This is a genomic window from Bradyrhizobium brasilense (genome assembly GCF_029714345.1).
Classification (GTDB): Bacteria; Pseudomonadota; Alphaproteobacteria; order Rhizobiales; family Xanthobacteraceae; genus Bradyrhizobium; species Bradyrhizobium australafricanum.
In genome coordinates, this window is the sequence record NZ_CP121669.1 from 2,646,877 (window position 1) to 2,873,308 (window position 226,432).

Genomic DNA, 226,432 nt, shown 5'->3' on the forward strand with positions numbered 1-226,432 from the left:
TGCTGCGCATGATCGCGGGCATGTTCGAGCCCGACGACGGCGACATCCTGGTCGGCGGCCGCTCGGTGGTCGGTGCTCCGCCCGAGCGGCGCGGGATCGGCATGGCATTCCAGAACTTTGCCTTGTTCCCGCACATGACCGCCCGCGACAATATCGCAAGCGGCCTACGCGCCAAGGCCGGCGGCGGCGATGTCGCCGGCCGCGTTGCCGCGATCAGTAGGCTGCTCAAGATCGAGCATGTGCTCGGCCACGCACCGCGCGAATTGTCGAACGGACAGAAGCAGCGCACGGCGCTGGCGCGGGCGCTGATCGGCAATCCGGATGTTCTGCTGCTGGATGATCCGCTGCGCAATGTCGACGCCAAGCTGCGCTACGAGATGCGGCTCGAGCTGCCGAACCTGCTGCGGCGCGGCACTGCCGCCGTGCTCTACGTCACCCAGGACTATCGCGAGGCGATGGCGATCGCCGACCGCATCGCGGTCTTGATCGACGGCCGGCTCGCGCAGGTCGCGACGCCGACCGATATCTATGCCCAACCCGCATCGGTCGCGGTCGCGCGCCTGTTCGGCGATCCGACCATTAACCTCGCGGAAGTCTCGCCAGTAGCGGAGCACGGCATGCTGTCGGCTGACATCGCTGGCGCCAGGATGCGGCTCGGCGCGGCCGATGGCGCAGCGCCTGCCGGTGCATGTTGGCTGGGCGTCCGGCCCGAGGATCTCGCGGTTTCGTCCGCATCCACCGACGACGCCATCCCGGCGCGCATTCTCGCGATCACGCCGATGCACGAGAAGGCGGTGCTGCTGCTCCGTCTTGCCGACGGAACGGAATGGCTGGCGGCGCTGCCGCCGGATGCACCGCAGGGTGCGCCTGACGATGCCGTTTTCGTTCGATTCGCGCCCGACGCCGCGATGCTGTTCGATCGCGCCACCGGGCTGCGGATCGGGGCGTCGCACCGGCTCAAGGCGGCATAGGAGCGGATGGTCATGGACATGCTCGAGCTTCGAGGCATCGACAAGGTCTATCGCAGCCGCGGCAAGGAGCCGGTGCATGCGGTGCGCGCGCTCGACATGGCGGTCGAAAAAGGCGAGATCGTCGCGCTGTTGGGATCGTCGGGTTGCGGCAAGACCTCGACCTTGCGCATGATCGCAGGATTCGAGGACGTCTCCGCCGGATCGATCGCGCTCGGCGGGCGGCGGATCCACGAGCTGCCGCCGGCGCGGCGCAAGGTCGCGATGGCGTTCGAGGGCTACTCGCTCTATCCGCCGCTCACGGTCCGCGAGAACATTGCGTTCGCGCTGAAATCCGCCCAGCTGCCGCGCGCGGAGGTAACGCGTCGCGTCGACGAGATCGCCCGCCTGGTCGAGATCGAGGACATCCTCGACAGCTATCCGCGCGCGATCTCAGGCGGCCAGCAGCAGCGCGTGTCGCTGGCGCGGGCGCTGGTGCGCGACGCCGATCTTTATCTGCTCGATGAGCCCATGGGGCAGCTCGAACCGCAGCTGCGTGCGGTGCTGCGCGGCCGGATCAAGAGCCTGCTTGCCGAGCGCGGCATGACCGCGATCTTCGTCACCCACGACCAGGCCGAAGCGAGTGCGCTGGCCGACCGCATCGCTGTCATGGAAGGCGGCATGCTGCAGCAATTCGCCAGCGAAAAGGAGCTGAAGGGCCGCCCGGCCAATCTGTTCGTCGCGAGCTTCATCGGCGAGCCGCCGATGAACCTGCTCGACGCTGGCGTGACGCGGTCGGATGGCGGCTTCCGCCTGTCGGTCGGAACCGACATGCGTTTCGATATTGCCGGCGCCGGGCTCGACGTTGAGGCGGCGAAGTCGCTCGCGGCCACGCCGCAGGTGCGGATCGGCATTCGTCCGCAGAAGATCGTGGTCGGGACCGGTGAAGTCAGGGTCAAGGTGGTCTCCAACCAGTGGCTCGGCGATCAATCGCATGTCGCCGGCGATTGCGGCGGCCGCATGCTGATCGCGGTCACGCCGGGCCGCGTCGCCGCGCGGCCGGGAGAGATCATCTCGTTCGCGCTGGAGTCGCGTCACCTGCACATCTTCGGCGGGGACGGGACCTGCATTCGTCATGCGGAGGGAGCGTGACGATGACCGCTTCCGCAAGCCGCGATGTCATCATCGGCATTGACGCCGGCACCTCCCTGATCAAGGCGGTGGCGTTCACGTTGAATGGCGAGCAACTAGCCGATGTCTCGCGGCCGAACGCCTACGTTAGCCCGGCCAGCGGCCATGTCGAGCAGGACATGGCGCGGACCTGGAGCGATACGGTCGCGGCCATTCGCGCGCTGGCGAAGTCAGTGCCTGACCTGTCGGCGCGGATCGCGGCGATCGCGGTGACCGGGCAGGGCGACGGCACCTGGCTGATCGATGACGACGGCCGGCCGGTTGCGCCGGCGCTGCTGTGGCTCGACTCGCGCGCCGGGCGGCTGGTCGAGGAGATTCGTGCCGGCGAGCGCAACGCATCGCTCTATCGCCGCACCGGCTCCGGGCTCAATGCCTGCCAGCAGGGGCCGCAACTGGCGTGGCTGCAGGCCCATATGCCCGACACGATCGCCAGCGCGACAACGGCCTTCCACTGCAAGGACTGGCTTTATTTCCTGCTCACCGGTGAACGCGCAACCGATCCGTCGGAAGCCACGTTCTCCTGCGGCGATTTCCGCAAGCGAGCCTTCGATCCGGAGACCGCGCGGTTGATCGGCATCGCCGACCTGACGCGCCTGTTCCCGCCGGTCGTTGACGGCGCGGTCATGACGCATCCGCTGACAGCGGCCGCCGCCATCGAGATCGGCCTGCCGGAAGGTGTGCCGGTCTGCCTCGGCTATGTCGACGTGATCTGCAATGCGCTCGGCGCCGGGCTCTACGATCCGTCACCCGATGTCGGCTGCACCATCATCGGCTCGACCGGCATGCATATGCGGCTGGTGCCGAGCGCCGACGCGGTGACGTTGAATCGGGAGGCAACCGGCTACACCATGCCGTTCCCGGTGCCGGGTCATTATGCCCAGATGCAGTCCAACATGGCGGCGACGCTGAATATCGACTGGATGCTCGATCTCGCCTGCGACATGCTGGCGGCGGAAGGCGTGACGCGCACGCGCGCCGAGCTGATCCGCCGCCTCGACGATCAGGTGCTGCGGGCGAGGCCCGGCGAGGTGCTGTTCCATCCGTTCATTTCCGATGCCGGCGAGCGCGGTCCGTTCGTCGCGCATGAGGCCAGCGCGCAATTCTTCGGCTTGCGGTCGCGCCACCGCTATGGCGACCTGATGCGCGGCGTGATGGAGGGCCTGGCCTTCGCCGCACGGGATTGTTACACGGCGATGGGGTCGCTGCCGCGCGATGTCAGGATCACAGGCGGCGCGGCGAAGAGCCGTGCGCTTGGCGCCATCCTCGGGGCCGCACTGGATTGCGACGTCCGGATCTGCAGCCGCGCCGAGGCCGGCGCCGCAGGCGCTGCGATGATCGCGGCGGTCGCGATCGATGCCTATCCCGACATGCGCGCCTGTGCCGAGCAGTGGGTCGCGCCGCATCTAAGTGCGCCGCAATCGCCGGACGCCGCGCTGGCGAAGCGCTATGCCAGCATCTTCCCGACCTATCTCGAGGCAAGGCTGGCGTCGCGGCCGGTCTGGAAGCAACTCGCCGCGCTGCGCGCCGGAGGCGATCATGTCTAAGTCCATCGCCATCGTCGGCGACCGCTTCATGCTGCCCTCGGTGTTCGCCGAGCACATCCGATCGGCCTGCGGCGATGGCGTCGATATCCGCACCCTGGAGCAGCCCTGGCCGGACGAGCCGATGGAGCACGGTTACGCCGGCTCGAAGCTCGACGGCCTGAAGGAATTCATGGGGCAGCCCGACGAGATCATCGGCTTCATCGGCGATGCCGAGCTGCTCGTGACGCATCTGGCGCCGATCTCGCGGTCGATGCTGGAGCGGCTGCCGAAGCTGAAGTTCATCGCGGTGTCGCGCGGCGGCCCGGTCAACATCGACATGCAGGCGGCGCGCGACCACAACGTGCTGGTGGTCAATACGCCCGGCCGCAATGCGGGTGCGGTCGCGGAGTTCACCATCGGCGCCATCCTCGCCGAGACGCGCCTGATCCGCAGCGGTCACGAGGCGCTGCGCGGCGGGGAATGGCGCGGCGATCTCTATCGCGCCGACCGTACCGGGCGCGAGCTCGGCGAGATGACGGTCGGCATTGTCGGCTACGGCGCGATCGGCAGCCGCGTGGTTAAGCTGCTGAAGGCCTTCGGCTGCAAGATCCTGGTCGCCGACCCCTATGTCCAGCTCAGCGCCCAGGACCGCAATGACGGCGTCGAGCATGTCGCGCTCGGCGAATTGCTCGGCCGCGCCGACGTCGTCACACTGCACGCCCGGGTGACGCCGGAGACCACCCGTTTCATCGGGCGCGAGGCGCTGGCGCGGATCAAGCCGGGCGCGTTCCTGATCAACACCGCGCGCGGTCCGCTGGTCGACTACGAAACGCTGCATGATGCGCTGGCATCGGGGCATCTCGGCGGCGCCATGCTCGACACCTTCGCGGTCGAGCCGGTTCCGGCGGACTGGCCGCTCTTGCGACTTCCCAACGTCACGCTGACGCCGCACATCGCCGGCGCCTCCGTGCGTACCGTCACCGTGGCCGCCGGGCAGGCGGCCGAAGAGGTTCGTCGCTTCCTGGCCGGCGAGCCGCCACGCAATCCGTGCTGAAGAGAAAGGCAGTTCGTATGACCCGTGAGGAACGACAGTTGCGCGAGGCGATCATCGCCAAGTGCCGGTGGATGAATGCGTCGGGTCTCAACCAGGGGACATCGGGCAACATCTCCGCGCGCTACAAGGACCGGATGCTGATTACGCCGTCGGCGACGCCCTACGATTCGATGAAGCCGGAGATGATCGCCTCGATGCCACTCGAGAGCGAATATGGCACGTGGGAGGGGCCGCTGCAGCCGTCCACCGAATGGCGCTTCCATCTCGACATCACGCGCGCCCGGCCCGATGTCGGCGCCATCGTCCATACTCACTCGACCTACGCGACCGTGCTCGCGATCGCGCGCAAGCCGATCCCGGCCTGCCATTACATGATGGCGGCGTTCGGCGGCACCGAGATCCGCTGCGCCGGCTATGCGCGCTACGGCACCAAGGAATTGTCCGATCATGCGATCGCGGCGCTCGAAGGACGCAATGGCTGCCTGCTCGCCAATCACGGCATGATCGCGCTCGGCGCCAATCTCGACAAGGCGATGTGGCTCGCGGTCGAGCTCGAGACCATCGCGCGTCAGTACTACCTCTCGCTGGCGCTCGATTCGCGCGTCATCCTGACCGACGAGGAGATTGCCGACACCGCGAAGGGATTCTCCACTTACGGTCTGCAGGCGCCGAAGCCGAACAAGGCGCGCGCAACGGCAAAGGCAGCGCCGCGCCGCGCCGAGAAACGGCGCAGCAGCAAGCGATGACGGGCACTGCGCCGGTCGCAGGTACGGATCACGGGCTGGTCGATATCGCGGTCATCGGTGGCGGCATCAACGGTGCCGGCATCGCCCGCGATGCCGCCGGCCGCGGCCTGAAGGTGCTGCTGTGCGAGAAGGATGATTTCGCCGAGGGCACTTCGTCGCGCTCGGGCAAGCTGATCCATGGCGGGCTGCGCTATCTCGAATATTACGAGTTCCGCCTGGTGCGTGAGGCGCTGATCGAGCGCGAGGTGCTGCTCGCGTCGGCGCCACACATCATCTGGCCGATGCGCTTCGTGCTGCCGCATTCGCCGGAGCAGCGGCCGGCGTGGCTGGTCCGCACCGGGCTGTTGCTCTACGACCATCTCGGTGGCCGCAAGCAGCTGCCGGCGAGCCGCAGCCTGGATCTGTCGCGCGCTCCGGAGGGCGCGCCGCTGCGTCAGGAGTTCCGGCGAGGCTTCGAATATTCGGACTGCTGGGTCGATGACAGCAGGCTGGTGATCCTCAATTTGATCGATGCAGCGCAGAACGGCGCCTGCATCCTGCCGCGCACGCGGGCGGTGCGCGCGCGCCGCGACGGCGAGACCTGGCTGCTCGAAATGCACGGCGACGACGGCACAACGCAGGTCGTGCGGGCGCGCGCGCTGGTCAACGCCGCCGGGCCGTGGGTTCAGGATGTCATCCAGGGCGTGGCGGGCCTGAACTCGGCCCAGAGTGTGCGCCTGGTCAAGGGCAGCCATATCGTGGTGCCGAAATTCTGGAGCGGGCCGCAGGCCTATCTGCTGCAGAACAGCGATCGCCGGGTGATCTTCGTCAACCCCTATGAGGGCGATCTCGCGTTGATCGGCACCACGGACATTCCCTATCACGGCCGCGCCGAGGACGTCGCGATCGGCGAGGACGAGACCGATTACCTGTTGCAGGTCTTGCGCCGCTATTTCCGAACGCCGCCGCAGGCCGGCGAGATCGTGCACGCGTTCTCCGGGGTCCGGCCGCTCTACGACGACAACGCCGACAATCCGTCGGCCGTGACGCGGGACTATGTGTTCGAGGTTCACGGCGCGCAGGATGCGCCGCCGCTGCTGTCGATCTTCGGCGGCAAGATCACGACCTACCGCCGGCTGGCGGAGCAGGCGCTGCAGCGCCTCGCGCCGTGGTTTCCGAAGCTGTCGTCGGCCTGGACCGCGGATCGGCCGCTGCCGGGCGGCGACATCGGCGGCAGCTTCGATGAATTCGCGAACCGGCTGGCGCGCGACTATCCCGATTTGCCGCGAACGCTCATCCATCACTATGCCCGTCTCTATGGGACGCGCGCGCGCCAGCTGCTGGGTCCGGTCCGCAGCGCCGCAAACCTGGGCCGTCATTTCGGCGGCGAGTTCTATGAATGCGAAGCGGTGTATCTCCGCGAGAATGAGTGGGCAAGGCAGCCTGCCGACTTCCTGGACCGGCGCACCAAGCACGGCTTGCACTTGACGCCCGCGCAGCGGGTCGCGTTCGAGAGCTACCTCTAGGACGCGATTTGCGTCCAGGTGCGTCACGCAATCGTTTTCAAATACAGGCTCGGATCGAAATATTTGCTTGCCGGGGTAAAGTCCTTGATGCCGGCATTGGCCATGAAGAAGTCGGTCGATTGCTGCAGCCAGTTGGTGACCGTGCCGTCGGAATACATCCGCTTCCAGTCCCGTGACGAGAACATCTTCTGCGCCTTGAACGATTCGTCGATGTCGGCCATCGGCGTCTGGCTGTAATGGCCCTTCTGCAGCTTTTCCATCGCTTCGGTGCTGTTCGCGATGATGTAGTCATTGGCATCGGCCCAGCCACGGATCAGCTTCGCCAGCGTTTCCTTGTTGGGCTCGTAATAGTCGTTGGCCGCCGCCCAGCCGCCGATGATCGCGGCCTTCGGATAATAGGCCGAGGCGTCGGCGAGCTTGACCGCGCCCGGCACCTTGTCGCGAACCGTCACGTTGAAAGGCACCCAGAGCGCGACGGCAGGCACCGCGCCTGAAATGAAGGCGGTTACGGCGGCCGGCATGGTCTGGTTGACGAGTTCGACCTGTTTGGGATCGACCTTGTTCGCGCGCAACGCGGTGTCCAGGAACACATGCGCGGTGGTGCCGGTCGCAGTTGCGATCCGCTTGCCCTTCAGGTCCTCGAATGACTTGATGCCCTGATCGCCGCGCACCCAGAGCTGTGCGGTCGCGACCTCGATGTCGTTGATGAGGAAGACCTTGCCCTGGCCGCGGGCGGGGAAGTTCGAGAGCACGGCGCCCGTCGCCAGCACGTCGAGGCTGCCGCCGATCAGCGCCTGGAAGATTTCGAGGCCGGTATTGAACTGCCGCAGCTCGAGATCCAGTCCCTGCTTTTCGAAGGAGCCGCGGTCCATGCCGGTCCAGATCTGGCCGTCGACGGCAACGGTGTGCAGATAGCCGACCCGAACTTTTGTCTTTGCCTGCGCAATCGCCGGCGCTGCGGCGGTGAAGGACCCCAGGGCAAGCCCGGCCGTCGTGGTCAGAAATTGTCGCCGATCCATAGGTCGTCCTCCGCTGTGTTGTTTATTCCGAGAATGAGACCGGACGCATCTGCGCCTGCTGGGCGCGATACTCGTCCATCACGAGATGCTTGATATAGCTTCGCAGCTCGCCGAATTCGGGCCGCTCCTGGATCGATTCGTCACGCGGATAGGCGAACGGCACGTCGATGATCTGCCTGATCCGCGCCGGCCGCGCGGTCACCACCACGATACGGGACGCGAGATAGATCGCCTCCTCCACGGAATGGGTGATCAGCATGACCGTCTTGCCTTCGGTCTGGAGCACCTTGAGCAGCAGGTTCTGCATGTTGGAACGGGTCTGGGCGTCGAGCGCACCGAACGGCTCGTCCATCAGCAGGAACTGCGGCTTGACGGCGTAAGCCCGCGCGATCGCGAGCCGCTGCCGCATGCCGCCGGACAAATGCTTCGGATAGGAGTTGGCGAAGTCGGACAGCCCCATCAGGCCGAGATAGTGATCGCAGATCGAATCGCGCTCGCCGGCCGCGACGTGATTGGCTCGCAGCGTCAGGCCGAAAGCGATGTTCTGTTTCACCGTCAGCCACGGGAAGACGCCATATTCCTGGAAGATGACGCCGCGCTCGGGACCGGGACCGGCGACGGGCTGTCCGTCGAACAGCACGCTTCCGGTCGTCGGCTTCTGGAAGCCGGCGAGCATGCTCATCATCGTGGTCTTGCCGCAGCCTGAAGGGCCGATCACCGCGATGAAATCGCCATCGTTGATATCGTAGCTGACATTCTCGACGACGTTGAGGCGTCCCTTCGGGGTCTCGAAGGCAAGCGAAACCTTGTCGAACTGTGCACGCGTGGTCATGCGATGGCCCGATCCTGCCAGACCAGCAACCGGGCCGTGATCTTGCGCAGGATCATGTCCATAATCAGCGCGATCAGGCCGATGCAGATGATGCCGACATAGATGACGTCGAGCAGGAAGTAGGTCGACGCATTCTGGATCATGGCGCCAAGCCCACGCTGGGCCGCGATCAGTTCGGATGCCACCAGCGTCGCCCAGGCTACCCCAAGCGCGACCCGCAGCGCGGTGAGGATGTGCGGAACGGTGAGGGGAATGATGACCTTGCGGAAGATTTCCGCCTGATTGGCGCCGAGCGTCTGCGCCACGCGGATATAGAGCGGGGTGATCTGCGAGACACCCTCATACATGACGATCACGCCGGAGAAGAACGAGGCGTAGAACAGGATGACGAGCTTTGCGAGCTCGTCGACGCCGAAATAGACGATGACGAGCGGGATCAGCGCGATCGGCGGCAGCGCACGGAAGAAATTGATCATGGGGTCGGCGAAGGTGCGGGCCGGGCGATACCATCCGAGCAGAAAGCCGACGGGCACCGCGACGAGTATTCCGAGCGAGACGCCGAAAAAGACGCGCCTGGTCGAGGCGAAGATGTCGATCAGGAGGCCTTCCTTGGTGAGAAGCTCGACGAACTTCGCGGCGACCTGGTGCGGGGCGGGGATCAGCGATGTGTTGACGAAGCCGCTCCAGCGCACGGCATACCAGAGCAGGATCGCACCGACCCACGGTATCAACCCGAGACCAAAGCGTCTCACGCCAGCTCCGTCCATTCGACGCGTCCACCCAGATTGCAGTTGATGTTTGCCCAAGTCATATTATAAATAGGATGACCATACAAGCGCCGCTTTGGTCGTAGGCGCCGCAGGCTTTTCCGCGCATGACATCGCCGCCTTTCACCATCCGGAGCGTCCAGGCCTTTGGCTTTCGCTATCCTCTGACGACACCGGTCATCACCTCGTTCGGGCGGATGGGGGACCGGCCTGCCGTGTTCGTTCGGGTCGAGGACACGGACGGTTACGTGGGCTGGGGCGAGGTCTGGTGCAACTTTCCCGCGCCGGGCGCCGAGCATCGTGTTCGGCTGGTCAACGAGGTCCTGGCACCGGCGCTTGTCGGATTCAGGGCAGGCGAGCCTGATGCCGCATACGAGCGACTGACGCAGGGAACTTCGGTGCTCGCGTTGCAATCCGGCGAAGCGGGCCCATTCGCGCAGTCGATCGCCGGCATCGATATCGCCGTCTGGGATCTCCATGCGCGCCGCCGGAACGTAGCGTTGTGGAAACTGCTCGGCGGATCGCGGAAGCGGATAAAAGTCTACGCCAGCGGCATCAATCCGGTCGGATCGGAGCGAGCGGCGGAAGCAGCGCTCGGCCGCGGCTATCGCGCCTTGAAGCTGAAGATCGGCTTCGATCCGGCAGACGACCGGGCCAATCTCGCCGCACTGCGCCGCCTCGTCGGCGATGGCATGCTTGCGGCCGACGTCAACCAGGGCTGGACCATCGCGCAGGCGCTCGAGCGTGCGCCGCAGCTCGAACCGTTCGGCCTTGCCTGGCTCGAGGAGCCGATCCGCGCGGACCGTCCGCGGCAGGAATGGAAGCAGCTGCACGAGACGATCCGTTTTCCGCTCGCTGCCGGTGAGAACATCGCGAGCCACGCCGGCTTTGCCGAAGTGCTGAGCGAGCCGGCTCTCGGTGTCGTCCAGCCTGACATCGCCAAGTGGGGCGGGCTTTCGGCTTGCGCCGGCATCGCCCGCGACATCCTGACGTCGGGCAAGATGTTCTGTCCGCACTATCTCGGCGCCGGCATCGGCCTGTTGGCGTCGGCGCATCTGCTGGCGGGCGTCGGCGGCGAGGGACTGCTGGAGGTCGACAGCAATGAGAACCCGCTGCGGGATCAATTCTGCGGCCCCGTGCTTCACGTCAGCGATGGCATGATCGAACTCGGCGACGAGGCGGGTCTCGGCATTGCTCCCGATCTTGCCTCGATCGAACAATACCGGACCGCGTGATGTCGGGGCTTGGCTACGATTACATCATCGTCGGTGCGGGGTCGGCGGGCTGTGTGGTCGCAAACAGACTATCAGCCGATCCCGCCTGCCGCGTGTTGCTGCTCGAAGCCGGCGGATCGGACCGGAATTTCTGGCTCAAGCTGCCGGTCGGGTATTACCGGACCATCTACGACGAGCGCTTCTCGCGCCTGTTCAAGACCGAGCCGTCGGAAGGAAGCGGCGGCCGCGCCATCGTCTGGCCGCGCGGCCGCGTGCTCGGCGGATCGTCGTCGATCAACGGCCTGATCTTCATCCGCGGCCAGCACGAGGACTTTGACGACTGGGAACGTCTCGGCGCCGCCGGCTGGAGCTATCGCGACGTCCTGCCCTATTTCCGGCGCTACGAGCGCTATCGCGGCGGCGAGAGCCAGTTTCACGGCGGCCTCGGTGAGTTCGAGGTCTCCGACCTCCGGAACGACAATCCGGCGTCGAGGGCCTGGGTGGAGGCGGGCGTGCAGTTCGGCCTGCCGCGCAATCCCGACTTCAACGGCGCGACGACGCTTGGCGTCGGTGCCTATCAGCTTGGCATCGGGCGGCATTGGCGGACCAGCTCGGCATCCGCCTTTCTTCGACCGATTGCCGACCGGCGCAACCTGACCATCATCACGCATGCGCAGGTGAGCAAAGTCACTTTCAACGGCCGCGTCGCGACCGGCGTCGAGTGGATCAGCAAAGGGCAGGTTCATCGCGCGACAGCCGATCGCGAGGTCATCCTGTCGGGCGGCGCGCTGCAATCGCCGCAGATCCTCCAGCTTTCCGGGATCGGTCCGGCCGACCTGCTTCGCAAGCACGGCATTGCCATCGTCACCGACTCGCCCGAAGTCGGCTCCAATCTGCAGGACCATTACCAGGCACGGCTGATCGTGCGCCTGAAGGAGCGGATCTCGCTCAATGACCAGGTCCGTCATCCTGTCGAGCTCGCGAAGATGGGGCTGCAGTGGATGCTGGCCGGGCGAGGACCGTTGACGGTGGGGGCGGGACAGGTGGGCGGAGCGGCCTGTACCGAATATGCGGTCGGCGGCCGTCCCGACGTGCAGTTCAACGTGATGCCGCTCTCCGTCGACAAGCCCGGCGAACCCCTCCACAGCTATTCCGGCTTCACGGCCTCGGTCTGGCAATGCCACGGCCGGTCGCGCGGACAGCTCGCGATCCGCTCGGCCGATCCGTTCGAGCAGCCGCTGATCGCGCCCAATTATTTCGCCGAGGAGATCGACCGCAAGACCATTGTTGCCGGCCTGAAGATCCTGCGCGAGATCTATCAACAAAAGGCGTTCCGCCCGCTCTGGGACGTCGAGATGGTGCCGGGCGAGGCCGCAAGCAACGATGCGGGGCTGTGGGATTTTGCGCGCAACACCGGCGGCACGGTGTTTCACTGCGTGGGCACCTGCCGCATCGGCAGCGACGAGCGGGCAGTACTCGATCCGCAGCTGCGGGTGCGCGGCGTTGAGCGGCTGCGCGTGATCGATGCCTCGGTGATGCCGCAGATCACCTCGGCCAACACCAATGCGACCAGCCTGATGATCGGGGAGCGCGGTGCAGCCCTTGTCATGCCGTGATTGGGCCGCTTGATTTCCGGAGGGCGAGATGGAATTGAGTTCCGACAGTCACGTCCCCAAATACGCGCAGATTGCCGATATTTTTCGCCAGCGGATTGCGCGGGGTGTCTGGAGTCAAGGTTTTCGCCTGCCGGCCAACGAGGATCTGGCGGCCGAGTTCGGTGTCTCGCGTGTCACCATCAGGCAGGCCGTCGAGCTGCTCGCCCGCGACGGTGTCATCGAGGCGCAGCAAGGCCGCGGCACCTTCGTCACCGGGACTGTACGACAGGACCGCTGGCTCAAGGTCGAGACCACCCTGTCCGATCTTGCGGACATGTACCGCGACACTTCGCCGGAGATCATCAACATCTCGGAAAGCCGGAGCGATGCGCCGTTGCTTCCCGAAGACGGCAAGCCGGCCGAGAAATATGTCTTCATGCGCCGTCTGCACTCGCGGCAGAAGCAGCCTTATTGCGTCATTTCCATCTATCTCGATGAGAAGATCTTTCGCAGGTCTCCCAAGCGCTTTCGCAACGAGACGGTGATCCCGATCCTCAACGATCTCAGGGATCCGGCGATCGCCAGCGCCCGCCAGACATTGACGATCGGAACCGCGGACATCGAGGCGGCGCGGCTGCTGCGCGTGCCTTTGAATTCGCCGGTCGCCGAAGTCCGCCGTGTCTTCACGGCGAGCGATCGCACCGTGATCTATCTCGGTGAAGTCACCTATCGCGGCGATTTTGTGCGGATCGATATGGATCTAAGGCCATAGCGCGCAAGCATCACCGCGAAAACAGCTCCTGGTTCCGGCGTTCGAGCTCTTCCCCATAGGTGCGCAGCACATGGGATTCGCTTAAGGTGCCAATCGTGACACGATGGTCGGCACGGTCGATGACCGCGAGGACGTCGGCTTCGCTCCGTTCAAAGGCCTTCAGGATCTCGCGAACCGACGTGGTCGGAAGCAGGTACTCATCCTGCTGCTGGGCCAGCGACCCGAGCGGATCGTCGTCCCGATTGGTGACGGAATGCAGCGTCGCCGCCGCAACGATGCCGGCATAGCTGCCGTTCGGATCGCGCAGCACGACCTGCCGGACCTGCGCCGGCGAGAACAACTTCTGCGCCTCGCCGATCGGCATGGTCGTCAGCGCATTCTCGAAGTCGGCGCGCATCAGGGAAGCTGCGCTCATCTGACGGACCCAGCCGATGTCCTGCGGACCGCGGATCACCTCGCCGCGCAGATGGAAGCGCCATGTCGCAAAACTGTAGCCGAACAACTCGCGGACGATGAGCGCGCAGACCGATGATGCGACCACGGCTCCTACGGTCACGGAGAAGTCGCCGGTGATCTCGAGTGCAAGACAAACCATGCTGAACGGTGCGCCGAGCACACCGGTTCCGAGTGCGGCGAGAGCCGCGATGGCGGCGGTCCCGGGCTGAAGCGCGAGCGTGGGGAAGGGGCCGGTCAGCACGACGCTGTAGAGCTGCCCGATCAGCGCGCCGAGCAGCAGCGAGGCGAAGAACAGGCCGCCGCGAAAGCCGGAGCCGAGCGAGACGGCCGATGCCAGGATCTTGAGCACGATGGTCGTCGTGAGCAGGAGCCAGCTCGGATTGCTGACCAGCAGGATCTGCATTGCGCCATGTCCTGCGCCGAGCACGGTCGGCGTCAGCAGGGCGAGGCCGCCGAGCAGCAGGCCGCCGAGGATCGGGCGCACGAAGCCGCTGAAGAGCGTGACGCGCTGAAAGCAACGTTCGGAGAATGCGACCGCGAGCATGACGAGGATGCTGACGAATGCGCAAATGATGCCGATCAGCACGGTCTGTCCGATCATCTCGACGGACACGGGCGATGGGAAGCCGGGCACCATCAGAAAGGACTGGTGCGTCAACCCCCGCGCCACCAGCCAGGCCGTGACGGCGCTGGCGATGACGGGCACGAGAGCGGCCGAGGTGTAGGCTCCCAGCACGACCTCGAAGGCATAGAAGGCGCCGGCCAGCGGAGCCGAAAACGCTGCGCTGATCGCCCCCGCCGCGCCGCAGGCCACCAACAGCCGCATGTCGTTGCGGCGGGCGGCGAGGCGCTGGCCGACATGGGAGCCAAACATCGAGCAGATCTGCGTGTATCCCGCTTCCAGTCCGACCGATCCGCCGAACCCGTTGGACAGCAGAGTCTGGATCGAGATCAGCAGGCTGCCGCGGAAGGACACCCGGCCGCCATAGAGCGCGTTGGCTTCGATGGCGTCAGCGAGCTGCTGTCCCTTGACGCGCCGCGCGAAGTACAGCCCGATCAGCGCCAGGACCAGGCCGCCAACTGCCGGGATCAGCAGCGTGCGCTGCCAGGAAATCACGCCGGTGGCGCTCAGATGTGCGTCGAGGGGAATGTCGAACAGCAGCGCGTGCGAAGCCTGGCTGAGGCCCGAGATCGCGGCAACGAGGACGCCGCTCAGCAACCCGACGACAATGCCGACCAGCACGAGGCCGGTCTCGCGATTGCGCACGAAATTGCGCAAGAACTGCGGCAACAGACGGGTGCCGGGAGCAGGGGCCGGCTTCGCGGCATTTGTCGCCAGCGTCATCCTATGCTGGATCCCGCAGCTGCCCGGTGCGCACGACAGAAAAGCCGATCTTGCTCGACGAGCCGACCGACGCGTTCGGGTCTCGCTGCGAAGCGGCGGCGGCTGCCGTAGGACTCGAGGCAGGATTCACCGCGCGTCGAGCGGTTCGGTGCGGGCTCGCGATTCAAGGGGACTCCCGACGGTGCGAGGCGGTCCCCGTACCATTCCCAGACATTTCCGGCGACATTATGCAGGCCGTATCGGTTGGTTTCCTGGCTCATCCGGCAAGAAACCCGCCATCCACCGCGACGACGGTGCCGGTAGCATATTGTGATGCCGGCATGCAGAGGAATGCGACGGCTCCCGCAACGTCCTCCGGCTGACCCCAGCGCTTGAACGCGGTGCGGTCGGCGATGCGCTGATAGTGCGCGCGATCGGTGCGGCCGGCCGCATTGATCGCCGTTTCAATATAGCCGGGGGCAACCGCATTGACCCGGATGCCTTGCTCGGCCCATGCCAAGGCGAGCGCCTTGGTCAGCATCACGACACCGCCCTTGCTGGCGCAATAAGCCGGGATTCGCGGCAGCGCCAATGTCGCATTCATCGAGGCAAGATTGACGATCGCGCCCTTGCTCTCGGCGAGAAGCGGGCGGAACGCCGTGCAGGTTCGAAAAGTGCCCGTGAGATTGACGTCAAGCACCTTCATGAAGGTCTCGATCTCGTATTCCTTGTCGCGGGCGAGAATTCCCGCGCAGTTGACCAGCGCATCGACGCGCTTGTGCTGGCGGGCGAAAGAGGCGACAGCGTCGTCGTTCGTGACGTCGAGCGTTGCGAGTGTGAGTCCGGGGCGCGATTTCAGCAAAGTGCGCGCCAGATCGGTCTCGTTGGCCGCCGCTGCGGTCACCGTCGCGCCGAGGTCGCAAAACTGATTGCTGATTGCGGCGCCAATGTCGCCGGCGCCGCCGATCACCACGGCATGGAAGCCGGGCGCAAGAGAGAAATTTGAGCGCATCGCAGGGGTCTCACTTCAGGATTTGAGAGGGGGAGCCGTCGATTCACGGACCACCAGGGAGAAGTCGATCTCGCGATGCATGATGGTCTGCTCGCCGGCGAGGCTGCGCACCAGATATTCGCCGGCGCGCTGCCAGGTTTCTCCGGTCGGTACGTGGATCGTGGTCAGGCTCGGCCGCAAATGGCGGCTCCAGTCGAGATCGTCGAAGCCGACCACCGACAGGTCGCGCGGCACCGAAAATCCATCGCGCTCCGCCTCGAGCAACACGCCGTAGGCGATGACATCGTTGCCGCAGACGACGGCGGTCGGACGATCCTTCAGGCTGAGGAGATAGCGGGCCGCTTCGCGCGCGTCGTCCAGCGTGTAGGGCACCTCGACATGCCATTGCGGCGGAAGCTCCAGGCCGTTCTCGGTGAGCGCGCGGCGAAAGCCGGCGACGCGAGCGCTGGCGCGGTCGTTGTTGCGCTGGAGCGCCGAGACGATCCCGATGCGACGGTGGCCAAGCTCGATGACGTGGGCGGCGGCGCGATGGGCGGCCGCTTCGTTGTTGGTTCCGACGCACGGGTGGGGTCGATCAGGCTGGTAGATGCCGACATTGATGAAGGGAACCGCATTGTCCGCAAGCAACTTGCGCAGTCCGTCGTGATGGCAATCACCGCGCAGCACAAGTCCATCGACGCCGCGGCTGATCAGATTGCGCGCTTGTTGCAATTCGACGTCGAGATCGTAGCCGCTCGTGGTGAGAAACAGCATGTATCCGACCGAGGAGAGATACTGCTGCAGCGAGGCGATGCCGCGCGCGAACATCGTGTTGTCGATGGTCGGAACGATCGCGCCGAGCGTGCGCGAGCGCCGTGACGACAGGATGCGCGCCGGCGCATGCGGGATGTAGCCGAGCGCGTCGATGGCCTGTTCGATGCGCGCCCGCAAGGAAGGGCTTACCGCATCGGGATTGTTGAGTGCGCGCGACACCGAGGCCGTGGAGACGCCGGCGCGGGCTGCCACGGCGCGGATGCCCTGTTTCACGGATTTGGCGTTGGTCAATCGCATCAATGTAACGTTACATTCGATGGGGCAAACCGCGTGGTAGCGGTAATCTCGTAAATTTGCCGCAGAATATTCGGTTTGTCCATTGCTTGACACAACCGATGTGAGGTCTAGATTGTAACCGTTTTCAAGCCGCGTTCAAATGGCCCGCCAGCTTAAGGCGGCCAGCCGGGAGGAGAGTTCGATGAAGGTCAGGATGCTCGCGACGCACGTCGCGTTGCCCGTTCTCGCAATTGTCGCCGTCAGCGCGCAGGCTCATGCGGCCGATTTCGACTGGATGAAGTTCAAGGGCAGGACCGTCACCTTTCTCGCCAATAACAATCCGGTCGCGCAGGCGCTGCTGACCTACAAGGCCGATTTCGAGAAGCTGACCGGCATGACCCTGAAGGTCGACGGCTATCAGGAACAACAGATGCGCCAGCGTCTGGTCACCGTCATGAATGCGAACAGCGACGAGGTCGACGTGTTCATGACGTTGCCTTCGCGCGAGGGCGAGCAGTTCGCCGCAGCCGGCTGGTACGGCGATCTCACTGCGATGGCCAAGAACGAGGTGGCCAAGGAATACGACCCGGCCGGGTTGAGCCAGGCCCTGCTCAAGGCCGCGACCTTCGGCGGCAAGCTGACCAGCATGCCGATGAACATCGAAGGTCCGATCTTCTATTACCGCACCGACATCTTCAAGAAGTGCGGCATTGAGGCGCCGAAGACCATCAAGGATGTCGAGGCGGCGGCCGAGAAGATCAAGACCTGCGACAGCGCTGTCACGCCCTTTGTCTCGCGTGGCCTCAAGCCCGCGGTCGCCTACACCTTCAGCAACATGCTGCACAACATCGGAGGCAGCTACATCGCAGGCGGCAAGTCGAACCTCTGCTCGGCCAAGGGCAAGGAAGCACTCGACACCTATAGCCGGCTGCTGCGCGACTTCGGTCCGCCGGGTGTGGTCAACTACAGCTTCCAGCAGATTTCGGCGCTCTACCGCAGCGGCCGCGCCGCGATGGCGTTCGAATCCTCGAATGAGTTGCGCACGGTGATGGAGGGCGGCGCGCGCCTGAAGGACACCGGCCTATTGCCGTTCCCGGCAGGTGAGGCCGGCCAGGTGCCGACCACGATCGGCTGGGGCATGGCGGTATCTTCGCACAGCAAGCAGCCGGACGCGGCCTGGTACTTCGTGCAGTGGGCAACCAGCCCCGAGGTGCAGAAGAAAATGGCGCTCCAGGGCATTGCCCCGCCGCGGCCGTCGGTCGCCAAGGATCCTGCGTACCGCAAATGGATCGACGAGGAGCCGGTCCGCAAGGAATGGCAGGCTGCGCTCGACGTGCTCGCGACCAAGGGCTCATCGGAAGTCGGCTATCCCATCATCGCCAATCCGGAATCGCGCGAGTTCATCGGCCAGGCCGTGCAGGACCTGATCCTGAAGCAGAAGCCGATCGACCAAGCCTGTGCTGATGCCGACAAGGCGCTCGATGCGCTGATCGCCCAGAAGTAACCGCTTGATGCCGGCAGGCTTATGCCTGCCGGCGCCTCACTCTCAAGGAAACGGACGCATGTCGGACGCGGCTGCGACACTCACGCAGGACCGGCAGAAGCTGGAAATGGCGACGCTCTCGGCGCCGGCCGTGATCTTCACGGTCGCGATGATCGCGTTTCCGGTCGTCTATACGATCTGGCTCGGCTTCCAGACATTCTCCTCGACCGGCAAGCAGTCTTTTGCGGGCCTCGCCAATTACTCAAAGCTGATCTCCGACTACGAGTTTTGGCACGGACTCTGGATCACCATAGCGCTCTATGTGCTATCGTTGGTGCTCCAACTCGTCTTTGGCGTGTGGCTGGCTCTGGTGTTGTTTCACGCCAGGCGCCTGCCGGGAATCGTGCGCTCGCTGTTCATCTCCCCGTTCATGATGCCGCCGGTGGTGGCGGGCATGATGTGGCTGGTGATCCTCGATCCCTCGCTGGGCGCGGCCAACTACGTCCTCCAGTCGTTCGGCCTGCCGCCGTCGGACTGGCTGGCGTCGCCGACGTGGGTCATTCCGACCGTCGCTCTGATCGACAGCTGGCAGTGGACGCCATATGTCGCCTTGATCGTGCTGGGCGGCCTGCAATCGCTGCCGCCGAGCGTCTACGAGGCCGCGCAGATCGACGGGGCATCGCCGTTCAAGACTTTTCAGCGCATCACGCTGCCGCTGCTGCTGCCGACCATCGTCACCGCGGCCATCCTGCGCAGCGTCGATCTTCTGCGTTTCTTCGACATCATCTACATCACGACCCAGGGCGGCCCCGGCAACGCCTCGAACACGCTCAACATCTACGGCTTCCGGGTGGGTTTCGAGTTCTTCAACATCGGTTACGCCAGCGCCCTGATGCTGACGCTGACGGCGATCGTGTTCGGCGCCGTGCTCGCCTTCAACCGCCTGCGCGGCGCCGTGGCGTGGTGATGTCATGACGGATGCCGCCAACACCGACCGCTGGATCCGCTGGCTCAACACCGTGCAGCTCGTGCTCGCCGGCGTGCTCATCATGGCGCCGACGGTCTGGATGGTGTTGTCCTCGTTCAAGCCGTCGTTCGAGGTGACGGCCTATCCGCCGACGCTGATCTTCACGCCGACGCTCGACAATTATGTCGAGCTGACGAAGACCACGCCGTTCCTCAGCTATGCGCTCAACAGCCTCATCGTCACCGTCGGCTCGACAGCGCTCGGACTACTGTTCGGCATCCCCGCCGCCTTCGCCGTGTCCTGGACTCGCATTTCCTGGCCGGCGATCCTGACGCTCGCCGCGCGCATGGCGCCCGGCACGCTGTTCCTGCTGCCGTGGTACGTCATGTTCCGGCAGGTCGGGATGATCGGCTCGTACACCGCGCTGATCCTGAGCCACGCGGTCATCACGCTGCCGATCGTGATCTGGGTGCTGCTGCCATCCTTCGACGGCATCCCGCGCAGCGTCTTCGAGGCGGCGCAGGTCGACGGATGCAGCGTCACGCGCATCCTCTGGCGTATCGCGCTGCCGCTGGTGGCGTCCGGCGTCGCCGTCTCGGCGATCCTCGCCTTCGTCTTCTCATGGAACTACTTCCTGTTTGCGCTGGTGCTCTCCAACGGCGACACCAAGACGCTGATCGCGGCGGCCTTCAACTTCATCGGCGAAGGCTCGACGCAATGGGGCGCTCTCATGGCCGCGGCGACGCTGATCGCACTGCCGCCGCTGGTGCTGGCTGCCCTGGTTCAGCGCTGGCTGGTGTCCGGACTGACGCTCGGTGCGGTGAAAGGCTAGGTATCTGATGAACGTATCACCCCGTCCGAATTCGATCATGCAGGCCGCGGTCTTCCACGGCGGCGACCGCATCACCATCGAGCGCGTGGCAATGCCTGACGTCGGCACCGGTGAAGTGCTCGTGCGCGTGTCGCGCACCGCGCTGTGCGGTTCGGACTTCAAGCTCTGGCACAAGGGCGCAGAGTTCACCGCCGGCCATGAGATTTTCGGCGTGGTCGAGCAGCCCGGTCACCGGCTGCATGGTCGCCGCTGTGCCGTCTATATTCCGCTCCACTGCGACCATTGCGCGGCCTGCAAACGCGGCGATACCCAGATGTGCCTGGAGGTCTCCAGCCTGATCGGCTGGAACCGGCCGGGCGGCTACGCCGAATACGTGCCGGTGCCGGAAAATTGCCTGCTGCCGGTGCCCGATGACATCGAGGACAGCCTCGCGCCGCTTCTGCTCGACACCATCGGGACGTCGGGCCACGCCGTGCGCTTCGTCAGCCGCGTGGTGCCGCCCGGTGAGGCCGGACCTGTTCTAGTCATGGGCGCCGGGCCGGTCGGTCTCGGCGTCGTGCTGGCGCTCCGCGCGCTCGGCTACAACGACATCCACGTCGCCGACCCCAATGCGACGCGGTTGAAGATCGCGCAATCCTTCGGGGCGAAGGCGCATCCCGTGGGCGACACCTCGAAGCGCTTCGCCCTCATCGTGGAATGCTCCGGCGCGCATGCGGCGCGCAATCTCGGCATCGAGCTTGTCCTGCCGCGCGGCGCGCTGGTGCTGGTCGGCGAGAACGCCGCGCCCTGGACCATCGAGGAGGGCAAGGTGTTCCGCCGCAAGGACTTCTACATGATCCGGACCTTCTACTTCCCGGTCTCCGATTTCGAGCCGAACATCGAGCTGCTGCGCAAGTTCAAGGACGAATACCGCGTCCTCGTCGACGGCGAGTTCGGCCTGTCGGCGCTGCCTGAGAATTTCGCCCGCTTTGCCAAAGGCGAACTGATCAAGCCGGTACTGGCGCTGGGTTAGGCGATCATGGCCTCGATCTCGATCCGCAACCTCGTCAAGCGCTACGGCAGTTTCACCGTGATCCCCGATCTCAATCTGGAGATCGCGGACCATGAATTCGTCGTCTTCGTGGGGCCGTCCGGCTGTGGCAAGTCGACCCTGCTGCGAATCATTGCGGGTCTCGAGCCGATCACGTCCGGTGACCTCTACATCGGCGACAAGCGCGTCAACGGCGTGCAAGCTGCACAGCGCGACATTGCGATGGTGTTCCAGGACTACGCGCTCTATCCGCACATGCGCGTCTACGACAATATGTCGTTCGCGTTGGAGTTGCGGGGAACGCCGAAGGCGGAGATCGATGCGCGCGTGAAGCGTGCGGCCGCGCTGCTGCACATCGAGCCCTATCTCGATCGCAAGCCGAAGGAGCTATCCGGCGGACAGCGCCAGCGCGTCGCCATGGGCCGTGCGATTGTGCGCAATCCCAAGGCGTTCCTGTTCGATGAGCCGTTGTCCAACCTCGACGCAAAACTGCGCGGGCAGGTGCGGGCCGAGATCAAGGCGCTATCGCAGGAGCTCAAGACCACCATGGTCTTCGTGACCCATGACCAGATCGAGGCCATGACGATGGCCGACCGGATCGTGGTGCTCCAGAACGGTACGATCCAGCAATACGACACGCCGGAGACGGTCTACGAGCGGCCGGCCAACCAGTTCGTCGCCGGCTTCATCGGCTCGCCGGCCATGAACTTCTTCCCGGTCGAATGGCGTGAGGAGCGCGCGATCCTTTCGCAAGGCGCAACGGCGGTGCCGCTGGATGGCGAGGCCGCAAGCCGCCTGCAGCAGGCGGGAAATGCCGTGCTCGGCATTCGTCCTGAACATTTTGCCGTCACGACCGATGCGGCGGACGGCATTGCCATCAACGTCAAGCTGGTCGAGCCGCTCGGCTCGGATACGCTGATCCATTTCGATCTCGCCGGCGTCTCCGCGATCGCAAGGGTCGATCCGTCGTTGCGACCAAAGCCCGGCGATCGCCTCAGCTTGCGGCCGCAGCCGGGCAAGACGCATTTGTTCGATGCGGCGAACGGGCAGGTCTTGCGGTGAGCGCATCGGCGAACATAGCAGCTCTTTCGGCGCTCGCGGATGTGGCGTCGGGAGCCAGGGGCGTCCAGGTGATCTGCCTTGGGCTGTCCGCGCTCGATCAAGTCTGGCGCGTCGATCGGCTCTTTGCGGGCAACAGCGAGAAGATAAAGGCCATCGACTACGGTACCCTTGGCGGCGGAATGGCCGCCAATGCCGCGGTCGCGGTCGCGCGGCTCGGTGCCTCCGTCGCGTTCTGGGGGCGGGCAGGGAACGATGCCGCCGGGCACGAGATGCGGTCGGCTTTTGCGGCCGAAGGTGTCGACGTCGAGAATTTCCGGCTGTTTTCCGATGGCCGCTCATCGGTCTCGGGGATCATCGTCGACAGTTCGGGCGAGCGGCAGATCGTGAACTTCCGTGGTCTCTTTCCGGAAGCGGCCGATTGGCTTCCGCTTGAAGCCGTCGCTCGCGCATCCTCGGTGCTGGCCGATCCGCGCTGGGTGCAGGGTGCCGCGACGCTGTTTCGCGAGGCGCGTGCGCGCGGCATTCCGACGGTGCTGGACGGCGACATGGCTGATGCCGAGGTATTCGAGCGACTGCTGCCCCTGACCGACCACGCGATCTTCTCCGAGCCTGCGCTCGCCTCGTTCGCCGGATCTGCCAAAGACGAATCTCTCGCAGCACTGGCGCGCTTCGGCTGCAGTGTCATCGCCGTCACGCGCGGCGAGGGCGGCGTCAGTTGGTACGAGAATGGCCAGCTGCACCGGCACGCCGCCTATGCCGTCGATGTCGTCGATACCACCGGTGCCGGCGACGTCTTTCATGGCGCCTATGCCCTTGCGATCGGCGTCGGCCTCGATGTGCGCACCGCCATGGCGTTTTCTGCAGCCACGGCCGCGATGAAATGTCGCCACGCCGGTGGCCGCAACGGAATCCCCACCATCAACGACTGTCTTGCATTCATGAGGACGAAGCCATGAGAACGATTGGAAAGAACCGCGGGCTGGGCCGCCTTGCTGACGCGGAAGGCCACTTTCGCATGGTCGCGCTGGATCAGCGGCCGCCGCTGTTCGATGCCATTGCGAAGGCGAAGGGAATCACGCGGGATCAGGTCGAATATTCCGACGTCACGGCGGCCAAGCGGCTCCTCGTCGAAAACCTTGCGCCGCATTGCAGCTCGATGTTGTTCGATCCGAACTTTGCCGTGCCCGCCGCGATTGATCTGTTGCCGCCGCGCTGCGGCCTGATCATGACGCTGGAGGAGCATCGCGTCGAGGAGACCGCGGGCGGTCGCAAGTCGCGCGCGATCGCCAACTGGAGTGTGGAGAAAATTCGCGCCATGGGCGGCGACGCCGTCAAGGTGCTGGCCTGGTATCGGCCGGATGCGGACGCCGCGGTCAACGAGCATCAGAAGCGCTTCGTGCGCGAGATCGGCGAGGAGTGCGCCCGCCACGACGTTCCCTATGTTCTTGAACTGCTGGTCTATCCGTTCCTTGGCAGCGCCAATCACACCGCCGATTATGTGGAATCGCCCGGCAAGCTGCCGGGCCTCGTCATCGATAGCGTGCGCGAGTTTGCCAAGCCCGAATACGGCGTCGATCTCCTGAAGCTTGAGAGTCCCCTCGCGGCCAACAGCCTGCCGGCCCGTGACGGCAGCGCCGAAGCCAAGGCCGCGCAGAAGGAATTCGATGCAATCGGCGATATCTGCCGCGAGCGGAGCATTCCCTGGGTGCTCCTGTCGGGCGGCGCCGCGCCGGAAAAATTCGAGCGCGTCCTCGACTTCGCCTATGCCGCGGGCGCGGGCGGTTTCCTGGCCGGCCGCACCATCTGGCTCGATGCCGTCCTGAAGAATTTCCCGGACCTTGCGGCGGTCTCGGCGGGCCTGCGCAAGGATGGCCTCGGCGTGCTTGAGCGGCTCAACAAGCTGACGACGGCCAAGGGCACGCCGTGGAAGGCGCGCTTCCCTGTATTCACTGACATCAAGCAGGAGGGTGACTTCGCGCGCGCCTATTGAAACGGTGACGGCTCCACGTGTCTTGGTGGGCCCGGCAGGACTCGAATCTGCAACCAGACCGTTATGAGCGGCCGGAAAAGGGATGCGGACGTAAGCTTGAGTGCTCAGTTCGCTTGCCGAAGGAATCCGTGTATCAGATGATCCGCCGAGATGCGTCCCGGTCCCCAAGCCATGATCCCGAGCGCCATCGCCGCCCAGGTGAGGTGGATCGGCCAGCCGTCGGGCACGGTGAGTTCGACAATCATGGTCATGAAAAACAGCCCGAGTGCGGCAAAGCGGGTGCCGAGGCCGAGCACCAGCAGCACCGGAAAGGTGATCTCGCCGCATCCGGACAGGAATGCCATCACCGCAGGTAGCGGATAGTGATAGGGCCCGCCTGGCAGATGCAGCATGAACTCGTCGGTAAACAGCGTCACCGCGGTGTCGCTCAGCTTGAGGAAGCCGGTCCATTTCAGCATGCCGGATTTCCAGAACGGCACCGCCAGCGCCACGCGCATCACGAACTGAACCAGCGACGGCGGGGCCACTGTCTGGATCAGGTGCTCGGCCTTGTCAGCGAGGTGGCTCAGCCGGTGGCGTTCACTGGCGCCAAAATGCTGATCGATGACCATCATGCTTCTCCGAAACTGATTGATGTGAAAGCGCCCGCCTCGATCATGCCCGCGATGTTCGCCGCGATGTCGAAGCCGGGCGAGGACTGAAGTGCCGACGCTGCGGCCTCGCCAAGCGGCCGTCCGGACATCAGGTTTGCCAGAAACACCGCGCCGCCCTCGGGCAGATGGCGCACGACGACGTCCATCTCGGGCCGGGTGATCAGAGCATCTTCCGGCGTTCCCGCGTCGATCTGACCCGGCATCTCTCCGCCGCGATTGGCGGCGAAGATCGTCACCGCCGCGAAAGGCGAGCGGACGATTCCTGCTGCAAGATGTGCGGTGAATACCACATCCGCCAGCCGCTCCGGCGGAACCAGAGCGAGCACATCCCGTGACAATGGCGCGGCATCGGCGGCATGATAGGCGTCGAGCCAGGCCCGCTCGATCCGCGCGACATCCGCTAGCCAGGGCATGGCACAGGCATATTCGTAGGTTTCGATGAACGCGGGAAAGTCGCGGCCATAGTCGAGCAAGAGCGGCGATGTTGGCGGCGAGGCCCGGACATGGAACCGCGCCATGGCACGGAAGAACTCGACGCCCGTGATGCGCTGGACCGCAGGGTAGACCGCGGCAAGCGCATCGATCAGGCTGACCGTGACGTTGTTGCGATAGACATTGTAGCGCCGGACCGCCGCCTTTCCGTTCGGCCCGGTGACGAGCGAGGGTGTCTCGCGCCCGGGGTCGATCAGCGCAGCCGCGAAGCGCGCCGCGTAGGACGAGAGCTCCTCCTCAAGCGGCAGCATAGCGCATCTCCCGCTGGTGGCGGTCGAGGATTGCTTGCGCCGCGGCCGCTTCGGCCTTCAGCACTGGCCAGTCCGGAATTTTGCTGTCCCATTCGACCAGCGTCGGGACGGGACCACAGCGCGAGACGACGATCTCGAACAGCTTCCACACCGCGTCCGTGACCGGTCCGTCATGGCTATCGATCAGGAGCAGGTCGCCTTCATCGTCGAACTGCTCGGCATGACCGGCGAGATGGATTTCGCCGACGCGTGACAACGGAAAGTCGGAGAGATAGTCGAGCGCGGAGAAGCCGTGATTGTTTGCCGAGACAAACACATTGTTGATGTCGAGCAGCAGTCCGCATCCGGTGCGCTCCGCGACGCGGCGGATGAACTCGGTCTCGCTCATCGTCGATTCGGTGAACGCGAGATAGGTCGACGGATTTTCCAGCAGCAGCGGCCGCCAGATGGCGTCTTGCACTTGATCGATATGATCGCAGACCCGTGCGAGCGTCGCTTCGGTATAGGGCAGCGGCAACAGGTCGTTGAAGTAGGTGGTTTCGTGGGTCGACCAGGCGAGATGTTCCGAAACCAGCGCAGGCTCGTAACGCTCGACGAGATCGCGGAAGCGCTTCAGATGCGCCTTATCGAGCGGCCGTTCGCCGCCGATCGACATGCACACACCATGCAATGATACCGGATGATCGCGGCGCACGGCTTCCAGCGCGCGATGCGGCGGCCCGCCCGCGCCCATGTAATTCTCTGCATGCACCTCGAAAAAGCCACGCTGCCGTCCCGCGCCAAGGATCGCAGCAAGGTGCTCGGGCTTGAAGCTGGTACCAGCCAGGCCATGTATGGCAAGCGCGGGAAAGCGGGGAGGCTCGGCCGCGAGCAACCGGGACGAGATCGCAGCGTTCATGTCGTCTCTCCGCTTTCCCTATGATCGTGAACGTCTGCCGTGCGGTGCGACTAGACCGGCTTGAGCGATCCGGTCTTCCCGTTCGGAAGCTGGATGCTGGTGCAGGTGCCACCCTGCACGAACTTCCACGCATTGCCCTGAAAGTCGACCGTCGAGGTGCCTTGGCAAGTCGTGCCGGGGCCGGCCGCGCAATCGTTCTGGCCCTTCAGCGCGACGCCGAAGCACTTCTCCTTGTGGGCCGCGGTCGCTGCATCCGCCTCGGCCTTGGTGAGGGGAGCGGCGGTGGCAAGGGTTGCAAGCGCGGTCGAAACGGCGCCGGCAAGGACAAGCGAGCTGATGACATTCTTCATAGATCTCTCCACATCGTTATTTTGCGTCGCCTCCTGAGGCGTCGGGGGCGCATCGAAAGGTTCGTTCCGTTCGCTGCCGCCGTTACGGTTTTGGCAGCTCACGAATCCGTGACTTCGCTGCAGGTGTCCCGCAAATGGCTCTTGTGCCGTCTGCGTGCCAATCAAATACGCTGGCATCGACCGGAGCCTCCAATGCCTTGTCGCTATGGAAACCGGGCGGGTCGAGCATTGGCGATGGCGACGCTCCGTCTGTCATAATTCCGAGACGTAACAATCTGCCCGACGCAAGCGTATCGCCATCAAGCCCTCCGACCGCCGGCGAAGGCCAACATGAACGCCTTTGAACGCTCAAGCGCCCTCGAACGACCGCGGTCACCGTCTTCGGCGAGGATGCTGACGATCAGCATTCGTCTTGCCGTCTCGGCGCTGGTCCTTACGGCGATCCTGCTCACCGCAGCAGCCTCGAGCCTGCTCTGGTGGCGCACGGCCGAATCGATCAGCCGGCAGCTCGCCTCGACGATCAACGAACAGATCGTCGCTGCCGTTCGCAAGGAGGTGTCCGCGATCGTCAATGAAGCGCGCGCCGCCCACACCGCCGTGCGCACGCTGTTCCTGCAGAACGTGCTCGATACCCGCGAGGCCGACAAGCGCGAGTTCGTGTTCCTATCACAATTGCAGTCGCAAGCGACGATCTCCTGGGTCGCCTTCGGGTGGCCCGACGGTTCCTTCTTCGCCGCGCATAAGCTCGGTGACGGCCATCTCGAGATGATGGAGATCTCGAAGATCGACCATGTCGGCCAGCGCCGCATCGACGAGTATCAGGTTATCCCCGGCGACATCGAATTTGAATCCCGCCGTTTCGAACCCACAGACTTTAGCGTCACTATGCAGGACTGGTTCAAGATCGGCATGGAGGCCAAGGGCCCGCAGTGGTTCGGGGTCGTCGACCATCCGATCGGCCCGCGCCCATCGATCGCCTTCGCGGGGCCGATCGATGTCTATCAGGAACGTCAGGGCGTCCTTGCGATCATCATCGAGTACACCAGGCTCTCCCGTTTCCTCGCCCAGCTCGAGGTCGGGCGCACCGGAACGGCTTTCATCCTCGGTGCCGGCGACGAATTGATCGCGGCTCCCGACAAGAACGCCGACGAACTGCATCCCGCGCACAGCCGGATCGATCTGTTGCCGTTGGCGCGCATGGCTCTGACACTGGCCGGCGAGGACGGTCGCAAGGAAGCCTGGCGGCGGCGGCTTACCCTCGATGGCGCAGCCTATGAGGTTGGGCTGACGCCCCTACCATTTACCGGCTGGTGCCTGGCGACCGTGATCCCTGAGGCTGAGTTTCTTGGTCCGGTTGAAACCACGCTGCGACGGCTCATCATCGGTCTTGCCATCGGTGCGCTGCTCGCCGCCCTGTTCTCTGCGATGCTGGCGCGGTCGGTGATCGCCGCACCGCTCGCCCGTGTGGTCGGCGAAATCCGACATGTGGAAAGTTTTGCACTGGAACAGGTGCGCCGCCACCCGTCGCGGCTCGCCGAGATTTCGAGCCTTTCGGGCGCGATCGCCGAGATGGCGCAGGGCTTATCTGCTTTCCGCAAATTCATCCCGGCCGATCTGGTCCGGTCGCTCCTTCGCCAGGGCATCGAGGCGAAACCTGGCGGCTCGATCCAGGAGCTGACGGTAATGTTTATCGATGTGGCCGGCTTCACCGGGCTTTCCGAGCGCATGGGGGATCGGGTTGTGCCGCTGTTGTCGCGATATCTCGACGTCGCCTCCGAAGTCATCGTCGCCCACGGCGGCACCATCGACAAATTCATTGGCGACGCTGTGATGGCATTCTGGGGCGCGCCGACAGCGCAGGCCGAACATGCTCTGCTCTGTTGCCGTGCAGCACTCGTCTGCCGCCAAGGCATTGAGGCCGCGGGCGTCAGGGACGACCAGGGCCATCCCCTGCAAATCCGGATCGGCATCAATTCCGGCCGCATGCTGGTTGGCAATGTCGGCTCCGAATTGCGGCTGAACTACACGGTGATTGGCGATGCCGTGAACGTGGCGAGCCGCCTCGAAGGCGCCAACAAGCACTATGAGACGCAAATTCTGATCGGCGCCGAGACCAAGCGCCTCGTTCAGGGGGCCATGATCACACGCGAGATCGATCGCATAGCCGTCTACGGCAAGACGGAAGGCCTCGCCGTGCATGAACTGATCGGTTCGGCTACAGGCGAAGCTTACCCGGCCTGGATCATCGATTACGAACAGGGACTACTTGAATATCGCAAGCGCGACTTCGCCGGCGCCATATGCTGCTTCGAGGCTGTCTTGCGCCAGCGTCCTCACGACAGGCCGGCTGAACTGATGCTCGACCGCTGCAAGCTCCTCGAGCGGTCGGGTGTTGACGACACGTGGTCACCTGTCGTGACACTTCAATCGAAATAGCCGACACGCCGGTACCAGACAGACGACCGGATGCTGCCCATGCTCGAAAGCGGCAGCATTCGACATCGAAGAAGGACGTCGTTGCCGGCCCGCTGGTCAATCCTGAGTTCTGGCGGGAAATGAGCCTGACCACGGTCAAGGCGAGGCTCTATCCGTGGGCTGTCGGTTCGCTCGTCCACGAGGCGATGAGATCGGCGTGGCTAGGTGACGTCTCTCTTGCCGTCAAGGACCTTTTCGCTGCGGAAGCTGGATCGGACGAGTAATTCTTCCCATCATGCAATCCTGTTCCTGGCGCGCACCTTATTCCGCCGCCACCGGCATCAATTCCATCTGCTCATGCAGGATCACGCCCGACAGCGGATCAAACTCGCCAACCCACGGCGCGTGTTCAAGGGCTGCTCTGGTGTGCGAGTAACCAGCGTCCCACCGCTGCATGATGCCGCGCGGGCTGAAATCGATGTCCTTGGTGTGAGTTTCGCGATCAAGCTGCGGCGCAAGCAGACGCACGACGTGCATGCGTGTCTGACAGCCGTAACCGACCAGTTCGCGCACCTCCGGGGTGTTGCGTTCGCTGTCGGGCAGCCGTTCGGCCAATTGGTTGATGATGTGACGCAACCGATGCGCCTGCTGCTGGCGTGCGATGTGGCTCATGATGCGGCTGGAATATTGGACATCCTTGTGTCGATTCAGCACCTCCGCCATCGTGGTCGGCTCGAGACCCGCCGGATTCCACAGATGGACAGCGAAGATCAGCGAGTTCTTGCGGGGATTGTCATCGAACACGACTTCAGTCGGCGTGTTGGACAGAATTCCACCGTCCCAATAGAGCTCGCCGTCGATGCGGACGGCGGGAAAGGCCGGCGGCAACGCGCCGGAGGCCATAATATGCCTGATGGTGAGCTCGCCGTCGCGGCTATCGAAATAGTGCATCTGGCTGGTCCGCACGTGGGCGGCCCCGACCGTCAGGCGCGGCGAACAGCTGTTGAGCAGCTTGACGTCGACGAGTTCGCACAGGGTCTGCTCCAGCGGCGCGGTCGAGTAATAGCCGGCCCGTTCGGTACCCAGCGGGTAGCTGTCACCCGCATGAGCAAGGGCATTTGAACGAAAAAAGCCGGGAATTCCGTGGGTGATGGTCGCCCAGTAGGATAGCCGGTCATTGAAGTCGGGAAAGGCCGTCCGGATGTTCCAGACCGGATTTTGCTCCATCCGCTTCCAGAACTCTTTCAGGCGTGACAGCCGGTTCTCGACCGGATTGCCGGCGATGAGGCTGGCATTGATGGCGCCGATCGATGTGCCGATGATCCAGTCCGGCTCTATGCCTGCTTCGTGCAAGGCTTGATAGACACCTGCCTGGTACGAGCCCAAGGCGCCGCCGCCTTGCAACACCAGAACGACCTGGCCGGGGAGATCCTTGGCCAGCGATTTGATATTTCGCGACGAAGTTCTGTCCTGCATGTTGTGCTCCCATTCCGGCCTGGTCTAATATTCGCAAGCGCGCCGGCTCTGTTACGAGCGTCGTCTCAATGTGCTGTCCAACCGCCATCGACCGGCAAAGCAATTCCGGTAATCGACGCGGCTGCTTCGCTCGCCAGGAAAACCGCCAGCCCACCGATCTCCTCGACTGTCGCAAAGCGTTTGTTCGGTTGCTGGGCCAGCAGCACATCGCGGATCACCTGATCCCGAGAGATTCCATGCGCCTTGGCTTGTCCATCGATCTGGGCTTCGACCAGCGGGGTATAGACATAACCAGGGCAGATGGCGTTGCACGTACCTTCCTCGGCGATTTCGAGCGCCGCTACCTTTGTCAAGCCGACAATGCCGTGTTTGGCGGCGACATAGGCCCCCTTGAACGGCGAGGCGACCAGCCCATGCGCAGATGCCACATTGATGATGCGGCCGAATCCTTGTTTGCGCATCGCCGGCAGTGCCAGCCGCGTGGTGTGGAACGCGGACGATAGATTGATCGCAAGGATCTGATCCCATTTTTCGACCGGAAACTGGTCGAGCGGTGCGACGTGCTGAATACCGGCATTGTTGATGAGAATGTCGAGCCGACCAAAGTCGGCCAGCGTCACCGCGACCATCTCGGCGATCGCATCTGGCGACATCATATCGGCCGCTGAATAGCCGACCTTGACGCCATGATCGGCTTCTATCGCATCCTTCGTCCCGGCGATCTCGGCCGCGGCTCCGAAGCCATTCAGCATCACGTTTGCGCCAGCCGCGGCAAGCGCGCGGGCGATGCCAAGCCCGATCCCGCTGGTTGAGCCGGTCACCACGGCGGCCCTGCCATCGAGCAATTTTGCGTCAACGTCGGCATGCGATTTGATCTGGACATTCATCTTCTGAATCCCGCTTGCGTCGTCGGTGGTATCCGACAATCGCCAAAATCTGCATCGCAAAATGGATTCACGGAAATACCCTTTGACTTCCAAAACCATAGGTGCGCGCTATGGCCGCCTTGGCCCTCAATCGGCTAGACTGTTGGCCGGATCAGGGGAGTTCGACCATGGAAATGCATCAGGTTCGGTATTTCCTCGCGGTCGCGCGGACGCTCAACTTCACGCGTGCTGCGGATGAGTGCAATGTCACCCAGCCATCGCTGACGCGGGCCATCAAGCAGCTCGAGGCAGAGCTTGGCGGCGACCTGTTTCGCCGCGAGCGTCCGGCCGGATTGACCGAGCTCGGTCAGCGCATGCACCCCTTGCTGAAGCAATGCTACGAGGCCGCCGCCGGCGCGCGCTCGCTCGCCTCGTCATTCAAAAGCGGCGAAATCGGTGCGCTGAGAATCGCGCTCACCCACTCGATCGATCTGTGTCTGCTGATTCCCTTCCTCGATCAGATCAAGCGCCAGTTCAATCGGCTGGAATTCCGCTTTCTCCGTGGCGATAGCCGCGAAGTCGGAGACATGCTGAAGAAAGGCGAGGCGGAGCTTGGAATCGCAGCTGAGCTCGACCCGAATTGGGAGCGGCTCGACACTTGGCCGCTTTTTACGGAGGACTTTCAGCTCGTCGTCAACGCTGACCACCGGCTTGCCGATCAGGATAGCATCGACCTCGATGATCTGCGTTCCGAACAGCTTTTGTCGCGTGGGTACTGCGAGTATGGCCCGCGCTTGAACACCGTCTTGCGAGAGCACGGCATAGACGTCGATCATTGCCACGAAATCTCGAGCGAGCGCGATCTCATTGAGCTGCTTGAGGCCGGTATCGGCATCGCCGTGGTTCCTGACACCTCGCGGATACCGCAGACGCTCAAACGTACCTCGGTCGAGGGACTCGATGCCCGACGCACGGTCAATCTCTACGGCATCGCCGGTCGCGAGCGAACTGCGGTCGCATCTGCCGTTATGCGCATGCTGCGTGGCACCGATTGGCGGCAGTTTTTGGAGAAGAGCCGAGCCGCGTGAGAGGACCAATGCACGCGGGTCGCCCGGAAGCGCCTACCTCGCGTCCTTCAGAGCTCCGAGTAGATCCTCGATCGCCATGCGGCGCCGGAAGTCGGGATCAACAAAACGCGTTTTGACGATGCCATCGCATCCGATCACAAAGGCCGCAGGAATCGGCAACACCCAACCGTCGTTGCCGTGAAAGCTCGGCATGTCGAGATAAGAGAGAAGCCGCTCAATCTCTGCACCAAGCCAGATCGCCAGGTTGAGGGACAGCGCATAGCCATTGTCGAGATCGGTCAGCACTGGAAACGGTGCTCCGGCTTCGGACTTGAATTCTGCCGCATATTCCTGTGTCTCAGGCATGATGGCGACGACGTCCGCCCCCAGAGCCTTGATGCGGTCATAGGCCTTGATCACCGCCCTGACATTGAGCCGGCAATACGGGCACCAATGGCCGCGGAAAAACATCACCGCCAGCGGGCCTCGCTCGAGCAGAGAGGGCATGGCGATTAGGCGACCGCTTTCGTCGGGTAGCACGAAAGGTGGCATCGGCTCGCCAGGACGCGGCGCGTTTTCGCCGCCGCCATTTTCGTTGACCCTGATAACGAGGCGATCGACTGCGTCGCCATAGGCCGGAAAGATTTCCCGGCCTGCTGCCGCATAGGCTTGGAGCTGCTCGTTGAGAGTGCCTTCCATCTCCCGGCAGCGCTGAAAGGCGACCTTGAGCCGCTCGGCGTCGGCTGGGGAAAGCGATGTCATCCCTTGCTCCCGTATGTTTGACCTTCAGATGGCAATTCCTGCGCGGACCGCCCACCAGAGGCGCCTTTGTCTCCGCTAGGAGCATTGCACAAAGCACGATAGCATTGGGCTATCGATATCAGAGCGCGCCCGCATTTCATGTTTGGACGCCTGAGCGAGGATAGCCGTCCCCCGAGGGGTTTTCTATGTCCCGCTATAACGTACTGTGAATTGGCAAATTCGCTTCCGTTCCTTTCCTGATGTCCATCGTGGGCCATGCCGGTCATGAACTTGGAGATATGTTCGGCCTTGCAATGAAACTCGGCACCCGCGGGAGCGAGCTTCGTGACCACATCTCCGCCTGTCCGACCTTCGCGTCCGACATCAAGCACATGCTCGGCCGCGCTTGAGTCGCATAGCCCGCCGCTATCGACTCAACAGCCAACGGGCATTTCCCGAAGCAAGGGCCTTGCGCGATGCTCCTGACACGCCGGCCAGCCTTTCGGGGCCGCGACATCAAGGAGACAACAACATGTTCAATGACATCGCAACCTCGCGCAAGATCCGGCAAGCTCTCGGCGTCGCAAGCGCCATTGCCATTTCGCTCGCGACAGCATCCGCGGCTTTCGCCGGCGAATGTCCCGCCGACAAAATGAAGGCCAATGCCCGCTCGATGGTGGACTACAAGCCGGTTGGTGTTACCGACGTGACGCTTGGCTCCATCGATCTCGGCAAGCAACCCGCGCATATCGAGGGACGCGAACTGCGCTTCCGCAAGCTGACCATCGAGCCAGGTGGCATCGTGCCCTGGCACAGCCATGACGATCGGCCGGCGCTGATCTTTGTCCAGCAGGGCGAGGTCGTCGAATACGCCAGCAACTGCATCGATCCGATCGTGCACAAGGCAGGTGACCTGCGACCGGAGGTCTACGGCACCTCGCACTGGTGGAAGAACCTCGGCAAAGAGACCGTCATTCTCTACGTGGGTGATGTCCGCAAGGATCCGACTGACCACAACATGTAACGAGTGCTCCAGCCCCACGCCTCGTTACCGGATGTGACGACCCGGGAGCTACGTGTTGGCCCCGCACGCCCGGGGCGTCACATCCCCCTTCGATCACAGGAGCTGCGGCGATGACTGATATGCCGATGGAAGTCACAGCAAAACCAATGCAAGAGCTCGATCATTCGCCGGACGTAGCGCTGCGATCTCTCGTGATCGGCCTCACCGCATTCCTGACCGTCGTTGACCTGTTCGCAACTCAAGCAATTCTGCCAACTCTGACGCGGCACTACGGCGTCACGCCTGGTGCGATGGGCTTCGCCGTCAATGCCAGCACGATCGGTATGGCAGTCGCAGGACTGGCGGTCGGGTCCTTCAGCCCGCACATCGATCGCAGGACCGGCATTCTGGCAAGCCTGCTTCTGCTCGCGATTCCGACGAGCTTGCTTGCCATCGCACCGAACCTTACGGTCTTCACCATTCTTCGCATCATGCAGGGTCTCTGCATGGCGTCAGCCTTTACGTTAACCCTTGCCTATCTGGGCGAACAGTGCAGCGCAATAGATGCTGGCGGCGCCTTCGCCGCCTATATCACCGGGAACGTCGCAAGCAATCTGATCGGGCGTCTCATCTCGGCGTCCGTGTCCGACAATCTGGGCCTGGCGACGAATTTCTATTTCTTTGCCGTGCTCAATCTCGCAGGCGCACTGCTGGTCTACTTCACAATCAAGCGCGTCCAGCCCATGCACTCCATCGGCCCGGCACAATCGCCACTTTCGGCAATGATAGAGCATTGGCGCGATCCGGCCCTACGCGCGGCCTTCGGCCTTGGCTTCTGCATCCTGTTCGCGTTCATCGGCACCTTTACCTACGTCAACTTCGTCCTGGTCCGTGCCCCACTGTCGCTCGGTATGATGGGGGTGGGTTTTGTCTATTTCGTATTTCTCCCCTCCGTCGTCACGACGCTGCTGGCTGGCAAAGCGGTGGCACTGTTCGGCATGCGCCTGTCACTTTGGGGCGGTCTCGCAGTCGCCGCTCTAGGCCTGCCACTGATGCTCTCATCGCACCTTGCGGACGTGCTCGCGGGGATGGTGCTGATCGGGGTCGGCACGTTCTTTGCGCAAGCCTGCGCCACAGGCTTCGTCGGGCAAGCGGCGCGAACAAACCGCGGGGTTGCCAGCGGCACCTACCTTGCCTGCTATTTCTTCGGCGGTCTGGTCGGCAGCGCGGTGCTTGGTCAATTGTTCGATCACTTCGGATGGCTCGCCTGTGTCGCAGGCGTGGGCGTGGTGTTGGCATTGGGGTGCATTTTGACCGCAAGCCTCAGGATCCCGGTGTCCGGTCGATAACACGAGTGGTGGGCCCGGCAGTTCGCGGCAATGGCAGATTTCGGCCGACACGGAGGCTGCTCGCGCGCTCAATCGCTTTGTTGAACGTTCAGTAAAGTCACATACTAAACATTCTGCTGTGGCTGACCTTCTGGCTTTCCTGTTATCGGGACGGGCCGAATTGCGTCCGCTGGACCAGGCCGGCAGTCGTTGTTCGCCGCATTTGCCGCAATCCTCCGGCAATTTGTTGCATTGCGAACATCGACGCGTGCGCGTGCGAGCGTCGGGAATATTTTCGCCAAGGTCGCGAGAACCGGCTTGACGGGCCAAAAAATTTAGTACTACGTTTAGTAATACAAAAAACTAAACATCGCGCATCGAGCGCCGATGTGCAGGAGGAGCCCAAGCCAATGCCGGAGCCGTCTCCGGCGACGGTCCGTCTCGTCCTTCACTCATCGCTCCTCAAACTCGGTTTCAGGGTCTTGGCGTCGCTCCGGCAGGGCGCGCCGAGCGGGTTGGATGCTTCAACGAGAGAGGAAACGGATATGCGAACATTCAATTGGCTGAGAAGCTCGGCGGCCACCACGGTTCTCGGGGCGGCGCTGCTGGGGATATTTGGCGGAGGCGAAGCTGCGGCCCAGGGTAAGCAGCTCACGCTGTGCTGGGCGGCATGGGATCCGGCCAACGCGCTGGTCGAACTCGGCAAGGATTTCACCAAGCAATCCGGCATCGAGATGAAGTACGAGTTTGTCCCCTGGACGAGCTACGCGGATCGCTTCCTCAACGAGCTCAACTCCCACGGCAAGCTCTGCGACCTGATCATCGGCGACAGCCAGTGGATCGGCGGCGCCGCCGAGAACAAGTGGTACGTCAAGCTCAACGATTTCTTCGACAAAGAGCACATCTCGATGGACGACTTTGTCCCGGCGACCGTTGTCGGTTATTCGCAGTGGCCGAAGAATTCGGCGAACTACTGGGCGCTGCCGGCGATGGCCGACGCCGTGGGCTGGACCTATCGCAAGGACTGGTTCTCGCGGCCCGACATTCAGTCGGCTTTCAAGGCCAAGTACGGTCGTGATCTGGCGCCGCCGAAAACCTATGACGAGTTGAAGCAGATCGCGGAGTTCTTCCAGGGCCGCGAGATCGACGGCAAGAAGGTCTACGGTGCCTACATCTTCACCGAGCGCGGCTCCGAAGGCATCACGATGGGCGTGACCAACGTCCTCTACAATTACGGCTTCAGCTACGACAATCCGAAGAAGCCGTACCAGATGCAGGGCATCGTCAATTCCGCCGAGGCGGCCAAGGGGCTCGAATTCTACAAGGAGCTCTACAAGTGCTGCACCGCGCCGGGCATGACCAACGCCTACATGCAGGAAGGGCTCGATGCCTTCAAGTCGGGCCAGGTGGCGATGCAGATGAACTGGTTCGCCTTCTTCCCCGGCCTCTACAAGGATCCGAATGTGGGCGGCGACAAGATCGGCTTCTTCGTCAATCCGGCTGGCCCGAACGGGCATTTCACCCAGCTCGGCGGACAAGGCATCTCGGTGGTTGCGACCTCCGACCGCAAGGACGACGCGCTCGCCTATATCAAGTGGTTCGCGCAGCCCGCCGTGCAGCAGAAATGGTGGCAGATCGGCGGCTACTCGGCGCTCAAGGCGGTGGTCGACGCGCCGGACTTCCCGAAGAGCGCGGCGTTCGCGCCGCAATTCCTGGAGTCGATGGGCATCGTCAAGGACTTCTGGGCCGAGCCGTCCTACGCCCAGCTGCTGCTCGATATGCAGAAGCGGGTGCACGACTACGTCGTCGCCGACAAGGGCACGGCGCAGCAGGCGCTCGATCTCCTGGTCAAGGACTGGACCAAGGTGTTCAAGGAGCAGGGCAAGCAAGTCGCCTCGCAATAGCCCGAACGCCGCGTCCCAACTGAACTGGCTTCCCCGAGGTCAGCCTCGGGGAAGCCGAACCAGCCCAGCCGATGGACAAGATGACGACGATCCTGCAACCCGAGCATGCTACGATCCCGGGCGTGAGCGAGCCAGGCAAATCCCGCGCCGCGCGCCGCAGCCATGGTCTGTCCGACCGGACCATCGCGTGGCTGTTCGTCGCGCCGACGATTGCGCTGCTGCTCGCGATCAACATCTTCCCGCTGGTCTGGATGATCCGGCTGTCCTTCACCAGCCTCAACCTCAGTATGTCCTATCTGCCGCTGCGGTTTGTCGGGCTCGACAATTTCAGCGACATACTCAACGACGAGGACGTCTGGTTCCGGCTCCAGACCACCGCGCAATTCGTGATCTGCTCGGTCGCCTTGCAGGTCGTGGTCGGCTTTGGGCTCGCGCTTCTGATCAACCGTCAGTTCCGCGGCCACAGTTTCTGGACCACGATCATCCTGCTGCCGATGATGCTGTCGCCGGCGGTTGTCGGCAATTTCTGGACGCTGCTGCTGCAGCCGCAGATCGGCCCGTTCAACTATCTGATCAGCTTGTTCACCGGTGTGCCGCCGAGCTCTTTCAGCATGACTGGGCAGGTCGCGCTCGCGCCATGGACCATCGTGCTCGTCGACACCTGGATGTGGGCGCCCTACGTGATGCTGATCTGTCTCGCCGGGCTGCGCTCGATCCCGGATTACATCTACGAGGCGGCCGAAGTCGATCGTGCCTCGGCCTGGCGGCAGTTCTGGTCGATCACGCTGCCGATGACGGTGCCGTTCCTGATGCTGGCGGTGCTGTTTCGCGCGATCGAGAACTTCAAGATGTTCGACATGGTCAACCTGCTGACCTCCGGAGGGCCGGGGTCGACCACCGAGCTCGTATCGATCACCCTCAAGCGTGCGGCATTCGAGAAGTGGCGCACCGGCTATTCGTCCGCGCTCGCCATCATCCTGTTCGTGACCGTGTTCGGGGCCGCCAACATCTACGTCAAAGCGCTCAACAAGGTGAAGCAACGATGACCGCTGCCGTAGCCAAATCGGTCCTGGCCAGATCCAGCGCACACTCGATCGTCGAGGCCTCGCCGCGCATCAAGGCATTCGCTGGTGCTCTCGTCATCCTCTATGCGTTGATCACGATCCTGCCGCTAGTCTGGATCGTCGCCACCGCCTTCAAGTCGCAAAGCGATGCCATCGCCTATCCGCCCAAGGTGATCTTCGAGCCGACGCTCGAAGGTTATGTCAACCTGTTCACGGTGCGCACCCGCCAGACACCTGATTTCATCGCCAAGTTGCCGCCGCCGGAGACCTGGTATGACAAGCTCGTCCGCAAGCATGACATGGTCATTGCCGGACCGTCCAAAGTCGTCCCGCGCTTCGTCAACTCGCTCATCATCGGGTTCGGTTCGACCTTCCTCGCCGTCTTCCTCGGTACGCTCGCGGCCTACGCTTTCTCGCGCTTCCGCATTCCGTTGGCCGACGATCTCTTGTTCTTTATTCTGTCGACGCGGATGATGCCGCCGGTCGCGGTCGCGATCCCGATCTATCTGATGTACCGGCAGCTCAACCTGACCGACACCAGGCTCGGAATGATCCTGCTCTATACCGCCGTGAACGTCTCGCTCGCGGTCTGGCTGCTCAAGGGGTTCATCGACGAGATCCCACGCGAGTACGAGGAGGCGGCCCTCGTCGACGGCTACACGCGACTGCAGGCGCTGCGCAAGGTGGTGCTGCCGCAGGCCGTCACCGGAATTGCGGCGACCGCGATCTTCTGCCTGATCTTCTCCTGGAACGAATACGCCTTCGCGGTTCTGCTGACCAGCGGCGAGGCGCAGACCATGCCGCCCTTCATTCCTTTCATCATCGGTGAGGGCGGGCAGGACTGGCCGGCGGTTGCCGCCGCGACCACGCTGTTCGTCGTCCCGATCGTCATGTTCACCGTGCTGCTCCGCAAGCATCTGCTGCGCGGCATCACCTTCGGAGCGGTGCGCAAATGAGCGGTTCTGCTGTTGTTAAGGGTGCCAAGGGAACCAAGGGGGCATTGCACCGCTTCTTCAGCCGCGGGCGCTGGGAGGCCGTTGCGATGATTCTGATCGGGGGCGGCATCTTCATGCTGGTGCAGCCCTTCTCGATCGATCTGTACAGCTATTCATTCGTGACGATTCTCGCCGGCACGGTCGGCTTCGTCGTCGTCAGCCACTTTCCGGAATAGGGCCATGGCTCAGATCCGCATCGAAGATCTTCGCAAGTCGTTCGATCAGTTCACCGCGGTGGAAGGGTCGACCTTCACCATCGACGACGGCACTTTCTTTGCGTTGCTCGGCCCTTCCGGCTGCGGCAAGACCACCACCTTACGCATGATTGCCGGCCTCGAGCTGCCGACCGAGGGCAAGATCCTGCTCGACGGGGAGGACGTCACGTTCCACCGCGCCGCCGCCCGCGATATCGCGTTCGTGTTCCAGCTGTTCGCGCTCTATCCGCACATGAATGTCGGGCAGAACATCGGCTTCCCGCTGAAGTGCCAGGGCATGGCGCGGCACGAGATTCGTGAGCGGGTGCAGGAGACCGCGCGGATGCTGCGGATCGAGCATCTGCTGTCGAGCAAGACATCGAAGCTCTCGGGCGGCGACCGCCAGCGTGTCGCGCTCGGGCGAGCCATGGTGCGGCGCCCGAAGGCCTTCCTGATGGACGAGCCGCTGGGCGCGCTCGACGCCGAGTTTCGTCATCTGATGTGCGGCGAGCTGCGCGATTTGCACGATCGCATCAAGGCGACCACGGTCTATGTCACCCACGACCAGCTCGAAGCGATGTCGATGGCCGACCAGATCGCGATCATGAACAAGGGGCGCGTGGAACAGATCGGCACGCCGCAGGAGGTTTATGACCGGCCCGCCAGCATGTTCGTCGCGGACTTCATTGGCTCGCCGCCGATGAACTTCCTGCGCTTCGAGGGCGGCCTGCGATCTGGTGACCGGGCGATCAATTTTCACGACACCAGGCTCGTGGTGCCCGAGATCCGCGAGGACCGCGCCAGCGCCGCGCTGGCCCTCGGGATTCGCCCGGAACATATTCGATTCACCGACGCCGGATCCGTTCGCGGCGAGGTGTTCGGCGCGGAATATCTCGGCACGACGCAGATCGTCACAATCGACACGGCGTATGGACGGGTCGCGGCGCGGCTGCCGTCGAGCGCCTCGGTGCGGATCGGAGAGACCGTCGGCCTCGAATTCAACTCTGTTCGGCTCTCACTGTTCGATGCCGGCAGCGGCCTTGCAATCAGGACCGCCGGCGAGGAGGAGGGGCGCCATGGTTGACGTCAGCTTGCGCAATATCAGCAAGCGCTTCGGCGCGGTGGAGGCGGTGCGCGACCTCTCGCTGACGGTGAACGACGGTGAGTTCCTCGTCCTGCTGGGGCCGAGCGGTGCCGGCAAGACCACGACGCTGCGGCTGATCACCGGGCTCGAGAGCCCCGACGCCGGTTCGGTCATGATCGGCGGGCGCGACGTGACGCATGATCCGCCGGGTGCACGGGACATCGCATTCGTGTTCCAGCAATATTCGCTGTATCCGCATCTGTCGGTCTATGACAACCTCGCGTTCCCGCTGCGCTCTCCGGCGCGGCGCGTTCCGGAGCCACAGATCCGCAAGCGCGTCGAGCAGACCGCGGAGCTCCTGCATATCGCCAGCAAGTTGAATAATCGCGCCACCCGCCTGTCGGGAGGTGAGATGCAGCGGGTCGCGATCGGCCGCGCGCTGGTGCGCGATCCCTCGATCTATCTGATGGACGAGCCGCTGTCGTCGCTGGATGCAAAGCTTCGCGCCGAGCTTCGCCTCGAGCTGAAGCGGATCCAGCTCGAGCTCGGCGCGACGATCCTGTATGTGACCCACGACCAGGTCGAAGCCATGACGATGGCGTCAAGGATCGGCGTGATCAAGGACGGCCGGCTGCTTCAGCTCGGCACGCCGAGGGAGATCTACGAAAATCCATCCAGCAGCTACGTCGCGTCGCGGCTCGGGACGCCCCAGATCAATTTCGTGCCCGCACGGCTGCTGTCCGATGTGGCGATACCGCCGGAAACCGAGACGGTCGGCATCCGCACCGAGCACCTTCAGATCGCCGCGCGCAACGGCGGGCAGATGGTCGGCCGGGTGCATCGCGTCGAGCATCTCGGCGAGCAGAATCACGTTCACCTCGACTATAAGGGCGAAACGCTGGTGACGCTGGCGGATCCGCATCAACCGCTGCGGGCCGGCCAGGAGGTTGAATTGCAACTGGTGCGTCCGCTGTGTTTCGATCGTGCGGGGCAACGCATCGGCGCGATGGTCCAATAGGGGAGCGAGAGGTTCAGATAGATGTCTGTGCAACCGGAGACATTCAAGTCGCTGCTCAAGGCGGCCGCCGAGCAGCTCATCGCCAGCGCGCCGGAGCTCACGAGCCTGGACCAGGCGATCGGCGACGGCGACCACGGGACCAACATGAAGCGCGGCTTCGAAGCCGTGCTCGGCAAGCTCGATGCCATCTCGGCGCAGCCGCTCAACGAGGCATTCAAGGCGATCGGCAAGACCCTGGTCATGACGGTCGGCGGCGCCTCCGGCCCGCTTTATGGCAGTTTCTTTCTCGCCGCGGGCGAGGCGCTGTCGCAAGACAAACACCTGCCTGACGATCTCGCCGACGTGTTCGGTAGCGGCGTGGACGCGGTGAGCGCGCGGGGCCGCTCGCAGGCCGGCGAGAAGACGATGCTCGATGTGCTCGTTCCGGTGCTGGAGACACTGAAAGCGGGCGCCGGCCAGCCCGATCTGATCGCGCGGGTGCGCATCACCGCAGCTGAAGCGGTTGAGCGCACAGTGCCGATGCAAGCCACCAAGGGCCGGGCGTCGTTCCTCGGTGCGCGCAGCGTCGGTCATGTCGATCCCGGGGCACGATCGAGCTGCGTTCTGCTGCACGCTGTGTGCGCTGGCCTGGAGGCGCGGCAATGACCGATACCGTAGGGATCGTGATCGTCTCGCATTCCCGGGATATTGCCAAGGGAACCGCGGACATGGTGCGGCAGATGGTCGGCAGCGAGGTCAAGGTCGCCTTCTGCGGCGGCAATCCCGATGGTGGTCTCGGCACCAGCGTGCCGCTGATCATCGACGCCATCAACGACGCCTGGTCGTCGAAAGGCGTTGCTGTGCTTGTCGACCTCGGCGGCGCCGAGACGAACAGCGAAATGGCGGTCGAAATGCTGGAGCCGGCGCGGCGTGATCTCGTTGTCGTCTGCAACGCCCCGATCGTCGAGGGCGCCGTCATGGCGGCGACCGAAGCTGCGGGCGGCAGCTCGCTGGCCCAGGTCAGAGCCGTGGCCGAGGAACTCTCTGCCGACTGAGCCGGCGGGGAAGCGATGATGGATGATGAGCATGCTTGATAAAGCGGACGAACAGATCTTCACCGGCAGTGTGCGGTTGGTGCATGCGGTTGGCATGCACGCGCGCCCCGCGGTCAAGCTGACCAAGCTCGCCAAGAAGTTCCAGGCTCAGATCTCGGTGCGGGTCGCGGGCGCGCCTGAATGGATCAATGCCAAGAGCGTGGCCAAGATCATGGCAATGCGCGCGGCACACGGCAGCACGATCGATATCAAGGCCTCCGGCAGCGATGCCGAGGTCGCGGTCGCGGCGTTGGTCGATCTGATCGCGAGCGATTTCCCGGATGGAGCACCATAGCATGCAGGGCGGCGCTGCAGGGCTGGCCTACCGCGGCAGGACCGCCTCGATCGGCTTTGCCCATGGCCCGTTCGTCCGTGTCGACGCGGGCGCGGCCGGCGAGCGTGTGGCCGGCACACTGGTCGAGGAGGCGCTGGCCTTGCGCAATGCGATCGACGTCGCGAGTGGCCAGATCGCGGATCTTGCCGCCAGCGCCGGCGGCGAAGCTGCGCAGATCCTCGAATTCCAGGTTGCGCTGCTGGAGGATGAGGATTTGATCGAGGCGATCTTCGCGTCGATCGGCGAGGGACGTCCAGCCGATATCGCATGGCGTTCGACGCTCGACGCGCACATCGCCGACTACAATTCCGCGCCGGACGACTATCTGAAAGCGCGTTCCTCCGATCTTGCGGATTTGCGCGACCGCGTGGTCCACATTCTGCGTGGCGACCACGGGCAGCCGCTGAAGGTCCCGAGCGGGGGCGTGGTCTGCGCCGACGATCTGCCGCCATCGCGATTCCTCGAGATTGACTGGTCCGGCGGCGGCGGCCTGGCGCTGTTGCGGGGCAGCCCGACCAGCCATGTCGCGATGCTGGCGCGGGCGCGTGGCATCCCGATGGTGGTGCAACTCGGTTCAATTCCAGACATCGGCACCATGGCGTTGCTCGACGGCGAAGGCGCGACGCTGGAACTCGATCCCAATGCCGAACAGGTCCGTACTTTCGAGAAGCGGCGCGACAGCCATCTCAAGAGCAGGGCATCCGCGCGCGCAATCCTGCGGCGGCCGACAGCCTCCTGGCGCGGCGAGCGGATCAAGCTCTTCATCAACATCCAGCGCGTCGAGGATCTCGAGCATGCCGACGCGCAATATGCCGACGGCATCGGCCTGATGCGGACTGAATTCCTGCTCGCCGGCCGGAGCGTGCCGGACGAGGAGACCCAATTCCAGGCCTATGACGCGATATTGCGCTGGGCTGGCCAGCGGCCCGTCACCATCCGCACGTTCGATGCGGGCGGCGACAAGCCGGTGCCCGGGTTCACGCTGGATGGCGAGGCCAATCCGTTTCTCGGCGTGCGCGGCTTGCGGCTTTGCCTGGCCCGGCCCGAGATCTTTGCGGTCCAGCTCCGCGCGCTGGCGCGGGCCGCGGTGCGCGGCAATCTCAAGGTCATGTTCCCGATGGTCACCTCGGCGGACGAGCTCGAGGCGGGACGGAAGCTGTTCGCCGATGCCGTGCAGCGCTTGCAGGCGGACGGCATTGCCGCAATGCTTCCCGAACTGGGAATCATGGTCGAAGTCCCGGCGGCGGCCCTTGCGGTATCTAGCTTCAAGGCCGCCTTCTTCTCGATCGGCTCGAACGATCTCGCGCAATATGTCCTGGCCTGCGATCGTTCCAACGGAGCTCTCGCCCCCTTGATGGACCCTCTGCATCCCGCAGTGCTCGAACTGATCGCGCGGACCGCGGAGCACGGCCGCCGCGCCGGCATCAGTGTCAGCCTCTGCGGCGACATGGCCGGTGATCCGCGCTGCCTGCCCGCCTTGCTGAATTGCGGACTGCGCGAATTGTCCGTGAACGCCTCGGCGCTGGCGCAGATCAAGCACACCATTGACCGGCTGAGCAGCGGAGGCAGCGTTGGCTGACACGGCGGCCGATGACGCGCCCGAAGCGGGCGCGGTTGCGGTCTACAAGCGCATCTTCAAGGAAGTCCTTGAGAGCCGCCCGTCCGGCATGCGGCTTCGGCTGGCCCATGCCATGGGCAAGAACCGCAGCTTCGTCAGCCAGATCAGCAATCCCGCATATCCGGTGCCGATACCGGTGCAGCATCTCAACACGATCTTCGATGTCTGCCACTTTCCGCCACAGGCGAAGGCAGCCTTCCTTCGCGCCTATGCGCGCGCACATCCGCGCCGCGTCGGCCGGTTGAGCGAAGGCTCGCACGAGCGGACGCTGACGCTGCATCTGCCGGACCTCGGCAGCGCCAAGCGCAACGCCGAGCTCGACACGCTGCTCCAGGAGTTCACGCGGCGACTGATTGCCATCATGCGGGAAAAATAGGCGAGAAACGCCAAACGGACGAAGCGGGGAGGACACAATGAAGAAGTTCATCAATTCGGTCGACAACGTGCTCGGCGAAAGCCTCGACGGTTTCGCGGCCGCGCACGCCGATCTGGTTGTGCTGGGCGCCGAGCGCAAATTCGTCCGCCGCCGCGAGCTGAACTCGAAGAAAGTCGCGCTGGTCTCGGGCGGCGGCAGCGGGCACGAACCGCTGCATGCCGGTTTCGTCGGCTACGGCATGCTGGATGCCGCCTGTCCCGGCCAGGTGTTCACTTCGCCGACGCCGGACCAGATCGTCGAGGCCGCACAGGCGGTCGCGGGCGATGCCGGCGTCCTGTTCATCGTCAAGAACTATGCCGGCGACCGCATGAACTTCGAGATGGCAGCCGAGATCGCCGAGGGTCGCATCGCCACCATCGTGACCGATGACGATGTCGCGGTCGAGAAGTCGACCTACAGCACCGGGCGGCGCGGCGTCGCCGGCACGTTGATTGTCGAGAAGATCGTCGGCGCCGCGGCCGAGAAGGGCGCCGATCTCGCCTCCTGCGTGGCGCTCGGCGAGCGCATCAACGCACAGACGCGCTCGATGGGCGTTGCGCTGACCAGCTGCACCGTCCCGGCTGCGGGCACGCCGACCTTTGCACTTGACGAAGACGAGATGGAGATGGGGGTCGGCATTCACGGCGAGCCTGGCCGCCGCCGCGTCAAGCTCGCGCAGGCCGACGCGATCGCCGCCGAGATGATCACCGCGATCGCCGATGACCTTGGCGCGCGCACCGGTACTGAGGCGCTGCTGCTCGTCAACGGCTTCGGCGGCACGCCGACGATCGAGCTCTATCTGATGTACAACGCGGCGCGCCGGATGCTGGAGGAGCGAGGCCTGCGCATCGCCCGTTCGCTGGTCGGCAGCTATGTCACATCGCTGGACATGGCGGGTTGCTCGCTCACCGTAAGCCTGCTCGACAGCGAGACCACCGCGCTCTGGGATCATCCCGTGCGTACGGCCGCATTGAAATGGTGACCGCCGTGGTGGGCGGCCGCTGATTTTCAGATTGCGCCCTGACCGACGATGGGCCGGGGTCTCAGGCATGCACCGGAAGTCTGCCGGTTCACCCTCCCTGAAACTTGCCGTGTCCTTCGGGCGCGGCATCTTTTTTGCGCGGAGTAGACAGGATCTCCGGCGATCGTGAGTGCCAAGCCATCGATTTGCTGGTGGGCCCGGCAGGACTCGAACCTGCAACCATGAACGGGCATAGCGGTTCGGTTGTGAATTTGCCCTTGGATGCATGCTCCACAATTCGCCTGACGCGGAGCATTTGGACTGTTCGGACGGCGTTAAGAGGCAGCAGAACCGAGTGAAGGATGAGGATTGGATACAAGCCGTCGAAGAACGCGTATGCGATGAACGCGACATTGCTCAAGATGGCCGTGATCCTGAGCTGGAGCATCGTCTTCATGCAAAACGTGGCGAAGACGAGAAGAGATGCGAGATAGCCGGCGGCTTCAACCCAGGACTTCGAGCCGCAGAGCAAAACGTCTGAGCAGCGCATTTCCGCGTCTTTCTATGAACTTGCCCGTGAAGAGCGCGACGACGCCTGTACCTGTGGCTCAACGGGCCTGGATACCGAAGCAAACGCAAAAATCAGATGCTGATCGGCTAGAAGAATCCGGCACTGAGATCTAGCCCATAACTTACCGACAGCAGCCACACCAAGAGGGCGGCTCCACAGAACAACGCGGTCTGCTTGAGGACGTTTGCCTGCAATGACGATGCGGGGAATACCCGGACAAAAGCGTTTGCAATCGCAGCAATTGCAGCGGCCCGCATGATGATCTCCAGGAGTTGGCAAGTGGTGCGCCAACAGCGCCTCGATCAGGGAATGTTGATCGCCGGCAGCGGGCCAGTGGGTCGGATCAACGCTTTAGCAGGTTGCTCCTGCGCGAAGGCCGCGAGTGCAATCAAAACGGCGCATAATAGGGCGATGAAAAAGCCGAGACGCCACCGCCGCTCCGTCCGGCCGTCGTCGGGCGTGTCAAGCCGGCGCGCGCCCGTTGCTGTGCGCATCGTTAATCTCCGAATATCGTGACGGTGAGAAGGCCAGTCTTCCCAACACCCGCACTGAATATCTCGCCAGTTGATGCGTCTGGGAACTACCTAGAAAGGTGGTCCGGTGTCTCCTATGCTTGCTCGAAGGTCGGTGACCTGCGCACTCGTTTCGGGGGGGACATGTATCTATCCACGGATTCCACCAATCCGCAGAATCAAGATGTCTATGTACTCTGGGATCGGCTGGCCGAGTTCTCCGTCGGCGACGGCGACGCCGCACTGACACATCTGCTAGCCGCACTGCGTACCATGTTGTCGGCACGCAATGTGCTATGGGGCGTTGTCGTGCGATTGCCTTCGCCGAAGCGGGCCGATCCCTTGCTCGGTTGGCGTCCGCGCCTCGTCCGGGTGCTGGACCCGATACCGGCGGTGGCTGCATCCGTGCAGAAGCAGTTCGATACGCTCTGGTCCCGCGACGTCGACCTGTCTCAGATCCTTTCCATGTCGGGAGATGAGCCGTTCCGCGTCCGCCTGCTGTTCGAAGCGCTGCCGCCGGAATGGTTCGAGGGCGAGCACTATCGGCGGCACTATTTGGACGTCGGCTTCGCCGACAGCATTTCCGTGCGCATTGCGCTCAATGACGACGTGAGGATTCGCCTGTTCGTATTTCGCGATGCGGAGGCCCCTCGCTTCTCGGCGCAGGACGGCCAGCGTCTGGGCTTCGTGATGCGCGGGTTGAGATGGTTTCACCGTCAGCAACTGCTCAGCCACGGCCTGCTCATCGCCAATGCACCCCTGACACCTGCTGAACGCAGGGTGTTGCTCGCACTGCTCGACGGGCACACCGAAAAGCAGATCGCGCAAAGGCTTGACCAAAGTCCGAACACCACGCATTTCCACGTCAAGTCGATCTACGCCAAGTTCGGCGTGCGCAATCGCTCGGCGCTCACCGCGCTGTGGCTCGGCAAGCTGCGATAACGAACTTACAGTTGATTTGCTGGTGGGCCCGGCAGGACTCGAACCTGCAACCAGACCGTTATGAGCGGCCGGCTCTAACCATTGAGCTACAGGCCCCGCCGCCTTGCGGGCCGCGGGGCGCGGCCGGCAACGGTGCGGGCTCCGTTTACAGGCTGACTGCGGTTTCGGCAATGCCGCCCGCACCTCTGCGCCGACGCCACCGGGCCGGCCACGTCTTGCGGCCGGCATCGCTGGAACAGCGGCCGGCAGCCATCCTGTCTGGCCCTCCGTCTTTCTGGCGACCGGCCCCTCAATCCACCGAGACGCCGGCAAACTCGACGACTTTGCGCCATTTCTCGGTCTCGTCGGCCACCAGCTTGCCGAATTCGGCCGGGGCCATCGGCTTCGGGATGCCGCCGACCTCGGCAAGGCGCGCCACCAGCTTGGGATCCTTCAGCGCTTCGCCGACCGCTTTGTTGAGCGCGTCGACGATTTCCGGCGGGGTGCCCTTCGGCGCCGAGATGCCGTAGAAGCCGACCGCCTCGAATCCCGGCACGGTCTCGGCGATCGCCGGCACGTCGGGCACGCTGGCCCAGCGCTTCGGCGAGGTCACGCCGAGCGCGCGGACGTTGCCGCCGCGGGCCTGCTCCAGCGCCGACGGCAGATTGTCGAAGATCAACTGCACCTTGTTGGAGATGATGTCGGGGAAGGCGATCGCGGATCCCCGGTACGGCACATGCAGCATGTCGCACTTGGTCATCGCCTTGAACAGCTCGGCCGACATGTGCACCGAGGTGCCGTTGCCCGACGAGGCATAGGAGATCTTGCCGGGATTGGCCTTGCAGTAGTCGATGAACTCCTGGACGGTCTTCACCGGCATCGCGTTCGACACCACCAGCATGTTGGTGAGCTGCATGATGCTCGCGACCGGGGTGGTATCGCGCAGGAAGTCGAACGGCAGCTTCTTGTAGAGCGAGGTCGAGATCGCGTTGTTGGGCGCGACGAACAGCAGCGTATAGCCGTCAGCCGGCGAGTTGATCGCGGCCGCGGCGGCGATGTTGCCGCCCGATCCGGTGCGGTTCTCGACGATGAATTGCTGGCCGAAATGATCCGACAGCCACTGGCTCATGATGCGGGCGACGATGTCGACCGGACCGCCGGCGGCAAACCCGATCACCCACCGCACCGGGCGGTTCGGATAGTCGGATGCGGATGAGGGGGCAATCGAGGCGAGGCAGCAAATCAAACCAAGCAAAGCGACACGCGCGAACCGGATCATCGTCTCTCCCGTCATTTTCTTGTGACTGTTGCCGGCATCGTTTCACAAAACGCTGGCTTTGCCTACGATGTCGCCCGTGCGACGATAGTCGCGCTCACGTGGAATGCTTGAGGCTCGGGATGAAATTCGCTGTTATGATGTGCGCCGGCGCGCTGCTGCTCGCGGGCGGGGCGGCGGCGCAAGAGGGGAGCAAGACCATTTCCAAGACCACGATCAGTTTCGCCACGGCGACGCCGGGTGGCGGCTTTCCGCTCTATGGCAATGCCTTCGCCGAGGTGATGAATGCGGCGGACCCGACGCTGTCGATCGAGCCGCGCAACACCAAGGGCTCCAATGAGAACATCCCACTGCTCGAGGCCGGCAACGTCGATATCGCGACCGTGGCGGGGGAGCCGTCCTATGAAGCCTTCATGGGCATCGGCCGGCCGAAGGTCACGAAGCTGAAGATCCTCACCGCGATGTATTCGAGCCCGGGCATGTTCGTGGTGCGTGCCGACAGTCCTTACAAGACGATCCAGGACCTGGTCGGCCAGCCCGTCGCGTTCGGCGCCAAGGGCTCCGGCCTGCCGATCCTGTCGCGCTACATCCTCGACGGCATCGGGCTGAAGCAGGACGAGGACTTCAAGTCGATCTATCTCGATCGCGCCGGCGACGGGCCCGCGATGGTCGAGGACGGCCGCGCCGCCGCATTGTGGGGCGCCGGCATCGGCTGGCCCGGCTTCACCAAGATGGCCGAGAGCGCCACCGGCGCGCGCTTCATCGCGCCGACCACGGACGAGATAGCCCGCATCCGCGCCAAGCACACGTTCCTCAAGCCGCTGACGATCCCCGCCGGCAGCTATCTGAAGCAGACCGCAGCAATCTCTTCGGTCGGCTCCTGGAGCTACATCCTGGTGCGCGAGGCCTTGCCCGACGACGTCGCCTATCGGCTGGCGAAGACGCTGCACGGCATCGAGGCGACCTTCTGCAACAAGCTCGCCCAGGCGTGCGAGACCACGGCGGCGAACACCGTCGCCGCCGCGCCTGATACCAACCTGATCCACCCCGGCGTGCTCAGATATTTCCGCGAGATCGGGGTGGCGAAATGACCTCTGCATGGACGCGCTATCGCGCAGAGGTCATTCCGGGGCGCGCGAAGCGCGAACCCGGAATCTCGAGATTCCGGGTTCGATGCTGACGCATCGCCCCGGAATGACGACCTTCGGTCGTCATTTCTTCGCCATCGCGCAGGCCGGGTCCGGCGGGCCGAACGCGTCCTCGCCCGAGATCTTGGCCAGGATCTTGTAGTAGTCCCACGGATATTTCGACTCGGCCGGGGTCTTGACCTGCACGAGCCAGAGGTCGTGCACCATCAGATTGTCCTCGCGCAGCTTGCCGTTGCGGGCGAAGAAGTCCTCGACCGGCTTCTCGCGCATCTTGGCCGCGACCTTGAGCGGATCGTCGGTGCCGGCATCCTTGATCGCGTTCAGATAGGCGGTCACGGAGGAGTAGACGCCGGCCTGCCACATCGTCGGCATCCGGTTCATCTTGGCGAAATAGCGCTTCGACCACTCGCGGGTCTTGTCGTCCATGTCCCAGTAGAACGAGGTGGTCAGCAGCAGGCCCTGCGCGGCCGACAGCCCGATCGAGTGGATGTCGGTGATCAGCGCCAGCAGCGCCGCCATCTGCTGCCCGCCGGCGAAGACGCCGAACTCGGCGGCGGTCTTGATCTCGTTGGTGTTGTTGGGCGGTCCGCCGGCAATGCCGATGATCTTGGCCTTCGAGGCCTGCGCCTGCAGGATGAAGGACGACAGATCGGGCGTCGCAAACGGCGGCCGCACCGCGCCGAGCACCTTGCCGCCGTTCTTGGTCACGATCGCGGAGGCGTCCTTCTCCAGCGAGTGACCGAACGCATAATCGTCGGTGATGAAGAACCAGCTGTCGCCGCCGCGCTTCACCACCTCCTGCGCGGTGCCGACCGCGAGCGCCCTGGTGTCGAATACCCACTGTATCGCGTAGGGCGAGCAGAACTTGCCGTGGAAATCGGTCGCGCCGGTCGAATGCGTGATGAACAGCTTCTTCTTCTCGTTGGCCATGTTCTGCACCGCGAGCCCGACCGCCGAGACCGGCACGTCGACGATGAGGTCGACCTGATCGACGTCATACCAGCGTCGCGCGATGGTCGCGCCGATATCCGGCTTGAGCTGGTGATCGCCGACGATCACCGAGATTGGCTTGCCGAGCACCTTGCCGCCGAAATCGTCGACGGCCATCTGCGCGGCCGTGACCGAGCCCTGGCCGGTCGGCGTCGAGGCGGGGCCGTTCATGTCGGTCAGCACGCCGATCTTGACGATGTCGTCGGATACCTGCGCCGATACGGTCGGGGAGGCCAGCAGCGCGGCTGCGAGCGTCCCGAACATGGCTAGTCTGGTGGCCTTCATTCTGTCTCCCTCCTGAATTGGCGCATTGGCCATTATTGGTTGTGCCGGGCCTTCGGGGACCCGGTCATATTGGTTTCTTTTGCAACTATATTGGGGACCGCGTCAACGCGCCATCGGTCTAATGACGCAGCCCCGGTCGGGCGAGAGGCAGTTTCTTTCGGGGCCGATTCAGTCCATAGCGGGCCATGGTCACCGCCCAGCGCCTTCCGCCTTCGCTCACCCCGCTCGATGCGGCACTGGCTGCCGTGCTGCGCGACGTCGGGCCGGTCCAGCCGATCGCGTTGCCGCCGACCGACGCCTTGCGCTGTATTGCGGCCGAGATGCCGGCCTTGCGCGCCTACCCGCCGCACGATGTCGCGGTCAGCGACGGGTGGGCGATGCGCGCCAATGACCTGGTCGGCGCGTCGTCCTATGCGCCGTTGCCGCTGGTCGAATCTCTGGTCTGGGTGGCGGCAGGCGCCGCGATGCCTGACGGCACCGACTGCGTGGTCGATGCCGATGCCGTCGATACCTCCGGTCCGCTTCCGCAGGTGCTCGCCGAAGCAATCCCGGGGCAGGGCGTCAGGCGTGCCGGCAGTGACATCGCCGTCGGGCGCAGCGTGATCGCAGCAGGGGAGCCGCTGCTGCCGCGCGGCCTGCTGCTCGCGCGCGCGGCCGGACTGCAGATGTTGCGCGTGCGCCGGCCGCGGCTTCGCATCGTCAACATCGCCAATGGCGAGCTGACCGCACAACTGATCGCTGATACCGCGCGCCTCGCGGGCGCTGAGGTCGTCGGCATCGACGCGGCGCCCGATGTGGCGGCGATTGCAAACGCACTCGAACCAGACGGCTGCGATCTGATGGTCACGATCGGCGGCACCGGCGTTGGTCACACCGATGCTGTGGTGAATGCGCTGGCAAGGCGTGGCGCACTGATCGCGCACGGGATCGCGCTGCAGCCTGGGCGCACCGCAGCGGTCGGTCGGATCGATGCATCGCCGGTCGTCGCCTTGCCCGGCGCGCCGGATCAGGCTTTCGCGGCCTGGTGGGCGATTGCGCTTCCTGTGCTCGACCGCCTGTCGAGCCGGCGCGCGCGCAAAACGCTGGCGCTGCCGCTGGAACGCAAGATCGCCTCCGGCGTCGGCGTTGCCGAGGTCGCGCTGCTGATACGCGAGCAAGGTTCCTGGACGGCGCTTGCCATCGGCGACCTGTCGCTCGATGCCATCGCGCACGCCGAAGCCCTGCTGATCGTGCCCGGCGCTGCCGAGGGCTTCGCTGCGGGCACGGTGGTCGATGCCTATATGTTGCGGGAGTGAGTTCCCGAGATGAGCAACACGTTCACGCCGAAATCCAACCCGTCCGTCGAGCAGGACCAGTTCCTGACCATCCTGTCGCGCGAGGAGGCGCTCGCGCGCTTTGAGGCGGCGCTGTTCCCGCGCCAATTGCCATCCGAGAAACGGCTGCTCGCCGATGCGCTCGGCCGTGCGCTGGCGGAGGACGTGGTGGCGCCGATCGACGTGCCGCCATTCGATCGCTCCAATGTCGACGGCTTTGCGGTGCGCTCGGCCGATCTGGTGCGCGCCGGCGAGGCCGCGCCGGTGCAGCTCGCGCTGAACGACGAGACGATTTCGTGTGGGACTGCGCCCACCCTGCCGGTGCTCCCGGGTACTGCAACTGCGATCGCGACCGGCGGTCCGGTACCGCGCGGCGCTGATGCCATCGTGATGGTCGAGCACACCCAGCTCGCCGGCCACGGCACCATCGAGGTCCGGCGTGCGGCATCGCCCGGCCAGTTCGTGTCCTATGCCGGCTCCGACATCGCGCGCGGCGAGGCCCTGCTGCGCGCGGGGACGATGATCGGGTCGCGCGAGATCGGCATGCTCGCGGCCTGCGGCATCGCCGAGGTTGCGGTGACGCGCCGTCCGCGCGTCGCGATCCTCTCGACCGGCGACGAATTGGTGCAGCCGGGCGAGAAGCTGCGGCCGGCCGCCATCTACGACACCAATGGTGCGATCGTCACCGCGGCGATTGCCGAGAACGGCGCCGACGCGTCGTTCCTTGGCGCGATCGCCGACAACGAGGCGATGCTCGAGGCCGCGATGCGCAAGGCGCTCGCGGACAGCGACATGCTGGTGCTGTCAGGCGGCACCTCCAAGGGCGCGGGTGACGTCTCGCACCGGATCATCGCTCGCCTCGGCAAGCCCGGCATCATCGCGCATGGCGTGGCGCTGAAGCCCGGCAAGCCGCTGTGCCTTGCGGTGTGCGACGGCAAGCCGGTGGTCATCCTGCCGGGCTTTCCGACCTCGGCGATGTTCACCTTCCACGACATGATCGTGCCGGTGCTGCGGCGGATGGCCGGGCTGCCGCCGCGATCGGATGCCAAGGTGGCGGCGAAGGTGCCGGTGCGCATCGCCTCCGAGCTCGGGCGTACCGAGTTCGTGATGGTGTCGCTGGTCGAAGGCGCCGACGGCCTGATCGCCTATCCCGGCGGCAAGGGCTCGGGCGCGATCACGTCGTTTGCGCAGGCCGACGGCTTCCTGAAGATCGAGGCGCTCGCCGACCAGTTGCCGGCCGGCAGCGAGGCCGAGGTGACGCTGTTCACGCCGCATGTGCGGGTGCCCGATCTCGTCATCGTCGGCAGCCATTGCACCGGGCTCGATCTCGTCACGGCGCCGCTGGCGCATGCCGGTCTCGTGGTGCGCTCGATCGCGGTCGGTAGTCTCGGCGGGCTCGCTGCCGCCAAGCGCGGCGAATGCGATCTCGCCCCGATCCATTTGTTCGACGACAAGACCGAGACCTACAACACACCGTATCTGGCCGACGGGCTCGAGCTGGTGCCGGGCTGGCGGCGCATGCAGGGCATCGTGTTCCGCAAGGACGACACGCGCTTTGCCGGCTTGAGCGCAGAGCAGGCGGTGCGCGCCGCGCTCGCCGATCCCGCCTGCATCATGGTCAACCGCAACCAGGGCGCCGGCACCCGCATCCTGATCGATCGCTTGCTCGCGGGCAGCCGGCCCGACGGTTACTGGAATCAGCCGCGCTCGCACAATGCGGTTGCGGCCGCGGTGGCGCAGCACCGCGCCGACTGGGGCATGACCATCGCGCCGGTCGCCGATGCGTCGGGACTCGGCTTCATACCGCTCGCCGAAGAGCATTATGACTTCGCATTGGTGACGGCGCGCAAGCAGCGGCCCGCGGTGCAGGCCTTTCTCGATGCGCTGGCGTCGGATGAAGGGCGGGCTGCATTGACGAAGGCAGGGTTCAGGCCGGCGTAGCCGGTGTGCCGCTCTGCCGCACCATCACAGCTGTCGTCCCTGCGAAAGCAGGGACCCATACGCTGCGGCGGGCGTTGCAGGCGGGACTCGCCGTTCCAGCATCGCGTAACAATTTGGATTTGTGGTTATGGGTTTCGCAGGGACGACACTGAATGCGTTGCGCGGCCAGAGGGTCACACATCCGCGTTCTCGCGACATGAGTTGTCCTGCCGAAGGTACCCTGATCACTCGCTCAGCTTGCGGTCCAGGAAGTCGACGTAGGAATTGTCCGGGTCCAGTTTGACGGCCAGGCGAAGCGCTACCCGGGCGGCGGACCTGTCGCCGTCGGCCGTGGCCTTGTGCTCGTCCAGGATCGCATTGGCCACCGTGCGCGCGGTGTTGAGACGGGCCTCGTCGATGGAACGGTCGGCAAGATAGGCTTCCACCGGCTCGCGGAGGCGCTTCAGTTCGTCCACGCTGACCGAACCCAGCGGATACCAGTTATAATATTCAAGACGCGGCCGATCATCCGTGAGGCTCGGCACATCCCCGACAAAGGCTGCGAGTTTTTCATCGGCGGCGATGAATGTCGCCAGGAAATCCTCGGGCGAGCCGAGGCCGTTCGCCGTCAGGTCTTCTGCCACCGCGGGCTTCGACATGCGCATGGCGAGCTCGCGCGGATCGATGTTCAACGGTTCATCGGAGGCGATCGCCACGCCTTCCATTCTGGACGGCAGCCACAGCGAGACATGCTTGAACTGGCCCATCATGGCCTTGAGTATCATCTTCGGAAGAATGCCGCGGTTGAAATCCAGCGGCACCCATTGCGCGAGAACGCCGCCGGGACGCATCTTCTGCTTTGCCAGCGCATAGAATTCCTCCGTGTAGAGGTTGATGACGCCGGCATCATGGGGCGGTGGCGGCTCGAGCGTGATGACGTCAAATGTTTCCTTGGTCCCCAGCAGGAAGTGGCGCCCGTCCGCGACGATCTGATGGACCTTGGGATTTTGATAGAATTGCTTGTTGATCGGCACGAAGTGGGGCGCGAATTCGAACACCGTCGATGCCAGATCGACCGCGTCGATGGATTGCAATTCCTCATGGGTGCTCACCGCTCCCACCGTGGTTCCGGTCCCGATGCAAATGACGACAGCCGTTTCAACCGGGCCCCGGTGCAGCAGAATGGGATAGTGCCCCATCGCGGCCATGTAGCGTCTGCCCTCGGGACGGTTGTTGGCGTAGCTCTTCGAATTCACCACCAATTGCTGATAGGTGCCCGCCGCCTTCTCGCGATACTCGACCACCGCAAACGTCGCTTGCCGGGTTTCCCGCAACTCGAGCACATTGGCGCCTTCGATCGCGGTCAGGACCCGCTCCAGATAGTGCGGGGTGAAGAGCAGCAGCGCCACGGCGATGACGCTCGCGGCGATCGTCCCCTGCCGCCACAGGCTCCTTTCTCTCAGCAGATCCGGCTGCGACACAGTCGTCGCAACAAAAAGCAGGACGTTCACGGCAATCAGCGCGGTGAGCGCGCCCTGGCTGCCCAGATACGGGATCAGCAGAAACCCCGCCGCCAGCGAGCCCACGACGCCACCAATCGTGTTCAGGGCGTAGAGCGTGCCGATCCTGCGGCCCAGCGCGCTCATCTGCATCACGGTCAGTTCGCTGGCGAGCGGAAAGCTGATGCCGATCAGCGTCGTCGGCAGCAACAAGGCAACAGCGCAGACCAGGAAGAATGAAACGTCACCCCCCAACAGCTCCTGCACCGGGACAGGAAGCAGGCCCGATACGATGGGAGACAGCGCTACTCCCATGGTCCGCGCCTTGCCGAGTATTCCGACGGTCAGCGTGGCCGCAACCGCGATCAGCAGCTGCGTCACGGCGAAGTATCGCAGCAATTGATCCTTGCGGGGGGCGAGTAGCCTGGCGCAGATCAGGGCACCGATCACGAGCCCCAGCAGGTAAACGCCGAGCATGCCCGAGAAGGCGTAGACGCTCGAGGTGCTGACATTGGTCAGGAATCGGAACCAGACGACCTCATAGGCGATCGATACAAAACCGGAGCACGCGAAAATCCAGATCAGGATCGACGTCCTGTCACGCGCGGTCGCGGCGGTTTGCGCCGGCGCCCGTGCCGCAACCGGCAAGAGCGGAGTTGCGTCGCGCGCAACGAGCAGGGCCACAACGCCGACGCAGATGTACAGCGTTGCCGCAACCAGGCTCGATCCCGCGATGCCCCAAAGGCCCATCAGCACAAAGCCGACAACCAGGGTGCCGAGGGCGGCGCCGAGGGTATTGAACCCGTAGAGCAGACCGATGCGATTGGCGAGGTCGGTTTGTGTGCGGGTCAGGAATCTCACCAGGAAGGGCAGGGTCGCGCCCATCAACACCGTCGGTAGCGACAGGATGGCGAGCGACACGGCGACCATGAGAGGCAGCCGGAATGGCGACTCCAGATCCAGCATCGGTGACAGCCAGCCCACCCATGTCGGCCAATGCGACAGAAACGCGGTGACCGCGAGAGAAACGAGGGCGAGGGCGAGTTCGAGCAACCCGTAAATTTTCAGCGGGCGGCTGACGGTGTCGGCGATCCGGCCTCCCAGGGCGCTGCCCAGCGAGAGACCGAAAAAGAAGCTTGCCACCGTGACGCTGACGGAGACGGTCGCGCTTCCCAGCACGAATTGCAGTTGCTTGAACCAGAGAACCTGCAGGATCAGCGATGCCGCGCCCGATGCCAGAAAGATCGCCGTGACCAGAACCCGGTTTGTCAGGCTTACGGCGTCTCGAACGTCACCACGATTACGCACTGGACCGGTCTCCCGTTGAACGGGAGAACAGGTAAGGCAAATGCTCTTAATATTGCCTTATGGCGGAGCGGCGCCGTGAGGCAGCCGGATCGCGTTGAGATTGCTCGGAAAATTGCCGTTTGGCGGATGCTTGCCGGGGCCAAACGATCGCGTTGTGAGAAGGCCCGCGCGCTGCGGATCCAGCTCAGTGCCGCATTGCCGTCTCCACGAACTCCAGCACGGAGCGCGGGACCTCTTCGTATTCGACGAAACGGCGCCGAAGCTCGTCGGCAATGTCGGTCGTGACGTCGCGCGACCATCCTTCGTTGGTATTGAAGGCCACGATGCGGACCGGGCGGCTGTACTGGTCATCCAGGAGACGCCGGATCAGCGTTTTCCGGTCAGTGCCTTCTTCGTCGGTTTCGCTCCAGGCACGGCCCAGTCGGCCAAAATCGTTCAGCACCAGATAGGTGTCGTGGTCGATTGAATGCGGCACAATCGAAGGCGAGCGAGGCATACATAGTCCTCCATGGTGCACATTATCGTGTTCCAATCGCCCTGCGTATTGGAAATTTCGAGGTAAATCCGCTGGATAGCGGGATCGCGCGTGACGTGAGCGGGGGCTGCAACATGCGTTGGAGCAAACCGTCCCGTCGCTGGTTATCTCTTGTCACCGACATGGGCCCTGTTGTGGATGTCGGTGGTTGAGCGACCGATGGGGCTCCCACCCGCTCGAGGAGCGGAGCGATGTTAAGAAGGCTTCGTTTTAGGAATACAACGCTGGAAGAAGTGCTGGCAGTCGATACGCAGCGGCCGCGGAAGAGGCTACGGATGCGTGACCAGCCCCCGAGAGAGAGCCGATCGGCAAGGCTGGCCAAGCCGGGGCGGCCGGTCAGTCAACGAACCGACTGACCCTGCGGGATAGCGAGCCGAGCCCGACTTGCGCGGCGGCCCCGTGAACGGGTTCGCCGATTGCGGCGACCAATCCATCATGGCATTCGACACCGTCAATTTTCGTAAGATTGCCGCGCTCGTCGCGGCGGCCGGCACCTTGTTTTGGCTCTACACCTTCTACGCCATCGCCCATGTGCCGCCCGGCGACGGCACCGGCTTCCAGTGGCTGGCGGTGTTTCCGCTCGGCATGGTGTTCGGCCTGTTCTTCCTGCCGGCCTGGCTGCTCGTCGCCATCGGCCGATTGCCGCGATTCACCGCGGCGCTCGGGGCCTGTGGCCTGATCGCGTTCGCGGTGCTGTGGGCACAGCTGCTGCAGGAGTTTCCGAGGGCCGTCCTCTAGCGCGCCAGCCGATCTTCATCCGCCGGCGAGCCTGGCATGACATTGCTCCAAGGCTGATATAAGCAGCGTTGGGCGCAAGTCGCGGCTTTCCGCCATCACGGCTGGTCCCGGCCATCCATGTCGGGCGGAACCGCAGGCGTGGATGTCCTAACGATTGGTATGTCTTCGGAGACGCGTATGAAAGTGATTGGCCTCGCGGGCTGGAGCGGTGCCGGCAAGACCACCCTGCTGTCGCGGGTGATCCCCTGCCTGCTGGGCCGCGGCCTGCGTGTCTCCGTGATCAAGCACGCCCACCATGAATTCGATGTCGACGTGCCCGGCAAGGACTCCTGGGTGCACCGGCAGTCCGGTGCGACCGAGGTGCTGGTGTCGTCGACGCGGCGTTGGGCGCTGATGCACGAGCTGCGCGGCGCCGTTGAGCCGCGGCTGCCGGATCTGCTCGCCAAGATGGCGCAGGTCGATCTGGTCGTGGTCGAAGGCTTCAAGCGCGAGCCGGTCAACAAGATCGAGGTGTACCGCGCCGCCAACGGCAAGCCGCTGCTGTTTCCCGACGACCCGCGCGTGGTCGGGATTGCCAGCGATGTCGCCGTTGCAACCACGCTGCCGGTCGCGCATCTCGACGACATCGAGGACGTTGCCGAATTGATGCTGCGCGCCGCGATTCCCGTCGACGACGTGCTCGCGTCGGCTCCGGCCGAAGGCTGACGTGGACGGGGAGGCGGCGTTGACGATTCAGGACGGCTTCGCCATGGTCGAACCATGACAACGACGAAGCTCGATCTCACCGGCCTGAAATGCCCGCTGCCGGCGCTGAAGACGCGCAAGGCCCTCCGGAGCGTGACGGCGGGAGATTTCCTCGAGGTGCACTGCACCGATCCGCTTTCGGTGATCGATATCCCGGCCCTCATCCAGGAGACCGGCGACAAGGTCGAGATCACCGAACGAAGCGACGCCCGGATCGTTTTCTTGATCGAGAAGATCAATGGAGCGATAGGCAATTCGAATGCTGCATTGCCGCGTACGCGCTAGATGCAGCTTGATATCTACCTTTTGCCTATCGACACCTATTTTCCATTCTGCGCGAATTGATAATGTCCGCCGGGTTGTGGTGATGGCGTTGTGCTCGAGTGTGGGCGCATCGACGGACAACGACTGGGCCTGTGTCCAGATCACGGGCTGCACGGCCGGGCATATCCGGTCGTATTGGGGGTTAGCATTTCCGGAATGTGCGTGGTTGGTCCCGACGCATTGAGGAAATGTGCGGAGCTGCCGGCTGACGCTGGCCGCAATGGGCTGAGACGGGATCGAAGACGCAGATGCGCCTGTCGTAATGGCGGCTGCAGGGGAGGTGTCAATGACCACAGTGAGCAGCGCCGGACGCGTATCCGCGACAGGCGCAGGTTTCCTCGACAAGGAACATACAATCGCGACCGCCGGCTTCAACCGCTGGCTGGTGCCGCCGGCCGCGCTCTGCATCCATCTGTGCATCGGCATGGCTTACGGCTTCTCGGTGTTCTGGCTGCCGCTGTCGCGCGCGATCGGCCTGACCGCGCCGAAGGCGTGCCCCGACATCTCGCTGGTGCAGGAGCTGTTCACCACCACCTGCGACTGGAAGGTCGCGAGCCTCGGCTGGATGTACACGCTGTTCTTCGTGCTGCTCGGCGTCTCCGCTGCGATCTGGGGCGGCTGGCTCGAGAAGGTCGGTCCGCGCAAGGCCGGCTTCGTCGCGGCACTGTGCTGGGCCGGTGGTCTCGTGATCGGCGCGCTCGGCGTCTACACACATCAGCTCTGGCTGATGTGGCTCGGCTCCGGCGTGATCGGCGGCGTCGGCCTCGGCCTCGGCTACATCTCGCCGGTGTCGACGCTGGTGAAATGGTTCCCCGACCGGCGCGGCATGGCGACCGGCATGGCGATCATGGGCTTCGGCGGCGGCGCGATGATCGGCGCCCCGCTCGCCGACAGGCTGATGAACTACTTCAAGACCCCGACCTCGGTCGGCGTCTGGGAGACCTTCCTCGCCATGGGCGCGATCTACTTCGTGTTCATGATGATCGGCGCGTTCCGCTATCGCATTCCGCCGGCCGGCTGGCAGCCCGAGGGCTGGACGGCGCCGACGAAGGCCAACGCGATGATATCGAGCAAGCACGTCCATCTCGACAATGCGCACAAGACGCCGCAGTTCTGGCTGATCTGGTGGGTGCTCTGCCTGAACGTGTCGGCGGGCATCGGCGTGATCGGCATGGCCTCGCCGATGTTGCAGGAGATCTTCGCGGGCAAGCTGATCGGCCTGCCCAATGTCGGCTTCAACCAGCTCGATGCCGGACAGAAGGCGCAGATCGCGGCAATCGCGGCCGGCTTTGCCGGATTGCTATCGCTGTTCAACATCGGCGGCCGGTTCTTCTGGGCGTCGCTGTCGGACAAGATCGGCCGCAAGAACACCTACTACACGTTCTTCATCCTCGGCATCGCGCTCTACGCGCTGGCGCCGACCTTCGCCGCGATGGGATCGAAGCTGTTGTTCGTGCTCGGCTTCGGCATCATCCTGTCGATGTATGGCGGCGGCTTCGCCACCGTGCCGGCCTATCTTGCCGACATGTTCGGCACCCAGTTCGTCGGCGCCATCCACGGCCGCCTGCTGACGGCATGGTCGACCGCCGGCATCATCGGTCCTGTCGTGGTGAACTACATCCGCGAGTTCCAGCTTGCCGCCGGCGTGCCGCGCGACCAGCTCTACAACACCACGATGTACATCCTGTGCGCCATGCTGATCGCGGGCCTGATCTGCAACTACCTGATCAAGCCGGTCGATGCGAAATGGCATATGAGCGACGCCGAGGTCGCCAAGCTGCAGGATGCGAGCGCCAGCGCCGCGGCGGCCGGACCGCACGGTTCCTACGGAATCGGGTTCGGCGGGCTCGACGCCAAGGCGGCGCTGTTCTGGCTGTTCGTCGGCATTCCGCTGGCGTGGGGCGTCTACATGACGCTGCTCAGCGCGGTCAAAATCCTCTGATCGCAATTCAGGCCGCGCGCGGGACATCTGGTATCCCGCGGGCGGCCTGAGGCGTTTTCGAGCGAAGTGGATGCCGGCTCGCGTGAAGAAGACGCGTCAAACAAGAAGCTCTACGCCGTTCAATTCAACAGATAATCAAGGGACATTTCAGTCATGTTTCGTACCGCAAGCTGTCTTGTGGCCGCCTTGCTTCTCGCCGGCTCGCTGCACACCGCGTCAGCCCAGACCACCGAGGCCAAGCCGTCGAAGGTCAAGCTGACCATGCAGAAGCTGAAGGACATGAAGGCGAAGTGGAAGGCCAACAAGCCAAAGCTGAAGGTCTGCCGCGCCGAGGTGAAGTCGAAGGGTCTGACCGGCGACGACCGCTGGTTCTACATCGAAGAATGCATGGGCAAGAGCTGAGCGGCACCGCTCCGCTATCTGCAACGCAAGAGGGCGTGACGGCGATCGCTGTCACGCCCTCTTGTTGCGTTTGAGACGCGATCACTCCGCGGCGGCGGGCGTCGTCTTGGCGGCCTCCAGCGCGGCTGCGATCGCTTCGTCGACCCGTTCGAGCCAGATGAACTCCAGCTTGGCGCGGGCGCCGGCGGGGATGTCGTCGAAGTCGCGTTTGTTGCGCGCCGGCAGCATCACCCGGGTCAGGCCGGCGGCTGCGGCCGCGACCACCTTCTCCTTGATGCCGCCGACCGGCAGCACCAGGCCGCGCAGCGAGATCTCGCCGGTCATCGCGGTGTCGCTGCGCACCGTGCGGTCGGTCAACAGCGAGGTGAGGGCGGTGAACATCGCAACGCCCGCGCTCGGACCGTCCTTCGGCGTCGCGCCGGCCGGAACGTGGACATGGATGTCGCTCTTCTCGAACACGCCGGGATCGATGCCGAGCTGGGACGCCCGGCTCTTCACCAGGGTCAGCGCGGCCTGCACGCTCTCGCGCATCACCTCGCCGAGCTGGCCGGTGAGGATCAGCGCGCCGCGGCCCGGCGTGCGCGACGCCTCGATGAACAGGATGTCGCCGCCGACCGGGGTCCAAGCGAGGCCGGTGGCAACGCCCGGGATGCTGGTGCGCATCGCGATCTCGTTCTCGAACCTCGGCTGGCCGAGCAGCGAGACGATGTCCTTCGGCGCGATGGTGACGTGGCTGGTGCTGCCCTCGGCGATCTGCACCGCGACGTTGCGCAGCACCTTGCCGATCTCGCGCTCCAGGTTGCGCACGCCGGCCTCGCGGGTGTAGCTGCGGATGATCAGCCGCAGCGCATCCGGATCGATCTCGACCTGCTCGGCCTTGATGCCGTTGGCCTCGAGCTGGCGGCGGACCAGATAGCGCTTGGCGATCTCGAGCTTCTCGTCCTCGGTGTAGCCGGCGAGGCTGATCAGCTCCATGCGGTCGAGCAGCGGGCCGGGGACGCCGTCGAGCATGTTGGCGGTGGCGATGAACACGACGCGCGAGAGGTCGAACGGCACGCCGAGATAATTGTCGCGGAAGGTGCTGTTCTGCTCGGGGTCGAGCACTTCGAGCATCGCGGCCGACGGATCGCCCTGGATGCCGCGGCCCATCTTGTCGATCTCGTCCAGCATCATCACGCAATTGCGCGCGCCGGCTTTCTTGATCGCCTGGATGATGTTGCCAGGCAGCGCCCCGATGTAGGTGCGGCGATGGCCGCGGATCTCGGCCTCGTCATGCACGCCGCCGAGCGAGACGCGGACGAACGGCCGCGCCATCGCGCGCGCGATCGATTGGCCGAGCGACGTCTTGCCGACGCCGGGCGGCCCGAGGAAGCACAGGATCGGCGCCTTGCCGCCCGGCGCGAGCTTGCGCACCGCGAGATATTCGATGATGCGGCTCTTGATCTTCTCGAGGCCATAATGGTCCTGGTCGAGGATCTTGCGCGCCTCCGCGATGTCGATCGGCTTCTCCTCCGGAATGCTCCAGGGCAGGTCGATCAGCCAGTCGAGATAGCTGCGCACCATGCCGGATTCGGCCGCGGCCTCCGGCATCCGCTCGTAGCGGCGCAGTTCCTTCTGCGCCTGGCTTTCGGCCTCCGGCGGCATCTTGGCCTCCACGATCGCCTTGGTCAGCTCGGTGACTTCCGCAGCCTTGCCGTCGCCTTCGCCGAGCTGGCGCTGGATCGTCGCCATCTGCTCGCGCAGGATCGCCTCGCGCTGCCGCTCGTCGAACACGGCCTTGGTCTTCTGCCCGATCTCCTGGCTCAGCCGCAGCACCTCGATGCGCTCGGCGAGGTGACGCGACACCTTGTCCATCCGCGCCACGAGATCGATGGTTTCCAGGATGTCCTGCTTCTCCGACGGCTTGATGTCCATGTAGGACGTCGCAAGGTCGGCAAGGGTTGCCGGCGAGGTGGTGCCCTGCAGCGCGGCGATCAGCTCCTGCGGCACCTGCGGCAGCAATTGCGCGGCCTCCAGCGCCTGGCGCTGCAGATTGAGGAAGCGCGCCTCGATCTCGGGCGAGGTGGTGGTCGGCTCCGGGATTTGCAGCACGCGGGCCGCGAGGAACGGCGTGCCCGGCAGATAGTCGAGCACGCGCATGCGCTGCACGCCCTGGCAGACCAGATGGTGGGTGTCGTCGGCGCCGGTGATGTAGCGCACGATGTTGGCTGTTGTGCCGACGCGGTAAAGCCCGTCGGGGCCGGGATCGTTGGTCTCGGGATCACGCTGCAGCAGGATGCCGATCGGCCGCTGCTCGCGCACCGCCTGCTGGGCCGCGGCAATCGAGGTCGCGCGCGCGATCGTGATCGGAATGATGACATCCGGAAACAGCACGGTGTTGCGCACCGGGACGATGATCAGCGCGTCGCTCGGGATCGGCGTCGAAGTCGATGCTGGGCTTGAAACGTCTGAGGCAGCCATGTCGAAATCCTTTAGCTCGACTTTCCGAGCCGCAGGCCGACGCAACCATGCGCGGCAAAGCGGCTGATGGTGTAGCGGCCGGTCGGCAGCGCGATCCGGCGCTCGAACCGGCCCTGCGGCAGTTCGAGGCGCAGGATGCGGGCGTTGCGGAGTTCAGGGGGCAGGGTGCGGCGGCCGGAGATCACCAGCGTGCCGCCGTCGAGCGCGGCCTCGACCTCATCGGGATCGACCCCCGGCAACGCGACCAGGATCAGGATTTCATCCTCGGTCTCGATCACGTCGGTCGGCGGTTCCCAGCTCGGCTCGGTGCTTCCCGCGCGCGGGTGCAAATTGAGGAAGCTCTGGTGCAACCGTTCGGCGCGGGCGAGCGCCTCGATCGCATCCGACAGCATCCAGTTGATCTGATCCTTGGGCCGCATGGGCACTCTCCACGTCGCATTGGGAGGCGAGGTTACCGGTCTTGCCGCCGACCGTAAACCGGCCCCTCGCGCGGCTGATCGAGGGTAAAATTGTCCGAAATCTCGCGATTTGCGGCATGACCGCGATGCACGGACCGCGGCCGGATGCTTATGCCGCGGCTATGTGACAGGGCTGCGGCTGCTCTCGAATTCCTACGGCCTTCCCCGCATCTTTTGCCGTGACGCGGTGCGCTCGCGCGCGCCGCCAAACGGGAAGGTGGCACATGACCTTGCTCCATTACCACGATGCCCGGCCGCACGGTTCGGCCGGCGCCATGCCCTTGATGCTGCGGCGAACCGTCAGGCGGATCGGCCTCGTCTTCAGGACTGTTCACCGCGCGATCGCCGCCGCCAAGATTCATCGGCTCCGCAATGAGCTGCTGCTGCATCGCGGCCACGAGGATTGGGCGCGGACCAACCTCAACGTCGGCATGCTCGGCGGCGACGCCGAGAGATATCCACGGGCGCCGGTCGTGCTTGGCGAGAAATGGGACTACTGAGATGCGCACAGTTTCGTTCATCGCTGCCCTGCCGCGCCGCGCCGCTGAAGGGCTGCTCGCATTCCTCGCCTGGATCGGCGAGGAGCCGATCAGCGGCTACCGGCCCGAGGCGCATTACATGCGCGGTCCGGGACCTGCGTGGCGGGCCAAGCATCGCGGGCGTTAAGGCCCCGAACCCATCCGCGTCATTGCGAGGAGCATAGCAACGAAGCAATCCATATCTCCGCATGTGGCGCGCTGGATTGCTTCGCTTCGCTCGCAATGACGTGGAGAGGCCGCGGCGCCTACGAGACCTACGATCCCGAGCGCGCCGACCTTGAGCGACCGTCGTTTCTGCTCCCAAACCCAGTTCACGTCGCTTCACGTCGCGGCGCCAGGTGATCGAGCAGGTTCATCGGGAGCGGGAAGACCACAGTGGAGGAGCGCTCGCCGGCAATGTCGTGCAGCGCCGCGAAGTAGCGCAGCTGCATCGCCTGCGGCTCCTGGGCGAGGATCCGGCCGGCCTCGACCAGCTTCTCGGCGGCCTGCTGCTCGCCCATCGCGTTGATCACCTTGGCGCGCCGCAGCCGTTCCGCCTCGGCCTGCTTGGCGATCGCCCGCACCATCGTCTCATTGAGATCGATATCCTTGATCTCGACCCCGGTGACCTTGATGCCCCAGACGTCGGTCTGCCTGTCGAGGGTCTCCTGGATATCGGCGTTCAGCTTGTCGCGTTCCGCCAGCATCTCGTCGAGCTCGTGCTTGCCGAGCACCGAGCGCAGCGTGGTCTGCGCAAGCTGGCTGGTCGCAGCCATGTAGTCGCTGACCTTGATGATGGCGCGCTCGGGATCGACGATGCGGAAGTAGAGCACGGCGTTGACCTTGACCGAGACGTTGTCGCGCGAAATCACGTCCTGCGGCGGCACCACCTGCACCACCACCCTGAGATCGACCTTCACCAGCTGCTGCACCACCGGAATCAGGATGATGAGCCCCGGGCCCTTCACCCCGGTGAAGCGGCCGAGCGTGAAGATGACGCCGCGCTCGTATTCGCGCAGCACGCGCACGGCCTGGGTCAGGAATACGATGATCAGCAGCGCGATCGCCGCATAGGTGAAATAATCAAGCATCATGCTGTACCTCCTTCGCCGGGAGAGGCGGGCGTGCGCCGTACCACCAGCGTCAAATCGATGATGTTGGCGACCTCGACCGTGTCTCCCGCCGTGAACGTCTCGGTGCTGCGCGCTTGCCAGCGTTCGCCGTTGGTGAAGACGTGACCCGTGGTCTCGGACCAGTCGAGCACCTCGGCCGATAGCCCGCGCATGGCTTGCGCACCGATCCGCACCGGGCCCTTGCGCGCGCGGCGGAGCGCGCCGAGCACGACGAGAATGAGCCCCGTGAACATCGCGGCGACGATGCCGATGACCGGCCATGACAGCCGGTAACCGGGCGCCTCGATCCGAAACAGCATGGCTGCTCCAAGCACGAAGGCGACGATTCCTCCGAGACCGATCACGACGGTCGGGTTGAAGGCCTCGATTGCGAGCAGCGCGATCCCGACCAGCATCAAGGCGAAGCCGGCGTAGTTGATCGGCAGCATGTTGAGTGCGTAGAGACCGAGCAGCAGGCAGATCGTCCCGACAACCCCGGGCGCCACGGCACCGGGCGACATGAACTCGAAGATCAGGCCGTAGATGCCGACCATCAGGAGAATGAATGCGATGTTAGGGTCGGTGATGACCGCGAGCGCACGCGCGATCCAGGTGGGATCGATGGCCTCGATCGCGGTGTCCGTGGTCGCCAGGCGTTGCGTCTTGCCGCCGGGAAGCTCGATGGTCCGGCCATCGACCTGCCTGAGCAGGTCGGCCGGGTCGCGCGCGGTGAGATCAATGACGTTGGCCTGCAGCGCGGCGTTGGCGGAGAGGGTGGCGGCATCGCGCACCGCCTTCTCGGCCCAGTCGGCATTGCGGCCGCGCAATTCGGCGAGGCTGCGGATGAAGGCGACGGCATCATTCGTCACCTTCGCCGTCATGGCATCCTTGGTTTCCGACGGATGGCCGCCGTCCTTCTGGTCCTTGCCGCCCTTGTCCGGGGTGCTGCCCGGCAGCCCCGGTATCGGGCCGCCAATCTGCACCGGCGTCGCGGCGCCGATATTGGTGCCGGGCGCCATGGCCGCGAGATGGGTCGCATAGAGGATATAGGTCCCGGCGCTCGCGGCATGGGCGCCGGATGGCGCAACGTAGCCGACCACGGGAACGGGCGAGGCCAGCACGTCGGCGATGATCTCACGCATGCTGGTGCTGAGGCCGCCCGGCGTATTCAAACGCAGGATGACAATTTCGGCGTGGCGCTCGGCGGCCTTGGCCAGGCCGTCCTTGACGTAGCTGGCCGCTGCCGGCCCGATTGCCCCGTCGATTGAAATGGTCAGGGCAAGATGGCTGTTGTCCGCGGCCGGACCGGGACGGATGGAGACAACCAGAGCGACCAGGACGGTCGCAACAACGAGGGCCGCCTTGAAGGTGGTGTGCACGGCAAGCACTCCCTTGCCGTGGATATGGGGCGCCGTTTCGGAACCTCAAGTTGGCGCCGTGTCACGGGCACCGTGTGCTGATCGCATTGTGCATTGCGATGGGTTATGTCGGGTCGGCAAACCTCAATGCGCGGCTGCGAGGTACTCGTCGGCAAGCTCGGCCATCGCCTGCGAGACCTCGGCCTTTGCCGACCCGTTCAATTGCACGATCGGCGGCCGCGTCGTCGGCTGCATGAATCCCAGAAGCGCCAGCGCGAACTTCAATGCGGCGGGATGCTCGCGCTCCAGCAAGGTCGCAAGCGGCACTAGCCGCTGGTGCAACTCCCGCGCCTGATACAACCGTCCCTCGCGGAAATGCCTGTGAACGGCCACGTACAGATCGGGCGCGACGTTCGTCACGACCGAGATGCAGCCATCGCCACCGGCGGCGAGCCAGGCCAGCGAGGAGGCGTCGTCGCCGGTCAGCATCCGGAACGTCGCCGGCAGGCGTGAGCGCAGGCGCGCCAGCCGGGCAACGTCACCGCTGCCGTCGCGCAAACCCACGAAGCGTGGCGATGCGGCGAGCTCGAGCAGGGTCTCGTCGGCAAGGCCCTTCACCGTGCGCGACGGAATGTCGTGCAGGATGACAGGCAGCGTGGTGGCCGCGGCGACGGCGCGGAAATGCGCTGCTGTGCCCTGTGGCATCGGCTTGTTGTAATAGGGTACGACCGACATGACGGCGTCGGCGCCGGCCGCTTCCGCGGCCCGGGTGAATGTGACGGCGCGATCGGTCGCGTTCGATCCGGCGCCGGCGATGATGCGAACCCGCTTGCGCGCGACGCCGGCCGCGATGCGAACGAGCTGCGTGCGCTCCGCGGGCTCCAGCGTCGCGCTTTCACCGGCGGTCTCGCCGACCAACAGCGCGGTGGCGCCGGCCGCGATCTGGCGCTCGCACAGCCGGCCGAACGCGTCCACGTCGATCTCGCCCCGATGGTTGAAGGGGGTCGGAAGATCGGGGATGAAGCCCGACAGCCATCCGGCCGTGTCGGCTTTCGCAGCCGTTTGCCAGGTCATGGGTGGCTCACGCCACGCGGATTGCGGGCAAGCTCGCGGTCTCGCCGCGCATATCGAGCTCGATCTCACGCGACAGCTCGACGATCATTTCGGGATGCTGGCCGTTCTCGAACAGCGCGTATTTGACGGCCTGGGCCCGGTTGACGAACAGGCCGCCATAGAGGCCGTTCTGTTGCTGGGCGACCCACTGGCCGCGATGGTTGCGGCCGATGAAGACGACGGTGGACGCGGCGCTACACGAGGGAGGTTCGACGAGTTTCACGGTGGTGGTCCTTCTTTTTGTTTCTGACGCGTTTTCCTCGCGCGAACCGGTATCCGGCTCGCTCGAAAACGCTTCAGTCACGGTCACGCGATCAATGTCTGATTTGCGGGATATGAAATCGAGCGCGTGCGAGCAGCGACTTCATAGGAGCGGCATAGGATTTGTGAGGATGGTCTAGAGGCGCTGGACGATGCCGGTGCCGAGCGCGCACAGCGCGACATAGGCGGTCATCTCGTCCCAGTGATTGAGGTTTGCGGCAAACGGCATTTCGCGCTTGGCGATCCCTGCGAAGGCGCAGATCACGGCCGACATCCACAACAGCGTGACGAGGCCCTTGCCGAAGCCGGCGCCGGCGAACACGGCAAAGCCGATCATGATGGCGAGCCGGAAGCCGAACCGGACCATGACCTGGACCGACTGCAGCTGCCGCGGCAGTTGTTTGGTGTCCACGGCCGCGCCGCCGTCAGCCGATATTGTCGACGAACAGCGGCTCGTACAGCGCGCGCGTGTCGCGACGGACGGTCGGCACGCTGGTTCGGCTATCGGACGCGGAGATCCGCTGCGCCTCGACGAAGGCGCTGAGGATCGCGAGCGCAAGATCGGTGTGGTGGGTCTCGATCGACTGGTCGAGCCAGTCCGGCAGCTCGCGTTCGCGCGACAAGGCGCAGTGCCACTCGCCCTCGTCATAGACCAGGCGGCGGATTTGCCATTGCGGCAGTTCCAGATCGAGCAGCGCGATCACGGCGTCGGTCCAGGCGCCTGACTGGATCAGCCGCTCGACCCGGCGGGTCTTGCCGCTCTGTCCGACCGAGGGAAAGCGCCGGCAGGTCTGGCTGATGATGTCGGCCATGAATTCGGCTGTCACCGCATAGGCGTCGCGCAGCCGTTCGTCGAGATCGATGGAGGTGTTTTGGGAAAGCACTGACATGGCGTCATCTCGTCTTGCGCGGCCCAGGGTATTGGCCGCAAGCCAAAAATGGCCGGACCGCCATTTGAAAACGAGATGAGGCGGGGGACGGAGATATAGGGATTCCATAAAGGCAAAGCTGTCGTCACGGCGAAGGCAGGGGCCCATTACCACCGGATCTGCTTGTGAGATCAGGTTGGGGCCCCAGCCATCGCAAAACTCGGCCCTGTGGTTATGGGTCCCGGCCTTCGCCGGGACGACGGCTGCGCAGGTCGTGGCACTTATAGGATTCCTATAACGTCCTTATTCGCTACCTCTCGAAAACCTATGCCCCGGATGGCACCTCACGGCCATCCGGCGCGGAGCGCTTATACGGTTGTCCCGCGCCCCCTCGGATGCATAGGAGTCTCACATGATGGACATTCTCATGGCGGCGCTTGCGATCGGCTTCTTCGCGGCCGGCATCGGCTATGCCTACGCCTGCGAACGGCTGTAACGGAGGCGGCGATGATCTTCGATTACTCGCTCGCCGGCCTCGTCTCGCTCGGCCTGCTGTTCTACCTCACTTACGCATTGCTGCGGCCCGAACGTTTCTAGGCGGCCCGCGATGTCAGCGCTTTGCACAATTCTGTTGGCCGACGCGATGTTGACCGGGCTGTTGCTCGGCTTGTTCGCGTCGATGCTGCGCTTCGCTCCCATTCGAAAGGTTTGACGCAATGACCGTCATCGGCTGGATTCAAATTATTCTGTTTTGCGCGATCGTCGCCGCGCTGGTCAAACCGCTCGGCTGGTACATGACCCGCGTGTTCAACGGCGAGCGCACCTTCCTGTCGCCCGTGCTGCGCCCGGTCGAGCGCGGCATCTACTGGGTCGGTGGCGTCGACGAGCGGCGTGAGCAGCACTGGCTGACCTACACGGTCGCCATGCTGCTGTTTCATGTCGGCGGCTTCGCCATCATCTACGGCCTGATGCGGCTGCAGGCGGTGCTGCCGTTCAATCCGGCCGGGCAATCGGCGGTCGCCGAGGACCTCTCCTTCAACACCGCGATCTCCTTCGTCACCAATACCAACTGGCAGAACTACGGCGGCGAGAGCACGCTGTCCTATCTGGTCCAGATGGTCGGCCTGACCCATCAGAACTTCCTGTCGGCGGCGACCGGCATCGCGCTGGCGATGGCGCTGATCCGCGGCTTCACCCGCTCGTCGATGCGCACCGTCGGCAATTTCTGGGTCGACGTCACGCGCTGCACGCTCTACGTGCTGCTGCCGATCTGCGTCGTCTATGCGCTGTTCCTGGTCTGGCAGGGCATGCCGCAGACGCTCGGCGCCTATGTCGACGCCACCACGCTGGAGGGCGGCAAGCAGACCATCGCGCTCGGGCCGGTGGCCTCGCAGGTCGCGATCAAGATGCTCGGCACCAATGGCGGCGGCTTCTTCAACGCCAACGCCGCGCATCCGTTCGAGAATCCGACCGCCTTGTCGAACCTCGTGCAGATGGTCTCGATCTTCGCGCTCGGCGCCGCCATGACCAACGTGTTCGGCCGCATGGTCGGCAACGAGCGCCAGGGCTGGGCGATCTTCGCCGTGATGGGCATCCTGTTCGTCGCCGGCGTCACCGTCACCTACTGGGCGGAGGCCAACGGCACCTCGGCGCTGCACGCGCTCGGTCTCACCGGCGGCAACATGGAGGGCAAGGAGGTCCGCTTCGGCATCGTCGCGTCCTCGCTGTTCGCCGTCGTCACGACTGCCGCCTCCTGCGGCGCGGTCAATGCCATGCATGACAGCTTCACCGCGCTCGGCGGCATGATCCCGCTGATCAACATGCAGCTCGGCGAAGTCATCATCGGCGGCGTCGGCGCCGGCTTCTACGGCATGCTGCTGTTCGTTGTGCTGGCGATCTTCGTCGCCGGCCTGATGGTCGGCCGCACTCCGGAATATGTCGGCAAGAAGATCGAGGCGCGCGAGGTCAAGATGGCGATGCTCGCGATCCTGGTGCTGCCCCTGATGTATCTCGGCTGGACCGCGGTCGGCGTGGTGCTGCCGTCGGCGGTGGCCTCGATGGCCAACTCCGGCCCGCACGGCTTCACCGAGGTGCTGTACGCGTTCACCTCGGCCACCGGCAACAACGGCTCGGCCTTCGCGGGCCTCACCGGCAACACCCTGTTCTACAATCTGACGCTCGCCTCCGCGATGTTCGTCGGCCGCTTCTTCATGATCGTGCCGGCGATGGCCATTGCAGGTTCGCTGGTCGAGAAGAAGTCGATCCCGGCCTCGGCGGGCACGTTCCCGACCACCGGCGGGCTGTTCGTCGGCCTCGTCATCGGCGTGATCCTGATCATCGGCGGTCTCACCTTCTTCCCGGCGCTGGCGCTCGGGCCGATCGTCGAGCACCTCGCCATGAACGTCAACACCCTGTTCTGATCGAATTGTCCGGAGTGACAACCATGGAAACCACAAGACTGCAAAAGCAGGTGACGGCGTCGACCATGTTCGACCCGAAGATCCTGGTGCCGGCGATCCGCTCGGCCTTCGTCAAGCTCGATCCCCGGCTGATGGCGAAGAACCCCGTGATGTTCGTGGTCGAGGTCGTGGCCGCGTTGACCACGGTGATCTTCGTCCGCGACCTCGTCACCGGCAGCGCCAATCTCGGCTTCACCTTCCAGATCATCCTCTGGCTCTGGTTCACGGTGCTGTTCGCCAACTTCGCCGAGGCCGTTGCCGAAGGCCGCGGCAAGGCGCAGGCGGAATCGCTGAAAAAGACCCGCACCGAGAGCCAGGCCAAGCTGCTCACCGGCACCGACCGGACCTATCGCATGGTGCCGGGCACCTCGCTGAAGGTCGGCGACGTCGTGCTGGTCGAGGCCGGCGACAATATCCCGTCCGACGGCGAGGTGATCGAAGGCGTGGCCTCGGTCAATGAAGCCGCGATCACGGGTGAATCTGCGCCTGTGATCCGCGAGTCCGGCGGCGACCGTTCCGCGGTCACCGGCGGCACCCAGGTGCTGTCGGACTGGATCCGCGTCCGCATCACCGCAGCGCAAGGCTCGACCTTCATCGACCGCATGATCAGGCTGGTGGAGGGCGCCGAGCGGCAGAAGACGCCGAACGAGATCGCGCTCAACATCCTGCTGGCGGGCCTCACCATCATCTTCGTGTTCGCCACGGTGACGATCCCGAGCTATGCGGCCTATGCCGGCGGCTCGATCTCGGTCGTGGTGCTGGTGGCGCTGTTCGTGACGCTGATCCCGACCACGATCGGCGCGCTGCTGTCGGCGATCGGCATCGCCGGCATGGACCGCCTGGTGCGCTTCAACGTTCTGGCGATGTCCGGCCGCGCGGTGGAAGCTGCCGGCGACGTCGATACGCTGCTGCTGGACAAGACCGGCACCATCACGCTCGGCAACCGCCAGGCGACCGCATTCCGTCCGATCCGCGGCGTCGCCGAGCAGGACCTCGCCGACGCGGCGCAGCTTGCCTCGCTGGCCGACGAGACGCCGGAAGGTCGCTCGATCGTGGTGCTCGCCAAGGAGAAATACGGCATCCGCGGCCGTGACATGCATGAGCTGGCCGCGACATTCGTGCCGTTCACCGCGCAGACCCGCATGAGCGGCATCGATGCAGGTACGTCATCGGTCCGCAAGGGCGCGGTGGACGCCATCCTCGCCTATGTCGACGGCGGCTCGCCCCGCACCGTCGCCTCGGGCAACACCGTCCGCGCGGTCGCGGCGACGATGAGCGCCGAAGCGCGCGAGATCCAGTCGATTGCCGACGAGATCGCCAAGGCCGGCGGCACGCCGCTGGCCGTCGCCAAGGACGGCAAGCTGCTCGGCGTCGTGCACCTCAAGGATATCGTCAAGGGCGGCATCCGCGAGCGCTTTGCCGAACTGCGCCGCATGGGCATCCGCACCGTGATGATCACCGGCGACAACCCGATGACCGCGGCCGCGATCGCGGCCGAGGCCGGCGTCGACGACTTCCTGGCGCAGGCAACGCCCGAGGACAAGCTCAAGCTGATCCGTGACGAGCAGTCCAAGGGCAAGCTGGTCGCGATGTGCGGCGACGGCACCAACGACGCGCCGGCGCTCGCGCAGGCCGATGTCGGCGTCGCCATGAACACCGGCACGCAGGCCGCCCGCGAGGCCGGCAACATGGTCGACCTCGATTCCAACCCGACCAAGCTGATCGAGGTGGTCGAGATCGGCAAGCAGCTGCTGATGACCCGCGGCGCGCTGACCACGTTCTCGATCGCCAACGACGTCGCAAAATATTTTGCGATCATCCCGGCGATGTTCCTCGCGTTCTATCCGCAGCTCCAGGTGCTGAACGTGATGCACCTGGCGAGCCCGCAGAGCGCGATCCTGTCGGCGATCATCTTCAACGCGCTGATCATCATCGCGCTGATTCCCTTGGCGCTGAAGGGCGTCAAGTATCGCGCGGTCGGTGCCGGCGCGCTGCTCGGCCGCAACCTGATGATCTATGGCTTGGGGGGCATCATCATCCCGTTCATCGGCATCAAGGCGATCGACCTCGTCGTCGCCGCTTTGGGCCTGGCTTAACCACAGCGTCATTGCGAGGAGCGAAGCGACGAAGCAACCCATCCATCCGTTATGCCGATCCATGGATTGCTTCGCTTCGCTCGCAATGACGAAGGAGATTTAGGAGACCAGTCATGCTGAAAGAAATCCGCCCCGCCATCCTCGTGCTGGTCCTGCTGACCGCGATCACGGGCCTTGCCTATCCGCTCGCCATCACCGGCATCGCCGGCGTCATCTTCCCGCGGCAGGCGCAAGGCAGCCTGATCGAGCAGGACGGCAAGGTGATCGGCTCCGCCCTGATCGGGCAGGAGTTCAAGGAGGACAAATATTTCCACGGCCGGCCGTCGGCGACGGTCGCGCCTGATCCGAACGATTCTTCCAAGACAGTGCCTGCGCCCTACAATGCAGCGAATTCCGGCGGCTCCAACCTCGGCCCGACCAGCAAGGCGCTGAACGACCGGGTCAAGGAGGATGTCGATAAGCTGAAGGCGGAGAACCCGTCCGCCAGCGTGCCGGTCGATCTTGTGACCACGTCGGGCAGTGGGCTCGATCCGGACATCTCGCCGGACGCCGCGCTGTTCCAGGTGCCGCGGGTCGCCAAGGCGCGCAGCATGTCCGAGGACGCGGTGCGCGAGCTGGTGACGCAGAACACGCAGGGCCGTTTCGCCGGCGTGATCGGCGAGCCCCGTATTAACGTTCTTGCGCTCAACCTGGCGCTCGACGCGGCAAAGCCGAAATAGGGGAGTAGGCTGCCCCTCGCAGGATGACTATATTGCGGTATGGCCAATCAGCGCGACCCTGATAAACGACCCTCGCCGGATGCGCTGCTGGAGGCGGCGCGCCGGGAGACCGATCGATCGGGGCGGCTGAAGATCTTCATCGGCGCCGCCCCCGGCGTCGGCAAGACCTACGAGATGCTCTCGAGCGCCCACGCCCGCCTCAAGGCGGGCGTCGACGTCGTGGTCGGCGTCGTCGAAACCCACGGCCGGGTCGAGACCGAGACGCTGCTCAGGGGTCTCGAGGTGCTGCCGCGGAAGCGGCTAACCTATCGCGACCAGACGCTCGAGGAGATGGACCTCGACGCATTGATCGCGCGGCGGCCGCAGCTCGCGCTGGTCGACGAGCTCGCCCATACCAATGCACCGGGCAGCCGGCATCCCAAGCGCTATCTCGACGTCGAGGAACTGCTGTCGAACGGCATCGACGTCTACACCGCGATCAACATCCAGCACATCGAGAGCCTCAACGACGTCGTCGCGCAGATCACCCATGTGCGGGTGCGCGAGACGGTGCCGGACTCAGTGGTCGATCGTGCCGATGCCATCGAGCTGATCGACCTGACGCCCGACGACCTGATCCAGCGGCTCAAGGAGGGCAAGGTCTACGTGCCCAAGCAGGCCGAGCGGGCGCTGGAACACTATTTCTCGCCCGGCAATCTGACCGCGCTGCGCGAGCTGGCGCTGCGCCGCACCGCCGAGCGGGTCGACGAGCAGCTGCTCAACCACATGCAGGCCAATGCGATTGCCGGACCCTGGGCCGCCGGCGAGCGCATCCTGGTGTGCTTGAGCGAGGATCCGCGCGCGGCCGGGCTCGTGCGCTACACCAAGCGCCTCGCCGACCGGCTGCATGCGCAATGGACCGCGGTCAGCATCGAGACGCGGCGCAGCCTGCAACTTTCCGACGAGCAGCGCGATCGGCTGGCCGACACCATGCGGCTCGCGGAATCGCTCGGCGGCGAGGCGCTGACGCTGCCCGGCGTCGGTCGCCGCATCGCCGACGACGTCATCAATTTCGCCCAGGCCAACAACGTCACCCAGATCATCATCGGCAAGTCGACGCGCTCGCGCTGGTTCGAGCTGACGCATGGATCCGTGGTGCACGATCTGGTGCGCCGCGCCGGCAATATCAGCGTCAACGTGATCGCCGGCGACGAGCTGCCGGTCGGCAAGGCGGCGGTGCAGACCGCGCAGCGGCAGGAGCCGTTCAATCCACGGCCCTATCTGATGGCGCTGCTGCTGGCGGCGCTTGGGCTCGGCGCAGCCAAGCTGATCCAGCCGTTCTTCGGCATCGAGAATGTCGACCTTGTCTTCCTCACCGCCGTGGTCGGCGCCGCGGCGCGTTACGGCCTCGGGCCGTCGCTGCTGGCGAGCGTCGCGGCCTCGCTGTGCTACAATTTCTTCTTCCTGCCGCCGGTCTATACCTTCACCATCACCGACCCGACCAATGTCGCGGCGTTCTTCTTCTTCATGCTGATCGCGCTGCTGGTCTCCAACGTCGCGGCGCGGGTGCGCACCCAGGCCGACACCGCGATCAGCCGGGTCCGCACCACCGAATCGCTCTACGCCTTCAGCCGCAAGCTCGCCGGCACCGCGACGCTGGACGACGTGCTGTGGGCGACCGCCTACCAGATTGCGCTGATGCTCAAGGTGCGCGTGGTGCTGCTGCTGCCGGAGGACGGGATGCTGACCGTCAAGAGCGGCTATCCGCCGGAGGATCAGCTCGACCAGGCCGATCTTGCTGCCGCCAACTGGGCCTGGGGCAACGACCGTCCGGCCGGCCGCGGCTCGGACACGCTGCCGGGGGGAAAACGGCTGTTCCTGCCGATGCGCACCGGCCGCGGCCCGATCGGGGTGATCGGCATCGACGACGACCGCACCGGGCCCTTGCTGACGCCGGACCAGCGCCGGCTGCTCGACGCGCTGGTCGATCAGGGCGCGCTGGCGATCGAGCGCGTGCTGCTGGTCGAGGACATGGACCGCGTCAAGCGCACGGTGGAATCCGACCGGCTGCGCGGCGCGCTCCTGACCTCGATCTCGCACGATCTCAAGACGCCGCTGGCCTCGGTGCTCGGCTCGGCCTCGGCGCTGCGCGACCTCGGCGCCAACCTGAGCGATGCGCAGAAGCACGATCTGCTCACCACCGTGATCGACGAGTCCGAGCGGCTGAATCGGTTCATCGCCAATCTGCTCGACATGACCAAGCTGGAATCCGGCGCGATCGTGCCGAACACGGCGCGCCATGATGTCGGCGAGATCGTCGGCAGCGCGCTGCGGCGGGCGAGCAAGATCCTGGTGCATCACCGGGTGTCGCTGGAGCTCGCGGCCGACCTGCCGATGCTGGAGCTCGACGCCGTGCTGTTCGAGCAGGTGTTGTTCAATCTGCTCGACAACGCTGCCAAATACGCCCCGTCGGACACCACGATCTCGATCCGCGGCGCCCGCGATCGCGACACCATCGCGCTGCAGATCCTCGATGAAGGCAACGGGATTCCCGCGGCCGAGCTCGAAAGCGTGTTCGACAAATTCTATCGCGCCGAGAAGGGCGACCATGTCCGCCCCGGCACCGGCCTCGGGCTTGCGATCTCGCGCGGCTTCGTCGAGGCGATGCGCGGCACGATCGCGGCGGCCAACCGCGCCGACCGCAGCGGCGCCGTCATCACCATCCGCCTGCCGATCCCTGCCGACACCAACGCGCTGGACACTGCTGCATGAACGCCACGCCGATCAAGGTCCTGGTCATCGACGACGAGCCGCCGATCCGCAAGCTGCTGCGGATGGGGCTGAGCACGCAGGGTTATGACATTCTCGAGGCATCCAACGGCAAGCTGGCGCTGGAGATGCTGGGTGAGGGACCGGCGCTGATCATCCTCGACCTCGGATTGCCCGACATTCAGGGCCATGACCTCTTGCGCATGATCCGCGGCCGCAACGAGAGCGTGCCGATCGTGGTGCTGTCGAGCCGCGGCGACGAGGCCGGCAAGGTGCAGGCGCTCGATCTCGGCGCCGACGACTACCTGACCAAGCCGTTCGGCATGGACGAATTGCTGGCGCGGCTGCGCGCGGCGCTGCGGCACCAGTTGCAGGTGCAGGGCGAGCGGCCGGTGTTTCGCTCCGGCGATCTTTCGGTCGATCTGGTGCGCCGGATCGTCAAGGTCGGCGACAAAGAGATCAAGCTGTCGCCGAAGGAATATGACCTGTTGCGCGTGCTGGTTCAGCATGCCGGCAAGGTGCTGACCCACCGCTTCCTCTTGAAGGAATTGTGGGACGAACTGACCGACGCGCAATATCTGCGCGTCTATGTGCGCCAGCTCCGCCAGAAGATCGAGGCCGACCCGGAGCGTCCGCAATTCGTGCTGACCGAGACCGGCATCGGCTATCGGCTGCGCGCGGCGGACTAACATGTAGCCCGGATGAGCGAAGCGATATCCGGGGCATCTCCCGCATGTCGCTGCGCTCATGCGGGCTACATTGGTGCCGTCGCCCGACGACACCAAACGGAACTTTCGCTGCCATCGAGGCTTGTTTTCCGTTAGCGGGAGACAAGCCATGGCAAGGAAATATTCGCGGAAGGCATCGGGCGATGTCGAGCGCGCGATGAAGAAACGCAAGGCCGGCACGCTGCGCAGCGGCCGCTCCAAGAAGAAGGTGAAGAGCCGCAAGCAGGCGATCGCGATCGGGCTATCCGAGGCGCGCGCCAAGGGCAGGAAGGTGCCGAAGAAGGCGTCCAAGAAGAAGACGGCGAAGAAGCGCAAGACTGCCAAGAAGCGGAAGAGCTCGAAGAAGAAGTAGCGGACGAGTTGCATCCATCCGTCATTGCGAGGAGCGTAGCGACGAAGCAATCCATCCCTCCGCGTATGTGGAGAGATGGATTGCTTCGCTGCGCTCGCAAGGACGAGAGATCTCACCCCGCCTTGCGTCGCCGCGCGCTTGACCGGTGCGTCTTCTTGGCGGCGCGGCGATGCGAGGTCGGGCGGCGCGCGGTGGAGCGCGAGCGCGTTGCGCCGCTCTTGCCGCCTTTCAGGCTCTGCTGCAGCGCGTCCATCAGGCTCACGACGTTGCTTGGCTTCTCCTCGCGCTCGGCGGCCTTGATCGGCTTGCCGGCCGCCTTGCGGCGGACCAGGGCCGTCAGCGCGGTCTCGTACTCGTCCTTGAATTTCGACGGATCGAAATGCGCGGCCTTGCTGTCGAGGATATGGCCGGCGAGCTCGATCATGTCCTTCGTGACCTTCGGGCTCTTGATGTCGTCGAAATAGTCGTCGGCGTCGCGCAGCTCGTAGGGGTAACGCAAGGTGGTGCCGAGCATGCCCTTGTCGAGCGGCTCGATCGCGATCACATGCTCGCGGTTGGTCAGCACGATCCGCGCCAGCGCGACGCGGTCCTGATCCTTCATGGCGTCGCGGATCACCGCGAACGCGTCGACGCCGGCCTTGCCGTCGGGTCTGATATAGTAGGGGTGGTCGAGATAGCGCTTGTCGATCTCGCCCTCAGGCACGAAGCTGTCGATGTCGATGGTGTGGCTGCTCTCGATCTGCACCGCTTCGAGCTCGTCCTTCTCGATCTCGACATATTTTCCCTTGCTGACCTCGTAGCCGCGGCCCTTCTGATCGCCCTCGACAACGTCGCCGGTCTCGGTATCGACCATCTGCTGCTTCAGCCGGTTGCCGGTCTCCCGGTTGATCATGTGGAAGCGGGTCTTCTCGACCGCGGTCGAAGCCGGGTAGAGCGCCACCGGGCATGACACCAGCGAGAGCTTGAGCGTGCCTTTCCAGTAGGCGCGGGGAGCGGCCATGATCGCCTCCAAACAGCTTGAGTTTGGAACTTGAACGGATACCGTGGGTTTTGGTTCCTGATGGCCGCACGGAGGCGGCGGCCGTCGTTTGCGCCGAGGGTTTGCCGAGGTTTGTTGTGTCGCTGAGAAACCTGTCCACCTATCGCAAGAAGCGCGACTTCGAGAAGACCAACGAGCCGTCGGGCGACGTCAAGGTCGCACCCAGCAAGCAGCGGCGCTTCGTCATCCAGAAGCACGACGCGACGCGGCTGCACTACGATCTGCGGCTCGAATTCGACGGCGTCTTCAAGTCCTGGGCGGTGACGCGCGGGCCCTCGCTCGATCCGCATGACAAGCGGCTGGCGGTGGAGGTCGAGGATCATCCGCTCGACTATGGCGATTTCGAAGGCACCATTCCCGAAGGCCAATACGGCGGCGGCACGGTGCAGCTGTGGGATCGTGGCACCTGGGAATCGGACGATCCCGAGCGCGGCTTCAAGAAGGGCGACCTGAAGTTCACGCTTGAGGGCGACAAGCTGCACGGCAGCTGGGTGCTGGTGCGGATGAAGGGCGACCGCTTTGGCGGCAAGCGCACCAACTGGCTCCTGATCAAGCACCGCGACGAATATGCCGTTGACGGCAACGGCGAGGAGATCCTCGACGAGGACCGTTCGGTCGCCTCCGGACGCTCGATGGCGCAGATCGCGGCCGGCAAGGGCCGGGCGCCGAAGCCGTTCATGCTGGCCAAGGGCAACGGCAAGGCCAAAGCGGACGCGGTCTGGCAGTCCAACCACGGCATGGCTGCGGACGCGCGCGCCAGGACCAAGGCGCTTGCGCCCAAGGAGCGGCTGAAGGCGGCGCGGCAGGCGAAACCGAAGCAGGTATCGGAGATACCTGATTTCGCCGCGCCGCAGCTCTGCGCCGCGGTCGAGTCTCCACCCAATGGCACGGGCTGGTGCCACGAGATCAAGTTCGACGGCTACCGCGTGCAGTTGCGTGTCGAAGACGGCGAGGCGGTGCTGAAGACGCGCAAGGGGCTCGACTGGACCGCCAAGTTCGGCGCGATCGTGAAGGAGGCGGAGAAGCTGCCCGACGCGCTGATCGATGGCGAGATCGTCGCGCTCGACAAGAACGGCACGCCGCATTTTTCGACGCTGCAGGCCGCGCTCTCCGACGGCAAGACGGATCGGCTGATCTTCTACGCGTTCGACCTGCTGTTCGCCGGCACCGAGGACCTGCGCCCGCTGCCGCTCGCCGAGCGCAAGACGCGGCTGAAGCAATTGCTCGCGGCGCGCAAGGGCAAGAATCCTCTGATCCGCTATGTCGAACATTTCGAGCAGCGCGGCGAGGCGGTGCTGGAATCCGCGCGCAAGCTCGGCCTCGAAGGCATTGTCTCCAAACGGCTCGACGGTGCCTACCGTTCCGGCCGCTCCGACGACTGGACCAAGGCAAAAATCCGCGCCGGTCATGAGGTGGTGCTCGGCGGCTGGAAGACCACCAACGGCAAATTCCGCTCGCTGATGGCGGGCGTCTATCGCGGCGATCATCTGGCTTTTGTCGGCATCGTCGGCACCGGCTTCGGCCAGGACACGGTCCGCCGCATCATGCCGGCGCTGAAGGCGGCGGAGGCGGACAAGAGCCCGTTCGGCGGCAAGGACGCGCCGAAGAAGACCCGCGACGTGCACTGGCTGAAGCCGGAGCTGGTCGCCGAGATCGAGTTCGCCGGCTGGACCGACGCCGGCAATATCCGCCAGGCCGCCTTCAAGGGCCTGCGCCAGGACAAGCCGGCGCACGAGGTCGAGGCCGAGCGGCCGGTTGTAACCAAAGTGGTGAAGCCGATGGCCAAGGGCGTGGCGAAGAAGGGCGCCGGGAAGGCGTCCAGCGAGGTGATGGGTGTCGTCATCTCGCACCCGGACAAGGCGCTGTGGCCCGATGCGGGCGATGGCGAGCCGGTGACCAAGCTCGATCTCGCGAACTATTTCGCGGCGGTCGGCGAATGGATGATCTCCTATCTCAAGGGCCGGCCGTGCTCGATCGTGCGTGCGCCCGACGGCATCAAGGGCGAGACCTTCTTCCAGCGTCATGCGATGGCCGGCACATCGAAGCTGCTCAAGCTTGCGAAGGTTTCGGGCGACCGCAAACCCTATTTGCAGATCGACCAGATCGAGGGCCTGGCGGCGGTCGCGCAGCTCGGCGGCCTCGAGCTGCATCCCTGGAATTGCGCGCCCGATGCCTATGACACGCCGGGCCGGCTGGTGTTCGATCTCGATCCCGCGCCCGATGTCGCATTCACCGACGTGATCGACGCCGCCAAGGACATGCGGCAACGGCTGACCGCGGCCGGCCTCGAGAGCTTCTGCAAGACCACCGGCGGCAAGGGTCTGCACGTCGTCACACCGCTGCTCGCAGGCAGCAGGGACAAGGTGACGTGGAAGGAGGCCAAGGCGTTCGCGCAGGCGGTCTGCCAGTGGATGGCGCAGGACGATCCCGAGCGCTATCTGATCAACATGTCCAAGGCCAAGCGCACGGGAAAGATCTTCCTCGACTATTTGCGCAACGACAGGATGTCGACGGCGGTCGCGGTGTTGTCGCCGCGGGCGCGTCCGGGAGCGACGGTGTCGATGCCGCTGACCTGGCCGCAGCTGCGCGGTGATCTCGATCCGAAGAAATTCACGCTGCGCACCGTGCCGGCCTTGCTCGCGAAGACGAAGGCTTGGGATGGCTACGAGGACGCGGCCTCGTCGATCAAGTCGGCGATGAAGAAGCTCGCGGCCAAGTAAGCGCCGTCCAACGAAGCACCACCCGCTTTCGCGGGTGATGCTGGTCGTCGATATCGGCAGGACGCAACGCTACCAAGGGCTACAGTCGTCCCATCAGGAGCAGGATCAGCAGAATCACGACGACCAGGCCGAGCCCGCCGCCGCCGTAATAGCCGGTACCGTAAAACGGTCCGCCGCCGATGCCGCTGAAGCCGCCAAGCAGCGCAATGACCAGAATGATGAGAATGATCGTTCCAATTGACATCTAGCGTCTCCTCAGCCCCGCGGGCTCGTCTCGTTTCTGCCCTTCGGGAAGGAAAACAACCCGTAACTGTGAAGGTTCCGGAGTTGGCGCTGTGATAAACCTGTGTGGTTCTTCCGTTTGCCTTGGAACAGAACTACATCAACGAAACCCACGGAGGAGTGCATCGCAATGTCGGCGCCGCTGATCGTTTCGATACCCCATAGCCTCGGCCGCGACGAGGCGATGCGCCGCTTGAAAACGGGCCTGTCGCGCGCGACGGCGAACCTGCCGGTCATGAGCGTCGACGAGGAGCGCTGGGACGACAACCGGATGAGCTTTCGTGTCCGGGCGCTGGGACAGGTCGCGGCCGGGCATGTCGATGTCGAGGATGCCCATGTGCGCGTCGAGGTGACGCTGCCGTGGCTGCTGCAACGGTTCGCCGAGGTCGCGCAGGTGGCGATCCGGAAGCGCGGGCAATTGCTGCTGACCAAGCGCTGACGCAGGACGTCAGGCGTGCGAGCGGGCCGGCCTTGCGGTGCGTTTCGTCCCCGCGACCTTTGTCTTGAGCACGGCAACCGGCAGATTGCCGAACAGCTCCGGGAGCTGAATCCGGGTTGCGCCATCCCTGAGCGCATATCCCGTCACGTCGATTTCACCTTCAAAAGCCTCGGGGCGCGGCCAACTGCGGCCGCCCTGCGTGAACGGGGCGAATGACCTTGCCACCGCAACGATGGCCGCCTCGCGCCCATGGCGCCGCGCGAAGGCAATGACGTGATCGCGGTGCGGGCCGCTGACGGCGAGCGGCACGTAGTCGCCGCTGGTGAACACATCGGCCAGCTCGTTGCGGAGCCGTAGCAGATACCGCGTCCATGCGAATTTGAGACGGCCGTCGCGCCAGTTTTGCGCCAGCGCATCCCAATCCGGCATCTCCAGTGCGGCGAGCATTCCTGCCCGTTCGGTAAAGTCGACCGGGCGGCGGTTGTCCGGATCGACCAGCGAAAGATCCCAGCTTTCGGTGCCCTGGTAGAAATCCGGCACGCCCGGCATGGTTGCCTTCAGCGTGATCTGGCTGAGCGAATTCAGCGCACCGATCAACGCGGTCCGTTGCGCCAGCGTCCCCAGCGCATCGAGGAATTCCGGCGAGGTCTTGCGATCGAGGATCCGCTCGATGAAGGCTTTCACGCCCGCCTCGTAAGGCTGGTGCGGATTGAGCCAGCTGGTTTCCTGCTTGCCCTCGCGTGCCGCCTTCAGCGCGTACGCCTGGATGCGGGCGGCGAGCGACGTATCATCGGGATCCCAGGCGCCGAGCAGGGCCTGATACAGCATGTATTCGAATGTCGCCGATGGCGCGCGCATCTCGCCGTCGAGCACCAGATGCGGCGCATTCAGCACCTTCCAGCGCGCCACCGCGCTGGTCCATTCGCCGGGGATTTCCGCAAGCGCCATGATGCGGGCGCGGGCGTCCTCGCCGCGCTTGGTGTCGTGGGTCGCGGTCGCCGTCATGCCGTGCGGCCATTCGCGCGCGCGGGCCTGCATCATGGCGTGGAAGGTCTCGGGCGCGATCGCGCTCGCCGCCGGATCGCCGCCAACCTCGTTGAGCGCCAGCAGCCGGTGATAGCGGTAGAAGGTGGTGTCCTCCAGCGACTTCGCCATCATCGGCCCGGTGAATTGCTGCACCTTCAGCGCGAAGCGGCGGACCCGCGGCGCGCCATGCGGCGGCCGGCCGGGCTGCAGAAGGTCCATGGTGAAGGCATCGCGCAGGAAATCGAAGATGCCTTCGTCGGCGGCGAACCAGTCGGCGCGGGCGCGCTCGATGGTTTCGCTGATCAGCGCGCGGTCATGCGCGGCTGGTCCCGAGGCGGTGAGATAGGTGCGATAGACCGGAAAGTGCAGCACATACAGCTCGAGCGCCTGCCGCAGACTGTCGCCGGAGAAGTCGCGGGTCGAGTAGTGTCCGCTGGCAATGCGCGCGAGCAGCCGCGCCAGCACGGTGAATTCGCTGGTGAGCAGCGTCTCCAGCACGCGCTGCTTGGCCTCGCGCAACACCGGCGTCAGGTTCGGCGACTGGTTGCTGATCTGGCGCCAGATCTCGTTCAGTGGATCGAGGCCGCGACCGTCGACCAGTGCCTGGCTGATCGTGTTCATCCATTCATAGCCGGTGGTGCCGTGAACGCCGCTGAATTTCGGCAGCTTCTCGTCCTCGCCGAGGATCTTCTCGATCACCACGTAGAACGGCCCGGCCTTCGCGCCCTGCGCGGCGCGGATCAGGCGGCGCAGCCGCTGGAAGTATTGCGCGGGATCGCGCAGGCCGTCGATATGGTCGAGCCGCAGGCCCTGCAGCCGGTCTTCGGCGATCAGCCGCCTCACGAGGCTGTGGCTCGCCTCGAAGGTAGCGGCGTCCTCGACCCTGAGGCCGGCCAGCGTGTTGACGTCGAAGAAGCGGCGATAGTTGATGTCGCTGGACGCCAGCCGCCAGTGGCCGAGCTTGTAGTGCTGACGTTCCAGCAAATGATGCAGCGCTAGCGTCTGGGTCGGGCGGTCCTCACCGGCGCGATAGGCATCGAGGCCGCGTGCGATGGTTTCGGCGCCGCCCTCGATCGCCTTGATCGCCGCCTTCACCGCCGGCGCTTCGACGCGGTTGGGGCGACGCAGCGCCCGGTATTGCGCGGCGAGCTCGAGCATCGCGCGTCCGGGCGGGCTGTCTTCGGCCGCGGCCTCGCGGACGATGGTGCGCAGCACCTCGCCATAGCGCTCCGGCGCGATCGGCAGGCGGTGCTCGAAATACCAGGCCGAGAAGCTGCCCTCGTTCGCGTCATAGCGCAGCTCGATGTCGCCGCGCTCCAGCGCCTGGCCATAGGACGAGCCGAGGATCGGCAACAGCACGCCGCCGCGCGCGCGATAGGGCAGCTGGTCCCAGTCGATGTCGAAGGAGACCGCGTGCGGCGACGCCGGTCCCCATTCCAGCACATCGAGCCACCACGGATTGTCGGCGAAGTGAACGCCGACATGGTTCGGCACGAAATCCAGGATCAGGCCGAGATCATGGCGCTTCAATGCGTCGCTCAGCCGCGCAAAGCCCTCCTCGCCGCCGAGCTCCGGATTGAATTTGGTGTGGTCGACGACGTCGTAGCCGTGGGTCGAGCCCTTGCGCGCCTTCATGAAGGGCGACGCATAGACATGGCTGATGCCGAGCGCCTTCAGATACGCCGCCACGCCGGCGGCGGCATCGAAGTCGAAATCGGCAGTGAGTTGCAGACGGTAGGTTGCGATCGGGATCGCCGGAGGCATTGTGCTATCCGATGTGCCAGCGCACCGCCCAGCCGGGGAGGTCGCTCGACAACGCGCCGCCCCAGATCGCAGTTCCCTTCGGCTCCGGTCCATCGGGGATGTCGCGAGCGGACAAATTGGCTGTCAGCCGCAGCGTGCTGCCGTCGCCCATCTGCCAATGCGCCGTCAACAGGTCGCCAGCCACGATGGCATCGCCGAAACGGCACCCTTTGAGCCGGGGCATGATCTCCTGCCGGCGAACGGCGAGCAGGTCGCGCACCAGCGCAAGCCGCGCGCGCGCCGGATCATGGCCGAGCGCCGCCCAGTCGAGCACGGCCGACCGCACCGTTTCGTCGGCGAGCGGGTCGGGAATGTCGTCGCCATATTTGGCATAGGCCCAGGCGAACTCCTTGCGTCGTCCGGCGCGGACGGCATTGGCGAGGTCGCCCTTGAAATCGCAGAAGAACGGGAAGGGCGTCGTCGCGCCCCATTCCTCGCCCATGAACAGCATCGGCGTGGTCGGCGCGATCAGCGTCACCGCCAGCGCCGCCGCGACCGCCGCCGGCTTGGCAATGCTGACGAGACGATCGCCGAGCGGCCGGTTGCCGATCTGGTCGTGGTTCTGCAGGAAGTTGATGAAGCAGGTCGGCGACAGCATGCCGCTCGGCTCGCCGCGCGCCTTGCCGCCCCAGAACTCCGAGACTTCGCCCTGGTAGATGTAGCCGGACGACAGCGCGCGTGCGAGGTCCTGCTTCGGCGCCCGGTAGTCGCCATAATAGCCCTGGGTCTCGCCGGTCAGCAGCACGTGCCAGGCGTGATGATAGTCGTCGTTCCACTGGCCGCGGAATTTGCCGTGCGGCGGATCCTCGGCGGCATCGAGCAGGCTTGCAATGTTGTCGCCGTTTTCGAGCACGAGGTTGATGGAGCGGCCGGTCTCGGTGGCGAGCTTGCCGGCGGCCTTGCTGAAGTCGTGGAGCACGGAGACTTCGCCGGCTTCGACGATGGTGTTGACCGCATCGAACCGCAGCCCGTCGAAGCGATAGTCGCGCAGCCAGCTCACGACGCTGCCGATCGCAAACGCGCGCACCTCGGGCACACGATAATCGATAGCGCTGCCCCACGGGGTGTGCGCGTCACTGAAGAAGGACGGCGCATAGCGGCCGAGATAATTCCCCTCGGGGCCGAAATGGTTATAGACCACGTCGAGCATCACCATCAGCCCGCGCAGATGCGCTTCGTCGATCAGGGTCTTCAGGTCCTCGGGACGGCCATAGGCGCTGTCGGGCGCGTACCACAGCACGCCGTCATAGCCCCAGTTGCGCTTCCCGGCGAAATCCGCCAGCGGCATCAGCTCGAGCGCGGTGATGCCGGTCGCCACCAGATGATCGAGCTTGTCGATCATGGCGCGATAGGTGCCCTCGCGGGTGAAGGTGCCGACATGGGCCTCGAGGACGACGGCCTCATGCCAGGGACGGCCGCGCCAGTCCGTCGCGCGCCACTTGAAGGCGGCGTGGTCGATCACCTCGCTCGGGCCGAACACGTCGTCCGGCTGGAATGCGGAGGCGGGATCCGGCACATCGACTTCGTCATCGATGCGGAATTTGTAACGCGTGCCGGCGCGCCCGCCCGGGATCTCGGCGACGTACCAGCCGGCTGCATCGCGCGTGAGCGTATGCGGTTTGTCGATCAGCAGGTCGACGCGCTTGGCCGCCGGCGCCCAGAGCCGGAAGCGCGTGCCGTCAGATGTCAGCTCGGCGCCGAAATGTTGTCTGTTCATGTGGAGCCTGCAAATGCCAGCACCGAGCGCGGCGGTGCCTTGGTATCGGCGCCGGATGCGAATTGCTCACCCGTTTGCTCCGCCTTGGTCGTGTTCAAGACCTGCCGCCAGCTCCTGTATTCCGTCATCCTCGGCATCCTGAACACGATTTCCTGCGGTGCGGCATTGAGCACGATAAAGATCGGCGCCTGTCCTGGTTCCATCGGTCCCAGCACATAGGCGAGGAATCGGCTCTCGGGGAATTTCCAGTCGGATTCCTTCATCTCTTCCGCCGCGGGCGTCAGCCAGAGCACGCCGTAGCTGCCGTCGGTGCGGCGGCCGTCGAGCCAGCGCTGGCAGCGGATCTGGCCGAAGCGCTGGCGCAGTGCTGTGAGGTGGCCGATGAAATCGATGGCGTCGTCGTCCGTGCCGAGGTTCTCCCAGCCGATCCAGCCGGTCTCGTTGTCCTGGCAATAGGCGTTGTTGTTGCCACCTTGCGTGTTCGCGACCTCGTCGCCGGCGAGGATCAAAGGCGTGCCCTGTGCGAGCAGCAGGCAGGCCAGCGCATTCTTCCTGAGCTGCCGGCGCAGCGCGATGATGGCGGGATCGTCGGTCGGGCCCTCATGGCCGCAATTGTTGCTGTGATTGTCGTTGGAGCCGTCGCGATTGTCCTCGCCATTGGCCTCGTTGTGCTTCTCGTTGTAGCTGAAGAGATCGGCGAGCGTGAAACCGTCATGCACCGTGATGTGGTTGACGCTGGCGCGGGTCGCGCGGTTGTCGTGGTGAAATAGATCGGAGGATGCGGTCATGCGGCCCGAGATGTCGCCGATCAGGCTGCCTTCGCCGCTCCAGTAGCGCCGCATCGCGCTGCGATAGCGGTCATTCCATTCCGACCATTGCGATGGAAACGCGCCGACCTGGTAGCCGCCGAGACCGAGGTCCCAGGGCTCGGCGACCATCTTGGCGGTTGCCAGCACCGGGTCCTGGCGGATCGCGGTGAGGAAGGGGTGGTTGCGATCGAACCCGTTCGGCCCGCGCGCCAGGGTGGTGGCGAGATCGAAGCGGAAACCGTCGACATGGCAGACCTCGACCCAGTAGCGCAGCGAATCCATCACCATCTGCAGCACGCGCGGATGGGTGAGGTTGACCGAGCTGCCGCAGCCGGTGAAGTCGTCGTAGAAGCGCGGGTTCTCGCGGTTCAGCCAGTAATAGGAGGCATTGTCGATGCCGCGGAAGCACAGCGTCGGGCCCATATGGTTGCCCTCGGCGGTGTGGTTGTAGACGACGTCGAGCAGCACCTCGATGCCGGCATCGTGCAGCCGCGCCACCGTGGTGCGGAAGGAATCGAGCGCATTGTCCTGGGCGTAGCGTGCCTCCGGCGCGAAGAAGGCGATGGTGTTGTAGCCCCAGTAGTTCGCCAGCTTCTTCTCGACCAGGATACGGTCGTCGATCAGGCCGTGGATCGGCAACAGCTCGATGGTGGTGACGCCGAGCCGCTTGAGGTGGTCGATCATCGCAGGCGACGACAATCCGCCATAGGTGCCGCGCAGGTTCGGCGGCACGTCCTCGCGCTTCTGCGTCAGGCCCTTGACGTGGGCCTCGTAGATGATGGTGTCTTCCCAGGGGATATGCGGCCGGATCTCGCGGCGGCCCCAGTTGAAGGTCTCGTCGACCACGACCGCCTTCGGCATGCCGCGGGCATTGTCGCGCCGGTCGAACGAAAGGTCCTCGCGCGCGCTGCCGGTGCGGTAGGCGAAATGCGCATCGCTCCATACCAGCCGGCCGGCGAGCCGCTTGGCGTAGGGGTCGAGCAGCAGCTTGTTGGCGTTGAAGCGATGGCCGCGCTCCGGCGCGTAAGGCCCGTAGACGCGATAGCCGTAGAGCTGGCCCGGCGAGACGTCGTTGAGATAGCAGTGCCAGACGTCCTCGGTGCGCTCCGGCATCTCGATCCGCTCGAGCTCGCGGCGGCCCTGGCCGTCGAACAGGCACAGCTCCACCTTCTCCGCGTTCGCCGAGAACAGCGCAAAATTGGTGCCTCTGCCGTCCCAGCTTGCACCGAGCCGTGCGGACGTACCCCCGGTCAGTCGCATCAATCAGCTTTCCGGTACGAGGAAGATCGCAGCCAGCGGCGGAATGGTCAGGCTCAGTTCGGGCGTGGCGTCCTCCGATGCGCGCACCTCGCCGACATTGCCGACATTGGTGCCGCCGTAATGCGCGGAATCCGAGTTGAACACCTCGTGCCACTTGCCCGCGAACGGCACCGGGACGCGATAGTTGCGGTAGACGTTGGGTGAGAAGTTCGCGATCACGAGGCAGCGTGCGCGCTCGGCGTTGCCCTTGCGGATCCAGGCGAACACGTTGTTGTTGGCATCGTCGGTGATGACCCACTCGAAGCCGGCCTGGTCGCAGTCGAGCTCGTGCAGCGCCGGCAGCGCGCGATAGAGCCGGTTGAGGTCGCGGACCAGGTTCTGGATGCCGCTGTGCTTCGGTTGTTGCAGCAGATGCCAATCGATCGAGTAGTCGTGATTCCACTCGCGTTCCTGGCCGAACTCGCAGCCCATGAACATCAGCTTCTTGCCGGGGTGGCCGAACATGAAGCTGTAATAGGCGCGCAGATTGGCGAAGCGCTGCCAGTCGTCGCCGGGCATGCGGCCGAGGATCGAACGCTTGCCGTGCACGACCTCGTCGTGGGACAGCGGCAGGATGAAATTCTCCGAGAAGGCGTAGTGCAGGCCGAACAGGATGTCGCCGTGATGGTATTTGCGGTGGATCGGGTCCTTGCCGATGTATTTCAGCGTGTCGTGCATCCAGCCCATGTTCCACTTGTAGCCGAAGCCGAGCCCGCCATATTCGACGGGACGCGACACCTGCGGCCATGCGGTGGATTCTTCCGCCGCCGTCGTCGCCTGCGGAAAATGCGCGAACAGTTCGGTGTTGAAGCGGCGCAGGAAGTCGATCGCCTCGATGTTCTCCCGGCCGCCATATTTGTTCGGGATCCAGCCGCCGGCGGGACGGCTGTAGTCGAGATAGAGCATGGAGGCGACGGCATCGACGCGCAGCCCGTCGATGCCGTAGCGATCGAGCCAGAACAGCGCGTTCGACACCAGAAAATTGGTGATCTCGGTGCGCCCGTAATTGTAGATCAGCGTACCCCAATCGAGGTGACGGCCCTGCAGCGGATTGGCGTGCTCGTAGAGCGCGGTGCCGTCGAAATTGCCGAGCCCGTGCGGATCGTCGGGAAAATGCCCGGGCACCCAGTCGAGCAGCGCCGCGAGCCCGGCGCCGTGGCAGGCGTCGATCAGCGCGGCGAAATCGTCCGGCGAGCCGAAGCGGCTGGTCGGCGCGAACATGCCGGTCGGCTGGTAGCCCCAGGAGCCGTCGAACGGATGCTCTGATATCGGCAGGAATTCGACATGGGTGAAGCCCATGTCGCTGGCATAGGCCGGCAGCTGCTCCGCCATCTCGCGATAGGTCAGCCACTCATTGCGGCCCTTGCGCCGCCACGACCCGAGATGGACCTCGTAGATCGACATCGGCGAGCTCAACGCGTTGACGCGATCCGGCGCCGGGCGCGGATGCGGGATCTTGCGCTCGTCGATCACGATCGAGGCGGTCTTCGGGCGCACCTCGGCGGCGAACGCCAGGGGATCGGACTTCAGCGGCAAATGCTGGCCGTTGCGCCCGATGATCTCGAACTTGTAGTGGTCGCCGACCCTTGCACGCGGGATGAACAGTTCCCAGTAGCCCGGGCCGCGCACGCGCATCGGATGCCGCCGTCCGTCCCAGAAATTGAAGTCGCCGACCACGCTGACCCGCCGAGCATTCGGCGCCAGCACCACGAACCCGATGCCGTCGACGCCGTCGAGCGTCATCGGATGCGCGCCGAGCGTGTCGTAGACGCGCTGATGGGTGCCTTCGCCGAGCAGATAGAGATCGAAATCGCTCAGGATCGGCGGAAAGCGATAGGCATCTTCCAGCTCGACGACGTTGTCACCGAAGCGGGCGCGGAGCTGGTAGCGCGTCGAGCCGTTCGGCAGGGGGCCTGCGAACAGGCCGGCGTCATGGATCCGCGCCAGCTGTGCGGTCTCGCCATGCTCGCCGATCGCCTCGACATTGCTGGCATCGGGCAGGAAGGCGCGGACGACGTTGCGATCCCCCTCGGGGTGAAGCCCGAGATAGTGGAAGGGGTCGGAGTGGCGGCCCTCGATGATGGCATAGGCCTCGGCGGGCAGTTTGCTCATGCAACCTCATGCGGCTGTTGCGCCAGGATCCTCAGCAGGCCGGTGAGCGGCACCCGCAGCCAATCCGGCCGGTTGGCCAGCTCATACTCGATCTCATAGAAGGCTTTCTCAAGCAGGAAAAAATTGAGCAGGCGATCGGCCGTCTTGGCGTCGGCGGGCCACAGCCGCTGGCCGGCCACCGTCTCGCGATAGGCCGCCAGCAGGGTATCCGCGGCCTGGTCGCGCCAGTCGGCCAAGGCGAGGCTCAACCGGCCGCTCTCGTCGGGGGAGACCTTGAGCGTGCGTTCCAGCGCGGCGGTCGCCGCATAGTCGATCGAACGGATCAGGCCGGCGACGTCGCGCGCCGGCGGTGCCTTGCGCCGCCGCTCGGCGATGGTGCGGCCCGGTCCGCCGTCGAAATCGATGATGAAGACGTCGTCCTTGACCATCAGCAACTGGCCGAGATGCAGGTCACCGTGATGGCGGATGTTGAGGCCGTCGGTTTCGCGCGGCAGCAGTGCCTTGAGCCGCTCCGGCAGCGTGTCGTGCTGGGCCTGCAACTGATCGGCCAGCAGCCGGTCGGCCTCCTTCAGGGAGCCGCGCCGCTGCTTCAGCGTATCGAACACGCGCTCGGCCCGCGCCATGATCTCGTCGGCCCAGCGCTGCAGGTCGTCGGGCTTGGTCGGCTCGGGCGCGAAGTCCGGCAGGTCGCGGTTGCTGGCGAGCGCCAGATGCAGCTCGGCCAGCCGCTTTCCGCTATGCGACATGTGGCGCAGATAGGTCGCCTGGTCGCCGTTCTCCACGGGGTGCTCGCTCACTGTCAGCAGGCGCTGCCGTTCGACCAGGCGATCGAGGTGTGCGCCTGCGATGGTCCAGAGGTCGCCCTGGTTGACGACCATCGCATGCAGGACGGCGATGGCGCTGCGCTTGTCGCCCTCGATCAGCTCGGCGGTGCCGAGCAGGGCAGGGGTGTTCGGAAAGTTGACCACCTCGGTGAGGAAGCGGCCCATCTCGATCTCCGGATTGATGCCGACCTCGAGCTTGCGATAGATCTTGGTGACATATTCGTTGTCGACCAGCGCGGTCGAATGCGGCTGGTCGTTCTCGAACACCCGGATGCGCTCGGGCTGCCGCACCGGCCGGTCGGAGAAGCGGCTGGTCGGCCGGAATTCGAGCTTGAGGCCCTGCTCGCCTTCGTAGACCGTGAGGTTTTCCCGCAGGTTGCGCAGGAACAGGCCGGTGAAGATCTGGTCGGTGGCGACATCGAGCAAGGTGCCCTCGCGCGCGCCCTGGCGTACGGCGGCGAATGCGCGCGGATTGTAGCGCTCGCGGTCGAAGCGCACCCACTCGATCTGCATCGGCAGCACGTAGCGGCTGGTGGTGCCGCGCTGCGTGGTCTCGAAGAGGGCGAGCCACGGCCGGTTATCGCCGATGTCGCAGAACGGGATCGCGGAAACCAGCATCGGCTGGATCGCGCTGGCTGAGCGCTCCGGATACCAGCGCGTGCGGGCGAGATGGCCGGGCAACACGTCGTGCTCGAACACGCCGCGGGTGCGCGCCAATGACATCCAGGTCGAATTCAGCGGCACCACCAGCGTCTCGAATTCCGGCACCGCGCGCGGCGTCACCGGCTCGGACTTGTCGCGCTCCTGCAGCTGGAACCAGTAGAAGCCGTACGGCGCGAGCGTGATCATGTAGGGCAGCTCGCCGATCGCCGGGAAGCGCGTGCGCCCGAGCATCTCGAGCGGAATGCGGTCCTTGAAGGCGGAGAGGTCGAGCTCGGTGGCCTGTGCAGACCGCGACAGATTGGCGACGCACAGGATCGCCTCACCCTGGTACTGGCGCACATAGGCCAGCACCGAGCGGTTCTCCGGGCGGATGAAGGTCATGGTGCCGCGCCCGAAGGCAAGCGTTGACTTGCGTACCGCGATCAGCCGCTTGGTCGCCGACAGCAGCGACGACAGGCTGCGTGACTGCGCCTCGACATTGACGGATTCATAGCCGTAGACCGGGTCCATGATCATCGGCGCGTAGAGCCGCGCCGGGTCGGCGCGCGAGAAGCCGCCGTTGCGGTCCGGCGACCACTGCATTGGCGTCCGCACGCCGTTGCGGTCGCCGAGATAGATGTTGTCGCCCATGCCGATCTCGTCGCCGTAATAGATGATCGGCGTGCCCGGGAACGACAGCAGCAGCGAGTTCATCAGCTCGATCTTGCGCCGATCGTTGTCCATCAGCGGCGCAAGGCGGCGGCGGATGCCGACATTGATGCGGGCGCGCGGATCGTTGGCGTAGGTCGACCACAGATAGTCGCGCTCGACGTCGGTGACCATTTCCAGCGTCAGCTCGTCGTGATTGCGCAGGAACAGCGCCCACTGCGCAGCGGCGGGAATGTCGGGCGTCTGCCGCAGGATGTCGGTGATCGGAAAGCGGTCTTCCTGGGCGATCGCCATGTAGATGCGCGGCATCAGCGGGAAGTGATAGGCCATGTGGCATTCGTCGCCATGGCCGAAATATTCCTGCACGTCCTCCGGCCATTGATTGGCTTCGGCCAGCAGGATCTTGCCCTTGGCGTAGGCGTCGAGCTCCTGGCGCAGCCGCTTGATGATGGCATGCGTCTCCGGCAGGTTCTCGTTGTTGGTGCCGTCGCGCTCGCACAGATAGGGAATGGCGTCGAGCCGGAAACCGTCGACGCCGGTGTCGAGCCAGCGCTTCATCACCTGCACGATGGCGCGCACCACGCGCGGATTGTCGAAATTCAGGTCCGGCTGGTGCGAGAAGAATCGATGCCAGTAGAACTGGCCGGCCTCCGGATCCCAGGTCCAGTTCGACTTCTCCGTATCGGTGAAGATGATCCTTGTATCGAGGTATTTCTGGTCGGTGTCGCTCCAGACATACCAGCTGCGCGCGCTCGAATTCGGCGGGCTGCGGCGCGCGCGCTTGAACCACGCATGCTGGTCCGAGGTGTGGTTGACGACGAGCTCGGTGATGACGCGCAGGCCGCGCTTCTTGGCCTCCTGGATGAAGCGCTTGAAGTCCTTCATCGTCCCGAAATCGGGATTGATGTCGCCATAGTCGCCGATGTCGTAGCCGTCGTCGCGGCCGGGCGAGGGATAGAACGGCAACAGCCACAGCGCGGTGACGCCGAGCTCCTGCAGATAGCCGAGTTTCTCCGTCAGCCCCGCGAAGTCGCCGATGCCGTCATTGTTGCTGTCGGCAAATGCCTTGACATGCAGCTGGTAGATGATCGCGTCCTTGTACCACAGCTGGTCCGCAGTCTCGGTTGCGACCTTCTCCTGGGTATTGACGGAGGAGAATACGTTCATGACGGCTCCTTCAGGCGACACAGCGCAGCAGCAACGCGGGATCGCGCGCAGGATCTATACGTAGACGGATGCCTCCCCATTCGAGCGCGTGGCGCTCTCCGGTGACAAGGTCTTCCACTGCCGAGACGGGGCGGCGGGCATCGCCACGGCCGACCATGACGTCGCCGAGCGGCAGCCAGACCTCACGCAGCTCGGCTGATAATGCAATCGCGGCCGCGATCACATTGCCCTGATCGACCGCCTCCTTGATGAAGCCGATCACGCCGCCGTCATCGACACTAATAAAGCGCAAATTGGCGAATTGTTGCAGGGCCGGATTGCCGCGTCTGATCCGGTTGAGAGCTGCGATATAGGGCTTGATGTTCCCCGGCTGCTCCCAGTTGCGAACCCTGATCTCGTACTTCTCGGAGTTGAGATATTCCTCGCGGCCGGGCACCGGCGTATGCTCGAGCAATTCGAAGCCGCTGTAGATGCCATAGCTGCTTGAAAGCGTCGCGGCCAGCGCGAGACGCGACTTGAACATCCAGGATTTGCCGCTTTGCAGGTGGAAAGGCAGGATGTCCGGTGTGTTGACGAAGAAATTCGGCCGAAAGAAGTCACGCTCGGGATAGGAGGTCAACTCGCCGAGATATTGTTCGAGCTCGAAGCGCTGCGTCCGCCAGGTGAAATAGCTGTAGGACTGTGTGAAGCCGAGCTTGGCGAGGCCCTTCATCAGTTTCGGGCGCGCGAAGGCTTCCGCAAGGAACACCACGTCCGCGTCGCGGTCCCGCACCTCGCGGATCAGCCACTCCCAGAACGCCAGCGGCTTGGTGTGCGGATTGTCGACCCGGAAGATCCTGACGCCCTGTTCGACCCAGAACAGCACGACGTCGCGCAGTGCGCGCCACAGCGCAGCGGCATTCTCGGACCCGAAATCCGGGTTGACGACATCGTCCCAGCGCTGCGGGGGATGCTCGGCCGTGCGCATCGATCCGTCCGGGCGCCGCTTGAACCACTCTGGATGTTCGTTCAGCCAGGGATGATCGGGGGAGCACTGCACGGCGAAATCGAGCGCGACCTCGAGGCCATGCGCCTGGCTTGCCATTACGAAGGCGCGGAAGTCGTCGAGCGTGCCGAGTTCCGGATGCACGGCGTCGTGGCCGCCCTCGGCTGCGCCGATCGCATAGGGGCTGCCGGGATCGCCCGCCTGTGCGATCGCGGCATTGTTGCGGCCCTTGCGGTGCTGCCGGCCGATCGGATGGATCGGCGCGAGCAGGACGACGTCAAAGCCCATCGCGGCGATGTCGGGAAGCCGCGCGATGCTGTCGTTGAAGGTTGCATGCATGCCCGGTGCCTTGCCCTGGCTGCGCGGAAACATCTGGTACCATGCGCCGCTGCGCGCCCGCGGGCGGTCCGCGGTCAGCGGGTAGAGCTGCGATCGCATCAGATCGCGGCGAAGCTGGCTGCCGGCCATCGCCTCCCGCAATTCGGGCGCGAGCAGCGCACCTGGTTCGCCGGTCTGCAGAAAGATTTCGCACTGCCTGATGATGACGGCCGCCGCCGACGGGCTGCCGGCCTGCGCCTGGGTCAGCATGCCCGCGCCTTCGAGCGCGTCCAGCGTGCGATCGCTGCCGTCGCGCGGCTTCTGCTCGAAACGATGCCGCCAGCTGGCGAATTCATCGGTCCAGGCCTCGATCGCGAAGGCGTAGCGGCCGGGCCGGTCGGGCACGAAGGCGCCGCCCCAGCGGTCATCGCTGTGCGCCGTCATCGGCGCGATCTGCCATTCGCTGTCGCCCTCGCGCCGCCACACCAATGCCGCCGATATCACGTCATGTCCGGCACGGTAGATGTCGGCCCACACCTCGACAGGTTCGCCCACAATGCGCTTCACCGGAAAGCGGCCGCCATCAACCGACGGATAGACATCGGTGATATGAAAAGTGCCATGGGCACTCTCGACAGGCCGGAGGGTTTTGTTCACGGTGATGCCGCCATTAAAAATGCAAATGACGTCCCGGCGCCGGGAAGGAGGCGCGCCAGACCCATATAGAAAGCCGCTCGCCGGGCAATGGTTCCCGGTGGGAACGCCGGATAGGGTAGAGCGTTGAACATCAACTATCCCTTTCCCGTATCTGTACAATTTAGCAACGATCCACCAACCGTTGCGAGCAGGCAGCGTGCCGAATGGACCTTTACGCCAAAGCCCAGACCCTGGGAATCCAGACCGAGTATATCGATGGCAGCGGTCACCGCCGTGTGACAACCCCCGAGGCGCTCACGGCGATCCTCGACGCGCTGCCGCCGCAGGCGCCCCGTCGGATCATCGCCGATCCGGTGGTGGTCAGAGGCGGCCAGGCTGCGCAAACGCAGCTCTCGGAAGCTGCCCGGCTTCCGGTGCAATGGAAGCTTGCGAATGGCACCGGGGTGCTCGCGCAGGGCGAGGCGCGTGAGCGAAGTGTGACGTGGCCGTCGGGTCTGCCCGAAGGCGTGCACCGGTTGCAGCTATCGGACGCATCTGGCAGCGAGGAACTGCCGCTGCTGGTGGCGCCGCACGGCGCCTTCGGCGGCGAGTTCGACCGCTGCTGGGTGATCGCGGTGCAGCTCTACGGCGTGCGGTCCACGCGCAACTGGGGCATCGGTGACTTCACCGACCTGCAGCACCTGCTCGAATTCGCCCACCGGCTCGGCGCCGACGGCGTCGGGCTCAATCCGCTGCATGCGCTGTTCGACGATCGGCCCGGCGATTGCAGCCCGTACTCGCCGAACAGCCGGCTGTTCCTCAATGGGCTTTACATCGACGTCGAGCAGATTCCCGAATTCCGCGTCGATGCCGAGACCAAGGCCGCGCTGGCACCGCTCCGCAGCCACGACATGGTCGACTATGTCGGCGTCGCGGCGCAGAAATGGCCGGCGCTGCGCGCGGCGTTCGCGGCCTTCAAGGCCAACCCGGGCCTCGGCCGCTGGCAGGATTTCGAGGCCTATCGCAACGAGCAGGGCACGCTGCTGTCGCGCTTCGCCTGCTTCGAGGTGATGCGGCACAAATTCAACACGCCGTGGTGGGAATGGCCGGACGAATGGCGGCAGCCGAGCGATGCAGCTTGTGCCAAATTGCGCCGCTCGCGCGACTCTGCCGCCGAGGTCGAGTTCGTCGAATTCGTGCAATGGACCGCGGACCGTCAACTCGGCGCCTGCCAGGCGCTGGCGCACAAGCGCGGCATGCGGGTCGGGCTTTATCTCGACGTCGCCGTCGGCGTGCAGTCGGACGGGTTCGACGCCTGGAATGAGCAGATCGCGATCTCGCGCCATCTCGGCGTCGGCGCGCCGCCTGACCCGCTCAACACGGCGGGCCAGGACTGGGGGCTTGCCGGCTTCAATGCCGCGGGTCTTGAACAGCGCTCGTTCGAGCCGTTCAGGCAGATGCTGCGCGCCTCGATGCACCACGCCGGCGCAATCAGGCTCGACCACGCGTTCGGGCTGAAGCGGCTCTATCTGGTGCCGCGCGGCTTCGGCCCGGCCAATGGCGCCTATGTGCTGATGCCGTTCGAGGCGCTGCTGGCGGCGACCGCGCAGGAGAGCGTGGCGAGCCGCTGCGTCGTGATCGGCGAGGACCTCGGCACCGTACCTCCGGGGTTCCGCGAGCAGATGAACGGCTGGGGCATCTGGTCCTATCTCGTGATGATGTTCGAGACCGACGACCAGGGCGTCTTCCGCAATGCCGACTACTATTTGCCGGATGCGTTGGTGACCTTCAACACCCACGACCTCTCGACCTATGCGGGCTGGCGCTCGTTCAGCGACCTCAAGACCAAGCGTGCGCTCGGGATCGATCCCGGCGAGACCGACGAGGGCCGCTGGCACGCGCTCGGCCAGCTCGACGACGTGCTGCGCCGGCACGACATCCACGCGAACGATTTCTATTCGGTGGCAAGCTTCCTGGCACGGACGCGGTCGCGGATGATGGCGGTGTCGATGGAGGACCTGCTCGGCATTGTCGAGCAACCGAACATTCCCGGCACCGTCTACGAGCATCCGAACTGGAAGCGGCGGCTCCCGGTCTCGATCGAGCATCTCGCGTCGGCGATCGACGTCGACGCGCTCAAGCGCGCGACCCGCGAGCGCTCGCACACCGGGTAACGCGGAGCGCAGCGCGTGGCCTCTCGTATCGAAGACTATGGACTGATCGGAGATTGCGAGACCGCCGCGCTGGTCGGCCGCGACGGCTCGATCGACTGGCTGTGTTGGCCCGCGTTCGATTCCGACCCCTGCTTCGCGGCGCTGCTTGGCACGTCGAGGAACGGTCGCTGGCTGCTGGCGCCCACAGGCGAGATCAAGCAGACCTCGCGGCGCTACTGGGACGATACGTTGATCCTGGAGACCCGGTTCGAGGTGAAAGGCGGCGCGGTCGCGCTGATCGACTTCATGCCGCCGCGCGGCAACGCCTCCGATGTGGTCCGCCTCGTTCGCGGCGTCAGCGGCCGCGTCAAGATGCACATGGAACTGGTGATCCGCTTCGGCTTCGGGGTCGATGTCCCATGGGTGCGGAAGAATCCGGATGGCGACGGGCTTCTGGCGATCAGCGGGCAGGATATGACCGTGCTGCGCACACCGGTCGAAACCCGCGGCAAGGATCTGACCACGATCGCCGATTTCGAGGTCGGCGAAGGCGACACCGTGCCGTTCGTCCTGACCTATGGACCGTCCTATCACCCGGTGCCGGAGGCGATCGACCCTGAGGCTGCGCTGAAGGACACCGAGGAATACTGGCGGGAATGGTGCAGCCGTTCGACCTATGACGGCAGCTATCAACGCGCCCTCGTGATGCGCTCGCTGATCACGCTGAAGGCGCTGACCTTCAGGCCGACCGGCGGCATCGTCGCGGCACCCACCACGTCGTTGCCGGAAAAGCTCGGCGGCGCGCGCAATTGGGACTACCGGTTCTGCTGGCTGCGCGACGCCACCTTTACGCTGCTGGCCCTGATGAACTCGGGCTACACCGAGGAAGCGGCAGCCTGGCACAACTGGCTGCTGCGGGCCGCAGCCGGCGCGCCGGCCAACATGCAGATCATGTACGGCATCCTGGGCCAGCGACGCCTCCTGGAATGGGAGGCAGGGTGGCTGTCCGGCTATGAAGGGGCGCAGCCGGTACGCGCCGGCAATGCCGCGCACGCGCAACTTCAGCTCGACGTCTATGGCGAGCTGATCGACGCCTTCCATCAGTCCCGCATGGCCAAGCTGAAGCTCGACGAAGAGAATTGGTCGCTCGAATGCACCGTCGTCACCCATCTCGCCGATGTCTGGGATCAGCCGGATCACGGCATCTGGGAACGCCGCGGCACTCCCAGACACTACGTGTTCTCCAAGGTGATGTGCTGGGTCGCCTTCGACCGCGCCATCAAGAGCGCGGAGCGGTTCGGCTTCAAGGGGCCGCTGGTCAAATGGCGGGTGCTGCGCGAGGCCATTCATCGCGACGTCTGCCAACGCGGCTTCGATCCCGGCCTCAACAGTTTCGTCGAGAGCTATGGCTCAAAGTTGCTCGACGCCAGCCTGCTGCTGCTGCCGTCGGTCGGCTTCCTGCCGTCAGGCGATCCGCGCATCCGCGGCACGATCGACGCGGTCGAGCGGCACATGATGCGCGACGGGTTCGTGCTGCGGCACGATCCGCGCGAGGTGTCCGATGAGGTCCAGCCGATCGAGGGCGCGTTCCTGGCCTGCAGCCTGTGGCTTGCCGACGCCCATGTGCTGGCGGGAGATGTCGACAAGGCGCAGACCATGTTCGACCGCGTGGTGGCGGTCGCCAACGATCTCGGATTGCTGGCGGAGGAGTTTGACTCCGGCGCCGGCCGGCAGACCGGCAATTTCCCGCAGGCGCTGACCCATATCGCGTTGATCAACACCGCGCACAATCTCAGCGCCGCCAGGGCCGACGCCGAGAAGCCTGCGGTGCAGCGTTCGACCTAAACCACCGCGGCGATGCCGCCCTCCGTCTTCCGCTTGCGGGACCGCCGCAGGTCCGCGCTGCCAAAATATCGAAAACAACCCCATGCAAAGGAGTCGGCAGCTGCCGGCATTCGACCGGGCAACTTGACATGTCGGGCAAATCAGGAGTATATTTCCAATATTCCGAAATCGTGCAAGCGGCGATCACGCTGCGCCCTGCGCTCGATCACGGGTGGGGCGATCGTTCGCACGCTTCAGCGAAGCTGCAACACCGTGTCCATCGCGCGTGCGAAACCGTCCTGCTCGTTGGATTCGGTGACATGGGTGGCGCGCGCCTTCACGTCATCGCTGGCATTGCCCATCGCGAAGGAGACGCCGCTTCGCGCGAACATCGGCAGATCGTTCTGCATGTCGCCGATCGTGGCGACGTTCTCCAGCGGCACGCCAAGGCGCTTTGCGATGCCCTCGACGAAGGTGCCCTTGTCGTGGCCCGGCGGGGTGACGTCGAGATAGTAGGTCTGCGAGCGGACCGCGGTGGCATCGCGGCCGACCATCTGCTGCATCTCCGCCTCGCAGCGTTGCAGCAGGGCCGCATCCGAGCTCGCGCCGACGATCTTGCAGGCCTGATCGAGATAGGGCGTGAAATCGCCGACGATGGTCGGATCATGCTTGATCGTGTGCTGCTCGTGGGCGGTGTACTCGCCGTCGGGATTCCGCGTCAGCCAGCGGTCGTTGGTGAATAGCCAGATGTCGACGTCGCGCTCGCGCAGCATGTCGATGCAGCGTTTTGCGACCGCGGCCGGGATCAAATGCTGTTCGAGGGGCTTGAGCTGCGGATCGACGATCGAAGAGCCGTTGAAGGCGCCGATCGGCTGTGTGATCGCAAGCGGCGCAACCAGAAAGCCCATCCCGATCGTCGGCCGGCTGGAGACGATGGTGAAGCCGATGCCGGCCTCGTGCAGCCTGCGCACTGCCGCCCTGGCGCCGTCGGTCAAGGTCTTGTCCTTGGTGAGCAGCGTGCCGTCGACATCGGATACGACAAGGGCGATGCGGGTCATGTGCGGTCCAGCTTCAGTTGATTGACGATGTCTTCGACGATGGTTTCGACCGGACGGTCGATCGCAACCGTGATCGGGCGTTCCTCCGGGGTGGGCGGCTCCAGCGTCTTGAACTGGCTGGCGAGCAGCCCCGGCGGCATGAAATGGCCCTTGCGCGCGCCGAGCCGCGTGGCGATCAGGTCCTGCGAGCCGTCGAGGAAGACGATGCGGATATCGTCGCGGCCATGCACCAGGATGTCGCGATAGGCGCGCTTCAGCGCGGAGCAGGCGATGACGGCGCGTTCGCGGACGCCGCAGGTGCGGTCGATCTCGTCGGCGATCGCGCGCAGCCAGGGCCAGCGATCCTCGTCGGTGAGCGGCTGACCCGAATGCATTTTGGCGACATTGCTTGGCGGGTGAAAGCTGTCGCCGTCCTCGAAGCGCCAGCCGATCCTGATCGCCAGGCGGTCGGCGATGGTGCTTTTGCCCGAACCCGACACGCCCATCACGACCAGTGCACAGGGGTTTTGCCTGTCACCCACGAAAGTCCTCCGGCAGCGCGGCCTGATCGATCAGCCAGACGGTCTCGCCCAGCGATCGCGCGCGGTTTGCCGGCAGGTTCTCGCCTGCGAAGAGGCGCGTCAAGATTGCGCGCTTGTTCTCGCCCGCCACCTCGAACAGCATCTCGCGGCAGGAGGCGAGGGCGGGCAGGGTCAGCGACACGCGCGGCACGAACGGCTCGACATTGGCCTTCGGCACGCCGACCACCCAGCGTCGGGTTTCCTCGACCGCGGGATAACCCGGAAACAGCGAGGCGGTATGGCCGTCGGGGCCGATGCCCATCAGCACCACGTCGAACAGCGGCCGCTTCGGATCGAGCTGTTCGGCGCCGTAGAATGCCATCAGCTCGTTCTCGTACAGCGCCGCGCTGACGTCGGGATCCCTGAGGTCGGCGGTGTCGGTCGCGATCGGATGGACATTCGCGGCCGGCGCACAGCGGTCGAGGAAGGCCTGACGCGCCATGCTCATGTTGTGCAGCTTGTCCTTGCGCGGCACCAGTCGCTCGTCGCCGATGAACCAGTCGACGCGGTCCCACGGAATCCTCGCGCGATAGTCCGGCGTCGCCAGCAGCTGATAGAGCGCCTTCGGGCTGGAACCGCCGGTGAGGCACACCGCGATCCGGCCGCTGTTCTGCTCGATTATGGCGCACACCCGCTCGGCGGCCGCCTGCGCCAGTGCCGCCGGATCGGCGACCGTGATGATCCTGCGCTCGCCGGCCGCGGTCATGTCAACCCAGCTTCCGCCAGCTGCGGCCGTCACGCGTCAGCAGCGCATTGGCGGCCTCCGGGCCTTCGCTGCCGGCCTTATAGGGTTGCAGGCCACGGCCGCCGGCGCTCTTCCAGGCGTCGATGAAGGGCTGCACCGCCTGCCATCCGGCCTCGACACTGTCGGCGCGCTGGAACAGCAGATTGTCGCCGATCATGCAGTCATAGATCAGTGTCTCGTAGCCGGTCGACGGCTCGGCCTTGAAGTAGTCCTTGTAGCGGAACTTCATCTCGACGCCGTCGATGTTGATGGTCGGGCCGGGTACCTTGGTGTTGAACTGCAGCTCGATGCCCTCGGTCGGCTCGGTGGAGATGACGAGGTAGTTCTGCGACAGGCGATCGACCGACGTGTCGCGGAACATCGCGAACGGCGCCTGCTTGAACTTGATCGCGATCTCGGTGCGCTTGGTGGTCAGCGCCTTGCCGGTGCGCAGGTAGAACGGCACGCCGGCCCAGCGCCAATTGTCGATGGTCAGCTTCAGCGCGGCATAGGTCTCGGTCGAGCTGTCGGGCCTGACGTCGGGCGTCTTGAGAAAGTCCTCGATCTCGGTGTCGCCGATCCGGCCGGCGCGATACTGGCCGCGCACCGAATTGTGCAGCGCCTCCTGTTCGCTCTGGGTCTGGATCGCGCTCAGCACCTCGGCCTTTTCGGAGCGCACCGCGTGGGCGTCGAACCGCGCCGGCGGCTCCATCGTCACCAGCGACAGCAGCTGGAACAGATGGTTCGGCACCATGTCGCGCAGCGCGCCGGTGGCGTCGTAGAAGCTGCCGCGATGACCGACGCCGAGCTTCTCGTCGACGGTGATCTGGATGTGGTCGATGTGGTTGCGATTCCAGATCGGCTCGAACATGCCGTTGGCGAAGCGCAGCACCAGGATGTTCTGGACGGTTTCCTTGCCGAGATAGTGATCGATCCGGTAGATCTGGTGCTCGTCCATCAGCTTCAGCAGCGCGGCATTCAACGCCCTGGCCGACGCCAGATCGGTGCCGAAGGGCTTTTCGATGATCAGCCGTCGCCAGGCGCCGTTCTCTTCCAGCATGCCGGTGCGCCCGAGCTGCTGGCTGATCGGCAGGAACGCTCGCGGCGGGGTCGCGAGATAGAACAGCCGGTTGCCTCCGGTGCCGCGCGCCGTCTCGAGCTTGTCGAGCCGTTCGTTCATGGCATCGAAGGAGGGCGGATCGCTCGGATCGGCCTCGATCGAGGTGACGCATTCGAACAGCCGCGTGACCACCGCCTCATCGAGCGGCCGGGTCGCGAATTTGCGCAGCCCTTGCATCAGGCTGTCCTTCATCTGGTCGCTCGACATGCCCTTGCGGGCGATGCCGACGACGCAGAATTTGTCCGGCAGCAGATTGCCGGCGGCGAGATTGTAGAGCGCCGGGATGACCAGCCGGTGCGTCAGATCACCGGTGGCGCCGAAGATGATGAAGGAGCAAGGGTCGGGTTTCTTCTGCACGTGACCTTCCGCGGTTCTCTTCAAGCTTTCTATGCCTTCTTCGGCGGCTCCTTGTGGCCGCCGAAACCTGCGCGCATCGCCGAGAGGATCTTCTCCGCGAAGGTGTGATCCTTGCGCGAGCGGAAGCGCGTGTAGAGCGCGGCCGTCAGCACCTCGGCCGGCACGGCCTCGTCGACCGCGGCATTGACGGTCCAGCGGCCTTCGCCGGAGTCCTCGACAAAGCCGGAATATTCGTCGAGCGTGTGGTTCTGCGCCAGCGCCGACGCCGTGAGGTCGAGCAGCCAGGACGGGATCACGCTGCCGCGCCGCCAGACTTCCGCGATGTCGGCGATGTCGAGGTCGAAGCGATGCTCGGCCGGCAGCGCCTCGATATTGGCGTTCTTCAGGATGTCGAAGCCTTCGGCATAGGCCTGCATCAGGCCGTATTCGATGCCGTTATGGATCATCTTGACGAAATGCCCGGCGCCGATCGGGCCGGCGTGGATGTAGCCCTGTTCGATGCGCGGATCGCGGCCCTCGCGGCCGGAGGTGCGGGAAATGTCGCCGATGCCGGGCGCCAGCGTCTTGAAGATCGGGTCGAGCCGGTCGACCACTTTCTTGTCGCCGCCGATCATCATGCAATAGCCGCGCTCGATGCCCCAGATGCCGCCGCTGGTGCCGACATCGACGTAATGCAGCCCGCGCTCCCTGAGCGCCTTGCCGCGGCGGACGTCGTCCTGCCAGAAGGTGTTGCCGCCATCGATGATGACGTCGCCTGGCTGCATCAGCTTCGACAGCGCCTCGATGGTGACTTCGGTGATCTTGCCGGCCGGCAGCATCACCCAGGCGGTGCGCGGCGCCTCCAGCTTGAGGACGAAATCCTCCAGCGATGAGGAGCCGGTCGCATTGTCGGCGACGAGCGCCGCGACGGCCTTCGGATCCTTGTCGTAGACCACGGTGGTGTGGCCCTGGGTCATCAGGCGGCGGACGATGTTGCCGCCCATCCGCCCGAGGCCGATCATGCCGAGTTGCATCCCTCGCCTCCGTCAGTTCAGTGCAGCCGAGATCGCGGCATCGAGCGCCGCGAGCCCGGAGCTGAGATCGCCCTTGAGATGCACCCGCAGCGCCCGCCGGCCGCGCTCGGTGAGCACGTCGAAATCGCCGCGCGCCTGCGCCGCCTTGATCACGCCGAAGCTCGCCTTCTGGCCGGGCACCGGCAGGTCCGCTGTATCGTCGGTCGTGACCTGCAGGAACACGCCGCTGTCGGGCCCGCCCTTGTAGGCCTGTCCGGTCGAATGCAGGAAGCGCGGACCGAACTCGGCACAGGTCGCAAGGTGTCTTGCGTCGCGTACCTTCAGCCGCATCGCCTGCATGGCGTCGATGGTGTCGCCGTCGCGCTCGATATAGGCGAGCAGGGCGACATAGTCGCCGCGGCCGGAGCGCGCGAGGTGTGCCTTGATCCAGGAGTCGAGATCGCCGTTCGCTCCGGCCTTGCGCAGCTCCTCGGCGTTCTGCGCGTCGGTGTAGAGATCGACCCCGTCCGCCGACACCACCGGCTGTTCGGCCGGCAGCGACCCGGTCTTCTCGAACGCTGCCGTCAGTTCGCGGGTCTTGATCTTGGCGGCTTCGACGTCGGGCTGGTTGAACGGGTTGATGCCGAGGATCGACCCGGCGACCGCGGTCGCGATCTCGAAGCGGAAGAACTCCTGACCGATATGGTCGATCGACTTCATCACGATCCGAACCACGGGATGGCCGGCGGCCTCGAGCGCCGCGAGCTTGGCCTCATGCGCTGCATCGTTCTCGCCATCGGTGCGCAGATCGATGAAGAACCGGTCGTTGCCGTAGACCGCGGCGTCGCCGATCGTCTCGCCCTCGATCGGGATCAGGCCCTTGCCGTCCTTGCCGGTCGATTCCGCGATCAGCTGCTCGGCCCAGGCGCCGAAATCGGCAACGTCCGGCGAGGCGAAGATCGTCACCTTGTCGCGGCCTTCGAGCCCCGCGATGCCCATCGCGAGCCCGAGCTGCACGCCCGGGTTCTCCTGCGGCGGCACGTCGGCACCGCAGGAGCGCACCATCGCGAGCGTATGGCCGAGCAGGCTGCGGACGTCGATGCCGGCAGCGGCCGCCGGCACCAGACCGAACGGCGACAGCACCGAATAGCGGCCGCCAATCGCAGGGTCGCCGTAGAAGATGCGGGCAAAGCCCTGCTTGATCGCGACCTTCTGCAGCGATGAGCCCGGATCGGTCACCGCGATGAAGCGGTGGCCGGCCTTGTCCTTGCCGATCGCCTTCGCCACCTGATCGAAGAAATAGTCCTTCATCACGTTCGGCTCGGTGGTGCCGCCGGATTTGGAGGAGACGATGAACAGCGTCCTTGCGATGTCGACGTACTCCTCCATCGCGCGCACCTGGGCCGGATCGGTGGAATCGAGCACGTGCAGCCGCGGGAAACCGGACCGGTGCGGGAAGGTCTGGGCCAGGACCTCCGGCCCGAGGCTCGACCCGCCCATGCCGAGCACGACGGCATCGGTGAAGTTCTGCCCCTTCACGCGCTGGGCGAAGTCCTCATAGTCGGCGACGTTCGCGGTGGCCGCGCTGGTGAGCCAGCCCAGCCATTTGTCCTCGTCGTCGCCGGTCCAGACCGATTTGTCCTTGTGCCAGAGCCTTCGGATCCGGGCGGAGGCGCGCCATTCCTCGGTGCTCTTCTCGACCGCCTTCTCGATGGTGGCGCCGAGCGCGAGCTTCTGGCGGTCGATGCCGCCGCCGAGCGAGGTGGCGCGCTTGTGGGCGACCGCGCCGTAGAGCTTGTCGGCCGCGTCGGCGAACAGCTTGACGCCGTCCCTGACCAGCTCCTCGGTGATCGCATCGAGCGAGATGCCGGACTTCTCCAACTCCTCCAGCACGTGGCGGGCGTCCTCGACATTTTCCTCGAGGCTGTCGCGGACCTTGCCGTGGTCGCGGAAGGCGTCGAGCGTTGCCGGCGGCACGGTGTTGACGGTGTCGGGGCCGATCAGCTCCTCGACATAGAGCACGTCGCTATAGTCCTTGTTCTTGGTACCGGTCGAAGCCCACAACAGCCGCTGCGGCTTGGCGCCCTTGGCCGTCAGCTTGTCCCAGCGGTTGCCTGCGAACAGGTGCTTGTAGTCCTGATAGGCGAGCTTTGCATTGGCGATCGCCACCTTGCCCTTCAAGGCCGCAAGCCGCTCCTTTTCGTGCGGATCGTTGGCCTTGGCGATCTTCTCGTCGAGCTGCTTGTCGACGGCGGTGTCGATGCGGCTGACGAAGAAGCTCGCGACGCTCGCGACATGGGAGGGATCGCCGCCCTTGCCGACGTATTTCTCCAGGCCCTTGAGATAGGCCTCGGCGACTTGGCGATAGACCTTCTGCGAGAACAGCAGCGTGATGTTGATGCTGATGCCTTCGCCGATCAGGTACTCGATCGCCGGCAGGCCCTCGGGCGTCGCCGGTACCTTGACCATCAAATTCTTGCGGTGGACGTCCTTCCAGAGCCGTTCGGCTTCCGCGATCGTGCCCTTGGTGTCCATCGCGAGATAGGGCGACACCTCGAGGCTGACGAAGCCGTCGCCGCCGTGGCTCTGGTCGTAGACCGGGCGCAGCACGTCGGCGGCGTGCTGGATGTCCTCGACCGCGAGGTGCTCGAACAGGTCGGCGACCGAGCGGTCGCCGTTCTTGAGGGCCTTGCCGATCGCCCCGTCATATTCATCCGAGCTGCCGATCGCCTTCTCGAAGATCGAGGGGTTGGACGTCACGCCTTTGACGCCGTCGGTCTCGATCAGCCGCTTCAGGTCGCCGTCGGCGACGAAGCCGCGGGCGAGGAAGTCCAGCCAGACGGCCTGGCGGTGATTTTCGAGTGCTTTGACGGGGTTCATGGGTGCCTGTTCTCGTTCGATCGAGGGTCGATTTTTGGGTTCCCGGGCAGCTTTCGGGGGCGGAGGGGGATTGTCAACATGGCGGGAGCCCCGGGCGGAATATCAGCATTTCCAAGGGATAACGCCATTCACAACCGTTCGATCCCCTCGGACGCAGGTGCGAGCAGACCCCCATCTCAGCACATTTTTATGACGCGTTGCGGCGCAGGACCGCGCGTCAGGGGCGCAGGTAGAGGTAACCCTGGGATTGCAGCTCGGCGAGGCGGACCACCCCGCCGCGCTCGGCGGCGACGAAGCCGGGGAGCAAGTCGGCGAGGCCGATGTTCTGCGATTTCATGGTGTTGCCGCAGGCGGCGAACTCGATCCCATCCTTGGTGAACCGCGCGACATGTTTTGACAGCTCGGGATTGGCGGCTGCTGAATGAAACGCCTTCAGCGCCCGGCCGTGCACCACCAGCGCAATCGTCACATTGCCGGGGCCGCCGACGCCGTCGAGATGGTTCTGGATGTTGCCGATCACGAAATTGACCTTGTCGAGGTCATCGAGGTGATAGACCACCTTCAGCTTTTGCGGCGGTGCTTCGGTGGCGGCGCCGGCCTGGGACGCTGCCAAGACGGCGCCGATCGCTGAAAGCGTGCCCCAGAGGATGCTGCGTCGGCGCATGGCGTCTCTCGCGCAATTATTGTTGATCCAGTGTTGTCCCTTTGGGCAAACCTATCATTTGTGGCGGAGCGCGGCGAGTTCCTTGCGGTCGGTCACAAGTTCGGCGCATTCGCCCAAGTCCGCGCGATCGACGCGAAAGATCTTGTCGTCGGCGCCGGCGAACAGCGCTTCGCCCGCATCGTCGTCGGGCTTGTTGCGATTCCACACCATGATGCGGCCAAGGCGCGCAATCGCGGATTTATTGTCCTTGGACAACGCCACGGTGATACCGCCGCCCTCGCAATCCACGCCGCATTCGAAGCGTATTTCGTGGCCGGATTCGGCCGCGATGGCATGATTGCAGTAGCCGCTGGAGTCGAAATTGCCAGGGCGGTGGCGATACGCGACGCCGAGCCGGAATGAATAGTTGGTGGCCTTGTCCTCCGGAGCGTCTTCCGCTGACACCAGCAGCTTCATCGCGCTGACCTTCTGCTTCGGATGCTGCGCCAGATGATTTGCATCGTAGCGCCGCACGAAGCAGGCATAGGCTTTCGCGCCGGGCGGGCCCGCGAACATCCTGTTGTCGAAGGCGGCCGCCGCGGCCTTGTCGACGCCTTCCTGCGCCTGAACGGCTAACGGCGCGCCGGCATAGGCGGCGGCTGCGAGTGCGACAACAAGGAGCGCCTGCTTCATGACCGGCTCGGGAATAGCCAGCGCCTCCAAGGTGTCATCTTTAAAGCGCGGCAATGGTGCCGCGCGGAACTGCGCGGGCTCGTTGCCTTAGTCGCGGCGACAAGGAGGCACGTTCAACGGCGGCTGAACGTTTGTTCATGAGAGTCTATGACGCGTGCATCTTGACGCCACGGCTGAACGGTCACACTTTTTCAGGGAAGCCCAACGTCCATCGCCGGACGGGAAGTTGCCCGCTCGGATGTCCGCTTCGGAGGCCTGGGCCCCGGTAAACCACGGATGTGGCGAGGGGGTTACAGCCACCAAAAACAAGGGGATATTGATGAACCATTAAGCTTCCTGCCTGTTGATAAGGCAGAGGCTGCACGCGCCGTGCATTGCCGAACTGAGTCGGTCGAGTGTCCAATAGACCCAGCGTGCCGACGCTGATTCGATCCTAGGACGCTCTTGTTACGACTCGTGTCAGTCGTGCGGCGATACATATCGTGGAGAGAGGGATCATGTACAACGATTCTTTGTTCAACGCCTTCGCAAGGTCGTTTGAAGCGCGAAGCCAGACCGACATGTCGATGGCCGAGTATTTGGAGTCGTGTCGAAGTGATCCGATGCGATATGCAAATGCGGCCGAGCGGTTATTGGCGGCAATCGGTGAGCCCCAGATGATCGACACGGCCAAGGACCCACGCCTTGGCCGTATCTTTTTGAACCGTACGATCAGGTCGTATCCGGCCTTCGCCGGCTTCTACGGCATGGAGGATACGATCGAGCGCCTCGTCGGCTTCTTCCGTCACGCCGCGCAGGGCCTCGAAGAGCGCAAGCAGATCCTCTATCTGCTCGGGCCGGTCGGCGGCGGCAAGTCATCGCTCGCCGAGCGCATCAAGGCGCTGATGGAGATTCATCCGATCTACGTGCTGAAGGCGGGCGACGAGCTGTCGCCGGTGTTCGAGAGCCCGCTCGGGCTGTTTGATCCCGAGACGCTTGGCCCGATGATCGAGGAGAAGTACGGCATTCCGCGCCGCCGGCTGAGCGGGCTGATGTCGCCCTGGGCCTACAAGCGGCTCGAAGCCTTCGGTGGCGACATCTCGCAATTCCGCGTCGCGCGCATCCAGCCTTCAAGGCTGCGCCAGATCGCGGTCGCCAAGACCGAGCCCGGTGACGAGAACAACCAGGATATCTCCTCGCTGGTCGGCAAGGTCGACATCCGCAAGCTCGAGACCTACGCCCAGAACGATCCCGACGCCTACAGCTATTCCGGCGGCCTCAACCGCGCCAACCAGGGCGTGCTCGAGTTCGTCGAAATGTTCAAGGCGCCGATCAAGATGCTGCACCCGCTGCTGACCGCGACGCAGGAGGGTAACTACATCGGCACCGAGAACATCGGTGCGATTCCGTTCACCGGCATCATCCTCGCGCACTCCAACGAGGCGGAGTGGCAGAGCTTCAAGACCAACAAGAACAACGAGGCCTTCATCGACCGCATCTGCGTCATCAAGGTCCCGTACGTCCTGCGGGTCACCGAGGAGCAGAAGATCTACGAGAAGCTGATCCAGGGCTCCGAGCTTGCCGCAGCACCTTGCGCTCCGGCGACGCTGGAGACGATGGCGCGCTTCTCGGTGATGTCGCGGCTGCGCAAGCACGAGAACTCGACGCTGTTTGGCAAGATGCGGGTCTATGACGGCGAGAGCCTCAAGGAATCCGATCCCAAGGCGCGCAGCGTTCAGGAGTACAAGGACGCGGCCGGCGTCGACGAGGGCATGGACGGCGTCTCCACCCGCTTTGCCTTCAAGGTGCTCGCCTCGACCTTCAACCATGACACCACCGAAGTCGGCGCCGATGCGGTGCACCTGATGTATGTGCTGGAGCAGGCGATCCGCCGCGAGCAGCTGCCTGACGAGACCGAGAAGCGCTATCTCGAATTCATCAAGGCCGACCTCGCGCCGCGTTATGCCGAGTTCATCGGCAACGAGATCCAGAAGGCCTATCTGGAATCCTACGCCGACTACGGTCAGAACCTGTTCGACCGCTATGTCGACTACGCCGACGCCTGGATCGAGGATCAGGACTTCAAGGATCCCGACACCGGCCAGCTGATGAACCGCGAGCTCCTGAACCAGGAGCTGACCAAGATCGAGAAGCCGGCCGGCATCGCCAACCCGAAGGACTTCCGCAACGAGGTCGTCAAGTTCTCGCTGCGCTCGCGGGCCCATAACGGCGGCAAGAACCCGAGCTGGACCTCCTACGAAAAGGTTCGCGACGTGATCGAGAAGCGGATATTCTCACAGGTCGAGGATCTGCTTCCGGTCATCTCGTTCGGCTCCAAGAAGGACGGCGAGACCGAGAAGAAGCACGGCGAGTTCGTCGAGCGGATGGTGGAGCGCGGCTATACCGAGCGCCAGGTCCGCCGGCTCGTCGAGTGGTACATGCGGGTGAAGCAGGCCGGCTAGTGCGCGATCCGGAAAGCCGGCAGCGGCTTTCCGTTTCGTCTCGTCCTGTCCAATAAAATGCGATGCGACTGTCATGATCGCATCCGGTGAGGCAGATGCAACGTGGTCATGCATATCGTCGATCGGCGGTTGAATCCGGGTAGCAAGAGCCTGGAGAACCGCCAGCGCTTTCTGCGGCGCGCCAAGGCGCTGGTGCAGGGGGCCGTCAAGAAGTCGTCGCAGGACCGGGACATCAAGGATGTCCTGGAAGGCGGCGAAGTGACAATCCCGCTGGATGGCATGGACGAGCCGCGGTTCCGGCGCGAGGGCGGCACGCGTGACATGGTGCTGCCCGGCAACAAGAAGTTCGTCGAGGGCGACTGGCTGCAGCGCCCGAACCAAAGCGGCGCCAAGGGCTCCGGCGCAGGCGAGGGCGACAGCGAGGACGCCTTCCGCTTCGTGCTCAGCCGCGACGAATTCGTCGATCTCTTCCTCGACGATCTCGAACTGCCCGATCTTGCCAAGCGCAAGCTCGCGGAAACCGAAAGCGAAGGTATTCAGCGCGCCGGCTATGCGACCTCCGGCTCGCCCGCCAACATCTCAATCAGCCGCACGGTGAGCCGGGCGCTGGCGCGGCGCGTGGCACTGCGCCGGCCGCGCAAGGACGACATCGAGGCGCTCGAGGCGGAGCTTGCGGAATGCGATGACGATGCGCGGCGCCGCGAGCTGCTGGCGCTGCTCGAAGCGCTGAAGGCCAAGGCCAAGCGGATCCCGTTCATCGATCCGATCGACATCCGCTACCGCCGCTTCGAGACGGTGCCGAAGCCGGTGGCGCAGGCCGTGATGTTCTGCCTGATGGACGTCTCAGGCTCGATGTCCGAGCACATGAAGGATCTGGCGAAGCGGTTCTATATGCTGCTCTACGTGTTCCTGAAGCGGCGCTACAAGCACGTCGAGATCGTGTTCATCCGTCATACCGACCGGGCCGAGGAGGTCGACGAAGACACCTTCTTCCATGGCCCGGCTTCCGGCGGCACGCTGGTGTCGAGCGCGCTGGTCGCGATGAACGATATCGTCCGCACCCGCTTCCGTCCGGCCGACTGGAACATCTACGCCGCCCAGGCCTCGGACGGCGACAACATGACCTCCGACAGCGCGCTGACCGGTCACCTCCTGACCGACAAGATCCTGCCGGTCTGCCAGTTCTTCGCCTATCTCGAGGTCGGCGAAGCCGCCAACTACACCTTCGACATGCCGGACTCCTCGCTCTGGACGCTCTATGAGCGTCTGCGCAACGAGGGCGCGCCGCTGTCGATGCGCAAGGTGAGCGAGCGCGGCGAGATCTTCCCGGTGTTCCAGGACCTGTTCAAGCGCCGCAGCAAGCAGGAAAGGGTGTAGCGTGATGGGTTCTTCCGGGGAACGGCTGTTCGAGGGCGCCGATTGGGATTTCCAGACCTTGCAGCGGGTCCACGACGCCTGCGAGAAAATCGCGCGCACCGAGCTCGGGCTCGACGTCTATCCCAACCAGATCGAGGTGATCACCGCCGAGCAGATGCTCGACGCCTATTCCTCGGTCGGCATGCCGCTATTCTACAAGCACTGGTCGTTCGGCAAGCAGTTCGCGTTCCAGGAAGCATCTTATCGCAAGGGCCTGATGGGCCTCGCCTATGAGATCGTGATCAATTCCTCGCCGTGCATCTCCTATCTCATGGAGGAGAACACGGCGACGATGCAGACGCTGGTGATCGCGCACGCGGCGTTCGGGCACAATCACTTCTTCAAGAACAACTATCTGTTCAAGCAGTGGACCGACGCCGACGGCATTCTCGACTATCTGGAATTCGCCAAGGGCTATATCGCGGTCTGCGAGGACCGCCACGGCCGCGAGACGGTGGAGCGGACGCTCGATGCCGCGCATGCGCTGATGTCGCATGGCGTCGACCGCTATCCCGGAAAGAAGACGCTCGATTTGCGTGCCGAGGAGAAGCGGGCCGGCGAGCGTCGGCAGCACGAGGAAAGCGTGTTCAACGATTTGTGGCGGACGGTGCCGAACACCAAGGCCAAGAGCAAGGCTGCGCTCACGGCCGAGCGCCGCCGCGCGCTGCTCGGCTTGCCGCAGGAGAACATCCTCTATTTCCTCGAGAAGACCGCGCCGCGCCTTGCACCCTGGCAGCGCGAGCTGATCCGCATCGTCCGCCACATCGCGCAGTATTTCTACCCGCAGGGCCAGACCAAGGTGATGAACGAGGGCACCGCGACCTACGTCCACTACCGCATCATGAGCCGGCTGCATCAGCAGGGCCGGCTCACCGACGGCAATTTCCTCGAATTCCTGCAGTCGCACACCAATGTGGTGTTCCAGCCCGAATTCGACGACCGCCGCTATTCCGGCTTCAATCCTTATGCGCTCGGCTTCGCCATGATGCAGGACATCGAGCGGATCGTGAAAAATCCGGAGGACGAGGACCGTGAGTGGTTCCCCGATATCGCCGGCAAGGGCGACGTCGAGGGCGTGCTGCGCGAGATCTGGAGCAACTACCGCGACGAGAGCTTCATCAACCAGTTCCTCAGCCCGGCGCTGATCCGGCGCTTCCGCATGTTCCATTTGCACGACGACCCCGCGGAAAGCCAGGGGATCAAGGTCGACGCGATCCACGACGAGCGCGGCTACCGCCGGGTCCGCCGCGAGCTGGCGCGGCAATACGACGTCGGCTTCGTCGACGCCAATATCGAGGTCGTGGATGTCGATCTCGACGGCGATCGCCGCCTGATGCTGCGTCACACCACCGTGAAGGGCGCGCAACTCAACGAGACCGACGCGCGGCGCGTGCTGCAACACCTCGCCGATCTGTGGTCCTACGACGTCGCACTGACCGAAATCGACGGCACCGACAAGGTGCTGAAGGAATACGTCGTCAGCCCGCGCGCGGCTGCGGTCGCGGCTTGAGGATAATGCTCGCGCTGACATGAGCGCGGCGCGCACCGCCGTGCGGAATGCGAGTCTTGCTCGGTGAACCTTCGTGACTATCGAAGGCTCACATCATGAACATCACGGCAACATTCCGACTTTGAAAGCGCATGGCGGCGTTCTATGCGCGAACGCGATTGCCGGCATGCGGAAATCTCGCGAGACGTTCTTGGTGATTGCCTGCGCGGACGCGATGGATAATGTGCGCCGCGTCAAGAAAACCAAGAAAAGGATATGCTCTTGTCAACTCGCTCCCGCCTGGCGGGCTTTCTCGCCTTCACCGCGCTCACGGCCTCGTTGATCTCGCCGTCCGCGGCAGCCGACACCGAGATCAGAATAGGAAACACCGCGCCCTATAGCGGCCCGGCGTCGGCCTACGGCACGATCGCGCGTGCCGAAGCCGCATATTTCCAGATGCTCAACGATCAGGGCGGCATCAACGGCCGCAAGATCGACTTCGAGAGCCTCGACGACGCCTATTCGCCGTCGAAGACCGTCGAGCAGACCCGCAAGCTCGTCGAGCAGGACGAGGTGCTCGCGGTCTTCAGCGCGGTCGGCACCGCGCCGAACATCTCGGTGCAGAAGTACCTCAACATCAAGCGCGTGCCGCAGCTGTTCGTGTCCTCCGGCGCGACGCGCTGGAACGATCCAAAGCAATTCCCGTGGACGGTCGGTTTCAATCCGACCTACGAGCTCGAAGGCCGGCTCTACGCAAAATACATCCTGAAGACCAAGCCGGATGCGAAGATCGCCGTCATCACGCCGAACGAGGACGCCGGCAAGGACTATCTGAGGGGTTTCAAGGACGGGCTCGGCGAGCATGTCGGCCAGATCGTCGCCGAGACCACGTATCTCACGACCGATCCCACCATCGATTCCCAGATGGTGACGATGCGCGAGTCCGGCGCGGACGTCTTCTTCGCGGAGGCGACGCCGAAATTCGCGGCCCAGGCGCTGCGCAAGGCGGCGAGCATGGGCTGGAAGCCGCTGACCATCCTGCCGACCGTCTCGAACTCGGTCTCCGCGGTGCTTGAACCGGCCGGCCTCGAGAACGTCGTCGGCGTCGTGACCGGGCTCTATCTGAAGGATCCGACCGATCCGCGCTGGGCCGACGATCCCGCGCAGAAGGAGTTTGCGGCCTGGATGAAGAAGTACCAGCCGAATGCGAGCCCGGGCGACCTCTTCAACGTGCAGGGCTACACGGTGGCGCAGGTCATGACGGCGGTGCTGAAGAACTGCAACGGCGACTACAGCCGTGCCAACATCATCAAGCAGGCGACCAATCTGAAGGCGCTCGAACTGCCGATGCTGTTGCCCGGCATCAAGGTGCAGACCGAGCCCGACAATGTGACGCCGATCCGGCAAATCCAGATGGCGCGGTTCGACGGCAAGTCCTGGGCGCTGTTCGGCGACGTCTTGAGCGACAAATAGCCGTCACCAACTCCGCTGTCGTCCCTGCCTAGTGCGCAATTGCGCACGGGAGCAGGGACGACACGGAGTGTGCTGCCACTGCTCAGCGCAGGCTGGCGTTGATCTTGTCAAGCACGGCCGAGCCGGGGCACAGCGCCTGTTCGTCCAGCGTGTTGAGCGGCGTCTCGACGGTGTCGAGATGGGTGTGCAGATCCTCGGCATCCGGATCGACATAGAGCAGGCCAGTGACGATCTGGCCCTTGGCCGCGTGCTTCTGCAGGAAGGTCATCGCGCCCAGACGATCATGCGGATCGTAATCGGCGTCGAGCTTGCGCAGCGCCAGCCTGGAGCCGTCATGCTGCTCGACCACCTGAACGGTGCCCGGTGCATAGTCGACGCTGATCGGATCGCGGCCGACCAGCACGTCGAGGCGATTCACCGCGTCATTGTGCTCGCGGACATAGTCAAAACTCTTGGTCGAGCCGGCGTGGTTGTTGAAGGCGATGCAGGGGCTGATCACGTCGATGAAGGACGCCCCCTTGTGGCGGATCGCAGCGGCGATCAGCGGCACCAGTTGGGTCTTGTCACCGGAGAAGCTGCGCGCCACGAAGGTGGCGCCGAGTTGCAGCGCGATCGCGACCAGGTCGATCGCATTGTCGGTGTTGGTGACGCCCTTTTTCGATTTCGAGCCGCGGTCGGCGGTGGCCGAGAACTGGCCTTTGGTCAGGCCGTACACGCCGTTGTTCTCGACGATATAGGTCATGTTGACGGCGCGCCGGATCGAATGCGCGAACTGACCGAAGCCGATCGAGGCGGAATCGCCGTCGCCGGAGACGCCGAGATAGATCAGGTCGCGGTTGGCGAGGTTGGCGCCGGTCAGCACCGACGGCATCCGGCCATGCACCGAGTTGAAGCCGTGCGAATTGCCGAGGAAATAGTCCGGCGTCTTCGACGAGCAGCCGATGCCGGAAATCTTCGCCACCCGGTGCGGCTCGATCGAGAGCTCGTAGCAGGCCTCGATGATCGAGGCGGTGATCGAATCGTGGCCGCAGCCGGCGCACAGCGTCGAGATCTTCCCTTCGTAATCGCGGTGGGTATAGCCCAGCTCGTTCTTCTTCAGGCCGGGATGATGAAACTTCGGCTTTGCAATGTAAGTCATGTCACGGCCTTGCGGAGAGGGGTCACCTTGAGATGATCCTGGTGGTCGCCGATCGCGCCCGCGATGAAGCGCGCGGTGATCGGTGTGCCGTCATAGTGCAGGATCGGCACCAGCCTGACGGGGTCGATGCCGTTCTCGTTGACGATCAGCTGGCGAAGCTGCGCGTCGCGGTTCTGTTCGACCACGTAGACGAAGTCGTGGTCGGCGATGAAGCTCGCGACGCTGGAGTGGAACGGGAAGGCGCGGATGCGCATGCGGTCGAGCTGATGGCCGCGCGCCTCCAGGATCCCGATCGCCTCGTCCATCGCGGGCGAGGTCGAGCCGAAATAGATCACGCCGTATTTGGTCGGCTTCGCCGCATTGGCCTGCAGCGGCCGCGGCACCATGTCCTGCGCGGTCTCGAACTTGCGCACCAGGCGTTGCATGTTGTCGGCGTAGACCGCGCCTTCCTCGGAATAGCGCGCGTAGCGGTCGCGAGAGGTGCCGCGGGTGAAGTAGGAACCCTTGGTCGGATGCGTGCCGGGATAGGTGCGATAGGGGATGCCGTCGCCGTCGACGTCGAGATAGCGGCCGAAGTCGCGGCCTTCCTCGAGCATCTCCGCCGTCATCACCTTGCCGCGGTCGTATTGCTTGGCGTCGTCCCACTTCAGCGGGCGGCACAGCCGGTGGTTCATGCCGATGTCGAGATCGAGCATCAGGAAGATCGTGGTCTGCAGCCGCTCGGCGAGGTCGAAGGCGGCCGCGGCGAACTCGAACGCCTCCGCCGGATCTTCCGGGAACAGCAGCACGTGCTTGGTATCGCCGTGCGAAGCATAGGCGCAGGCGATCACGTCGCATTGCTGGGTGCGGGTCGGCATGCCCGTCGAGGGGCCGGCGCGCTGGATGTTCATGATCACGGCCGGGATCTCGGCGAAATAGGACAGGCCGATGAACTCGGTCATCAGCGAGATGCCGGGACCCGAGGTCGCGGTGAAGGCCCGTGCGCCGTTCCAGGAGGCGCCGATCACGATGCCGATTGAGGCGAGTTCGTCCTCGCCCTGCACGATGGCGTACTTCGCCTTGCCGGTCTCGGGATCGTGGCGGTACTTCTTGCAGTGGCTGGTGAAGGCTTCCGCCACCGACGATGATGGCGTGATCGGATACCACGCGCACACGGTGGCGCCGCCATAGACGGCGCCGAGCGCGGCCGCGCTGTTGCCTTCGACGAAGATGCGGTCGCCGACCTTGTCGGACTTCTTCACCCGCAGCCCGACCGGGCATTTCAGGTTTTGCAGCGCCCAGTCGCGGCCGAGATGCAGCGCATGGACGTTGGAGGACAGCAGCTTCTCCTTGCCCTTGTACTGCTCGCCGATCAGCTGCTCGACCAGCTTGGGATCGAGGTCGAGCAGGGCACAGAGCGCGCCGAGATAGATGATGTTCTTGAACAGCTGGCGCTGCCTGGGATCGGTGTAGGTCGAGTTGGTGATCGCGGTCAGCGGCACGCCGATGACGGTGATGTCCTCGCGGAATTTCGACGACGGCATCGGCTTGGTCGAATCGTAGAACAGATAGCCGCCGGGCTCGATCGAGGCGACGTCCTTGTCCCAGGTCTGCGGGTTCATCGCCACCATCAGGTCGACGCCGCCGCGGGCGCCGAGATGGCCGTCCTCGGTGACGCGCACCTCATACCAGGTCGGCAGGCCCTGGATGTTGGACGGGAAGATGTTGCGTGGCGAGACCGGCACGCCGTGGCGCAGGATCGAGCGCGCGAACAACTCGTTGGCGGAAGCCGAGCCCGAACCGTTGACGTTGGCGAAGCGGACGACGAAGTCGTTTACGCTGCTGATCGGGCTTTGGACTGACATGTTGATCCCGCTTGAACCATATCGATGAGGTACTTCTGCATGTCCCAGGCGCCGGTCGGGCAGCGCTCGGCACACAGCCCGCAATGCAGGCAGACGTCTTCGTCCTTCACCATGACGCGGCCGGTCTTGAGGTCGCCGGAGACGTAGAGCGCCTGGTCGTGATGCGGCGAGGGCGCTTTCAGCCGCTGCCGCAAATCATCCTCCTCGCCGTTCTCGGTGAAGCTGATGCAGTCCATCGGACAGATGTCGACGCAGGCGTCGCATTCGATGCACAGCGGCGCGGAAAACACCGTCTGCACGTCGCAATTCAGGCAGCGCTGCGCCTCGCCGAGCGCGAGCTTGAGGTCGTAGCCGAGCTCGACCTCGGCGCGGATGTCCTTCAGCGCGACCACCTTGTCGCGATGCGGCACCTTGAAGCGCTTGTCGGCGGAGATGTCGTTGTCGTAGCTCCACTCGTGGATGCCCATCTTCTGCGAGGAGACGTTCACCTCGGGCAGCGGGCGCTCGTTGATGTCCTCGCCGGACAGCATGCGGTGGATGGAAAGCGCGGCGTCGTGGCCATGCGCCACCGCCCAGATGATGTTCTTCGGCCCGAACGCCGCATCGCCGCCGAAGAACACCTTCGGATTGGTCGAGACGAACGTCTTGGGATCGACCTTCGGCATGTGCCACTTGTCGAATTCGATGCCGCAATCGGCTTCGATCCAGGGGAACGCGTTCTCCTGGCCGACCGCAACGAGCACATCGTCGCACGGCACGGTCTCGTCAGGCTCGCCCGAGGGCACCAGATTGCGGCGGCCCTTGGCGTCGTACTCCGCCTTTACCTTTTGGAAGGTGACGCCGATCAGCTTGCCGGCCACATGCTTGAACGCCACCGGCACCATGTAGTTCAGGATCGGGATGTCCTCGTGAAGCGCGTCTTCCTTCTCCCACGGCGAGGCCTTCATTTCCTCGAAGCCGGAGCGGACAATCACCTTGACGCTTTCGCCGCCGAGGCGGCGCGCGGTGCGGCAGCAATCCATCGCCGTGTTGCCGCCGCCGAGCACGATGACGCGGCGGCCGATCTTGTCGACGTGGCCGAACGACACGTTGGCCAGCCACTCGATGCCAATATGGATGTTGGCGGCGCCCTCCTTGCGGCCGGGGATGTCGAGCTCGCGGCCCCGCGGCGCGCCAGAGCCGACAAAGATCGCGTCATAGTTCTCGGCGAGCAGCTGCTTCAGGCTGTCGACACGCTGGCCACCCTTGAACTCGACACCGAGGTTCAGGATGTAGTCGGTCTCCTCGTCGATCACGCTGTCGGGCAGGCGGAATTTCGGAATCTGGCTGCGCATCATGCCGCCAGCCTTGGGATCGCCGTCGAACACGGTGCAGTGATAGCCGAGCGGCGCGAGATCGCGCGCCACGGTGAGCGAGGCAGGGCCGCCGCCGACCAGCGCGATGCGCTTGCCGTTCTTCGGCCCGGGCTTCGGCAGCCGATGCTTGATGTCGTCCTTGAAGTCGGCTGCGACGCGCTTCAGGCGGCAGATCGCGACCGGATTATCCTCGACCCGGCCGCGGCGGCATGCCGGCTCGCATGGACGGTCGCAGGTGCGCCCGAGAATGCCGGGGAACACGTTGGACTTCCAATTGATCATGTAGGCGTCGCTGTAACGCCCCTCAGCAATCAACCGGATGTACTCGGGAACAGGGGTGTGTGCGGGACAGGCCCATTGGCAATCGACTACTTTGTGGAAGTAATCAGGCGCCGAGATATCAGTCGGTTTCATTCCTACCTTTGACCCGCGCGAAAATGCCAGACCCGCGCGGCCTTATCGTTGACGACGAACGCTCACGTGGCGTTGTTCTGGTTTTTGAATTGGATCATAGGCTTATCTTATTAGAGCCGTTCAAGGGAAGGCAAAGGCTAAATTGTCCGATCATCAGCTTTCGCGCGGCTGATGCGCGTGTAGCGTTAATCTCGATTGCGTTATGTGGCGGTGCAGCATGATCTGCGCCGCCACGCTTGCTTGAGAAAATGTTTTTCGGGAAGGCGCCTCGCACGCTTCCGGATCAGGCTTACTCGCGCGGAAGGTCGCTCTTCGCGATATCCCACAACAGCCTGTAGACGCCGCTGGTGACCACGAGCGGCTTCAAGGCTGCATTGCCGGTGATGCCTGCGGCCGCTGCGGGGACCGCGCCGACGTCGGTGGCGTCGATCAGCACGAACCAGTCGCCGGCGCCGGGATCGGGTTTCTCCGCATCCGCCGTGAGCGGTTTCGACAGGTCAGGGTCGTTCTCCAGGAGGTGCATCGAGATGATGCCGTCGCGCGAGGCCGGATCGAGTTGCTCCCGCAATGCAGCGCGAAGTTTGTCCGCGCCTTCGGCAGGTGGGCGCAGGCGGATGATGCCGAGCGCTGCACCCCTGCCGACGCCGCGGCTGATCGTGATGCGCGCGACCCCGCGGATCATGTTCTGAAAGCGCGCGATATTGGCCTTCGACCAGTCGGTCTGGTTGGCGAGCGCCTTGCGATAGGCCGGGCTCTCGAGCACATCGAAGGTCGCGGTCGAGTAGAGGCTGAGATATTTCGGCTTGCCGTCATGGGCGACGTAGCGGCGGGCTTCCAGGAAGCCGTCGATGGCGACCCGTTCCTCGAGATGCTCACGGTCGTACCAGCGATTGAATTCAGCTTCGTGCAAGCTGTCGATATCCATCGAGGTCAGCAGCATGCCTTGTCCGGCGATTGGCATCGAGTGCTCCTTTTTTGCCTGTTTTATCCGCGCAATATCGCCTGATCGCGCGGACCAGGGAAGCCGGTTCCCGTCACCACAGACCAAGGATTGCCACAATTGCTGCAATCCTGTTCAGCACCGGTTCACAGAGGTAGCATTTCATTCGTTACGACAACTCTCGAGAAGAAAAGGGACGACCACCATGGCACGCATTCTGTGGGCATTGATCGTCGGTCTGGTGTCGCTCGCCTCGCTTCCCGTGCATGCGCAGGATCAGGAAAAGCGTCTCGCACTTGTCGTCGGCAACGGCGCCTATGAGGCCGGCGCGTTGCAGACCGCCGCGAACGACGCCGGCCTGATCGCGCAGACCTTGCAGGCCGCCGGCTTCGACGTGATCGGCGCACGAGATCTCGACGGCGAGACGCTGCGCAAATCGTTCCGCGATTTCATGCAGAAGGTGCAGGAGGCGGGGCCCAATGCCGTCGCTTTCGTCTATCTCGCCGGCTACGGCGTGCAGCTCACAGGCGAGAACTATTTCGTGCCGGTCGATGCCAAGATTGCCCGCGACACCGACGTGCCGGTCGAGGCGATCCGCATCTCCGACTACAGCCATCAGCTCTCGGCGCTGCCGATCAAGGCCGGCGTGATCGTGCTCGATGCGGCGCGCAGCAATCCCTTCGCCAAGGAGGGCCAGCCGCTGGCCGGCGGTCTTGCGCTGGTCGATCCCGATCCGAAGATGCTGATCGGCTTCAATTCGGCGCCCGGCACCGTTGCCCCTGACGGTGCGCCGCCCTACGGGCCTTACGCGCAAGCGCTGGCGGAAATGATCCGCACCGGCGGCCTGACCCTGCCCGAGGTGTTCGACCGCGTCCGCCTGCGCGTCAACGAGATGACCAAGGGCGCCGAGATCCCGTGGGATGCGCACAAGGTCGACGCGCCCTTCATGTTCTTCGAGCGCAAGCCGGACGCGCCGCCGCAGCAGGTCGATGCCGGGCTGCGCACCAAGCCGATCCGCGATTTCTCGGCGCAGGATGCCTACGCCGCGGCGCTGGAGCGCGACACGCTGCAGGGCTACGAGGATTACCTCCAGGCCTATCCGAACGATCCCCTGGCCAAGCGCGTGCGCGCGATCGTGGCGGCGCGGCGCGAGGCCATCACCTGGCGGCGCAGCTACAATGCCGACACGCCTGATGCGTATTGGTCGTATCTGCGGCGTTATTCACGCGGGCCGCATGCCTACGACGCAAGGCGCCGGCTCACCTATCTGTCGGCCGCGCTCGAGCCGCCGCCGCAGTTCACGGTGCTCGACTATGACGTGCCGCCGCCGCCGCCCGACGAGGTCGTCTATGTCGACCGTCCGGTGCTGTACTACAGCGATCCGGTGTTCGACTTCGCGCCGCCTCCGCCGCCGCCGGTGGTCTTCCTGCCGCCGCCGCCGCCGGACTTCGTCGTGCTGCCGCCACCGCCGCCGCCGATCGGCCTGTACGTGCTGCCGACGCCGACGTTCGTGGCGATGCCGGCCTATGTCGCCGCACCGGCCTATGTCGTGCCGCCGCAGAACAACATCGTGTTCAACAACATCCACAACACCACTGTCATCAACACCGTCATCAACAATCCCAACCCGACGCCGGCGCAGCTCCATGCGGCCGGGGTGACGGCGGCGATGGGCGGCGCGCCGGTGACGGCGGCACCGCGACTGCCGGCCGCGGCGATGCAGCGCGCCAATCTGCCGGGCGCTCCGCAAGGCGTGACGCCCGCGCAAGGTGCGGCGATGGGAGCTCCGCGCGCCGCACCGAACGCTGCCGCGGCACCGAATGCTGCTGCCACTCCGAATGCTGCCGCCGCTCCGAATGCGATGGGCGCGCCGGGCACACCGGGTGCGCATACCCTGCCGGGCGCGAAAAATGGACCGCCGCTGCCGCAGTCGGCGACCGCACCGGCCAATGCCATGCAGCATGGCGCTGTGCCGCCGGGAGCCGCACAACCCGGCGCCGCGCAACCGGGGGCAAAGCCGAATACGGTGGTGCCGGGCAAGCCGGCGACTGCCATGGCGCCTGCCAATGCGCAGCCTGCTCCTCCGGCCAAGCCCGGTGTCGCGCCGGCGACAAACGCGCCCGCCTCACCCGCGGCCGCCGGCAAGCCAGGTGCGCAACCGCTCCCGCATGCGGCGACCGCTCCGACCGCAAACGTGAAGCCCTCGGCGGCGCCGTCACCGGCGAACCGCGCGATGTCGACACGGTCGACGCCGGCCGCGCGCCCGGCACCCGCGCGCGCGGCAGTGTCGCCAGCACCGGTCTCCCGGCCCGCGCCGGCGCATGCGGCAGCTCCGCCAGTCCATGCCGTAGCTCCGCCAGTGCGGGCTGCGGCTCCGCCGCCGCGGCCGGTTGCCCCGCCACCTCGTGCTGCGGCTTTGCCGCCGCGTCCGGCGCCGGCACCGGCTCCGCGCGCCGCGCCGCCGCCACGGCCGGCGATGCAGGTGCAACACGCAGCGCCGCCACCGCGGATGGCGGCGCCGCCAAGGCCCGCGGCCGCGCCACGGGCGGCGCCGGCATGTCCTCCCGGCAAGTGCAAACATTGAGGGAAGCAAGGGAGCCGGTCGAACTCTTCACCGGCTCCTGATGTCGAGGATGTTCCTGCGGCGGTCTAGCGCTTCGCCGCGAGGTCGGCGATCGCCTTCATCACGGCGTTGCGGATGCCGGGATCGTAGAGGATGTGGCCGGCGCCATCGATGATGCGGACCTCGCTGCCCGGCCAGCGCGCGGCGAGCGCGTGCGATGTTGCGGGCGGGCACAACAGATCGTAGCGGCCCTGCACCAGGATGCCGGGAATGCCGGCGAGCCTGCCGGCCTCGTCCATCAATTGACGCGGCCGCATGAAGCAATTGTTGGCGAAGTAGTGCGCCTCCATGAACGGCGTCGAGGGCAGGGCGCCCGAGGCCTTGAGGTCGAGCCGCGTCTGCTTCGGCGTGTGCTCCGACAACGCGCGTTCGGTGTCGTGCCAGGCGCGCGCGGCCGGCGCATGCACGGCGGCGTCGGGATCGAGGATGCGGCGATAATAGGCCGCAAGCGGTGCTGCGCGCTCGCTCTCGGGCAGGAAGTTGAGGAAGTCCTCATGGAGGGCGGGATAGAAGCGCGGCAAGGCGCGCAGGAAAACGTCGTCCAATTCCTCCGCTGTGCCGAGAAACGTCGCGCGGAGCACCAGCCCGCTGACCCGCTCAGGGTGGGCCTGCGCATAAGCCAGCGCCAGCGTCGCGCCCCAGGAGCCGCCGACCACCATCCAGCGCGCGAAGCCGAAGCGATCGCGGATCTTCTCCATATCCGCGATCAGGTGCTGCGTCGTGTTATTGTCGCGGCTGCCCTTCGGCCGGCTGCGGCCGCAGCCGCGCTGGTCGAACAGCACGGCGTGAAAGCGCTCGGGATCGAACAGCCGGCGATGATCGGGCTGACAGCCGCTGCCGGGGCCGCCATGCAGATAGACCGCGGGAATGCCGCCCTCGCGCCCGACGCTCTCGACATGGAGATCGTGACCATCGCCGACGTCGAGCCATTCCGACGTCAGCGGCGCAAAGGGATCGGCACGCCTCGCGGCCTTGCCGACGTCGGCGTCAGGCGCCATTGCGCTTGTCCTGGGATTCGTTCCGGGGTTCGTCCGTCTCCAGCGTGCCGCCGGCGAAGTTGCGATACAGGAAACGGTTCTGCGTGCCGGCGGATTCCCGCTCGGCCTGCTTGAAGATCTCCTCGTGTCGCGGCGACAGCGCGCAGGCCGGGTCGGTGTTGCCGGCATCGCCGGTCAGCGCAAAGGCCTGGCAGCGGCAGCCGCCGTAATCGACCTCGCGGAATTCGCAAGACTTGCACGGCTCCGGCATCCAGCCGGTGCCGCGATAGCGGTTGAAGGCCTCCGAGTTCTGCCAGATCCAGGCGATCGAATGGTTCGAGCGCACCGATTCGAATTCGAGCCCGGTGATGCTTTCGGCGGCGTGGCACGGCAGCACCTTGCCGGCCGGCGAGATGTTGAAGAACTGGCGGCCCCAGCCGCCCATGCATTTCTTCGGCCGCAGCGCGTAGTAATCCGGCACTACATAGTCGATCGCAAGCGTGCCCTTCAGGCGCATTTGGGCTTCCTCGACGATGCGGCTGGTCTCCTCGATCTGCTCGATCGTCGGCATCAGCGCCGCACGGTTCTTCAGCGCCCAGCCGTAATACTGCACGTTGGCGACCTCGAGCCGGTCGGCGTCGAGGTCGACGGCCATCTGGATGATGTCGGGCAGCTGGTGCAGGTTCTGCCGGTGCATCACCGCATTCACCGTGAGCGGCAATTCGAGCTCGCGCGTCCATTTCGCGACCTCGAGCTTCTTCTTGTGCGCGTCCTTCAGCCCTGCCACGCGGTCGGCGACGTTGGGCTCGTTGCCCTGAAAACTGATCTGCACATGGCTGAGGCCGGCGTCGGCCAGCGCCGAAAGCTTGTCCCTGGTCAGCAGCACGGCCGAGGTGATCAGGTTGGAATACAGCCCGACATCGGTCGCGTGCTGCACCAGCTCGACGATGTCCTTGCGCGCGGTCGGCTCGCCGCCGGAGAAGTGGATCTGCAGCACGCCGAGCTCGGCAAGCTCGCTCAGCACCTTCTTCCATTCCTCGGTGGTGAGCTCGGTCGAGCCGCGGTCGAGCTCGACCGGGTTCGAGCAGTAGGGGCATTGCAGCGGGCAGCGATGGGTGATCTCGAGCAGCACCGCAAGGGGAATGCCGTGGGTCTCGGCCGCCGAGCGGCGGCTCTCCAGCACGGCGAGCCCATCACTTGGGGCTGCGCTCGGGCCCGGCGCTGTCGTCTTGTTGTCGGCGAGCGTGTCACTCATGCTGTGCTCTCGCGCGCTTCGGTGAGAAAACCCTTGTCGGCCAGATCCTGCAGCATCGCGACCACGTCGGTCGCGATCGCCTCGCGTGGGGCGGCGTATTTTTCCGCGAGCTGGTCCACCATCTCGGCGACGCTGCGCATGCCGTCACACAGCTGCAGCACCTCGACCGCGATGTCGTCCGGCGCCAGCACGCGCTCGGGCGCCAGGATCACCCAGACCTGCCGCGTCTCGTCGAATTTCAGCTTGGTATGGCGCGGCAGTTTCGGCCGGCTGGTCTCGCTGACGCTGATGTTGCGGCTGGCCATGATGTTGTCTCTAACCTGTCTTCGGCACGAAGGCGCCGGGCGGAATTTGGCCGTCGACATACGCATGATACAGCGCGTCGAGCTGCACCCACAGCACGTTGGTCTTGAAGATCAGCGCGTTGCAGACCGCTTCGCGCTCCGCGGGCGTCTTGGCGTGCTGCTTGACGTATTCAAGCGCGAAGCCGGCGTCGCGCGGCGCCTGGGTGAGGCGGCGGCTGAAATAGCTCATGATGTCGGGGTTGACGAAGTCGTAGTGCTTCAGCATCCCCGAGATGCGCTCCTCGTGCAGGTTCGGCGCGAACAATTCGGTGAGCGAGGAGGCGATCGCCTCCAGCGGCGTGCGATCGCGGCAGAAATGCACATAGGCTTCGACGGCGAAGCGCGTCGCCGGCAGAATGCCTTCGGTGGACTCCACATAGGCCGTGTCGAGGCCGAGGCCTTCGGTCAGCTTCAGCCAGCGCTCGATGCCGCCCTCATTGCCGAGATCGCCGTCGTGATCCTCGATGCGGTGACGCCATTCGATCCTTGTGTTGCGGTCGCGGAAGCGCGAGATCACCATCGCGTCCTTCAGCGGGATCGTGCTCTGGTAATAATAGCGGTTCAGCGCCCAGGCCTGGACCTGGCCCTTGTTGAGCTTGCCGCCGTGCAGCAGGCGGTGGAACGGGTGCAGGCTGTGATAGCGCGTGGCACCGATCGTGCGCAGCGTCGCCTCCATCTCCTCGGCACTGTCGAGCGTGATGCCCTTGCCGATCGAGAGCGCGGTCATTCCGGTGGTAGGCACGACATTCACAGCACGATCTCCGTTCCGTCGGAGGGAATCTGCCAGCCCGCCTGTTCGGCCGCCTTGCGTTCGGCCGAGGTCCCAAGCAGCGCCGGGTTGGAGTTGTTGATATGCAAAAACACTTTTCGTCCGATGTCGAGCCCGGCGAGGCTTTCGATCGCACCCTGATCGCCCGACATCGCGATATGGCCCATGCCCTGGCCGGTCTTGTTGCCAAGGCCCGCCGCGATCAGTTCGTCGTCGCGCCACACCGTGCCGTCGAAAAACACCAGCGGGGCGCCCTTGAGCCGTGATTTCAGGTCGTCAGTCACCCGTGCGCAGGCGGCCAGGAAATAGAAATATTTGCCGCTGCGCCTGTCCGCAATACGCAGGCCGAGCGTATCGCCGACGCCGTCGGCGCCCGCCGGATGCGCCTTGCCCTCGAGATACCACGCGCCCTTGCCGGGAACCTCGAACGGCAGCACCTCGAGCCCGGACGGCGATCCGTCGGGGAGGGCCGGTTCGAAGGCCTGGTCGACCGCGATCGGCCGGCGGTCGACGTTCTTGTCGCTGAGCACGTTGAAGATGCTGTTCGCGCGCAGGATCGCGAGCACCCGCTCATGCGCGTAGATCGTGAACGGCGATCCCTCACGCATCGACAATAGCCCGGCGACCGCGTCGATCTCGCCATTGGTGAGGATGACGCCCGCGATCGGGCTGTGGCGCAGTGCGCCGTGCTTCGGATGCAGCTGCGGCGTGGCAATCAACTGCTGGCGCAGATCCGGGGAGGCATTGACCAGGAACCAGTGCACGCCATCGCCGCTGACGGCGATCGAGGCTTGCGTGCTCTGCAGTTCGGGATGGTCGCTTCGCGCCGTCCTGCAGACGGCACAGCCGCAGTTCCACTGCGGAACGCCGCCACCCGCTGCGGCACCCAGGACGACGACACGAAGCATGATCCGTCCCCTGGAGAAGCTTGGCCTGGAGAAGTTTGTTGGACCCAGAAACGTTACGAGGTGGACTCCGGATTTGAAACACACTCCCTTGCTCGGGAGCGCGTTACGCCCGGATGTCCACCTGCGCTAAAACGCTAAACGTGTAGAGGGCGCTGCCGCTTACTTGCGGGTTGCGCACATATACATGTTGATTTCCATGCCGACCGACACTTCAACGATCTTCGGTGCTTTCCAGGCCATTTGGCTCTCCTTGTTGCAACCGGACGAACTTTCCGCCCTGCAGAGTAAACTACTGTGGTTGGAAAAGTTCGCCAGTTAAATTTTCTGTAAGGTGCCGCCTCGAGGGGCATGCTGCACTGCGGCAAGCAAACCTTACCCACTCACAAATTTGTGCGCGCGTTTCCCGTCAAAAGCCCGTGGCATCAGACCTTTTTCCTGTTGTTCGCCACACGGTGAATGGTGATGTTGGAATAAGTAAACAGCAGCCCCGCGGTCCTCCGAAGGTCCCGGTGACGATCCGTGCTTCCCCGCGACGGGAGGCGACTAACCGAGCCGAGTTCAGCCGATGCCACGCTATTTCTTCAACACCCGTATCGGCGACGAGCTGATCTCCGATCCCGACGGCGAAATCCTGCGGGACCCCGATCGTGCGTGGGAAATGGCGCGCGCGATGATTCGCGAACTGCTCAAGACTGAGGGCGCCGATGGCGCGCTGCTTAGCGCCGTGATCGAGGTGACCGACGACGAGGGCGAGGTCGTGCTGGAGTTTCCATTCACCGAGGCGATTCTCGATCGCCCGGACCGCTCGATGACAAGGCACTGACGCGCGCTGGCCCGCCGCGCGGCCACAACCATGCGTTGGCCGACGCCAGCATGTTTCCGATTGCAATTGTCCGGACAAATTCGCAAGACTATGAACGGAAAGCCGAACCGCGCCGGGCGACGTCAATGGCGCAACCAACAACGGCTTCCACCCAGGGGAGATCTTCATGAAAAAACACTCGTTCGCACCGCGCAGCTTGCTGCTCGCGGGGGCCATGCTCGGGGCGTTCACGCTCTCTGCTGCAGCGCAACAGCCGGCCGCGCCGGCGGCAGGTGCCGCCCCCGCCGCCCAGCCGCTGCCGCCGGGCTCGCCCTTGATCGGGCGACCGGACAATGAAGCCGCCGCCAAGCTCGCGCCGGTGGCGCCGCCGCCGCTGCCGTCCGCACCCGACAAGCTGCCGCTCGCCAAACTCAAGGCGCCGGCCGGCTTCAATGTCGAGGTCTATGCGGCCGGCATGGCCAACGCGCGCTCGCTGGCGCTCGGCGACAAGGGCACGGTGTTCGTCGGCAGCCGCCTCGTCGACAAGGTCTATGCGATCGTCAACAAGGACGGCAAGCGCTCGGTCAAGGTGATCGCCTCCGGCCTCTATCGTCCGAACGGCGTCGCCTTCAAGGACGGCACGCTCTACATCGCCGAGCTCTCGAAGGTCTCCAAGATCGACAAGATCGAGGACAATCTGGATAACCCGCCGAAGCCCACCGTCGTCTACGACAAGCTGCCGAAGGACGAGGCGCATGGCTGGAAGTTCATCGCCGTCGGTCCCGACAACAAGCTTTATGTTCCGGTCGGACAGCCCGGCAACAACGTGCTGCATGACGCCGACCACGGCCAGATCCGCCGCATGAATCTCGATGGCTCCGGCGCCGAGGTCTACGCGCTCGGCGTGCGCAACACGGTCGGCTTCGACTGGAATCCCGAGAACAAGCAGATGTACTTCACCGACAACGGCCGCGACTGGCTGTCGGAGACGGTGCCGGAAGACGAGCTCAACCGCATCACCAAGGCGGGCGAGGATTTCGGCGCGCCGTACTGCTACCAGGGCAACATCATCGACCAGGAGCTCGGCTGGGGCAAGAACTGCAAGGACTACACCGCGCCGGCCGGCCTGATGGGCCCGCATACCGCGTCGCTCGGCATGCGCTTCTACACCGGCAGCATGTTCCCGAAGAGCTACAAGAACGTGATCTTCGTCGCGCGTCACGGCTCCTGGAACAAGTCGCAGAAGCAGGGTGGTGACGTGGTCGCCGTCAGGCTGAACAAGGACGGCACCGTGAAGTCGATGGAGCCGTTCCTGACCGGCTTCCTCGAGGACAACAAGTATGTCGGCCGCCCGGTCGACGTGATGCTGCTGAAGGACGGCTCGCTGCTGGTCTCCGACGACTGGAACGGCGCGGTCTATCGCGTCAGCTACGGCAAGCCGAAAGTCGCCAATCAGTAAGTTGAAGTAGCTCAGTCACCGTCATTGCGAGCGAAGCGAAGCAATCCATTCTGCCCTCGCGGCGATATGGATTGCTTCGTCGCTTCAGCGCAAAATTGCCTTGCAATTTTGTCGCGAACTCCTCGCAATGACGGAACATGCCAGGAGAGGCCAATGCACAAAACGATCATTGCGGTCCTGGCACTCGCCTCCGTCGCCGTATCCGCGAATGCCGAGACCATCCAGGAGCGCGCCGCGGCGTGCTTTGCCTGCCATGGCGAGCATGGCACGTCGGAGACCGAGAACACGCCGTCGCTCGGCGGCCAGACGGCGCCCTATGCGCTGATCCAGCTCTTCATGTTCCGCGAGAAGCTGCGGGTGTTCGACCCCATGAACGAGATGGCGAAGCCGCTGACCGACGACGATTTGCGCAGCTTCTCCGATTTCATCGCGACCTTGCCGAAGCCCACGCCGCCCGCTGACGCCAGCGATCCGGCCCGGATGGCGCGCGGCCAGGCGCTGGCGCAGCAGAACCGCTGCAACAGCTGCCACAACACCGATTTCTCCGGCAAGGAGAATGTCCCGCGCATCGCCAACCAGCGCGAGGACTACCTCGCCAAGACGCTGGCCGAATACAAGGACAATAGCCGCCATGGCTATGACGCCACCATGGCCGACGTGATGCAAACGGTCACCAAGGAGCAGATCGGCGACCTTGCCTATTACATTGCGCACGTCCGCTGAAACATCGGGCGGCGGACCGCTGGCCATGTTCTTCGCGCGGCGCTAAAACGCAGCGTCACACGGAGTTGCACATGCAGGATATTTGGCGTCTGTCGGCGGCCGAGCTCGCCAGCCTCATCAAATCGAAGAAGGTGTCGGCGAAGGAGGCGGCGGAGGCCGGGCTCGCCCGGCTCGACGCGGTCAACCCAAAGCTCAACGCGGTGGTCGATCACCGGCCGGACGACGTGCTGGCGCAGGCCGCCAAGGTCGATGCGGCCATTGCGCGCGGCGAGGCGGTCGGGCCGCTCGCCGGCGTGCCAATCACCATCAAAGTCAATGTCGACCAGGAGGGCTACGCCACCACCAACGGGCTGAAGGCGCAGCGCGACGTCATCGCCAAGGTCGACAATCCGGTGGTCGCCAATCTGCGCAAGGCCGGCGCAGTGCTGCTCGGCCGCACCAATTGTCCGGCGGTCTCCTATCGCTGGTTCACCACCAACCTCATTCACGGCGACACCAAGAACCCGCGCGACCCCGGCATCACCCCTGGCGGCTCGTCCGGCGGCGCGGGCTCCGCGGTCGCGGCCGGCATCGGCCACATCGCGCACGGCACCGATATTGCCGGCTCGGTGCGCTATCCGGCCTATGCCTGCGGCGTGCACGGCCTGCGGCCGAGCATGGGCCGCATCCCGGCCTTCAATTCGGCTTTGCCGGAGCGGCCGATCGGCCCGCAGATCAGCGCGGTGTCGGGCCCGCTGGCGCGCACCGTCAACGATCTGCGCATCTCGCTCGCGGCGATGTCGGCGCCGGACTATCGCGACCCCTGGTATGCGCCGGTGCCGCTCGAGGGACCGCCGCGCGAGAAGCGCGTTGCGATGTGCCTCAATCCGGATGGTCTCGATCCTGTGCCGGAAGTGGTCGCCGCGGTGGCCGATGCCGGCAAGCGCTTGCAGAAGGCCGGCTGGATCGTCGAGGAAATCGCAAACACGCCGTCCTTGCGCGAGGCGGCCGAGATCCAGACCCGGCTCTGGCTCGGCGACGGTTACGAGGCCCAGCTTGCCTTCGCCGAGCGCGAGGGCGATCCCGGCGCACTGGCCTGCCTGCGCGGCGTCCGCTCCAAAGTGCATCCGTTCGACCTGTCGCAGGCGCTGACCCGCCGCGCCACGCTGACGCGCGAATGGTTCGCCTTCTTCGAGAAATATCCGGTGCTGCTGATGCCGGTGTCCGGCGAACTGCCGTTCCCCGACCATCTCGACCGCAAGGACGAGGCGTCGTTCGCGCGGGTGTGGCACGCGCAGCTGCCGCAGATTGCGATCCCGTTCATGGGGCTTCCCGGGCTCGTGGTCTCCACCGGTCTCGTGGGACGGATCCCGGTCGGCGTGCAACTGGTGGCCGGACGCTACCGCGAGGATCTCTGCCTTGCCGCTGGTGAAGCGATCGAGGCCGGTGGCACGCCGTCGTCTCCGATCGATCCGGTCAGTTGAGATGGCGACCGTTTACGATTTCACCGCCAAGTCGCTCGCCGGCGACGACGTGCCGCTGCAGCGGTTCGAGGGCCAGGTGCTGCTGATCGTGAACACGGCGAGCGCCTGCGGGTTCACGCCGCAATACAAGGGCCTGCAGGAGCTGCACGCCGGCCTCTCGGCGCGCGGCTTTGCCGTGCTCGGCTTCCCCTGCAACCAGTTCGGCGCGCAGGAGCCGGGCGATGCGAAGCAGATCGCCGCGTTCTGCGAGACCAACTACGCCGTGACGTTTCCGATGTTCGCCAAGATCGACGTCAATGGCTCAGGCGCGCATCCATTGTACGAACACCTGAAACGTGAGAAGTCGGGCCTGCTCGGGCCCGCGATCAAATGGAACTTCACCAAGTTCCTGGTCGATCGCGCCGGCAAGGTCGTGGCGCGGCATGCGCCGACCGCCCGGCCCGAAGGATTGAGGAAGGATATCGAGGCGCTGCTATGAGCGACGACAACGACACCAACGACCAATTCCCCGACCGCCTCTCGGTCGATCCGAACAGCCCGTACTACAATGCGGATATTCTCGCCCGCGATGTCGGCATCCGATTCAAGGGGGCCGAGAAGACCAATGTCGAGGAGTACTGCATCAGCGAAGGCTGGGTCCGCGTCACCGCTGGTAATGCCAAGGACCGTTACGGCAATCCGCTGACCATCAAGGTGCACGGGCCGGTCGAGCCGTATTTCCGGGATAAGACGAAGTCCTGAAGCCGCTTCCTCTGCCGTCATTGCGAGCGAAGCGAAGCAATCCATTCCTACGCTTGTTGTTGAGGCATGGATTGCTTCGTCGCTTCGCTCCTCGCAATGACGCTGAGGAGAGAAGCGGGCACCCAACATAGAAAGCCCCCCATGTCCGTCCGTATCGTCGACGTCCGCGAGGTGACCAAGCCGATCTCCTCGCCGATCCGCAATGCCTATATCGACTTCACCAAGATGACCTCGAGCCTGGTGGCCGTGGTCACCGACGTGGTGCGCGACGGCAAGCGGGTGGTCGGTTACGGCTTCAATTCCAACGGCCGTTACGGGCAGGGCGGTCTGATCCGCGAGCGCTTTGCGCCGCGCCTCAAGGAAGCCGATCCGAAATCGCTGCTCGATGCCGATGGCGGCAATCTCGATCCGGACAAGGTCTGGTCGACGCTGATGTCGAACGAGAAGCCGGGCGGCCATGGCGAGCGCTCGGTCGCGGTCGGCACCATCGACATGGCGGTGTGGGACGCGGTGGCGAAGATCGCGGGCAAGCCGCTGTTCCGGCTGCTCGCCGAGCGCCACGGGCTATCAGCCAATCCGCGCGTGTTCGTCTACGCCGCCGGCGGCTATTACTATCCCGGCAAGGACCTCGGCGCGCTGCGCAAGGAGATGCGCGGCTATCTCGATCGCGGCTATAACGTCGTGAAGATGAAGATCGGCGGCGCGCCGCTTGCCGAGGACCGCGAGCGCATCGAGGCGGTGCTGAAGGAGATTGGCAGCGCGGCGCAGCTTGCGGTCGACGCCAACGGCCGCTTCGATCTGGAAACCGCGATCGCCTACGCCAAGATGCTGCGCGAGTATCCGCTGTTCTGGTACGAGGAGGCCGGCGACCCGCTCGACTACGCGCTGCAGGCCGCGCTGGCCGAGTTCTATCCCGGCTCGATGGCGACAGGCGAGAACCTGTTCAGTCACCAGGATGCGCGGAACCTGATCCGCTACGGCGGCATGCGGCCGGACCGCGACTGGCTGCAATTCGATTGCGCGCTCTCCTACGGGCTCTGCGAGTATCAGCGGACGCTCGAGATGCTGAAGACCCACGGCTGGTCGCCGAGCCGCTGCATCCCGCATGGCGGCCACCAGATGTCGCTCAACATCGCGGCCGGCCTCGGCCTCGGCGGCAATGAGAGCTACCCCGACCTGTTCCAGCCCTATGGCGGGTTCCCGGATGGCGTGCGCGTCGAGGGTGGCCACATCGTGATGCCCGACCTTCCCGGCATCGGCTTCGAGGGCAAATCCGATCTCTACAAGGAGATGAAGGCGCTGGCGGACTAAGTCCGGCCAGCGACTGCCGATCCGCCGGGCGCGGGGTGGGTCAGGGCTTGCTCGCAAAATATTGTGAGCGTTGCTCAAGAAATTATTGAACGTTGCTCATTTCTGGATATACTCATGAGAACAGGGCGTCTTTGTCCCGGATGATCGGGAGCAGGCGCGAAAACCGGCCGTGAGGATAGCCGCATGCCATATTCAGCCAAGGATCTCCGGGACGCCGCCAATGCCGGAGCGATCAGCCCGGCCGATCTGGAACGGTTGCTCGCTTTCCTGGCGAGCAGCGCCGGGCAGGGGCCGGCGGGCGATGTTAGTCCCGCCGCCAAATTCGATGCCGCGCATGTGCTCTGGTACGCCGGCGCGCTCATCGTGATCGGTGCCATGGGCCTGTTCTCGACCCTGGCCTTCACCCAGATGGGCGGCCGGGCGCTCACGGCCTGCGCGATCGCCTATGCGGTCGGGTTCAGCGTGGCGGGTCACCACCTCTGGCACGACAAGAATTTGCGGGTTCCCGGCGGCCTGCTGATCGCGATCGCGGTCTCGATGGCGCCGCTCGCGGTCTACGGCATCCAGGACGAGCTTGGCTGGTGGGGCAAGTTCGGCAAGCCGGGAACCGTGCAGGACTTCTACGTCTGGGTGAAGGGCAGCTGGATCTTCATGGAGATCGCGACCGTCGCCGCCGGCATCGTCGCGCTGCGCTACTACCGCTTCGCCTTCATCGTCGCGATCATCTCGGTCGCGCTGTGGTTCATGTCGATGGACCTGGCGCCGTGGTTCAGCGGCATGGCTCACGCCGATTTCGAGATGCGCCGCAGGGTGTCGATCTGGTTCGGGCTTGCCGTGCTCGCGGTGGCCTGGATCGTGGACTATCGCAGCCGCAACGGCGACTTTGCGTTCTGGCTGCATCTGTTCGGCCTGATGGCGTTCTGGGGCGGAATTAGCGCGTCCGAAGGCTCAACCGAATTGAGCAAGGCAGTGTACTGCCTGCTCAATGTCGGCCTGATCGTGATCGCCGTGATCCTGATGCGGCGCGCCTATGCGGTGTTCGGCGCGTTCGGCATCTGCCTCTATCTCGGCCATCTCGCCGACGTCGTGTTCAAGGACTCGCTGTGGTTTCCGTTCTCGCTGTCGCTGATCGGCATTGCCGTGATCGCCGCAGGCCTGCTCTACCATCGCAACGAGCGTGCGATCACTGGCTGGATCGATGCGCATCTGCCGGCGGGGTTGCGGCCGCGATCCGCAACCGCATGACCACGACGTCCTGATCGTTTTAGAACCGCTACAATCTGGAATCGCTACAAGAAGAGCGGCGCGCAAGCGCCGCTCTTCGTTTCCGGGCGCAAATCCGGAAGCCGACAGAAACCATTCGCATCCTTGACTTTTCCAACCCTGCGCTCGCCGCGAGGTGTATCCGCGTCCATTCGTCGCGATTTTATTCCGTCGTCACGCAAAAATTTTCTCGCGCCCGTCGTCTGGACGCACAGCGCCTCACCTCACTAGAGGACGGCGCATCGCCTTCAGCGAAGGCGAGAATTGCTTGGGGACGACGTCATGACATCAAGATCACAAGCCCATCGTCGCACTGTCTCGCTTGCGCTGCTCACGGCGAGCTATCTCGCGCTGAGCGTTCCGCTCGCTACATCTGCCGCACAGGCGCAATCGGCGCCGTCGCAGGCCGGCGCCTCGTCGCTGCCGCCGGTGACAGTCACCCCGCCGGCCACGCAACGCCGCCGCAGCGCGCCGTCGACATCGCGTAGCACCGCCGCAGCACGAGGCCGCCGCACCCAGACGGCACGGCGGATCGCGCCCGCGGCGGCGGCAAAACCCTTCGCGGAATCGCAGGACGCCCGCACCGGCACATCGGGCTATTTCGCCAACAGTACGTCGGTTGCGACCAGGACCAACACCGCGATCGTCAACATCCCGCAATCGCTCAACGTGATCACGCGGGAGCAGATCCGCGACCAGAACTACCAGGGCCTCACCGATGTCACCCGCTATGTCCCCGGCGTTGCCGTGCACCAGGGCGAGGGCAATCGCGACGAACTCGTGATCCGCGGCGTCGATTCCAGCGCCAACTTCTTCGTCAACGGCTTTCGTGACGACGTGCAGTATTTCCGCGACATGTACAATGCCCAGAGCATCGAGGTGTTGAGGGGGCCGAGCGCGCTGACCTTCGGCCGCGGCGCCGGTGGCGGCCTGCTCAACCGCACGCTGAAGGAAGCCGACGGCAACCGCGTCTACGAGGCGACGGCGCAGACCGGCTCGTGGGGCGATCGCCGCGTCAGCCTCGATGCCGGACAGGCGATCAACGACAACGTCGCAGCAAGGCTCAACGTGTTCTACGAGGGCGCCGACGCCTTCCGTGATTTCAATCATCTGGAGCGCTACGGCATCAATCCAACGGTAACGCTGAAGCCCGACGACAACACCAAAATCAAACTGAGCTACGAGTACTTTCACGACGAGCGCACCGCCGATCGCGGCAATCCCTCGCAGGGGCTGCCGGGCGGCGCGACCCGCTTCAACCCGACCACGCCGTTCGCGCCGAACGGCGACTTCTCGACCTTCTTCGGCAGCCCTAGCCTGAACACCGCGCAGGCGACGGTGCAGACCGGCATGGCCATTATCGAGCACGATTTCGAGAACGGGCTGACGGTGCGCAACGGCACCATGGCCGCCGACTACCAGAAGTTCTATCAGAACGTCTATCCGACCGGCGGCCCGCTCGCCGGCGCGGTCAATCCCGCCGACACCGCGGTGAACCTCGGCGCCTACCAGCACACGACGAACCGCGACAATGTCTTCAACCAGACCGATTTCACCTACAAGACCTGGACCGGGCCGCTGTTCCACACGGTCGGCTTCGGTACCGAGTTCGGCCGGCAGACCGGCGTCGACATCCGCAACACCGGCGTGTTCCCCAACGGCACCAACACCATCGTGCAGAACCCGTTCGCGCCGACCTATTTCGGCCCGGTGACGTTTCTTCACCATTTCACGGGCACCAACAGCGACGGCGTCACCACGCCCGATTCGAACAGCCGCTACGCGTTGAACATCCAGTCCGGCTATCTCAGGGACACCATCGAGATTTCGCGCGCCGTGCAGATCATCGCCGGCGCGCGGTTCGATCGCTACGACATGTCGGCCACCGACATGAACACCAACATCAATCGCAATCGCGTCGACAATCTGGTGTCGCCGCAGGGCGCCCTGATCATCAAGCCGATCGATTCGATGTCGGTCTATACCGCCTACAGCGTCTCCTTCCTGCCGGCCTCGGGCGACCAGTTCAGCGCGCTGAACGACGGCACTCTGATCCTGCAGCCGCAGCGCTTCGAGAATGTCGAGCTCGGCATGAAGTGGAACATCAATCCGAAGCTGCTGTTCTCGACCGCGGTCTACAATCTGAACCGCACCAACCAGCCGATCGCCGACGGCAACAATCCCGGCTTCTTCTTCCCCTCCGGCAGCACGCTCACGCGAGGCGTCGAGGCAAGCCTGACCGGCTATGTCACCGCGCAGTGGCAGTCGTCGCTGGCCTATGCCTACACCGACGCGAAGATCACCGGCGCGACCTCGGCGACCGTCGTGCCCGGCAACCGCGTCCAGCTGGTGCCGTACAATCAGTTTGCCTGGTGGAACAAGTATCAGTTCACGCCGATGTGGGCCGCCGCGCTCGGCGTGATCTATTTCGGCGATTCCTTCGCCTCATCCGACGACACGGTGCGGCTGCCGGGCTTCGTGCGCTTCGATGCGGCGATCTATGCCAAGATCGACGAGACCTGGAGCGCCCAGCTCAATATCGAGAACATCTTCGACAAGGGCTATTGGGCGTCGGCTGACGGCAACAACAACATCTCGCCGGGGCAGGGCCGCACGGTAAGGCTGATGGCGCGGGCGAGGTTTTAGGCGGCGGCCATGATGCTGGGACGTCATTGCTGTCGCCCCGTCATCCTGAGGAGCCGCCAAGCGGCGTCTCGAAGGATCGACGGCCACCGGCCGGGCCGTGCATCCTACGAGGCTCGCTCCGCTCGCACCTCAGCGGTCTCCCGTCCGTTACCGCACCGGACACTCTATCCGATCCAGTGCCTCCTGACTTACAAGGATGACGGTGTTGGAATGCGAGCGCTCCCAGTCGTCGTTGCAATGACGTGGATAGAGCGGCGTCCTACCCCAACCGCATGTCCAGCAGCCGCCGGCCTTCGCCCTTCAGGAGCTTCTTCACCGCGCTCGAGGCGATCACCTCGCCGTTGTTGGCGTAGGCCTCGTGGTTCTTCTCGATGTCGTCGAGGCGGTAGAGGTAGTTGACCATGATGCCGGCGGATTCGCGCAGGCCCTTGGGCGAGAGATCGCCGAGCCAGTTGATCCGCTCCAAGCGTGCGCCGTTGCCGAGATGGAAGCGCGCGACCGAATCGATCAACCGTCCCTTCGGGGTGCGCGCCTTCAGGAAATAGTACGCGGCAAGCGGCTCCAGCACGGCGCGCAGCTGGGTCGCGAGCTCGGCGTTCTCGAACCAGTCGGGCTTGCCGAGGCTTTCCAGCAGCTGGCGGTCCTCCTCTGTGAGCGGCACGTCGTCGGCCTGCTTGACCCACTGCATGAAGCCCGGCACCGGCGACAGCGTCACGAAGTTGTCGAGCTTCGGCAATTCGCGGCGCAGCTCCTCGACCACCTGCTTGATCAGGAAGCTGCCGAAGGAGATGCCGCCAAGGCCGCGCTGGGTGTTGGAGATTGAATAGAACACCGCGGTGCGGGCGCGCTCGACCGGCACCGGCTCGCGCTCTTCGGCCAGCAGCGGCGCGATTGCGCCCGGGATGGCTTCCGTGAGCGCGACCTCGACGAAGATCAGCGGCTCGTCGGCCAGCGCCGGATGGAAGAAGGCGTAACAGCGGCGATCGATCGGATCGATGCGGCGGCGCAGATCGTCCCAATCGCGGATCTCGTGCACGGCCTCATAACGGATGATCTTCTCCAGAATATTGGCCGGAGACGACCAGTCTATCCTGCGCAGCACGAGGAATCCCCTGTTGAACCAGGACGAGAGCAGATGCACCACGTCGCGATCGAGCGCGGCAAGGTCCTTGTTGCCCTTCATCAATGAAAGCAGATCCGAGCGGATCGACACCAGCTCGCCGGTGCCGCCGGGCGCGCGATTGAGCCGGCGGATCAATTCCTGGCGGCGCGGCTCGGAGGCGAAATGCAGGTCGCTGGCATCGTCGCCATTGGCTTTGGCGCGCCAGCTTTCGATCGCCTGCGCCAGCTTGGCGTGATCGGGGCCGAAATCGCGGGCCAGCGTCTGGAAGAACGACAGCCGCCCGGCGGCATCGAGATGGTGGTAGCGGTCGAGCACTTCGCGCGCCATCGCGGTGCCGGAGGCTTCGCCGCGGCCGGACAGCAGCGCCTCGCACAATTCCAGCAGTTCGGACGCATCCTGCTTGTCGTTGGCCGGGCTGGCGCGGCCGAGCAGGACGCGGCCGCGTTCGGAAATCGTCGAGAGCAGGTCGGAGAAGAAGGCATTGGCCATGAGCAGGTCGTATCCAGCAGGTCGTATCCAGTGAAGCCGGACCTTACACGGGATTTAAGGTCGGGAGCACTGCAATCAAGCGCAGGGATCGTACGGAAATATGTCGCAGCGCGACAGCGGTATAATTCGTCGTCGCTGCGCCCGGTGACAAACCCGGTTCACGTTTTCTCCGCGAACGCGGTCGGTGTCTTGCCGGTAACCTGGCGGAACGCGTGGGAAAATGCCGGCACGCTGGCATAGCCGAGGTCGGAGGCGACCTGCTTGACCGAAACGTTCGCGGTGCTCGACAGGCGCTCGATCGCGGCCGCGATGCGGGCGCGCTGGCACCAGCTCTTGAACGAGAGCTGCGTCTCCGCCGAGAACAGCCGCGACAGCGTCCGCGCCGAGGTGCCGACCGTGCGCGCCAGCGCGTCGATGTCGTGGTCCTGCGTCGGATCGGCCAGCACCAGGTCGGCGGCGCGGCGGCAGCGCGGCTCCTGCGGCAGCGGGATGAAGGTCGCGGAATCCTCGGCCTGGTGCAACTCCAGCATCACGAGGCGGATCAACAGATCGGTGCGCTCGCGTCCGCATGAGGCGTCGAACAGCGCGAGGATCGCCTGGTGCACCAGCGGTGACACCCGCACCACGAATTCGTGGTCGAGGCTGTCACTGCGCTTTTCGCGCGCGAGCCAGGCCTGGTCGAAATACAGCGTGCGCATCTCGATGTCGGCAAGCACGTCGATCGCGTGCGGGAGCAGGGCAGGGACCCACACCGCGCGGTCCGGCGGCACCAGCCAGCGCCCCTTCGGCGTCGTCACCTGCATGGTGCCGCTGGCGGCATAGACCAGCTGTGCCTCGCGGTGCATGTGCGGGTCGAGCCGGACGCCCTTGCGATAGCTGCGCGCCACCAGATGCACGCCGTCCCCGGTGACACGCCGGTCCTGGTGGAGGGCTCTTATTGGCGGCTCAGCGATAGTCATTGGCGACATCCCGTCAGGACAAGCACCTATAACCTATTTTCGAGCAATTGAAGAATCGCGTGAGAGACGTGCCGATGAACGGTCCAAGCAACAGTCCCAGCCGGGTGATCACCTTCGTCAACGCCGCCCATTTCATCGATCACTACGCGATGCTGATTTTCGCCGCCGCCGTCATCATCATGGGCCCGGCGCTCGGCATGGCCTATTCGGAACTGCTGCCGTATGCGACCCCGGGCTTCATCGCCTTCGGCGCCGGCTCGCTGGTCACCGGCTGGCTCGGCGACCGCTGGAGCCGCCGCCACATGATGGTGATCTTCTTCATCGGCATCGGCCTGTCGATGATCTCGGTCGGCTTCGTGCAGACGCCGCTGCAGCTCGGCGCCGCACTGCTGGCGATCGGCGTCTTCGCCTCGATCTATCATCCGGTCGGCACCGCGATGATCGTGTCCTATGCCGAGAAGCTCGGCGCCCAGATGGGGATCAACGGCGTCTGGGGCAATCTCGGCGTCGCCTCGTCGGCGCTGGTGACCGGCGTGATCGGCCAGTATCTCGGCTGGCGCTGGGCGTTCATCGTGCCCGGCACGGTCACCGTGCTGATCGGCATTGTCTTTGCGATGACGGTGGTGCATGAGGACCGCAAGGGCTCCAGGCAGGCCGCAGCGCAGGTGCGGGTCGCCAAGGAGGACATGTGGCGCGTGGTGCTGTCGCTCCTGATCGTGGTGATCGCGATCTCCACCACCTTCAACGCGGTGACCGTGGCGCTGCCGAAGCTGTTCGCCGAACGGCTCGCCGACCTGACCAAGAGCCCGGCGCTGCTCGGCGTGATCGCAGCGGGGGTCTATGTGTTCGGCGCGATGACGCAGTACACCATCGGCAAGCTGCTCGACAGATATTCGCTGAAGACGGTGGCGCTGCCGCTGTCGTTCCTGCTGGCGCCGTTCCTTTATCTGGCGGCGAGCCTAAACAACCTGCCGCTGATCGTGGTCTCGATCGGCATCGTGATGGGCGCGTTCGGTCAGGTCACGGTGAACGATGCCATGGTCGGAAAGTACACCACCGAGGAATGGCGCTCGCGCGCCTATGCGGTGCGCTATTTCGTCGGGTTCACCGCGGCCGGCGCTTCCGTCGGCCTGGTGGCATGGCTGTACGACCAGGGCGGCTTCTCGATGATGCTGCGCGCGTTCGCGGCGCTGTGCCTGCTGGCGATCGCGGCCGCGATCATCCTGCCGCGCGAGATCCGCACCCCGGCCACGCAGGCGGGCTGACGCAGGGCGTTTTTGCCGCCCGTTTGCCGTTGCGACGAGGCGTGCCCGCCCGACCGGCGGTTGGTTCGGCCAACGGCGGACAACCGTGACATGGTCACGCTTCGTGAACTTTGTTCCGACCCGCAGGTGTGGTAGGTTCAAGCGGGCCTCGGGGACGACGGCGCCGGTTGCGCCTTGAACACGTCTTTGCGGAGCAGCCGGAGCGCTATGGGAGAAATTCGCGACTTCAAGTCAGGCCGGTCACAGGCCGACAATACCCAGCCTCCCGGCGATTCAATGCCGCGGCGCCTCGCGGCGATCGTAGCGGGCGATATCGCCGGCTACAGCCGGTTGATGCAGCTCGATGAGGAAGGCACGCATACGCGCGTCAAGCGGACCCTGCGCGATCTGATCGAGCCCACGATTGCCGAGCACCACGGCAAGCTGGTCAAGACCACCGGCGACGGCTTTATCGCGATGTTCGACAGTCCGGTCGAGGCCGTCCGCTGCAGCATCGTGATCCAGCAGAACATGATCGGCCGCAACGCGGCGATCGCGCGAGATCACTGGATCGAGTACCGGATCGGCGTCAACCTCGGCGACGTCATCATCGAGCCCGACGATATCTATGGCGACGGCGTCAACGTGGCCTCTCGCCTGGAAGGGATCGCGGCGCCGGGTGACGTCTTCATCTCCGGCGGCATCTACGAGCAGATCAAGCACAAGATGGTCTGCGGATACGAATCGCTCGGCGACCGCAAGGTCAAGAACATCACCGATCCGGTCCGGGTTTATCGCGTCCTGCCGGATGCAGCCGCGTACCAACGGACGCGCAGGCGCCGCGAGTCCGTCCTGCTCACGCTGCTCGGACTGGCGGTCGCGATCATCGCCGGCGGCGTGCTGTGGTATCTGCTGGCGCAACCGCGCGGCAAGCCGGCCGACGTGGCACAGGCGCCTCCGTCACCGGCGGCATCGCCTGCCGTCCAGCCGCCGGCACCAAGCCCGGCTCCGACCCAAACCGCAAGTCCGACCCCGGCGGCACCGACGCAGCAAGCGTCGCCTCAACCCGCGCCCTCCGCGAGCCCCACCCCGGACCTGCCGGAACCCGAACTGGTCTCGCTTCAAGCCGGCAGCTTCTCGATGGGAAGCAATGACGATCCTTCCGAGCGGCCGATCCGCCGGGTGACGGTCAAGCCCTTTGCCATGGGCAAATATCCGGTCACGGTCCGCGAATGGAATGCCTGCGCGGCGGCCAAGGCCTGCGGCTTCACGGCCAGCGGCAAGGACGACGTTCCGGTCACCAATGTGAGCTGGAGCGATGCGAAGCAATATGTGACCTGGCTTGCCGAGCGCACCAAGAAGCCCTACCGGCTTCCGAGCGAAGCCGAGTGGGAATATGCGGCGCGCGGCGGAACGCAATCGAAGTACTGGTGGGGCGACCAGATGCAATCGGGCCACGCCGGGTGCAAGGATTGCGGCGGCGACAGTTCGGCCGAGCAGCCGGTCAGGGTCGGCAGCTACAAGCCGAATCCGCTCGGCCTCTACGATATGGGCGGCGGGGTCGATCAATGGGTCGAGGATTGCTGGCACAGGAATTACCAGGGCGCGCCGACCGACGGTGCGGTCTGGTCCGGCGGCGACTGCGCCTCGCATGTCATCCGCTCCGGCTCCTGGAAGAATGACGCACGCTATGTGCGCCCGGCCAATCGCGATAATTACGACACCAATGTCCGTTATCCGACCCACGGTTTCCGGGTCGCGCTGTCTCCCTGAGCGATCATCCCTGATCGCCAGGCTTCATGGAGGGGCTATGAAAAGTGCAGGCTTGATCATGCTCGCCGCGGCACTGACGCTGTTCGCGGCTCCGGCCGACGCGCAGAACAAGCCGGCCGGCAAGGACACCAAGCTGTATTTCATCTGGCCGCGCGACGGCGCCAAGCTGAAAAGCCCGTTCTGGTGCCGCTTTGGGCTGCGCAACATGGGCGTCACCCATGCCGGCGACGACTACCCGAACAGCGGCCATCACCATCTTCTGATCGACGTGAATGAGCCGTTGAATCCGAATGAGCCGATCCCGTCGGACAAGTCTCATCTGCATTTCGGTGCCGGCCAGACCGAGACGCAACTCGACCTGGCGCCCGGCAAGCACACCTTGCAGTTGGTGCTGGGTGACGCCAAGCACTATCCATTCAGCCCGCCGGTCGTCTCCGAAAAAATCACCATCCGGGTCAGATAGGCCGATACGGATAGCTCCCTTGCGGGAACCGGCGCTTGCACAAGGTCGCGCCGTGCGGTTTGTTGCGCGCCTGCCGGACAGCAGGATTCGGCGTGGAGGAAGTCCGATGTCGTCTCGACTGCTGCGTCTGGCCGGCCTCGTTCTGGGAGTGATTGTCATGGCCACATCAGCGGATGCCGACGCTTTGAAGGATCAGATCGCGCCGACCGGAAAGCTCCGGGTCGCGATCGCGATCAGCCCGGCCGGCGGCGCGTTCTGGTCGACCAAGACCGAGAGCGGCTATGCGGGCGTTCCCGTCGACCTCGGCCGCGAGATGGCGGCGCAACTCGGCATCCCCGTCGAATATGTCGTGCACCAGAATTCCGGCCAGATCACCGACGCGGCGGCCAAGAACACCTGGGACATCACCTTCCTGCCCAAGGATCCCGAGCGTGAGACCAAAATGACGTTCGGGCCGATCTACGAGGTTGCCGACGCCACCTATATCGTCAAGCCCGGCTCGACGATCACGAATTTCGCCACGCTCGACCAGGACGGCGTCAAGGTGGCCGCCGTCAATGCCACCACCACGATGCGCGGCGCGATCGCCCATCTCAAGCACGCCAAGGTCACGGGCTATCAGACCTATGACGAGATCTTCAATCTGCTGAAGAGCGGCGAGATCGACGCCTTCGCATTGTCGCGCGATCAGCTCAATGCGATGGCGAAGAAGATCCAGGGCACGCGCGTGCTGGACGAGACCTTCAAGCAGACCGTCACCGCGGTCGCGGTGCCGCTCAACCATCCGCTCGCCGCGGCCTTCGCCACCAGGTTCATGACGGAGGCGATCGCCAACGGCACGCTGCGCAAGGCCTACGACAACAACGGGCTGAAGGACGCACCGGTCCGCACCGAGGTGAAGTGAAGCAGCGGTGCGTATCGACTCTTTCCCCGTCACCCTGAGAGCCTGACTGAAAAATGGGTGAGTGATCTCAGTGGGGTGTGATTCCATCGGATTTGCAAAGATTCGAGGGAGAGCACGATGCCCTGGACCAAGATCACTCGGGAGCAATATCGGCGGGACGATCTGCGTTATGCAAGCGATATGACCGATGCGGAGTGGGCGCTGATCAGACGCCTGTTGCCGCGAGCGAACCGGCGCGGCCGGCCGCGTAAGACGGAGCTGCGTCGTGTGATCGAAGCGATCCTCTATATCGTTTCGACTGGCTGCCAGTGGCGGGCGTTGCCGCAGGAGTTCCCGCCCTATTCGACGGTGCAGGGCTATTTTTATAGATGGCGGGATACAGGCCGGTGGCAGAGGATTGTCAGCGTGCTTGTCCGACGGGCGCGAAAAAAGCTTGGACGGACACCGAAGCCGACGGCAGCCGTGATCGACAGTCAAAGTGCGCCAACCACGCAAGCTGGCGGACCGCGCGGCTACGATGCAGGCAAGCGCATCTACGGCCGCAAGCGGCATATCGTGACGGATACCAATGGCCTCCTCCTTGGGGTTCATGTTCATCCGGCCAACGTTCAGGACTGCCATGGCGCCGTACCGCTGCTGAAGAACGTGCGGATGAACTTCCCCCGGCTGCGCCACGTCTTTGCCGACCGGATCTACCGCGGAAATCAACTCCTCGACGCGCTCTCAGACTGCGGTCCATGGACTGTCGAGATCGTCGAGCGGCCTCAAGGCGTCAAAGGCTTCCAGCTTCTGCCGAGGCGGTGGGTGGTTGAACGCACATTCGCTTGGTTCGGCAGATGCCGCCGCCTCGCCAAGGACTTCGAGGCGACGGTCGCAACCGAAGCTGCCTGGCTGCTGATTGCACACATCAGGCTCCTGACCCGCAGACTCGCGGCTGCAGCTAAGGTTGGGTGATTTATGAGTCAGACTCTGAGGAGCGCGTAGCGCGTCTCGAAGGGTCGACGGCCACCAGCCGGGCCGTCCATCCTTCGAGACGCCGCTCCGCGGCTCCTCAGGATGACGGTGATGGAGGGGCGCGCATCCTCTGGGCGACATCTGGGCATGCTGCATAATTCCGCGCCATCGCGCCGTGCGGTTCCTGCGCCACCAGCCTAACTCATTGTATTGACGGGGATTTAAAGCCAGTCGCAAGCGTCGCGGCTTGGCACATCCATTGCTTTTGATTGCACCAGTCAATGACGACTGCCGTCCTCCGGATTGCCGAGGCCAATGCTGGCCGAGGCGAGGGGATCAAGGCGCCCGGCCCGGGCGTCTCGAGCAATCGTTGAACCCCCCATCTCCCGGACGAACGAGCATTTCAACCAACCCGCGTCGCTTCCGGCAGGCAACCGGCGCGGCCGAATTGCGCAAGGGGATTTTACGAATGGCCTATCTCGCTCCGTCCGAATTCGTCACCAAGATGGTGGATGCCGGCGAATCCAAGATCTTCATGTCGACCCGCGACACCGTGATCCGCGCCTATATGGCCGGCGCGATCCTGGCGCTGGCGGCCTGGTTCGCCGTGACGATCAACGTCAATACGGGTCAGCCGCTTGTCGGAGCATTGTTGTTTCCAGTCGGTTTCGTCATGCTCTATCTGCTGGGCTTCGATCTATTGACCGGCGTGTTCGTGCTCTCGCCGCTGGCGCTGCTCGACAAGCGCCCCGGCGTTACGCTTGGCGGTGTGCTGCGCAACTGGGCTCTCGTCTTCATCGGCAATTTCGGAGGCGCGCTCACGGTGGCGTTCATGATGGCGTTCGTGACGACGTTCGGCTTCACGCAGGAGCCCGACAAGGTCGGCATGACCATCGGCAACATCGGCGAAGGCCGAACGCTGGGCTACGCGGCGCATGGCGCGGCGGGCATGGCCACGCTGTTCATCCGCGGCATGCTTTGCAACTGGATGGTCTCGACCGGCGTCGTCGGCGCGATGATTTCCACCACGGTGCCCGGCAAGGTGATCGCGATGTGGATGCCGATCCTGGTGTTCTTCTACATGGTGTTCGAGCATTCGGTGGTGAACATGTTCCTGTTCCCGTCGGGACTGATGCTGCATGCGAAGTTCTCGATCATGGACTACCTGATCTGGAACGAGATCCCGACCGTGCTCGGCAATCTCGCCGGCGGCCTCGCCTTCACCGGGCTCACGCTCTACACCACGCATGTGAAGACGGCGCCGAAGCGCCAGCGCCTCGCGGCTTGATCCTCGACGACTTATGGGGCTCTCCTGTCACGGAGGGCCCCATTGGCTTTGGGACGGTCGATGCCGCGCGCGCTGACAATATCGGTCGGGCAATTCTCTGATCAGGGCCGCAAGGACGCCAATCAGGACTTCCACGGCGCCTTGATCCCCGGCGAGCCGCTGCTCGGCCTGAAGGGCATCGCGGTGGTGCTCGCCGACGGCATCTCCTCGAGCAGCGTCGGCCGCATCGCCGCCGAATCCGCGGTCAAGAGCTTCCTGACCGACTACTACTGCACCTCGGAATCCTGGTCGGTGAAGTCCTCGGCGCAGCGCGTGCTGGAGGCGACCAATTCCTGGCTGCACGCGCAGACCAGGCGCAGCCAAAATCCCTACGACAAGGACAAGGGTTACGTCTGCACGCTGAGCGCCCTGGTCATCCGGTCGACCACGGCGCACCTGTTCCACGTCGGCGACTCCAGGATCTACCGCGTCGCCGGCAACAGCCTCGAGCAACTGACCAACGACCACCGCGTCGTGATCTCCTCGCAGCAGAGCTATCTCGGCCGCGCGCTCGGCGTGAACCCGCAGCTCGAGATCGACTACCAGGCTCTCCCGCTGGAGCGCGGCGACATCTTCCTGCTGGTGACCGACGGCATCTACGAGCATGTCCCGGCGCGGCAGCTGGCGAAGACGATCAAGGACGGCGCCGCCGATCTCGATGTTGCCGCGAAATCGATCGTCGAACAGGCCTATGAGAACGGCAGCCCGGACAATCTCACCGTGCAGATCGTCCGGATCGACGAATTGCCCGACGGCGACGCCGGCGAGGTGTTCGGCCAGCCGACCGAACTGCCGCTGCCGCCGCTGCTCGACGCACGGATGCTGTTCGACGGCTATCGCATCGTGCGCGAACTGCACGCATCGCACCGTAGCCACATCTATCTCGCGGTCGATGAGGACAGCGCCACCACGGTCACGATCAAAATCCCTTCGATCGACCTGCGCGACGATCCGGCCTATCTGAAGCGTTTCATGATGGAAGAATGGGTCGCCCGGCGGATCGACAGCCCGCATGTGCTGAAGCCGTTTCTGCCGCAGCGCAAGCGCAATTTCCTTTACGTCACGATGGAATATATCGACGGTCAGACCCTGACGCAGTGGATCACGGACAATCCAACTCCTGCGCTGGAGACGGTACGCGGTATCACCGAGCAGATTGCAAAAGGGCTGCGCGCGTTCCACCGCAAGGAGATGCTGCACCAGGACGTCAGGCCCGACAACATCATGATCGACAGGACCGGCACGGTGAAGATCATCGATTTCGGCTCGACGCGGATCGCTGGTGTCGCCGAGGCGGCGCCGGCGGGCGTCGAGGACATCCTGGGCACCCAGCAATACACCGCGCCGGAATATTTCCTCGGCGAGGGCGGCACGGCGCGCTCCGACCTGTTCTCGCTCGGCGTCGTCACTTACCAGATGCTGACGGGACGCTTGCCCTACGGCGCGCAGATCGCGCGGGCCCGGACACGATCCGACTTCAACCGGCTGGTCTATCGTCCGGCCGCGCATCGCGGGCGCGAGATCCCGGGCTGGGTCGACGGCGCGCTGGAGCGCGCCGTGCATGCCAACCCGCTCAAGCGCTATGAGAGCTTTTCGGAGTTCCTGTTCGACCTGCGCAATCCCAACGCAAAATATCTGACGACGTCATCGACCCCGCTGATCGAGCGCAACCCGGTGCTGTTCTGGAAGTCGACCACGCTGCTGCTGGCGCTGGTCGTGGTGCTGCTGCTTGCCTACGGCGCGCATCATTGGCGGTAGGGATAGCCGGCCCTCTTCCCGTCATCCTGAGGAGCGCGTAGCGCGTCTCGAAGGATGAACGGCCCCGCTGGTGGCCGATTCATCCTTCGAGGCTCGCTCCGCTCGCGCCTCAGGATGACGGGGAGGGAAGAGGATGACGGGGAGAGAGAGAGGCCGACTTCAGTGCGTCCCGCCCGTCGCAATCGGATCGAGCCCACTGTTCACCAGCGCGTCGTGCGCATCCGGCGAGGCGAGGAAGTTGATCAGCGCCTTGCCGGCCTCACGCTCCTTTGCGACCGTCGCGATCCCGGCGGAAAATACCGTGATCTTTTGCAACGGCTCCGGCAGCGGACCGACGATGTCGATGCCGGCAACCGGCTTCAACTCGGAGATCTGCTGCAGGCCGATCTCGGCCTCGCCCTTGGCCACGATCTCGCCGACCGGGGTCGCCGGGATCATCCGCGCCTTGTCCTTCATCTGATCGGCGATGCCGAGCTTTGCGAACATCTCGGTCGAGACATAGACGCCGCTGGCGCTGTCCGAATAGGCGACCGATTTCGCCGCCAGTAGCGCCTGCTTGACGCTGTCGGCCGAACCGATGTCCGGCTTCGCCGCGCCTGACTTGACCGCGATGCCGATCGGCGACTTCACAAGGTCGACGCGGCTGTCGGCCGGCACCTTGCCCTGCTTGATGAGATCGCCGAGCGCATAGCCGACCATGATCAGCACGTCGGCCGGCTCGCCGCGCTCCAGCCGCACCGGAATGGCGTTGGTCGTGGTGCCCATCGACGGCCCGAAGGCGGTCACCACCTTGTGCCCGGTCTTGCGTTCGAACTCCGGCACCAGCGCCTTGTAGGCCGCCGTCAGTCCGCCCGAGATCATGACATGGACTTCGGCGGCGGATGCGGCTGAGGTGAAGGCGAGGGCGCCGATGACGGCGAGCGTGAGGGCACGGAAGGCAGTGGGCGCGCGCATGGAGTTTCTCCCTGGACGATTCTTCGGAAGCGGGTCGTCGTGGCGGGGGAGACTACTGCCTGATGGGATGCATGGCTAGCCGCAGCGTCTTTGCGAAGCGCGCAACGATGCAGATGGAGCATTGTCGGGAGGCGAGATTTCGTAGCCCGGATGAAGCGGAGCGAAATCCGGGAGCGGCTTCTCCGCGGAAACACCTTCCCGGATTGCGCTTCGCTTCATCCGGGCTACGGGGAATCTGTCACGAATTCACATGCACGAAGTCGCGCAGCAGCGGGTAGATCTCGTTGTTCCAGCGCTTGCCGGAAAACACGCCGTAATGGCCGACGCCGGCCTGCATGTGATGCACCTTGCGATAGGTGCGGACTCCGGTGCAGAGGTCTTGCGCGGCGAGCGTTTGGCCGATCGAGCAGATGTCGTCCTTCTCGCCTTCCACCGTCATCAACCCCATGCGCCGGATCGCCGCCGGATTCACCGGGCGGCCGCGATGCATCAGCATGCCCTGTGGCAACAGATGGTCCTGGAATACGTCGCGCACCGTCTCGATGTAAAACTCCGCCGGCAGGTCCATGACCGCGAAATATTCGTCGTAGAAGGTCTTGATCACCTCGGCCTTGGCGGTCTCGCCCTTGGCGAGATGGTGGGCCAGATCGATATGCTGCTTGATGTGCCGCTCCAGATTCATCGACACGAACGCCGTGAGCTGCACGAAGCCGGGATAGACCTGGCGCAACGCGCCCTTGCACTGCATCGGCACGTAGTTGATCAGATTGTCCTCGAACCATTTGATCGGCTTGCTCTTGGCGAATTCGTTCACCTTGGTCGGCTGGATCCTTGTGTCGATCGGCCCGGCCATCAGGGTCAGCGACGCTGGCCGCGCCGGATGATCGTCTTCCGACATGATCGCGGCGGCCGCCAGCGCCGACACCGAAGGCTGGCAGATCGCCACCATATGGGCGCGTGGGCCGAGCTGGCCGAGGAAGTCGATCAGATGGTCGGTGTAGTCCTCGAGCCCGAAGCGGCCCTCGCTGCGCGGGATGTCGCGCGGATTGTGCCAGTCGGTGATGTAGACGTCGTGGTCCTGCAGCAGCGTCTTGACGGTGCCGCGCAGCAGCGTGGCGAAATGCCCGGACATCGGCGCCACCAAGAGCAGCCGCGGCTGCTCCGGGCCGTCGACCTTCCTGAAATGCAGCAGCGAGCCGAACGGCGTGGCATAGGCGACCTCCTCGGTCACCTCTAACTCCCTGTTGCCGACCGTCACGCTGCCGATGCCATAAGGGGGCCGCGCGTAGGTCAGGCTGGAGCGCGAGATCAGCTCGAGCGCGGCCGCGAGCCGGCCATACATCCGGTCAGCGGCGCCCTGCGGCACCAGATTGAGGTATTTCAGCGCCGCTGCAGCCCCGGTCCGCCATGGCGCCGTGAGGTCCATGTGGTTCTGATAGGCTTGGTACATCATTGACATCATACGCATCCACCCGTGGCTTGGCTTGCCATGCAATATCGACGCCAGAGGCGGGCCGGCCGCCCGGCAAATTGGCACGTGGCTTGCTGCAAAAGCTGATAGCTCCGGGTGCGCGGCGGCTGAACCGGCGCGATATCCGGGAGCCGAGGACGCGTTCAGGCGTGAGGGACAGATATGGCGAAAGCGACACTCACCATCAGCAGCAAGAATTACTCCTCCTGGTCGCTGCGCGGCTGGCTGCTGGCGAAATTCGCCGGGCTCGACTTCGAGGAGGTGGTCACCGCGCCCGACGACCCGTCGGCCCGCGCCGAGCTGCTGCTGCTGTCGTCCTCGATCCTGGTGCCCTGCCTGCGCCACGACGGCGCGACGGTCTGGGATACGCTCGCGATCGGCGAGTATCTCAACGAGATCATGCCGCATGCAGGGCTGTTGCCGGAAGACCGGATCCAGCGCGCGCATTGCCGCTCGATCTCGGGCGAAATCCATTCCGGCTTCACCACGCTGCGCTCTTCGCTGCCGGTCAATCTCAAGGGCCATTTCCCCGGCTTCAAGATCTGGTCGCGGGCGCAGGCCGACATCGACCGCGTCTGCACCATCTGGCGCGACTGCCTCGGCGCATCGGGCGGGCCGTTCCTGTTCGGCGAACGCCGCACCATGGCGGACGCGATGTATGCGCCGGTCGTGACCCGCTTCATGACCTATGACGTCAAGCTCGAGCCTGCGCTTGCGGTGTATGCCAGCACCATCATGACGATGCCCGAGATGCAGGAATGGATCGAGGCCGCGAAGGCGGAGCCGGCCGACGTCGAGGAGCTCGAGGTCGAATATTAGGCAGCGCCCGGGCCGGCCTGCCTGCATCGGCGGCTCAAGCACGAGGCAAGCCTTGCTCAATGGACGTGCCGTCGGCGTCAGGCATTGGCGCCACGCGACGGGTGTGCACGACAGCCGTCGAAGCGCAAATTCGCGCCTCGCTCCAAATGCTTCCGCGGCGATACCAGCGCATGGCGAGACGGTTCGCCGCAGCCCAACCCGGCTGGCAAGGATTTCGCATGGCAATGACCGAGCTGTGACCGCGACGATGCGACGCTGCCGAAAATTTGGACGCCGAGCCGCGCCGCGATCTCGCGAACACGAGAACCGTGGAGGCTTGAAATGAACCAGCACGCCGTCGTCAGCAAATTTTCCCACGTCAAACCCGGTGACACCGAGTTCAAGGGCGGAGGTCTGCGCGACTTCTTCCTGTATCGTGATCTTGGTATCGCCGATGCCACCAGCGGGCAGGTGATCTGCCACCTGGTCAAGGCCAATCCCGACATGCCGCCGGAGCAGGGCACCGGCTGGCACAAGCATCTGTGCGATTTTCAGATCGTCATCATGACCAAGGGCTGGGCGCGCTTCATGTACGAGGACAAGGAGACGCTGGTCGAGGCGGGTGACGTCATCCATCAGCGTCCCGGCATCACCCACTACCTGTTCGATTACTCGAAGGACATGGAATACCTCGAGATTGTCAGCCCTGCCGATTTCAAGACCGTGGATGTGCCGCCGGCGACCGAAACGGTGCCGCCGATCACGCCGTGGAAATGATCGCCAGGAGTACAGAGAGGAGGGATCGCAATGTCGTCTGCGGAGGAGTTAACCTTTGTTATCGGCCGCTGGCTGCGGCCGATCGTCATGCTTCTGTATGTGGTGCGCAGCCTCGGGCTGATGACCACATCTAGCCGTGAACAACGCAGTACGCTGCTCGATCAGTGATTCGGACGCGGTTCGTTCCACCCGCGTTCCAAATCTTAAGGCACGGTGCGCGCGCGTCGCGTTTTGAAACAGCGCGCGCCGATGCCGGCCTCAGGCCATGCCCGCCTGCTTCTCGCGCGGCTTCCGCCAGGCGATGACGTTGGCTTCCAGCGCGCCGCCGGTGGTGTCGTTGCGCCACTGGCCGTTGACGAAGCGGCAGGCGAACGGCAGCTGATACGTTCCGCTATGATCCTCACAAAGTACTTCCACGCGCTGTTCCGGCGCAGGTTCGCCATTGCCGTCGAATTGCGCCATCCGTTTTTCGCGCGTTGCCATGCGATCTGTCTCCACTGCCCAAGGCCGAGCCAAAAGGGATCGAACCAAACAAGTTCCGAGGCCCCCGTCCCCACGAGTAGTCCCGTAATGGGTGAAGCACACCGCTTGAATGCGGTTTCAGTGTGGTATGTCTGCCTCGCTTTCAGCGTCGCGAGCACAAAACTGTGAATGACGCATTTGCCTGGAGACGCCGATGACTGCTCGTTTTGTTCTCGCCTTGCTGGCACCGCTCGCACTCGGCCTCGCCGGAACTGCGCATGCGCAGGACGTTCCCGGCATCGAGATCTGCACCGTCGAGAAAACCATGGAGCGGCGCACCAGCTGTCTGCAGAGCAATGTCGATTTCCTGCAGAAGACGATCAACAAGCTCACATCGGATCATCAGCAGAAGCTCGATGCCACCAATCGGCAGATCGTGAGCTTGCAGAGTTCGGTCGCGAGCTTGCAGAAGCTCGTCACCGATCTGCAAACAGCGCAGGTCAAGCTGACCGAGGATCTGAAGAAGAAAGCCGACGCGCCGCCGGCGAAGGATGCCGCGCCCGCCGCGAAGGATGGGACGAAGTAGGAAATCGTCATTGCGAGCGAAGCGAAGCAATCCATTCCACCGCGCATGCGGAGAGATGGATTGCTTCGTCGCTTCGCTCCTCGCAATGACGATGGAACGAGCCGGGCTCCTCACGCCACCCGATACTGCTCCATCACGTCGCGATCCGGCTCGTAGCCGAGGCCGGGGCCCTGCGGCACGGCGACATGGCCGTTGGCGTCGACGTCGATGCGATCGCCCCACAGGCAGGCCGGACGCTTCATGAAGAACACCTCGATCAGCCCCGCGTCGCGGATCGCCATCAGATGCAGCGTGGCGAGGAAGCCCGGCCCGAAATAGGGCGAGTGCGGAATCACCTGGACGCCGAACTCGTCCGCGAGGACGGCCACCCTCAGGAATTCGGTGATGCCGCCGACCTTGATCACGGAGGGCTGCGCGTGACTGACCGCGCCCGCGGTCATCATCTGGCGGAATTGATGCACGGTGCAGGCGTTCTCGCCGGCCGCGATATCGAGCCGGCCTTCTCTGCGCACCTCGGCGAGCGTCGCAAAATCCTCCGGCGGCCAGACCGGCTCCTCCAGGAACAGCGGCGCGGCCTGCTTGCAGTCGCGCGCGAACTGGATCGCCGCGGGTCCGTCCAGCGGGCAGTTCATGTCGACCATCAGCGGCACGCCGGGGCCGATCGCCTCGCGCGCGGCGGTGACCGCAGGCACCGTGGTCTCGTGCAGCTTGATCGCGGAATAGCCCAGCTTGATCGCCTTCTTGCATTCGGCGGCGATATGCGCGGGATTGCCGATCCGCATCAGGCTGGCATAGGCCGGGATCGTGCTCCGCTTCGCGCCGCCGATCAGTTGATGCAGCGGCACGCCCTTCACCTTGCCAGCGAGATCCCACAGCGCGATGTCGAGCGCCGAGATCGCAAACATCGTGATGCCGTAGCGGCCGAACAGATGCAGGTTGCGCTGGATCTGCTCCATCGCGGCGGGGATGCTGGCGGCGTCGGGCACCTCGAGGCCGCGCGCCTGCGGCGCGATCATCTCGGCCACCGCCGTGCAGCTCGTCTTCGGGCAGACATAGGCGAAGGCATCGCCCCAGCCGGTGAGGCCGGCGTCGGTCGAAACCTCGACCAGCACCATGTCGAGCGCCGAGATCGCGGAAGCTCCCTGGCGGAAGCTCGCGGGCCCGGCGTCATAGGGAATGCGGATATGGTGGGCGCGGACGTCGGTGATTTTCATTGTTGTTGTCCTTCCGATCGCAGGATGTGCCTGGAATTCGTGGTGGCCGGACACTTGAGCCTGAAGAACGGCGTCGCTTCGGCTGGTCTGGGTTCCGGCCATCGCAAATCTTGCTCGTAACGAGTCTTGCTTGCGACAAGTCTTGCTCGTGAATCATGTCGAAGACGTGGATGCCCGGCGCACGGCCGGGCATCACGAACCGCAAAGTTGTGGAGGAAAGCCCTCAACTGCTCTTCTCGCCGCTCATGATGGGGCCGAACCGCTCCCAGCTCTCGCCCTTGAAGCGCATCATCTGCAGCTGCTCGATCGGCGCATAGTCGTCCGGCCCGGTCTTGATCTTGGTGCCGGGCAGATAGATGCCGATCTCGAGGTTGAGGCTGGCCGCCTGCTTCATCAGATTCTCGCGGGTAAGATTGTCGCCGCACTGCCGCAACACCTGCTCGAGCCCCTTGGCGACACCATAGCCGAATACGGTCGCGGCGTCGTCGAGGTCTCCTTCGGGATACCACTTGGTCATGAAGGCGCGCCACTCGGTCATCGCCGGATCGTTCTTCCACTCGGTATCCTTGGGGTCCTTGAGATACGCCGTGGACAGCACGCCCTGGCTCGCTTCATAGCCGGCCGGCTTCATCACGCCGCCGATCGAGCCGGAGACGTTGGTCAGGAACTGTACCGGATGCCAGTCGAGCTCGGCGGCTTTCTTGATCGCCTGCGCCGCGAATTTCGGCGTTGCAATGTTGACGAAGATGTCGGGGTTGGCGCCCTTGATCTGCACGATCTGCGAATCCACCGTCGGTGACGAAGTCTCGTAGGAGGATTCGACGACGATCAGCTTCTTGGCCTGGTCGCCGAGCCCGTCATGCAGGCCGATCAGATAGTCCTTGCCGAAATCGTCGTTCTGATAGAGCAGTCCGATGGACTTGCCCGGATAGTTCTGCAAAATGTACTTGGCGTAGATGCGCGCTTCGACCTGGTAGCTCGGCTGCCAGCCCATGGTCCACGGGAAGTTCTTCGGATCATTCCACTTGGCCGCGCCGGTGGAGACGAACAGCTGCGGCACCTTCTTGGCGTTCATGTATTTCTGGATCGCGGTATTGCCCGGCGTGCCCAGCGGATTGAAGATCAGGAGCACCTCGTCGCTCTCGACCAGCTTGCGGGCCTGCTCGACCATCTTCGGCGGCGAGTAGGCGTCATCGTAGGAGATGAAGTTGACCTTGCGGCCGTTGATGCCGCCTTCGCTGTTGAGCTTGCTGAAATAGGCTGCTTCGGTCTTGCCGATCGTGGCGTAGGCGGACGCCGGACCGGAATAGGGCATGATGTTGCCGACCTTGATCTCGGTGTCGGTCGCGCCCGGATCGTATTTCTTCTGCGCGTTGGCGGCGCTCGCGACGGCGATCGTCAAAAGCCCCGCAAGCGCCGCTGACTTGACGCAGTTGGCATAGCTCAAGCGTTGGTGGTGCATCATTGTCCTCCCTGACATGCTGGCCGCGGCTCTTGCAGTCTTGATTATCGGGCAGCTTGATGAGCCGTCGGATCGATGCGTCGGCGAGTATGCACGATTGCAACATTGTTGCCAGCGACGGCTTTGCGGGTAAATTTCCGTGGAGCGGAACCACAGTTTCGCCGCCCGGGCAGCAAGGACTGTCAAATGCCGCGCGCGGCAGCCGTGCATGATGCCCGAGCTTTGCAGGAAAGCCGTCATCCATGAATCCAGCCCAGAAGGCGCTCTGGTATATCGAAAGCCATCTCGGCGCGCCGCTGACGCTCGACGAGATTGCCGCCGTTGCGGGCGTCTCGCGCTTCCATCTGGTACGGGCGTTCGCGGAGGCGACCGGGTTCTCGGTGATGCGTTATGTGCGGGCCCGGCGGCTCAGCGAAGCCGCGCGCCAACTCGCGGCCGGTGCGCCGGATATTCTCAGCCTCGCGCTGGATGCGGATTACGGCTCCCACGAAGCATTCACCCGCGCGTTTCGCGACCATTTCGGCGTCACGCCCGAGACGGTGCGCGCGACAACGTGCCTGACGACACTCAATCTCCAGGAGCCGATCACCATGATCTCGACAGCTCTCGACCACATCGATCCGCCGCGCATTGCCACCGGAAAGGCGTTCCTCGTCGCCGGCATCGGCGAGCGTTACAACCACGGCAATGGCAGCGATGCCGGCATTCCGAAGCAGTGGCAGGGCTTCCACCAGCAATGCGCGGATATCCCCCGCCAGGTCGGCAATGTCGCCTATGGCGTCTGCTGCAACGGCGATGATGCCGGCAATTTCGATTACATCGCCGGCGTCGAGGTCGCCGATTTCTCCGACCTGCCGCGCGAGTTCGCGCGCGTCCGGATTCCCGAGCAGAAATACGTCGTGTTCACCCACGCCGACCACATCTCGACCATCCGCCGCACCGTCAACACGATCTGGAATCGCTGGCTGCCGCAATCCGGCATGAAGGTCGCGGACGCGCCGAACTTCGAGCGCTACGACGAGAAGTTCGATGCGAGTACCGGCAATGGCGGGCTGGAGATCTGGGTGCCGGTGAAGGAGTAGCGGGTGCCGGTGCAGCAAACCCTGTCGTCCCTGCGAAAGCAGGGACCTATAACCACCGATGCTTGTTATTTGCGTGACGCTGGAATGACGAGTCCCGCCTACAACTCTCGCCGCGGAGTATGGGTCCCTGCTTTCGCAGGGACGACACCGTCGATCGTGCCGACGTTGTTGGGTGAGCCATACACCTGAGTTGCCCGGGCAAACAAACTCGATGTCGTCCTGGCGAATGCCAGGACCCATTACCCCAATTGGCAATTGTTGCGCGACGCCGGGGCCGCGATCTCTTTCACCATCAAATTCGGTGGCTATGGGTTCTGGCCTTCGCCAGGACGACAAATATTTTGCGACGGGCGGTGCAACAAACTGGGTGTCGTCCCTGCAAAAGCAGGGACCCATAACCACCGATGCTGCTTATTGTGCGATGTTGGAACGACGAGTCCCCGTCACAACTTCGGCCGCAGAGCATGGATCCCTACTTCGCAGGGACGACACCGTCTTGTTGTTCGCGAGTGCCTAGATCAATGAGAGCGCGCCAGGCAGAACGCGACGACCTCTTCCAGCGCGGTCTTCATCGGCGAGGGCGGGAACAGCGCCAGCGCGTCGACCGCCATCGCGCCGTAGTGCTGGGCGCGGCTGATGGTGTCTTCCAGGGCGCGGTGCTTTGTCATCAGCCCGATCGCGTGATCGAGGTCGGCCGATCCGATCTCGCCGCGCTCCAGCGCGCGGATCCAGAACTTGCGTTCGGTGTCATTGCCGCGGCGGAAGGCGAGCACCACCGGGAGCGTGATCTTGCCCTCGCGGAAATCGTCGCCGACATTCTTGCCGAGTTTTGCGGATTTGCCGCCATAGTCGAGCACGTCGTCGACGAGCTGGAAGGCGATGCCGAGATTCATGCCGACCGAGCGGCACGCGGTCTGCTCGGCCTTCGGACGGTTGGCTATCACGGGGCCGACCTCGCAGGCGGCGGCGAACAGCTCCGCGGTCTTGCCGCGGATCACGGCGAGATATTCGTCCTCGGTGGTCGCGGTGTTCTTGGCGGCGGCAAGCTGCATCACCTCGCCCTCGGCGATGGTGGCGGCGGCGGCTGAGAGGATGTCGAGCGCGCGGAGCGAGCCGACCTCGACCATCATCCGGAACGCCTGGCCGAGCAGGAAGTCGCCGACCAGCACGCTGGCCTCGTTGCCCCACAGCATCCGCGCGGACAATTTGCCGCGGCGCAGCTCGCTCTCGTCGACCACGTCGTCATGCAGCAGGGTCGCGGTGTGCATGAACTCGACCGCGGCGGCGAGCTTGATATGGCCGTCGCCGGAATAGTCCGCGAGCTGGGCCATTGCCAGCGTCAGCATCGGGCGCAACCGCTTGCCCCCGGAGGAGATCAGGTGATTGGCGACCTCGGGGATCATGGTGACCTCGGAGCCGGTCCGCGAAAGGATCGTCGCGTTGACGCGCTCCATGTCGGCGGCGAGAAGTCCCACCAGCCCGTCGATCGAAGCATTGGACGGGCTTTCGAAGGGTACAATAACCGCCACGCTGGTCTCCAATTTTGCCGAATACGCACTATGCTCAGCTATAACAATAGAAACTGAGCGGTGCAGCGGCAAGGCCATCAAGTTATTGACATGTGGCGCAAGTGCCGCACTGCGGGGGCGACAGGAGAGCGTATTTTGCGGGAATTGGTACGGACCAATGACATGGTGCTGGTCTCCGCCATCGGCGCGCTGCTCGACAGCGCTAACATCCATCATCTGGTGCTGGACCAGAACATGAGCATCATCGAGGGCTCGCTCGGCGTCTTGCCGCGGCGGATCCTTGTGCATGAGGACGACAACCACGAGGCCCGCCAGCTCCTGACCGATGCCGGCCTCGGCCACGAATTGCGGGCCGATGACTAGAGCGTTTTCGAGCGAAATGGGCCCCGGTTCGCGTGAAGAAAACGCGTCAAAAAGCGAGTCTGCGGCCGCCGGGATCACCGAAGACGGATTTCTCGGGGGCCAATTGCGCCTGCGGCAACCCCGCAGCGGCCACCGCGCCGGCCATGACGCGATCCTGCTCGCCGCGGCGACGCCGGCTCGATCAGGCGACCGTGTCGTCGATCTCGGCTCCGGCGTCGGCGCGGCCGGGCTGGCGGTGGCGCGGCGGGTGAGGGGGATCGATCTCGTCCTGGTCGAAATCGACCCGGCCCTGGCCGAGCTTGCGCGGAATAATGCCGGCACCAACGCGATCATGGCGGAGGTGATCGTGCTTGATGTCGAAGCCGGCGCCGCAGCCTTCGATGATGCCGGCCTCGGGCCGGATAGCGCCGACGTCGTGCTGATGAACCCGCCGTTCAACGATCCGTCGCGGCACCGCGCCTCGCCGGACGGTGTGCGCGAGCGCGCCCATGTCGCGAGCGCGACCACGCTGGCCGGCTGGGTTCACGCGGCGCGGCGAATTCTCAAGTCGAACGGGCAGCTTGCGCTGATCTGGCGGGCCGACGGCATTGCCGAGGTGCTGGCCGCGCTGGACCGCGGTTTTGGTAGCGTCGAGATCCTGCCGGTTCACGGCGACGGGACGTCGCCGGCGATCCGAATCCTGGTGCGGGCGACCAAGGGCGGCCGGGCGCCGACGCGGCTCCATGCCGCACTGCTGCTCAATGAAGAGTCAGGCGTGCCCAATAAATGGGTGCAGGAGGTTCTGGCCGGGAAGGGGGAATTGCCGCTGGCGCGGCGCTAAAAGATCATGCTCGAACAGGAAGCCAAGGCGCGATGGCATTGCGCTTTAGCGGGCAGGCATGCTGCCCACGTCGTCAGAGGCACTAAATCACTGCGAAGCCGTTTCCGACTGGCGGTCCGGCGTGGACGTGAAGTGGATCGCCGCCAGGAGTGTACCGATCAGCAAAATCAGCAGATAGATTTTCATGAGTCCCTCTCCGCCCGCGCATTGCAGCGCCAATGACAAAATGCAAAACGCGTTCCACGGATTCCAATGACAGTGGCGTGATAAAAAGTGGTTAATTCGAGGTAACGGCATGAGTGAACAAATAAGTGATCACGCTGGACGTTCGGGACTGCTCGAACGCGTGCAGGCAGTGTTGCCGGCGCGCTTCAGGCGCGGCGCGGCCGTCGTGCCGGTGGTGCGGCTGGCAGGCGTGATCGGCGCGGTGACGCCGTTGCGGCCCGGCATGACACTCTCCGGCGTCGCCAAGATGCTGGAGCGCGCCTTTGGCACGCGGAATGCCAAGGCGGTGGCGCTGGTGATCAATTCGCCGGGCGGCTCGCCGGTGCAGTCACGGCAGATCTATCTGCGCATCCGGCAACTCGCCGCCGAGAAGAAGTTGCCGGTGCTGGTGTTCGTCGAGGACGTCGCGGCCTCCGGCGGCTACATGATCGCCTGCGCGGGCGACGAGATCTATTGCGACCCGTCCTCGATCCTCGGCTCGATTGGCGTGGTCGGTGGCAGCTTTGGCCTGGAGGGGCTGATCAAGAAGATCGGGGTCGAGCGCCGGCTGTATACGGCGGGTAGCCACAAGGCGATGCTCGATCCGTTCCTTCCCGAGAACCCCGACGACGTCGCCCGGCTGAAGGCGATCCAGCGCGAGATCCATGCGATCTTCATCACGCTGGTGAAGCAGAGCCGCGGCAGCCGCCTCAAGGGCGCCGACGACATGCTGTTCACCGGTGAATACTGGGCCGGCGATACCGCGATCGGTCTCGGGCTCGCCGACGGCATCGGCGACATCCGCTCCACGCTGCGGGCCCGCTATGGCGACAAGGTGCTGACCCCGGTGATTGCGCCGGCCAGCGGCTTGCTGTCCGGCCTGCTCGGCCGGCGGGCGCCGGGGGCGGGATCGCTGGCGGCGCTGGATGGACTGGCCGCGCTGCCGGACGAGGTGATCTCGGCGCTGGAAACCCGGGCGATTTGGGCCAGATTCGGGCTGTGAACACAGGGATGTGAGCGCGCCATTTAGCCCCAAAACCGCGATTGCGGCGCAGGCCGCCTTGCGCGAGAATGCCCGTCATTGGGGGCCTGACAGACGTGAACGACAAGGATCGACCGATGCCGCCGCTGATTGCATTCGCAGGCGTCTTGGGAAGCCTGGCCGTGGTCCGCTGGGCGTACAAGACGGCCGTCCGGATCAACCAGGAACTCGAAGAGGCGCGATTGTCCCGCGTGGCCGAGGCCACCCGCGCGGGCGAAATCAAGACCCTGCGCCGCGACCCCGTGACCGGGGCCTATCGCCCGGGCTAGGGGGCTTGGATCTCCCTCGCCCCGCTCTTGCGGGGAGAGGGCCGGGGTGAGGGGCTGTTTCCGCAGATTCGAAAGACCTAAGTTCGCGGAGAGTCCCCCTCACCCGAAATGCGCGCTGCGCGCGAATTTCGACCTCTCCCCGCAAGCGGGGCGAGGTGCAGAAACATCCTCCATCGCCTTGATTCCATTGGCTGCCGCCGATACGGTCCCGCGCGCCTCACACCCCCTCGCGAGATCGATTCCAACGATGGACGCCCTGCCTGACCACATGCGCCCGGAACGTTCGTTCCAGGGCTTCATCCTGGCCCTCCAGCGGTTCTGGGCCGAGCAGGGTTGCGTCATCCTGCAGCCCTACGACATGGAAATGGGCGCCGGCACCTTCCATCCCGCGACCACGCTGCGTGCGCTGGGGCCAAAACCCTGGAACGCGGCCTATGTGCAGCCCTCGCGGCGGCCCAAGGACGGCCGCTACGGCGAAAACCCCAACCGCCTCCAGCACTACTACCAGTTCCAGGTGATCATGAAGCCGTCGCCGCCGAACCTTCAGGACCTGTACCTGAAGTCGCTGGCCGCGATCGGAATCGACGCCGCCGTCCATGACATCCGCTTCGTCGAGGACGACTGGGAAAGCCCGACGCTCGGCGCCTGGGGCCTCGGCTGGGAATGCTGGTGCGACGGCATGGAGGTGTCGCAGTTCACCTACTTCCAGCAGGTCGCCGGCGTCGAATGCGCGCCGGTCGCGGGCGAGCTTACTTACGGACTCGAGCGGCTCGCGATGTATGTGCAGGGCGTCGACCGCGTCTACGACCTCAACTTCAACGGCCGCGAGGGCGCCGAGAAGGTGACCTATGGCGATGTTTTCCTGCAGGCCGAGCAGGAATATTCGCGACACAATTTCGAGCACGCCGACACCGCGATGCTGTTCGAGCAGTTCAGGATGGCCGAGGACGCCTGCCGCAAATATCTCGCCGGCGGCTGGCGTGAGGGTGGGAATCAAAAGGAACATCTGATGGCCTTGCCGGCCTACGACCAGTGCATCAAGGCGAGCCACGTGTTCAACCTGCTCGACGCCCGCGGGGTCATCTCGGTGACGGAGCGGCAGAGCTACATCGCCCGCGTGCGCGACCTGGCGAAGGCCTGCGGCGAGGCATGGATCCACACTGAAACGGGCAGGGCGGTCTGATGCCCGATCTTCTCCTCGAACTGTTCTCCGAAGAAATTCCCGCGCGCATGCAGGCGAAAGCGGCCGACGATCTGCGCCGCATGGTGACCGACAAGCTGGTCGCTGAAGGCCTGGTGTATGAGGGCGCCAAGGCGTTCGCGACCCCGCGCCGTCTTGCGCTCACCGTGCACGGCATCCCCGCGCGCCAGCCCGACCTGAAGACCGAACGTCGCGGCCCGAAGATCGGCGCCCCCGATGCGGCGGTGCAGGGCTTTCTGAAAGCGACCGGTCTTACGTCGCTGGAAGAAGCAAAGATCCAGAAAGACGCGAAGGGCGATTTCTACATCGCGCTGATCGAGAAGCCCGGCCGCGCCGCGATCGACGTGATCGCGGAAATGCTGCCGGTGATCATCCGCACCTTCCCCTGGCCGAAATCGATGCGCTGGGGCGCGCGCTCGGCCAAGTCAGGTTCGCTATCCTGGGTCCGCCCGCTGCATTCGATCATTGCGACCTTCGGTCTGGAGACCGAGGAGCCTGACATCGTCAAGTTCTCCGTCGACGGCATCGAGGCCGGGCAGACCACCTATGGCCATCGCTTCATGGCGCCGGGGACGATCTCCGTGCGCCGCTTCGAGGATTACGAGGCCAAGCTGAAGGCGGCGAAAGTGATCCTCGATCCGCAGGCGCGCAAGGACATCATCGTCGAGGACGCCAAGGAACTGGCGTTTGCGCAGGGCCTCGAACTGGTCGAGGATCAGGTGCTGGTCGACGAGGTCTCCGGCCTCGTCGAATGGCCGGTCGTGATGATGGGATCGTTCGAGGAGCGATACCTGTCGATCCCCGACGAGGTGATCCGCGCCACCATCCGCAACAACCAGAAGTGCTTTGTGGTCAGGGATCCCAAGACGGGCAAACTGACCAACAAGTTCGTGCTGACCGCCAACATCGAGGCGCCCGACGGCGGCAAGACCATCGTCGCCGGCAATGAGCGCGTGATCCGTCCGCGGCTGTCGGACGCCAAGTTCTTCTACGAGACCGATCTGAAGACCAAGCTCGAAGACCGGCTGCCGAAGTTCGAGCAGATTGTGTTCCACGAGAAGCTCGGCACCCAGGCGGAGCGGATTGAACGTATCGAAAGCTTGGCGGAAGAGCTCGCACCCTTAGTTGGTGCCGATGCCGAAAGGGCAAAACGCGCGGCGCATCTCGCAAAGGCGGATTTGCTGACGGAAGTTGTCGGCGAATTCCCCGAGTTGCAGGGCCTGATGGGCAAGTATTACGCGCTGGCGCAGGGCGAGGATGCGTCGGTCGCCGCGGCGAGCGAGGAGCACTGGAAGCCGCAGGGGCCGACCGACCGCGTGCCGACCGATCCGGTCAGTGTGGCCGTGGCACTCGCGGACAAGATCGACACTCTTTCCATGTTCTTTTGGATGAGGGAATTCCCAACCGGTTCAAAGGATCCGTACGCGCTCCGTAGAGCGGCGATTGGCGTGATTCGGCTAATCCTGGAGAACGATCTGCGCCTACCGTTGCGCCCGCTTTTTGAGTCCGCGATCTGGTCAACCATCCATCTATGGGACAATCGATATCGATCCGTACTCCTAGTATCTGACCCGATTAATTCAGAGGATGAGGATGACAGCGGCCGAAAATTGAAAGGAAGGCATTTCGAGCATATTCGCTCACCAAAGAGCTTAGAGGAATTTCGGCTGCGAGACGAATTTAGCTCCATAGCTTTCACATTAAGTGATGAGCAGGGAGTTAGTGGATTCGAATACGAAGGACTTGTGTGGGCGCAGGCCCGATTGGGGTTTTCTGATCCCTTTGTGGCCATTCGTGAGCTCGAGCTGTTCTTCGCCGACCGTCTGAAGGTTCAGCTCCGCGATCAGGGCGCGCGTCACGATCTCGTCGATGCCGTGTTCTCGCTCGGCGGCCAGGACGATCTGCTGCTCGTCGTGCGCCGCGTCGAAGCGCTTGGCAAATTCCTCGACAGCGACGACGGCAAGAACCTGCTCGCGGGCACCAAACGCGCCAGCAACATCCTCAGCATCGAGGAGAAGAAGGACAAGCGGACCTTCGACGGCGCGCCTGATGCCGCGCTCTACACGCTCGACGAAGAGAAGACGCTGGCGAGGGCGATCGACCAGGTGAAGGCCGAGGCCTCCGCCGCCGTCGCCAAGGAAGACTTTGCCGCTGCGATGAGCGCGATGGCCAAGCTCCGTCCGGCGGTCGATGCGTTCTTCGACAAGGTCAAGGTCAACGACGACGATCCCAAGGTGCGCGAAAACCGCCTGAAGCTGCTCAACGAGATCCGCGCCGCGACGCGTGCGGTAGCGGATTTCTCCCGGATCGAGGGCTGATCGATGGACCGCGCGACGCTCGCCGCTTACGACAAGGACGCGGCGGCGTTTGCGCAGGACTGGCACGAACAGCCGGCGCCGGTCGATCTGCAGGAGATCGTCGCGCAATTCTTCATCAAGGGCGGCGCGACCGCCGATATCGGCTGCGGCAGCGGCCGCGAGGTGGCCTGGCTGAATGCCCACGGCTTTCCGGCCGAGGGCTATGACGCCTCCGAGGGCCTTCTCGCGCAAGCGCGCGTCCGCTATCCGGCCTTGCGCTTTGCGCACGCTGAGCTGCCAGACCTGTCCGGCATCGCCTCCGGCAACTTCGATAATGTGCTGTGCGAGACCGTGATCATGCATCTCGATCACGCGCTGATCGCGCCGTCGGTGCGCCGAATGTTCGAACTCGTGAGACCCGGCGGCGTCCTCTATCTGAGCTGGCGCGTCACCACGGGCGACGATGCGCGCGATGCACATGGACGGCTCTACGCAGCGTTCGATACGGCGCTGGTGCGGTCCGAGCTGGCGGCGGTCGAGCTGCTGCTCGACGCGGAGGTCGTCAGTGCCTCGTCCGGCAAGGTCATTCACCGGCTGGTCGCGCGAAGGCGCGACTGATCCGGCCTCCCGAAATATTTCGACACAATTTGCAATTTGTTAACCATGCCCTGCGAAGGTCCTGACGAAGCAACGATTTCTTAAGAAATCGCCCCTCGCGCCAATGCAGGGACCGCCCGATGACCTCGATCGGCACCACGCCCAATCCCTACGCCCAATATGGTTCGGCCTATGCGCGGGCAGCAGCGACGCCATCGCTGGCGGCGACCTTGTCGGGCGACGGCACCGCCGGCGATCTGTCGGCGTCCTCGACATCCAACGCCGCAACCAACCTCACGCTGTCGGACGCCGCCCGCGCGCAGCTCGCCAAGGCGCCGCTGCCGGATTTTGCCGCCGTCACCAGCGATGCGCGCATCACGCTCGACCGGCTCTACACGGTCGCCGGCGTCAAGGCACCGATCGTCGACGGCAAGACCACCATCGGTCTCTCGACGCTGGACCGTCGCTCGCTGTTTGCGATCTCGACCAACAATGGCGGCAAGTTCACCCCGGACGAGCAGGCGGTTGCGGCCACCGAGCTGAAGCAGCGCTTCGACAAGGCGATGGAACCGTCGCTGGCGACCACGCGCCTGACCGGCGACTACAGCGTCAGCTACAAGGCCGCGCTCGATTATCTCGATGGTGCGAGCGATGAGGAGAAGGCCACCGCAACCTGGGCCAGCCAGCGCGCCGCGGTGCTGAAGGGCTATCAGGCGACGCAGCAGGATCCCAACACGGCGCCATCTGGAATTTCCGGCGATCCGATCGCGGCCGCACTGGCGGGGACGGCGCCTCCCACAAAGAGCACCACGCGCGACTTCAGCAGCATCGCCAGCGACGTGCGCGCCTTCCTCGATCGGCAGAAGAGCGAGGCGGTAAAGAGCGGCAAGGAACTGGTCTACGATTCCCGCCGCAAGACCGGACAACTCGCCGACCTGTCCTCGCTCGACAACCGCTCGCTCTCGGCGATCTCGCTGAACCAGGACAAGAAGTTCTCCACCGAGGAGATCTTCGCGGCCAAGCAGGAACTCAATACGCGGACGCGTCTCGCCGTGCTCGACGCGCTGAAGCAGAGCCAGACCGCCGGCGATCCGCGCCAGTTCAGCCTCGGCATCCTCAAGCAATATTCTTCGATGAGCGCGGAGGAGCGCCAGGCGGCCAACTGGACGCAGGATTTCCAGGACGCCGCGATCAAGAGCTACAAGTCGACCTCGACGCTACTCTCGATCCTCAAGTCGTAACCCGGCACGGCATCAGAACGGAAGAGCCCCGCCCGGAGGGGAAGCCGGGCGGGGCTTTCTGGTCCGGTCGATCCTCGCGCACATCCGCTTGCGCGGCGCCCGGACTGTCGTTCAGGCGATCGTGCTGACGTTGATCTAGTCGACCACCTGAACGATCCGTCGCGAACGCGGCTCGACCAGAACGGTCTCACCGTTCACGACGGTGTAACGATAGGGCGTCGCGCCGAACCGCTGCGGCACGTCGTAGGTGGTCACGCCGGCGTCCGGCAGCACGGTGCCGACCACGATGCGATCCGGAACCGTGTAGTTCGGCACGCGCTCGCGCACGATGTACTCGCGGAAGGCCGGACGCTGCTCGACAGTAATGCCTTCGTCATCATCGACTGCAACCGGCGGGCCACCGCGGACGACGCCAACGGTCTGGGCCTGTGCGGCAACAGCCGGCACCGTGATCGCAGCAGCAACCGCTGCAACGGCAAGTATTCTGTTTCGCATGGCTCGCTCCATTCTTTTTCGATGCGCGCCGGCCTTCGCCGATGCGCACGGCGAGCCAATGCATCGGCTGCTGTGATGTTCCGGAAAACCGCCGCCATATACGCGGCAATTTGGAGCAATTTTCGTGAGTTGCGGGAACTCTCAGGCCGTGCCGGCGTCTTGATGTGGGAACCCCCTCAGCGGATAAACTGCCGCTCGATTCGCTCTTCCAAGAAACCCCCGGAGAAAACTTCAATGACCATCACCGCTGGGCATCTGCCTGCTATCGTGGCTCTGATCGCGGGCGTCCTGATCCTGATCATGCCGCGGCTCCTCAATTACATCGTCGCGATCTATCTGATCTTCGTCGGGCTCGTGGGGATGGGTCTGCTGCGCTGGCTGCACCTCTAGCGGGAAAGCGGGGTTTCGCGGCTTGCGCGGAACCCCTCAAAATGGTGTAAGGCGCGCATCTTCGACCCCTCTTTTCGGATTGTTGTCTGACATGGCCAAAGCCGTCGCGAAGTCCAAGAAAACTGCCGAGAAAACAGCAGCGAAATCAAAGCCCTCCGCCGCAGCCCGCAAGGCCGCTCCGGCGCGCAAGGCGCTGAAGAAGAGCGCCCCGAAGGCGGCGCCGAAAGCCGCCCCCAAATCGGCTGCAAAGCCGGCCGCAAAGCCCGTCAGCAAGGCGCCGGCGAAGGCCGTTGCGAAGAAGGCGGCCCCGGCTGCGATCAAGGCCGGCAAGTGGGTCTATACGTTCGGCGACGGCAAGGCCGAGGGCCAGGCGACCTTGCGCAATCTGCTCGGCGGCAAGGGCGCCAACCTCGCGGAAATGGCCAATCTCGGCCTGCCGGTGCCTCCCGGCTTCACCATTCCGACCTCGGTCTGCACCTATTTCTACGAGCACGACAAGACGTATCCGAAGGAATTGAAAGCACAGGTTGAGAAGGCGCTCGACTATGTCGGCAAGCTGACCGGCAAGACTTTCGGCGACGCCAAGAACCCGCTGCTGGTCTCGGTCCGCTCGGGCGCGCGCGCCTCGATGCCGGGCATGATGGACACCGTGCTCAATCTCGGCCTCAACGACCGCACCGTCGAGGCGCTGGCCGAACTCTCCGGCGACCGCCGCTTCGCCTATGACAGCTATCGCCGCTTCATCACGATGTATTCGGACGTGGTGCTCGGCTTCGAGCATCATCACTTCGAGGACATCCTCGACACCTTCAAGGACGGCCAGGGCTATTCGCTCGACACCGACCTCACCGGCGACGACTGGGTCGAGCTGGTCGGCAAGTACAAGGAGGCGGTCGCCAAGGAGACCGGCCACGACTTCCCGCAGGATCCGCACGATCAGCTGTGGGGCGCGATCGGCGCGGTGTTCTCATCCTGGATGAACGCGCGCGCGGTGACCTATCGCAAGCTGCACGACATTCCGGAATCGTGGGGCACCGCCGTCAACGTGCAGGCGATGGTGTTCGGCAACATGGGCGAGACCTCGGCCACCGGCGTCGCGTTCACCCGCAATCCCTCGACCGGCGAGAGCAAGCTCTACGGCGAGTTCCTGATCAACGCGCAGGGCGAGGACGTCGTCGCCGGCATCCGCACGCCGCAGGACATCACCGAGGAGGCGCGCCAGGAATCCGGCTCCGACAAGCTGTCGATGGAAGCCGCGATGCCGGCCGCGTTCAAGGAGCTGACGCGGATCTACACGCTGCTCGAGAAGCATTACCGCGACATGCAGGACATGGAGTTCACGGTCGAGCAGGGCAAGCTGTGGATGCTGCAGACCCGCGGCGGCAAGCGCACCGCGAAGGCGGCGCTGCGCATCGCGGTCGAGCTCGCCAATGAAGGCCTGATCTCGCGTAAGGACGCGGTGACGCGGATCGATCCGGCCTCGCTCGACCAGCTGCTGCACCCGACCATCGATCCGGCCGCCAAGCGCGACGTGATCGCGACCGGCCTGCCGGCGTCGCCTGGCGCTGCCTCGGGCGAGATCGTGTTCTCGTCGGACGAAGCGGCCAAGCTGCAGGCCGACGGACGCAAGGTCATCCTGGTCCGCATCGAGACCAGTCCGGAAGACATCCACGGCATGCACGCCGCGGAAGGCATCCTCACCACCCGCGGCGGCATGACCTCGCACGCGGCGGTGGTCGCGCGCGGCATGGGCAAGCCCTGCGTCTCCGGCTGCGGCACCATCCGCGTCGATTACGGCCGCGGCACCATGAGCGTGGGCTCGCGCACCTTCAAGACCGGCGACGTCATCACCATCGACGGCTCGGTCGGCCAGGTGCTGGCCGGCCGCATGCCGATGATCGAGCCGGAGCTGTCCGGCGAGTTCGGCACGCTGATGGGCTGGGCCGACGAGGTCCGCAAGCTCGGCGTCCGCGTCAACGGCGATACGCCCGATGACGCGCGCACCGCGGTGAAGTTCGGCGCCGAAGGCATCGGCCTCTGCCGCACCGAGCACATGTTCTTCGAGGAGACCCGCATCCGCACCGTGCGCGAGATGATCCTCTCCGAGGACGAGCAGTCGCGCCGCGCCGCGCTGTCGAAGCTGTTGCCGATGCAGCGCGCCGACTTCGTCGAGCTGTTCGAGATCATGCAGGGCCTGCCCGTCACGATCCGCTTGCTCGATCCGCCGCTGCACGAGTTCCTGCCGCACACCCAGGCCGAGATCGAGGAAGTGGCGCGCGCCATGAACACCGATCCGCGCAAGCTCGCCGACCGCGCCCGCGAACTGTCCGAGTTCAACCCGATGCTCGGTTTCCGCGGCTGCCGTCTTGCGATCGCCTACCCGGAGATCGCCGAGATGCAGGCGCGTGCGATCTTCGAGGCTGCCGTCGAAGCCGGCAAGCGCACCGGCAAGCCGGTCGGTCTCGAGGTGATGGTGCCGCTGATCGCGACCAAGGCCGAGTTCGATCTGGTCAAGGCGCGGATCGATGCGACCGCCAACGCGGTGATGAAGGAAACCGGCGTCAAGCTGAGCTACCAGGTCGGCACCATGATCGAACTGCCGCGCGCCTGCCTGATGGCGGGCGAGGTGGCGGAGACCGCGGAGTTCTTCTCCTTCGGCACCAATGATCTGACGCAGACCACCTACGGCATCAGCCGCGACGACGCCGCGAGCTTCCTCGGCACCTATGTCGCCAAGGGGATTCTCGAGATCGATCCGTTCATCTCGGTCGATCGCGACGGCGTCGGCGAACTCGTCAGGATCGGCGTCACCCGCGGCCGCAAGACGCGGCCGAGCCTCAAGGTCGGCATCTGCGGCGAGCACGGCGGCGATCCCGCGTCGGTCGCGTTCTGCCACGAGGTCGGGCTCGATTACGTCTCGTGCTCGCCCTATCGCGTGCCGATCGCGCGTCTCGCCGCGGCGCAGGCCGCGCTCGGCAAGGAGATCGCCAGCCAGGCTTGAGCGATCTTACAGTTTAGAGAGTGCGATGGCCGGGACCAAGTCCCGGCCATTTTTGTTTGCTGACGCAGCCCGCAAATAGCGTCATTGCGAGCCAACGGGTCGCGCGAACGCGCGCCCGATGACGGGCTCCGCGAAGCAATCCATGTTTCCACTTGCCGAGCCATGGATTGCTTCCGCCTTCGCCAAGGCTTCGGCGGACAAGTCGTCGCTGTCGCTCCTCGCAATGACCGCGGGTGGCTGCCGTGCCTGCAACACTTTGTTCACCAACTCCGTTGACCTGTTGTTTACGACTTTCATGCGCCGCGCGTTTACCAAGGCGCGCAATGCAACGCGCGAAACATGCGCGATCGCTTGAGTGTAGCGCGCGAGCAACGCCGATTAACTCCGCGGCAACCTAAACGGTTTAGCAACGAGAAAGGTCGAATTGCGCGGATGTACCGCGTTCGATTGCACTCAGTAAGCGTTGCGTGAGCGTACGATGTTTGTGTCGCGTAACCAGCCGAAGGGCGCACGTCTTGCGCTCTTCGGTCTCGGTCTTGGCATCTTCGCACTGATGCCGACCGAGATCGGATATCAGGATATCGCCTCGCTCCTGGCCCGGCAGCCCGGCGTCGCCGAGCGCTGGCAGAAGCGCGTCTTCGCCTCCGCCGTCGGCTCCATCCAGGTCGCGACCTACAGCTTCGGCCGTCCGATCGGCACGTCCGCGCCGCAAGCCCCGCAAATCCTGCTCGCGAGACTGGACAGTTCGAACCTCGACATCACCGGCACGGTGACGCGCAATCCGATCACAGCCCCGCCGCCGCGCTACCAGGCATCCGATTTTCCCAGGGTCGATCGCACCATGAAGGGTGATCGCCTCGTCGTCAGGCGGCCCGATCAGGTCGAACCGGCGGAGCCTGCAAATACGGCGCCGGCGAACGAGGATCCCGCGACATCCAATTCGTCGGTCAAGGGCATGAAGACCGCGACCGCACCGGCCGACAGCGCGCCGCTCGATCCTGAATTGCAGGAGGCGCTGCGCGCGCCGCCCTTGCCGCAATATGCCAAGCCGTCGCCGCAGCAGAACGACGTGTCGCTCTCGCTCGAGGCCAGCCCGCTCGACGATCTGAAGCCCGCGCCCGCGAAGTCCGTAGCTGCGCCCGCCGATGCGGCGCGCGAGCGCGACCCGTTCGCACTCCAGACCGCCAGCCTGTTCTTCGGCTCGTCGCTCGGCACGCCGGAGAACCTCGAGCGCTGGCAGCCCGGCGAGGCGCCGGTTGTCGTGATGCCGGCAGCAACGCCCGATCCCGACATGAAGGTGATGGCGTCACTGCCGGTCGATGCCGACAGTCCGGTCAAGGCCGGCGAGATGGGCGAGAGCATCGCGCCGAAGGGCGAGGTCAATGCCGACGACCAGCACACCAAGACGCCGGCGGAGCGGCTCGGCCTGTTCGACGAGAAGTCGCGCGCCAAGTCGGAGAAATGCCTCGCCGAGGCGGTCTATTTCGAAGCTCGTGGCGAAGCGGTGCGTGGCCAGATCGCGGTCGCCCAGGTGGTGCTGAACCGCGCCTTCTCCGGCAAATATCCGGAGACGGTGTGCGGCGTGGTCTACCAGAACAAGCACCGCCACTACGCCTGTCAGTTCACCTTCGCCTGCGACAACGTCCCTGACGTCGTCCGCGAGCCCGAAATGTGGGATCGCGCCAGGAAGATCGCGAAGGCGATGCTCGACGGCGAATTGTGGCTGCCGGAAGTCGACCGCTCGACCCACTACCACGCCTATTGGGTGCGGCCGTCCTGGGTCAGCGAGATGAAGAAGATGTACAAGTTCGGCGTCCATACCTTCTATCGCCCGCGCGCCTGGGGCGACGGCAGCGACGCGCCGAGCTGGGGCAACCCGGCCGAGACCGCGAAGATCTCAGCGCAGCTCGCCGAGGCCGCCCAGAGCTCGGCCGAGCAGGCCAGCGCCCGACGATAGGGCCTTCTGCCTCTCGTTCCGCGGCCGGCGTGCCCCGGAATGACGGTCATCATCCTCTCCGATTCTGCAGAGCAGCCCTGCAGGCGAATATTTTTCTCCGGCCCCTCTTGGGGTTTTCATGCACCTGCATTAACTCCCCGTAACGTTCGGCGGGGCGGCCCCCCGCGCAGCAGTTGCGGGGGAAGACAAGATGGCTGTTACCACCGGGGATCTTCGACCGACGTCGGGCACGTGGCGCACGCCGCTTGTCGTCATCGTCTGTGGCTGCGCGATTGCGCTGCTGAGCTTCGGCCCGCGCTCCAGCCTCGGCTTCTTCGTGCAGCCGATGAGCCATGAATTCACCTGGGGCCGCGACGTGTTCGGCCTCGCGCTGGCGCTGCAGAACCTGTTGTGGGGGCTCGGCCAGCCGATCGCCGGCGCAATTGCCGACCGCTTCGGGCTGCTGCGTGTGATGGTCGTCGGCGCACTGCTTTACGCCGCGGGCCTGCTCCTGATGCGTTACTCGGCGACGCCGCTCTCGCTCAACCTTGGCGCCGGCGTCTTGATCGGCTTCGGCCTGTCGGGCTCCTCGTTCAACCTGGTGCTGTCGGCGTTCAGCAAGCTGTTGCCGCCCGCGCAGCGCGGCATCGCGCTCGGCGCCGGTACCGCCGCGGGCTCGTTCGGCCAATTCCTGTTCGCGCCGTTCGGCGTCGCGATGATCGACAATTTCGGCTGGCAGACCGCGCTCCTCGTGTTCGGCGCGCTGATGCTGCTGATCCTGCCGTTGTCGCTGGCGCTCTCGACGCCGCCGGCGGAGACGAATGACGCCGCGCCGGCCGATCAGCAGTCGTTCAAGACCGCGCTGGCGGAGGCGTTCGGCCATCGCTCCTACGTGCTGCTGGTGCTCGGCTTCTTCACCTGCGGCTTCCAGCTCGCCTTCATCACCGTGCATCTGCCGGCCTATCTCGCCGACCGCGGCATTCCGGCATCGACCGGCGGCTGGGTGATCGCGGCGATCGGCCTGTTCAACATCGTGGGCTCGCTCAGCGTCGGCTGGCTGCAGAACGTCTTCCCGAAGCGCTGCATCCTGTCGGTGATCTACTTCACCCGCGCGCTGTCGATCATCGCCTTCATCTCGTTCCCGATCACGACCTTCTCGGCGATCGCGTTCGGCGCGATCTCCGGCCTGACCTGGCTCTCCACGGTACCGCCGACCTCGGCGCTGGTGGCGCTGATGTTCGGCACGCGCTGGTTTGCGACGCTGTACGGCTTCGCCTTCGTCAGCCATCAGGTCGGCGGCTTCCTCGGCGTCTGGCTCGGCGGCATCGTGTTCGAGCAGTACGGTTCCTACACCCCGATCTGGTGGCTGTCGGTGCTGTTTGGCGTGCTGTCCGCGCTGATCAACCTGCCGATCGTCGAAAAGCCCGTCGTCCGCCCGGTTGCGCAGCCTGCCTGATGGGGTAAACCATTTCCCCGAAACCAAGATTACGGGGAGTGCACATCGTGGCAACGTTCAAGGCAATCAGGATCGACAAGGCGGACAAGGGTACCACCGCCGCGCTCACCCAATTCGACGAAGCCGAGCTGATGGACGGCGACGTCACCGTCCGCGTCGAGTGGTCGACACTGAACTACAAGGACGGCCTCGCACTGACCGGCAAGGCGCCGGTGGTGCGCCGGTTCCCGATGATCGCCGGCATCGATTTCGCCGGCACGGTCGAGCAATCCAGCCATCCGGACTGGAAGGCGGGCGACAAGGTCGTCTGCAACGGCTGGGGCATGGGCGAGACCCATCTCGGCGCCTACGCCGAAAAGGCCCGCGTCAAGGGCGACTGGCTGGTGCGGCTGCCCGACGGCATCTCGGCCCGCGATGCGATGGCGGTCGGTACCGCCGGCTATACCGCGATGCTCTCGGTGCTGGCGCTCGAGAAGCATGGTCTGACCCCGAAGAGCGGCCCGGTGGTGGTCACGGGTGCCGCCGGCGGCGTCGGCTCGGTGGCGATCGCCGTGCTGTCGAAGCTCGGCTACCACGTCATCGCGTCGACCGGGCGGATGTCGGAGACCGACTATCTCAAGGGTCTCGGCGCCACCGAGGTGATCGACCGCGCCGAACTGTCAGGTGCGCCCAAGGCCTTGGCGAAGGAGCGCTGGGCCGGCGGCGTCGACAGCGTCGGGTCGACCACGCTCGCCAACCTGCTGTCGATGACGAAGTATGGCGGAGCCATCGCGGCCTGCGGTCTGGCGGCCGGTATGGATCTGCCGTCGTCGGTCGCGCCCTTCATTTTGCGGGGCGTGTGCCTTCTCGGTATCGATTCGGTGATGTGTCCGATCGAATTGCGCAGGACCGCCTGGCGCCGCCTTGCCAGCGATCTGGATAAGGCGAAACTGGCTGATATCACTCACGAAATCGCCCTGGACGAAGTCATGGACTTTGGCGCGAAAATCCTCGGTGGCCAGGTCCGCGGCCGCATCGTGGTAAAAATAGTCTGAGGACGTTCAGACTTTACCAACCAAGCTGCTCCAATGTTGCCACTGTTGGTATGGTAAGCAGCGGGTAAAGAGACTTGCAGCATGATCCCGGGGGGCCGGGTTTCCTCGCGCAGACGTCGAAAAGCGTTGGTGCGGGGGTCATGCGCAACAAGGAGCGAGTGCCCGCGCTCGTAAGTGGAGTAGCTCATGCTTGCGCGTTTGGTGTTGGGGGCCGTCACGGCCGGAGCAATGGTCGTGCCGGCATTCGCGGGCATGATGAACGCCGATGAGGCCCGCAGGTTCGTCGCCGGCAAGGTGTTCGCGTTCACCTGTTTCGATGGCACCCGCGGCGCCGGCCGCATCCTCGACGATCTGGGTGCGGCAGGCTCGGTCCAGTTCTCCGGCTCGGGGCCGATCCGTCACCTGCGCCTGCCCGGCAACACGCTGCAGATCCGCGGTCAGAGCGTTTGCGCGTCGCTGAAGGGCATTCCGTTCGAACCGTGCTTCAATCTCGACAAGCAGGACGACCGCTCGTTCCGCGGCTCGGTCTCCGGCATGGGCTTTGCCTATTGCGATTTCCATCACCAGGGCGGCCAGCAGATGCTGATGGCGCGCGCGGCGGCGCGTCCGCGCTCGCTGCATCCGCGCACCCGATCCGCGGATGCCTCGCAGACCGAAGTGTCGCGCGTTGAGACGCCGCAGGTCGGAAGCGCGAAGCTCGAGCCGGTCAAGGCCGCGCCCGCCAAGGTTGAGAGCGCGCCGGAATTGCGCCGCTCCACTGACTAACCTTTCATCTGCGCGCTAGCGGGAATAGCGCCGCCAAGCCGTAGTCATACGGATGGCGGTCGCCACGCCTTGCTCGCTACTCAATACCTGGCGTTCGCCGCGAGGCGGGACATTGGGGACTCTGATTTTGAGTAGTCATATGGCGCAATATTTTTTTCGAATTAGTGATGGCGATTACGCTGGTGCATCCGACCACGCGACGGAGTTTGAAAGCCGCGACGTGGCCTGGGCCGAGATGACCAAGGTCTGCGGAAATTTCCTCGGCAGCATTTCGCGCAATCTGAAACAGAACAGCGAATGGCACATGGAGCTGCTCGACGAGGGCAGAAAACCCGTGTTCAGGATTCGACTGGTCGCCGAGTCCGTCGACTGAAGCTGTCCTTCAGGACGGCAAGTCCTAACCCTCAGCTTGCGCGAGCGGCGGAGCGGTTCGCCTGCGAAACAGGATCCGCTGATACAGCCAGCCGATCGCGACCAGCACGATGCCAAGGCACATGAACGACAGCGCACGGTAGACACCCGCGAGCGTCGACATGTCGATCAGGAAGGCTTTCAGAATCGTCAGCCCGATCACCGCAGCCGACGCGAGCCGCGCCCGCTGCGAGTTGACGACGATGCCGATGCCGAGCAGCGCGACGCCGAACATCAGCCAGGCGATCGAATAGGTGTATTGCTCCGCGCCCGTGGTCTCGCCGCGCGTCAGCACCGGTCCATGGTAAAGCCTGCGGATCTCGAACGTGACGTAAGCGAGCGCGAGGACCAGCGCGCCGGCGGCGATCGTGTTGGCATAGCCGGCAGGACGATGGCCCGCCACCGCATAGGACAGCAGCAGTGCCAGCACCGCCGGCAGCGCGTAGCCGAGCAGCAGCAGGTTGATGAAGCTGCCGCCGACGTCCTGCCACCACAGCATCGGGTTCTCCAGCGCCAGCAGTCCGAACAGGCTGGCAAGCCCGGCGAACGCGGTCAGCAGGATCGCGCCGACATTGTGCACGATGCTGCCGCTGCGCAGGCGCAGCCGTTCCAGTCCGATCGCCATCGCAAGCGTCACGCCGACCTGCAGCGCGACCTCGGTCAGCCCGGCGCTGGCATAATAGACATTGCCGCTGTTGACCGCGTGGCGGATCTCCATGAAGGCAAGCAGCACCGTGAACAGGATCGCGGCGGATTCGACGATGCGCAGCGGGACGTCGTCGCCGTTGCGGCGCAGGAAATGGCTTGCCGCCCAGAATGACAGCGCCGGCACGCCATAGCCCCACAGCAGCCAGTTGAAGATCGGCGTGGTGCCGACGGCGTCGCCCGCGATCCGCGGCTCATAGCCGATGCGCAGCACGACGATGCCGGCCAGGATCGCGGCAAGCCAGCGCAGGAACGGAATCGGCCGCTGCACCGACAGCCACGCCGTGCCCAGCGACACCAGCGCGAGCGCGATGGTGAGCCAGCCCTTGTCGAGCGTGAAGGTCAGCGCCAGCGCCAACGAGGCGAGGGCGCCGGTGGCGGACAACGCAATCGAGGGCGACAGCTCCGGCCGTTCGCCGCGCCGGGTCAGCGCCTCGGTCGCGGCTGCGTAGGCCGCCGCCAGCAGCACGGCGAGGATCGCGAACGGGATCGAGCGGTCGAGATGCGCGATGCGTGCATAGAGCGCGACCAGCAGCGCGACCGGCGTGAACACCGCCGCCGCAGCCCAGGTCACCGTCACCTTCGCGGTGGCAAAACGCAGTTGCGCGAGGAAACCGGCGATGCCGAAGGCGGCTGCGAACAGCGCCGCGGTGAAGAGATGCAGCGAGACCGAGCCGTCGGTCGCGGACGGGCCGATGCCGGGGATCGCACCGCCCGGCAGCACCAGCATGTCGACGTTGCGGCGGACGGCCCACTCGCCGAACACGATGAACACGAAGATCGACGCGGCGCCGATCGCACTGGTAGCAGCCGGCGCGCGCCAGGCGACAAAGAGGCTTGCGGCTGTCAGCAGCGCAAAGCCGATCATCGCGGTGTCGGCGTGGGCGCTGTTGAGCACGATCAGCATCGCGCCAAGCAGATAGGCCGCGAGCGAACCCGACGAAATCGGCTCGATCTCCTCGCCATCGCCGTCGGGACCGAACATGAAGCCGCAGACCACGAGCAGCGCCGCCAGCACGAAGCCTGCGATCACATGGAAGACGTGCGGCGCGATCATCTCGGGCCCGCATGCCAGGCATGGGAAGGTCCACAGCAGCGCGAAGGCGATCGTCGTGACCGCGAGCCAGCGCCACAGCCGGATGCGGGCAAGCGCGAAGGCTGCCGCCGTGACGATGGCGAGGTAGACGTAGAGCGACCAGAAGTCGGGCTTGTCTGACGACACCAGGAGCGGCGTGACGAAGGCGCCGACGATCCCGAGCCCGGCCAGCGCGGGTCCGTGCAGCAGCGCGGCCGCCAGCGTGCCGAGCGCGACCATGCCGAGCAGGATGAAGGCGGTTGCCGGGGCGAGGAAGTCATACAGCGCGTAGGCGGCGTAGACGGTAGCGAATGCCACCGCGGTGCCCGCCGCGGTGAGGATCGCCGGGATGTTGGCGATCGGCAGCGCCGCGATGTTGGAGATGCTTTCCTGGCGCCTGGTCCATTCACCGGCGCCGAGCAGCGCCAGCGCAAACAATCCGCCGAGCATCGTGCGAACGCCGGGGCCGAGCAAACCGGCCTCGATCGAATAGCGCACCATGAAGAAGCCGCCGAGCGCGAGCGTCAGGCCGCCGATCCACACCACCCAGCGCGTGCCGAGCGTCTCCTCGAAGCCGGGCGCCGGCTGCGGCGGAGCTGGCGGCTCCGGCAGGGGCGGCGGTGCGGCGCCTGCAGCGTCCGCGGCTGGCTCGCTCTGCGCGGCCGGCTCGCCGGGAGCCGCCTCCGGGAGCGGTGGCGGCACGGCGGAAGGCGCCGTCGGCAGCGGTTGCTCGAACTCCTGCAGCGGCGGCGGCACGGCCGTGCGCACGGCGGCGCCGCCCGCGGCCTCGATCGCATCCAGGCGTCGCTGCAGCAGGTCGATCCGGCCCAGCGCCTTGCGCGCGAAAATGATCGCGACGATGGCGAGGACGAGCGTCAGGAAGTCGAACGGCGAATCGAACATTGGGCCTCCGGCAGGACGCGCCGGACTTGGCCAGCCGGCGGCCCGTCGCAACCTAGTAGTGCAGTGAGGAGGACCGGAAGTTCAAGCGATCGGGCGTGACCGGCCGCGCTTAGTCCAGATCGATGCGGAAGGGCCGGCCTTCGACGCTCATGCTGCCGGGGCCCATCGCGTCGAGTGCGCGCAGCATCCGGCCCTCGCGTCCCAGCGCCTTGTCGGCGAGGCTGACGATCAGACGGTTGGGAGCCGCGATCGGCGAGGCCTCGCGGATCATCCGGGCGATGGACATTTCGTCGCGGTGCGGGTTGAGGGCGCAGACCGTGGCGAATGCGCTCGCGGTCGAGCGGCTGATGCCGGCGTAGCAATGCACCACCATCGGTGCTTGGCGATCCCAGCCGCGCACGAAGCTCAGCACCTTCTCGATATGCGACTCGTTGGGCGCAACGAACCCGTCCATCTGTTCGATGATGTCGTCCATCGACACTTTCAGGTGGTTGGCCGGCAGCACGGAAGGCGGCCGCTGCACCTGGTCGACATTGGCCATCACGGTCAGCACATGGCTGGCGCCGGTGGCGCGAACCGTGTCGGAGAGTGCGGCAAGCGAGCAGACGTGAAGCATGATGATCCTTCTATCGGGGGTATCGGATTATAACGGCTGCTCCCCGAGTGGGCAAAGGCGGGGGTGCCATGCCGATTCGTCGTTTTGCGGCGCAACCGGCGGCACGTTCTCGGTGCCGCCCTACGAGGCGTGCAATGCCTTGAAGCGCTCAAGAAACTGCTTTTCGGCCCGCGCGGCGGTCCATGGCGTCAGATAGTCGCGCTCGGTTGCTTCCGGCAGTTCCGGATCGCGGCCGAACAGCCGCTTGGCCTCGGCTTGCGAAAATCCCGCCAGATGCGTCGCCTCGAGATAGGCGGCGCCGCGATCGGCGGCCTTGATCTGCTGGGTGATCTCGTCCGCCAGCACGGCCGGCAAGCCGAAGCGGATATGGATCGCGCCGAGCAGCCGCTTTTCCACCGCCTTGTATTCGCCTGACAGCACCGCCTTGAACGGTGAGATCATGTCGCCGATGACATATTCCGGTGCGTCGTGCAGCAGCGCGGCGAGACGATGGCGGATGTCGACGCGCGGCATCTGCTGGCGCATCACGGCTTCGACCAGCAGCGTGTGCTGGGCCACCGAGAAGATGTGCGCCCCGCTGGTCTGGCCGTTCCAGCGCGCGACCCGCGCCAGTCCATGCGCGATGTCGACGATTTCGATATCGAGCGGCGACGGGTCGAGCAGGTCCAGCCGGCGTCCCGACAACATCCGCTGCCAGGCGCGGGTTGTCTCCGTCGATTTGCGCGCCGTCATTTCTTCTTGAGTCGCGGTGTGCGGAGCTTGCCGCTGCAGCTCTCGTGGCAGAAGCAGGTCACGAGGTGATCGTTGACCATGCCGGTCGCCTGCATGAAGGCGTAGACGATGGTGGGACCGACGAACTTGAAGCCGCGCGCACCGAGCTCCTTGGAGACCTTGATCGAGACCGGCGTCGAGGCCGGCACGCTCGCGGTGGTCTTGAACTGATTGACCTTCGGCTTGCCGTCGACGAAGTCCCACAGGAAATTCGCGAAGCCGGGGCCCTTCTCCATGATCTCCAGATAGCCCTTGGCACTCGCGACCGCGCCTTCGATCTTGGCGCGGTTGCGGACGATGCCGGCATCGTTCATCAGCGCGTGCACCTTCTTGGCGTTGTAGCGCGCGATCTTCTCGGGCTGGAAATCGTCGAAGGCTTTGCGGAAGTTCTCGCGCTTGCGCAGGATCGTGATCCAGGACAGACCGGCCTGGAAGCCGTCGAGGATCAGCTTTTCATAGAGTGCGCGGTCGTCATATTCCGGCACACCCCATTCATTGTCGTGATAGGCGACGTAGAACGCATCCTCGCCCGGCCAAGGGCAGCGTGTCTTGCCGTCGGGGTGCAACTGCGCGGTACGGCTCATGCGACGGTCTGCTTGGGTGTGATGCGGACGGCGTCAGGTTCGGCGAGGTGAAGCGACAGCCCGCCCGCGGTCAGCGCCAGGCCGGCGTCGAGCGCATCGGCGACGCGGTCGATGCGGACCAGCGCGAGACCTTTCTCGCCGGCGGTTGAGCCGATGGTGCCGACCTGCTTGTCGCCAGCCAGGATGGTAGCGCCGGCTTCGGGCGCGGGGCCGTCGAGGACGATCTTCACCGTGCGGGTGCGCGCCGTGCCGCGGTGCTGCATGCGCGACACCACCTCCTGGCCGACATAACAGCCCTTGTCGAAATCGACGCCGTTGAGGCGATCCATGTTGGTCTCGTGCGGGAAGGCGTCGCCATACATGAAGTCGAGCCCGCCGCGCGGCACGCCGGTGGCGATCCGATGCGCCTCGTAGGCGCTGGAGTCGACGAGATCGGCACCGATCAGCTCAGCGAGCTTCTGCTTCAAATCTTCCGGGATCAGGATGCGCCAGCCGAGCGCTGGGTTGCGCGGATCGGCGAACGCGAGATCCGGCGTCGCCGCCGGCTCGCCATCCCAAGCTGCCAGCACACCGAGGCTATCGGACAGGTTCTCGACCACGACCTTGGCGCGCAGCTTGTAGAAGCCGAGCTTGTCGGCAAGACCCTTGGCGAGCGCGCGCGGCGCGTCGATCAGGAAGCCGCCGCCATGACCTGAGGGTATCTCGGTGATCAGGAAATCGACGATGATCTTGCCTTGCGGCGTCAGCAGCGCGCCAAACCGGGCCTGTCCCGCGCGCAACTCGGCGATGTCGGCGGTGATGAGGCCGTTGAGGAAGTTGCGGGCGTCCTCGCCAGAGACCTTGACCACGCCCCGATCTGGAAGAAACGCTGCTTTCATTCGCAAAATTGGCTCTTTTCCAAGTTCCTTGGGAAACGCGCAGGCCGCGATATCCCCTGCCAAGCTAAGGCGCTAGAGTGCGCCGAACAAGGCCCGCGCGACAGCCGAAAGCGGGCGTCGAGGACCGATGAATCAGCATTTTGACACCATTCTAAAATCCGGCACCGTGGTCAATCAGGACGGCGAGGGCGTGCGCGATATCGGTATCGCGGGCGGCCGCATCGCCGCGATCGGCTCGCTCAGTCAGGCCTCGGCCGGCGAGGTGATCGACTGCAAGGGCCTGCACATCCTGCCCGGTGTGATGGACACCCAGGTGCATTTCCGCGAGCCCGGGTTGACCCAGAAGGAAGACCTCGAGACCGGCTCGCGCAGCGCGGTGATGGGCGGGGTCACCGCCGTGTTCGAGATGCCGAACACCAATCCGCTGACGGTCACCGAAGCGGCCTTCACCGACAAGATCAAGCGCGGCCGCCATCGCATGCATTGCGATTTCGCGTTCTTTATCGGCGGCACCCGCGAGAACGTGCAGGATCTGCCGGAGCTCGAGCGCGCCCCGGGCTGCGCCGGCGTCAAGGTGTTCATCGGCTCCTCCACCGGCGCGCTGCTGGTCGAGGACGACGAGAGCCTGCGGCGGATCTTCCAGGTGATCCGGCGCCGCGCCGCGTTCCACGCCGAGGACGAGTATCGCCTCAACGAGCGCAAGCCGCTGCGGATCGAGGGCGATGCTCGCTCGCATCCGGTGTGGCGCGACGAGACCGCCGCGCTGATGGCGACCGAGCGCCTGGTCAATCTCGCGCGCGAGACCGGCAAGCGCATCCACGTGCTGCACATCTCGACCAAGGAAGAGATTCTGTACCTGCGCGACCACAAGGATGTCGCCTCCTGCGAGGCGACGCCGCACCACCTCACCATGGCCGCGCCGGAGTGCTACGAGCGGCTCGGCACACTGGCCCAGATGAACCCGCCGGTGCGCTCGGCCGATCACCGCGCCGGCATCTGGTACGGTATCGAGCAGGGCATCATCGACGTGCTCGGCTCGGATCACGCGCCGCATACGCTGGAGGAGAAGGCCAAGACCTATCCGGCCTCGCCGTCGGGCATGACCGGCGTGCAGACGCTGGTGCCGCTGATGCTCGATCACGTCAATGCCGGGCGGCTGTCGCTGGCTCGCTTCGTCGATCTCACCAGCGCGGGGCCTGCGCGCCTGTTTAACATCGCCTGCAAGGGCCGCATCGCGGCCGGTTACGATGCCGACTTCACCATCGTCGACCTGAAGCGCAGCGAGACCATCACCAACAAATGGATCGCCTCGCGCGCCGCCTGGACGCCCTATGACGGCGTGCGGGTGCAGGGCTGGCCGGTCGGCACTTTCGTGCGCGGCCGGCGTGTGATGTGGCAGGGTGAAGTCACGACGCCGTCGACCGGCGAGCCGGTCCGGTTCCTCGAGACGCTGAAGCAGTAGGTTCGCGCTTGACGCGTTTTCTTGACGCGAACCGGCGGCCCACTTCGCTCGAAAACGCTATCGCTTTACTGCCTGGCCAATGCCAGCGAGAACTCGCCGTTGCGCACGCGCGCGGCGAGGCCCTCGGCAAATTTCGCCACCGCGTCCTCGCCATAGGTGCCGACGAGCTCGGCGAGCGCCGCAAACAGGCTCGCCTGCGCGAGGCAGTCGCCATCGACGCCGTCGTGACGCGCTTCAGCCCAGGCCTCGTTCAGGTAGCCCAGCGCGGCCTGCTTCTGCTCGTGGTCGGGTCGCGGGTCTTGGTGATGGGGGAAGGACGCTGGATGGCGCATGAAACTCTGCAAATTGACAGCGCGCGGTCCGAGGAGCGAACCACTGCGACGCGCGAGATGTATCACGCATGCAGGTACCGCCTAGCCCACATCTTTCGAAAAGGTTAACGGCCACCCCGGCATTTAAAGGGGAATTCCGGATATCCGGGCCGCGATCAGCCGAATGAGCTGTGGATATGGTCCAGCACCGCGCGCGGCGTGGCGCACAGATGGCTGGCGCCGGCCTCGGTCAGCTCCTCGGGCGTGCCGTAGCCATAGGTGACGCCGACCGCCCGGATGCCGTTTCGATTCGCCCCGATCACGTCGTGGCTGCGATCGCCGATCATCAGGGATTTGGCCGGATCGGCCCCGGTCTGCGCCAGCGCATAGGTGAGCAGGTCGACCTTGTTGACCCGGGTTCCGTCGAACTCCGAGCCGAACACGTGGTCGAAATAGCCGCCGAGGCCGAAATGCGCGATGATCCGCGTCGCGAACACATGCGGCTTCGAGGTCGCGACGAACATCCGGCCCGGCGCCCGGCGCAGCTCGGCCAGAACCTCCGCGATGTCGGGATAGACCGCGTTCTCGAACAGCCCGACATCGCCGAATCTTTCGCGGTAGAGCGCGACCGCGCGGTCGGCGAGTTCCTCGCCGCCGAGCAGCATCGCAAAGCTCGCCCTGAGCGGCGGCCCGATGCACCAGGTCAGTTCATCCTGCGAGGGAACCGGCCGGCCGAGCTTTTCCAGCGCGTACTGGATCGAGCCGGTGATACCGGGCTTCGGGTCGGTCAAGGTGCCGTCGAGGTCGAAGAAGATCGCCCGTTCAGTTGGCATAGCGGGCCGTCAGGTCGCGCGAGATTTTCGAGCCCTCCTCGATGTAGCGGCGGATCGCCACGGTGGCCGCGGGCGTGCAGGTCCGGTAGGTCTGCTGGAAGCCGTTATAGCCGCGGTTGAAGCCTGCGATCATGCGGGCGCGGCGGTCGCCGGAGGGGGTCTCGGCATCGATCAGCGCCTGCATCTCGTTGCGCCATTTGGCGCCCTCGTTGGAGCCGCAGATGCCGCGCAGATAGTGCAGGGCGCCGAGGATCTCGGCCAGCCGCTGCAGATCGCCGTCGAACGGCGCAGCCGCGTCCTGCGCCCGGGCGGGCGTCGCAAGGCATGCCGACAACAGGATCACAACGGCGAGAAAGGCTTTGATCATCGGGGTTCCGGAATGGCCGTGGTATGCCCCCTCAATGCGCCCGAGGCAAGGCGGCCGAGCCCCCCAAAGCCGCTAAAACGGGCCTCAAACCAGCCGTCGGGCGGCCGCAATCACCTCATGCAGGCCGCCGGTGACCTTGAGGTCGCCGATCTCCTCCGGCGCCAGCCATTTGAAATCGTCGTGCTCGTCGTTCAGGTGAGGCTCGCGGGACGCCCAGCGCGCCGCGAAGGTCATGATCAGATAGTGTCCGGTGCCGGGGCCGGTCGGCAGCACCTCGCGCCAGCCGGCGAGGCCGACGATCTCGACCTTGAGGCCGGTCTCCTCGTCGATCTCCCGGTGCAGGGCGGTATGCAGCGATTCGCCGAACTCGACCCGGCCGCCGGGCAGCGAATAGAAGCCCTTGCCGGGCGAGCGGGCGCGGCGCACCAGCAGCACCTTGTCGTCGCGGAAAATCACGCCTGACACGGCGAGCTGCGGGCGGATCGGAGGTTCGGGAGAGGTCAAGGTGATTGGCAGCCGGTTGTGAAGACCATCATGCCCGATATCTCAGGCGCCCGCCATGATGCTGTCGACATCGGCCTCTGCGGCGCCGTTGATGATGCCGGCGGTCTGCATCACCAGCGGCTTGACCCAGACGATCGCCTGCTCGGCGAGCGCGACCCGGCTCTTGTCCTGCTGCAATTGCCGCATCGCCGCCCCGACCTCGGTCAGGATCTTCGTCATGCTGTCGGTGAGCTGGTCGAATTCGGCCCGGATTGCGGCGTCCGCGGTCTCATAGGCCTCGATCGCGAGATCGCGCGCCCGGAAATTCGACGCGGTGAAATGCTCGGCATAGGACAGCGGCTGCCATTCGAGGAAATCGCTGGCGCATTCCGGCAGGTCCGGGACCATCTCCAGCAGCATGATGGCTTCGTTGAAGTGATTGAGGTAGTCGGTGGCAAGCCCGGTGCGGGGATTGATGTTGGCGGCGCGCAACAGCGCCGCCCGCGCCTCGTCGGGGTACGTCGGTCGCGGGGAAGAGCCCGCTATGGCGGCCGTTGAGGTCATTGATCGCAGTCTTTAACGTTCCAAGTTAAGGCAGAATAAACGGATACCACTCTGGACGGCAAATGTGCGGACGCTTTGTCATTACCTCGCCGCCGGCGGCCTTGCGCGAGATGTTCGGCTATATCGAGCAGCCGAATTTTCCGCCACGGTATAATGTTGCGCCGACCCAGCCGATCCCGGTGGTGCTGTTGCAGAATGGCGGCCGGCATTTTCAATTGATGCGCTGGGGCCTGATCCCGTCGTGGGTCAAGGACCCCAGGACCTTCTCGCTGCTGATCAACGCGCGCTCCGAGACGGTGCGTGAGAAGCCGGCCTTCAAGAACGCGATCAAGCGGCGCCGGGCGCTCATCCCCGCCGACGGATATTACGAATGGCAGGATGCCGGCGGCCGCAAGCGGCCGTTCTTCATCCATCGTCGCGACGGCCACCCGCTCGCCTTTGCCGCGCTCGCCGAGACCTGGATGGGACCGAACGGCGAGGAGCAGGACACGGTCGCGATCGTCACTGCGCCGGCCAGTCCCGACCTCGCGCAATTGCATCACCGCGTGCCGGTCACGATCAGGCCCGAGCAATTCGCGCGCTGGCTCGACTGCCTGCCGAACGATGTCGACGACGTGATGCCGATGCTGAAGGGCCCCGAGGTCGGCGAGTTCGCCTGGCACCAGGTGACGATGCGCGTCAACGCGGTCGCCAATGACGATGCGCAATTACTGCTGCCGATGACCGCGGAGGAAATCGCCGCGGAGGACGCGCCGCAGCCGAAGAAGGCCGCGCCGAGGAAGGCGGCGGTGCGGGAGGACGACGGGCAGGGGTCGTTGTTTTGAGGGCTCACTGAACCGGCGTGATGCAGCGCGGATTTGCGTCAGCTCTTTCCACATCGTCGTCCTGGCGAAGGCCAGGACCTATAACCACCGAATTTGCTTGTGAACGGGAACGCAACCCCAGCGTCGCGCGACAATTGAGATTTGGGGTAATGGGTCCTGGCCTTCGCCAGGACGACGATGAAGATGGACCTCGATTCAACCGGTGCGCAATTGCGCACCTGAGGGCTCGCGCCAAGTGGCACGCTCCGGCATGACAGAGCCAGAGATCACCCCTTCACCGATGCCACGCCCTCGATCTCGATCAACATCTTCGGATTGGGCAGCGCCACCACCACGCAGGTGGTGCGCGCGGGGTAGGGAGCGGGGCCGAACGCGCCGGCATACAGCGCGTTCATCGTCGCGACGTCGCTCGCGCGCGTCAGCAGCACGTTGACCTTGACGAGATCGCGCATCGTCGCGCCCGCCTCGCTCAGCACGCGCTTGAAATTGATCACGACATTGGCGAACTGCGCCTCGAAGCCGTCGGGCAGCTCGCGATTGGCGTCAAAGCCGGGAATGCCGGAGATGAACAACAAATCGCCGACGCGGGCGCCGAACGAGAGTGGCGGCGCCTGGACGCCGGGCGGAGGAGGGAAGTGCTTGATTGTGGTCTTTTCAGTCATTGGGTCACCCGTCTGCGCGAGATGGAAGGGGAGAAGTTTCGATGGCGCGCGGCGCCGCTGCACGCCGGCGCCAAAGATTCCTGCCGAAGAGATTCTGGCCGATCATGCCTGCGAGCATCGCGACGACGAAGAGCACGATCGGTAACGAGAGGCCGGCGAGATTGACCAGTGCCGGCCCGGGGCAGATGCCGACGAGGCCCCAGCCGATGCCGAACAGCACCGCGCCGGCAACCAGCGGCGCATCGATGTCGTTGCGGTCGGGCCAGAGGAAGCGCGCCGAGAAGGCGGGCGCGACGCGCCGCCGGGCGATCGCAAAGCCGGTTGCTGCGACCGCAACCGCGCCCGCCATCACGAAGGCGAGCGTCGCGTCCCACGCGCCAAACAGATCGAGGAAGCCGAGCACCTTCTGCGGATCGGTCATGCCGGAGATCAGAAGCCCCGCGCCGAAGATCAGGCCGCAGACAAAGCTTGCGAGAGGTGTCATCGCTAGCCTCCGATCCCGTGCCTGACGATCGCGACCGTCGCGATCGCCGTCAGCATGAAGATGCATGTTGCCACGATCGAACGGCCGGACAGCCGCGCGAAGCCGCAGACGCCGTGGCCCGAGGTGCAGCCATTGCCCATCCTTGTGCCGAATCCGACCAGCAGTCCCGCGATCGCGACCACCACAAGGCTCGCATTCATCGCCGGCCGCGGCAGCGGCGCGCCGAACAGCGCCGCAATCAGGGGCGCTCCGATCAGTCCCGCGATGAACGCGATGCGCCAGGAACGATCGGCGCTACGGTCGGCGCTGCGGTTGGCGGTATCGGCCTGCAGCGCGCCGCCGACGATGCCGGTGACCCCGGCGATTCGCCCAGTCAGCAGCATCAAGAGCGCCGCGGCAAGCCCGATCAGGGCGCCGCCGGCAAGGCCGGAAAGTGGGGTGAAATCGTGCATCGATGCAGATCCCTGTTGCGCAAACTCCTCAGCGATCCGGCAAAGCGGTGGGCGCGCATGCGCCAGTGGTCGCGCGGCTGCAGAGGCGATGATAGACTCCGCACCATCAGGAACAAGCGCAATCCCGCATGTTTCGCGGCATTTCAGCGATGCCGCCGGTCGGCTGGATTGCCGCGATTCGCTCTCACTTCGTCCGGAGAATCCCCCATGAAATTGCCATCCGTCGCCCGCGCCGCGCTGCTCGCGCTGGCGATGCTCACCGGAACGTCCGCCGCCCTGGCTGACGAGGGCGCGGTGACGCTCGTGATCTTCAAGGGCGGCTGGGTGTTCGGCGGCTCCGCCGGCAAGGGCGTCATGACCTTCCACGGCCAGACCTATGGGCTCACGGCCGGCGGGCTGGACTATGGCCTCGTGTTCGGCGGCTCGCAGACCACGTTGCAGGGGCGGGTGCGCAATATCCGCCGTCCGCAGGATATCAACGGCGTCTATGCCGCGGCGGGCATGGGCGTTGCGCTCGGCGCCGGCGTGCGCGGCATCCTCTTGACCAACCAGAACGGCGCGGTGCTCGAACTGAGCGGCAAGCAGGTCGGCCTGATGGCCAATGTCGACCTCAGCGGGCTTGCGATCACGTTGAAGGAATAGGCGTTCGGTCTCGTAGCGATCTCGTAGGATGGGTAGAGCGAAGCGAAACCCATCGACTTCAGTGCGTCGGGAGAGATGATGAGTTTCGCTTCGCTCTACCCATCCTACAGTTCGGTGATCCACTCGGCGAGCTCACGCCACGGCTGCAAACTCCAATGCCCGGACGCTGCGCCGGATGGCGACGGCAGCACGAACACTTCGGGAAAGCCGTTCACTGATGGCTGCCGACCGAGCACGAGCGCGCTGGTCGGCCTGTTGTAGAACAGGCTCGCCGCCTTCCTGCTGGTGAAGGCGATCGTCCTCGGCCGATAGGTCTCGATCTTCGTCTGGAAGCCCACCACATCGAACGACTGCCTGTTGATTTCGTGATCCATCCCGGCGCCGGTCTTGGAGAGATCGGTGAAGCCGATGCCGAGCGCGAGCAGCGCCGCGAACTCGTCCGGCCGATAGCGCCGCGGCGTGATGCCGGCCTCATGCAGCGCACGCCAGAACCGGTTGCCGGGATGCGCGTAATAATGCCCGACGGCGGCTGAGCGTGTGCTGGCTGCGGTGCCGACGAACACCAGGCGCAGATCGGCGCGGAGCTGGTCGGGGAGGCGGTGGGAATTGTTCGCGGGCATTCAAAACACTGGAGTGGAGCATTAGTGGGAGGTGTAGCCCGCATGAGCGTAGCGATATGCGGGACGGAAACAAACCCGGATGTCGCTTCGCTCATCGGGCTACACGCCATCGCCCTTGCATGGGACGCTTGCATCACGCCGCCCGCAAAACCTTCATCGTACACTGGCGCGAAGCTCGCGGACGCCTCTCCCCAAGCGCTCGCGCAGCAGCGTTCGCAGCGTGGCGCCGTCTTCATAGCCGACTTCGGCGGCGATCGCTTCGATGTCGAGGCCGCTGCCATGCAGCAGCGATTGCGCGCGCTCGACGCGAAGATCCTGGAAGTAGGACAGTGGTGATTTGCCGAGAACCGCTTCGCAGCGGCGCTGCAGGGTTCGCGGGCTGGTCGCGAGAGCATCGGCCGCGTCCTGCAAGGAGAAACCGGCCCTGAGATGCTCGCGCGCCCAGCGCTCGAAGCGCTGGATCAGCGGATCGGCCTGCGCCAGATGGTTCGGGATGATGAAGACCGATTGCGACGAGCGCAGGTCCGCCAGCAGATAGCGCGAGACGACGGACGCCAATTCGGGGCTCGCCTGCCGGATCAGCCAGAGCGCGAGATCGAGATGGCCCATCGCGGCACCTGCGGTGACGCCGATGCCGGAAGGAACGAGCATGCGCGCTTCATCGAGCCGGACATGCGGGTAACGCTGCCGGAAGAGCGGCGCGAGCCACCATGTCGTCGTCGCGTCCTGATGATCGAGCAGCCCGGTTTCCGCCACGATGAATGAACCGATGCAGGAGGCGGCGATCCGCGCGCCGAGTTCGTGCCACTGCACGAGTTGCTGCGTGGCTTGCTTCACGTCGCGCCGCTCGAGCGCGGGCACCAATTGCTCCGGCAGTCCGGTGTTGAGTGCAGGGACGACCACCCAATCCGGTTTGACGTCCGCCGTGACGGTCTTGACCGGAATCCCGAGGCCCTGGCCGGAGCGCACCTTCTTGCGCATGCCGTAGACCGAAACGTCAAAGCGAACCGTGCCGCCCATCTGCAGCCTGGAAAACTTGTCGGCGAGGGAGAGGGCGTCGAGCATGGCCGTAAGCCCGGTGTCCCAAAGTCCCTCGAGCGCGAGGATCGCGATATTCATTGGCGTAAATGCCTTCAAAGTTGTCGCTTGCGACAATCGTCGTCCAGCCGCTGCCGAGCTAAGCCTCTTTCCGCGAACGCTCCGAACGACGCCGCAGACGACCGGAGATGCCGGCCTAAACTACTGACAGAACGCGATTTCCGTCAATGATCGGCCGCCATCTGGCTTGGCGTAAACGGCATCAAAATTGTCGTTTCCGCCTCTGGCTCGGCGCGGATTGCGGCGTCGGTTCGTTCGCGCCAACCCTCGACCAAACAGGAGAACAATCATGAAAGTCTTCGCGATCGGATCGGCCACCAAGCCCATCACCGACGAGCAGCGGAAGGAGATGATGCCGAAGGAAGTCCCCGACACGCTGCGGCTCTACCTCGACGGCAAGATCGAGCAATTCTGGTTTCGCGACGACAAGCCCGGCGTGGTGTTTCTGATGAACGTCGACTCGGTCGATCAGGCCAAGTCGACCATCAACGCGCTGCCGCTCGCGGCCGGCGGCATTCTCGCCTTCGAGATGATTCCGGTCGGCCCGCTCAAGCCGCTTGGCCTGCTGCTTCAGGGCAGGTGAGCGGCGCGGGTATCAGCGGCGTCGGCACTGCGCTCCCTCTCCCGCTTGCGGGAGAGGGCTGGCGTGGGGGTTCGCTCCGCGAGCGATATCGTGGAGAGAGCCCCACGCAACTAGCGTACCGGCTCCTTGATCTCTTCTTCCGTCGTGACCGCTTGCGACGGTCCGGTCGAACGCACCATCAGGAACGTCCCTGAGAACCTTGTGCCGCGAATGCTCCAGCGGCCGTCGATTTCGGTCGCATCGGCATTGACCGCGCCTTCATAGTGGACGGTGTTGTAGCCGTAGCCGGGCGGCTCGTAGCGTTTGACGAACGTAACAGCGCTGCCGGAGCGCTGGCCCGCGAGCGAGGCATTGTGCGTGCTGATCGGACAGCCCGGCATCACGCAGGGTTCGGTCACGCTGCCCCCGAGCGCGCCGCCGGCGTCGATCAGCGTCGCCAGGAACGTGACCATGCCGCTCGGCTGAACATAGCTGCCGTCCCAGACGCCGGTGAGATTGTCGGTCATGTCGCTTGCCCGGATTGCGCTCGGTGAAATTGCAGTGATCGATGTGGTGCATGCAGCGCCTCAACGCAAGTCGTGCCCGCTCGCGCGGTTGCTTGCAGGAGCAAAAGGGTCTGTAATCCGCTCAAACAGATCAAGAAGAATTCGGGAGCGGACATGACAGGAGAGGCGAAAACCCATTACGAGGTGATCGTGGTCGGCGCCGGCGTCGCCGGCATCTACCAGATCAAGCGGCTGGCCGATCTCGGCATCGACGCCACCGTGCTCGAAGCCGCGGCCGATCTCGGCGGCACCTGGTACTGGAACCGCTATCCGGGCTGCCGCTTCGATTCCGAGAGCTATACCTACGGGTTCTCGTTCTCGCGCGAGCTGCTCGACGAGTGGCACTGGAAGGAGCGCTTCTCCGGCCAGCCCGAGAATTTGCGCTACCTCAACTACGTCGCCGACAAGTTCGACCTGCGCAAGCACATGCAGTTCAATTGCAAGGTCGAGACCATGCAGTTCGACGAGACGCGCGATCTCTGGCAATTGAGGATCAGTGACGGCCGCGAACTGACCTGCCGCTTCGTGGTGCTCGCGATCGGGCTGCTGTCCGCGCCGACCATGCCGCGCGTCGAAGGCATAGAGGATTTCAAGGGCCGCTCGTTCCACACCTACTACTGGCCGCACGAGCCGGTCGATCTCGCGGGCAAGAAGGTCGCGGTGATCGGCACCGGCGCGACAGGCATCCAGCTGATCGGCGAGATCGCCGACAAGGTCGGCGGGCTCACCGTATTCCAGCGCCGGCCGAACTGGAGCGCGCCGCTCAACAACTCCGCGATCTCCATTGAGGAGATGGCCGAGATCCGCGGCCGCTATGACGAGATTTTTGCTGCCTGCGCGCTGACGCCGGGCAGTTTTGTGCATGGCCCCGACAAGCGCGGCTTCTACGAGGTGAGCCGCGAGGAGCGGCTCAAGCTGTGGGACAAGCTCTACGACGAGCCCGGCTTCGGCATCTGGCTCGCGAACTTCCGGGAGATTTTCATGGATGAAGCCGCCAATGCGGAGCTCTCGGAATATATCGCGGGCCGTATCCGCCAGCGCGTGAACGATCCTGACGTCGCCGAGAAGCTGATCCCGCGGGATCACGGTTTCGGCGTGCAGCGCCTGCCGCTGGAGACCCGATATTTCGAGGCGTACAATCGCGACAATGTGCAGCTCGTCGATCTCTCCGAAACGCCGCTGGTGCGCGTCACCGAAAAAGGCCTCCGCACCACGGCGCGCGACTACGATTTCGACATCATCGTCTACGCCACCGGCTTCGACGCCATCACCGGCGCCTACGACCTGATCGATATCAGGGGCATCGGCGGCGAGAGCCTTGCCGACAAGTGGAAGCACGCGCCGTCGACCTTCCTCGGCATGCTCGTGCACGGCTTCCCGAACCTGTTGATGCCGACCGGCCCGCAAAGCGCCTCCGCGTCGACCAACTTCCCGCGCGGCATCGAGAACGGCGTCAACTGGTGCACCAACCTGCTGCAATACATGTGGGACCGCGGCCTGACCCGCGCCGACGCGACCCTGGAAGCGCAGCAGCGCTGGACCGCGCATGTCGTCAAGATGTACGAGATCATGCTGATGCGAAAAGCCAAGTCGTGGTTCACCGGCTACAACTCAAACGTCGCCGGCCACGAGGAGGGGACGGTCCGCTACTTCGTCTACAACGGCGGCACGCCGAAGTTTTTGGGAATCATCAACGGGGTGGCGGCGGAGGGGTATCGGGAGATCGAGTTTGGCGCGAGCGCCGGTGGCGCCGTGCAGGAGGTGGCCACTGGCGCGTCGGCATAGCGTAGCCCGCGTGAGCGCAGCGATATGCGGGTCAGATAGAAACCCCGGATATCGCTCGGCTCATCCGGGCTACTAGCTTTGTCTTCAGGCCATCGCCACCGCTGTCACATCGAGCAGCGAACATACGGCGTCTCCACCGGCACCGGTTCCTTTGAGCTGAGTATGATCTTGTTCTCGCCGGAGAGCTTTATGTCGAATGACACGTCCGAAACCGCGACGCCGTCCGAGCACGCCGCAATCACGCGAACATTCTGCCCGTCATCATGCAGCGATTTGACGGTGCATTTTTGAAACGTGCCGGTGATTTGCTTGCCCTGGACGATCAGGCCACCCGCGTTGAAATCGGCATCTTTCCTGAACGCGAGCTTGTTGTTCTCCTTGGTGAAGACCTGGTTGCAAGCCGAGGCGTCGATCGTCCAGGCTCCGTTCAAATCCGCAGCCTGTGCCGAGGCCGCTTCCGCAACGAGAAGTACGAATAGCACGGCGTTGAAGGTTCTCATGAAACTCTCCGATCAAATGGTCATTAGGCTGCTGGACCCTCTGCGATCGAACGTGGAATTGGCGCTCAATCGCCTGCTTGAGGGGGCAGGGGTAATATCCCCGACGCGACCTTCATCGCTTTTGAGCGTCATAGCAAGCGATGAGACAGCGGATTTTTCGTTGATCCAAGTCAAGGGTTCTGCGGAGCGCCTGGCGTGGCCCTGGGCCGGTTGCTGCCGTGACCGGCCCTGTACGAGCCGCACACGCGCACTGGATCATAAGTGAATGGTCCAGACGCAAAAAGGCCGGGCTTTCACCCGGCCTTTCGTATTTCGATGGATACGCGGGTCATCTCGCGCGAAGACGCGCTTCGCGCTGTTGCCCGGCACGACGAGCGGTGAGGGCGAGCCCTCACAACACCCGATTGCTCTCCTTCACCTTGTCCGCATCGAGATACACGCTAGATCCCATCTCCTTGAACTTGGCGCTCATCGTCGCCATGCCGTCCTCGATGGTGGCTGACACCGACATCCCGACGCCCGTCGGATCGTTAAGCGTCGCGGCGTAGTCGCGGACGTCCTGGGTGATCTTCATCGAGCAGAATTTCGGGCCGCACATCGAGCAGAAATGCGCGACCTTGTGGGCTTCCTTCGGCAGGGTCTCGTCGTGGAAGTCCTTCGCAGTGTCCGGGTCGAGGCCGAGGTTGAACTGGTCCTGCCAGCGGAAGTCGAACCGGGCGCGGCTGAGCGCATCGTCGCGGAGCTGCGCGGCGGGGTGGCCCTTGGCGAGGTCGGCGGCGTGGGCTGCGATCTTGTAGGTGATGACGCCGGTCTTGACGTCGTTGCGGTCGGGCAGGCCGAGATGCTCCTTCGGCGTGACGTAGCACAGCATCGCGCAGCCGAACCAGCCGATCATCGCCGCGCCAATGCCCGAGGTGATGTGGTCGTAGCCCGGCGCGATGTCGGTCGTCAGCGGCCCGAGGGTGTAGAACGGCGCCTCGCCGCATTCCTTGAGCTGCTTGTCCATGTTGATCTTGATCTTGTGCATCGGCACGTGGCCGGGGCCCTCGATCATGACCTGGCAGCCCTTGTCCCACGCGATCTTCGTCAATTCGCCGAGCGTCTCGAGCTCGGCGAACTGCGCGCGGTCGTTGGCGTCGGCGATCGAGCCGGGACGCAGGCCGTCGCCGAGCGAGAACGAGACGTCATACTTGCGCATCAGGTCGCAGATCTCGTCGAAATGGGTGTAGAGGAAGCTCTCCTTGTGATGCGCGAGACACCACTTCGCCATGATCGAGCCGCCGCGCGACACGATGCCCGTGACGCGGTTGGCGGTGAGGTGGATGTAGGGCAGCCGGACGCCGGCGTGGATCGTGAAATAGTCGACGCCCTGTTCGCACTGCTCGATCAGGGTGTCCTTGTAGAGCTCCCAGGTCAGCTTGACTGGATCGCCGTCGCACTTCTCCAGCGCCTGGTAGATCGGCACGGTGCCGATCGGCACCGGCGAGTTGCGCAAGATCCATTCCCGGGTGGTGTGGATGTTGCGCCCCGTCGAGAGGTCCATCACGGTGTCGGCGCCCCAGCGGATCGCCCACACCATCTTGTCGACCTCTTCCTCGACCGACGAGGTCACCGCCGAGTTGCCGATATTGGCGTTGATCTTGGTCAGGAAGTTGCGGCCGATGATCATCGGCTCGAGCTCGGCATGGTTGATGTTGGAGGGAATGATGGCGCGGCCGCGCGCGATCTCGTCGCGGACGAATTCCGGCGTGATGAAGGCCGGCACGGAGGCGCCAAAGCTCTCGCCGTCGGCAAGCGCGGCCTCGGCGCGCTCGAGCTGTTGCTTGCGGCCGAGATTCTCGCGCTCGGCGACGTAGATCATCTCCTTGGTGATGATGCCGGCGCGGGCGAACTCGAGCTGCGTGATCTTGTGGCCGTCGAGGCCGCGCAGCGGCCTGTGGTGCGCGGTGAACGCCTTGGCGGCGTGCGTGGCGCCGACATTGCCGTTGTCTTCCGGCTTGATGGTGCGGCCCTCATATTCCTCGACGCCGCCGCGCTCCTTGACCCAGGCCAGCCGATTGCGCGGCAGGCCGGCATTGACGTCGATCGTGACGTTCGGGTCGGTGTAGGGGCCCGACGTATCATAGACCGGCAGGTTCGGCTCGCCGGCGCCTTCCGACAGCATGATCTCGCGCAGCGGCACGCGAACATCAGGCGCGGCCTCCGGCGTCGCAAAGATCTTGCGCGAGGCGGGCAGCGCGCCGGTGGTGACGGCGGGACGTGTGGTGTCGGGATTGGAGCGGATGTTCATGAGGGATCCTCCGTTTTAATTCGTGTGCGAAATTTTGACCTCGTCATCCTGAGGAGCGCGAAGCGCGTCTCGAAGGATGAACGAGCCGGGCCGTCGACCCTTCGAGACGCGCGTGCCGCGCTCCTCAGGGTGACGGAATGGGCAGGGTGTTGTGGGCATCACGCGGCCTCCGCGCTGAGGCCGAGCCATTGTCGGACCCGCGCGTCTGGGTCGGGGTTCTGGGTGACGTCACTGACGACGGCGATCGAATCGGCGCCGGCGGCGAAGATCTCGGCGGCGTGCTCGAACTTGATGCCGCCGATCGCGACAAGGGGGATGGAGCCGATCCGTTTCTTCCACTCGGTGATCTTCGGAATGCCCTGCGGCTCGAACCGCATCGATTTGAGCGTGGTGAAGAAGATCGGGCCGAGCGCGACATAGTCCGGCTTGGCCGCGAGCGCGGTGGCGAGCTCGGCGTCGTCATGGGTGGAGATGCCGAGCGTCAGCTTGGCTTTGCGGATCTCGGCGAGGTCGGCCTCAGAGAGGTCCTCCTGGCCGAGATGCAGATGCTCGGCGCCGGCGACGATCGCCGCGCGCCAGTAATCGTTGACGACGAGCTTGGTCGGCGTGCCCTTGGTCACCGCGAGCGCATCGCTGACGAGCTGCAGCGCCCCGGCGTCGTCGAGCTCCTTGGCGCGCAGCTGGATGGTGCCGACGCCGAGTTTGGTCAGTCGCTCGACCCACTGGATGCTGTCGACGACGGGATAGAACGGATCAGGATACGGCATGCCAGAACGGGGTCCCAACGACAGGGGTGGAGGGGGAGGCGAAGTCGCGGGCTTCCATCAGCCCGGCTTCGTAAGCGGTGCGGCCGGCCTCGACGCCGAGGCGGAAGGCATTGGCCATCGCAACGGGATCGGCGGCTTTGGCGACCGCCGTGTTGAGCAGCACGGCGTCATAGCCGAGCTCGAGCGCCTCGGCGGCATGCGAAGGCGCCCCCAAGCCGGCGTCGACCACCAGCGTGATGTCGGGCAGGCGGTCGCGCAACAGCTTCAGCGCGTCGCGGTTGGTGATGCCCTTGGCGCTGCCGATCGGTGCTGCCCACGGCATCACCACCTTGCAGCCGGCCTCGACCAGCCGCGAGGCGACCGAGAAATCCTCGGTGCAATAGGGGAACACCTCAAAGCCGTCCTTGATCAGGATGCCGGCCGCCTCGACCAGGCCGACCACATCGGGCTGCAGCGTGTCGTTGTCGGCGATCACCTCGAGCTTGATCCACGGCGTGCCGAACAATTCGCGCGCGAGCTTGGCGGTGGTCACCGCCTCCTTCACGCTGCGGCAGCCCGCGGTGTTCGGCAGCACGGTGACGCCGAGCTCGCGGATCAGCGACCAGAACGCGTCGCCGGTCTTGCCGCCGGCCGCCTCGCGCCGCAGCGATACCGTGACGATGCTGGCGCCGGAGGCACGGATCGCGTTCTGCATGATCGCAGGCGAGGGATACAGCGCCGTGCCGATCAGCAGGCGGGACGGGAACGATTTGCCGTAGAAGGTGACCATGTGTCTCCTCAAACTATGCCGTCGTCCCGGCGAAAGCCGGGACCCATAACCACGACCGGATGTTGTTGCGACGAGCGTCTCCGCGTGTGCCCCAAAGAGGGGCCGCGGAGTATGGGTCCCGGCCTTCGCCGGGACGACGTGGGGAGAGTTTGTGCGTTCATTGTCACATCACCCTCCCTGCCGCGGCGTGATGATCTCGATCTCGTCGCCGGCTTTCAGCGCGGTGTCGGCCCAGCGGCTCTTCGGCACCACGTCGTAGTTCAGCGCAATCGCGAAATGCGTGCCCTCATAGTCGAGCTCCGCCAGCAGCGCATCGACACTGGAGGCCGCGATCTCCCGCTGCTCGCCGTTGACGATCACGCGCATTGCATCACCTCATTGTCGATTTCGCCGCGCGCGAGGTAGGCGAGCGTCAGCTCGGCCAGCGCCGGCGCCAGCAGGAAGCCATGACGGTAGAGTCCGTTCACCGTGATGCGTTCCTGCTCGATCCTGATTTTCGGCAGATTGTCGGGAAATGCAGGGCGCAGGCCGGCGCCGAATTCGACGATGCGCGCCTCGGCGAATGCCGGATGCACGACATAGGCGGCCCCTAACAGCTCCAGCGCCGAGCGCACGCTGACGCCGTTGTCCTCGGCCTCGATCGAGGTCGCGCCCAGCATGAAGCGGCCGTCGCCGCGCGGGATCACGTAAAGCGGCCAGCGCGGATGGATCAGCCGCACCGGGCGCGCCAGCTCGACCTCGGAGGTCTCGATGATGATCATCTCGCCCTTGACGCCGCGCAAGCTCGCCTCGCGGTCGCGCGCGGCAAGGCCGCGGCAGTCGATCACGACGCCGTCGAGATCGGTTGCCTCGGCGTCGCTGCCGAACTTGATGGCGCCGCCGGCCTTGGCGATCGCGGCATGCAGCCGCGGCAGCACGCGGCGCGGCTCGACATGGCCCTCGTCGGGATAGAACAGGGCGTCACGGAAACGGCCCTCGAGCGACGGCTCGAGCGCGCGAACGCCCTCGGCGTCGATCCGGCGATGGCCGGTGGTGAGGCGGGCAAAGCGCTCGAAATCGGCGCGGTCGCGCGGATGCGCCACCACCAGCGAGCCGTTGAACGGGGTTTCCGGAACATGCTGCCGCCACAGCGCGAGCGAGCGGATGCCGAGCCGGGAGATCACCGGCTCGGAGGCCTCCGCCTCGCACCAGGGCGCCAGCATCCCGCCGGCCCAGTGGCTTGTGGATTCCGTCATCGCGGCGTCACTGCGCTCATGCAGGGTGACGGCACGTCCGGCCTCTGCGAGCAAGAGCGCATGCCAGGCGCCGGCTATGCCTGCGCCGATGATGGAGACGGGGGAATCCCCCCGCGGTCTTGACGTCTGATACATCCCTGTCCCTTCGCCGGCATGACCCGGATCAGGTTCAAAGGGTCACCGCGGTCCCGGACTATTCGCCTACTGGCTAGCCCAAGCTTGCGGTATCTCAGCTCCTCCTTCGGAGCACCCCTCGGAACGCCCCTAATGTAGGCGGATGGGCTCGTGTGTCAACTTGTATGCCAGACGCGTTGACAGGCGGTGTCGAGGATGGCCGGCACGCGCCGTGGGGCTGCGCGGACGCAATCGGTGCTATCTTTCGGCCTGTTCCGGCTTCGGCTCGGCGGTATCGGCCGTCATTTGCTCCGACTTGGCGAATTCCTTCGGCGGTGCACCCGCGCCGCCATGCTTCGCTTCCTTCAGGTGATCCCCGCGCTGGCGCTTTGCGACGTAGTAATACCCGCCCGCGAAATAACGCACGGCTCGATCGTGATTGCCATCGGCGGCGCGATAGGCGCCGGCGAGGTATTTGATGCCGTATTTGAGGTTGGTCTGGGGATCGCGCAGACCCTCGGCGGTACCGGTGTAGCCGAGGCCGCGTGCAGTGCCGAGCTTGATTTGCATCAGCCCGATCGTGCCGCCGCGTCCGATCAGCTGCGGATGGTACTTGCTCTCGCGCACGATGACGCGATGCACCAGCTCTTCCGGCACGAGGTTCGCCTGGGCCTCGGCCGCCACCATCGCCTCATATTGCGCGCGCGATTGCGCCTGCGCGCTCGCGCAGGACGCCAGCAGCGCGATTGCGGCAAGGCAGCCAAGGGCTTGTACGGTCTTCATCTCAATCGCTCGGGTTTTCAGATGCGCGTCGGTTCTGCGGTCTCATTGGTACGCCGAGCGGGCAGGAATGTGGCAAAACCTTCGCATCAGCGAACGTTATGCATCCGTGATTGTCCGGTCATGGGGTGAAGGGACGACGCGATTGCAAGACGGATGCTTCAAATTGTTTGCTTCAATCGTCTCAGCCAAAAATTGTCTTGGCCTGCAATTTCCTTCTAATTTTTCTGACTAATTTTGCCGCACGCTATCCACAGCAGTTTGTCGTGCAAACGAATCAATGAAGGTCTAGACTTCATCCACGACAGAGTGCGTGATCGTTCAGTCAGCAGCTCTGTCCAAGCACGCAAGAAACAACATTCGGGAGATGCGCCATGGTCCGTCAGGACACCGGCTATATGCCTCGCGAAAATCCCTGCGCGCAATGCGGCAAGCCGATCGCCCGCCCTGATTGGGTGGAGCACAGCGAAGGCCGCTCCTCGTTCCTGTGGAATTGCCGCGCCTGCAATTACCGCTTCGAAGCCATCGCGATCTACGAGGAAGCGGAGCTCATTACGCCGCTCGCCGCTTGACGTCTCCTCATCGCATCAGCTTCAGCTGATCAGGCCGCGGATCTCTGCCGCGGCTGCAATTGCTGTTGCCGCGCCGGCAATTCGATCCGGACCACGAGCCCGTGCGGCTTGCGATCGTGCAGCGACAGCGTGCCGGCATGCGCGAGCACGATGGCATTGGCGATCGACAGACCAAGGCCGAAGCCTTCGGCCTCATCCATATTGCGTGCCTGGTCGCCGCGCACGAACGGCTCCAGCACGCTCGCCTTGTGCGCATCCGAGATGCCGGGCCCGTCATCCTCGATATCGACGACGAGGCGGTCGGGCTTGACGTCGAGGCGGACGGCAACTTCGCCGCCGAACCGCACGGCATTCTCCACCAGATTGGTGATGCAGCGATGCAGGTCGGCCGGCCGCGCGGTCGCCATCGCGTGCTGCGGGCCCGTGTAATTGACCTTGTGTCCCATGTCGGCGAACTGATCGGTGACGAGGTGCAGCGTGCTCGCGATGTCGACCAGCGTCATCTCCTCGAGCTTGCGGTCGTTGCGCAGGAACGACAGCACCGATTCCAGCATCGAGCGCATCTGGTCGAGGTCGCGCAGCATGCGGTGGCGGTGGGTCTCGTCCTCGATGAATTCGGCGCGCAGCCGCATCCGCGTGATCGGCGTGCGCAGGTCATGGCTGATCGCGGCCAGCATCTTGGTGCGATCGTCGATCAATGCGGTGATGCGCTCGCGCATCCGGTTCAGCGCCCGGGCCAGCGAACGAATCTCCTCCGGACCGCGCTCGGGCAGCGGCGCGGCGGCGCCGTTCAGGCTGAAGGTCTCGGCGGCCTTGACGAAGGACGACAGCGGCGCGGTCAGCGCCCATGCCGCCCACAGGCCGAGCAGGGTGACGCTGATGACGGCGAACAGCACGGTCATCATCCACGGTCCACCCCAGAACGGCCGCATGTGCTGATCCGGCGTCAGGTTGGCGGCGAACATGGCGCCGTCGGGCAGGCGGATCGCGACGCGACGAATTTCGCCGTCATGCGGCGTGCCGCCAGCCTCGCGCGGCAGCAGGAAGATGCGATAGCCGGTGCCGAGCCGGCGCAACGCGTGCAGGCTCGGCGTGTCGGTTTCGGTGAGCGCGCCGGCATCGGCCGGCAGGTCGCCGATGGCAAGTTGCGGGAAGGCGCGGGCGACGTCGGCCACGAGCCGCGGCCGCTCCGACGCCGGGGCATGCCCGAGCAGTTGCGCGGCGGCGGCGAGCTGGGTGTGCCAGCGGTCCGAAGGCTCCACCCGATCAGGGCGATGGATCAGGAAGGTGGCGGTGATGATCAGATGCAGCGCGACGATCGAAACGACGACCAGCGCCGCCATCTGGGCGCCGATCCCCCGCAGACTCAGCACGCGCAGCAGCTTCATGGTCAGTTGTTCGTGGCGGCAACCGCCTCCACCCTCGGCGTGAACACATAGCCGCCGGAACGCACCGTCTTGATCATGGTGGCTTCCTGCGGATCGGGCTCGATCTTGCGGCGGATGCGGCTGACCAGCACGTCGATCGAACGTTCGAACGAGCCGGCGCTGCGACCCTGGGTCAGGTCGAGCAGGCTGTCGCGCGACAGCACGCGGCCAGGCCGCTCGCAGAAGGTGCGCAGCAGGTCGAACTCGGCGCTGGTCATGGCGACGCGCGCGCCTTCGGGGTTGCGCAGCTCGCGCAGGCGGATGTCGATACGCCAGCCGAGGAAGGTCAGCGTGGTCGCGCCCTCGATCGCGCTGGCGTTGCGCGCGGCGGCCTGCCGGCGCAGCACCGCGTTGATCCGCGCCAGCAGCTCGCGCGGGTTGAACGGCTTTGCCAGGTAGTCGTCGGCGCCCATCTCGAGGCCGAGGATGCGGTCGACGTCCTCGCCGCGCGCGGTCAGCATGATGATCGGCGTCTGCGATTCCGCCCGCACCTTGCGGCACAGGCTGAGGCCGTCCTCGCCGGGCAGCATGACGTCGAGCACCAGGAGATCCACTCGGTGGTCGGTCATCGCCTTGGCCATCTCGCGGCCGTCGGAGGCGGTCGTGACATGACAAGAATTGGTACGGAGATATTTTGCGATAAGCGACCGCGTCTCGCGGTCGTCCTCGACGACAAGGATATTGGGCGCAGCCTGGGTCATACCGATCTTTTGTCCGTGATTCGGGGAAAGCGGCTCAGGAATTTTGTTTCAGTATGTGTCTGAAATCTTGCCCGGCTATCCGGGTTAACAGGTCGGCCGCAGGGAGAAAAGTTATCGTTCTGTCATCAATCCTGATGCCCTGAAATGCGTGCAGAACCCTCTCGGGACAGCGCGTCGGCCCCTGTTCGTAATGGCGGCCGGAGAAAGGGAAGAGCGGCTGTCATATCCGGGGGCGGAACCCGTTACCCCGGCGACGCGTTATTTCCCTTTCGGGTCAAGGAGGATGAGATGGCTGTCGAGGTCGAGACCAGGCCGCATCAGCTCATTGCGAGCGACCGGGTCGAGGGGACGGCGGTGCGCCGGGCCAATGGCGACATGATCGGCCATATCGAGCGGCTGATGATCGACAAGATCTCCGGCAAGGTATCGTACGCGGTGTTGAGCTTCGGCGGCTTCCTGGGCATTGGAACCAATTTGATCCCGCTGCCCTGGGGCCGGCTGCACTACAACCCGAAGTTCGAGGCCTATGAGCTCGACATCGAGGACGAGGAGCTCAAGCGCGCGCCGTCGTTCCGTGCCGACAAGGATTTCGATTGGGGCGATCGCTCGCAGGAAGTCGAGCTGCATCGCTTCTACGGCGTGCCGCCCTATTGGGGCGGCTTCTGATCGCGCGGCAACATGCGCGCATGACGACGCTCGCCGATCGATGATGCGGTCGCCGGGACGAGCGCGCGGCTTGTGCAGCGCGGTTCGCCGGGACGACTTAGTGAGCCAAACATCGTCACATCATGGACTGCGCGTCCGGCGCAGTCGTGAGGCTCAACCGCAAGCTCACTTGAGAGATCACGATCGCTTCCGTCAAGCGGCGCAGCGTTCCATGCGCTGAAAGGTCCTCACCCTGTTCCTCGGCATTTAAGCGGCTTTTGAGCGCAGGTCCGTTAGGAACGGTTGCGAAGATGACGGGTTTTCCCAGCATCGATTTTGCGAGAGGAGAGCCATCAATGTTGGTCAAATCCATCATCGCCGGCCTCGCCGGCACCGCGCTGCTTGCAACCGTCGCCGTTGCGCAGACGCCAACCGATAAGGGCGACAAGATGTCTCCTGCGGCGTCGACGTCATCCACGTCAGCCACGTCGCCGGATTCGTTCAAGGGCAACTGGCGCGCGTCGAAGGTCGTCGGCCTCAGCGTGTACAACGACGCCAATGAAAGCGTCGGCTCGATCAATGATCTGCTGATGGAGAAGGGCGGCGCCATGAAGGCGGTCGTGATCGGCGTCGGCGGCTTCCTTGGCGTCGGCGAGCACCTGGTCGCGGTCCCGATCGACAAGGTGAAATTCGTGAACGAGCCGATCGCCTATACCGGCGCCTCGAACACCGGCAGCACAAGCAAGTCGACGACCACCACCACGGGCGCGGCGCCTGCGGCGGCGACGTCGAAGCCGAATCCCTGGTATCCCGATCATGCCGTGTTCAATGCGAGCAAGGATGAGCTGAAGGCGATGCCGGAATTCAAGTATTCGACCGACTAACGCATCGCGTCACCCGCAAGAGAAAAGCGCGTCCGGTTGCTGCCGGGCGCGCTTTTTTGCTGGCCGGATGGATAAAATTTGGGAAGAGTGTAGGGAGTGGGTCAGGCGATCCAATTCGGACAGCGCGTTGCAATCATCATCAACCCCTACGTGATCATTCGTCAAATGGCTGAAGAATCCGATGAATGACAGGGAGCGCGATGGAGGCAATCCCGCGATAGCCCGGATTCGCGGCCGCTACCCGCAATACACGCGGCGCCGGTTGGCAGGCTTTGCGGAGCGGCTGCAACAGAAGGTTCATGCCGACCGCGTGCCGGTCACCTCGCTCGCGCTTGCCGGTCCCACCGAGCGGATCAGCCTCGAGGACGCGCTCAAGCTCGATTATCGGCCGGTCCCATTGGGCGAGACGCTGGGACCGCTATGGGCGACTTATTGGGTGCAGGTCGTGGCCGAGGTGCCGCAGGCCTGGGCCGGCTCGCGCGTGGATCTTTATTGGGACAGCCGCTCGGAAGCGCTGCTTTGGCTCAACGGACGTTCCTCGCAGGGTCTCAATCCCGGCCGCCACATCGCGCCGCTCGTTCAGTCGGCGAGCGGAGGGGAGACGATCAGCTTCCATGTGGAGGTGGCCTGCAACGGCCTGTTCGGTGCGTTCTGGAGCGATCCGCAGGCCTACGCGCTGGTCGCCTGCGAGCTGCGCCGCTTCGATCCCGAGGCCACGGCATTCTATTTCGACTACGAGGTGCTGCGCCAGCTCGAGGCTGACCGCGACCCCACGACAAAGTCGAGGTCATACGGCGCTGTCGGAGAGACGGCGCAGCCGGCGCTGGATCGGACCTGGGCGGGGCGCCTGCTGCACGATCTCAACCGAATCTGCAACATCGCCGATCCCGACGATCGCGCGACATGGCCGGCGGCGCGGGCGATCCTCGATGGCCTGCTCGCGGCACGAAATGGCAGCATCACCCACGAGATGTCGGCGATCGGCCACGCCCATCTCGACACGGCATGGCTGTGGCCGCTGGCGGAAACCCGGCGCAAGGCGCAACGCAGCTTCTCCACGGCGGTGGCGCTGATGGAGCGCTATCCCGATTTCAAGTTCGCCTGCTCGCAGGCCTATCAGTATGCCGTCATCGAGCAGAATGACCCTGACCTGTTCGCCCGAATTCGCGCCAAGGCCGCCGCCGGCCAATGGATTCCGGTCGGCGGCAGCTGGATCGAGCCGGACTGCAATCTGCCGTGGGGCGAGTCGATCTGCCGTCAGTTCCTCTATGGTCAGCGCTATTTCGAGCGAACATTCGGCGCGCGCTCCAGCGTGTTCTGGAATCCCGACGTGTTCGGCTACGACGCCCAGCTGCCGCAGCTGATGCAGTCGGCGGGGATGTCGCGCTTCCTGACCCAGAAGCTGTCGTGGAACAAGTTCACCTCACCGCCGCATCACAGCTTCCATTGGCGCGGACTGGATGGCAGCACGGTGCTGGCGCATTTCCCCCCGGCGGACACCTACAACGGATCGGCGCAGGTCGCGGAGCTCCGCTATCACGCCGCCAATTACAAGGACGCCGACCGTTCGTCCGACGCACTCTATCTGTTCGGCTATGGCGACGGCGGCGGCGGTGCCGACGAGACGATGCTCGAGACGTTGCAGCGCGCAAGGGACTTGCAGGGGCTGCCGCGGATCCAGATTCGCTCCGTCGACGAGTTCTTCGACCGCCTGGCGATATCGGCGCCGGATCTGGCGACGATCGAAGGCGAGCTCTATCTCGAATATCATCGCGGCACCTACACCACGCAGGCCGAGACCAAGCGCCTCAACCGCGCTTGCGAGGCCGGTCTTCAGGCCCTCGAATTCGTGACCACGGTCGCGGCCGCCTGCCGGCAACCGGCACCATCAGCACAGGAGATCGAAGCGCTGTGGCGCACGCTGCTGGTGAACCAGTTCCACGACATCATTCCCGGCAGCAGCATCCGCGAGGTCTATGAACGTGCGGAGGTCGAACTCGCCGGCGTGGCGGAGGAGGCCGGGCGTCGCACGCAAGCCGTGCTGGCGACACTGTGCGATCCCGAAGACGGCAATTGGACACCCGTCAACACGCTGGGCTGCGCGCGCGCCGAGGTCGCGTCCGACCCCGACGGCGAGCTTCATCACATCGTCGCCGCGCCGTTTGCGGCGGGCGAAACGACGACGACCGACGATCGCGTTGTGGTCGCCGCCGATCTGGACGGCTTCGTGCTGTCGAACGCGCGGCTCGAAGCGCGCATTGACCGCAGCGGGCTCGTTCGGTCGCTGCTGCATGTTGCGACCGGCCGCGAGACCTTCGCATCGCCGGCAGCCCGGCTGCTGCTGCTCGATGACCGGCCGCTCGATTTCGAGGCTTGGGATATCGATCCGTTCGCGCTGGAGACCGCGCGCGAGGTGACGGGGGAGGTGAGCTGCGTCGTGCTGTCGGATGGCGGACTGCGCGGCGAAGTCCGTTTCGAGCGCGGGCTCGGACGCGCGAGCAGGCTCGCGCAGGTGATCCGCCTCGATGCCGGCGCCGATCATCTCGAATTCGAAACCACGGTCGATTGGCAGGAGCGCAAGACGGCGCTGAAGGTCATGTTCCCCGTCGCCTGCCGTGCATCGAACGCAACCTATGAAACCATGTTCGGCGCAACCGAGCGGCCGACCCATGCCAACGCGGATGCCGATGCGGCCAAGTACGAGGTGCCCGGGCATCGCTGGGCCGATCTCGCCGAGCCGGATTTCGGCGTGTCGCTGTTCAGCGACTGCCGTCACGGCTATTCGGCGTTCGGCAACCAGCTCGCGCTGACGCTGCTGCGCGGCTCCGAATTGCCTGATCCGCAGGCCGATATCGGGCGGCACCGGATGCGCTATGCGATCTATCCCCACCAAGGCGACTGGCGCAGCGCGGACACGGTCGGGCGCGCCTTGCGGTTCGAGCGTCCAGTGCTGTGGACCAAAGGGCGCGCTCGCGCGCTGTTGCGACACTCGCTCCTGACTGCGTCCCCGGCCAATGTGATCGTCGATACGATCAAGCCCGCCGAGGATGGAGACGGCTGGGTGGTGCGGCTCTACGAGAGCGCCGGCATTCGCACCGCCGTGACGCTCGATTTCGGCGTCGACATCGCGTCGGTGTGGATCAGCAACACCCTGGAAGACCGCATCGAGGCCTTGCCGACCGAGGATCGGGGATGCCGCCTGGCGCTGCGTCCATTCCAGATCGCAACGCTGCGGGTCTTCCAGGCCTAATGCTTGCAGTGACTTTCGCCCCGGCTTGCGCGGAGAGACCGGATCGCATCGCTGGATGCGATCCGGTGTGGCGTAGCCGTCAGTTCGACTTCACCAGCGGGCAGCCGCCCTTATCGAGCGGGCGGAACGCCTCGTCGCCGGGCACGGTGGCGATCAGCTTGTAGAGGTCCCACTCGCCCTTGGATTCCTCGGGCTTCTTGACCTCGAACAGATACATGTCGTGCACCATGCGGCCGTCGATCCGGATGTGGCCGTTCTTGGCGAAGAAGTCGTTGACCGGCGTGGCGCGCATCTGGGCCATCACCTTCGGCGCCTCATCGGAGCCGATGGCCTCGATCGCCTTCAGGTAATGCATGGTCGCCGAATAGAGGCCGGCCTGGATCATGGTCGGCATATGGCCGACCTTCTCGTTGAAGCGCTTCGAGAAGGCGCGCGTCTCGTCGTTCATGTCCCAGTAGAAGGCGTCGGTGACGATCAGGCCCTGGGTGGCCTTGATGCCGAGCGAATGCGTGTCGGTGATCTCCTGCAGCAGCGCGATCATCTTCTGGCCGCCTTGGGTCAGGCCGAACTCGGAAGCCTGCTTCAGCGCGTTGGTGGTGTCGCCGCCGGCGTTCGCCAGTGCCACGACCTTGGCCTTGGAGGCCTGCGCCTGCAGCAGGAAGGACGAGAAGTCCGACGAGTTGAGCGGATGACGCACGTCGCCCAGCACCTTGCCGCCGCTCTCCTTGACGACATTGGCGGCATCGCGCTCCAGCGCCATGCCGAAGGCGTAGTCGGCGGTGACGAAGAACCAGGTGTCCTCGCCGCGCTTGACCATCGCCTTGCCGGCGACGTTCGACAGCGCGTAGGTGTCGTAGGTCCAGTGCACCGTGTTGGGCGAGCAGGCGGTGCCGGTGATATCGGAGGATCCGCCGCCGGAATTGATGTGGATCTTGTTCTTCTCGCGCGTCAGCGCCGAGATCGGCAATGCGACCGACGAGGTCGGCACGTCGAGGATCGCGTCGACCTTGTCGTTGTCGTACCAGTTGCGCGCGATGTTGACGCCGACGTCGGGCTTGTTCTGGTGATCGGCTGCGATCACCTGCACCGGCTTGCCTTTCACCTTGCCGCCGTAATCGGCGACCGCCATCTCGACGGCGGCGACCGAGCCCTTGCCGGTGGCGTCCGCATAGAGGCTCGACATGTCGGTGAGCACGCCGATCTTGACGACATCGTCGGAGATCTGGGCGTTCGCCGCGGTCCCTGAGACCGCGAGCGCGAGGCCGGCCGCCGCTGCGGCCAAGAGTGTTTTCATCGTGTTTTTCTCCCTGACTTTTTCGTTGAGGGTTGCTTCCACCGGGGCGTTCTAGCCGCTGCGACAAGCTGTCGCAAAGACGACTTTTTGAGCATGCGCGCGGCAAGTGTTCCCCCTCTCCCCGCTCTTCGCGGGGAGAGGGTTGGGGTGAGGGGCCTTATTCACGAGTGGCGATTGTCGTGAGACCTGTACCCCCTCACCCGGATTGCTTCGCAATCCGACCTCTCCCCGCGAGCGGGGCGAGGTAAGAGAGCAATCCGCTCGGGCAGTGTCCTACAGCGCCGGTAACGCGGTGACGGCGGCCTTGATGGTGCCGTCGGTTTCCACGATCACCCGCAACGTCTTGGAATCGAAGTCGATCCCGGCAAGCCGGATGCTGTTGACCTCGGCGTCGACGCGGATGCCCTCCTCGTTCTTCTGCAGGTCGGCGATGGCGGCGGCGACCTTGCGCTGCGCGTTGGTCGCGAATGGCTTCAGGTCGACCACCAGCCGGTCGTTGAGGGTCTGCTGCATGTGCGGGATCGCCGCGCGCGCGGCGGCGCCGAGCAGGCCGAACGCAGCCTCGGATTCCACCGCCAGCTCGACGTCGGTCAGCCGCAGCGTCTGCGACGGCTGGTCGAGCCGCGGCCGGCCCCAGATGTGCACGGTCGCCTCGGCGCCCATGCCGAACCAGCTGGCCTTTTCCTTGGCGTGCACCAGGAGCGAGATCAGGAGCCGGTCGCCGGAGGCGGCGATGCTCGCGCTCTTGACCGTCACGTCGACCGGACCGGAGCCGTCCTCGGGGAAGGTTTTGCCCTTGAGCTGCGCCTCGACCAGCTGGCTCAGCGTGGTGAAGGACAAGTCGACCGGCAGGCCGATCGCGACCTGGCTCGGCATCGGCGGCACGATCGAAAGTTTTTCGGGGAACGGGCAGTTTGGCGTGGTCTGCGCCTCCGTGATCCGCGTTTCGGCCTCGATCCCCATCGTCAGGATCAGCGAGGACGCATCGACCTTCGGCTGCGCGGCGATCGCGCGGGTCGGTCGCAACTCGAGCCACATCGGCGGCATCGAGGTGGTGCCGCCGGTGCCTTGCAGCGGGATCGAGCGGCAGGCCTTGGCCCATTGCGTGCGGGCGTTGTTCTGGAACACCGGGTCGTTGTGCAATCGGGCCTCGACCACAGAAATCTGGTCGGCGACCGCCTTGTCGATGACAGGCTTGACCTGGGCCGGCACGCTGATGCGGACGCCGGCCGTCGACAGGCTGGTGTCGCCGAGATTGACCTGTGCCTGCAGGTTCGGCTCGATCCGCCAGGATGCGCCGAGCTTCGGCCGCGCGGTGAGGGTGACGTTGCCCTTGATCTCGGCGTTGGCGTTGATGTTCTTGATGTTCACGGCGCCGATCTGCTTGGCGACATTGCCGCCGAGCAGGCTGCCGAGCGCGTCGTTGACCGCACCGGTTGCCTTGGCGGACAGCGCGCCGGTGACCTTGAGCGTGCCGTTGATCGGGGTGGTCAGCGTCAGCACGTCCTGCGCGCCGGTAGCCGCGATCGGCCCGCGCGATGCGGTCCAGCCGATGTCGGCATTTTGCAGGATTTGCTGGACCGGGTTGTCGGCCTTGCCGCCGAACGTCTTCGGCGCGCCGCGTTCGGCGGCGTCGCGGATCGCCGACAGCGCGACCGAGACCTGCGCCACGATCGTCGAGGAACGCGGCGCCTGCGGCAGCGGCGGCAGCTCTGCGAGCTTCGGCTTCTGCACGGTGACGCTCGGCGCGAGCCAGTCCATTGCCTTGAGGCTGATCACGAACGAGACCAGCACCACCGCGATCCCGACCGCTATCGTCCTTGGATGCATCGGTAGACGCATCATTCCCCCGGATGAAAATCAACTTGACGGCTTGTACAGGCCCCCCGACGAGGGCGCCAGTGTGGCGGGATCAAGCTGCTTCAGGGGCGAAGGCGTTAAGGTTTATGAACGCGACAACGGCCCCGGCATGAGAATGCCGGAGCCGTCGTCGAGGACGCCTTTATTAAGGGACGCCTTGGAGGGGAGGGGCTTAGCGGACGGCCGAGCCGAGATCGGCGCGGCGGTCGGTCATCGGCAGCACGATCACCTTGGTGCCGACGCTGACCCGCGAATAGAGGTCGGAGACATCTGCATTGGTCAGGCGCAGGCAACCGGAGGACACGCGGGTGCCGATCGTCTCCGGCGCGTTGGTGCCGTGGATGCGGTAGATGGTGCCGCCGAGATACATGGCGCGGGCGCCGAGCGGATTGCCGGGGCCGCCGGCCATGTGGCGCGGCAGATAGGGCTGGCGGGCGATCATTTCCGGCGGGGGCGTCCAATCCGGCCACTCTGCCTTCTTGGTGATGGTCTGGGTGCCCGACCAGGTGAAGCCGTCGCGGCCGATGCCGATGCCGTAGCGCATGGCCTGCCCGTTGCCGAGCACGAGATAGAGATAGGTGTGCGGGGTGTCGATGATGATCGTGCCGGGCGCCTCGCGCGTCGGATAGGCGACGACCTGGCGGCGCAGGCGGGCGGGCAACTCGACCGAACGGTCTTCCTCCTGCGCCTGCGGCATCGACTGCACCGGCGGCTGCACGGCCTCGGTCGGCGGCGTCAGGATGAAGGGGAACATCGGCAGCGGAGCGGCCGCGGCGGTATTTGCGAATGAGACGGTGCCAATCGCCAGCGCACCGAAGGCGGCGGCAGCGAGACGTGAGTTCAGCTTGATGGAATTGAACATTGTCGACCCCTGTTGTTTGCGCCCTGCGCGCCAGTTCCGGCGCGTCGTTGGGTCAAAGCAGTACAGGTGAGGCGTTTCAGGACGTTTGCACGAAATCGCCAAAATGGTTTCGTGCCGTTAGGGAATTGTTTCGTGCGTGTTTCGTCGCACGGTTAAGGCCGGGTTGCCGGGAAGGGGGTGTCCCGCCGCAAGACAGTCTTTCTGGCACGGCGCTTGCTGTCCCAGCGCATTGTTTCGGAATGGAGTGGAAATGATGCTGGGGCACACGATCGGCAGCATGCTGGATCGGCAGAAGGGCTTCGGCCCCGGGTTCGATTTCCTCCGCATTGCACTTGCGATTTCCGTCGTCGCCGCCCACGCGCCCTATGTCGCGAGCGGTAGTGGCGACGGCGAGCAGGCGTGGATCTCCTGGTTTCCGCACTACGCCATCCTCGTGATGTTCTTCGCGCTGAGCGGGTTTCTCATCGCGGCGAGCGGGCTGCGGCTTTCTCTGAAGGAGTTTCTCACCAATCGCGGCATGCGGATCATTCCGGCGCTTGCGGTCGAGATCGTGCTGTCGGCACTGATCCTCGGGCCGATCTTCACCGCGCTGCCGCTGCACGACTACTTCACCAATTTCGGCACCTACAAATACTTCACCAACATCATCGGCCTCGTGAACTACGTCCTGCCTGGCGTGTTCAGCGGCAATCCCGCGCCGGAGGTCAACAGCTCGCTGTGGACGGTGCCGTTCGAATATGGCTGCTACGCGCTGATGACGGTGTTCATCCTGTTCGGCCTGTTGCGCAAGCCGCCGCTCATCGTGCTCGGTGCGCTCGTGCTGGTCGGCATCGGCCTTGGGCTCGCACTCACTGGGCATAGCGCGCAACCCTCGCAACTGCCCGCCGGGGTCGCCGGCACGCTGCATGACAGGATCTTCAGCACGGCGCCGTTCCTCGGACGCGGCGCGAAGCTGCCGGTCGCGTTCATGCTCGGCATCGCGATCTATCTCTATCGTGACCGCATTCCCTACAACGGATGGCTTCTCGCCGCGTGCTGCGCGCTCTGCGCGGGCGCCGCGCTGCTTGGTCCGGCGGACTGGATGAGCCAGCCGGTGCTCAATCTGCTGATCGCCCCGGCGCTGGTCTATATCACCGCCTATCTCGGCGTCTCGAAGCTGCCGCGGCTGCCGCTGATCTCGCGCGGCGACTATTCCTACGGCATCTATCTCTACGGCTTTCCGGTGCAGCAGGTGGTGCGGGTATGGCTGCCGCACGCGCCGGTGATCGTTCAGTTCGCGATTGCGCTGCTGCTGATCACGCTGTTCGCCGCGTTCTCCTGGCACTGGATCGAGAAGCCGATCCTGAAGCTGCGCAGCCGCTTCTCCTTCGTGGCGCGCGAGCGCCTTGCGCCGGACGACGCGGCCGCGACGCGCCAGGACATTGCGCCGCTTGCCGTTGCCGCGAGCGCCGTCCGCAGCAGGCAATCCTCCTGACGAGGAGCCAGCACTTTCGCTGTTCAGGAACTGAGATATCCGGCCGATCCGTCCCACAGCAGCTTGGCCGCGGTGATGACCAGAATGGCGTAGCAGGCGCGGTACAGCGCGCGCTGGTCGAGACGTTCGTGCAGCCGCCATCCGGCCCAGACGCCGACCGGCACCGCCGGCACGCAAAGCGCCATCAGCATCCACAGGCTGCGCGACGGCGTGGCGAGCACGAGCCACGGACCGGCCTTCAAGAGGTTGCCGACCGTGAAGAACAGGCTGGTGGTGCCGGCGTAGAGCGCCTTCGACATGCCGAGCGGCAGCAGATAGATCGCAAGCGGCGGCCCGCCCGAATGCGCCACCATCGTGGTGACGCCGGAGGACAGGCCGGCGAACGTCGCCTTGAACGTCGAGCGCGGACGCGGCTCGATCTCGCCGCCGCCGAGAAACCACAGCGCGGCGAACACCAGCGTCACGACGCCCATCACGATCTCGACGGCATGCCGGTCGAGATCGCGCAGCACGAAATAGCCGAGGCCGATGCCGACGACGAGCGCCGGCAGCAGCATCGCGAGGTCGATGCGCGACCACGTGCTCGGGCGCCAGAATCGCAGCGCGGTGACGTCCATGACGACGAACAACGGTGCCAGCAGCGCGCCCGCCGCGATCGGGTCCATCGCCAGCGACAGCAGCGGGATGCCGACGATGGCAAAACCGCCGCCGAATGCGCCCTTCATGAAGGCGATCAGGAAGACGCCGGCGAAGGCAACCGCGAGCACGAAGGGCCCAGGCAGGTCAGCGACGATGGACGTGATCATGGTGTCGTGCGAAGCGTTGTGGTCGTACTCAACATGGCCACGCGCGCCTGCGTGCGCAATCCAAACATTGCTCTCGGTGCACATTGCTCTCGGTGCAATTCGGCGTGCACGCGGCCTAGCCGGCGCGCATCCGCGGCAGGCCCGGCTTGTCGCCGTTGATTACGGCGCGGCGGTCGGAGACGGCGTGATGGAATTGCTCGAGCGTCAGCCCGATCACCGAGAGATCGCCTTCCTCGATCGCGCCGTCGTCGTAGCAGTCGAGCGCCTCGCGCAACAGGGCATCCGCATCGCCCTGCATGGCGGCGAGCTGTTCCGGCGTCTCGGCGCCGCGCACCTGCGAGATCAGGGTCAGCAGATTGTCGCGATGGGTGATGTAGTGCTCGCGCTCGTCGCGCTTCACGTAGTGGCGCAGCCAGGCGCCGGCCGAGCCGAGGCCGGAGAGCAGCAGGATGCCGCCCCAGATGTAGTCGGAGTATTTTTCGAGGAAGGTGCGCTCGGTGCCGTCGATATAGGCGGCCGCGCCCTGATGCGCCGGCAGCGCGGCGTCCTTGTCGGTGTCGGGCTTCTCGATCTTTGCCGCCGCCGGCAGATCGCGCGCGACCTGGAGGCGCAGCGTGAACAGCTGACGGTCGAGCGCGCCGACGGTCGCCTCGCTCAGCGCATGTTGCGCGATGATGAGGTGATTGACGCTGACGGTCTCGACCTTGTCCTCGGGCCGCGCCGGCGACGACGAGAAGATGCTGCCGGCGATCTCCTCGGACTCATAGCGCGGATGCTTCTGCGCGATCGCTTCCGAGACATCGACCGGGAGGAAGACCGGCTCGCCGCGCGCGGCCGCCGTCGCCGTAATCGCTTCCGCCGTTATCTTGCTGTCGAGCGGGCCGACGGTCATGTAGGCATCGAGCGAGGGGTCGCGCGCGAGGTCGGCGATCTTGTTGACGGCGAACTGGCTGACCGCGACCTTGTCGGGGTTGACGCCGGACTCGGTCAGGATCACGCGCAGCAGCGTGACGTTGGCCTGGGTGCTGCCGACCACGCCGACCTTGTGGCCGGCGAGGTCGTCGATGCTCTTGATCTTCGCGGACCGCCGCTTGCCCTTGGCGCCCGTGGGCGCCCACAGCACGACGACATTCTTGCGCAGGATCGCAACCGACTCGGCGCTTGCGGGCAGGTCGAGGTCGCCGCGCACCACCGCGAGGTCGACCTTGTTCGCCGTGAACAGCGCGATGCTCTCGGCGGAGCCCTGCGTCGTGACCGGCTTCAGCCGCACCGAGCTGCCGTCGTGCGTAAAGACCTGGGCGAAGCCCTGGATCAGCTTGACGTCCTCGCTGCCGGTCGGGCCGACCGCGATCGCGAGCGTCACCGGACGCAGCGCGTAATACAGCGCGCCGGCGGCGAGGCCGAACACAAGCATGCCGGCCGCAAGGATCAGCAGCGACGAGTTTCGTCTCCTGAGCCTGCGGCGCTTGGTGCCGGGATTTTCACTCTGCTCTGACATCTGGCTGTCACGTTACACGAAAAACCGGCCGTTTGCCGTGAAAAACAAACTAACATTTCGATGACGTCATACGTTTGAAACATCCATGTCAGAACGTCGTGCGAGCAGAATCAAGATTAACGATTTGGATCTCCTGCAATGCGCATACTCGTTGCGACCGATGCCTGGCATCCGCAAGTCAACGGCGTGGTCCGGACGCTGACGTCGCTTGCGCGCAGCGCAGCCGGGCTCGGCGCCGAGATCGAGTTCCTCACTCCCGACGGTTTCCGCTCGGTCGGCGTGCCGACCTATCCTGGCCTGCGCGTGGCGCTGCCGAACCGCCGCGAGATCGCGCGCCGGATCGAGGAGGCCGCGCCCGAGGCGATCCACATCGCGACCGAAGGGCCGATCGGCTGGGCGGTGCGCGGCTATTGCCAGCGCAACAAGCTCGCCTTCACCACATCCTATACAACGCGCTTCCCGGAATATGTTTCGGTTCGTACCGGCATTCCCGACAGCGTCGGCTATGCGGTGCTGCGCCACTTCCACGCCGCCGGGTCGATGACGATGGTCGCGACCGACTCGCTGCGCAGCGAGCTCGCCGAGCGCGGCTTCCGGAGGCTCGGCTTCTGGACCCGCGGCGTCGACACCAGGATCTTCAATCCGGACCAGCCGGCTGTGCTCGATCTGCCGCGGCCGATCTTCATGACCATGGGCCGCGTCGCGGTGGAGAAGAACCTCGACGCCTTCCTGTCGCTCGACCTGCCGGGCTCAAAGGTCGTGGTCGGCGACGGCCCGCAACGGGCGGCATTGGAACAGAAATATCCCGACGCGATTTTCCTCGGCGAGAAGAAGGGGCAGGATTTGACCTCGCACCTCGCCGCCGCCGACGTCTTCGTGTTCCCGAGTCTGACCGACACCTTCGGCGTCGTGCAACTCGAGGCGCTGGCCTGCGGCACGCCGGTCGCGGCATTCCCGGTCACCGGCCCGAAGGACGTCATCGCCAACCATCCGATCGGCGCGATCGACAACGACCTGCGCAGCGCCTGCCTGCGCGCGCTGACGATGTCGCGCGCGGATTGCCGCAATTTTGCGTTGGAGCGTTCCTGGGAAAACAGTGCGCGTCAGTTCATCGGCAATCTGGCCACGCTGCATCCGAGTCGCGCGCCGCGGCCCGCCCGCCGCGTCGCCGGCCGCAGTGCGGTTCCGAATTAACAGCTCAATCGAACGAGAGACGAGAGACGATCTATGGCTGAAATCATCAAGCTGGGTGCCGACCGTTCCATGGACTTCGACCGCGAGACGGTCGAGCAGGCCTATGACCGCTGGGCGCCGATCTACGACCTCGTGTTTGGCGGTGTGTTCAGCAAGGGTCGGCAGGCCGCGATCCAGGCCACCAACAAGATCGGCGGCCGAGTGCTCGAGGTCGGCGTCGGCACCGGCATCTCGCTGCCGCTCTACAGCCAGAACGTCCGCATCTTCGGCACCGACATCTCGGAAGCGATGCTGGAGAAGGCCAAGAAGCGGGTCGCGGAGCGGGGCCTGAAGAATGTCGAGGGCCTCGCGGTGATGGACGCCGAGAAGCTCGAATTCCCCGACAATTCGTTCGACGTGGTGATGGCGCAGTACGTGCTGTCGGCGGTGCCGAACCCGGAAGCCGCGCTCGACGAGTTCGCCCGCGTGGTGCGTCCGGGCGGCGAACTGATCATCCTGACCCGCGTCAGCGCCGATGCCGGCGTGCGCCGCTTCATCGAGCAGAAGCTGCAGCCGGTGGTGCGCCCGCTCGGGTTCCGGACCGCCGAGTTCGCCTGGTCGCGCTACACCAAATGGCTCGCGGGCGCGCGGGGCATGGAACTCGCTGAGCGCCGCCTGATTCCGCCGCTCGGCCACTTCTCGCTGGTCCGCTTCCGCAAGGCGGATGTTGCCAAAGCCGCCTGAGGCGGCCCGGCCAGGCGGCCCAGCCCGCCGCTCCTCCCGGGTGAGGTAGCGCACAGCGCACCCCAAGCCGGGAGGCTACGATCTCCTTCGCCTGATCCCCGCAGATTTCGTCGGGATGAGGCGAGACCCTGCTCCGGTTGCGTCAAGGCGTCGCTCCGCATTGTCATATGTCATTATGATGATGTCACACGCGATACATCGAATCCCTGTAAATCCTGTTCCGAAAGATGTTGGGGGAACCAATGATCAAGAATTTCCTGCAAGAGCTGCGTACCCAGCGTTGGGATGACCATCGCTTCTACCATCACAGCCGGATCAACCAGAGCCTGCACTTCGTCAGCGCGCTGAGCTTCCTGTTCGCCTATGTGATGCTGTTCTTCGATCCGGTCGTGTCGGCGCTGGTCGGCTGGCTGGTTTCGATGACCTCGCGCCAGGCCGGTCACTTCTTCTTCGAGCCGAAGGGCTACGACCACGTCAACCAGGCGACCCACGAGCACAAGGAAGACATCAAGGTCGGCTACAATCTGCAGCGCAAGGTCGTGCTGATGGCGATCTGGGCGCTGTCGCCGATGGTGCTGTACTTCGATCCGACGCTGTTCGGCCTGTTCAAGCCCTGGGTCACGATGGGCGACTTCACCCGCCAGGTGGCCAAGATCTGGCTCGTGGTCGGCATCGGCGGCCTCTTGTTCCGCACCATCCATTTGTTCTTCATCCGCGACGTCGAGACCGGCCTCGTCTGGATGACCAAGATCGTCACCGACCCGTTCAACGACCTGAAGCTCTATCACAAGGCGCCGCTGTTCCTGATGAAGGGCGAACTGATCGATCCGGGTCTCGAGAAGCACGTCAAGCACGCCTGATCGTTGCTCCCAGCGTCTTCAAACTGCGTCATGCCCGGGCTCGTCCCGGGCATCTACGTCTTAGGATTACGGCGGATCATCACTTGAGCGCCTTCGACCGCGCGCACACGTCACCTCGCCCCGCTTGCGGGGAGAGGTCGGATCGCGTCAGCGATCCGGGTGAGGGGGGCTCACCGCGAGTCCGTCCATTTCCGATTTTGTGGATGCAGCCCCTCACCCCAACCCTCTCCCAGCAAGAGCGGGGCGAGGGAGTAGGAGGGCCGCGCGTTGCCTCAGCGCCTGAACTTCACGGTGGCGACTTAAATGCCGTCATTCCGGGGCGATCGCGCCAGCGAGCGAACCCGGAATCTCGAGATTCCGGGTTCGATGCTGCGCATCGCCCCGGAATGACGGTGTGCTCAGCGGCCGAACCTCACGGCGACCATCTCCTTCAGGATCTGGCGCTTGATGTTCTTGTTGGTAAGGCCGGCCTTGTGCCACCACCAGCCGTCGCGCTTCATCTTCTCGGCTGCCGCGACGAAGCGGTCGCTGACCTCGGCGAAGTCGGCATCGGTGTAGTTCAGGGTGAAGATCAGGCGGCCGGTGCCGACCCAGCTCAGCGCCAGTCCCTCGGCCCGCAGATAGTATTGCAGCATCCAGTTGTAGCGCGACGGCTCGGTGTAATAGACGGTCCAGATCGACGAGATGTTGCCGACGCGAACCGGCAAGCCTTGCGCGGCGAGGCGGTCGTTAAGCGCCTTGGCACGGCCGTTCCAGGTCTCGTCCAGCCCGTTGTAGACCGAGCGGAAGTTCGGGCTCGCGAGCCGGCTCAGGAACTCGTCCATCGCGGTCATCACATAGGGATGCGAGTTGAAGGTGCCGCGGGCAAAGCAGATGTCGGCCGGGCGGTCGTCGCGGAAGCGCCGCATCAAATCCTTGCGGCCGCACACCACGCCGACCGGGAGCCCGCCGGCCAGGCTCTTGCCGTAGGTCGCCATGTCGGCCTTGACGCCGAAATATTCCTGGGCGCCGCCGGCGGCGAGGCGGAAGCCGACGAACACCTCGTCGAAGATCAGGACGATGCCGCGTTCGGTGCACACCTCGCGCAGCTTCTTCAGCCATTCGGTGTAGGCGGCGCGGTCGTATTTGGAGGAGCGCGAGGAGTCGACCAGCGCGGAATCGCCGGGTGCGTTGGAATTGGGATGCAGCGCCTGCAGCGGGTTGACCAGCACACAGGCGATGTCGTTGCGCGTCCGCAGCACGTGCAGCGTCTTCTCCGACATGTCGGCGAGCGTGAAGGTCTCGTGCGGCGACACCGGGTTGCCGACGCCGGGCTGCACGTCGCCCCACCAGCCGTGATAGGCGCCGGCGAAGCGCACGAGGCGCTTCCGCTTGGTGTGGTAGCGCGCGAGCCGCACCGCCTGCATCACGGCCTCGGTGCCGGACATGTGGAACGAGACCTCGTCGAGGCCGGAGAACTCGCACAGCCGCTTGACGTTGTCGGCAATGACCGGGTGATAGGGGCCGAGCACGGGGCCGAGCGCGTGCGCGCGCTTCTCACCCTCGGCGATGCACTCCTTGTAGAAGTCGTTGCCGAAGATGTTGACGCCGTAGGAGCCGGTCAGGTCGTAGAACACATTGCCGTCGACGTCGGTGACGGTGACGCCGCTGGAGGCCTCGACGAACGCCGAGGTGCCGAGATGTTCGCGCACCAGGCGGCTGTACTGGAACGGCACGCGGTAGGTTTCGGTGAACTGCAGGTCGGAGATGCGCTCCGTGACCTCGGCGGTCAGCGCGCGGCCCTTGGGGTAGCGATCCCCGTAGAGGCCGGCGAGGCGGAAGAAGCCGTCTTGGCGCTGCATCGCGACGTCCTTCGGCGCGCCGTCGGAGCGGAAGAAATCGTCGATGTCGAATTCGTAGTGCGGGACCATCCGCGCGACCATCTTGGACATCTTGGAATGTCCGGTCAGCGAGCGGTGCTTGGCGCGCGACAGCGCGATGCGGGCCTGAATTTTGGGGAAAGCTGCGGCGGCGCCGGCAAGCGCGGCGGCGGACAGCGAGAGAATCGGAAGGGATGTTTCCATGACAGAAGCGCTAGCCTCAGCACCTAACAGATTCATGACAGTCAAGGGCCTGATCTCGGCATTCACCCAGCAGGAAGACCTCAATTTCCTGCTCACCAACCGGATTCCGCGGGCGGCGCTGACCCGCTTCATGGGCTGGTTCTCCAAGGTCGAGAACCCACTGGTGCGCGACGCCTCGATCGCCTGCTGGAAGCTGTTCTCCGACCTCGATCTGTCCGAGGCGAAAAAAACCGAGTTCAGGAGCCTGCATGACTGCTTCACCCGCGAGCTCAAGCCCGGCCTGCGTCCGGCAGCGGCCGATCCCGCCATTATCGCGAGCCCGTCGGACGCGATCATTGGCGCGCATGGGCGGATCGAGGACGGGCAATTGTTCCAGGTCAAGGGCGCGCCCTATTCGCTGCTCGATCTGGTCGGCGATCCCGCGTTGGTGGAGCAGCACCGGAACGGCCGCTTCGTCACACTGCGGCTGACCTCGAGCATGTATCACCGCTTCCACGCGCCCTATGATCTTGCCATCGACAAGGTGACGTTCATTCATGGCGACGTCTGGAACGTCAATCCGATCGCGCTGAAGCGGATCGAGCGGCTGTTCTGCAAGAACGAGCGCGCGGTGCTGCGCGCCAAGCTTCCAGCCGGCGAGGCACTGACGCTGGTTCCGGTCGCGGCGATCCTTGTCGCGAGCCTCCGCCTGCATTTCCTCGACATTACGCTGAACGCGCAGTCGCGGGGCCCGGTGGATTTTTCCTGTAACGCGCATGTGAAGAAGGGCGACGAACTCGGCTGGTTCGAGCACGGCTCGACGATCATCGTGCTGGCGCCCGGCAATTTCGAATTCTGCGACAACGTCGCGGAGGGAACGCGGATCAAATGCGGCGAGCCGTTGCTGCGGAAGCCTGCGATCTGATCTGCGCATCGCGCTCATCGTTTGAGCGGGAAAACCGGCTTCCACTTTTCGAGATCATGCGTAGAATAGTCGGGATCGTCGTGCGACGATCCTAAATCGCAAACCTTTGGGACACGAGATGGCGCGGACGCCTGTTCTGGCGGCGGGAGGCATTGTGCTGCGGCGGGATGCACCGCAGCGCTTCGCCGTGGTGCGGCTGCGCAAGCGCAATGAATGGGTGTTGCCGAAAGGCAAGCTCGACGACGGCGAGACGCCGCGCGCCGCTGCCGAGCGCGAGGTGCTCGAGGAAACCGGCCACGACGTCGACGTGCACGAATTCCTCGGCACGCTGGTCTATGATTCAGGCGGCCGATCCAAGGTGGTGCATTACTGGCGCATGGATGCCGGCGGCAAGCCGGTGCGGGCGCTGATGAGCGACATCCGCGAGGTGGACTGGCTGCCGCTCGATGAGGCACTCGAGCGTCTGTCACGCGGCTATGAGCGCGCGTTCCTGGAAAATGTCGGACCGATCGCGTTGCAGGCCGCGGCGCTCGCCGAGCGCGAGCGGCGCGCGCGGGCGAGAGCCGTGGCCGCAGAGCGCCGGCGGATACGCGAAGTCGCCGTGCCACAGGTCATCGACGAGCAGGAGGTCGCGGACGCGCCTGATGTTGCCGATGCGGCTGCGCCGGCGGAGACGCCGGCCATCGATCAGCCGCCGCTGGCGCAAAGCGAACCCGATCCGCCGGCCATGGCACCGCAGGACGTTCCGGCGGCTGCACCCGATGCAATTGCAGAGACTGAGCGGAGCGCCGAGACGGTTGTCCCTGAACAAGCGTCGCCATTCGTGCACGAGGTCGTGCCGGCCGGCGCGGCACCTCAGCCCACGCCCCGCAAGAATCTGATCGAACGCGTGCGCGACTGGCTGCGCCGCGCGGCGTGATCACCCGCACATCTGACGTCGCGCCGTTGGCTGCCAGGCGTCAATGTCACGCTGCAAGGCAAGACACTCGGCAAGACGCTTGGGCGAGCCCAGGTCACGGGCCAGAAGCTGTGCCGCATGAACTTCGGCCATGGCGCCGCGAACGTCTCCATGCTCCAGCTGGAGGCTGGAGATCTGAAGCCTCAGCCGCACGATCTGAACCCGCCCTTCGATGCTGGACCACAGCTGGCGGGCGAGATGAAGATGCCGCATGGCTGTTTCATGATCCTGCCGGGAAAGCGCGAGGATCGCCTGCGCTTCGTTGGTGAGCGCGCGGATCGAGGGCATCGGCCAGCGATCCGGACTTCCCGACAGTTCGCAGATCAATGCCTTCGCTCGAACGGTCCGATGCGTGTGCGCGGCAACCAGCGCCAGATGCGCGAGCAGGAT

Annotated in this window: 207 protein-coding genes, 1 tRNA gene, 1 pseudogene and 1 riboswitch (2 of these 210 running past the window's edge); of the genes and pseudogenes, 111 read left to right on the forward strand and 98 right to left on the reverse strand. The window is 64.9% G+C overall.

Annotated elements, in window-relative coordinates:
- The 6 genes in view from QA635_RS12210 to QA635_RS12235 are tightly spaced (at most 17 nt apart) and all read left to right on the forward strand, a layout consistent with a single transcriptional unit that may run on beyond the window.
- Nucleotides 1–971 carry the 3' portion of an ABC transporter ATP-binding protein gene (locus tag QA635_RS12210; protein WP_283069259.1) on the forward strand. Its footprint begins 133 nt before the window's first position, so the window shows 971 of its 1,104 coding nt (coding positions 134–1,104); the start codon falls outside the window, past its left edge; it ends in the stop codon at nt 969–971.
- A gap of 12 nt (nt 972–983) precedes the next feature.
- Entirely contained in the window at nt 984–2,099 is a 1,116-nt protein-coding gene (locus tag QA635_RS12215; RefSeq protein WP_425249149.1) for an ABC transporter ATP-binding protein, read from the forward strand.
- Nucleotides 2,100–2,101: 2 nt separating this feature from the next.
- Complete coding sequence (locus QA635_RS12220) at nt 2,102–3,682, forward strand: FGGY-family carbohydrate kinase (protein WP_283069261.1); 1,581 nt, start codon at nt 2,102–2,104, stop codon at nt 3,680–3,682.
- On the forward strand, nt 3,675–4,715 hold the full coding sequence (locus QA635_RS12225; protein WP_283069263.1) for a 2-hydroxyacid dehydrogenase: 1,041 nt from the start codon (nt 3,675–3,677) through the stop codon (nt 4,713–4,715). The genes QA635_RS12220 and QA635_RS12225 overlap by 8 nt, the downstream gene beginning before the upstream one ends.
- Nucleotides 4,716–4,732: 17 nt before the next feature.
- Entirely contained in the window at nt 4,733–5,461 is a 729-nt protein-coding gene (locus tag QA635_RS12230; RefSeq protein ID WP_283069265.1) for a class II aldolase/adducin family protein, read from the forward strand.
- The gene (locus tag QA635_RS12235; protein ID WP_283069269.1) at nt 5,458–6,966 is read left to right on the forward strand and encodes a glycerol-3-phosphate dehydrogenase; all 1,509 of its coding nucleotides are present in this window, start codon (nt 5,458–5,460) and stop codon (nt 6,964–6,966) included. Before QA635_RS12230 ends, QA635_RS12235 begins: the two co-directional genes overlap by 4 nt.
- A gap of 23 nt (nt 6,967–6,989) precedes the next feature.
- Here the strand turns inward: QA635_RS12235 and QA635_RS12240 are convergent, their stop codons facing one another.
- From QA635_RS12240 to QA635_RS12250, 3 genes are read right to left on the reverse strand one after another with little or no spacing between them, the layout of a single operon-like run.
- Entirely contained in the window at nt 6,990–7,985 is a 996-nt protein-coding gene (locus tag QA635_RS12240; RefSeq protein WP_028335663.1) for an ABC transporter substrate-binding protein, read from the reverse strand.
- A gap of 22 nt (nt 7,986–8,007) precedes the next feature.
- Complete coding sequence (locus QA635_RS12245) at nt 8,008–8,817, reverse strand: ABC transporter ATP-binding protein (RefSeq protein ID WP_283069270.1); 810 nt, start codon at nt 8,815–8,817, stop codon at nt 8,008–8,010.
- Complete coding sequence (locus tag QA635_RS12250) at nt 8,814–9,569, reverse strand: ABC transporter permease (RefSeq protein ID WP_028335661.1); 756 nt, start codon at nt 9,567–9,569, stop codon at nt 8,814–8,816. The genes QA635_RS12245 and QA635_RS12250 overlap by 4 nt, the downstream gene beginning before the upstream one ends.
- A 122-nt stretch (nt 9,570–9,691) precedes the next feature.
- Here QA635_RS12250 and QA635_RS12255 point away from each other — a divergent pair, with 122 nt between their 5' ends.
- From QA635_RS12255 to QA635_RS12265, 3 genes are read left to right on the forward strand one after another with little or no spacing between them, the layout of a single operon-like run.
- A complete protein-coding gene (locus QA635_RS12255) occupies nt 9,692–10,819 on the forward strand; it encodes a mandelate racemase/muconate lactonizing enzyme family protein (RefSeq protein ID WP_283069271.1) in 1,128 nt (375 codons plus the stop codon).
- Nucleotides 10,819–12,414, forward strand: coding sequence for a GMC family oxidoreductase (locus QA635_RS12260; protein WP_283069273.1), 1,596 nt, complete (start codon nt 10,819–10,821; stop codon nt 12,412–12,414). Before QA635_RS12255 ends, QA635_RS12260 begins: the two co-directional genes overlap by 1 nt.
- A gap of 28 nt (nt 12,415–12,442) precedes the next feature.
- On the forward strand, nt 12,443–13,165 hold the full coding sequence (locus QA635_RS12265; RefSeq protein ID WP_028335658.1) for a GntR family transcriptional regulator: 723 nt from the start codon (nt 12,443–12,445) through the stop codon (nt 13,163–13,165).
- 10 nt (nt 13,166–13,175) lie between these two features.
- Here the strand turns inward: QA635_RS12265 and QA635_RS12270 are convergent, their stop codons facing one another.
- The 4 genes from QA635_RS12270 to QA635_RS12280 are packed head-to-tail and all read right to left on the reverse strand — an operon-like array spanning nt 13,176 to nt 17,007.
- Complete coding sequence (locus tag QA635_RS12270; protein ID WP_092086040.1) at nt 13,176–14,966, reverse strand: chloride channel protein; 1,791 nt, start codon at nt 14,964–14,966, stop codon at nt 13,176–13,178.
- Nucleotides 14,963–15,226: an SUMF1/EgtB/PvdO family nonheme iron enzyme gene (locus tag QA635_RS41765; protein WP_425249150.1), complete on the reverse strand. Its 264-nt coding sequence runs from the start codon at nt 15,224–15,226 to the stop codon at nt 14,963–14,965. Before QA635_RS41765 ends, QA635_RS12270 begins: the two co-directional genes overlap by 4 nt.
- Nucleotides 15,223–15,957: an SDR family NAD(P)-dependent oxidoreductase gene (locus QA635_RS12275; RefSeq protein ID WP_283069275.1), complete on the reverse strand. Its 735-nt coding sequence runs from the start codon at nt 15,955–15,957 to the stop codon at nt 15,223–15,225. Before QA635_RS12275 ends, QA635_RS41765 begins: the two co-directional genes overlap by 4 nt.
- A 15-nt stretch (nt 15,958–15,972) precedes the next feature.
- On the reverse strand, nt 15,973–17,007 hold the full coding sequence (locus QA635_RS12280) for a LacI family DNA-binding transcriptional regulator (RefSeq protein WP_341850437.1): 1,035 nt from the start codon (nt 17,005–17,007) through the stop codon (nt 15,973–15,975).
- A 181-nt stretch (nt 17,008–17,188) separates the two neighbouring features.
- Here QA635_RS12280 and QA635_RS12285 point away from each other — a divergent pair, with 181 nt between their 5' ends.
- The 7 genes from QA635_RS12285 to QA635_RS12315 are packed head-to-tail and all read left to right on the forward strand — an operon-like array spanning nt 17,189 to nt 24,350.
- Nucleotides 17,189–18,490 (forward strand): ABC transporter substrate-binding protein, encoded by a 1,302-nt coding sequence (locus QA635_RS12285; RefSeq protein ID WP_283069279.1) that lies wholly within the window; start codon nt 17,189–17,191, stop codon nt 18,488–18,490.
- 58 nt (nt 18,491–18,548) lie between these two features.
- Complete coding sequence (locus QA635_RS12290; RefSeq protein WP_283069282.1) at nt 18,549–19,436, forward strand: carbohydrate ABC transporter permease; 888 nt, start codon at nt 18,549–18,551, stop codon at nt 19,434–19,436.
- A gap of 4 nt (nt 19,437–19,440) precedes the next feature.
- A complete protein-coding gene (locus QA635_RS12295) occupies nt 19,441–20,268 on the forward strand; it encodes a carbohydrate ABC transporter permease (RefSeq protein ID WP_028335651.1) in 828 nt (275 codons plus the stop codon).
- Between the two features lie 7 nt (nt 20,269–20,275).
- Nucleotides 20,276–21,280 carry a zinc-dependent alcohol dehydrogenase family protein gene (locus tag QA635_RS12300; protein WP_283069284.1) on the forward strand — a complete coding sequence of 335 codons (1,005 nt, stop codon included), beginning with the start codon at nt 20,276–20,278 and terminating at the stop codon, nt 21,278–21,280.
- 6 nt (nt 21,281–21,286) lie between these two features.
- Nucleotides 21,287–22,360, forward strand: coding sequence for an ABC transporter ATP-binding protein (locus QA635_RS12305; protein WP_168856297.1), 1,074 nt, complete (start codon nt 21,287–21,289; stop codon nt 22,358–22,360).
- Nucleotides 22,357–23,316 (forward strand): sugar kinase, encoded by a 960-nt coding sequence (locus tag QA635_RS12310; protein WP_283069287.1) that lies wholly within the window; start codon nt 22,357–22,359, stop codon nt 23,314–23,316. The genes QA635_RS12305 and QA635_RS12310 overlap by 4 nt, the downstream gene beginning before the upstream one ends.
- Nucleotides 23,313–24,350, forward strand: coding sequence for a tagatose 1,6-diphosphate aldolase (locus QA635_RS12315; RefSeq protein ID WP_283069289.1), 1,038 nt, complete (start codon nt 23,313–23,315; stop codon nt 24,348–24,350). Before QA635_RS12310 ends, QA635_RS12315 begins: the two co-directional genes overlap by 4 nt.
- 104 nt (nt 24,351–24,454) lie before the next feature.
- Here the strand turns inward: QA635_RS12315 and QA635_RS12320 are convergent, their stop codons facing one another.
- The 4 genes from QA635_RS12320 to QA635_RS12335 are packed head-to-tail and all read right to left on the reverse strand — an operon-like array spanning nt 24,455 to nt 26,994.
- Complete coding sequence (locus QA635_RS12320; protein WP_425249184.1) at nt 24,455–24,961, reverse strand: DoxX family protein; 507 nt, start codon at nt 24,959–24,961, stop codon at nt 24,455–24,457.
- The gene (locus tag QA635_RS12325) at nt 24,961–25,746 is read right to left on the reverse strand and encodes an HvfC/BufC N-terminal domain-containing protein (protein ID WP_283069293.1); all 786 of its coding nucleotides are present in this window, start codon (nt 25,744–25,746) and stop codon (nt 24,961–24,963) included. Before QA635_RS12325 ends, QA635_RS12320 begins: the two co-directional genes overlap by 1 nt.
- Nucleotides 25,733–26,644 carry an MNIO family bufferin maturase gene (gene bufB, locus QA635_RS12330; RefSeq protein ID WP_283069295.1) on the reverse strand — a complete coding sequence of 304 codons (912 nt, stop codon included), beginning with the start codon at nt 26,642–26,644 and terminating at the stop codon, nt 25,733–25,735. Before bufB ends, QA635_RS12325 begins: the two co-directional genes overlap by 14 nt.
- A 50-nt stretch (nt 26,645–26,694) precedes the next feature.
- The gene (locus QA635_RS12335; RefSeq protein WP_038377692.1) at nt 26,695–26,994 is read right to left on the reverse strand and encodes a BufA1 family periplasmic bufferin-type metallophore; all 300 of its coding nucleotides are present in this window, start codon (nt 26,992–26,994) and stop codon (nt 26,695–26,697) included.
- A 390-nt stretch (nt 26,995–27,384) separates the two neighbouring features.
- On the opposite strand from QA635_RS12335, the gene QA635_RS12340 reads away from it, so the two are divergent.
- A complete protein-coding gene (locus QA635_RS12340) occupies nt 27,385–29,430 on the forward strand; it encodes an adenylate/guanylate cyclase domain-containing protein (RefSeq protein WP_283069298.1) in 2,046 nt (681 codons plus the stop codon).
- A 300-nt stretch (nt 29,431–29,730) separates the two neighbouring features.
- On the opposite strand, the gene QA635_RS12345 is transcribed toward QA635_RS12340, so the two are convergent.
- Together QA635_RS12345 and QA635_RS12350 are read right to left on the reverse strand one after the other, a co-directional pair.
- On the reverse strand, nt 29,731–30,885 hold the full coding sequence (locus QA635_RS12345; RefSeq protein WP_283069300.1) for a patatin-like phospholipase family protein: 1,155 nt from the start codon (nt 30,883–30,885) through the stop codon (nt 29,731–29,733).
- A 65-nt stretch (nt 30,886–30,950) separates the two neighbouring features.
- A complete protein-coding gene (locus QA635_RS12350) occupies nt 30,951–31,772 on the reverse strand; it encodes a 3-hydroxybutyrate dehydrogenase (RefSeq protein WP_283069301.1) in 822 nt (273 codons plus the stop codon).
- Between the two features lie 167 nt (nt 31,773–31,939).
- Between QA635_RS12350 and QA635_RS12355 the strand changes: the two genes are divergently transcribed.
- Complete coding sequence (locus QA635_RS12355; protein WP_283069303.1) at nt 31,940–32,839, forward strand: LysR family transcriptional regulator; 900 nt, start codon at nt 31,940–31,942, stop codon at nt 32,837–32,839.
- Between the two features lie 33 nt (nt 32,840–32,872).
- On the opposite strand, the gene QA635_RS12360 is transcribed toward QA635_RS12355, so the two are convergent.
- Nucleotides 32,873–33,580: a peroxiredoxin-like family protein gene (locus tag QA635_RS12360; RefSeq protein ID WP_283069304.1), complete on the reverse strand. Its 708-nt coding sequence runs from the start codon at nt 33,578–33,580 to the stop codon at nt 32,873–32,875.
- Nucleotides 33,581–34,091: 511 nt separating this feature from the next.
- Here QA635_RS12360 and QA635_RS12365 point away from each other — a divergent pair.
- From QA635_RS12365 to dhaK, 14 genes are all read left to right on the forward strand, one after another.
- Entirely contained in the window at nt 34,092–34,583 is a 492-nt protein-coding gene (locus tag QA635_RS12365; protein ID WP_283069305.1) for a cupin domain-containing protein, read from the forward strand.
- 110 nt (nt 34,584–34,693) lie between these two features.
- Nucleotides 34,694–35,911 carry an MFS transporter gene (locus QA635_RS12370; RefSeq protein ID WP_283069307.1) on the forward strand — a complete coding sequence of 406 codons (1,218 nt, stop codon included), beginning with the start codon at nt 34,694–34,696 and terminating at the stop codon, nt 35,909–35,911.
- A 524-nt stretch (nt 35,912–36,435) separates the two neighbouring features.
- Nucleotides 36,436–37,794 (forward strand): ABC transporter substrate-binding protein, encoded by a 1,359-nt coding sequence (locus QA635_RS12375; RefSeq protein ID WP_028335636.1) that lies wholly within the window; start codon nt 36,436–36,438, stop codon nt 37,792–37,794.
- Nucleotides 37,795–37,865: 71 nt separating this feature from the next.
- Nucleotides 37,866–38,840, forward strand: a complete 975-nt coding sequence (locus tag QA635_RS12380; RefSeq protein WP_283069309.1) for a carbohydrate ABC transporter permease — start codon at nt 37,866–37,868, stop codon at nt 38,838–38,840.
- On the forward strand, nt 38,837–39,814 hold the full coding sequence (locus QA635_RS12385) for a carbohydrate ABC transporter permease (protein WP_283069311.1): 978 nt from the start codon (nt 38,837–38,839) through the stop codon (nt 39,812–39,814). The genes QA635_RS12380 and QA635_RS12385 overlap by 4 nt, the downstream gene beginning before the upstream one ends.
- Nucleotides 39,811–40,029, forward strand: a complete 219-nt coding sequence (locus tag QA635_RS12390; RefSeq protein ID WP_283069313.1) for a hypothetical protein — start codon at nt 39,811–39,813, stop codon at nt 40,027–40,029. The genes QA635_RS12385 and QA635_RS12390 overlap by 4 nt, the downstream gene beginning before the upstream one ends.
- Nucleotides 40,030–40,033: 4 nt before the next feature.
- The gene (locus tag QA635_RS12395) at nt 40,034–41,131 is read left to right on the forward strand and encodes an ABC transporter ATP-binding protein (protein WP_283069314.1); all 1,098 of its coding nucleotides are present in this window, start codon (nt 40,034–40,036) and stop codon (nt 41,129–41,131) included.
- Nucleotides 41,124–42,149 (forward strand): ABC transporter ATP-binding protein, encoded by a 1,026-nt coding sequence (locus QA635_RS12400; RefSeq protein ID WP_283069316.1) that lies wholly within the window; start codon nt 41,124–41,126, stop codon nt 42,147–42,149. The genes QA635_RS12395 and QA635_RS12400 overlap by 8 nt, the downstream gene beginning before the upstream one ends.
- Before the next feature lie 21 nt (nt 42,150–42,170).
- Complete coding sequence (gene dhaL / locus QA635_RS12405; RefSeq protein WP_283069318.1) at nt 42,171–42,794, forward strand: dihydroxyacetone kinase subunit DhaL; 624 nt, start codon at nt 42,171–42,173, stop codon at nt 42,792–42,794.
- Nucleotides 42,791–43,183, forward strand: a complete 393-nt coding sequence (gene dhaM, locus QA635_RS12410) for a dihydroxyacetone kinase phosphoryl donor subunit DhaM (RefSeq protein ID WP_028163196.1) — start codon at nt 42,791–42,793, stop codon at nt 43,181–43,183. Before dhaL ends, dhaM begins: the two co-directional genes overlap by 4 nt.
- Before the next feature lie 31 nt (nt 43,184–43,214).
- Nucleotides 43,215–43,517 (forward strand): HPr family phosphocarrier protein, encoded by a 303-nt coding sequence (locus QA635_RS12415; RefSeq protein ID WP_253607394.1) that lies wholly within the window; start codon nt 43,215–43,217, stop codon nt 43,515–43,517.
- On the forward strand, nt 43,504–45,135 hold the full coding sequence (gene ptsP / locus QA635_RS12420) for a phosphoenolpyruvate--protein phosphotransferase (protein ID WP_283069325.1): 1,632 nt from the start codon (nt 43,504–43,506) through the stop codon (nt 45,133–45,135). The genes QA635_RS12415 and ptsP overlap by 14 nt, the downstream gene beginning before the upstream one ends.
- A complete protein-coding gene (locus QA635_RS12425) occupies nt 45,128–45,550 on the forward strand; it encodes a hypothetical protein (RefSeq protein ID WP_283069327.1) in 423 nt (140 codons plus the stop codon). The genes ptsP and QA635_RS12425 overlap by 8 nt, the downstream gene beginning before the upstream one ends.
- A gap of 37 nt (nt 45,551–45,587) precedes the next feature.
- Nucleotides 45,588–46,571 carry a dihydroxyacetone kinase subunit DhaK gene (gene dhaK / locus QA635_RS12430; protein WP_283069329.1) on the forward strand — a complete coding sequence of 328 codons (984 nt, stop codon included), beginning with the start codon at nt 45,588–45,590 and terminating at the stop codon, nt 46,569–46,571.
- 88 nt (nt 46,572–46,659) lie between these two features.
- On the opposite strand, the gene QA635_RS12435 is transcribed toward dhaK, so the two are convergent.
- The 3 genes from QA635_RS12435 to QA635_RS12445 all read right to left on the reverse strand — a co-directional run bounded on the left by QA635_RS12435 (nt 46,660) and on the right by QA635_RS12445 (nt 47,615).
- Complete coding sequence (locus QA635_RS12435) at nt 46,660–47,100, reverse strand: hypothetical protein (protein ID WP_283069331.1); 441 nt, start codon at nt 47,098–47,100, stop codon at nt 46,660–46,662.
- Nucleotides 47,101–47,207: 107 nt separating this feature from the next.
- Nucleotides 47,208–47,378, reverse strand: coding sequence for a hypothetical protein (locus tag QA635_RS12440; RefSeq protein WP_283069332.1), 171 nt, complete (start codon nt 47,376–47,378; stop codon nt 47,208–47,210).
- Nucleotides 47,379–47,423: 45 nt separating this feature from the next.
- Nucleotides 47,424–47,615 carry a hypothetical protein gene (locus tag QA635_RS12445; protein ID WP_225159937.1) on the reverse strand — a complete coding sequence of 64 codons (192 nt, stop codon included), beginning with the start codon at nt 47,613–47,615 and terminating at the stop codon, nt 47,424–47,426.
- A gap of 24 nt (nt 47,616–47,639) precedes the next feature.
- On the opposite strand from QA635_RS12445, the gene QA635_RS12450 reads away from it, so the two are divergent.
- Entirely contained in the window at nt 47,640–48,575 is a 936-nt protein-coding gene (locus tag QA635_RS12450) for a helix-turn-helix transcriptional regulator (RefSeq protein ID WP_283069334.1), read from the forward strand.
- 20 nt (nt 48,576–48,595) lie between these two features.
- On the opposite strand, the gene QA635_RS12455 is transcribed toward QA635_RS12450, so the two are convergent.
- Both QA635_RS12455 and QA635_RS12460 read right to left on the reverse strand, forming a co-directional pair.
- Nucleotides 48,596–48,671 (reverse strand) — tRNA-Ile (locus tag QA635_RS12455).
- 193 nt (nt 48,672–48,864) lie between these two features.
- Nucleotides 48,865–49,833 (reverse strand): Bug family tripartite tricarboxylate transporter substrate binding protein, encoded by a 969-nt coding sequence (locus QA635_RS12460; protein ID WP_283069335.1) that lies wholly within the window; start codon nt 49,831–49,833, stop codon nt 48,865–48,867.
- Between the two features lie 119 nt (nt 49,834–49,952).
- Here QA635_RS12460 and QA635_RS12465 point away from each other — a divergent pair, with 119 nt between their 5' ends.
- Nucleotides 49,953–50,921 carry a TAXI family TRAP transporter solute-binding subunit gene (locus tag QA635_RS12465; RefSeq protein WP_283069336.1) on the forward strand — a complete coding sequence of 323 codons (969 nt, stop codon included), beginning with the start codon at nt 49,953–49,955 and terminating at the stop codon, nt 50,919–50,921.
- A gap of 120 nt (nt 50,922–51,041) precedes the next feature.
- Here QA635_RS12465 and QA635_RS12470 read toward each other — a convergent pair whose 3' ends face one another.
- Entirely contained in the window at nt 51,042–52,253 is a 1,212-nt protein-coding gene (locus tag QA635_RS12470) for an ABC transporter substrate-binding protein (protein ID WP_425249151.1), read from the reverse strand.
- A 185-nt stretch (nt 52,254–52,438) separates the two neighbouring features.
- Here QA635_RS12470 and QA635_RS12475 point away from each other — a divergent pair, with 185 nt between their 5' ends.
- Both QA635_RS12475 and QA635_RS12480 read left to right on the forward strand, forming a co-directional pair.
- On the forward strand, nt 52,439–53,548 hold the full coding sequence (locus QA635_RS12475) for a molybdopterin-binding protein (RefSeq protein WP_283069337.1): 1,110 nt from the start codon (nt 52,439–52,441) through the stop codon (nt 53,546–53,548).
- A 9-nt stretch (nt 53,549–53,557) separates the two neighbouring features.
- Nucleotides 53,558–55,507, forward strand: coding sequence for a molybdopterin biosynthesis protein (locus QA635_RS12480; RefSeq protein WP_283069339.1), 1,950 nt, complete (start codon nt 53,558–53,560; stop codon nt 55,505–55,507).
- A gap of 224 nt (nt 55,508–55,731) precedes the next feature.
- Here the strand turns inward: QA635_RS12480 and QA635_RS12485 are convergent, their stop codons facing one another.
- On the reverse strand, nt 55,732–58,293 hold the full coding sequence (locus QA635_RS12485; RefSeq protein ID WP_283069340.1) for a fused MFS/spermidine synthase: 2,562 nt from the start codon (nt 58,291–58,293) through the stop codon (nt 55,732–55,734).
- 184 nt (nt 58,294–58,477) lie between these two features.
- On the reverse strand, nt 58,478–58,789 hold the full coding sequence (locus QA635_RS12490) for a hypothetical protein (protein ID WP_016847487.1): 312 nt from the start codon (nt 58,787–58,789) through the stop codon (nt 58,478–58,480).
- Nucleotides 58,790–59,263: 474 nt separating this feature from the next.
- Here QA635_RS12490 and QA635_RS12495 point away from each other — a divergent pair, with 474 nt between their 5' ends.
- The 5 genes from QA635_RS12495 (at nt 59,264) to QA635_RS12515 (ending at nt 62,978) form a co-directional block, all read left to right on the forward strand.
- Nucleotides 59,264–59,566 (forward strand): hypothetical protein, encoded by a 303-nt coding sequence (locus tag QA635_RS12495; protein WP_283069341.1) that lies wholly within the window; start codon nt 59,264–59,266, stop codon nt 59,564–59,566.
- A 177-nt stretch (nt 59,567–59,743) separates the two neighbouring features.
- Nucleotides 59,744–60,271, forward strand: a complete 528-nt coding sequence (gene mobB, locus QA635_RS12500; protein WP_283069342.1) for a molybdopterin-guanine dinucleotide biosynthesis protein B — start codon at nt 59,744–59,746, stop codon at nt 60,269–60,271.
- A gap of 54 nt (nt 60,272–60,325) precedes the next feature.
- Nucleotides 60,326–60,595 carry a sulfurtransferase TusA family protein gene (locus QA635_RS12505; protein ID WP_057014863.1) on the forward strand — a complete coding sequence of 90 codons (270 nt, stop codon included), beginning with the start codon at nt 60,326–60,328 and terminating at the stop codon, nt 60,593–60,595.
- A 325-nt stretch (nt 60,596–60,920) separates the two neighbouring features.
- On the forward strand, nt 60,921–62,576 hold the full coding sequence (locus QA635_RS12510) for an OFA family MFS transporter (protein WP_283069343.1): 1,656 nt from the start codon (nt 60,921–60,923) through the stop codon (nt 62,574–62,576).
- A 153-nt stretch (nt 62,577–62,729) separates the two neighbouring features.
- The gene (locus QA635_RS12515; RefSeq protein ID WP_028332712.1) at nt 62,730–62,978 is read left to right on the forward strand and encodes a hypothetical protein; all 249 of its coding nucleotides are present in this window, start codon (nt 62,730–62,732) and stop codon (nt 62,976–62,978) included.
- Nucleotides 62,979–63,059: 81 nt separating this feature from the next.
- Here the strand turns inward: QA635_RS12515 and lon are convergent, their stop codons facing one another.
- Together lon and QA635_RS12525 are read right to left on the reverse strand one after the other, a co-directional pair.
- Entirely contained in the window at nt 63,060–65,438 is a 2,379-nt protein-coding gene (lon, locus tag QA635_RS12520; protein ID WP_283069345.1) for an endopeptidase La, read from the reverse strand.
- Nucleotides 65,439–65,449: 11 nt separating this feature from the next.
- A complete protein-coding gene (locus tag QA635_RS12525; protein WP_028332710.1) occupies nt 65,450–65,857 on the reverse strand; it encodes an Hsp20/alpha crystallin family protein in 408 nt (135 codons plus the stop codon).
- Between the two features lie 263 nt (nt 65,858–66,120).
- Between QA635_RS12525 and QA635_RS12530 the strand changes: the two genes are divergently transcribed.
- Together QA635_RS12530 and QA635_RS12535 are read left to right on the forward strand one after the other, a co-directional pair.
- On the forward strand, nt 66,121–66,396 hold the full coding sequence (locus QA635_RS12530; protein WP_225164560.1) for a hypothetical protein: 276 nt from the start codon (nt 66,121–66,123) through the stop codon (nt 66,394–66,396).
- A 1-nt stretch (nt 66,397) separates the two neighbouring features.
- Entirely contained in the window at nt 66,398–66,562 is a 165-nt protein-coding gene (locus QA635_RS12535) for a hypothetical protein (RefSeq protein ID WP_176937025.1), read from the forward strand.
- 184 nt (nt 66,563–66,746) lie between these two features.
- On the opposite strand, the gene QA635_RS12540 is transcribed toward QA635_RS12535, so the two are convergent.
- The 6 genes from QA635_RS12540 to QA635_RS12565 form a co-directional block, all read right to left on the reverse strand.
- The gene (locus QA635_RS12540) at nt 66,747–67,508 is read right to left on the reverse strand and encodes a slipin family protein (protein ID WP_028332707.1); all 762 of its coding nucleotides are present in this window, start codon (nt 67,506–67,508) and stop codon (nt 66,747–66,749) included.
- The gene (locus QA635_RS12545) at nt 67,505–68,914 is read right to left on the reverse strand and encodes an NfeD family protein (protein ID WP_283069349.1); all 1,410 of its coding nucleotides are present in this window, start codon (nt 68,912–68,914) and stop codon (nt 67,505–67,507) included. Before QA635_RS12545 ends, QA635_RS12540 begins: the two co-directional genes overlap by 4 nt.
- 114 nt (nt 68,915–69,028) lie before the next feature.
- Nucleotides 69,029–69,958, reverse strand: a complete 930-nt coding sequence (gene dapA, locus QA635_RS12550) for a 4-hydroxy-tetrahydrodipicolinate synthase (RefSeq protein ID WP_283069351.1) — start codon at nt 69,956–69,958, stop codon at nt 69,029–69,031.
- Nucleotides 69,959–69,965: 7 nt separating this feature from the next.
- Complete coding sequence (locus QA635_RS12555; protein ID WP_283069352.1) at nt 69,966–70,220, reverse strand: hypothetical protein; 255 nt, start codon at nt 70,218–70,220, stop codon at nt 69,966–69,968.
- Nucleotides 70,221–70,394: 174 nt separating this feature from the next.
- Complete coding sequence (locus tag QA635_RS12560; RefSeq protein ID WP_028332704.1) at nt 70,395–70,670, reverse strand: hypothetical protein; 276 nt, start codon at nt 70,668–70,670, stop codon at nt 70,395–70,397.
- A 13-nt stretch (nt 70,671–70,683) separates the two neighbouring features.
- Nucleotides 70,684–71,148 carry a hypothetical protein gene (locus tag QA635_RS12565; RefSeq protein WP_283069355.1) on the reverse strand — a complete coding sequence of 155 codons (465 nt, stop codon included), beginning with the start codon at nt 71,146–71,148 and terminating at the stop codon, nt 70,684–70,686.
- A gap of 486 nt (nt 71,149–71,634) precedes the next feature.
- On the opposite strand from QA635_RS12565, the gene QA635_RS12570 reads away from it, so the two are divergent.
- The 7 genes from QA635_RS12570 (at nt 71,635) to QA635_RS12600 (ending at nt 80,229) form a co-directional block, all read left to right on the forward strand.
- Nucleotides 71,635–71,724, forward strand: coding sequence for a K(+)-transporting ATPase subunit F (locus QA635_RS12570; protein WP_016846764.1), 90 nt, complete (start codon nt 71,635–71,637; stop codon nt 71,722–71,724).
- A gap of 119 nt (nt 71,725–71,843) precedes the next feature.
- On the forward strand, nt 71,844–73,547 hold the full coding sequence (kdpA, locus tag QA635_RS12575; RefSeq protein WP_283069370.1) for a potassium-transporting ATPase subunit KdpA: 1,704 nt from the start codon (nt 71,844–71,846) through the stop codon (nt 73,545–73,547).
- Between the two features lie 23 nt (nt 73,548–73,570).
- On the forward strand, nt 73,571–75,682 hold the full coding sequence (kdpB, locus tag QA635_RS12580) for a potassium-transporting ATPase subunit KdpB (RefSeq protein WP_283069373.1): 2,112 nt from the start codon (nt 73,571–73,573) through the stop codon (nt 75,680–75,682).
- 113 nt (nt 75,683–75,795) lie between these two features.
- The gene (locus QA635_RS12585; protein ID WP_283069374.1) at nt 75,796–76,401 is read left to right on the forward strand and encodes a K(+)-transporting ATPase subunit C; all 606 of its coding nucleotides are present in this window, start codon (nt 75,796–75,798) and stop codon (nt 76,399–76,401) included.
- A 39-nt stretch (nt 76,402–76,440) separates the two neighbouring features.
- Complete coding sequence (locus tag QA635_RS12590; RefSeq protein ID WP_283069376.1) at nt 76,441–79,152, forward strand: sensor histidine kinase; 2,712 nt, start codon at nt 76,441–76,443, stop codon at nt 79,150–79,152.
- Nucleotides 79,149–79,838: a response regulator gene (locus QA635_RS12595; RefSeq protein ID WP_057014875.1), complete on the forward strand. Its 690-nt coding sequence runs from the start codon at nt 79,149–79,151 to the stop codon at nt 79,836–79,838. Before QA635_RS12590 ends, QA635_RS12595 begins: the two co-directional genes overlap by 4 nt.
- 148 nt (nt 79,839–79,986) lie before the next feature.
- A complete protein-coding gene (locus tag QA635_RS12600; protein ID WP_057014876.1) occupies nt 79,987–80,229 on the forward strand; it encodes a DUF6496 domain-containing protein in 243 nt (80 codons plus the stop codon).
- A gap of 112 nt (nt 80,230–80,341) precedes the next feature.
- On the opposite strand, the gene ku is transcribed toward QA635_RS12600, so the two are convergent.
- Complete coding sequence (gene ku, locus QA635_RS12605; protein WP_283069379.1) at nt 80,342–81,229, reverse strand: non-homologous end joining protein Ku; 888 nt, start codon at nt 81,227–81,229, stop codon at nt 80,342–80,344.
- 116 nt (nt 81,230–81,345) lie between these two features.
- Between ku and ligD the strand changes: the two genes are divergently transcribed.
- Nucleotides 81,346–83,988, forward strand: a complete 2,643-nt coding sequence (gene ligD, locus QA635_RS12610) for a DNA ligase D (protein ID WP_283069381.1) — start codon at nt 81,346–81,348, stop codon at nt 83,986–83,988.
- Nucleotides 83,989–84,067: 79 nt separating this feature from the next.
- On the opposite strand, the gene QA635_RS12615 is transcribed toward ligD, so the two are convergent.
- Nucleotides 84,068–84,232, reverse strand: a complete 165-nt coding sequence (locus QA635_RS12615; RefSeq protein ID WP_076823921.1) for a DUF3309 family protein — start codon at nt 84,230–84,232, stop codon at nt 84,068–84,070.
- Between the two features lie 168 nt (nt 84,233–84,400).
- On the opposite strand from QA635_RS12615, the gene QA635_RS12620 reads away from it, so the two are divergent.
- Nucleotides 84,401–84,709, forward strand: a complete 309-nt coding sequence (locus tag QA635_RS12620) for a polyhydroxyalkanoic acid system family protein (protein ID WP_283069384.1) — start codon at nt 84,401–84,403, stop codon at nt 84,707–84,709.
- Nucleotides 84,710–84,718: 9 nt separating this feature from the next.
- Here QA635_RS12620 and treY read toward each other — a convergent pair whose 3' ends face one another.
- The 6 genes from treY to QA635_RS12650 are packed head-to-tail and all read right to left on the reverse strand — an operon-like array spanning nt 84,719 to nt 98,737.
- On the reverse strand, nt 84,719–87,499 hold the full coding sequence (gene treY, locus QA635_RS12625; protein WP_283069386.1) for a malto-oligosyltrehalose synthase: 2,781 nt from the start codon (nt 87,497–87,499) through the stop codon (nt 84,719–84,721).
- 4 nt (nt 87,500–87,503) lie between these two features.
- On the reverse strand, nt 87,504–89,255 hold the full coding sequence (gene treZ / locus QA635_RS12630) for a malto-oligosyltrehalose trehalohydrolase (protein ID WP_283069387.1): 1,752 nt from the start codon (nt 89,253–89,255) through the stop codon (nt 87,504–87,506).
- Nucleotides 89,252–91,324: a glycogen debranching protein GlgX gene (gene glgX / locus QA635_RS12635; RefSeq protein ID WP_283069388.1), complete on the reverse strand. Its 2,073-nt coding sequence runs from the start codon at nt 91,322–91,324 to the stop codon at nt 89,252–89,254. Before glgX ends, treZ begins: the two co-directional genes overlap by 4 nt.
- A 3-nt stretch (nt 91,325–91,327) precedes the next feature.
- Nucleotides 91,328–93,475, reverse strand: coding sequence for a 1,4-alpha-glucan branching protein GlgB (gene glgB / locus QA635_RS12640; RefSeq protein WP_283069400.1), 2,148 nt, complete (start codon nt 93,473–93,475; stop codon nt 91,328–91,330).
- Nucleotides 93,472–96,777, reverse strand: coding sequence for a maltose alpha-D-glucosyltransferase (gene treS / locus QA635_RS12645; RefSeq protein ID WP_283069401.1), 3,306 nt, complete (start codon nt 96,775–96,777; stop codon nt 93,472–93,474). The genes glgB and treS overlap by 4 nt, the downstream gene beginning before the upstream one ends.
- 10 nt (nt 96,778–96,787) lie before the next feature.
- The gene (locus QA635_RS12650; RefSeq protein ID WP_283069403.1) at nt 96,788–98,737 is read right to left on the reverse strand and encodes an alpha-1,4-glucan--maltose-1-phosphate maltosyltransferase; all 1,950 of its coding nucleotides are present in this window, start codon (nt 98,735–98,737) and stop codon (nt 96,788–96,790) included.
- Between the two features lie 203 nt (nt 98,738–98,940).
- Between QA635_RS12650 and malQ the strand changes: the two genes are divergently transcribed.
- The gene (malQ, locus tag QA635_RS12655; RefSeq protein WP_283069404.1) at nt 98,941–100,890 is read left to right on the forward strand and encodes a 4-alpha-glucanotransferase; all 1,950 of its coding nucleotides are present in this window, start codon (nt 98,941–98,943) and stop codon (nt 100,888–100,890) included.
- Between the two features lie 15 nt (nt 100,891–100,905).
- Nucleotides 100,906–102,714: a glycoside hydrolase family 15 protein gene (locus tag QA635_RS12660; protein WP_283069406.1), complete on the forward strand. Its 1,809-nt coding sequence runs from the start codon at nt 100,906–100,908 to the stop codon at nt 102,712–102,714.
- Nucleotides 102,715–102,947: 233 nt separating this feature from the next.
- Here the strand turns inward: QA635_RS12660 and QA635_RS12665 are convergent, their stop codons facing one another.
- The 8 genes from QA635_RS12665 to QA635_RS12700 form a co-directional block, all read right to left on the reverse strand.
- On the reverse strand, nt 102,948–103,751 hold the full coding sequence (locus QA635_RS12665) for an HAD family hydrolase (RefSeq protein WP_092085690.1): 804 nt from the start codon (nt 103,749–103,751) through the stop codon (nt 102,948–102,950).
- Nucleotides 103,748–104,236 (reverse strand): gluconokinase, encoded by a 489-nt coding sequence (locus QA635_RS12670; RefSeq protein ID WP_425249185.1) that lies wholly within the window; start codon nt 104,234–104,236, stop codon nt 103,748–103,750. The genes QA635_RS12665 and QA635_RS12670 overlap by 4 nt, the downstream gene beginning before the upstream one ends.
- Before the next feature lie 28 nt (nt 104,237–104,264).
- Nucleotides 104,265–105,017: a 6-phosphogluconolactonase gene (pgl, locus tag QA635_RS12675; protein ID WP_283069410.1), complete on the reverse strand. Its 753-nt coding sequence runs from the start codon at nt 105,015–105,017 to the stop codon at nt 104,265–104,267.
- Between the two features lies 1 nt (nt 105,018).
- Nucleotides 105,019–106,512: a glucose-6-phosphate dehydrogenase gene (gene zwf / locus QA635_RS12680; RefSeq protein ID WP_283069412.1), complete on the reverse strand. Its 1,494-nt coding sequence runs from the start codon at nt 106,510–106,512 to the stop codon at nt 105,019–105,021.
- Nucleotides 106,513–106,541: 29 nt separating this feature from the next.
- A complete protein-coding gene (gene gnd, locus QA635_RS12685; protein WP_283069413.1) occupies nt 106,542–107,525 on the reverse strand; it encodes a phosphogluconate dehydrogenase (NAD(+)-dependent, decarboxylating) in 984 nt (327 codons plus the stop codon).
- A gap of 12 nt (nt 107,526–107,537) precedes the next feature.
- Nucleotides 107,538–110,384 carry a bifunctional transaldolase/phosoglucose isomerase gene (locus tag QA635_RS12690; protein ID WP_283069415.1) on the reverse strand — a complete coding sequence of 949 codons (2,847 nt, stop codon included), beginning with the start codon at nt 110,382–110,384 and terminating at the stop codon, nt 107,538–107,540.
- A 217-nt stretch (nt 110,385–110,601) separates the two neighbouring features.
- Nucleotides 110,602–111,048 (reverse strand): DsrE family protein, encoded by a 447-nt coding sequence (locus QA635_RS12695; RefSeq protein ID WP_283069417.1) that lies wholly within the window; start codon nt 111,046–111,048, stop codon nt 110,602–110,604.
- Nucleotides 111,049–111,102: 54 nt separating this feature from the next.
- Nucleotides 111,103–111,720 carry a hypothetical protein gene (locus tag QA635_RS12700; protein ID WP_283069418.1) on the reverse strand — a complete coding sequence of 206 codons (618 nt, stop codon included), beginning with the start codon at nt 111,718–111,720 and terminating at the stop codon, nt 111,103–111,105.
- A gap of 497 nt (nt 111,721–112,217) precedes the next feature.
- Between QA635_RS12700 and QA635_RS12705 the strand changes: the two genes are divergently transcribed.
- The 4 genes from QA635_RS12705 (at nt 112,218) to QA635_RS12720 (ending at nt 118,539) form a co-directional block, all read left to right on the forward strand.
- Complete coding sequence (locus QA635_RS12705; protein ID WP_038382967.1) at nt 112,218–114,161, forward strand: PrkA family serine protein kinase; 1,944 nt, start codon at nt 112,218–112,220, stop codon at nt 114,159–114,161.
- A 108-nt stretch (nt 114,162–114,269) separates the two neighbouring features.
- Nucleotides 114,270–115,538, forward strand: a complete 1,269-nt coding sequence (locus QA635_RS12710; RefSeq protein WP_076823957.1) for a YeaH/YhbH family protein — start codon at nt 114,270–114,272, stop codon at nt 115,536–115,538.
- Nucleotides 115,539–115,542: 4 nt separating this feature from the next.
- Nucleotides 115,543–117,087: a SpoVR family protein gene (locus QA635_RS12715; RefSeq protein ID WP_253607445.1), complete on the forward strand. Its 1,545-nt coding sequence runs from the start codon at nt 115,543–115,545 to the stop codon at nt 117,085–117,087.
- Between the two features lie 255 nt (nt 117,088–117,342).
- Nucleotides 117,343–118,539: an ABC transporter substrate-binding protein gene (locus tag QA635_RS12720; protein WP_283069422.1), complete on the forward strand. Its 1,197-nt coding sequence runs from the start codon at nt 117,343–117,345 to the stop codon at nt 118,537–118,539.
- Between the two features lie 82 nt (nt 118,540–118,621).
- On the opposite strand, the gene QA635_RS12725 is transcribed toward QA635_RS12720, so the two are convergent.
- From QA635_RS12725 to QA635_RS12740, 4 genes are all read right to left on the reverse strand, one after another.
- On the reverse strand, nt 118,622–119,677 hold the full coding sequence (locus QA635_RS12725; RefSeq protein ID WP_028332672.1) for a 2-oxoacid:ferredoxin oxidoreductase subunit beta: 1,056 nt from the start codon (nt 119,675–119,677) through the stop codon (nt 118,622–118,624).
- Nucleotides 119,674–121,521 (reverse strand): 2-oxoacid:acceptor oxidoreductase subunit alpha, encoded by a 1,848-nt coding sequence (locus QA635_RS12730; RefSeq protein ID WP_176937027.1) that lies wholly within the window; start codon nt 121,519–121,521, stop codon nt 119,674–119,676. Before QA635_RS12730 ends, QA635_RS12725 begins: the two co-directional genes overlap by 4 nt.
- Nucleotides 121,491–123,290, reverse strand: a complete 1,800-nt coding sequence (locus QA635_RS12735; RefSeq protein ID WP_283069424.1) for an FAD-dependent oxidoreductase — start codon at nt 123,288–123,290, stop codon at nt 121,491–121,493. The genes QA635_RS12730 and QA635_RS12735 overlap by 31 nt, the downstream gene beginning before the upstream one ends.
- 289 nt (nt 123,291–123,579) lie before the next feature.
- Nucleotides 123,580–124,251: a DUF4286 family protein gene (locus tag QA635_RS12740; RefSeq protein WP_283069426.1), complete on the reverse strand. Its 672-nt coding sequence runs from the start codon at nt 124,249–124,251 to the stop codon at nt 123,580–123,582.
- A 184-nt stretch (nt 124,252–124,435) separates the two neighbouring features.
- Between QA635_RS12740 and QA635_RS12745 the strand changes: the two genes are divergently transcribed.
- Nucleotides 124,436–126,814 (forward strand): caspase family protein, encoded by a 2,379-nt coding sequence (locus QA635_RS12745; protein ID WP_283069428.1) that lies wholly within the window; start codon nt 124,436–124,438, stop codon nt 126,812–126,814.
- Nucleotides 126,815–126,879: 65 nt separating this feature from the next.
- Here QA635_RS12745 and pip read toward each other — a convergent pair whose 3' ends face one another.
- From pip to pqqA, 6 genes are all read right to left on the reverse strand, one after another.
- A complete protein-coding gene (pip, locus tag QA635_RS12750; protein WP_283069430.1) occupies nt 126,880–127,851 on the reverse strand; it encodes a prolyl aminopeptidase in 972 nt (323 codons plus the stop codon).
- Nucleotides 127,841–129,085, reverse strand: coding sequence for a pyrroloquinoline quinone biosynthesis protein PqqE (gene pqqE / locus QA635_RS12755; RefSeq protein ID WP_283069431.1), 1,245 nt, complete (start codon nt 129,083–129,085; stop codon nt 127,841–127,843). The genes pip and pqqE overlap by 11 nt, the downstream gene beginning before the upstream one ends.
- Nucleotides 129,082–129,390 carry a pyrroloquinoline quinone biosynthesis peptide chaperone PqqD gene (gene pqqD / locus QA635_RS12760; protein WP_283069433.1) on the reverse strand — a complete coding sequence of 103 codons (309 nt, stop codon included), beginning with the start codon at nt 129,388–129,390 and terminating at the stop codon, nt 129,082–129,084. Before pqqD ends, pqqE begins: the two co-directional genes overlap by 4 nt.
- A gap of 10 nt (nt 129,391–129,400) precedes the next feature.
- The gene (gene pqqC / locus QA635_RS12765) at nt 129,401–130,156 is read right to left on the reverse strand and encodes a pyrroloquinoline-quinone synthase PqqC (RefSeq protein ID WP_283071614.1); all 756 of its coding nucleotides are present in this window, start codon (nt 130,154–130,156) and stop codon (nt 129,401–129,403) included.
- Nucleotides 130,157–130,176: 20 nt separating this feature from the next.
- A complete protein-coding gene (gene pqqB / locus QA635_RS12770; RefSeq protein WP_076823970.1) occupies nt 130,177–131,106 on the reverse strand; it encodes a pyrroloquinoline quinone biosynthesis protein PqqB in 930 nt (309 codons plus the stop codon).
- Between the two features lie 159 nt (nt 131,107–131,265).
- Nucleotides 131,266–131,346 (reverse strand): pyrroloquinoline quinone precursor peptide PqqA, encoded by an 81-nt coding sequence (gene pqqA, locus QA635_RS12775; protein ID WP_035635412.1) that lies wholly within the window; start codon nt 131,344–131,346, stop codon nt 131,266–131,268.
- Nucleotides 131,347–131,671: 325 nt separating this feature from the next.
- On the opposite strand from pqqA, the gene QA635_RS12780 reads away from it, so the two are divergent.
- The 9 genes from QA635_RS12780 to QA635_RS12820 all read left to right on the forward strand — a co-directional run bounded on the left by QA635_RS12780 (nt 131,672) and on the right by QA635_RS12820 (nt 141,514).
- Nucleotides 131,672–131,929, forward strand: a complete 258-nt coding sequence (locus tag QA635_RS12780) for a DUF6894 family protein (protein ID WP_028332662.1) — start codon at nt 131,672–131,674, stop codon at nt 131,927–131,929.
- A 166-nt stretch (nt 131,930–132,095) separates the two neighbouring features.
- On the forward strand, nt 132,096–133,367 hold the full coding sequence (locus tag QA635_RS12785; RefSeq protein WP_283069435.1) for a PQQ-dependent sugar dehydrogenase: 1,272 nt from the start codon (nt 132,096–132,098) through the stop codon (nt 133,365–133,367).
- 153 nt (nt 133,368–133,520) lie between these two features.
- Nucleotides 133,521–134,090: a c-type cytochrome gene (locus QA635_RS12790; RefSeq protein WP_283069438.1), complete on the forward strand. Its 570-nt coding sequence runs from the start codon at nt 133,521–133,523 to the stop codon at nt 134,088–134,090.
- A gap of 71 nt (nt 134,091–134,161) precedes the next feature.
- Nucleotides 134,162–135,553 (forward strand): amidase family protein, encoded by a 1,392-nt coding sequence (locus tag QA635_RS12795; RefSeq protein WP_283069440.1) that lies wholly within the window; start codon nt 134,162–134,164, stop codon nt 135,551–135,553.
- A gap of 1 nt (nt 135,554) precedes the next feature.
- Nucleotides 135,555–136,031 (forward strand): glutathione peroxidase, encoded by a 477-nt coding sequence (locus QA635_RS12800; protein ID WP_168856944.1) that lies wholly within the window; start codon nt 135,555–135,557, stop codon nt 136,029–136,031.
- Nucleotides 136,028–136,294 (forward strand): DUF3297 family protein, encoded by a 267-nt coding sequence (locus QA635_RS12805; protein WP_283069442.1) that lies wholly within the window; start codon nt 136,028–136,030, stop codon nt 136,292–136,294. The genes QA635_RS12800 and QA635_RS12805 overlap by 4 nt, the downstream gene beginning before the upstream one ends.
- Nucleotides 136,295–136,435: 141 nt before the next feature.
- Complete coding sequence (locus QA635_RS12810; protein ID WP_283069444.1) at nt 136,436–137,605, forward strand: mandelate racemase/muconate lactonizing enzyme family protein; 1,170 nt, start codon at nt 136,436–136,438, stop codon at nt 137,603–137,605.
- 183 nt (nt 137,606–137,788) lie between these two features.
- Complete coding sequence (locus tag QA635_RS12815; protein ID WP_283069446.1) at nt 137,789–138,850, forward strand: hypothetical protein; 1,062 nt, start codon at nt 137,789–137,791, stop codon at nt 138,848–138,850.
- A 300-nt stretch (nt 138,851–139,150) separates the two neighbouring features.
- Nucleotides 139,151–141,514: a TonB-dependent receptor gene (locus QA635_RS12820; RefSeq protein WP_283069447.1), complete on the forward strand. Its 2,364-nt coding sequence runs from the start codon at nt 139,151–139,153 to the stop codon at nt 141,512–141,514.
- 259 nt (nt 141,515–141,773) lie between these two features.
- Here the strand turns inward: QA635_RS12820 and QA635_RS12825 are convergent, their stop codons facing one another.
- Entirely contained in the window at nt 141,774–143,126 is a 1,353-nt protein-coding gene (locus tag QA635_RS12825) for a malonyl-CoA decarboxylase (protein ID WP_057014905.1), read from the reverse strand.
- A gap of 158 nt (nt 143,127–143,284) precedes the next feature.
- Nucleotides 143,285–144,085 carry an AraC family transcriptional regulator gene (locus tag QA635_RS12830; RefSeq protein ID WP_283069449.1) on the reverse strand — a complete coding sequence of 267 codons (801 nt, stop codon included), beginning with the start codon at nt 144,083–144,085 and terminating at the stop codon, nt 143,285–143,287.
- Nucleotides 144,086–144,159: 74 nt separating this feature from the next.
- On the opposite strand from QA635_RS12830, the gene QA635_RS12835 reads away from it, so the two are divergent.
- From QA635_RS12835 to QA635_RS12865, 7 genes are all read left to right on the forward strand, one after another.
- Complete coding sequence (locus tag QA635_RS12835) at nt 144,160–145,350, forward strand: MFS transporter (protein WP_283069450.1); 1,191 nt, start codon at nt 144,160–144,162, stop codon at nt 145,348–145,350.
- Nucleotides 145,351–145,557: 207 nt separating this feature from the next.
- A complete protein-coding gene (locus QA635_RS12840) occupies nt 145,558–147,102 on the forward strand; it encodes an SUMF1/EgtB/PvdO family nonheme iron enzyme (protein WP_283069451.1) in 1,545 nt (514 codons plus the stop codon).
- A 37-nt stretch (nt 147,103–147,139) separates the two neighbouring features.
- Nucleotides 147,140–147,565, forward strand: a complete 426-nt coding sequence (locus tag QA635_RS12845; protein ID WP_028342408.1) for a DUF4399 domain-containing protein — start codon at nt 147,140–147,142, stop codon at nt 147,563–147,565.
- 157 nt (nt 147,566–147,722) lie between these two features.
- The gene (locus QA635_RS12850) at nt 147,723–148,469 is read left to right on the forward strand and encodes a transporter substrate-binding domain-containing protein (RefSeq protein WP_283069453.1); all 747 of its coding nucleotides are present in this window, start codon (nt 147,723–147,725) and stop codon (nt 148,467–148,469) included.
- A gap of 117 nt (nt 148,470–148,586) precedes the next feature.
- A complete protein-coding gene (locus QA635_RS12855; protein WP_225164260.1) occupies nt 148,587–149,423 on the forward strand; it encodes an IS5 family transposase in 837 nt (278 codons plus the stop codon).
- Nucleotides 149,424–149,892: 469 nt separating this feature from the next.
- A complete protein-coding gene (locus QA635_RS12860) occupies nt 149,893–150,711 on the forward strand; it encodes a formate/nitrite transporter family protein (protein WP_137480433.1) in 819 nt (272 codons plus the stop codon).
- A 60-nt stretch (nt 150,712–150,771) separates the two neighbouring features.
- Nucleotides 150,772–152,508, forward strand: a complete 1,737-nt coding sequence (locus QA635_RS12865) for a bifunctional protein-serine/threonine kinase/phosphatase (protein ID WP_283071616.1) — start codon at nt 150,772–150,774, stop codon at nt 152,506–152,508.
- A 159-nt stretch (nt 152,509–152,667) separates the two neighbouring features.
- Here the strand turns inward: QA635_RS12865 and QA635_RS12870 are convergent, their stop codons facing one another.
- Nucleotides 152,668–153,462 carry a substrate-binding domain-containing protein gene (locus QA635_RS12870; protein WP_283069455.1) on the reverse strand — a complete coding sequence of 265 codons (795 nt, stop codon included), beginning with the start codon at nt 153,460–153,462 and terminating at the stop codon, nt 152,668–152,670.
- Nucleotides 153,463–153,700: 238 nt separating this feature from the next.
- Nucleotides 153,701–154,924: a polyhydroxyalkanoate depolymerase gene (locus QA635_RS12875; RefSeq protein WP_283069457.1), complete on the reverse strand. Its 1,224-nt coding sequence runs from the start codon at nt 154,922–154,924 to the stop codon at nt 153,701–153,703.
- A 171-nt stretch (nt 154,925–155,095) separates the two neighbouring features.
- Here QA635_RS12875 and QA635_RS12880 point away from each other — a divergent pair, with 171 nt between their 5' ends.
- The 3 genes from QA635_RS12880 (at nt 155,096) to QA635_RS12890 (ending at nt 156,676) form a co-directional block, all read left to right on the forward strand.
- A complete protein-coding gene (locus tag QA635_RS12880; protein WP_168857485.1) occupies nt 155,096–155,752 on the forward strand; it encodes a glutathione S-transferase family protein in 657 nt (218 codons plus the stop codon).
- A 321-nt stretch (nt 155,753–156,073) separates the two neighbouring features.
- On the forward strand, nt 156,074–156,508 hold the full coding sequence (locus QA635_RS12885; protein ID WP_016848368.1) for a cupin domain-containing protein: 435 nt from the start codon (nt 156,074–156,076) through the stop codon (nt 156,506–156,508).
- 30 nt (nt 156,509–156,538) lie between these two features.
- Entirely contained in the window at nt 156,539–156,676 is a 138-nt protein-coding gene (locus QA635_RS12890; RefSeq protein ID WP_016848367.1) for a hypothetical protein, read from the forward strand.
- A gap of 90 nt (nt 156,677–156,766) precedes the next feature.
- Here QA635_RS12890 and QA635_RS12895 read toward each other — a convergent pair whose 3' ends face one another.
- Nucleotides 156,767–156,991: a hypothetical protein gene (locus QA635_RS12895; RefSeq protein ID WP_092085747.1), complete on the reverse strand. Its 225-nt coding sequence runs from the start codon at nt 156,989–156,991 to the stop codon at nt 156,767–156,769.
- A 193-nt stretch (nt 156,992–157,184) separates the two neighbouring features.
- On the opposite strand from QA635_RS12895, the gene QA635_RS12900 reads away from it, so the two are divergent.
- Complete coding sequence (locus QA635_RS12900; protein ID WP_092085749.1) at nt 157,185–157,556, forward strand: hypothetical protein; 372 nt, start codon at nt 157,185–157,187, stop codon at nt 157,554–157,556.
- 110 nt (nt 157,557–157,666) lie between these two features.
- On the opposite strand, the gene QA635_RS12905 is transcribed toward QA635_RS12900, so the two are convergent.
- On the reverse strand, nt 157,667–158,770 hold the full coding sequence (locus QA635_RS12905; RefSeq protein ID WP_092085751.1) for a mandelate racemase/muconate lactonizing enzyme family protein: 1,104 nt from the start codon (nt 158,768–158,770) through the stop codon (nt 157,667–157,669).
- A 223-nt stretch (nt 158,771–158,993) separates the two neighbouring features.
- Nucleotides 158,994–160,235 carry an ABC transporter substrate-binding protein gene (locus QA635_RS12910; RefSeq protein ID WP_283069461.1) on the reverse strand — a complete coding sequence of 414 codons (1,242 nt, stop codon included), beginning with the start codon at nt 160,233–160,235 and terminating at the stop codon, nt 158,994–158,996.
- Nucleotides 160,236–160,474: 239 nt separating this feature from the next.
- Between QA635_RS12910 and QA635_RS12915 the strand changes: the two genes are divergently transcribed.
- Nucleotides 160,475–161,314: an AraC family transcriptional regulator gene (locus QA635_RS12915; protein WP_283069463.1), complete on the forward strand. Its 840-nt coding sequence runs from the start codon at nt 160,475–160,477 to the stop codon at nt 161,312–161,314.
- A 518-nt stretch (nt 161,315–161,832) separates the two neighbouring features.
- Here QA635_RS12915 and QA635_RS12920 read toward each other — a convergent pair.
- Nucleotides 161,833–162,843, reverse strand: a complete 1,011-nt coding sequence (locus QA635_RS12920; protein WP_057015096.1) for a polyprenyl synthetase family protein — start codon at nt 162,841–162,843, stop codon at nt 161,833–161,835.
- A 135-nt stretch (nt 162,844–162,978) separates the two neighbouring features.
- On the opposite strand from QA635_RS12920, the gene QA635_RS12925 reads away from it, so the two are divergent.
- The 8 genes from QA635_RS12925 (at nt 162,979) to QA635_RS12960 (ending at nt 170,877) form a co-directional block, all read left to right on the forward strand.
- Entirely contained in the window at nt 162,979–163,206 is a 228-nt protein-coding gene (locus tag QA635_RS12925; RefSeq protein WP_026193157.1) for a putative signal transducing protein, read from the forward strand.
- A gap of 16 nt (nt 163,207–163,222) precedes the next feature.
- Nucleotides 163,223–164,026 carry a tRNA1(Val) (adenine(37)-N6)-methyltransferase gene (locus QA635_RS12930; protein WP_283071617.1) on the forward strand — a complete coding sequence of 268 codons (804 nt, stop codon included), beginning with the start codon at nt 163,223–163,225 and terminating at the stop codon, nt 164,024–164,026.
- 295 nt (nt 164,027–164,321) lie between these two features.
- A complete protein-coding gene (locus QA635_RS12935) occupies nt 164,322–165,233 on the forward strand; it encodes a S49 family peptidase (RefSeq protein WP_076824002.1) in 912 nt (303 codons plus the stop codon).
- A 116-nt stretch (nt 165,234–165,349) separates the two neighbouring features.
- Complete coding sequence (locus QA635_RS12940) at nt 165,350–165,541, forward strand: hypothetical protein (protein ID WP_026193154.1); 192 nt, start codon at nt 165,350–165,352, stop codon at nt 165,539–165,541.
- Between the two features lie 247 nt (nt 165,542–165,788).
- Nucleotides 165,789–166,724, forward strand: coding sequence for a glycine--tRNA ligase subunit alpha (locus QA635_RS12945; protein ID WP_283069469.1), 936 nt, complete (start codon nt 165,789–165,791; stop codon nt 166,722–166,724).
- Nucleotides 166,724–169,060: a glycine--tRNA ligase subunit beta gene (gene glyS / locus QA635_RS12950; RefSeq protein ID WP_283069471.1), complete on the forward strand. Its 2,337-nt coding sequence runs from the start codon at nt 166,724–166,726 to the stop codon at nt 169,058–169,060. The genes QA635_RS12945 and glyS overlap by 1 nt, the downstream gene beginning before the upstream one ends.
- A 3-nt stretch (nt 169,061–169,063) precedes the next feature.
- Nucleotides 169,064–169,657 (forward strand): class I SAM-dependent methyltransferase, encoded by a 594-nt coding sequence (locus tag QA635_RS12955; RefSeq protein ID WP_283069472.1) that lies wholly within the window; start codon nt 169,064–169,066, stop codon nt 169,655–169,657.
- Between the two features lie 119 nt (nt 169,658–169,776).
- A complete protein-coding gene (locus tag QA635_RS12960; RefSeq protein WP_283069474.1) occupies nt 169,777–170,877 on the forward strand; it encodes a hypothetical protein in 1,101 nt (366 codons plus the stop codon).
- A 135-nt stretch (nt 170,878–171,012) separates the two neighbouring features.
- On the opposite strand, the gene QA635_RS12965 is transcribed toward QA635_RS12960, so the two are convergent.
- Nucleotides 171,013–171,372 (reverse strand): DUF1236 domain-containing protein, encoded by a 360-nt coding sequence (locus QA635_RS12965; protein WP_028343713.1) that lies wholly within the window; start codon nt 171,370–171,372, stop codon nt 171,013–171,015.
- A gap of 234 nt (nt 171,373–171,606) precedes the next feature.
- Between QA635_RS12965 and QA635_RS12970 the strand changes: the two genes are divergently transcribed.
- The 8 genes from QA635_RS12970 to QA635_RS13005 all read left to right on the forward strand — a co-directional run bounded on the left by QA635_RS12970 (nt 171,607) and on the right by QA635_RS13005 (nt 180,327).
- Nucleotides 171,607–171,762 (forward strand): DUF3096 domain-containing protein, encoded by a 156-nt coding sequence (locus QA635_RS12970; protein WP_016844375.1) that lies wholly within the window; start codon nt 171,607–171,609, stop codon nt 171,760–171,762.
- A gap of 91 nt (nt 171,763–171,853) precedes the next feature.
- On the forward strand, nt 171,854–174,763 hold the full coding sequence (gene ppdK, locus QA635_RS12975; RefSeq protein WP_283069477.1) for a pyruvate, phosphate dikinase: 2,910 nt from the start codon (nt 171,854–171,856) through the stop codon (nt 174,761–174,763).
- A 142-nt stretch (nt 174,764–174,905) separates the two neighbouring features.
- Nucleotides 174,906–175,118: a hypothetical protein gene (locus tag QA635_RS12980; protein WP_283069478.1), complete on the forward strand. Its 213-nt coding sequence runs from the start codon at nt 174,906–174,908 to the stop codon at nt 175,116–175,118.
- 123 nt (nt 175,119–175,241) lie between these two features.
- On the forward strand, nt 175,242–176,720 hold the full coding sequence (locus QA635_RS12985) for a cell wall hydrolase (RefSeq protein WP_283069480.1): 1,479 nt from the start codon (nt 175,242–175,244) through the stop codon (nt 176,718–176,720).
- A 190-nt stretch (nt 176,721–176,910) separates the two neighbouring features.
- On the forward strand, nt 176,911–178,155 hold the full coding sequence (locus QA635_RS12990; RefSeq protein WP_283069481.1) for an MFS transporter: 1,245 nt from the start codon (nt 176,911–176,913) through the stop codon (nt 178,153–178,155).
- Between the two features lie 47 nt (nt 178,156–178,202).
- The gene (gene acuI / locus QA635_RS12995; RefSeq protein ID WP_283069482.1) at nt 178,203–179,189 is read left to right on the forward strand and encodes an acrylyl-CoA reductase (NADPH); all 987 of its coding nucleotides are present in this window, start codon (nt 178,203–178,205) and stop codon (nt 179,187–179,189) included.
- A gap of 186 nt (nt 179,190–179,375) precedes the next feature.
- On the forward strand, nt 179,376–179,954 hold the full coding sequence (locus QA635_RS13000; RefSeq protein ID WP_283069484.1) for a hypothetical protein: 579 nt from the start codon (nt 179,376–179,378) through the stop codon (nt 179,952–179,954).
- A 139-nt stretch (nt 179,955–180,093) separates the two neighbouring features.
- Nucleotides 180,094–180,327: a DUF6894 family protein gene (locus tag QA635_RS13005; protein ID WP_016844381.1), complete on the forward strand. Its 234-nt coding sequence runs from the start codon at nt 180,094–180,096 to the stop codon at nt 180,325–180,327.
- Nucleotides 180,328–180,351: 24 nt separating this feature from the next.
- Here QA635_RS13005 and QA635_RS13010 read toward each other — a convergent pair whose 3' ends face one another.
- The 5 genes from QA635_RS13010 to ygfZ all read right to left on the reverse strand — a co-directional run bounded on the left by QA635_RS13010 (nt 180,352) and on the right by ygfZ (nt 185,897).
- Nucleotides 180,352–183,048, reverse strand: coding sequence for a DUF2339 domain-containing protein (locus QA635_RS13010; protein ID WP_283069487.1), 2,697 nt, complete (start codon nt 183,046–183,048; stop codon nt 180,352–180,354).
- Between the two features lie 109 nt (nt 183,049–183,157).
- Nucleotides 183,158–183,664: a tyrosine phosphatase family protein gene (locus QA635_RS13015; protein ID WP_028332625.1), complete on the reverse strand. Its 507-nt coding sequence runs from the start codon at nt 183,662–183,664 to the stop codon at nt 183,158–183,160.
- 120 nt (nt 183,665–183,784) lie between these two features.
- A complete protein-coding gene (locus QA635_RS13020) occupies nt 183,785–184,396 on the reverse strand; it encodes a YfbR-like 5'-deoxynucleotidase (protein WP_057014933.1) in 612 nt (203 codons plus the stop codon).
- Complete coding sequence (locus tag QA635_RS13025; RefSeq protein WP_283069488.1) at nt 184,393–185,019, reverse strand: DNA-3-methyladenine glycosylase I; 627 nt, start codon at nt 185,017–185,019, stop codon at nt 184,393–184,395. The genes QA635_RS13020 and QA635_RS13025 overlap by 4 nt, the downstream gene beginning before the upstream one ends.
- Complete coding sequence (gene ygfZ / locus QA635_RS13030) at nt 185,016–185,897, reverse strand: CAF17-like 4Fe-4S cluster assembly/insertion protein YgfZ (RefSeq protein ID WP_283069490.1); 882 nt, start codon at nt 185,895–185,897, stop codon at nt 185,016–185,018. The genes QA635_RS13025 and ygfZ overlap by 4 nt, the downstream gene beginning before the upstream one ends.
- Before the next feature lie 127 nt (nt 185,898–186,024).
- Between ygfZ and QA635_RS13035 the strand changes: the two genes are divergently transcribed.
- A complete protein-coding gene (locus QA635_RS13035; protein WP_253607499.1) occupies nt 186,025–187,359 on the forward strand; it encodes a dihydroorotase in 1,335 nt (444 codons plus the stop codon).
- Between the two features lie 65 nt (nt 187,360–187,424).
- On the opposite strand, the gene QA635_RS13040 is transcribed toward QA635_RS13035, so the two are convergent.
- From QA635_RS13040 to QA635_RS13060, 5 genes are all read right to left on the reverse strand, one after another.
- A complete protein-coding gene (locus QA635_RS13040) occupies nt 187,425–187,691 on the reverse strand; it encodes a hypothetical protein (RefSeq protein ID WP_028332620.1) in 267 nt (88 codons plus the stop codon).
- 155 nt (nt 187,692–187,846) lie between these two features.
- On the reverse strand, nt 187,847–188,503 hold the full coding sequence (locus tag QA635_RS13045) for an HAD family hydrolase (RefSeq protein ID WP_057014937.1): 657 nt from the start codon (nt 188,501–188,503) through the stop codon (nt 187,847–187,849).
- The gene (locus tag QA635_RS13050) at nt 188,493–188,870 is read right to left on the reverse strand and encodes a TIGR02301 family protein (protein ID WP_076824032.1); all 378 of its coding nucleotides are present in this window, start codon (nt 188,868–188,870) and stop codon (nt 188,493–188,495) included. The genes QA635_RS13045 and QA635_RS13050 overlap by 11 nt, the downstream gene beginning before the upstream one ends.
- A gap of 84 nt (nt 188,871–188,954) precedes the next feature.
- Nucleotides 188,955–189,374 (reverse strand): NUDIX hydrolase, encoded by a 420-nt coding sequence (locus QA635_RS13055; RefSeq protein WP_057014939.1) that lies wholly within the window; start codon nt 189,372–189,374, stop codon nt 188,955–188,957.
- Between the two features lie 42 nt (nt 189,375–189,416).
- Nucleotides 189,417–189,917 carry a hypothetical protein gene (locus QA635_RS13060; RefSeq protein ID WP_092087731.1) on the reverse strand — a complete coding sequence of 167 codons (501 nt, stop codon included), beginning with the start codon at nt 189,915–189,917 and terminating at the stop codon, nt 189,417–189,419.
- A 62-nt stretch (nt 189,918–189,979) separates the two neighbouring features.
- On the opposite strand from QA635_RS13060, the gene QA635_RS13065 reads away from it, so the two are divergent.
- The gene (locus QA635_RS13065; protein ID WP_253607502.1) at nt 189,980–190,741 is read left to right on the forward strand and encodes an SOS response-associated peptidase; all 762 of its coding nucleotides are present in this window, start codon (nt 189,980–189,982) and stop codon (nt 190,739–190,741) included.
- A gap of 266 nt (nt 190,742–191,007) precedes the next feature.
- Here QA635_RS13065 and QA635_RS13070 read toward each other — a convergent pair whose 3' ends face one another.
- The 3 genes from QA635_RS13070 to QA635_RS13080 are packed head-to-tail and all read right to left on the reverse strand — an operon-like array spanning nt 191,008 to nt 192,339.
- Complete coding sequence (locus QA635_RS13070) at nt 191,008–191,403, reverse strand: RidA family protein (RefSeq protein WP_283069492.1); 396 nt, start codon at nt 191,401–191,403, stop codon at nt 191,008–191,010.
- A gap of 4 nt (nt 191,404–191,407) precedes the next feature.
- On the reverse strand, nt 191,408–191,887 hold the full coding sequence (locus QA635_RS13075) for a DUF6691 family protein (protein WP_283069493.1): 480 nt from the start codon (nt 191,885–191,887) through the stop codon (nt 191,408–191,410).
- Nucleotides 191,888–191,889: 2 nt separating this feature from the next.
- Entirely contained in the window at nt 191,890–192,339 is a 450-nt protein-coding gene (locus QA635_RS13080) for a YeeE/YedE family protein (protein ID WP_283069495.1), read from the reverse strand.
- Between the two features lie 207 nt (nt 192,340–192,546).
- On the opposite strand from QA635_RS13080, the gene QA635_RS13085 reads away from it, so the two are divergent.
- The gene (locus QA635_RS13085; protein WP_028332611.1) at nt 192,547–192,981 is read left to right on the forward strand and encodes a hypothetical protein; all 435 of its coding nucleotides are present in this window, start codon (nt 192,547–192,549) and stop codon (nt 192,979–192,981) included.
- A 104-nt stretch (nt 192,982–193,085) separates the two neighbouring features.
- Here the strand turns inward: QA635_RS13085 and QA635_RS13090 are convergent, their stop codons facing one another.
- Together QA635_RS13090 and QA635_RS13095 are read right to left on the reverse strand one after the other, a co-directional pair.
- The gene (locus QA635_RS13090; protein WP_283069498.1) at nt 193,086–193,601 is read right to left on the reverse strand and encodes a mismatch-specific DNA-glycosylase; all 516 of its coding nucleotides are present in this window, start codon (nt 193,599–193,601) and stop codon (nt 193,086–193,088) included.
- 153 nt (nt 193,602–193,754) lie between these two features.
- The gene (locus QA635_RS13095) at nt 193,755–194,720 is read right to left on the reverse strand and encodes a GlxA family transcriptional regulator (RefSeq protein ID WP_283069504.1); all 966 of its coding nucleotides are present in this window, start codon (nt 194,718–194,720) and stop codon (nt 193,755–193,757) included.
- A gap of 268 nt (nt 194,721–194,988) precedes the next feature.
- Between QA635_RS13095 and QA635_RS13100 the strand changes: the two genes are divergently transcribed.
- On the forward strand, nt 194,989–195,282 hold the full coding sequence (locus tag QA635_RS13100; protein ID WP_283069506.1) for a hypothetical protein: 294 nt from the start codon (nt 194,989–194,991) through the stop codon (nt 195,280–195,282).
- A 110-nt stretch (nt 195,283–195,392) separates the two neighbouring features.
- On the opposite strand, the gene QA635_RS13105 is transcribed toward QA635_RS13100, so the two are convergent.
- Complete coding sequence (locus tag QA635_RS13105) at nt 195,393–195,788, reverse strand: hypothetical protein (protein WP_283069508.1); 396 nt, start codon at nt 195,786–195,788, stop codon at nt 195,393–195,395.
- 153 nt (nt 195,789–195,941) lie between these two features.
- Here QA635_RS13105 and QA635_RS13110 point away from each other — a divergent pair, with 153 nt between their 5' ends.
- Nucleotides 195,942–197,612: a flavin-containing monooxygenase gene (locus QA635_RS13110; protein WP_283069509.1), complete on the forward strand. Its 1,671-nt coding sequence runs from the start codon at nt 195,942–195,944 to the stop codon at nt 197,610–197,612.
- Between the two features lie 104 nt (nt 197,613–197,716).
- On the opposite strand, the gene QA635_RS13115 is transcribed toward QA635_RS13110, so the two are convergent.
- From QA635_RS13115 to QA635_RS13145, 7 genes are all read right to left on the reverse strand, one after another.
- Nucleotides 197,717–198,112 (reverse strand): hypothetical protein, encoded by a 396-nt coding sequence (locus QA635_RS13115; protein ID WP_283069511.1) that lies wholly within the window; start codon nt 198,110–198,112, stop codon nt 197,717–197,719.
- 391 nt (nt 198,113–198,503) lie between these two features.
- Nucleotides 198,504–200,402, reverse strand: a complete 1,899-nt coding sequence (thiC, locus tag QA635_RS13120) for a phosphomethylpyrimidine synthase ThiC (protein WP_283069513.1) — start codon at nt 200,400–200,402, stop codon at nt 198,504–198,506.
- A gap of 158 nt (nt 200,403–200,560) precedes the next feature.
- Nucleotides 200,561–201,169: a thiamine phosphate synthase gene (locus QA635_RS13125; RefSeq protein WP_283069514.1), complete on the reverse strand. Its 609-nt coding sequence runs from the start codon at nt 201,167–201,169 to the stop codon at nt 200,561–200,563.
- Entirely contained in the window at nt 201,156–201,938 is a 783-nt protein-coding gene (locus tag QA635_RS13130; protein ID WP_283069516.1) for a thiazole synthase, read from the reverse strand. Before QA635_RS13130 ends, QA635_RS13125 begins: the two co-directional genes overlap by 14 nt.
- A 168-nt stretch (nt 201,939–202,106) precedes the next feature.
- Nucleotides 202,107–202,304: a sulfur carrier protein ThiS gene (gene thiS / locus QA635_RS13135; protein ID WP_057014951.1), complete on the reverse strand. Its 198-nt coding sequence runs from the start codon at nt 202,302–202,304 to the stop codon at nt 202,107–202,109.
- The gene (locus QA635_RS13140; protein ID WP_283069519.1) at nt 202,295–203,308 is read right to left on the reverse strand and encodes an FAD-dependent oxidoreductase; all 1,014 of its coding nucleotides are present in this window, start codon (nt 203,306–203,308) and stop codon (nt 202,295–202,297) included. Before QA635_RS13140 ends, thiS begins: the two co-directional genes overlap by 10 nt.
- Nucleotides 203,296–203,437, reverse strand: a riboswitch (TPP riboswitch). (Overlaps the previous gene by 13 nt.)
- Nucleotides 203,438–203,545: 108 nt before the next feature.
- Complete coding sequence (locus QA635_RS13145; RefSeq protein WP_283069520.1) at nt 203,546–204,070, reverse strand: lytic transglycosylase domain-containing protein; 525 nt, start codon at nt 204,068–204,070, stop codon at nt 203,546–203,548.
- Nucleotides 204,071–204,441: 371 nt separating this feature from the next.
- Between QA635_RS13145 and QA635_RS13150 the strand changes: the two genes are divergently transcribed.
- Nucleotides 204,442–204,639: a hypothetical protein gene (locus QA635_RS13150; protein ID WP_028332600.1), complete on the forward strand. Its 198-nt coding sequence runs from the start codon at nt 204,442–204,444 to the stop codon at nt 204,637–204,639.
- A 29-nt stretch (nt 204,640–204,668) separates the two neighbouring features.
- On the opposite strand, the gene QA635_RS13155 is transcribed toward QA635_RS13150, so the two are convergent.
- Nucleotides 204,669–206,027 carry an ATP-binding protein gene (locus QA635_RS13155; protein WP_283069522.1) on the reverse strand — a complete coding sequence of 453 codons (1,359 nt, stop codon included), beginning with the start codon at nt 206,025–206,027 and terminating at the stop codon, nt 204,669–204,671.
- Between the two features lie 2 nt (nt 206,028–206,029).
- Nucleotides 206,030–206,767 carry a response regulator gene (locus QA635_RS13160; protein WP_018273044.1) on the reverse strand — a complete coding sequence of 246 codons (738 nt, stop codon included), beginning with the start codon at nt 206,765–206,767 and terminating at the stop codon, nt 206,030–206,032.
- A 288-nt stretch (nt 206,768–207,055) separates the two neighbouring features.
- Between QA635_RS13160 and QA635_RS13165 the strand changes: the two genes are divergently transcribed.
- Nucleotides 207,056–207,433, forward strand: a complete 378-nt coding sequence (locus tag QA635_RS13165; protein ID WP_028344225.1) for a PRC-barrel domain-containing protein — start codon at nt 207,056–207,058, stop codon at nt 207,431–207,433.
- A 115-nt stretch (nt 207,434–207,548) separates the two neighbouring features.
- Here the strand turns inward: QA635_RS13165 and QA635_RS13170 are convergent, their stop codons facing one another.
- A complete protein-coding gene (locus QA635_RS13170; protein WP_225643777.1) occupies nt 207,549–207,788 on the reverse strand; it encodes a hypothetical protein in 240 nt (79 codons plus the stop codon).
- On the opposite strand from QA635_RS13170, the gene QA635_RS13175 reads away from it, so the two are divergent.
- Together QA635_RS13175 and QA635_RS13180 are read left to right on the forward strand one after the other, a co-directional pair.
- Nucleotides 207,769–208,296, forward strand: coding sequence for a PRC-barrel domain-containing protein (locus QA635_RS13175; protein WP_283069525.1), 528 nt, complete (start codon nt 207,769–207,771; stop codon nt 208,294–208,296). The two genes, QA635_RS13170 and QA635_RS13175, sit on opposite strands and share 20 nt — an antisense overlap.
- A gap of 181 nt (nt 208,297–208,477) precedes the next feature.
- A complete protein-coding gene (locus tag QA635_RS13180) occupies nt 208,478–211,546 on the forward strand; it encodes an alpha-mannosidase (RefSeq protein WP_283069526.1) in 3,069 nt (1,022 codons plus the stop codon).
- A gap of 79 nt (nt 211,547–211,625) precedes the next feature.
- Here the strand turns inward: QA635_RS13180 and QA635_RS13185 are convergent, their stop codons facing one another.
- The 3 genes from QA635_RS13185 to QA635_RS13195 form a co-directional block, all read right to left on the reverse strand.
- Nucleotides 211,626–212,840 carry an ABC transporter substrate-binding protein gene (locus QA635_RS13185; protein ID WP_283069527.1) on the reverse strand — a complete coding sequence of 405 codons (1,215 nt, stop codon included), beginning with the start codon at nt 212,838–212,840 and terminating at the stop codon, nt 211,626–211,628.
- Nucleotides 212,841–213,113: 273 nt separating this feature from the next.
- On the reverse strand, nt 213,114–214,682 hold the full coding sequence (locus QA635_RS13190) for a DUF4403 family protein (RefSeq protein ID WP_283071621.1): 1,569 nt from the start codon (nt 214,680–214,682) through the stop codon (nt 213,114–213,116).
- Nucleotides 214,683–214,872: 190 nt separating this feature from the next.
- The gene (locus QA635_RS13195) at nt 214,873–215,562 is read right to left on the reverse strand and encodes a L,D-transpeptidase (protein ID WP_283069529.1); all 690 of its coding nucleotides are present in this window, start codon (nt 215,560–215,562) and stop codon (nt 214,873–214,875) included.
- 250 nt (nt 215,563–215,812) lie between these two features.
- Between QA635_RS13195 and QA635_RS13200 the strand changes: the two genes are divergently transcribed.
- Entirely contained in the window at nt 215,813–217,036 is a 1,224-nt protein-coding gene (locus tag QA635_RS13200) for an acyltransferase family protein (protein ID WP_283069530.1), read from the forward strand.
- Nucleotides 217,037–217,059: 23 nt separating this feature from the next.
- On the opposite strand, the gene QA635_RS13205 is transcribed toward QA635_RS13200, so the two are convergent.
- A complete protein-coding gene (locus tag QA635_RS13205; RefSeq protein WP_283069531.1) occupies nt 217,060–217,842 on the reverse strand; it encodes a sulfite exporter TauE/SafE family protein in 783 nt (260 codons plus the stop codon).
- Nucleotides 217,843–217,957: 115 nt separating this feature from the next.
- A complete protein-coding gene (locus tag QA635_RS13210) occupies nt 217,958–219,340 on the reverse strand; it encodes a TAXI family TRAP transporter solute-binding subunit (RefSeq protein ID WP_283069532.1) in 1,383 nt (460 codons plus the stop codon).
- 138 nt (nt 219,341–219,478) lie between these two features.
- Here QA635_RS13210 and QA635_RS13215 point away from each other — a divergent pair, with 138 nt between their 5' ends.
- The 3 genes from QA635_RS13215 to QA635_RS13225 all read left to right on the forward strand — a co-directional run bounded on the left by QA635_RS13215 (nt 219,479) and on the right by QA635_RS13225 (nt 222,117).
- On the forward strand, nt 219,479–220,534 hold the full coding sequence (locus QA635_RS13215; RefSeq protein ID WP_283069534.1) for a glycosyltransferase family 4 protein: 1,056 nt from the start codon (nt 219,479–219,481) through the stop codon (nt 220,532–220,534).
- Nucleotides 220,535–220,567: 33 nt separating this feature from the next.
- On the forward strand, nt 220,568–221,257 hold the full coding sequence (locus QA635_RS13220) for a class I SAM-dependent methyltransferase (RefSeq protein WP_028332588.1): 690 nt from the start codon (nt 220,568–220,570) through the stop codon (nt 221,255–221,257).
- Between the two features lie 242 nt (nt 221,258–221,499).
- On the forward strand, nt 221,500–222,117 hold the full coding sequence (locus QA635_RS13225) for a hypothetical protein (protein ID WP_057014961.1): 618 nt from the start codon (nt 221,500–221,502) through the stop codon (nt 222,115–222,117).
- A gap of 398 nt (nt 222,118–222,515) precedes the next feature.
- Here QA635_RS13225 and QA635_RS13230 read toward each other — a convergent pair whose 3' ends face one another.
- Entirely contained in the window at nt 222,516–224,180 is a 1,665-nt protein-coding gene (locus QA635_RS13230) for an aminotransferase class III-fold pyridoxal phosphate-dependent enzyme (protein ID WP_283069538.1), read from the reverse strand.
- 34 nt (nt 224,181–224,214) lie between these two features.
- Here QA635_RS13230 and asd point away from each other — a divergent pair, with 34 nt between their 5' ends.
- Nucleotides 224,215–225,084, forward strand: a complete 870-nt coding sequence (asd, locus tag QA635_RS13235; RefSeq protein WP_028332585.1) for an archaetidylserine decarboxylase — start codon at nt 224,215–224,217, stop codon at nt 225,082–225,084.
- Nucleotides 225,085–225,202: 118 nt separating this feature from the next.
- Nucleotides 225,203–225,619 (forward strand): annotated as a pseudogene (locus QA635_RS41575) (NUDIX hydrolase); the annotation flags it as partial.
- A 384-nt stretch (nt 225,620–226,003) separates the two neighbouring features.
- On the opposite strand, the gene QA635_RS13245 reads toward QA635_RS41575, so the two are convergent.
- On the reverse strand, nt 226,004–226,432 hold the final stretch of the coding sequence (locus tag QA635_RS13245) for a winged helix-turn-helix domain-containing protein (protein WP_283069540.1). Its footprint extends 1,377 nt past the window's final position; the window shows 429 of its 1,806 coding nt (coding positions 1,378–1,806); its start codon lies off the right edge, out of view; the stop codon is at nt 226,004–226,006.

Bases quoted from the DNA above. Each gene is read 5' to 3' on its own strand.
- QA635_RS12615 (WP_076823921.1), bottom strand. From the start codon at position 84,232: ATGTCAATTGGAACGATCATTCTCATCATTCTGGTCATTGCGCTGCTT.
- QA635_RS12965 (WP_028343713.1), bottom strand. From the start codon at position 171,372: ATGCGAAACAGAATACTTGCCGTTGCAGCGGTTGCTGCTGCGATCACG.
- dapA (WP_283069351.1), bottom strand. From the start codon at position 69,958: ATGACCTGGCAAACGGCTGCGAAAGCCGACACGGCCGGATGGCTGTCG.
- QA635_RS12255 (WP_283069271.1), top strand. From the start codon at position 9,692: ATGACATCGCCGCCTTTCACCATCCGGAGCGTCCAGGCCTTTGGCTTT.
- QA635_RS12515 (WP_028332712.1), top strand. From the start codon at position 62,730: ATGTTTCGTACCGCAAGCTGTCTTGTGGCCGCCTTGCTTCTCGCCGGC.
- ppdK (WP_283069477.1), top strand. From the start codon at position 171,854: ATGGCCAAAGCCGTCGCGAAGTCCAAGAAAACTGCCGAGAAAACAGCA.
- QA635_RS41765 (WP_425249150.1), bottom strand. From the start codon at position 15,226: ATGAGCCAGGAAACCAACCGATACGGCCTGCATAATGTCGCCGGAAAT.
- QA635_RS13010 (WP_283069487.1), bottom strand. From the start codon at position 183,048: ATGTTCGATTCGCCGTTCGACTTCCTGACGCTCGTCCTCGCCATCGTC.
- QA635_RS12845 (WP_028342408.1), top strand. From the start codon at position 147,140: ATGAAAAGTGCAGGCTTGATCATGCTCGCCGCGGCACTGACGCTGTTC.
- QA635_RS12295 (WP_028335651.1), top strand. From the start codon at position 19,441: ATGACGGATGCCGCCAACACCGACCGCTGGATCCGCTGGCTCAACACC.
- QA635_RS12670 (WP_425249185.1), bottom strand. From the start codon at position 104,236: ATGGGCGTGTCGGGTTCGGGCAAAAGCACCATCGCCGACCGCCTGGCG.
- pqqD (WP_283069433.1), bottom strand. From the start codon at position 129,390: ATGGCCAGCCGCAACATCAGCGTCAGCGAGACCAGCCGGCCGAAACTG.
- QA635_RS13175 (WP_283069525.1), top strand. From the start codon at position 207,769: ATGTTGGTCAAATCCATCATCGCCGGCCTCGCCGGCACCGCGCTGCTT.
- QA635_RS12850 (WP_283069453.1), top strand. From the start codon at position 147,723: ATGGCCACATCAGCGGATGCCGACGCTTTGAAGGATCAGATCGCGCCG.
- QA635_RS12435 (WP_283069331.1), bottom strand. From the start codon at position 47,100: ATGCGCTGCTCAGACGTTTTGCTCTGCGGCTCGAAGTCCTGGGTTGAA.
- QA635_RS12465 (WP_283069336.1), top strand. From the start codon at position 49,953: ATGAAATTCGCTGTTATGATGTGCGCCGGCGCGCTGCTGCTCGCGGGC.
- QA635_RS13075 (WP_283069493.1), bottom strand. From the start codon at position 191,887: ATGACACCTCTCGCAAGCTTTGTCTGCGGCCTGATCTTCGGCGCGGGG.
- ptsP (WP_283069325.1), top strand. From the start codon at position 43,504: ATGGAGCACCATAGCATGCAGGGCGGCGCTGCAGGGCTGGCCTACCGC.
- glgB (WP_283069400.1), bottom strand. From the start codon at position 93,475: ATGAGCAAACTGCCCGCCGAGGCCTATGCCATCATCGAGGGCCGCCAC.
- QA635_RS12350 (WP_283069301.1), bottom strand. From the start codon at position 31,772: ATGAATGTCCAGATCAAATCGCATGCCGACGTTGACGCAAAATTGCTC.
- QA635_RS12480 (WP_283069339.1), top strand. From the start codon at position 53,558: ATGAGCAACACGTTCACGCCGAAATCCAACCCGTCCGTCGAGCAGGAC.
- treY (WP_283069386.1), bottom strand. From the start codon at position 87,499: ATGCCTCCGGCGATCCCGATCGCAACCTACCGTCTGCAACTCACTGCC.
- QA635_RS12215 (WP_425249149.1), top strand. From the start codon at position 984: ATGGACATGCTCGAGCTTCGAGGCATCGACAAGGTCTATCGCAGCCGC.
- QA635_RS13190 (WP_283071621.1), bottom strand. From the start codon at position 214,682: ATGCGTCTACCGATGCATCCAAGGACGATAGCGGTCGGGATCGCGGTG.
- QA635_RS12365 (WP_283069305.1), top strand. From the start codon at position 34,092: ATGTTCAATGACATCGCAACCTCGCGCAAGATCCGGCAAGCTCTCGGC.
- QA635_RS12385 (WP_283069311.1), top strand. From the start codon at position 38,837: ATGACCGCTGCCGTAGCCAAATCGGTCCTGGCCAGATCCAGCGCACAC.
- QA635_RS12875 (WP_283069457.1), bottom strand. From the start codon at position 154,924: ATGATGTCAATGATGTACCAAGCCTATCAGAACCACATGGACCTCACG.
- QA635_RS12990 (WP_283069481.1), top strand. From the start codon at position 176,911: ATGGCTGTTACCACCGGGGATCTTCGACCGACGTCGGGCACGTGGCGC.
- QA635_RS12865 (WP_283071616.1), top strand. From the start codon at position 150,772: ATGCCGCGCGCGCTGACAATATCGGTCGGGCAATTCTCTGATCAGGGC.
- QA635_RS13195 (WP_283069529.1), bottom strand. From the start codon at position 215,562: ATGTTCAATTCCATCAAGCTGAACTCACGTCTCGCTGCCGCCGCCTTC.
- QA635_RS13130 (WP_283069516.1), bottom strand. From the start codon at position 201,938: ATGGTCACCTTCTACGGCAAATCGTTCCCGTCCCGCCTGCTGATCGGC.
- pqqC (WP_283071614.1), bottom strand. From the start codon at position 130,156: ATGACCGCGCTCTCGATCGGCAAGGGCATCACGCTCGACAGTGCCGAG.
- QA635_RS12265 (WP_028335658.1), top strand. From the start codon at position 12,443: ATGGAATTGAGTTCCGACAGTCACGTCCCCAAATACGCGCAGATTGCC.
- QA635_RS12790 (WP_283069438.1), top strand. From the start codon at position 133,521: ATGCACAAAACGATCATTGCGGTCCTGGCACTCGCCTCCGTCGCCGTA.
- QA635_RS12510 (WP_283069343.1), top strand. From the start codon at position 60,921: ATGACCACAGTGAGCAGCGCCGGACGCGTATCCGCGACAGGCGCAGGT.
- QA635_RS13180 (WP_283069526.1), top strand. From the start codon at position 208,478: ATGAATGACAGGGAGCGCGATGGAGGCAATCCCGCGATAGCCCGGATT.
- QA635_RS13100 (WP_283069506.1), top strand. From the start codon at position 194,989: ATGAAAGTCTTCGCGATCGGATCGGCCACCAAGCCCATCACCGACGAG.
- ku (WP_283069379.1), bottom strand. From the start codon at position 81,229: ATGGCCGCTCCCCGCGCCTACTGGAAAGGCACGCTCAAGCTCTCGCTG.
- QA635_RS12745 (WP_283069428.1), top strand. From the start codon at position 124,436: ATGGCACGCATTCTGTGGGCATTGATCGTCGGTCTGGTGTCGCTCGCC.
- QA635_RS12235 (WP_283069269.1), top strand. From the start codon at position 5,458: ATGACGGGCACTGCGCCGGTCGCAGGTACGGATCACGGGCTGGTCGAT.
- QA635_RS12795 (WP_283069440.1), top strand. From the start codon at position 134,162: ATGCAGGATATTTGGCGTCTGTCGGCGGCCGAGCTCGCCAGCCTCATC.
- QA635_RS12855 (WP_225164260.1), top strand. From the start codon at position 148,587: ATGCCCTGGACCAAGATCACTCGGGAGCAATATCGGCGGGACGATCTG.
- thiS (WP_057014951.1), bottom strand. From the start codon at position 202,304: ATGCGCGTGATCGTCAACGGCGAGCAGCGGGAGATCGCGGCCTCCAGT.
- QA635_RS13205 (WP_283069531.1), bottom strand. From the start codon at position 217,842: ATGATCACGTCCATCGTCGCTGACCTGCCTGGGCCCTTCGTGCTCGCG.
- QA635_RS12955 (WP_283069472.1), top strand. From the start codon at position 169,064: ATGGACCGCGCGACGCTCGCCGCTTACGACAAGGACGCGGCGGCGTTT.
- QA635_RS12935 (WP_076824002.1), top strand. From the start codon at position 164,322: ATGAGTGAACAAATAAGTGATCACGCTGGACGTTCGGGACTGCTCGAA.
- QA635_RS12490 (WP_016847487.1), bottom strand. From the start codon at position 58,789: ATGCCTCGCTCGCCTTCGATTGTGCCGCATTCAATCGACCACGACACC.
- QA635_RS12970 (WP_016844375.1), top strand. From the start codon at position 171,607: ATGACCATCACCGCTGGGCATCTGCCTGCTATCGTGGCTCTGATCGCG.
- QA635_RS12540 (WP_028332707.1), bottom strand. From the start codon at position 67,508: ATGATGCTTGATTATTTCACCTATGCGGCGATCGCGCTGCTGATCATC.
- QA635_RS13035 (WP_253607499.1), top strand. From the start codon at position 186,025: ATGAATCAGCATTTTGACACCATTCTAAAATCCGGCACCGTGGTCAAT.
- QA635_RS13090 (WP_283069498.1), bottom strand. From the start codon at position 193,601: ATGCCCGCGAACAATTCCCACCGCCTCCCCGACCAGCTCCGCGCCGAT.
- QA635_RS13145 (WP_283069520.1), bottom strand. From the start codon at position 204,070: ATGAAGACCGTACAAGCCCTTGGCTGCCTTGCCGCAATCGCGCTGCTG.
- QA635_RS12595 (WP_057014875.1), top strand. From the start codon at position 79,149: ATGAACGCCACGCCGATCAAGGTCCTGGTCATCGACGACGAGCCGCCG.
- QA635_RS12470 (WP_425249151.1), bottom strand. From the start codon at position 52,253: ATGAAGGCCACCAGACTAGCCATGTTCGGGACGCTCGCAGCCGCGCTG.
- mobB (WP_283069342.1), top strand. From the start codon at position 59,744: ATGAAAGTGATTGGCCTCGCGGGCTGGAGCGGTGCCGGCAAGACCACC.
- QA635_RS12320 (WP_425249184.1), bottom strand. From the start codon at position 24,961: ATGGTCATCGATCAGCATTTTGGCGCCAGTGAACGCCACCGGCTGAGC.
- QA635_RS12395 (WP_283069314.1), top strand. From the start codon at position 40,034: ATGGCTCAGATCCGCATCGAAGATCTTCGCAAGTCGTTCGATCAGTTC.
- QA635_RS12325 (WP_283069293.1), bottom strand. From the start codon at position 25,746: ATGCTGCCGCTTGAGGAGGAGCTCTCGTCCTACGCGGCGCGCTTCGCG.
- QA635_RS13115 (WP_283069511.1), bottom strand. From the start codon at position 198,112: ATGAGAACCTTCAACGCCGTGCTATTCGTACTTCTCGTTGCGGAAGCG.
- QA635_RS12805 (WP_283069442.1), top strand. From the start codon at position 136,028: ATGAGCGACGACAACGACACCAACGACCAATTCCCCGACCGCCTCTCG.
- malQ (WP_283069404.1), top strand. From the start codon at position 98,941: ATGGACCTTTACGCCAAAGCCCAGACCCTGGGAATCCAGACCGAGTAT.
- QA635_RS12220 (WP_283069261.1), top strand. From the start codon at position 2,102: ATGACCGCTTCCGCAAGCCGCGATGTCATCATCGGCATTGACGCCGGC.
- QA635_RS12710 (WP_076823957.1), top strand. From the start codon at position 114,270: ATGCATATCGTCGATCGGCGGTTGAATCCGGGTAGCAAGAGCCTGGAG.
- glgX (WP_283069388.1), bottom strand. From the start codon at position 91,324: ATGCGACTGACCGGGGGTACGTCCGCACGGCTCGGTGCAAGCTGGGAC.
- QA635_RS12690 (WP_283069415.1), bottom strand. From the start codon at position 110,384: ATGAACCCCGTCAAAGCACTCGAAAATCACCGCCAGGCCGTCTGGCTG.
- asd (WP_028332585.1), top strand. From the start codon at position 224,215: ATGACAGTCAAGGGCCTGATCTCGGCATTCACCCAGCAGGAAGACCTC.
- QA635_RS13230 (WP_283069538.1), bottom strand. From the start codon at position 224,180: ATGGAAACATCCCTTCCGATTCTCTCGCTGTCCGCCGCCGCGCTTGCC.
- pqqB (WP_076823970.1), bottom strand. From the start codon at position 131,106: ATGCTTCGTGTCGTCGTCCTGGGTGCCGCAGCGGGTGGCGGCGTTCCG.
- QA635_RS12900 (WP_092085749.1), top strand. From the start codon at position 157,185: ATGACTGCTCGTTTTGTTCTCGCCTTGCTGGCACCGCTCGCACTCGGC.
- QA635_RS12620 (WP_283069384.1), top strand. From the start codon at position 84,401: ATGTCGGCGCCGCTGATCGTTTCGATACCCCATAGCCTCGGCCGCGAC.
- QA635_RS12380 (WP_283069309.1), top strand. From the start codon at position 37,866: ATGGACAAGATGACGACGATCCTGCAACCCGAGCATGCTACGATCCCG.
- QA635_RS12495 (WP_283069341.1), top strand. From the start codon at position 59,264: ATGGCATTCGACACCGTCAATTTTCGTAAGATTGCCGCGCTCGTCGCG.
- QA635_RS13220 (WP_028332588.1), top strand. From the start codon at position 220,568: ATGGCTGAAATCATCAAGCTGGGTGCCGACCGTTCCATGGACTTCGAC.
- QA635_RS12980 (WP_283069478.1), top strand. From the start codon at position 174,906: ATGTTTCCACTTGCCGAGCCATGGATTGCTTCCGCCTTCGCCAAGGCT.
- thiC (WP_283069513.1), bottom strand. From the start codon at position 200,402: ATGAACATCCGCTCCAATCCCGACACCACACGTCCCGCCGTCACCACC.
- QA635_RS12290 (WP_283069282.1), top strand. From the start codon at position 18,549: ATGTCGGACGCGGCTGCGACACTCACGCAGGACCGGCAGAAGCTGGAA.
- QA635_RS12460 (WP_283069335.1), bottom strand. From the start codon at position 49,833: ATGATCCGGTTCGCGCGTGTCGCTTTGCTTGGTTTGATTTGCTGCCTC.
- QA635_RS12715 (WP_253607445.1), top strand. From the start codon at position 115,543: ATGGGTTCTTCCGGGGAACGGCTGTTCGAGGGCGCCGATTGGGATTTC.
- QA635_RS12730 (WP_176937027.1), bottom strand. From the start codon at position 121,521: ATGTCAGTCCAAAGCCCGATCAGCAGCGTAAACGACTTCGTCGTCCGC.
- QA635_RS12505 (WP_057014863.1), top strand. From the start codon at position 60,326: ATGACAACGACGAAGCTCGATCTCACCGGCCTGAAATGCCCGCTGCCG.
- QA635_RS12695 (WP_283069417.1), bottom strand. From the start codon at position 111,048: ATGCGCCGACGCAGCATCCTCTGGGGCACGCTTTCAGCGATCGGCGCC.
- QA635_RS13065 (WP_253607502.1), top strand. From the start codon at position 189,980: ATGTGCGGACGCTTTGTCATTACCTCGCCGCCGGCGGCCTTGCGCGAG.
- QA635_RS12375 (WP_028335636.1), top strand. From the start codon at position 36,436: ATGCGAACATTCAATTGGCTGAGAAGCTCGGCGGCCACCACGGTTCTC.
- QA635_RS13070 (WP_283069492.1), bottom strand. From the start codon at position 191,403: ATGACTGAAAAGACCACAATCAAGCACTTCCCTCCTCCGCCCGGCGTC.
- QA635_RS12415 (WP_253607394.1), top strand. From the start codon at position 43,215: ATGCTTGATAAAGCGGACGAACAGATCTTCACCGGCAGTGTGCGGTTG.
- QA635_RS12665 (WP_092085690.1), bottom strand. From the start codon at position 103,751: ATGACCCGCATCGCCCTTGTCGTATCCGATGTCGACGGCACGCTGCTC.
- QA635_RS13095 (WP_283069504.1), bottom strand. From the start codon at position 194,720: ATGAATATCGCGATCCTCGCGCTCGAGGGACTTTGGGACACCGGGCTT.
- QA635_RS12305 (WP_168856297.1), top strand. From the start codon at position 21,287: ATGGCCTCGATCTCGATCCGCAACCTCGTCAAGCGCTACGGCAGTTTC.
- QA635_RS12885 (WP_016848368.1), top strand. From the start codon at position 156,074: ATGAACCAGCACGCCGTCGTCAGCAAATTTTCCCACGTCAAACCCGGT.
- QA635_RS12475 (WP_283069337.1), top strand. From the start codon at position 52,439: ATGGTCACCGCCCAGCGCCTTCCGCCTTCGCTCACCCCGCTCGATGCG.
- QA635_RS13050 (WP_076824032.1), bottom strand. From the start codon at position 188,870: ATGATCAAAGCCTTTCTCGCCGTTGTGATCCTGTTGTCGGCATGCCTT.
- QA635_RS13110 (WP_283069509.1), top strand. From the start codon at position 195,942: ATGACAGGAGAGGCGAAAACCCATTACGAGGTGATCGTGGTCGGCGCC.
- glyS (WP_283069471.1), top strand. From the start codon at position 166,724: ATGCCCGATCTTCTCCTCGAACTGTTCTCCGAAGAAATTCCCGCGCGC.
- QA635_RS12945 (WP_283069469.1), top strand. From the start codon at position 165,789: ATGGACGCCCTGCCTGACCACATGCGCCCGGAACGTTCGTTCCAGGGC.
- QA635_RS13125 (WP_283069514.1), bottom strand. From the start codon at position 201,169: ATGCCGTATCCTGATCCGTTCTATCCCGTCGTCGACAGCATCCAGTGG.
- QA635_RS12525 (WP_028332710.1), bottom strand. From the start codon at position 65,857: ATGCGGCCCAAGGATCAGATCAACTGGATGCTGTCGGATGCGATCGAG.
- pip (WP_283069430.1), bottom strand. From the start codon at position 127,851: ATGGCGCCTGACGCCGACGTCGGCAAGGCCGCGAGGCGTGCCGATCCC.
- QA635_RS12890 (WP_016848367.1), top strand. From the start codon at position 156,539: ATGTCGTCTGCGGAGGAGTTAACCTTTGTTATCGGCCGCTGGCTGCGG.
- QA635_RS12860 (WP_137480433.1), top strand. From the start codon at position 149,893: ATGGCCTATCTCGCTCCGTCCGAATTCGTCACCAAGATGGTGGATGCC.
- QA635_RS12280 (WP_341850437.1), bottom strand. From the start codon at position 17,007: ATGCGATTGACCAACGCCAAATCCGTGAAACAGGGCATCCGCGCCGTG.
- QA635_RS13155 (WP_283069522.1), bottom strand. From the start codon at position 206,027: ATGAAGCTGCTGCGCGTGCTGAGTCTGCGGGGGATCGGCGCCCAGATG.
- QA635_RS12930 (WP_283071617.1), top strand. From the start codon at position 163,223: ATGGGCCCCGGTTCGCGTGAAGAAAACGCGTCAAAAAGCGAGTCTGCG.
- QA635_RS12905 (WP_092085751.1), bottom strand. From the start codon at position 158,770: ATGAAAATCACCGACGTCCGCGCCCACCATATCCGCATTCCCTATGAC.
- QA635_RS12245 (WP_283069270.1), bottom strand. From the start codon at position 8,817: ATGACCACGCGTGCACAGTTCGACAAGGTTTCGCTTGCCTTCGAGACC.
- QA635_RS12960 (WP_283069474.1), top strand. From the start codon at position 169,777: ATGACCTCGATCGGCACCACGCCCAATCCCTACGCCCAATATGGTTCG.
- QA635_RS13045 (WP_057014937.1), bottom strand. From the start codon at position 188,503: ATGCCAACTGAACGGGCGATCTTCTTCGACCTCGACGGCACCTTGACC.
- QA635_RS12895 (WP_092085747.1), bottom strand. From the start codon at position 156,991: ATGGCAACGCGCGAAAAACGGATGGCGCAATTCGACGGCAATGGCGAA.
- treZ (WP_283069387.1), bottom strand. From the start codon at position 89,255: ATGAACAGACAACATTTCGGCGCCGAGCTGACATCTGACGGCACGCGC.
- QA635_RS12825 (WP_057014905.1), bottom strand. From the start codon at position 143,126: ATGGCCAATGCCTTCTTCTCCGACCTGCTCTCGACGATTTCCGAACGC.
- QA635_RS12570 (WP_016846764.1), top strand. From the start codon at position 71,635: ATGATCTTCGATTACTCGCTCGCCGGCCTCGTCTCGCTCGGCCTGCTG.
- QA635_RS13150 (WP_028332600.1), top strand. From the start codon at position 204,442: ATGGTCCGTCAGGACACCGGCTATATGCCTCGCGAAAATCCCTGCGCG.
- pqqA (WP_035635412.1), bottom strand. From the start codon at position 131,346: ATGGCCTGGAAAGCACCGAAGATCGTTGAAGTGTCGGTCGGCATGGAA.
- QA635_RS12590 (WP_283069376.1), top strand. From the start codon at position 76,441: ATGGCCAATCAGCGCGACCCTGATAAACGACCCTCGCCGGATGCGCTG.
- QA635_RS13210 (WP_283069532.1), bottom strand. From the start codon at position 219,340: ATGTCAGAGCAGAGTGAAAATCCCGGCACCAAGCGCCGCAGGCTCAGG.
- QA635_RS12300 (WP_283069284.1), top strand. From the start codon at position 20,276: ATGAACGTATCACCCCGTCCGAATTCGATCATGCAGGCCGCGGTCTTC.
- gnd (WP_283069413.1), bottom strand. From the start codon at position 107,525: ATGCAACTCGGCATGATCGGCCTCGGGCGGATGGGCGGCAACATCGTC.
- QA635_RS12335 (WP_038377692.1), bottom strand. From the start codon at position 26,994: ATGAAGAATGTCATCAGCTCGCTTGTCCTTGCCGGCGCCGTTTCGACC.
- QA635_RS12345 (WP_283069300.1), bottom strand. From the start codon at position 30,885: ATGCAGGACAGAACTTCGTCGCGAAATATCAAATCGCTGGCCAAGGAT.
- dhaK (WP_283069329.1), top strand. From the start codon at position 45,588: ATGAAGAAGTTCATCAATTCGGTCGACAACGTGCTCGGCGAAAGCCTC.
- QA635_RS12370 (WP_283069307.1), top strand. From the start codon at position 34,694: ATGACTGATATGCCGATGGAAGTCACAGCAAAACCAATGCAAGAGCTC.
- QA635_RS13225 (WP_057014961.1), top strand. From the start codon at position 221,500: ATGATCAAGAATTTCCTGCAAGAGCTGCGTACCCAGCGTTGGGATGAC.
- QA635_RS13000 (WP_283069484.1), top strand. From the start codon at position 179,376: ATGCTTGCGCGTTTGGTGTTGGGGGCCGTCACGGCCGGAGCAATGGTC.
- QA635_RS12785 (WP_283069435.1), top strand. From the start codon at position 132,096: ATGAAAAAACACTCGTTCGCACCGCGCAGCTTGCTGCTCGCGGGGGCC.
- kdpA (WP_283069370.1), top strand. From the start codon at position 71,844: ATGACCGTCATCGGCTGGATTCAAATTATTCTGTTTTGCGCGATCGTC.
- QA635_RS12355 (WP_283069303.1), top strand. From the start codon at position 31,940: ATGGAAATGCATCAGGTTCGGTATTTCCTCGCGGTCGCGCGGACGCTC.
- QA635_RS12985 (WP_283069480.1), top strand. From the start codon at position 175,242: ATGTTTGTGTCGCGTAACCAGCCGAAGGGCGCACGTCTTGCGCTCTTC.
- QA635_RS12360 (WP_283069304.1), bottom strand. From the start codon at position 33,580: ATGACATCGCTTTCCCCAGCCGACGCCGAGCGGCTCAAGGTCGCCTTT.
- QA635_RS12830 (WP_283069449.1), bottom strand. From the start codon at position 144,085: ATGACTATCGCTGAGCCGCCAATAAGAGCCCTCCACCAGGACCGGCGT.
- QA635_RS12400 (WP_283069316.1), top strand. From the start codon at position 41,124: ATGGTTGACGTCAGCTTGCGCAATATCAGCAAGCGCTTCGGCGCGGTG.
- bufB (WP_283069295.1), bottom strand. From the start codon at position 26,644: ATGAACGCTGCGATCTCGTCCCGGTTGCTCGCGGCCGAGCCTCCCCGC.
- QA635_RS13105 (WP_283069508.1), bottom strand. From the start codon at position 195,788: ATGACCGACAATCTCACCGGCGTCTGGGACGGCAGCTATGTTCAGCCG.
- QA635_RS12585 (WP_283069374.1), top strand. From the start codon at position 75,796: ATGCTGAAAGAAATCCGCCCCGCCATCCTCGTGCTGGTCCTGCTGACC.
- kdpB (WP_283069373.1), top strand. From the start codon at position 73,571: ATGGAAACCACAAGACTGCAAAAGCAGGTGACGGCGTCGACCATGTTC.
- ygfZ (WP_283069490.1), bottom strand. From the start codon at position 185,897: ATGAAAGCAGCGTTTCTTCCAGATCGGGGCGTGGTCAAGGTCTCTGGC.
- QA635_RS12565 (WP_283069355.1), bottom strand. From the start codon at position 71,148: ATGTCAGTGCTTTCCCAAAACACCTCCATCGATCTCGACGAACGGCTG.
- QA635_RS12225 (WP_283069263.1), top strand. From the start codon at position 3,675: ATGTCTAAGTCCATCGCCATCGTCGGCGACCGCTTCATGCTGCCCTCG.
- pqqE (WP_283069431.1), bottom strand. From the start codon at position 129,085: ATGAGTGACACGCTCGCCGACAACAAGACGACAGCGCCGGGCCCGAGC.
- QA635_RS12340 (WP_283069298.1), top strand. From the start codon at position 27,385: ATGCTGACGATCAGCATTCGTCTTGCCGTCTCGGCGCTGGTCCTTACG.
- pgl (WP_283069410.1), bottom strand. From the start codon at position 105,017: ATGACCGCGGCCGGCGAGCGCAGGATCATCACGGTCGCCGATCCGGCG.
- QA635_RS13185 (WP_283069527.1), bottom strand. From the start codon at position 212,840: ATGAAAACACTCTTGGCCGCAGCGGCGGCCGGCCTCGCGCTCGCGGTC.
- QA635_RS13215 (WP_283069534.1), top strand. From the start codon at position 219,479: ATGCGCATACTCGTTGCGACCGATGCCTGGCATCCGCAAGTCAACGGC.
- QA635_RS12815 (WP_283069446.1), top strand. From the start codon at position 137,789: ATGCCATATTCAGCCAAGGATCTCCGGGACGCCGCCAATGCCGGAGCG.
- QA635_RS12835 (WP_283069450.1), top strand. From the start codon at position 144,160: ATGAACGGTCCAAGCAACAGTCCCAGCCGGGTGATCACCTTCGTCAAC.
- QA635_RS13160 (WP_018273044.1), bottom strand. From the start codon at position 206,767: ATGACCCAGGCTGCGCCCAATATCCTTGTCGTCGAGGACGACCGCGAG.
- QA635_RS12720 (WP_283069422.1), top strand. From the start codon at position 117,343: ATGCTCTTGTCAACTCGCTCCCGCCTGGCGGGCTTTCTCGCCTTCACC.
- QA635_RS12725 (WP_028332672.1), bottom strand. From the start codon at position 119,677: ATGACTTACATTGCAAAGCCGAAGTTTCATCATCCCGGCCTGAAGAAG.
- QA635_RS13060 (WP_092087731.1), bottom strand. From the start codon at position 189,917: ATGACCTCAACGGCCGCCATAGCGGGCTCTTCCCCGCGACCGACGTAC.
- QA635_RS13140 (WP_283069519.1), bottom strand. From the start codon at position 203,308: ATGTATCAGACGTCAAGACCGCGGGGGGATTCCCCCGTCTCCATCATC.
- QA635_RS12735 (WP_283069424.1), bottom strand. From the start codon at position 123,290: ATGAAACCGACTGATATCTCGGCGCCTGATTACTTCCACAAAGTAGTC.
- dhaL (WP_283069318.1), top strand. From the start codon at position 42,171: ATGTCTGTGCAACCGGAGACATTCAAGTCGCTGCTCAAGGCGGCCGCC.
- treS (WP_283069401.1), bottom strand. From the start codon at position 96,777: ATGAACGTATTCTCCTCCGTCAATACCCAGGAGAAGGTCGCAACCGAG.
- QA635_RS13020 (WP_057014933.1), bottom strand. From the start codon at position 184,396: ATGACGGCGCGCAAATCGACGGAGACAACCCGCGCCTGGCAGCGGATG.
- QA635_RS12700 (WP_283069418.1), bottom strand. From the start codon at position 111,720: ATGAAGCAGGCGCTCCTTGTTGTCGCACTCGCAGCCGCCGCCTATGCC.
- QA635_RS12820 (WP_283069447.1), top strand. From the start codon at position 139,151: ATGACATCAAGATCACAAGCCCATCGTCGCACTGTCTCGCTTGCGCTG.
- QA635_RS12910 (WP_283069461.1), bottom strand. From the start codon at position 160,235: ATGATGCACCACCAACGCTTGAGCTATGCCAACTGCGTCAAGTCAGCG.
- dhaM (WP_028163196.1), top strand. From the start codon at position 42,791: ATGACCGATACCGTAGGGATCGTGATCGTCTCGCATTCCCGGGATATT.
- QA635_RS12270 (WP_092086040.1), bottom strand. From the start codon at position 14,966: ATGACGCTGGCGACAAATGCCGCGAAGCCGGCCCCTGCTCCCGGCACC.
- QA635_RS13165 (WP_028344225.1), top strand. From the start codon at position 207,056: ATGGCTGTCGAGGTCGAGACCAGGCCGCATCAGCTCATTGCGAGCGAC.
- QA635_RS12800 (WP_168856944.1), top strand. From the start codon at position 135,555: ATGGCGACCGTTTACGATTTCACCGCCAAGTCGCTCGCCGGCGACGAC.
- QA635_RS13080 (WP_283069495.1), bottom strand. From the start codon at position 192,339: ATGCACGATTTCACCCCACTTTCCGGCCTTGCCGGCGGCGCCCTGATC.
- QA635_RS12535 (WP_176937025.1), top strand. From the start codon at position 66,398: ATGCGCACAGTTTCGTTCATCGCTGCCCTGCCGCGCCGCGCCGCTGAA.
- QA635_RS12260 (WP_283069273.1), top strand. From the start codon at position 10,819: ATGTCGGGGCTTGGCTACGATTACATCATCGTCGGTGCGGGGTCGGCG.
- QA635_RS12780 (WP_028332662.1), top strand. From the start codon at position 131,672: ATGCCACGCTATTTCTTCAACACCCGTATCGGCGACGAGCTGATCTCC.
- QA635_RS13040 (WP_028332620.1), bottom strand. From the start codon at position 187,691: ATGCGCCATCCAGCGTCCTTCCCCCATCACCAAGACCCGCGACCCGAC.
- QA635_RS12440 (WP_283069332.1), bottom strand. From the start codon at position 47,378: ATGCGGGCCGCTGCAATTGCTGCGATTGCAAACGCTTTTGTCCGGGTA.
- QA635_RS13025 (WP_283069488.1), bottom strand. From the start codon at position 185,019: ATGAGCCGTACCGCGCAGTTGCACCCCGACGGCAAGACACGCTGCCCT.
- QA635_RS12915 (WP_283069463.1), top strand. From the start codon at position 160,475: ATGAATCCAGCCCAGAAGGCGCTCTGGTATATCGAAAGCCATCTCGGC.
- QA635_RS12740 (WP_283069426.1), bottom strand. From the start codon at position 124,251: ATGCCAATCGCCGGACAAGGCATGCTGCTGACCTCGATGGATATCGAC.
- QA635_RS12275 (WP_283069275.1), bottom strand. From the start codon at position 15,957: ATGCGCTCAAATTTCTCTCTTGCGCCCGGCTTCCATGCCGTGGTGATC.
- QA635_RS13085 (WP_028332611.1), top strand. From the start codon at position 192,547: ATGAAATTGCCATCCGTCGCCCGCGCCGCGCTGCTCGCGCTGGCGATG.
- QA635_RS12230 (WP_283069265.1), top strand. From the start codon at position 4,733: ATGACCCGTGAGGAACGACAGTTGCGCGAGGCGATCATCGCCAAGTGC.
- lon (WP_283069345.1), bottom strand. From the start codon at position 65,438: ATGGCTGCCTCAGACGTTTCAAGCCCAGCATCGACTTCGACGCCGATC.
- QA635_RS12315 (WP_283069289.1), top strand. From the start codon at position 23,313: ATGAGAACGATTGGAAAGAACCGCGGGCTGGGCCGCCTTGCTGACGCG.
- QA635_RS12445 (WP_225159937.1), bottom strand. From the start codon at position 47,615: ATGCGCACAGCAACGGGCGCGCGCCGGCTTGACACGCCCGACGACGGC.
- QA635_RS12870 (WP_283069455.1), bottom strand. From the start codon at position 153,462: ATGCGCGCGCCCACTGCCTTCCGTGCCCTCACGCTCGCCGTCATCGGC.
- QA635_RS12705 (WP_038382967.1), top strand. From the start codon at position 112,218: ATGTACAACGATTCTTTGTTCAACGCCTTCGCAAGGTCGTTTGAAGCG.
- QA635_RS12840 (WP_283069451.1), top strand. From the start codon at position 145,558: ATGGGAGAAATTCGCGACTTCAAGTCAGGCCGGTCACAGGCCGACAAT.
- QA635_RS12810 (WP_283069444.1), top strand. From the start codon at position 136,436: ATGTCCGTCCGTATCGTCGACGTCCGCGAGGTGACCAAGCCGATCTCC.
- QA635_RS13170 (WP_225643777.1), bottom strand. From the start codon at position 207,788: ATGATGGATTTGACCAACATTGATGGCTCTCCTCTCGCAAAATCGATG.
- QA635_RS12940 (WP_026193154.1), top strand. From the start codon at position 165,350: ATGCCGCCGCTGATTGCATTCGCAGGCGTCTTGGGAAGCCTGGCCGTG.
- QA635_RS12240 (WP_028335663.1), bottom strand. From the start codon at position 7,985: ATGGATCGGCGACAATTTCTGACCACGACGGCCGGGCTTGCCCTGGGG.
- QA635_RS12390 (WP_283069313.1), top strand. From the start codon at position 39,811: ATGAGCGGTTCTGCTGTTGTTAAGGGTGCCAAGGGAACCAAGGGGGCA.
- QA635_RS12530 (WP_225164560.1), top strand. From the start codon at position 66,121: ATGACCTTGCTCCATTACCACGATGCCCGGCCGCACGGTTCGGCCGGC.
- QA635_RS13005 (WP_016844381.1), top strand. From the start codon at position 180,094: ATGGCGCAATATTTTTTTCGAATTAGTGATGGCGATTACGCTGGTGCA.
- QA635_RS12880 (WP_168857485.1), top strand. From the start codon at position 155,096: ATGGCGAAAGCGACACTCACCATCAGCAGCAAGAATTACTCCTCCTGG.
- QA635_RS13200 (WP_283069530.1), top strand. From the start codon at position 215,813: ATGATGCTGGGGCACACGATCGGCAGCATGCTGGATCGGCAGAAGGGC.
- QA635_RS13015 (WP_028332625.1), bottom strand. From the start codon at position 183,664: ATGCTTCACGTCTGCTCGCTTGCCGCACTCTCCGACACGGTTCGCGCC.
- QA635_RS12285 (WP_283069279.1), top strand. From the start codon at position 17,189: ATGAAGGTCAGGATGCTCGCGACGCACGTCGCGTTGCCCGTTCTCGCA.
- QA635_RS12600 (WP_057014876.1), top strand. From the start codon at position 79,987: ATGGCAAGGAAATATTCGCGGAAGGCATCGGGCGATGTCGAGCGCGCG.